Source organism: Xanthomonas hyacinthi (genome assembly GCF_009769165.1).
In the GTDB taxonomy this organism is placed as follows: Bacteria; Pseudomonadota; Gammaproteobacteria; order Xanthomonadales; family Xanthomonadaceae; genus Xanthomonas_A; species Xanthomonas_A hyacinthi.
Genome location: NZ_CP043476.1, coordinates 57672 through 283952, shown reverse-complemented (window position 1 = coordinate 283952; position 226281 = coordinate 57672). Strand labels below are relative to the sequence as shown.

At 65.9% G+C, this 226281-nt stretch carries 201 protein-coding genes, 5 tRNA genes, 11 pseudogenes and 2 other annotated features (2 of these 219 running past the window's edge); of the genes and pseudogenes, 135 read left to right on the top strand and 82 right to left on the bottom strand.

The features are described from left to right. Positions 1 to 44, bottom strand: partial view of a LysR family transcriptional regulator gene (locus FZ025_RS01335; protein WP_208803717.1) — the beginning only. It extends 892 nt beyond the left edge of the window; only the first 44 of its 936 coding nucleotides appear in the window; its start codon is at positions 42 to 44; the stop codon falls past the left edge of the window. Positions 45 to 105: 61 nt separating this feature from the next. Between FZ025_RS01335 and FZ025_RS01330 the strand changes: the two genes are divergently transcribed. The 6 genes and pseudogenes from FZ025_RS01330 (at position 106) to efeO (FZ025_RS01310) (ending at position 6722) form a co-directional block, all read left to right on the top strand. Further along, positions 106 to 1515: an MFS transporter gene (locus tag FZ025_RS01330; RefSeq protein WP_046979587.1), complete on the top strand. Its 1410-nt coding sequence runs from the start codon at positions 106 to 108 to the stop codon at positions 1513 to 1515. 621 nt (positions 1516 to 2136) lie between these two features. After that, a pseudogene (locus tag FZ025_RS22765) lies at positions 2137 to 2393 on the top strand (thermonuclease family protein); the annotation flags it as partial. A gap of 155 nt (positions 2394 to 2548) precedes the next feature. Further along, a complete protein-coding gene (gene efeU / locus FZ025_RS01325; RefSeq protein ID WP_208803716.1) occupies positions 2549 to 3358 on the top strand; it encodes an iron uptake transporter permease EfeU in 810 nt (269 codons plus the stop codon). A gap of 10 nt (positions 3359 to 3368) precedes the next feature. Further along, positions 3369 to 4547: an iron uptake system protein EfeO gene (gene efeO, locus FZ025_RS01320; RefSeq protein WP_046979585.1), complete on the top strand. Its 1179-nt coding sequence runs from the start codon at positions 3369 to 3371 to the stop codon at positions 4545 to 4547. Beyond that, positions 4544 to 5851, top strand: a complete 1308-nt coding sequence (gene efeB / locus FZ025_RS22135; RefSeq protein WP_104558805.1) for an iron uptake transporter deferrochelatase/peroxidase subunit — start codon at positions 4544 to 4546, stop codon at positions 5849 to 5851. Before efeO (FZ025_RS01320) ends, efeB begins: the two co-directional genes overlap by 4 nt. A gap of 40 nt (positions 5852 to 5891) precedes the next feature. After that, the gene (gene efeO, locus FZ025_RS01310) at positions 5892 to 6722 is read left to right on the top strand and encodes an iron uptake system protein EfeO (protein WP_104558804.1); all 831 of its coding nucleotides are present in this window, start codon (positions 5892 to 5894) and stop codon (positions 6720 to 6722) included. A 250-nt stretch (positions 6723 to 6972) separates the two neighbouring features. Here efeO (FZ025_RS01310) and FZ025_RS01305 read toward each other — a convergent pair whose 3' ends face one another. After that, positions 6973 to 7491 (bottom strand): 4'-phosphopantetheinyl transferase family protein, encoded by a 519-nt coding sequence (locus FZ025_RS01305; protein WP_158185511.1) that lies wholly within the window; start codon positions 7489 to 7491, stop codon positions 6973 to 6975. A 396-nt stretch (positions 7492 to 7887) separates the two neighbouring features. Here FZ025_RS01305 and FZ025_RS01300 point away from each other — a divergent pair. Then, positions 7888 to 8175, top strand: a pseudogene (locus tag FZ025_RS01300) (IS5/IS1182 family transposase); the annotation flags it as partial. A gap of 39 nt (positions 8176 to 8214) precedes the next feature. On the opposite strand, the pseudogene FZ025_RS01295 reads toward FZ025_RS01300, so the two are convergent. Further along, positions 8215 to 9463 (bottom strand): annotated as a pseudogene (locus FZ025_RS01295) (IS3 family transposase). Beyond that, positions 9069 to 9185, bottom strand: a sequence feature (AL1L pseudoknot). It overlaps the preceding pseudogene by 117 nt. A gap of 36 nt (positions 9464 to 9499) precedes the next feature. Here FZ025_RS01295 and FZ025_RS01290 point away from each other — a divergent pair. Then, positions 9500 to 9661: pseudogene (locus tag FZ025_RS01290) on the top strand (IS5/IS1182 family transposase); the annotation flags it as partial. A gap of 196 nt (positions 9662 to 9857) precedes the next feature. On the opposite strand, the gene mobH reads toward FZ025_RS01290, so the two are convergent. Then, positions 9858 to 11669 carry a MobH family relaxase gene (gene mobH / locus FZ025_RS01285; RefSeq protein ID WP_046980341.1) on the bottom strand — a complete coding sequence of 604 codons (1812 nt, stop codon included), beginning with the start codon at positions 11667 to 11669 and terminating at the stop codon, positions 9858 to 9860. 307 nt (positions 11670 to 11976) lie between these two features. Between mobH and FZ025_RS01280 the strand changes: the two genes are divergently transcribed. The 3 genes from FZ025_RS01280 to FZ025_RS01270 all read left to right on the top strand — a co-directional run bounded on the left by FZ025_RS01280 (position 11977) and on the right by FZ025_RS01270 (position 13253). Further along, complete coding sequence (locus FZ025_RS01280; protein WP_046980342.1) at positions 11977 to 12294, top strand: type II toxin-antitoxin system PrlF family antitoxin; 318 nt, start codon at positions 11977 to 11979, stop codon at positions 12292 to 12294. Continuing rightward, positions 12291 to 12755, top strand: coding sequence for a type II toxin-antitoxin system YhaV family toxin (locus FZ025_RS01275; protein ID WP_046980343.1), 465 nt, complete (start codon positions 12291 to 12293; stop codon positions 12753 to 12755). Before FZ025_RS01280 ends, FZ025_RS01275 begins: the two co-directional genes overlap by 4 nt. A 135-nt stretch (positions 12756 to 12890) precedes the next feature. Next, positions 12891 to 13253, top strand: a complete 363-nt coding sequence (locus FZ025_RS01270; protein ID WP_046980344.1) for a DUF3742 family protein — start codon at positions 12891 to 12893, stop codon at positions 13251 to 13253. Positions 13254 to 13260: 7 nt separating this feature from the next. Here FZ025_RS01270 and FZ025_RS01265 read toward each other — a convergent pair whose 3' ends face one another. The 4 genes from FZ025_RS01265 to FZ025_RS01250 all read right to left on the bottom strand — a co-directional run bounded on the left by FZ025_RS01265 (position 13261) and on the right by FZ025_RS01250 (position 15479). Beyond that, complete coding sequence (locus FZ025_RS01265) at positions 13261 to 13446, bottom strand: hypothetical protein (protein ID WP_046980345.1); 186 nt, start codon at positions 13444 to 13446, stop codon at positions 13261 to 13263. A 130-nt stretch (positions 13447 to 13576) separates the two neighbouring features. Continuing rightward, complete coding sequence (locus FZ025_RS01260) at positions 13577 to 14695, bottom strand: tyrosine-type recombinase/integrase (protein WP_208803714.1); 1119 nt, start codon at positions 14693 to 14695, stop codon at positions 13577 to 13579. Between the two features lie 165 nt (positions 14696 to 14860). Continuing rightward, a tRNA-Leu gene (locus tag FZ025_RS01255) sits at positions 14861 to 14947 on the bottom strand. 94 nt (positions 14948 to 15041) lie between these two features. Continuing rightward, the gene (locus FZ025_RS01250; protein WP_046980346.1) at positions 15042 to 15479 is read right to left on the bottom strand and encodes a VirK family protein; all 438 of its coding nucleotides are present in this window, start codon (positions 15477 to 15479) and stop codon (positions 15042 to 15044) included. Positions 15480 to 15929: 450 nt separating this feature from the next. Between FZ025_RS01250 and FZ025_RS01245 the strand changes: the two genes are divergently transcribed. The 5 genes from FZ025_RS01245 (at position 15930) to FZ025_RS01225 (ending at position 23534) form a co-directional block, all read left to right on the top strand. Further along, positions 15930 to 16016, top strand: a tRNA-Leu gene (locus FZ025_RS01245). Positions 16017 to 16155: 139 nt separating this feature from the next. Then, a complete protein-coding gene (rnr, locus tag FZ025_RS01240; RefSeq protein WP_244292435.1) occupies positions 16156 to 18603 on the top strand; it encodes a ribonuclease R in 2448 nt (815 codons plus the stop codon). Between the two features lie 108 nt (positions 18604 to 18711). Then, complete coding sequence (locus tag FZ025_RS01235; protein WP_046981452.1) at positions 18712 to 19182, top strand: GFA family protein; 471 nt, start codon at positions 18712 to 18714, stop codon at positions 19180 to 19182. 185 nt (positions 19183 to 19367) lie between these two features. Beyond that, the gene (gene rlmB / locus FZ025_RS01230) at positions 19368 to 20114 is read left to right on the top strand and encodes a 23S rRNA (guanosine(2251)-2'-O)-methyltransferase RlmB (protein ID WP_046981453.1); all 747 of its coding nucleotides are present in this window, start codon (positions 19368 to 19370) and stop codon (positions 20112 to 20114) included. A 417-nt stretch (positions 20115 to 20531) separates the two neighbouring features. Next, positions 20532 to 23534, top strand: coding sequence for a ligand-binding sensor domain-containing diguanylate cyclase (locus FZ025_RS01225; protein WP_104559034.1), 3003 nt, complete (start codon positions 20532 to 20534; stop codon positions 23532 to 23534). A gap of 9 nt (positions 23535 to 23543) precedes the next feature. Here the strand turns inward: FZ025_RS01225 and FZ025_RS01220 are convergent, their stop codons facing one another. The 3 genes and pseudogenes from FZ025_RS01220 to FZ025_RS01210 all read right to left on the bottom strand — a co-directional run. Then, positions 23544 to 23864, bottom strand: coding sequence for a type II toxin-antitoxin system RelE/ParE family toxin (locus tag FZ025_RS01220; RefSeq protein ID WP_046981455.1), 321 nt, complete (start codon positions 23862 to 23864; stop codon positions 23544 to 23546). Next, the gene (locus FZ025_RS01215; RefSeq protein WP_046981456.1) at positions 23852 to 24109 is read right to left on the bottom strand and encodes a type II toxin-antitoxin system Phd/YefM family antitoxin; all 258 of its coding nucleotides are present in this window, start codon (positions 24107 to 24109) and stop codon (positions 23852 to 23854) included. The genes FZ025_RS01220 and FZ025_RS01215 overlap by 13 nt, the downstream gene beginning before the upstream one ends. Positions 24110 to 24250: 141 nt before the next feature. Beyond that, positions 24251 to 24495, bottom strand: a pseudogene (locus FZ025_RS01210) (transposase); the annotation flags it as partial. Between the two features lie 624 nt (positions 24496 to 25119). On the opposite strand from FZ025_RS01210, the gene FZ025_RS01205 reads away from it, so the two are divergent. The 7 genes from FZ025_RS01205 (at position 25120) to FZ025_RS01175 (ending at position 32747) form a co-directional block, all read left to right on the top strand. Next, positions 25120 to 25560, top strand: coding sequence for an HlyD family secretion protein (locus tag FZ025_RS01205; RefSeq protein WP_158185510.1), 441 nt, complete (start codon positions 25120 to 25122; stop codon positions 25558 to 25560). Beyond that, positions 25536 to 26552, top strand: a complete 1017-nt coding sequence (locus FZ025_RS01200) for an IS30 family transposase (protein ID WP_158185509.1) — start codon at positions 25536 to 25538, stop codon at positions 26550 to 26552. Before FZ025_RS01205 ends, FZ025_RS01200 begins: the two co-directional genes overlap by 25 nt. Positions 26553 to 26652: 100 nt before the next feature. Next, positions 26653 to 27686, top strand: a protein-coding gene (locus FZ025_RS01195) for an IS5 family transposase (RefSeq protein ID WP_386269914.1) whose coding sequence is annotated in 2 segments (ribosomal slippage) — positions 26653 to 27618 and positions 27621 to 27686 — 1032 coding nt in all. Because the reading frame shifts where the segments join, the coding sequence is not laid out codon by codon here. A 314-nt stretch (positions 27687 to 28000) separates the two neighbouring features. Further along, positions 28001 to 29251, top strand: coding sequence for a hypothetical protein (locus FZ025_RS01190; RefSeq protein WP_146093603.1), 1251 nt, complete (start codon positions 28001 to 28003; stop codon positions 29249 to 29251). After that, positions 29248 to 30498, top strand: coding sequence for a pepsin/retropepsin-like aspartic protease family protein (locus FZ025_RS01185; RefSeq protein WP_146093604.1), 1251 nt, complete (start codon positions 29248 to 29250; stop codon positions 30496 to 30498). The genes FZ025_RS01190 and FZ025_RS01185 overlap by 4 nt, the downstream gene beginning before the upstream one ends. A gap of 108 nt (positions 30499 to 30606) precedes the next feature. Next, positions 30607 to 31923, top strand: a complete 1317-nt coding sequence (locus FZ025_RS01180) for a TolC family protein (protein WP_104558861.1) — start codon at positions 30607 to 30609, stop codon at positions 31921 to 31923. Between the two features lie 23 nt (positions 31924 to 31946). Beyond that, a complete protein-coding gene (locus tag FZ025_RS01175; protein ID WP_158185508.1) occupies positions 31947 to 32747 on the top strand; it encodes a Fic family protein in 801 nt (266 codons plus the stop codon). A gap of 147 nt (positions 32748 to 32894) precedes the next feature. Here FZ025_RS01175 and rnt read toward each other — a convergent pair whose 3' ends face one another. The 12 genes from rnt to FZ025_RS01115 form a co-directional block, all read right to left on the bottom strand. Then, on the bottom strand, positions 32895 to 33539 hold the full coding sequence (gene rnt / locus FZ025_RS01170) for a ribonuclease T (protein WP_104558863.1): 645 nt from the start codon (positions 33537 to 33539) through the stop codon (positions 32895 to 32897). Between the two features lie 293 nt (positions 33540 to 33832). After that, a complete protein-coding gene (locus tag FZ025_RS01165; protein WP_104558864.1) occupies positions 33833 to 34579 on the bottom strand; it encodes an HvfC family RiPP maturation protein in 747 nt (248 codons plus the stop codon). Continuing rightward, positions 34572 to 35447 (bottom strand): HvfB family MNIO-type RiPP peptide maturase, encoded by an 876-nt coding sequence (locus FZ025_RS01160; RefSeq protein WP_104558865.1) that lies wholly within the window; start codon positions 35445 to 35447, stop codon positions 34572 to 34574. The genes FZ025_RS01165 and FZ025_RS01160 overlap by 8 nt, the downstream gene beginning before the upstream one ends. Beyond that, a complete protein-coding gene (locus FZ025_RS01155) occupies positions 35434 to 35796 on the bottom strand; it encodes an HvfA family oxazolone/thioamide-modified RiPP metallophore (protein WP_104558866.1) in 363 nt (120 codons plus the stop codon). Before FZ025_RS01155 ends, FZ025_RS01160 begins: the two co-directional genes overlap by 14 nt. Then, positions 35709 to 36089 carry an RcnB family protein gene (locus FZ025_RS22810; RefSeq protein WP_425509716.1) on the bottom strand — a complete coding sequence of 127 codons (381 nt, stop codon included), beginning with the start codon at positions 36087 to 36089 and terminating at the stop codon, positions 35709 to 35711. Before FZ025_RS22810 ends, FZ025_RS01155 begins: the two co-directional genes overlap by 88 nt. A gap of 111 nt (positions 36090 to 36200) precedes the next feature. After that, the gene (gene phoU / locus FZ025_RS01145) at positions 36201 to 36911 is read right to left on the bottom strand and encodes a phosphate signaling complex protein PhoU (protein ID WP_104558868.1); all 711 of its coding nucleotides are present in this window, start codon (positions 36909 to 36911) and stop codon (positions 36201 to 36203) included. Between the two features lie 71 nt (positions 36912 to 36982). After that, entirely contained in the window at positions 36983 to 37810 is an 828-nt protein-coding gene (gene pstB / locus FZ025_RS01140) for a phosphate ABC transporter ATP-binding protein PstB (RefSeq protein WP_104558885.1), read from the bottom strand. Between the two features lie 19 nt (positions 37811 to 37829). Next, a complete protein-coding gene (gene pstA, locus FZ025_RS01135) occupies positions 37830 to 38696 on the bottom strand; it encodes a phosphate ABC transporter permease PstA (RefSeq protein WP_104558869.1) in 867 nt (288 codons plus the stop codon). After that, complete coding sequence (gene pstC, locus FZ025_RS01130) at positions 38696 to 39670, bottom strand: phosphate ABC transporter permease subunit PstC (protein WP_104558870.1); 975 nt, start codon at positions 39668 to 39670, stop codon at positions 38696 to 38698. The genes pstA and pstC overlap by 1 nt, the downstream gene beginning before the upstream one ends. A gap of 240 nt (positions 39671 to 39910) precedes the next feature. Next, positions 39911 to 41008 (bottom strand): phosphate ABC transporter substrate-binding protein PstS, encoded by a 1098-nt coding sequence (gene pstS / locus FZ025_RS01125; RefSeq protein ID WP_104558871.1) that lies wholly within the window; start codon positions 41006 to 41008, stop codon positions 39911 to 39913. Between the two features lie 404 nt (positions 41009 to 41412). Next, positions 41413 to 42432 carry a phosphate ABC transporter substrate-binding protein PstS gene (gene pstS, locus FZ025_RS01120; RefSeq protein ID WP_167523863.1) on the bottom strand — a complete coding sequence of 340 codons (1020 nt, stop codon included), beginning with the start codon at positions 42430 to 42432 and terminating at the stop codon, positions 41413 to 41415. Positions 42433 to 42599: 167 nt separating this feature from the next. Next, the gene (locus FZ025_RS01115; RefSeq protein WP_104558873.1) at positions 42600 to 43850 is read right to left on the bottom strand and encodes an OprO/OprP family phosphate-selective porin; all 1251 of its coding nucleotides are present in this window, start codon (positions 43848 to 43850) and stop codon (positions 42600 to 42602) included. Positions 43851 to 44139: 289 nt separating this feature from the next. On the opposite strand from FZ025_RS01115, the gene FZ025_RS01110 reads away from it, so the two are divergent. The 3 genes from FZ025_RS01110 to FZ025_RS01100 all read left to right on the top strand — a co-directional run bounded on the left by FZ025_RS01110 (position 44140) and on the right by FZ025_RS01100 (position 46859). Then, positions 44140 to 44472: a hypothetical protein gene (locus tag FZ025_RS01110; protein ID WP_104558874.1), complete on the top strand. Its 333-nt coding sequence runs from the start codon at positions 44140 to 44142 to the stop codon at positions 44470 to 44472. Between the two features lie 114 nt (positions 44473 to 44586). Further along, positions 44587 to 45276, top strand: a complete 690-nt coding sequence (locus tag FZ025_RS01105; RefSeq protein WP_104558875.1) for a carbonic anhydrase — start codon at positions 44587 to 44589, stop codon at positions 45274 to 45276. 11 nt (positions 45277 to 45287) lie between these two features. After that, positions 45288 to 46859 carry a SulP family inorganic anion transporter gene (locus FZ025_RS01100; RefSeq protein ID WP_104558876.1) on the top strand — a complete coding sequence of 524 codons (1572 nt, stop codon included), beginning with the start codon at positions 45288 to 45290 and terminating at the stop codon, positions 46857 to 46859. A gap of 407 nt (positions 46860 to 47266) precedes the next feature. Here the strand turns inward: FZ025_RS01100 and nth are convergent, their stop codons facing one another. Genes nth through FZ025_RS01085 form a run of 3 tightly spaced genes read right to left on the bottom strand, consistent with a single transcriptional unit; the run spans position 47267 to position 49102 of the window. Beyond that, positions 47267 to 47941, bottom strand: a complete 675-nt coding sequence (gene nth / locus FZ025_RS01095; RefSeq protein ID WP_046979382.1) for an endonuclease III — start codon at positions 47939 to 47941, stop codon at positions 47267 to 47269. Beyond that, on the bottom strand, positions 47938 to 48306 hold the full coding sequence (locus FZ025_RS01090) for a hypothetical protein (RefSeq protein ID WP_104558877.1): 369 nt from the start codon (positions 48304 to 48306) through the stop codon (positions 47938 to 47940). The genes nth and FZ025_RS01090 overlap by 4 nt, the downstream gene beginning before the upstream one ends. A gap of 13 nt (positions 48307 to 48319) precedes the next feature. After that, entirely contained in the window at positions 48320 to 49102 is a 783-nt protein-coding gene (locus tag FZ025_RS01085) for an enoyl-CoA hydratase/isomerase family protein (RefSeq protein WP_104558886.1), read from the bottom strand. A gap of 162 nt (positions 49103 to 49264) precedes the next feature. Here FZ025_RS01085 and FZ025_RS01080 point away from each other — a divergent pair, with 162 nt between their 5' ends. The 4 genes from FZ025_RS01080 to FZ025_RS01065 all read left to right on the top strand — a co-directional run bounded on the left by FZ025_RS01080 (position 49265) and on the right by FZ025_RS01065 (position 52744). Next, positions 49265 to 49966 carry an FKBP-type peptidyl-prolyl cis-trans isomerase N-terminal domain-containing protein gene (locus FZ025_RS01080; RefSeq protein WP_104558878.1) on the top strand — a complete coding sequence of 234 codons (702 nt, stop codon included), beginning with the start codon at positions 49265 to 49267 and terminating at the stop codon, positions 49964 to 49966. A 117-nt stretch (positions 49967 to 50083) separates the two neighbouring features. After that, positions 50084 to 50884, top strand: coding sequence for an NUDIX hydrolase (locus tag FZ025_RS01075; protein WP_046978601.1), 801 nt, complete (start codon positions 50084 to 50086; stop codon positions 50882 to 50884). Then, positions 50881 to 51744 carry a sulfurtransferase gene (locus FZ025_RS01070; RefSeq protein ID WP_046978602.1) on the top strand — a complete coding sequence of 288 codons (864 nt, stop codon included), beginning with the start codon at positions 50881 to 50883 and terminating at the stop codon, positions 51742 to 51744. Before FZ025_RS01075 ends, FZ025_RS01070 begins: the two co-directional genes overlap by 4 nt. 67 nt (positions 51745 to 51811) lie before the next feature. Next, complete coding sequence (locus FZ025_RS01065; protein WP_104558879.1) at positions 51812 to 52744, top strand: DUF1684 domain-containing protein; 933 nt, start codon at positions 51812 to 51814, stop codon at positions 52742 to 52744. A gap of 124 nt (positions 52745 to 52868) precedes the next feature. Here the strand turns inward: FZ025_RS01065 and FZ025_RS01060 are convergent, their stop codons facing one another. Beyond that, positions 52869 to 53444: an N-acetylmuramoyl-L-alanine amidase gene (locus tag FZ025_RS01060; protein WP_046978604.1), complete on the bottom strand. Its 576-nt coding sequence runs from the start codon at positions 53442 to 53444 to the stop codon at positions 52869 to 52871. A 22-nt stretch (positions 53445 to 53466) separates the two neighbouring features. Between FZ025_RS01060 and FZ025_RS01055 the strand changes: the two genes are divergently transcribed. The 4 genes from FZ025_RS01055 to rlmKL all read left to right on the top strand — a co-directional run bounded on the left by FZ025_RS01055 (position 53467) and on the right by rlmKL (position 57828). Next, positions 53467 to 53958 carry an MOSC domain-containing protein gene (locus tag FZ025_RS01055; RefSeq protein ID WP_046978605.1) on the top strand — a complete coding sequence of 164 codons (492 nt, stop codon included), beginning with the start codon at positions 53467 to 53469 and terminating at the stop codon, positions 53956 to 53958. Further along, complete coding sequence (locus FZ025_RS01050) at positions 53955 to 54482, top strand: alpha/beta fold hydrolase (protein WP_046978606.1); 528 nt, start codon at positions 53955 to 53957, stop codon at positions 54480 to 54482. Before FZ025_RS01055 ends, FZ025_RS01050 begins: the two co-directional genes overlap by 4 nt. Positions 54483 to 54525: 43 nt before the next feature. Beyond that, positions 54526 to 55035 carry a GNAT family N-acetyltransferase gene (locus FZ025_RS01045; RefSeq protein WP_046978607.1) on the top strand — a complete coding sequence of 170 codons (510 nt, stop codon included), beginning with the start codon at positions 54526 to 54528 and terminating at the stop codon, positions 55033 to 55035. Between the two features lie 570 nt (positions 55036 to 55605). Next, on the top strand, positions 55606 to 57828 hold the full coding sequence (rlmKL, locus tag FZ025_RS01040; protein WP_046978609.1) for a bifunctional 23S rRNA (guanine(2069)-N(7))-methyltransferase RlmK/23S rRNA (guanine(2445)-N(2))-methyltransferase RlmL: 2223 nt from the start codon (positions 55606 to 55608) through the stop codon (positions 57826 to 57828). Positions 57829 to 58004: 176 nt separating this feature from the next. Here the strand turns inward: rlmKL and FZ025_RS01035 are convergent, their stop codons facing one another. The 8 genes and pseudogenes from FZ025_RS01035 to aptA form a co-directional block, all read right to left on the bottom strand. Then, positions 58005 to 59048 (bottom strand): response regulator, encoded by a 1044-nt coding sequence (locus FZ025_RS01035; protein ID WP_104558880.1) that lies wholly within the window; start codon positions 59046 to 59048, stop codon positions 58005 to 58007. Between the two features lie 55 nt (positions 59049 to 59103). After that, entirely contained in the window at positions 59104 to 63192 is a 4089-nt protein-coding gene (locus tag FZ025_RS01030; RefSeq protein ID WP_104558881.1) for a CHASE domain-containing hybrid sensor histidine kinase/response regulator, read from the bottom strand. A gap of 180 nt (positions 63193 to 63372) precedes the next feature. After that, a complete protein-coding gene (locus FZ025_RS01025; RefSeq protein ID WP_046981904.1) occupies positions 63373 to 64614 on the bottom strand; it encodes a DUF445 domain-containing protein in 1242 nt (413 codons plus the stop codon). Between the two features lie 271 nt (positions 64615 to 64885). After that, positions 64886 to 65239 (bottom strand): annotated as a pseudogene (locus tag FZ025_RS01020) (ParB N-terminal domain-containing protein); the annotation flags it as partial. A gap of 172 nt (positions 65240 to 65411) precedes the next feature. Continuing rightward, the gene (locus FZ025_RS01015) at positions 65412 to 65726 is read right to left on the bottom strand and encodes an EthD family reductase (protein ID WP_046981903.1); all 315 of its coding nucleotides are present in this window, start codon (positions 65724 to 65726) and stop codon (positions 65412 to 65414) included. Positions 65727 to 65817: 91 nt separating this feature from the next. Further along, positions 65818 to 66147 carry a hypothetical protein gene (locus FZ025_RS01010; protein ID WP_244292570.1) on the bottom strand — a complete coding sequence of 110 codons (330 nt, stop codon included), beginning with the start codon at positions 66145 to 66147 and terminating at the stop codon, positions 65818 to 65820. A gap of 28 nt (positions 66148 to 66175) precedes the next feature. Beyond that, positions 66176 to 67288, bottom strand: a complete 1113-nt coding sequence (gene ald, locus FZ025_RS01005) for an alanine dehydrogenase (protein ID WP_104558882.1) — start codon at positions 67286 to 67288, stop codon at positions 66176 to 66178. Between the two features lie 76 nt (positions 67289 to 67364). Next, positions 67365 to 68741: an omega-aminotransferase AptA gene (gene aptA, locus FZ025_RS01000; protein WP_167523862.1), complete on the bottom strand. Its 1377-nt coding sequence runs from the start codon at positions 68739 to 68741 to the stop codon at positions 67365 to 67367. Positions 68742 to 68765: 24 nt separating this feature from the next. On the opposite strand from aptA, the gene FZ025_RS00995 reads away from it, so the two are divergent. From FZ025_RS00995 to FZ025_RS00970, 6 genes are all read left to right on the top strand, one after another. Further along, entirely contained in the window at positions 68766 to 68996 is a 231-nt protein-coding gene (locus tag FZ025_RS00995) for a hypothetical protein (protein ID WP_158185507.1), read from the top strand. 7 nt (positions 68997 to 69003) lie between these two features. Further along, a complete protein-coding gene (locus FZ025_RS00990; RefSeq protein WP_046980933.1) occupies positions 69004 to 69552 on the top strand; it encodes a cupin domain-containing protein in 549 nt (182 codons plus the stop codon). Between the two features lie 88 nt (positions 69553 to 69640). Beyond that, positions 69641 to 71143 carry an aldehyde dehydrogenase gene (locus FZ025_RS00985; protein WP_046980932.1) on the top strand — a complete coding sequence of 501 codons (1503 nt, stop codon included), beginning with the start codon at positions 69641 to 69643 and terminating at the stop codon, positions 71141 to 71143. A 409-nt stretch (positions 71144 to 71552) separates the two neighbouring features. Further along, positions 71553 to 72557: a transglutaminase family protein gene (locus FZ025_RS00980; protein ID WP_104558883.1), complete on the top strand. Its 1005-nt coding sequence runs from the start codon at positions 71553 to 71555 to the stop codon at positions 72555 to 72557. Positions 72558 to 72586: 29 nt separating this feature from the next. Then, positions 72587 to 73279 (top strand): hypothetical protein, encoded by a 693-nt coding sequence (locus FZ025_RS00975; protein WP_146093605.1) that lies wholly within the window; start codon positions 72587 to 72589, stop codon positions 73277 to 73279. Beyond that, complete coding sequence (locus FZ025_RS00970; protein WP_046981891.1) at positions 73276 to 73629, top strand: hypothetical protein; 354 nt, start codon at positions 73276 to 73278, stop codon at positions 73627 to 73629. The genes FZ025_RS00975 and FZ025_RS00970 overlap by 4 nt, the downstream gene beginning before the upstream one ends. A 37-nt stretch (positions 73630 to 73666) precedes the next feature. Here the strand turns inward: FZ025_RS00970 and FZ025_RS00965 are convergent, their stop codons facing one another. Further along, positions 73667 to 75007 carry an ISL3 family transposase gene (locus FZ025_RS00965; RefSeq protein WP_046981890.1) on the bottom strand — a complete coding sequence of 447 codons (1341 nt, stop codon included), beginning with the start codon at positions 75005 to 75007 and terminating at the stop codon, positions 73667 to 73669. Positions 75008 to 75277: 270 nt separating this feature from the next. Next, on the bottom strand, positions 75278 to 75871 hold the full coding sequence (locus tag FZ025_RS00960) for a hypothetical protein (RefSeq protein ID WP_104558884.1): 594 nt from the start codon (positions 75869 to 75871) through the stop codon (positions 75278 to 75280). Between the two features lie 442 nt (positions 75872 to 76313). Between FZ025_RS00960 and FZ025_RS00955 the strand changes: the two genes are divergently transcribed. The 6 genes from FZ025_RS00955 to FZ025_RS00930 all read left to right on the top strand — a co-directional run bounded on the left by FZ025_RS00955 (position 76314) and on the right by FZ025_RS00930 (position 88064). Continuing rightward, positions 76314 to 77996, top strand: a complete 1683-nt coding sequence (locus tag FZ025_RS00955) for an OFA family MFS transporter (protein WP_046981179.1) — start codon at positions 76314 to 76316, stop codon at positions 77994 to 77996. A gap of 19 nt (positions 77997 to 78015) precedes the next feature. Then, complete coding sequence (fdhD, locus tag FZ025_RS00950; RefSeq protein WP_046981178.1) at positions 78016 to 78855, top strand: formate dehydrogenase accessory sulfurtransferase FdhD; 840 nt, start codon at positions 78016 to 78018, stop codon at positions 78853 to 78855. After that, positions 78852 to 81200 (top strand): FdhF/YdeP family oxidoreductase, encoded by a 2349-nt coding sequence (locus FZ025_RS00945; protein ID WP_046981177.1) that lies wholly within the window; start codon positions 78852 to 78854, stop codon positions 81198 to 81200. The genes fdhD and FZ025_RS00945 overlap by 4 nt, the downstream gene beginning before the upstream one ends. Further along, the gene (locus FZ025_RS00940; protein WP_046981176.1) at positions 81190 to 81438 is read left to right on the top strand and encodes a hypothetical protein; all 249 of its coding nucleotides are present in this window, start codon (positions 81190 to 81192) and stop codon (positions 81436 to 81438) included. Before FZ025_RS00945 ends, FZ025_RS00940 begins: the two co-directional genes overlap by 11 nt. A 697-nt stretch (positions 81439 to 82135) precedes the next feature. Beyond that, positions 82136 to 86464, top strand: coding sequence for an ice nucleation protein (gene inaX / locus FZ025_RS00935; protein ID WP_158185506.1), 4329 nt, complete (start codon positions 82136 to 82138; stop codon positions 86462 to 86464). A gap of 319 nt (positions 86465 to 86783) precedes the next feature. Then, positions 86784 to 88064 (top strand): MFS transporter, encoded by a 1281-nt coding sequence (locus FZ025_RS00930; protein ID WP_104558822.1) that lies wholly within the window; start codon positions 86784 to 86786, stop codon positions 88062 to 88064. Positions 88065 to 88180: 116 nt separating this feature from the next. On the opposite strand, the gene FZ025_RS00925 is transcribed toward FZ025_RS00930, so the two are convergent. Next, on the bottom strand, positions 88181 to 89485 hold the full coding sequence (locus tag FZ025_RS00925; RefSeq protein ID WP_104558823.1) for an NAD(P)/FAD-dependent oxidoreductase: 1305 nt from the start codon (positions 89483 to 89485) through the stop codon (positions 88181 to 88183). Between the two features lie 100 nt (positions 89486 to 89585). After that, a complete protein-coding gene (locus FZ025_RS00920) occupies positions 89586 to 90965 on the bottom strand; it encodes a glutamine synthetase family protein (protein WP_104558824.1) in 1380 nt (459 codons plus the stop codon). 258 nt (positions 90966 to 91223) lie between these two features. On the opposite strand from FZ025_RS00920, the gene FZ025_RS00915 reads away from it, so the two are divergent. From FZ025_RS00915 to FZ025_RS00895, 5 genes are all read left to right on the top strand, one after another. Further along, positions 91224 to 91979 carry a gamma-glutamyl-gamma-aminobutyrate hydrolase family protein gene (locus FZ025_RS00915; protein ID WP_104558825.1) on the top strand — a complete coding sequence of 252 codons (756 nt, stop codon included), beginning with the start codon at positions 91224 to 91226 and terminating at the stop codon, positions 91977 to 91979. An 11-nt stretch (positions 91980 to 91990) separates the two neighbouring features. After that, complete coding sequence (locus FZ025_RS00910) at positions 91991 to 93373, top strand: glutamine synthetase family protein (protein ID WP_104558826.1); 1383 nt, start codon at positions 91991 to 91993, stop codon at positions 93371 to 93373. Positions 93374 to 94231: 858 nt separating this feature from the next. Continuing rightward, positions 94232 to 95596, top strand: a complete 1365-nt coding sequence (locus FZ025_RS00905) for an aspartate aminotransferase family protein (protein ID WP_104558827.1) — start codon at positions 94232 to 94234, stop codon at positions 95594 to 95596. Between the two features lie 98 nt (positions 95597 to 95694). After that, the gene (locus tag FZ025_RS00900) at positions 95695 to 96819 is read left to right on the top strand and encodes a polyamine ABC transporter substrate-binding protein (RefSeq protein WP_104558828.1); all 1125 of its coding nucleotides are present in this window, start codon (positions 95695 to 95697) and stop codon (positions 96817 to 96819) included. Positions 96820 to 96973: 154 nt separating this feature from the next. Further along, on the top strand, positions 96974 to 98104 hold the full coding sequence (locus FZ025_RS00895) for a polyamine ABC transporter substrate-binding protein (protein WP_104558829.1): 1131 nt from the start codon (positions 96974 to 96976) through the stop codon (positions 98102 to 98104). Positions 98105 to 98681: 577 nt separating this feature from the next. Here the strand turns inward: FZ025_RS00895 and FZ025_RS00890 are convergent. Continuing rightward, positions 98682 to 99761 (bottom strand): TonB family protein, encoded by a 1080-nt coding sequence (locus FZ025_RS00890; protein WP_158185505.1) that lies wholly within the window; start codon positions 99759 to 99761, stop codon positions 98682 to 98684. A 217-nt stretch (positions 99762 to 99978) separates the two neighbouring features. Here FZ025_RS00890 and FZ025_RS00885 point away from each other — a divergent pair, with 217 nt between their 5' ends. The 7 genes from FZ025_RS00885 (at position 99979) to FZ025_RS00855 (ending at position 108935) form a co-directional block, all read left to right on the top strand. Next, the gene (locus tag FZ025_RS00885; RefSeq protein WP_104558831.1) at positions 99979 to 101193 is read left to right on the top strand and encodes an HlyD family secretion protein; all 1215 of its coding nucleotides are present in this window, start codon (positions 99979 to 99981) and stop codon (positions 101191 to 101193) included. Further along, complete coding sequence (locus tag FZ025_RS00880) at positions 101190 to 102773, top strand: DHA2 family efflux MFS transporter permease subunit (RefSeq protein ID WP_104558832.1); 1584 nt, start codon at positions 101190 to 101192, stop codon at positions 102771 to 102773. Before FZ025_RS00885 ends, FZ025_RS00880 begins: the two co-directional genes overlap by 4 nt. A gap of 7 nt (positions 102774 to 102780) precedes the next feature. Continuing rightward, positions 102781 to 104277, top strand: a complete 1497-nt coding sequence (locus FZ025_RS00875; RefSeq protein ID WP_046977766.1) for an efflux transporter outer membrane subunit — start codon at positions 102781 to 102783, stop codon at positions 104275 to 104277. A gap of 95 nt (positions 104278 to 104372) precedes the next feature. Beyond that, positions 104373 to 105533: an ABC transporter ATP-binding protein gene (locus tag FZ025_RS00870; protein ID WP_046977765.1), complete on the top strand. Its 1161-nt coding sequence runs from the start codon at positions 104373 to 104375 to the stop codon at positions 105531 to 105533. Next, on the top strand, positions 105530 to 106501 hold the full coding sequence (locus tag FZ025_RS00865) for an ABC transporter permease subunit (RefSeq protein WP_046977764.1): 972 nt from the start codon (positions 105530 to 105532) through the stop codon (positions 106499 to 106501). Before FZ025_RS00870 ends, FZ025_RS00865 begins: the two co-directional genes overlap by 4 nt. Beyond that, positions 106498 to 107343 carry an ABC transporter permease subunit gene (locus FZ025_RS00860; RefSeq protein ID WP_046977763.1) on the top strand — a complete coding sequence of 282 codons (846 nt, stop codon included), beginning with the start codon at positions 106498 to 106500 and terminating at the stop codon, positions 107341 to 107343. Before FZ025_RS00865 ends, FZ025_RS00860 begins: the two co-directional genes overlap by 4 nt. Positions 107344 to 107570: 227 nt before the next feature. After that, a complete protein-coding gene (locus FZ025_RS00855) occupies positions 107571 to 108935 on the top strand; it encodes an NAD-dependent succinate-semialdehyde dehydrogenase (RefSeq protein ID WP_046977762.1) in 1365 nt (454 codons plus the stop codon). Positions 108936 to 109100: 165 nt separating this feature from the next. Here the strand turns inward: FZ025_RS00855 and FZ025_RS00850 are convergent, their stop codons facing one another. The 8 genes from FZ025_RS00850 to FZ025_RS00815 form a co-directional block, all read right to left on the bottom strand. Continuing rightward, the gene (locus FZ025_RS00850; RefSeq protein ID WP_046977761.1) at positions 109101 to 110093 is read right to left on the bottom strand and encodes a magnesium and cobalt transport protein CorA; all 993 of its coding nucleotides are present in this window, start codon (positions 110091 to 110093) and stop codon (positions 109101 to 109103) included. Between the two features lie 25 nt (positions 110094 to 110118). Beyond that, a complete protein-coding gene (locus FZ025_RS00845; protein ID WP_244292561.1) occupies positions 110119 to 111396 on the bottom strand; it encodes a lipoprotein N-acyltransferase Lnb domain-containing protein in 1278 nt (425 codons plus the stop codon). 20 nt (positions 111397 to 111416) lie between these two features. Continuing rightward, positions 111417 to 112298: a CorC family transporter gene (locus tag FZ025_RS00840; protein ID WP_046977760.1), complete on the bottom strand. Its 882-nt coding sequence runs from the start codon at positions 112296 to 112298 to the stop codon at positions 111417 to 111419. 110 nt (positions 112299 to 112408) lie between these two features. Continuing rightward, a complete protein-coding gene (locus FZ025_RS00835) occupies positions 112409 to 112981 on the bottom strand; it encodes a hypothetical protein (protein WP_046977759.1) in 573 nt (190 codons plus the stop codon). 97 nt (positions 112982 to 113078) lie between these two features. After that, on the bottom strand, positions 113079 to 113564 hold the full coding sequence (gene ybeY / locus FZ025_RS00830; RefSeq protein ID WP_046977758.1) for an rRNA maturation RNase YbeY: 486 nt from the start codon (positions 113562 to 113564) through the stop codon (positions 113079 to 113081). Continuing rightward, on the bottom strand, positions 113561 to 114547 hold the full coding sequence (locus FZ025_RS00825; RefSeq protein WP_046977757.1) for a PhoH family protein: 987 nt from the start codon (positions 114545 to 114547) through the stop codon (positions 113561 to 113563). Before FZ025_RS00825 ends, ybeY begins: the two co-directional genes overlap by 4 nt. A gap of 127 nt (positions 114548 to 114674) precedes the next feature. Then, positions 114675 to 116105 (bottom strand): tRNA (N6-isopentenyl adenosine(37)-C2)-methylthiotransferase MiaB, encoded by a 1431-nt coding sequence (miaB, locus tag FZ025_RS00820; RefSeq protein WP_046977756.1) that lies wholly within the window; start codon positions 116103 to 116105, stop codon positions 114675 to 114677. A gap of 72 nt (positions 116106 to 116177) precedes the next feature. Beyond that, positions 116178 to 116804, bottom strand: a complete 627-nt coding sequence (locus FZ025_RS00815; RefSeq protein ID WP_046977755.1) for a glutathione S-transferase family protein — start codon at positions 116802 to 116804, stop codon at positions 116178 to 116180. Between the two features lie 75 nt (positions 116805 to 116879). On the opposite strand from FZ025_RS00815, the gene FZ025_RS00805 reads away from it, so the two are divergent. The 7 genes from FZ025_RS00805 (at position 116880) to FZ025_RS00775 (ending at position 122990) form a co-directional block, all read left to right on the top strand. Further along, the gene (locus tag FZ025_RS00805; RefSeq protein ID WP_046977754.1) at positions 116880 to 117848 is read left to right on the top strand and encodes a helix-turn-helix transcriptional regulator; all 969 of its coding nucleotides are present in this window, start codon (positions 116880 to 116882) and stop codon (positions 117846 to 117848) included. A gap of 100 nt (positions 117849 to 117948) precedes the next feature. Further along, on the top strand, positions 117949 to 118905 hold the full coding sequence (locus FZ025_RS00800; protein WP_046977753.1) for a lytic transglycosylase domain-containing protein: 957 nt from the start codon (positions 117949 to 117951) through the stop codon (positions 118903 to 118905). Positions 118906 to 119041: 136 nt separating this feature from the next. After that, entirely contained in the window at positions 119042 to 119665 is a 624-nt protein-coding gene (gene petA / locus FZ025_RS00795; protein ID WP_009598116.1) for a ubiquinol-cytochrome c reductase iron-sulfur subunit, read from the top strand. A 3-nt stretch (positions 119666 to 119668) separates the two neighbouring features. After that, the gene (locus FZ025_RS00790) at positions 119669 to 120931 is read left to right on the top strand and encodes a cytochrome b (protein ID WP_046977752.1); all 1263 of its coding nucleotides are present in this window, start codon (positions 119669 to 119671) and stop codon (positions 120929 to 120931) included. After that, on the top strand, positions 120924 to 121670 hold the full coding sequence (locus FZ025_RS00785) for a cytochrome c1 (RefSeq protein ID WP_046977751.1): 747 nt from the start codon (positions 120924 to 120926) through the stop codon (positions 121668 to 121670). Before FZ025_RS00790 ends, FZ025_RS00785 begins: the two co-directional genes overlap by 8 nt. Before the next feature lie 170 nt (positions 121671 to 121840). Then, complete coding sequence (locus FZ025_RS00780) at positions 121841 to 122476, top strand: glutathione S-transferase N-terminal domain-containing protein (RefSeq protein ID WP_046977750.1); 636 nt, start codon at positions 121841 to 121843, stop codon at positions 122474 to 122476. Positions 122477 to 122555: 79 nt separating this feature from the next. Beyond that, positions 122556 to 122990: a ClpXP protease specificity-enhancing factor gene (locus FZ025_RS00775; protein ID WP_046977749.1), complete on the top strand. Its 435-nt coding sequence runs from the start codon at positions 122556 to 122558 to the stop codon at positions 122988 to 122990. 253 nt (positions 122991 to 123243) lie between these two features. On the opposite strand, the gene FZ025_RS00770 is transcribed toward FZ025_RS00775, so the two are convergent. The 4 genes from FZ025_RS00770 to FZ025_RS00755 all read right to left on the bottom strand — a co-directional run bounded on the left by FZ025_RS00770 (position 123244) and on the right by FZ025_RS00755 (position 126180). Next, positions 123244 to 123588, bottom strand: coding sequence for a DUF3301 domain-containing protein (locus tag FZ025_RS00770; RefSeq protein WP_046977748.1), 345 nt, complete (start codon positions 123586 to 123588; stop codon positions 123244 to 123246). Positions 123589 to 123860: 272 nt separating this feature from the next. Further along, on the bottom strand, positions 123861 to 124970 hold the full coding sequence (locus FZ025_RS00765; RefSeq protein ID WP_046977747.1) for a DUF2272 domain-containing protein: 1110 nt from the start codon (positions 124968 to 124970) through the stop codon (positions 123861 to 123863). 65 nt (positions 124971 to 125035) lie between these two features. Next, positions 125036 to 125914 (bottom strand): carboxylating nicotinate-nucleotide diphosphorylase, encoded by an 879-nt coding sequence (gene nadC, locus FZ025_RS00760; RefSeq protein WP_046977746.1) that lies wholly within the window; start codon positions 125912 to 125914, stop codon positions 125036 to 125038. Next, positions 125911 to 126180, bottom strand: coding sequence for a Trm112 family protein (locus FZ025_RS00755; RefSeq protein ID WP_046977745.1), 270 nt, complete (start codon positions 126178 to 126180; stop codon positions 125911 to 125913). Before FZ025_RS00755 ends, nadC begins: the two co-directional genes overlap by 4 nt. A gap of 58 nt (positions 126181 to 126238) precedes the next feature. Between FZ025_RS00755 and purE the strand changes: the two genes are divergently transcribed. Next, the gene (gene purE, locus FZ025_RS00750; protein ID WP_046977744.1) at positions 126239 to 126742 is read left to right on the top strand and encodes a 5-(carboxyamino)imidazole ribonucleotide mutase; all 504 of its coding nucleotides are present in this window, start codon (positions 126239 to 126241) and stop codon (positions 126740 to 126742) included. Beyond that, positions 126739 to 127890, top strand: a complete 1152-nt coding sequence (locus FZ025_RS00745) for a 5-(carboxyamino)imidazole ribonucleotide synthase (protein ID WP_046977743.1) — start codon at positions 126739 to 126741, stop codon at positions 127888 to 127890. The genes purE and FZ025_RS00745 overlap by 4 nt, the downstream gene beginning before the upstream one ends. Positions 127891 to 128078: 188 nt before the next feature. On the opposite strand, the gene FZ025_RS00740 is transcribed toward FZ025_RS00745, so the two are convergent. Further along, entirely contained in the window at positions 128079 to 128657 is a 579-nt protein-coding gene (locus tag FZ025_RS00740) for a superoxide dismutase (protein WP_046977742.1), read from the bottom strand. Positions 128658 to 128784: 127 nt separating this feature from the next. On the opposite strand from FZ025_RS00740, the gene grxD reads away from it, so the two are divergent. The 6 genes from grxD (at position 128785) to ppnN (ending at position 138556) form a co-directional block, all read left to right on the top strand. Next, the gene (gene grxD / locus FZ025_RS00735; RefSeq protein WP_003468232.1) at positions 128785 to 129105 is read left to right on the top strand and encodes a Grx4 family monothiol glutaredoxin; all 321 of its coding nucleotides are present in this window, start codon (positions 128785 to 128787) and stop codon (positions 129103 to 129105) included. Further along, the gene (locus FZ025_RS00730) at positions 129102 to 129845 is read left to right on the top strand and encodes an SDR family NAD(P)-dependent oxidoreductase (RefSeq protein ID WP_046977741.1); all 744 of its coding nucleotides are present in this window, start codon (positions 129102 to 129104) and stop codon (positions 129843 to 129845) included. Before grxD ends, FZ025_RS00730 begins: the two co-directional genes overlap by 4 nt. Beyond that, positions 129842 to 130441, top strand: coding sequence for a YhgN family NAAT transporter (locus FZ025_RS00725; RefSeq protein WP_046977740.1), 600 nt, complete (start codon positions 129842 to 129844; stop codon positions 130439 to 130441). The genes FZ025_RS00730 and FZ025_RS00725 overlap by 4 nt, the downstream gene beginning before the upstream one ends. A gap of 316 nt (positions 130442 to 130757) precedes the next feature. After that, the gene (locus FZ025_RS00720) at positions 130758 to 133139 is read left to right on the top strand and encodes a TonB-dependent receptor (RefSeq protein WP_046977739.1); all 2382 of its coding nucleotides are present in this window, start codon (positions 130758 to 130760) and stop codon (positions 133137 to 133139) included. Positions 133140 to 133865: 726 nt separating this feature from the next. After that, entirely contained in the window at positions 133866 to 137057 is a 3192-nt protein-coding gene (locus tag FZ025_RS00715; RefSeq protein WP_484606968.1) for a TonB-dependent receptor, read from the top strand. 110 nt (positions 137058 to 137167) lie between these two features. Next, positions 137168 to 138556, top strand: coding sequence for a nucleotide 5'-monophosphate nucleosidase PpnN (gene ppnN, locus FZ025_RS00710; protein ID WP_104558834.1), 1389 nt, complete (start codon positions 137168 to 137170; stop codon positions 138554 to 138556). Here ppnN and FZ025_RS00705 read toward each other — a convergent pair. Continuing rightward, entirely contained in the window at positions 138546 to 139598 is a 1053-nt protein-coding gene (locus FZ025_RS00705) for a sensor histidine kinase (protein WP_104558835.1), read from the bottom strand. The two genes, ppnN and FZ025_RS00705, sit on opposite strands and share 11 nt — an antisense overlap. A 215-nt stretch (positions 139599 to 139813) precedes the next feature. Here FZ025_RS00705 and FZ025_RS00700 point away from each other — a divergent pair, with 215 nt between their 5' ends. The 12 genes from FZ025_RS00700 to FZ025_RS00645 all read left to right on the top strand — a co-directional run bounded on the left by FZ025_RS00700 (position 139814) and on the right by FZ025_RS00645 (position 150831). Continuing rightward, positions 139814 to 140281 carry a GspH/FimT family pseudopilin gene (locus FZ025_RS00700; protein WP_244292434.1) on the top strand — a complete coding sequence of 156 codons (468 nt, stop codon included), beginning with the start codon at positions 139814 to 139816 and terminating at the stop codon, positions 140279 to 140281. Positions 140282 to 140301: 20 nt separating this feature from the next. After that, positions 140302 to 140796, top strand: a complete 495-nt coding sequence (gene pilV / locus FZ025_RS00695) for a type IV pilus modification protein PilV (RefSeq protein ID WP_046981254.1) — start codon at positions 140302 to 140304, stop codon at positions 140794 to 140796. A gap of 56 nt (positions 140797 to 140852) precedes the next feature. Next, on the top strand, positions 140853 to 141791 hold the full coding sequence (locus FZ025_RS00690) for a PilW family protein (RefSeq protein ID WP_244292560.1): 939 nt from the start codon (positions 140853 to 140855) through the stop codon (positions 141789 to 141791). Next, positions 141788 to 142318: a pilus assembly PilX family protein gene (locus FZ025_RS00685; RefSeq protein WP_046981252.1), complete on the top strand. Its 531-nt coding sequence runs from the start codon at positions 141788 to 141790 to the stop codon at positions 142316 to 142318. Before FZ025_RS00690 ends, FZ025_RS00685 begins: the two co-directional genes overlap by 4 nt. An 83-nt stretch (positions 142319 to 142401) precedes the next feature. After that, the gene (locus FZ025_RS00680; RefSeq protein ID WP_244292433.1) at positions 142402 to 145698 is read left to right on the top strand and encodes a pilus assembly protein; all 3297 of its coding nucleotides are present in this window, start codon (positions 142402 to 142404) and stop codon (positions 145696 to 145698) included. Between the two features lie 68 nt (positions 145699 to 145766). Beyond that, positions 145767 to 146132: a type IV pilin protein gene (locus FZ025_RS00675; RefSeq protein ID WP_244292432.1), complete on the top strand. Its 366-nt coding sequence runs from the start codon at positions 145767 to 145769 to the stop codon at positions 146130 to 146132. 137 nt (positions 146133 to 146269) lie between these two features. Further along, positions 146270 to 147372 (top strand): IS3 family transposase gene (locus FZ025_RS00670; RefSeq protein ID WP_104559073.1). Its coding sequence is split into 2 segments (ribosomal slippage): positions 146270 to 146528 and positions 146528 to 147372, totalling 1104 coding nucleotides; the frame shifts between segments, so codons are not numbered across the junction. A gap of 488 nt (positions 147373 to 147860) precedes the next feature. Beyond that, positions 147861 to 148835: a transglutaminase-like domain-containing protein gene (locus tag FZ025_RS00665; protein ID WP_244292431.1), complete on the top strand. Its 975-nt coding sequence runs from the start codon at positions 147861 to 147863 to the stop codon at positions 148833 to 148835. Next, positions 148835 to 149560, top strand: coding sequence for an RHS repeat-associated core domain-containing protein (locus FZ025_RS00660; protein ID WP_244292430.1), 726 nt, complete (start codon positions 148835 to 148837; stop codon positions 149558 to 149560). The genes FZ025_RS00665 and FZ025_RS00660 overlap by 1 nt, the downstream gene beginning before the upstream one ends. Continuing rightward, positions 149557 to 149889 (top strand): hypothetical protein, encoded by a 333-nt coding sequence (locus FZ025_RS00655; RefSeq protein WP_046981247.1) that lies wholly within the window; start codon positions 149557 to 149559, stop codon positions 149887 to 149889. Before FZ025_RS00660 ends, FZ025_RS00655 begins: the two co-directional genes overlap by 4 nt. Positions 149890 to 149922: 33 nt before the next feature. Beyond that, positions 149923 to 150306, top strand: a complete 384-nt coding sequence (locus tag FZ025_RS00650; protein ID WP_046981246.1) for a hypothetical protein — start codon at positions 149923 to 149925, stop codon at positions 150304 to 150306. A 12-nt stretch (positions 150307 to 150318) separates the two neighbouring features. After that, positions 150319 to 150831: a hypothetical protein gene (locus FZ025_RS00645; RefSeq protein ID WP_046981245.1), complete on the top strand. Its 513-nt coding sequence runs from the start codon at positions 150319 to 150321 to the stop codon at positions 150829 to 150831. Between the two features lie 62 nt (positions 150832 to 150893). Here FZ025_RS00645 and FZ025_RS00640 read toward each other — a convergent pair whose 3' ends face one another. The 3 genes from FZ025_RS00640 to FZ025_RS00630 form a co-directional block, all read right to left on the bottom strand. Continuing rightward, positions 150894 to 151163, bottom strand: coding sequence for a hypothetical protein (locus FZ025_RS00640; RefSeq protein ID WP_046981244.1), 270 nt, complete (start codon positions 151161 to 151163; stop codon positions 150894 to 150896). A gap of 193 nt (positions 151164 to 151356) precedes the next feature. Next, on the bottom strand, positions 151357 to 151596 hold the full coding sequence (locus FZ025_RS00635) for a hypothetical protein (RefSeq protein ID WP_046981243.1): 240 nt from the start codon (positions 151594 to 151596) through the stop codon (positions 151357 to 151359). An 83-nt stretch (positions 151597 to 151679) separates the two neighbouring features. After that, positions 151680 to 151937: a transcriptional repressor KorB C-terminal beta-barrel domain-containing protein gene (locus tag FZ025_RS00630; protein WP_046981242.1), complete on the bottom strand. Its 258-nt coding sequence runs from the start codon at positions 151935 to 151937 to the stop codon at positions 151680 to 151682. Between the two features lie 91 nt (positions 151938 to 152028). On the opposite strand from FZ025_RS00630, the pseudogene FZ025_RS00625 reads away from it, so the two are divergent. Beyond that, positions 152029 to 153583 (top strand): annotated as a pseudogene (locus FZ025_RS00625) (IS3 family transposase). Here FZ025_RS00625 and FZ025_RS00620 read toward each other — a convergent pair. The 7 genes and pseudogenes from FZ025_RS00620 to FZ025_RS00590 all read right to left on the bottom strand — a co-directional run bounded on the left by FZ025_RS00620 (position 153568) and on the right by FZ025_RS00590 (position 159178). Continuing rightward, on the bottom strand, positions 153568 to 154407 hold the full coding sequence (locus FZ025_RS00620; RefSeq protein ID WP_158185504.1) for a ParB/RepB/Spo0J family partition protein: 840 nt from the start codon (positions 154405 to 154407) through the stop codon (positions 153568 to 153570). The pseudogene FZ025_RS00625 and the gene FZ025_RS00620 sit on opposite strands and share 16 nt — an antisense overlap. Next, entirely contained in the window at positions 154397 to 154825 is a 429-nt protein-coding gene (locus FZ025_RS00615; protein WP_053057436.1) for a ParA family protein, read from the bottom strand. The genes FZ025_RS00620 and FZ025_RS00615 overlap by 11 nt, the downstream gene beginning before the upstream one ends. A gap of 78 nt (positions 154826 to 154903) precedes the next feature. Next, positions 154904 to 156152: pseudogene (locus tag FZ025_RS00610) on the bottom strand (IS3 family transposase). Further along, positions 155758 to 155874: a sequence feature (AL1L pseudoknot), on the bottom strand. (Overlaps the previous pseudogene by 117 nt.) Before the next feature lie 124 nt (positions 156153 to 156276). After that, entirely contained in the window at positions 156277 to 156525 is a 249-nt protein-coding gene (locus FZ025_RS00605; RefSeq protein ID WP_046981912.1) for a hypothetical protein, read from the bottom strand. A gap of 35 nt (positions 156526 to 156560) precedes the next feature. Then, positions 156561 to 157688, bottom strand: coding sequence for a beta family protein (locus FZ025_RS00600; RefSeq protein WP_046981913.1), 1128 nt, complete (start codon positions 157686 to 157688; stop codon positions 156561 to 156563). A 1-nt stretch (position 157689) separates the two neighbouring features. Continuing rightward, positions 157690 to 158919: an ImmA/IrrE family metallo-endopeptidase gene (locus FZ025_RS00595; RefSeq protein ID WP_046981914.1), complete on the bottom strand. Its 1230-nt coding sequence runs from the start codon at positions 158917 to 158919 to the stop codon at positions 157690 to 157692. Beyond that, positions 158906 to 159178 (bottom strand): type II toxin-antitoxin system HigB family toxin, encoded by a 273-nt coding sequence (locus tag FZ025_RS00590; protein ID WP_104559027.1) that lies wholly within the window; start codon positions 159176 to 159178, stop codon positions 158906 to 158908. The genes FZ025_RS00595 and FZ025_RS00590 overlap by 14 nt, the downstream gene beginning before the upstream one ends. 148 nt (positions 159179 to 159326) lie before the next feature. Between FZ025_RS00590 and FZ025_RS00585 the strand changes: the two genes are divergently transcribed. Continuing rightward, complete coding sequence (locus FZ025_RS00585) at positions 159327 to 159842, top strand: hypothetical protein (protein WP_046981915.1); 516 nt, start codon at positions 159327 to 159329, stop codon at positions 159840 to 159842. A gap of 87 nt (positions 159843 to 159929) precedes the next feature. On the opposite strand, the gene FZ025_RS00580 is transcribed toward FZ025_RS00585, so the two are convergent. Then, on the bottom strand, positions 159930 to 160439 hold the full coding sequence (locus FZ025_RS00580; protein ID WP_046981916.1) for a hypothetical protein: 510 nt from the start codon (positions 160437 to 160439) through the stop codon (positions 159930 to 159932). A gap of 93 nt (positions 160440 to 160532) precedes the next feature. On the opposite strand from FZ025_RS00580, the gene FZ025_RS00575 reads away from it, so the two are divergent. Beyond that, a complete protein-coding gene (locus tag FZ025_RS00575) occupies positions 160533 to 160820 on the top strand; it encodes a helix-turn-helix domain-containing protein (RefSeq protein WP_046981917.1) in 288 nt (95 codons plus the stop codon). Positions 160821 to 160903: 83 nt separating this feature from the next. Here the strand turns inward: FZ025_RS00575 and FZ025_RS00570 are convergent. Both FZ025_RS00570 and FZ025_RS00565 read right to left on the bottom strand, forming a co-directional pair. Then, positions 160904 to 160980, bottom strand: a tRNA-Asn gene (locus FZ025_RS00570). Between the two features lie 67 nt (positions 160981 to 161047). After that, the gene (locus FZ025_RS00565) at positions 161048 to 161548 is read right to left on the bottom strand and encodes a GspH/FimT family pseudopilin (RefSeq protein WP_053057425.1); all 501 of its coding nucleotides are present in this window, start codon (positions 161546 to 161548) and stop codon (positions 161048 to 161050) included. A gap of 219 nt (positions 161549 to 161767) precedes the next feature. Between FZ025_RS00565 and uvrB the strand changes: the two genes are divergently transcribed. From uvrB to FZ025_RS00540, 4 genes are all read left to right on the top strand, one after another. Continuing rightward, entirely contained in the window at positions 161768 to 163789 is a 2022-nt protein-coding gene (uvrB, locus tag FZ025_RS00560; RefSeq protein ID WP_104559024.1) for an excinuclease ABC subunit UvrB, read from the top strand. 113 nt (positions 163790 to 163902) lie between these two features. Beyond that, positions 163903 to 163977, top strand: a tRNA-Val gene (locus FZ025_RS00555). A 639-nt stretch (positions 163978 to 164616) separates the two neighbouring features. Continuing rightward, positions 164617 to 164784, top strand: coding sequence for a hypothetical protein (locus tag FZ025_RS00545; protein WP_208803713.1), 168 nt, complete (start codon positions 164617 to 164619; stop codon positions 164782 to 164784). Between the two features lie 34 nt (positions 164785 to 164818). Continuing rightward, positions 164819 to 166492 carry a type IV secretory system conjugative DNA transfer family protein gene (locus FZ025_RS00540; protein ID WP_046981805.1) on the top strand — a complete coding sequence of 558 codons (1674 nt, stop codon included), beginning with the start codon at positions 164819 to 164821 and terminating at the stop codon, positions 166490 to 166492. 184 nt (positions 166493 to 166676) lie between these two features. Here FZ025_RS00540 and FZ025_RS21810 read toward each other — a convergent pair whose 3' ends face one another. Next, complete coding sequence (locus FZ025_RS21810; protein WP_167523855.1) at positions 166677 to 167015, bottom strand: hypothetical protein; 339 nt, start codon at positions 167013 to 167015, stop codon at positions 166677 to 166679. On the opposite strand from FZ025_RS21810, the gene FZ025_RS00530 reads away from it, so the two are divergent. From FZ025_RS00530 to FZ025_RS00410, 25 genes and pseudogenes are all read left to right on the top strand, one after another. Further along, positions 166918 to 167346: a hypothetical protein gene (locus tag FZ025_RS00530; protein ID WP_046981803.1), complete on the top strand. Its 429-nt coding sequence runs from the start codon at positions 166918 to 166920 to the stop codon at positions 167344 to 167346. The two genes, FZ025_RS21810 and FZ025_RS00530, sit on opposite strands and share 98 nt — an antisense overlap. A gap of 63 nt (positions 167347 to 167409) precedes the next feature. Beyond that, positions 167410 to 168381 (top strand): VirB8 family type IV secretion system protein, encoded by a 972-nt coding sequence (locus FZ025_RS00525; protein ID WP_046981802.1) that lies wholly within the window; start codon positions 167410 to 167412, stop codon positions 168379 to 168381. Then, positions 168378 to 169139: a TrbG/VirB9 family P-type conjugative transfer protein gene (locus FZ025_RS00520; RefSeq protein ID WP_046981801.1), complete on the top strand. Its 762-nt coding sequence runs from the start codon at positions 168378 to 168380 to the stop codon at positions 169137 to 169139. Before FZ025_RS00525 ends, FZ025_RS00520 begins: the two co-directional genes overlap by 4 nt. Continuing rightward, positions 169136 to 170308, top strand: coding sequence for a TrbI/VirB10 family protein (locus FZ025_RS00515; protein ID WP_046981800.1), 1173 nt, complete (start codon positions 169136 to 169138; stop codon positions 170306 to 170308). The genes FZ025_RS00520 and FZ025_RS00515 overlap by 4 nt, the downstream gene beginning before the upstream one ends. 18 nt (positions 170309 to 170326) lie before the next feature. Continuing rightward, positions 170327 to 171370, top strand: a complete 1044-nt coding sequence (virB11, locus tag FZ025_RS00510; RefSeq protein ID WP_104559026.1) for a P-type DNA transfer ATPase VirB11 — start codon at positions 170327 to 170329, stop codon at positions 171368 to 171370. Between the two features lie 134 nt (positions 171371 to 171504). Next, positions 171505 to 172395 carry a lytic transglycosylase domain-containing protein gene (locus FZ025_RS00505; protein ID WP_046980760.1) on the top strand — a complete coding sequence of 297 codons (891 nt, stop codon included), beginning with the start codon at positions 171505 to 171507 and terminating at the stop codon, positions 172393 to 172395. 70 nt (positions 172396 to 172465) lie between these two features. After that, the gene (locus FZ025_RS00500; protein WP_046980759.1) at positions 172466 to 172879 is read left to right on the top strand and encodes a TrbC/VirB2 family protein; all 414 of its coding nucleotides are present in this window, start codon (positions 172466 to 172468) and stop codon (positions 172877 to 172879) included. Further along, the gene (locus FZ025_RS00495; protein ID WP_046980758.1) at positions 172872 to 173183 is read left to right on the top strand and encodes a VirB3 family type IV secretion system protein; all 312 of its coding nucleotides are present in this window, start codon (positions 172872 to 172874) and stop codon (positions 173181 to 173183) included. The genes FZ025_RS00500 and FZ025_RS00495 overlap by 8 nt, the downstream gene beginning before the upstream one ends. Before the next feature lie 184 nt (positions 173184 to 173367). After that, on the top strand, positions 173368 to 175839 hold the full coding sequence (locus FZ025_RS00490; RefSeq protein WP_046980757.1) for a VirB4 family type IV secretion/conjugal transfer ATPase: 2472 nt from the start codon (positions 173368 to 173370) through the stop codon (positions 175837 to 175839). Positions 175840 to 175910: 71 nt separating this feature from the next. Next, positions 175911 to 176690, top strand: coding sequence for a hypothetical protein (locus FZ025_RS00485; protein WP_053057338.1), 780 nt, complete (start codon positions 175911 to 175913; stop codon positions 176688 to 176690). 84 nt (positions 176691 to 176774) lie between these two features. Then, on the top strand, positions 176775 to 177869 hold the full coding sequence (locus FZ025_RS00480; protein ID WP_158185503.1) for a TrbL/VirB6 family protein: 1095 nt from the start codon (positions 176775 to 176777) through the stop codon (positions 177867 to 177869). 6 nt (positions 177870 to 177875) lie between these two features. Beyond that, positions 177876 to 178370 (top strand): DUF4189 domain-containing protein, encoded by a 495-nt coding sequence (locus tag FZ025_RS00475; RefSeq protein WP_104559055.1) that lies wholly within the window; start codon positions 177876 to 177878, stop codon positions 178368 to 178370. A gap of 36 nt (positions 178371 to 178406) precedes the next feature. Continuing rightward, a pseudogene (locus FZ025_RS00470) lies at positions 178407 to 178580 on the top strand (IS1595 family transposase); the annotation flags it as partial. A 127-nt stretch (positions 178581 to 178707) separates the two neighbouring features. Further along, positions 178708 to 179130 (top strand): hypothetical protein, encoded by a 423-nt coding sequence (locus FZ025_RS00465; protein ID WP_341873198.1) that lies wholly within the window; start codon positions 178708 to 178710, stop codon positions 179128 to 179130. A 2-nt stretch (positions 179131 to 179132) separates the two neighbouring features. Further along, positions 179133 to 179624: a DUF4189 domain-containing protein gene (locus FZ025_RS00460; protein WP_104559056.1), complete on the top strand. Its 492-nt coding sequence runs from the start codon at positions 179133 to 179135 to the stop codon at positions 179622 to 179624. Between the two features lie 8 nt (positions 179625 to 179632). Next, the gene (locus FZ025_RS00455; protein ID WP_244292428.1) at positions 179633 to 180238 is read left to right on the top strand and encodes a lysozyme inhibitor LprI family protein; all 606 of its coding nucleotides are present in this window, start codon (positions 179633 to 179635) and stop codon (positions 180236 to 180238) included. Positions 180239 to 180287: 49 nt separating this feature from the next. Next, a pseudogene (locus FZ025_RS00450) lies at positions 180288 to 181484 on the top strand (VgrG-related protein); the annotation flags it as partial. Then, positions 181457 to 182383 carry a type IV secretion system protein gene (locus FZ025_RS00445; RefSeq protein WP_386269909.1) on the top strand — a complete coding sequence of 309 codons (927 nt, stop codon included), beginning with the start codon at positions 181457 to 181459 and terminating at the stop codon, positions 182381 to 182383. The pseudogene FZ025_RS00450 and the gene FZ025_RS00445, both read left to right, overlap by 28 nt. A gap of 7 nt (positions 182384 to 182390) precedes the next feature. Continuing rightward, positions 182391 to 182888, top strand: a complete 498-nt coding sequence (locus FZ025_RS00440; RefSeq protein ID WP_104558341.1) for a DUF4189 domain-containing protein — start codon at positions 182391 to 182393, stop codon at positions 182886 to 182888. Further along, complete coding sequence (locus tag FZ025_RS00435) at positions 182845 to 183465, top strand: hypothetical protein (protein ID WP_146093523.1); 621 nt, start codon at positions 182845 to 182847, stop codon at positions 183463 to 183465. Before FZ025_RS00440 ends, FZ025_RS00435 begins: the two co-directional genes overlap by 44 nt. 43 nt (positions 183466 to 183508) lie before the next feature. Then, positions 183509 to 184807 carry a peptidoglycan-binding domain-containing protein gene (locus FZ025_RS22125; protein WP_244292427.1) on the top strand — a complete coding sequence of 433 codons (1299 nt, stop codon included), beginning with the start codon at positions 183509 to 183511 and terminating at the stop codon, positions 184805 to 184807. A 39-nt stretch (positions 184808 to 184846) separates the two neighbouring features. Next, positions 184847 to 185188 (top strand): hypothetical protein, encoded by a 342-nt coding sequence (locus FZ025_RS00425; RefSeq protein ID WP_146093522.1) that lies wholly within the window; start codon positions 184847 to 184849, stop codon positions 185186 to 185188. A gap of 535 nt (positions 185189 to 185723) precedes the next feature. Beyond that, a complete protein-coding gene (locus tag FZ025_RS00420) occupies positions 185724 to 188315 on the top strand; it encodes a glycoside hydrolase family 3 protein (RefSeq protein WP_104558326.1) in 2592 nt (863 codons plus the stop codon). A gap of 291 nt (positions 188316 to 188606) precedes the next feature. Beyond that, positions 188607 to 190169, top strand: coding sequence for a sodium/sugar symporter (locus tag FZ025_RS00415; protein WP_104558325.1), 1563 nt, complete (start codon positions 188607 to 188609; stop codon positions 190167 to 190169). Positions 190170 to 190712: 543 nt separating this feature from the next. After that, positions 190713 to 191843, top strand: coding sequence for a cellulase family glycosylhydrolase (locus FZ025_RS00410; protein ID WP_104558340.1), 1131 nt, complete (start codon positions 190713 to 190715; stop codon positions 191841 to 191843). 296 nt (positions 191844 to 192139) lie between these two features. On the opposite strand, the gene FZ025_RS00405 is transcribed toward FZ025_RS00410, so the two are convergent. From FZ025_RS00405 to FZ025_RS00395, 3 genes are all read right to left on the bottom strand, one after another. Beyond that, positions 192140 to 193927: a sensor domain-containing phosphodiesterase gene (locus FZ025_RS00405; RefSeq protein WP_046978651.1), complete on the bottom strand. Its 1788-nt coding sequence runs from the start codon at positions 193925 to 193927 to the stop codon at positions 192140 to 192142. A gap of 152 nt (positions 193928 to 194079) precedes the next feature. Continuing rightward, positions 194080 to 194658 (bottom strand): response regulator transcription factor, encoded by a 579-nt coding sequence (locus tag FZ025_RS00400; RefSeq protein WP_046978650.1) that lies wholly within the window; start codon positions 194656 to 194658, stop codon positions 194080 to 194082. Continuing rightward, positions 194655 to 195878, bottom strand: a complete 1224-nt coding sequence (locus tag FZ025_RS00395; RefSeq protein ID WP_104558324.1) for an ATP-binding protein — start codon at positions 195876 to 195878, stop codon at positions 194655 to 194657. Before FZ025_RS00395 ends, FZ025_RS00400 begins: the two co-directional genes overlap by 4 nt. A gap of 126 nt (positions 195879 to 196004) precedes the next feature. On the opposite strand from FZ025_RS00395, the gene ispG reads away from it, so the two are divergent. Next, positions 196005 to 197270, top strand: coding sequence for a flavodoxin-dependent (E)-4-hydroxy-3-methylbut-2-enyl-diphosphate synthase (gene ispG, locus FZ025_RS00390; RefSeq protein WP_046978648.1), 1266 nt, complete (start codon positions 196005 to 196007; stop codon positions 197268 to 197270). After that, positions 197251 to 197973, top strand: coding sequence for a phosphatase PAP2 family protein (locus tag FZ025_RS00385; protein ID WP_046978647.1), 723 nt, complete (start codon positions 197251 to 197253; stop codon positions 197971 to 197973). The genes ispG and FZ025_RS00385 overlap by 20 nt, the downstream gene beginning before the upstream one ends. 104 nt (positions 197974 to 198077) lie before the next feature. On the opposite strand, the gene FZ025_RS00380 is transcribed toward FZ025_RS00385, so the two are convergent. The 7 genes from FZ025_RS00380 to amaB form a co-directional block, all read right to left on the bottom strand. Then, entirely contained in the window at positions 198078 to 198767 is a 690-nt protein-coding gene (locus tag FZ025_RS00380) for an aspartate/glutamate racemase family protein (RefSeq protein ID WP_046978646.1), read from the bottom strand. A 112-nt stretch (positions 198768 to 198879) separates the two neighbouring features. Then, positions 198880 to 199749, bottom strand: coding sequence for a DMT family transporter (locus FZ025_RS00375; protein WP_046978653.1), 870 nt, complete (start codon positions 199747 to 199749; stop codon positions 198880 to 198882). Between the two features lie 32 nt (positions 199750 to 199781). Beyond that, positions 199782 to 200822, bottom strand: coding sequence for a UDP-N-acetylmuramate dehydrogenase (murB, locus tag FZ025_RS00370; RefSeq protein ID WP_046978652.1), 1041 nt, complete (start codon positions 200820 to 200822; stop codon positions 199782 to 199784). Further along, positions 200819 to 201874 (bottom strand): quinone-dependent dihydroorotate dehydrogenase, encoded by a 1056-nt coding sequence (locus FZ025_RS00365; RefSeq protein WP_046978645.1) that lies wholly within the window; start codon positions 201872 to 201874, stop codon positions 200819 to 200821. Before FZ025_RS00365 ends, murB begins: the two co-directional genes overlap by 4 nt. Before the next feature lie 9 nt (positions 201875 to 201883). Continuing rightward, a complete protein-coding gene (locus tag FZ025_RS00360; RefSeq protein WP_046978644.1) occupies positions 201884 to 202651 on the bottom strand; it encodes a class I SAM-dependent methyltransferase in 768 nt (255 codons plus the stop codon). A gap of 4 nt (positions 202652 to 202655) precedes the next feature. Continuing rightward, positions 202656 to 202937 (bottom strand): DUF4190 domain-containing protein, encoded by a 282-nt coding sequence (locus tag FZ025_RS00355; protein ID WP_046978643.1) that lies wholly within the window; start codon positions 202935 to 202937, stop codon positions 202656 to 202658. 57 nt (positions 202938 to 202994) lie between these two features. Further along, positions 202995 to 204527 (bottom strand): L-piperidine-6-carboxylate dehydrogenase, encoded by a 1533-nt coding sequence (gene amaB, locus FZ025_RS00350; RefSeq protein WP_046978642.1) that lies wholly within the window; start codon positions 204525 to 204527, stop codon positions 202995 to 202997. 161 nt (positions 204528 to 204688) lie between these two features. Between amaB and FZ025_RS00345 the strand changes: the two genes are divergently transcribed. The 5 genes from FZ025_RS00345 to thrC all read left to right on the top strand — a co-directional run bounded on the left by FZ025_RS00345 (position 204689) and on the right by thrC (position 211728). Then, a tRNA-Arg gene (locus FZ025_RS00345) sits at positions 204689 to 204765 on the top strand. 328 nt (positions 204766 to 205093) lie between these two features. Then, positions 205094 to 205405: a hypothetical protein gene (locus tag FZ025_RS00340; protein WP_046978641.1), complete on the top strand. Its 312-nt coding sequence runs from the start codon at positions 205094 to 205096 to the stop codon at positions 205403 to 205405. A 459-nt stretch (positions 205406 to 205864) separates the two neighbouring features. Further along, a complete protein-coding gene (gene thrA, locus FZ025_RS00335; RefSeq protein ID WP_046978640.1) occupies positions 205865 to 208372 on the top strand; it encodes a bifunctional aspartate kinase/homoserine dehydrogenase I in 2508 nt (835 codons plus the stop codon). After that, positions 208369 to 209337 carry a homoserine kinase gene (locus FZ025_RS00330; RefSeq protein WP_046978639.1) on the top strand — a complete coding sequence of 323 codons (969 nt, stop codon included), beginning with the start codon at positions 208369 to 208371 and terminating at the stop codon, positions 209335 to 209337. Before thrA ends, FZ025_RS00330 begins: the two co-directional genes overlap by 4 nt. Positions 209338 to 210426: 1089 nt before the next feature. Next, positions 210427 to 211728, top strand: coding sequence for a threonine synthase (gene thrC, locus FZ025_RS00325; RefSeq protein ID WP_046981759.1), 1302 nt, complete (start codon positions 210427 to 210429; stop codon positions 211726 to 211728). A 102-nt stretch (positions 211729 to 211830) separates the two neighbouring features. Here the strand turns inward: thrC and FZ025_RS00320 are convergent, their stop codons facing one another. Together FZ025_RS00320 and FZ025_RS00315 are read right to left on the bottom strand one after the other, a co-directional pair. Continuing rightward, positions 211831 to 212151, bottom strand: a complete 321-nt coding sequence (locus FZ025_RS00320) for a hypothetical protein (protein WP_046981758.1) — start codon at positions 212149 to 212151, stop codon at positions 211831 to 211833. Positions 212152 to 212514: 363 nt separating this feature from the next. Then, positions 212515 to 213180: a Crp/Fnr family transcriptional regulator gene (locus FZ025_RS00315; RefSeq protein WP_386269907.1), complete on the bottom strand. Its 666-nt coding sequence runs from the start codon at positions 213178 to 213180 to the stop codon at positions 212515 to 212517. 201 nt (positions 213181 to 213381) lie between these two features. Here FZ025_RS00315 and hisS point away from each other — a divergent pair, with 201 nt between their 5' ends. The 11 genes and pseudogenes from hisS to FZ025_RS00260 all read left to right on the top strand — a co-directional run bounded on the left by hisS (position 213382) and on the right by FZ025_RS00260 (position 224188). Then, entirely contained in the window at positions 213382 to 214806 is a 1425-nt protein-coding gene (gene hisS, locus FZ025_RS00310) for a histidine--tRNA ligase (RefSeq protein WP_046981756.1), read from the top strand. A gap of 180 nt (positions 214807 to 214986) precedes the next feature. After that, positions 214987 to 215313 (top strand): YerC/YecD family TrpR-related protein, encoded by a 327-nt coding sequence (locus FZ025_RS00305; RefSeq protein ID WP_046981755.1) that lies wholly within the window; start codon positions 214987 to 214989, stop codon positions 215311 to 215313. Between the two features lie 9 nt (positions 215314 to 215322). After that, positions 215323 to 216237 carry an ATP phosphoribosyltransferase gene (hisG, locus tag FZ025_RS00300; RefSeq protein WP_046981754.1) on the top strand — a complete coding sequence of 305 codons (915 nt, stop codon included), beginning with the start codon at positions 215323 to 215325 and terminating at the stop codon, positions 216235 to 216237. Further along, positions 216234 to 217529: a histidinol dehydrogenase gene (hisD, locus tag FZ025_RS00295; protein WP_104558322.1), complete on the top strand. Its 1296-nt coding sequence runs from the start codon at positions 216234 to 216236 to the stop codon at positions 217527 to 217529. Before hisG ends, hisD begins: the two co-directional genes overlap by 4 nt. Further along, the gene (hisC, locus tag FZ025_RS00290) at positions 217526 to 218635 is read left to right on the top strand and encodes a histidinol-phosphate transaminase (protein ID WP_046977512.1); all 1110 of its coding nucleotides are present in this window, start codon (positions 217526 to 217528) and stop codon (positions 218633 to 218635) included. The genes hisD and hisC overlap by 4 nt, the downstream gene beginning before the upstream one ends. Next, the gene (hisB, locus tag FZ025_RS00285; protein ID WP_046977511.1) at positions 218632 to 219759 is read left to right on the top strand and encodes a bifunctional histidinol-phosphatase/imidazoleglycerol-phosphate dehydratase HisB; all 1128 of its coding nucleotides are present in this window, start codon (positions 218632 to 218634) and stop codon (positions 219757 to 219759) included. The genes hisC and hisB overlap by 4 nt, the downstream gene beginning before the upstream one ends. Positions 219760 to 219787: 28 nt before the next feature. Then, positions 219788 to 220390 (top strand): imidazole glycerol phosphate synthase subunit HisH, encoded by a 603-nt coding sequence (hisH, locus tag FZ025_RS00280; RefSeq protein ID WP_046977510.1) that lies wholly within the window; start codon positions 219788 to 219790, stop codon positions 220388 to 220390. Next, positions 220387 to 221121, top strand: coding sequence for a 1-(5-phosphoribosyl)-5-[(5-phosphoribosylamino)methylideneamino]imidazole-4-carboxamide isomerase (gene hisA, locus FZ025_RS00275; RefSeq protein ID WP_046977509.1), 735 nt, complete (start codon positions 220387 to 220389; stop codon positions 221119 to 221121). Before hisH ends, hisA begins: the two co-directional genes overlap by 4 nt. Beyond that, positions 221115 to 221891, top strand: coding sequence for an imidazole glycerol phosphate synthase subunit HisF (gene hisF, locus FZ025_RS00270; protein ID WP_046977508.1), 777 nt, complete (start codon positions 221115 to 221117; stop codon positions 221889 to 221891). Before hisA ends, hisF begins: the two co-directional genes overlap by 7 nt. Further along, positions 221881 to 222519, top strand: coding sequence for a bifunctional phosphoribosyl-AMP cyclohydrolase/phosphoribosyl-ATP diphosphatase HisIE (gene hisIE / locus FZ025_RS00265; protein WP_046977507.1), 639 nt, complete (start codon positions 221881 to 221883; stop codon positions 222517 to 222519). Before hisF ends, hisIE begins: the two co-directional genes overlap by 11 nt. Before the next feature lie 87 nt (positions 222520 to 222606). After that, a pseudogene (locus tag FZ025_RS00260) lies at positions 222607 to 224188 on the top strand (calcineurin-like phosphoesterase C-terminal domain-containing protein). A 589-nt stretch (positions 224189 to 224777) separates the two neighbouring features. On the opposite strand, the gene FZ025_RS00255 reads toward FZ025_RS00260, so the two are convergent. Both FZ025_RS00255 and mtnC read right to left on the bottom strand, forming a co-directional pair. Next, entirely contained in the window at positions 224778 to 225911 is a 1134-nt protein-coding gene (locus FZ025_RS00255; RefSeq protein ID WP_046977505.1) for a C13 family peptidase, read from the bottom strand. Between the two features lie 50 nt (positions 225912 to 225961). Further along, positions 225962 to 226281: the end of an acireductone synthase gene (mtnC, locus tag FZ025_RS00250; RefSeq protein ID WP_046977504.1), read on the bottom strand. It continues 379 nt past the right edge of the window; the window shows 320 of its 699 coding nt (coding positions 380-699); the start codon falls outside the window, past its right edge — the gene reads right to left on this strand; the stop codon is at positions 225962 to 225964.

Below are 226281 nucleotides of genomic sequence, written 5' to 3'. Positions count from 1 at the left end.
GTGGCAGCGGGGACATGATGAATTTTTGCATCATAGAAAAGCATACATACTTCTTTTGTGCATCGTTGCCAATCCGTAGGATAGGTCCCGTCCCGGAGGTGTCCCATGACGAGTTGCGAAACAATCGATCGATATACCGAAGACGAGGCTGGTGCCGCGAGGCGCCGTGGACTAACGCTCGGACTTGTCGCCGGCGGCATGTTCATGGCGGTGCTGGACTCCACGATCGTCAACGTCGCGCTGCCAGCGATGCGCGCCGACCTTGGCGCGAAGATCGGTGGCCTCGCGTGGATCGTCGACGCCTACACGCTGAGCATGGCGGCGCTGATCCTGGCTGGCGGCATTCTTGCGGATCGCTTCGGTGCGAAGACCGTCTATCTGACCGGGCTGGGGTTCTTCGTCGGCGCCTCGGCCTTATGCGGCGTGGCCGACTCGGTTCCGCTGCTGGTGGCAGCAAGGCTTGTACAGGGAATGGGAGCGGCGCTGTTCCTGCCTGCGTCTCTGGCGATTGTAAGAGGCACATTCGACGATCCGGATGAGCGCGCCCGCGCGATCGCCACGTGGGCGGGCATTGCGTCCGTCGCGGCGGCCGTTGGCCCTGTCGTCGGCGGATTGCTGATCGACGGCTTCGGCTGGCGGAGTGTGTTCTTCGTCAACGTGCCTGCCGGCGCGATCGTGTTCGGGCTGACGGCGCGCATCGTTCGCCCGCAGCCATCGCGCGCCGCCAAACGGTTCGACTGGGGCGGCCAGATCTCCAGTGCGGCAATGCTCGGCGCGCTCTGCTTTGCGGCGATCGAATTGCCTCAACAGGGGATGTCCGCCCCCGCAGTTTGGCTTGCCGGGCTTGCCGCGGTTGCCGCCGCTGCGGTCTGGGTGACCGTCGAGCGCAGGATACGTGATCCGATGGTGCCGCTCGCCTGGTTCCGCAATTCGGCCTTCGTCGCCGCCAACCTTGTCGGCTGCCTGGTCTATATCGGCTATTTCGGACTGCTGTTCATCCTGAGCCTGTATCTGCACGGCAGCTACGGGCTGGATGCCCGCGAGACCGGATTTGCGCTTCTGCCTGTCGTCGTCAGCCTGACGGTCGGCAACGTGCTTGCGGGCAGGCTTCAGGGGCGGTGGTCGTCAAGAGTGCTCATTACCGGAGGATTGGGCTTCGCGGCCCTGTCGGCGCCGCTGATTGCGGAGTTGCTGGTCGGCCATGCGTGGTGGCCAGCGATCATCGTCGCCTTCGCCGTGTTCGGGGTGGGCACGGCGCTGTCGGTGCCGCCGATGATCTCGACCGTTCTCGAACAGGTTCCCGATACTGCATCGGGCGTCGCTTCGGGCTTGTTGAACGCGCTGCGACAGGCCGGCAGTCTGCTCGGCGTCGCCGCCGCGAGCGCGGCAGCAACACTGGAGCCGCACTTGCCCGCGGCAATGCGGATCGTCGCGATCGTTTCGGGCGGCGCTTATGCCGCAGCAGCCTTGGTGGCAGTCGTCGGTATGCGCTCCTCGCGTTCAGACCGGCGGTGAATATCTGCAATTCCAAGCCGTGCCGGCATCGAGGTGGTCGCCTCCGGCGGACAGGCCGAAGACCTGCCTTGATCCAATCCGGGCGGCCTTGGCGGGGGCTAGTGAGCCTCTCCCCCCTCAGTTGGGAGAAGAACCAAAAAAATTCCGCCGAAGCAGGTTTTTCTTTACCACGTTAATGCTGTATCTGGTGCCAGGAGAGGACGCTAAAGTTTGTGGTAATTAATTGAATTAAATGGTAAATTATTGATTTTGTGTTGTTTGAGTACTCGCAAATGTACTTAAATGGCTATGGCTTTAGATTTCGTTCAGTAGAGAGCAGTGAAGGCGTAAGTCAAGGGTGCAAGGACAGCGCAAGCGACCCATGTAGCACCGGCTCTGTTGCCGCAGCTGCGCGCCCAGTCGGTGCCGACCCGCCACGGGGGGTGTTCCAGTTCCAGGCCAGCCGCAGGGGCCAGAATGTACGTGACTTCCTCGGGGACTGGCGCGGTGCCTTGATGGTGCGACTACGCCGGCTACAAGGCACAGCTTCGCCCTGGGCGTAACCGAGCTGGCGTGCTGGGCGCATGCACGGCGCAAATGCCGCCGACATGGGAGTGTCCGATTTTTTGTGTGTGAGGTCACCGGTCAGGTTGGGCGGTTGCCTATCGTGAGTACTCGACGGCGTATGTTTCCCAAGAGACTTCGGCGAAGCGCGCCAAGGCCAACCTGTGGCAAGGCGCCTTCCAGAGCCGGCTGCCTACCGTCGGGCAAAGCGCACAGCTTCCGAGAGCAAGGCGGCACAGGTGTTGCCGCCCAAGTCAGGCTGCGCGATCAAGGGCAACATCTCCAGCAGCGGACGCAAGATCTATCACTCGCCCGGTCAGCGTGACTATCTGAAGGTATAGGCGCGTAAGCGCTGCGGAGGCTATGTATAGGCCCGCAAGCAGTGCAGCAGTTGATCTTTTCTGTATCGAAAATGATAATGGTTATCAATTGACGATTCAGCTCGTCGCTACAGGTGTGAAGTCGCCGGATGCTTGTACCTTTCCTGATCATGCTTCGCGAGGGTATCGAGGCCGCGCTGATCGTCGGCATCGTGGCCAGCTATCTCAAACAGAGCGGTCGCGGAGCGCTGATGCCGGCGGTGTGGGTCGGTGTATTGCTGGCCACGGCGCTGTCGCTGTTCGCTGGTGCGGGGTTGCAGCTGATGGCTGCCGAGTTTCCGCAGAAACAGCAGGAGCTGTTCGAAGGCGTGGTCGGTCTGATTGCCGTGCTGATGCTGACGTCCATGGTGTTCTGGATGCGCAAGACCGCGCGCAGCATCAAGGGCAGCCTGCATGCCTCGATTGACAAGGCACTCAGCAGCGGCGACGGACAGGGCTGGGCGCTGATCGCCATGGTGTTCCTGGCGGTGGCGCGCGAAGGCCTGGAGTCGGTGTTCTTCCTGCTGGCGATCTTCCAGCAGAGCCGCGGCTGGGAAGCGCCGGTCGGCGCGCTGGCCGGCATCCTGGTGTCGGTGGTGGTGGGTTACGGCCTGTACTCCGGTGGCGTGCGCCTGGACCTGCGCCGGTTCTTCCGCCTGACCGGGCTGTTCATCCTGCTGGTGGCCGCCGGGCTGCTGGCAGGCGTACTGCGCAAGTTCCATGAAGGCGGCATCTGGAACCACCTGCAGCAGGTGGTGTTCGACACGAGCCACGCGTTGCCGATGGACAGTCCGGTCGGTGCGGTGCTGTCGGGCCTGCTCGGTTACCAGGCCGCGCCGGTGCTGGGCGAAGTCATCGTCTACCTGCTGTTCCTGGTCATCACCGTGATCCTGTTCCTGCGGCCCGCCGCACCCGTGTCCGCGCTTTCCACTTCCCGTTGAAGACCACGCCATGAAGACGCACGCCCAGTCCGGATCCTCCCGCCTCATGCTGTTGGCGGTGGCCGCCTCGGCCTTGCTGGTCATCGCCGGCGTGGCGGCGTTCTGGTACGCCTCCGGCGTGGCCCACAAGACGCCCAGGGCGGCCGGCAACGCGGTCACCGTCACCATCGAGGGCAACACCTGCCAGCCCAACGACATCACCGTGCCGGCCGGGCGCACCACCTTCACCATCGTCAACAATTCCCAGCGCGCGCTGGAGTGGGAAATCCTGGATGGCGTGATGGTGGTCGAAGAGCGCGAGAACATCGCGCCGGGCTTCTCGCAGATCATGACGGCCAAGCTGTCGCCGGGCGAGTTCGACATCACCTGCGGCCTGTTGAGCAATCCGCGCGGCAAGCTGCGCGTCACCCCGTCGGCCGCATCCGATGCCGAAGACGCACGCCCGTCGCTGGTCAACTACGTGGGCGCACTGGCCGAATACCGCGTGTTCCTGGTGATGGAGTCGGGCACGCTGCAGGACGCGGCCGTCAACCTGGATGCGGCGATCCAGGCCGGCGACCTGGCCCAGGCCAGGGCCCGGTACGTGCAGGCGCACCAGTCGTACAAGCGCATCGAGCCGATGGCCGAGCTGTTCGCCGATCTGGACACGCGCCTGAACGCACGCGCCGATTACTACGAAAAACGCGAGGCCGATCCGGCGTTCAGCGGCTTCCATCGCATCGAACATGCGCTCTACGCGCAGCAGGACGTCGCCGCCGCCAGGGACGCCAGCACCCGGCTGGTCGCCGATGTCGGTGCGCTGGCCCAGCGCCTGGATGCACTCAACGTGCCGCCGGAGCGCCTGGCGGCATCGGCCAGCCGGCTACTGCGCCGCGTGGCCGACAACCTGCCGGCCGCTGGCGAAGACCAGGACGGCCGCGCCGAGCTGGCCAACCTGCAGGGCACGCTGGAAGGCACGCGCAGGATCCAGGAACTGCTGCAGCCGCTGCTGGCCAAGAGCAATCCGGCGCTGGACAAGACCCTGGCCGAACGCTTCGCCGCGTTCGATGCCGCATTGGCGCCGTACCGCGAAGGCGATGGCTTCCGCGAGGCCCCGCTGGATGCCGCGCAACGCACCGCGCTGGCTGCGCCGATCCGTGCGCTGGCAGACGAGCTGGGCAAGGTCAACGCGGCGTTGGGCCTGGAATGAGCCGCGGTCCTTCCGATGATGCTGAAGTGCCGCAGTCGGGGCGTCGCCGCCGCCTGCTGCAGGGCCTGGGCGCGGCGGGTGCCGCGCTGGCGGCGCTGCCTGCTGCCGCTTCCACCAAGGCCGCGCCCGCCGATGCGCAGGTGGCCGATGCGCCGCGCAGCGACAGCACCGGCCAGCATTTGCCGTTCCTGGGCGTGCACCAGGCCGGCGTCACCACGCCGCGTCCGACCGCCGGCATGCTGGCCTCGTTCTTCGTGCTGGCCGAAACGCGCCAGGACCTGGAACGCCTGTTCCGCACGCTGACCGGGCGCATCGCCTTTTTGACCCAGGGCGGCGTGCAGCCGCTGCTGGACCCGAAACTGCCGCCGCCGGGTTCAGGCATCGTCGGCCCGGTCGTGCAGCCCGATGCGCTGACCGTGACCGTGTCGGTCGGCGATTCGCTGTTCGACGAACGCTATGGCCTGGCCGCGCTCAAGCCGCGCCGCCTGCAGCAGATGAAGTCGCATCCCAACGATGCCCTGGACGAGGCGCTGTGCCATGGCGACCTGTCCATCCAGTTCTGCGCCAACACGCCGGACACCAACATCCACGCGCTGCGCGACATCATCAAGAACACGCCGGACCTGCTGGTGCTGCAGTGGAAGCAGGAAGGCACGGTGCCGCCGATTGCCGCCGCGCCGGGCAAGCCGCCGGAAAGCGCGCGCAATTTCCTGGGTTTCCGCGACGGCTCGGCCAATCCGGATTCGGCCAACGCCAAGCTGATGCAGCACATCGTCTGGGTGGGCGAAAACCATGACGAACCAGCGTGGGCGCGCAACGGCAGCTACCAGGCCGTGCGCATCATCCGCAACTTCGTCGAACGCTGGGACCGCACGCCACTGCAGGAGCAGGAAGCGATCATGGGCCGCCACAAGGACAGCGGCGCGCCGCTGGACGGCGGCCGCAGCGAGCACGACGTGCCCGATTACACGCGCGACGCGGAAGGCAAGCGCACACCGATGGATGCGCATATCCGCCTTGCCAATCCGCGCACGCCGGCCAGCGATGCCAACCTGATCCTGCGCCGGCCGTTCAACTACTCCAATGGCGTGACCAAGTCGGGTCAGCTGGAAATGGGCCTGTTGTTCATCTGCTACCAGGCCGACCTGGAGCAGGGCTTCCTGACCGTGCAGCGCCGGCTGGATGGCGAGCCGCTGGAGGAATACATCAAGCCCATCGGCGGCGGTTTCTTCTTCACCCTGCCGGGCGTGGTCGATGCGCACGACTGGCTGGGCAGCGGCCTGCTGCAGGCCGCGACCGGCTGAGGCCGGGCGTTCTTTTTCCTTCCCGTTATGGACAACCACCATGGCTGATTCCCGTCGTTTCCTGCTGGCCCTGTTGATCGCCGCCGGCCTGCAGGCGCACAGCGCCCATGCCGTGCCCGTGTCTCCGCTGGAGCTGGTGGGGCCGCTGTCGAACTACAAGATCTACGTGGCCGGCAACGTGCGCACCCTGAACACCGAAACGCGCGCCTTCACCGCCGCCATCAAGGCCGGCGACGTGGAAAGGGCCAAGCAGCTGTATGCGTCCACCCGAACCAGCTACGAGAGGATCGAGCCGATCGCCGAACTCTTCAGCGACCTGGACAGCGCCATCGATTCGCGTGCCGACGACCATGAAAAGGCGGAGAAGGACCCGGGCTTCGGCGGCTTCCACCGGATCGAATACGTGCTGTGGACACAGAACACGACCAAGGGGCTTGAGCCGGTCGCCGACAAGCTGATGGCCGACGTGCAGGAGCTGCAGACCCGTCTGGCCAGGCTGACCTTCCCGCCGGAAAAGGTGGTGGGCGGCGCGGCGGTGCTGATGGAGGAAGTGGCCGCGACCAAGATCTCCGGCGAGGAGAACCGCTACAGCCACACCGACCTGTGGGATTTCCAGGCCAACTTCGAAGGCGCCTACAAGATCGTCGAACTGCTGCGCCCGCTGGTCCAGCAGCAGGACAAGGCGTTCTCGGACAAGACCGACGCCAACTTCAAGACCGTGTTCGACACGCTGAAGAAGTACCGCACCGCCGACGGCGGCTTCGAGACCTACGCCAAGCTGAGCGAGCGCGACCGCAAGCTGCTGGCAGGGCGTGTCAACACGCTGGCAGAAGACCTCTCGCGTCTTCGCGGGATGCTAGGTCTGAACTGAGTGATTGATCCAGCTGAAGGATGCTGCGCTGTGCATGACGTTGAGATCTGGGTCGATGTGGCGTTCTTCCGGAAGAACGCCTGGGTGCAGGCCTTCGCATTGCTGGCTCAGAAGCGGGGGCGAAAAACAATTGATTGCGGGGGACATCCTGCGATTTTCAAAGCGTGCGGATCTTTTTCCCCTGCTTCATCAGGCACAGGTTGAGGCGCACGATCTTCCGATGACTGTCGAAATGACTGTCGCGAGGAGGTCACCATAGGAAGCTGGTGATCAGGGTTTCCGAATCGATAAACCCGAACCGCAGCATAAAGCGCCTGCCTATGGGTAGATTGGTCGCGAGAGGCTGGACGATCATCAGCTCCAGTGTTCCGCTAGCGTTATCTAACGCGGTAAGCTCGACAGCTTCGAACCCGAAGTAGTGCTTCACCGTTGCGAAGGTTCCCTTGAAGAAGCTTTCCTTGGCGGAAAAAGCAACAGTCAACGATGTCTCATACGATAGATCGCCTGTCAGGCCCTTCAGCAAAGTCCGCTCACTCGCAACTAGGGCGGTACTTTCGACAGTATGCTGTGCCTTTGCGGCAATGAGGTGTTCGATGTCGATGCCGATCCCTGTGTAATTGCTCGCCGGCAGAGCGATAGCGGCCGCATAGGAGCGTGTGTGTGTAATGCTCCCGACGATTCCTGTTGGCCATAGTGGCTCGCGAAATGCACCGGTGCCTATCTCCTGATCGGGAGTGCCGAGCCGCAAGAGCGCGTGACGCGCCGCCAAGCGCCCATAAAGAATTCCGCTTGCCGCTTTCGCACACTGTGCTGAATCGACGACGGGAAGGCGATGCCGTGCTGTGCGAATGCGGAAGGATTGAATGACTCGACGTCGAACGCAACAAGTACGGCCTGGGCAAAACTTCGGTCAGGCCAGTCGAGAGAATGAACACGGATAGCATCGCGCCCCAGCGCGCCGACAATGTCGAGAAGCGGATTCACAGGTGTCCCCGTAGCGGTATCGTCCGGGTCGGTCGAATCATGGTGGATGGAGCGACATGTAGAATGCCGCTACAGAGCAGATATTAAAAACTGGACTTCCATCCCCAGTCCACAGCTTCACGCTGATGCCTGTATGGAGGCCCCCTACGTCAGGCTAGTTGTCGCCCGGATAGGATCCTGCAGTGGGGCGATCACGCACAAGCAAGGCTTGATGGTCGGTGCGCGAAGCTTCACGGGCACCCCCTACGACGGGCATCCGTTGAACGAACAACTGGTGCAGGTCGCGAGCCTCACTGAAGACACCGGAGCCAGGCCCAGGCAGGTGATGGTGGACTTGAGCTTTCGGGGCGTGGATGCGGACAACCAAGGCGTTGAGATGATCCATCGGGGTAAGTTCAAGAGCCTGACCTCGCAGCAACGCAAATGGCTCAAGCGACGCCAGGCGGTGGAGCCGGCCATCGGACACTTGTGAACCGCCCCGGGTTTCCCGGAGGCCCCGTGGTTTGAGTCACGCCGACATGACGGACTCAGGGGAGTGCGAATAGTAGTTGGCCTCCGCCTCGGTCGGCGGGATATTCCCAATCGGCTCCAGCAATCGGCGGTTGTTGAACCAGTCGACCCAGGTGAGCGTGGCTCACTCGACCTCCTCGCGCGTTCGCCAGGACGACCTGCGATGGATGACCTCGGCCTTGTAGAGGCCGTTGATGGTCTCGGCCAGCGCGTTGTGCCCCGAGGGCAGGCTTCGCGCTCATAGGAGTCCCCCACGCTGCCTACCGAGGGCTCCAGGCCGGCCTCAGCGAGCCGCTCCGTGTAGCGGATCGACACGTACTGAACGCCTCGGTCGCTGTGGTGAATCAGGCGATCCGGGCCGACCGGCTTCCTCGCGTAGAGCGCCTGTTCGAGCGCGTCGAGCACGAAGTCCGTCTGCATCGAGGACGACGCCTTCCAGCCCACGATGCGACGGGCGAAGACGTCGATGACGAAGGCGACGTAAACCCATCCTTGCCACGTCGAGACGTAGGTGAAGTCGCTGACCCACAGCGCGTTCGGCCGATCGGCCTTGAATTGCCGATTCACATGATCGAGCGGACACGGCGCTTTCGGGTCGCTCACCGTCGTTCGCACGGTCTTGCCTCGAATGACGCCCCGCAAACCCTGCCGCTTCATCAGCCGCTGTACGGTGCATCGCGCCACGTCGAACTGCTCGCGTCGCATCTGCCGCCAGACCTTGCGCACACCGTAGACCTTGAAGTTGTCGTCCCACACGCGCTGGACTTCCGGCATCAACGCCTCATCGGTCTTCGCGCGCGCGCAGCGCAACGCGGGATCGGCCAGCCTGGCCGCGTGCGCGTGGTAGGTCGACGGGGAGATCGGCAGCACCCTGCAGATCGGCTCGACCCCGTGGACGACTCGATGCTCATCGATGAACTGCTTCATCGCTTGAAGGGGCGGTCGAGCTCCGCCTGCGCAAAATACGCCGATGCCTTGCGCAGGATCTCGTTGACCTGGCGCAGCTCGCGAACCTCGCGCTCAAGTGCCTTGATGCGCTCCTTCTCGGACGTCGTCATCCCCTCGCGCTTGCCAACGTCGCGCTCGTGCTGCCTCACCCAACCCCGTAGCGTCTCGGCCGTGCAGCCCACCTTGGCCGACACCGACACCATCGCCGCCCATTGCGATTCGTACTCGCATTGGTGCTCCAGGACCATCTTCACCGAACGTTCCCGGATTTCCGGGGAGAACTTGCTTGCTCTGCTCATGGCTCCATCTTCTCAAGAAATGGAGCCTCCGGAATTCCCGGGGCGGTTCACTTGAAACACGACAACGCGATGGATCGATGCTGGCTACAGGGACAAACTGGTGATGAGCTGCACGCGGTGCTGTGCGCGGCGAGTTACAACATCCGCTGGCTGCTGCGGGTGATCGTACGTTTGCGGATCAAGGGCTTTTTGCGCCGCTGTTCGGGGTGCTGGCCCGGCTGGCAATGGCCCTGGCGATGCTATCGGCAGGGCGGAAAACTGGCGTGGGACGGTGGGCCTGCGGTGTTGGGTGAATTTTGCAGGGCAGACTATGTATGCTGTACGAGCGCCATAAATATGGCTTGATTGGATTTGTTAGCAACATAGACGCCTGCACGCGGCATCAGGCCCGTGCCTACAAAGTGAGGTACGGATTGTTCGGCGGCATCTCGTTGAACAGACATAGTGGATCCGTCAGAAGATAACCGTGCAGGCGCCTGGACTTGCGTGGCCCGGTGACCACGCAAGTCCAGATGTTCAGGCCATTGTCCTGTTTGCGGTGCAGTTGCAGCTTCTCGAAGCGCTTTTGCACCCATTGCCAGTCTGGCATATCGTCCTGCCGAGCCAGCATCGAGACGTGCGGGTGTTCCTGTGCATAGCGCTGAAACACGCCGGGACTGACTAGGTACGCCGCGTCGGCCACGATATGCACCAGCGCCTTCGCATCGTTGATGATGAGCCTGCGGGATTGGATGCCTTGCTTGAGCCAGGTGATGAAATGCTGCCCGGAGGCTGGATCCTGCGCGCGCCCAGCCGGCGTGGCGTGTAGAACGGCTGCTGCGGGCGACGGTGGCGCCGCATCATGGTGGTGCTGCGCGGACGCTTCGGCCACTGAAACTGCCGTGATCGGCGAGGCTGGTCTGATGTCGGTCGTACCCAGCATTTCCAGCCGCGAGTCAAGGCCATCGACGGGGCCGCTGGTGGTCGTCGGCGCTACCGCGGACGGCGGTGGTGGCGCTGCATTGTCGCCGGCTGGCGGGGGCGCGTCGCTGGTATCTGCACCAGCGCCGTTGGTGAGCTCCACCGTGACGGTGCCGGCGAATGGGGCAGGGCGCTGATCGCCTTCCCAGATCAGCGCTGGCGCCAGACGCAGCAGTGTGAAACTGTGCGACCAGCCGCTATTGCCGCTTATTATGGTGGCGCGCCAGATCGCCTTGCCGTCAGGTGTGGGCTGGACCATCCCGTGGTCCTGCAGAACATTGAAGACGGCACTGTTGCTGGCCGGGATGCCGTCCATGCCCTGCGACAGCAGATGGGCGCGCAGTTTGTCCGAGACGGTCTTGCTCACCAGCCAGAGGGCATCTTGCGTCAGCCAACCGTCCGAAGCCTGGGGCTGATTCAGCTTCAGCTCCTCTTTCAGCAGGTAGCGCAGGCCTTCGAGCAGCTTGCGTTGCAGCGCGTGCTTCGGTGCCGCCATCGCCTTCGCCGGATCGCCACCCAGCGCCTGGGCGACCGAGGCGCGGTCGGCCTGGATCACCAGTTCGCCAAGGACACCGGCATGCTCATACTGCCCGGCCAGGACGTAGAGCAGTGCCGACCACAGCAGGGGGAAGCCGCTGAGCCAGTCGAGGATGTCGCGGCCGAGCACGCGGTTGTAGAGCAGCCCGGAGGCTGCGCTGTGCAGGCGGTACTCGCGATCGGCGCGATAACGAAGGCGGTAGCGCTGCTGCAACGGGCCATGCCAGGGGTGCCAGATACTGCCATCGGCTAGTTCGATGTGCAGGTCGACCGCGATCTTGCCGATGTCGTGCAGCAACGCCGCGTAGGCTGCGGCGGCGGTCCAGGCTTCGGATTGAGCGGTCTGGTCTTCGGGCGTAGTGCCAGAGGGAAGCAGATAGGACTGCCGCAGCTTGAGGGCGTAGGCAACGACCTCCAGGCCGTGATCCAGCATGCCTCCTGGATAGGCATGGTGGTGGCTCTCCGACGCAGGGAATTGCTGAACCAGCTCGGCGTAGCGTTCCAGTGGGGCCAGGTACAGTGCGTCGAACTGCTTGCGCGACAGCGAGGTACGTTGCCATATATGTTCCAGCAGCTTCTTCCGGCGCGGCGTCGCCAGTAGCGCCGCCGCGGACTCCGGCCGCAACAGCCCATTCGGGGACCCAATTGCCGGTGTCAGTGGCGGACTGGTGGCGGGCGGTGCTTTTTTCTGCTGGAACAGCGAGAGCATGACGAAGTCCTGTTGATGGGCTGACGGGAGAGCCTTTTGGCCTTTTCGGGTAGGGCCTTTCCCCTTGACCCCGTTCCCTTGCCCCTTGCCAGCCCTTTGACCTTTTGGAAGCCTTTGGGTGTAGCGCGGCAGCGGCGGCCGGACCACCATCAATGGGGATGCGCCAGTGTCGGGTTGTGGGCGGAAGGCCGGCAGTGCAGTGCCTACGATGGTCCCTTCTTCCCAGGCCTGAGGCGCCATGCTGGAGCAGATTGACACAGTAAGGAATATTCCTTACCGTGCGAATGTCGTTATCGGGAGAACCGCCATGCCCAACATCCATGAAGTCGCCACCTTAACCTCCAAGGGCCAGATCACGCTGCCCAAGCCCATCCGGCAGGCGCTGGGGGTGGATGCCGGCGGCAAGGTGGCGTTCGACCTGCGCGGCGGTGAAGTTGTCGTGACCCGCGCCGACGCCGAGCACGAAGACCCTGCGATCGGCGCCTTCCTGGCGCTGCTGGAGTCCGATATCCGCGCTGGTCGCCATGTCCAGGCGCTGCCGGAGGATCTCGCGCGGACCATGCTGGCGAACGCTGGCCATGCGGTAGACCTCGATGACGACATCGAAGGCGAAGTGGCGCTCTGATGCGGCATGGCTGGACGCCGCTGTTCCATGAGGGCCTGATCGAGCAGTTGCGCAAGCTGCAGGCTGCCGCGGAACGGGCCGAGCAGAACGACCCGCAAGGATTCGAGGGCAATGCCAACGTCAAGCTGTTCCGGGCGTTGAGCCAGTTGATCATGGAAGTCGTGCCGAGCGATCCCGCACGCGACGAGTTCCGCCAAGGCAATACCTTGGGGCCGGCGTACCGTCATTGGCGGCGCGCGAAGATCGGACGGCGATTCCGCCTGTTCTTCCGCTACGACTCCAAGACGAAAGTGATCGTGTTCGCCTGGGTCAACGACGAACAGACGCTGCGGTCTTCGGGCAGCAAGTCCGACCCGTATGCGGTGTTCGAGAAGATGCTCGGGCGAGGCAGCCCGCCCGACGACTGGACGGCGCTGGTCGCGGCGAGCAAGGCAGACTGGCAAGCGTCGAAGAAGCCGTAGGCTGTGCCGCATTCGATTGATTGGATGGGGCATGGAAATTCAAGTCTCGATTGAATAATCGGGACGGATGCAATCAAGAACTCCCTGAAGCAGGTGCTGAACAAGAGTCGATAGGACCACCATGAGGTAGCCACCATGAAACCCGCAGCACAGACCACTTTCGCAGAGCGTGCAGGCCGAGTCTTCGGCCGGATGTGGCGAGCTGGCGCACGCTTGGATCGGAAGGCGCAGGGGTGGCTGGTGACGCGAGGTCTCGGCGCAGGCGTGGCTGCGGGCCCGCTGTGGGTCGTCAAGTTCGCTGTGCTGGCCGTCCTGCTCTATGGCGCGTTCTGGGTGGCGCTGCTGCTGGTTTTTGTTGTGGCCGCTGCATGGGCGGCTCGCAACGGCGGCCTTGACGAAGACGACCAGAGGCCCGAGTGGAAAGAAGGCCACGAGGGCTTCGGGCTCTACGATAAGAGCGACTGGCGTATTGATCCGCACGTGTCCGACGACGGCTGAGCAGTGTTCACTTCTTCGATACTGCACTCATCATCACGCCCGCGCCCCGGCCGCCGGCACCCTTGGCATCCGAGGTGGCCGTGGACAATCTCTGCACGATGTTCCCGGCGCGAATGCCTGCCCACGCCAAGGCCATGACCCAGAACGAGGGCAGCACGATGAACATCATCGCCATGACGAAGTTGAGCAGCATGTCCCCGAAGGTATTGTTGAGCCCGCACCGTTCACCCGCCTAGCGAACGTCTTGCTCTGCGCCGGTGTCAGTCCAGCCTTGAGGGCGTCCAGATAGTCCGCGTACCACTGCATCATGAGCCTGCGCTGCCTCAGGTAGATCGCGTGGTTGTAGTCGCCAGCGGTGCCTTTTCCTTGTGGGATAGTTGCGCATCCACGAGTTGCTTGGCCCAGTTGTGCTCCCGCAGCAGGGTGCTGGCGGTGTGGCGGCTACCGTGGCCGACCATGCGGCCCTTGTAGCCGATGAGCTGGAACACGTTGTTGATGGTGTTCTCGCTGATGGTGGGGTTTTTGGTGCCGATGCCCGGAAACAGGTATTGGTGCCGGCCGGTGAGCAGGTGCAGCGCCTTGAGCTGGGCGATCAGTCGGGTCGGCAGTGGCGTTACGTGCTTGCGGCGCATCTTCATCTCGCGGCCGGGATGGTCCAGATGCAGGCGTCCAGGTCGATTTCCGTCCACTCGGCGAAGCGGATCATGCCGGGACGACAGGCCGTCCAGAGCTCCATCCAGGCCGCAGTTCGACTGATCGGGCGGCTGGTGGAGGCTTCCAGGGCGCGCAGGAAGTCGGGAAGCTTCGGCTCCAGCAGATGCGGGTAGGGGGTGGATTTGGGGGCTTCCTTGGCGACAAAGCGCAGTTCGGAAGCTGGGTTGAGTTCGCACTTGCCCTTGGCGATGGCGCGGCTGAAGATTTCCCGTAGCCAGCCGCGGGCCTTCTTGGCGACGTTTAGCGCTCCGCGCTTCATCGATGCGGGTCTGTACATCCACGCAGTTGGCCCGAGAGACCTCGGGCAGGTACTTGTTGCCCAGGACGGGCAAGATGTCCTTGTCGAGGTAGGTCCGCATTTTGTCGAGGGTCGAGGCGGATCGCCCGGCGTCCTGCTTGGCCTTGATCCAGTCCTCGGCGGCGTCCTTGAACAGGTTGGTGCGGGTCTCGATGCTCTGGCAGCGGTCGTCCTTGCGTTTCTGGCCAGGGTCGATGCCGCGCGCGACGAGCAGGCGGGCCTCATGGGCTTTCTCGCGCGCCAGTTGTAGCGAGACGGTCGGGTAGACGCCCAGGGAAATGCGAGGCTGCTTGCCGTTGATGCGGTAGCGGAAATGCCAGTACTTCTGCGCTTCGGGCGTGACCCAGAGGAACAGGCCATTGCCATCGGCCAGACCGTAGGACTTGTCCTGGAACTGGGCGGTTTGGACTTCGCGTGCGGTGAGGGGCATGGTGAGTACATCTCCGAACTCGAAGTTTCAACGTACTCGGAAATGTACTCGTTTGCAGGCGGCTTCCAGTGGATGTGCTTGGCGGCCACTGGAACAAAAAGACCCGCTTTCGCGGGTCTTTTCAACAACATTAGAGACTTAGGTAGAAGTCTCTGGAACTGAGTGTGGTGCCCAGAAGAGGACTCGAACCTCCACGAAGTTGCCCCCGCTAGCACCTGAAGCTAGTGCGTCTACCAATTCCGCCACCTGGGCAATACAGGCCGAGAATTTTGTCGGTTGCGCGCGCCGCTGTCAAGCGGCGTTTTGCGTGCGCCGTGCCGGCGGCGGCGCACGCAACCGCGCCGGCTCATTGGGTGGCGGTGAAGTGCAGGCCCTGGTTGATCGCGCAGCGGTAGCCGAGCGTGGTGCCGGTCTGCTGGTAGCCTGGCAGGGCGAACACGGCCATGCTGAAATCGATGCTGCCGTCCGGGCGCACCTGGTAGCGCAGGAACTGCTGGATCGGCTTGCCGTCGCGGCCCACGGTGAGGTGCTCGTCGGCGAAGGACAGGGTGCCGTCGGCGATCACCCGGTATGCGTTGATGCGCAGGCCGCCGCGGGTCTGGGTCGGGGTGGCGCCGCCGGCACTGGGCGTGCACTGGCTCAGGTCGATCGCGACCGCAACCGAGGCGCCGGTATCCAGCGCACGTTCGATCTCGGCGAGCGAATCGAGCGGCGTGGCGGCGCCGGCAGGGTGGGCGAAGGCGAGTAGCGAGGCGGCGAGCAGCGAGATGGGCAGGGACTTCATGCGGAGCTCCGGAGCGTGGGGGAGGGGCGGTTCGCCGCACGCACGCTAGCCCTTTGCGCTGCGTGGTCAACCGACAAAATCGCGTTCTCCCGGCTGCGTCACAGCGCTTGTTCGAAGCAGGTCCGTTTGCCGTCGCGCAGGCTCGGCGGTGTGTCCGGATCTGCACGAGTGATGCGGTTTTCCGCCGAATGCGCCACGCCTGCGCATATCGATGCCGATGCCGCCAGGATGCCGCCACTCGCGATCCGGCGCCGCGATGCCGCGCGTTGCAGGTGGCACCGTCGCCAACGCATGCCGCAGGCGGAGGCGCGTCGCCTTGCGCTGCAGTGGGGGTGATCCGGGTGCCGCGGAATGCGCGATGCGCCGGGCGGCGCGCGCGCCGCCGGATGCCGCGTTGCGCGTCGGCATTGACAAGGGCGCGCGCTGCCCGCAGAATCCACGGCCTTCAGCGCCCAGATGGCGGAATTGGTAGACGCACTAGCTTCAGGTGCTAGCGGGGGCAACTTCGTGGAGGTTCGAGTCCTCTTCTGGGCACCACATGCAAGACGCGGGAGCGCTGAACTCCCGCAACGACCGGCCCGCTGACGCGGGCTTCGTCGTTTCTGGGGGGCTGTTCTGCCGCCGGTTACGGTCGCCGGTTTGCCTGTGTTGACGACCCAGCGAGTACCATGGGCGGATGACCAATCGAAAAACCAAGTCCGGCAAGCCCGGCAAATCCGCATCCCACGACACGCCCGCCAGCAAGGCCGGCGCCCCGGCGGCTCCGCCGCCGCCGAAGAAATCCAAGATGCCGTCGTGGATGCCGAGCCTCCCCAGCTTCTTGCGGCGCAGCCCCAAACCGCCGTTGCAACCGCTGCATCCGCCCGAACCGCCGTCGCGCAAGCCGGCCGCCGTCGCCGATCCATTCGCCGCACGCGAGGCCGAGCGCTATGCCGAGCCGATCGCCAGCCGCGAGGCGATCCTGCAGTTGCTCGACCGTTGCGACGGCCCGCAGACGCTCGAGGAACTGGCCGGGCAGCTCGGCCTGACCGAACCCTCGCGCATGGAGGCGTTGAGCAAGCGCCTGGGTGCGATGCTGCGCGAGGCGCAGCTGGTGCAGAACCGCCGCGGCGGCTACGCGCCGGTGCAGCAGACCAACCTGATCCCCGGCGTGGTGATCGCCAATCCCGACGGCTTCGGCTTCCTGCGTCCGGACGAAGGCGGCGACGACCTGTTCCTGCCGCCCTACGAAATGCGCAAGGTGCTGCATGGCGACCGCGCCCTGGCCAACGTCACCGGCATCGATCGCCGCGGCCGCCGCGAAGGCAGCATCGCGCGCGTGCTCGAGCGCGGCCTGAGCCGGCTGATCGGCCGTTTCAGCATGGAAGGCGGCATCGCCTACGTGGTGCCGGACGACAAGCGCATCCAGCGCAACGTGCAGATTCCGCCGGATGCGATCGGCGAGGCGCGCGATGGCCAGCTGGTGGTGTGCGAACTCACCTCCGCCCCGGACGCGCGGCGCCCGCCGATCGGCAAGATCATCGCGGTGCTCGGCGACAAGCTGACCCCGTCGCTGGTGGTGGAAACTGCGATCCACGGCCGCGAGCTGCCCTACGAATTCCCGCAGGCGGTGCTCGACGAAGCTGCGGCGGTGCCGATGACGGTGGAGCCGGCGGCGATCAAGGGCCGCGTGGACCTGCGGCAGACGCCGCTGGTGACCATCGACGGCGCCGACGCCAAGGACTTCGACGACGCGGTGTTCTGCGAACCGAACGCGGAAGGCTTCCGCCTGGTGGTGGCGATCGCCGACGTGTCGCACTATGTGCGTCCGGGCACGCCGCTGGACGTGGAGGCGATCCGGCGCGCGACCTCGGTGTATTTCCCCGGTTTCGTGGTGCCGATGCTGCCGGAGACGCTGTCCAACGGCATCTGCTCGCTCAATCCCAAGGTCGACCGCATGTGCTTCGTCTGCGACATGCAGATCGACCGCCAGGGCGAGGTGGCCGGCGCGCGCTTCTACGAGGCGGTGATGAATTCGCACGCGCGGCTCACCTACGACCAGGTGTGGCAGGCGGTGGGCGAGCGCGACGAGCAGGTGCGCAAGGACGTGGCCGCGGTGCTGCCGCAGATCGAGCGCCTGTACCAGCTGTTCCACGTGCTGGCCAAGGCGCGTTCGCGCCGCGGCGCGATCGAGTTCGAGACCTCGGAAGTGCGCTTCGTGCTCGACAACACCGGCGAGGTGACCCAGGCCGGGATGCTGGTGCGCAACGACGCGCACAAGCTGATCGAGGAATGCATGATCGCCGCCAACGTGGCCGCCGCGCGGCAGCTGCTGGAGGCGCGCATCCCGGCGCCGTACCGCGTGCACGAGCGGCCGCCGGAGTCCAAGTACGCCGACCTGCTGGAGTTCCTGAAGGAATTCAAGCTGAGCCTGCCGCCGTGGAGCAAGGTGGTGCCGGGCGACTACACCAAGCTGCTGAAGAAGGTGCGCGAGCGCCCCGACGCGGCCTTGCTGGAGTCGGTGCTGCTGCGCAGCCAGAGCATGGCGGTGTACTCGCCGGACAACGCCGGCCACTTCGGCCTGGCGCTGGAGGCGTACGCGCACTTCACCTCGCCGATCCGCCGCTATCCGGACCTGCTGGTGCACCGCGCGATCAAGTACGCGCTGACCCGCGGCGCGCCGGACAAGTACCTGTACTCGCCGCGCGAGATGGCGGCGCTGGCGCTGCAGTGCTCCGAGCGCGAGCGCCGTGCCGACGAGGCCGAGCGCGAGGTCGACGAGCGCTACCGCGCGGCGTGGATGGAAAAGCACGTCGGCGGCCAGTTCGACGGCGTGGTCAGCGGCGTCACCAGCTTCGGCCTGTTCGTGGAGCTGGACCAGTCCAAGGTCAACGGCCTGATCCATGTGACCCAGCTGCCGCAGGACTATTACCAGTTCGACGCGGTGCGCAAGACCCTGTCCGGCGAGCGCCGCGGCCGCCAGTTCCGGCTCGGCGACCGGGTCCGCATCCTGGTGCTGAAGGCCAGCATGGAGGAGCGCAAGATCGATTTCCGCCTGGTCGTGGAAGGCGAGCCGATGACGGACCTGCCGCCGCCGCCGGAGCGCGGCCAGCAGCCGGCCAAGCGCAAGAAAAAGAAGTACTGACGGCGCGGCGTCGCGGCGGGCCGCCGGGCGGCCGCCGCGATCGTTCGCCCCGTGCGCGCGGCGCATGGGGCGCGGCCCGCGCAATGCGGTTCGCAGCGGAGAGCAAGCATGGAGCATGACGGCTACAGCGGCGGTTGCCAGTGCGGCGCGGTGCGTTTCCGGATACGCGGCCGGCTCGACGACGCCTCGATCTGCCATTGTCGGATGTGCCAGAAGGCGTTCGGCGCCTACTACGCGCCGCTGGTGTCCACACGCGGTGCGGAGCTGCGGTGGACGCGTGGCGCGCCGAAGCATTTCCAATCGTCCAATCTGGTGCGGCGCGGCTTTTGCGCCGACTGCGGCACGCCGCTGACCTACGAGGCGCCGGACGGTATCGCCGTGGCCGCCGGTGCGTTCGACGACCCGGCGGCGCTGCCGCCGCGGATCCAGTACGGGTTGGAAGGCAAGCTGCCGTTCGTGGACGGCCTGCACCGGCTGCCGGCGATGCGCACCGAGGACGATCTGGAGGCCGCACCGTTCCTGGCGCAGCTGGTGTCGCACCAGCATCCGGACCACGACACCGAGCGCTGGCCGGCCTGAGCGGGTGCGCAACATGCCATGCATGGCGCACGGTCGGCGCCGGTTCGCGGCCTGCGTTCTGCGCCCTTCGTCGCCGGTCGCGCACGCCATCGATGCCGGCGCTGCCCGGTGCTGCGGCGCCGGCAATGTGACGCGAGCGCCGGCAACGCCTACCATGCCGCTTTCCTTTCTTGCAGCCCCGCCTCATGAGCAAGCAGAACCAGTGGATCGTCGGCGTCAACGCCGTGGCCTCGTCGATCGAGAACGATGCCGACAACGTGCGCGAAGTGCTGGTCGAGGCGGGCAGCAAGAACCCGCGGCTGGTGGAGATCGAGGAGAACGCGCGGCGCAAGGGCATCGAGGTGCGGCGGGTCAACGCCCAGGCGCTGGACGGCGTCGGCGGCTCGGTGCGCCACCAGGGCGTGGCCGCGCGCTATGCGGCGGCGCGCACCTGGGGCGAGAACGAACTGGAGGGCCTGGTCGCTGCGGCCGAAGGCCGCGCGCTGCTGCTGGTGCTCGACGGGGTGCAGGATCCGCACAATCTCGGCGCCTGCCTGCGCAGTGCCGCGGCGGCCGGCGCGACCGCGGTGGTGATCCCGAAGGACAAGTCGGCGCCGGTCAACGCCACCGTGCGCAAGACCTCGGCCGGCGCCGCCGACCGCATTGCGATCGTGGCGGTGACCAATCTGGCGCGCTGCCTGCGCGACCTGCAGAAGCAGGGCGTGTGGATCTACGGCCTGGTCGGCGAGGCCGAGACCTCGCTGTACGCGCAGGACCTGCGCGGCAACGTGGCGCTGGTCCTGGGCGGGGAATCCGACGGCCTGCGCCGGCTCACGCGCGAGCATTGCGACGGTTTGGTCAAGATCCCGATGCCGGGCGACATCGAGAGCCTCAACGTGTCGGTGGCCACCGGCGTGACCTTGTTCGAGGCGGTGCGGCAGCGCATGGGGTGAGGTGCGGGCATGTAGAGGCGGCGTGCCGAGACCGAGAGGGTGGCGCCGCGCCTGCCCGAGGCGGCCTGGAAGCCTGCGCGCATCGGCCGGCGAACGCGGCGCACACCCGCGAGGAGGATTTTTGCCTACCATGTGCATTCTTTCGGTGGGTCCCGTTCCGGCAATGAGCCAGCGTCGCCCCCGTCTCGTCGATCCTGGCCGGCCGCCGCGCTCCCGGGCGTGCCGCCCCTTGCCGAGCGCGATCGACCCGCAGGCTCGCGCTTGCGCAGGTCCAGCACCGCGCCATCGCCTGGGTGTGGACGCCGGCGCGCGCGCTCGCCCTGGCTTGCCCGGGGCACGCGCAAGAAGCGTGCGGCCTGTGCGAGGATGGCTGACACGCACTAGCGCTTTCCAGGCCGGATCGATTCGATGAGGGCGATGGCGTCGGGCCATGCGGCGGCCGTCCGCCGCGCCACGCATGCGTGGCTGCCGGTTCTGCTGGCGCTGCTCGCGCTATTGCTCGGAATAGGGCAGGCCGCCGCCGCCCCGGCCGCTGCCGGACCGCCGCCGTTGCGCGACTACGCCGTGGATGCCTGGACCTCGCGCAACGGTTTGCCGCACAACTCGCTGCGCGACCTGGCGCAGACCGCGGACGGGCGCCTGTGGTTCGCCACCTGGGAAGGGCTGGTGCGCTACAACGGCCTGGACTTCACGGTGATCGACCGCAGCACCCGTCCCGGCCTGCCCGACAACGGCGTCGGCGCGCTCTACGTCGGTCGCGACGGCGCGCTGTGGCTCAGCGATTCGCGCGGCAACCTGGGCCGCTACGATCGCGCCGGCAGCTGGCGCTTCTGGCTGCAGCCGCCTGGCTGGCCGCGCGCGCTGATCCACGCCATGAGCGAGGACCGTCAGGGGCGGCTGTGGCTGCTGTTCGAAGGCAACGGCCTGGGCTGCCTGTGGCCGGACGGGCACTTCGACTACCAGCCGGCGCCGCCGGGCCTGCCGCTGGCCAACAGCTTCCCGCGGATCGCCGTGGACGACCGTGACCGGGTCTGGATCGGCAGCCTCGACGGCCTGCTGTACCGCGACGCGCAGGGCGTGCTGCGGCGCGCGCCGCAAGCGTTCGGGTTGCCGCCTGGCCTGGCCTGGCCGTACCGCGCCGCGGACGGCACGCTGTGGCTGGTCGCCGGCGAGAATGTGTACCGGCTGCAGGGCGGGCAGGCGGTGCTGGTGCACCATCTGCCGGGCTACGGCCACTTCACCGCGATGCTGCGCGATCGCGACGGCGCGGTGTGGCTGGGCACTGAAAACCAGGGTCTGCTGCGCATCGGCCGGCACGGCATCGAGCACATGGCGCCCGGCGACGTGCTGCCCAACGGGCGCATGGTGAGCCTGCTCGAAGACGCCGAGGGTAGCGTCTGGATCGGCGCCAACGGCGGCCTGTTCCGGCTGCGCGAGACCCTGTTCACCAGCTACACGCGGCGCGACGGACTCAGCGGCGACTACGTACGCGCGCTGCTGGAAGCGCCCGACGGCGCACTGTGGATCGGCAGCGCCGCCGGCCTGGACCGGATGACGGCCGCCGGCACGATCGCGCCGGCGGGCCTGCGCAATGCCGACGGCAGCGCGCCGTCGGTGCTGAGTCTGGCGCGCGGCAGCGACGGCGACCTGTGGGTCGGTACCTACGCCGACGGCGTGTACCGGCTGCGCGACGGCCGCGTGCGCCGCCACTACGACAAGGGCGATGGCCTGCCCAGCGGCCACGTGCGCGCGATCAGCGTGGACGCCGCCGGCACGGTGTGGATCGGCACCCAGCGCGGGCTGGTCCGCATCGACGGCGAACAGGCGCGCGGCGCCGACGTAGCAGGCCTGCCGCAGGGCCTGATCACCGCGCTGGCCAGCATCGACGGCGCCCTGTGGATCGGCTCGGTCGAAGGCGCTTCGGTCTTGCGCGACGGCCGCGTGCGGCGGCTGCCGCTGGAACCGCTGGGCGGCGCGCGCAGCGTGTTCGGCTTCCAGGCGCTGGGCCGCGACGTGTGGATCTCCACCGACCGCGGCCTGTACCGCTACCGCGACGGCCGCCTGGCGCGGGTCGGCCTGGAGCAGGGCATGCCGGTGGACACCGTGTTCCAGCTGGTCCGCGACCGCCTCGGCAACGTCTGGATCAGCAGCAACCGCGGCGTGCTGCGGACCAGCGCCGAGGCACTGGATGCGGTCGCCGACGGCCGCGCCGGCAAGCTGCAGGTGACCCGCTACAACGAGATCGACGGCATGGCCAATGCCCAGGGCAACGGCAGCTCCGGCCCATCGGAAATCGTGCGTCGCGACGGCAGCGTGTGGCTGGTCACCGCCGGCGGCATCAGCACGGTCGATCCGCGGCGCTTGCAGCGCTTCCGCGAGCGTCTGCCGCCGCCGGCGGCGATCGAGAACGTGCTGCTGGATGGGCGGCCGTTCGCGTGGCGGCGGCAGTCGCGCCTGCCCGGCGCCACGCGCATCGCGGTGTCCTACGTGGGGCTCAGCTATCTGCTGCCCGAGCGCATCCGCTACCGCACCCGGCTCGACGGCCTGGACAAGGACTGGGTGGAACGCGGCCAGCAGCGCAGCGTCGAATTCATCGGCCTGCCGCCGGGCGACTACAGCTTGCGTGTGGCCGCGGCGCATCCGGATGGCGCCTGGAGCACGCGCGAGGCGCTGTGGCATTTCAGCGTCGCCCCGCTGTGGTGGCAGCGGCGCAGCGTGCAGGTCGCTGTCGCGCTGGCGCTGCTGCTCGCGCTGGTGGCGCTGTACCGCTACCTGATCGCCCGCTACCAGCGCCGCAATCTGCGCCTGGAGCGGCTGGTCAAGCAGCGCACCGGCGCCCTGCAACTGCAGACCGAGCGGCTGCTGCGCGCCGACGCCGACAAGAGCCGGTTGCTGGCCGAACTGCAGCGCCAGGCCGACGCGTTCGAGCGCCAGGCCCACGAGGACGCGCTGACCGCGCTGCCGAACCGCCGCCATTTCGACGAAGTGCTGGTCCGCGACGTGTTGCGCGCGCAGCGCAGCGGCAGCCCGTTGTGCCTGCTGGTGATCGATATCGACCGCTTCAAGCAGATCAACGACGGTTATTCGCACGCCACCGGCGATGCGGTGCTGCGCGAGGTCGGGCGCCTGTTCGCCGAGGCCTGCCGCGGCGCCGACCTGCCGGCGCGGCTGGGCGGCGAGGAGTTCGCGGTGCTGCTCGGCGACACCCCGCTGGCCGACGCCGAGCGCATGGCCGCGCGCCTGCGCGACCTGTTCCACGCGCGCCTGCTGTGGGCCGACGCGCCGACGCTGCGGGTGACCTTCAGCGGCGGCCTGGTCGCGCTGAGCGGGGAGGAGACGCCGAGCCAGCTGCTGCAGCGCGCGGACGTGGCGTTGTATCGGGCCAAGAGCGGGGGGCGGGATCGGGTGTGTGTGGGGTGAGGGCTGGTTCTAGACCTTTGCCTGCTTGGCACGGGATGCGAGCCTGCCCTTGCGCAGCAAGCGTTCCGAGCGCATGACATGCAAGATAAAGACCTTGTGCCCGTCATGTCGGTAGAACACGCGACAGGGGGGCTCAACAATCTGGCGATAACGGGACCGCCCAAGCTCTTGCGGCCGGCTGCCACTGTCAGGGTGCTCAACAAGCTGTTCGACATGATCGAAGATGCGTTTGACAAGCTCCGAGGCCGCTACCGGGCTTTCCAAGGCGATGTAGTCGGCAATCGCATCCAGATCGGCCAGCGCCGGCTCCGACCAGACTATTTCAGCCATCGCGCGAGGCGCTTCCTGGCTTCGGCATGGGTTGCTACGCGACCCTCCGCGACCGCTTGTTCTCCGCGGGCAATACCCTCCAGCACCGCCATGCGTTGCTGCATGAGCTGATAGGTCTCGACGTCCACCAGATACGCACTGGGCAGGCCATGCTGGGTAATCAGGATAGGCTGCTTGTCCCGCTCGATGTCCGCGAGAAGTTCAGTGGCCTGGCGCTTGAGGGTAGTGACGAGTTCGGTGCGCATGAAGTGACACTACAGTATCACTTCGGGGGGCGCAAGCATTCGCGAAAGGTCGAATGCCTGAATTAAGGAATGCCTGATCTACCAGCCGTAGCCGAGGTTCCCCTGCTCGCAACACGGAGGCAGGGCAACATCTCGCAGGTTTTACATCCAATCGCCCGCGTTTTGTCCCGCATCCCGCCTTTGGGCGATCTGCGGGCGCACCCCTCCTATGCCACCGACAGCAATGTCCTGCGCGCCCTCCACAGATTGACCAACGCGAACAGCGTCGTCACCTGCGCCGCGTTCTTGGCCAGGCCCTTGTAGCGCACCTTGACGTAGCCGAACTGCCGCTTGAGTACCCCAAACGGATGTTCCACCGCCGCCCGGATCGAGGCCTTGGCCCGTTCCAGTTCCTCGGTGATTGCGCGTAGCGCCGGGTGCGCGATCGCCTTCACCTGGGTTCGAGACATGGCAATCACCGCGGGGAGGGGGGAGCTGATGACTTGGACCATCAGCAGAATCAGAGGTTCCTTAAGCCGCGCCGCGAGGCGGCGTCGGCTTGAATGAATTGTCGGTCATCAGAGTCCGGAGAAACCCTGACTTGTCATGGATTGCGGGACACGAAGGCATTTGGATTTCTTCTCATACTGTACGAGTTTATTGTTTTGCTCAAAAATAGCGGCGACAGAGACCATGTGCAATGAGCCAGGTACAGGAATGTCTGCCTGTCTTTCATAGATTGCGAACCAGATCGGAGTAGAGGATAGCTTTTGCATGGCTTGATGGGATTTCATCGCTGAGTACGGCAAGTAATAATTCTAAAGCCCCCGGCTCTGCCGGGGATATTTACTAAACGGCCTTTGAGTGTGCCAAGTTCCGCTAAAAACTAAATTGATTTCACCATTTTCAATTTTATTGCAATTGGTGGCATAAATTGTCAATCTATTTCAATGATTTTAGTTCATATGCAATTCATAAAGAGGTTTTGGCTGCTATAAACAATGGCGCCGAAGCACAGCGAGGTCCCAAGGATGAGTAGCCTGTTTAGACCGGAAAGCTTGGAAGCCAGGGAAAATGAACTCCTAGGCAGAGTCAGATCTTCGGTCCCTAGCTCCCTCAGATTTATTGCTGCCATGGCCTCGTTGCTATTCTTGGGAGTTGTGGTCTTTGTCTGCTTTGCAACTTATGCCCGTAAAATTGAAATCCAGGGCTATCTCGCGCCAGTAGGTGGCGATATGAAAGTGGTGGCTCCATCAAGCGGAACGCTCAAAGCGATCTATGTAAAAGTAGGAGGCGATAAAGTTAAAAAGGGAGATCTTCTGGCAGTCATTTCGTCAGAAATAACCAGCGAAAAAACAAATCAATTTCAGCTATTGCTGCGGAAGGCGCTGGCAGCGGGCAGACTCAACTTCCAAGTGCAACACCTCACAGAGCGTAGGGTGTTGCGATGGGAAGACAGTACAGTCATCTGAGTAGTGAGGAACGCGCGGTGCTTCAGGTCGAACGCGATCGGGGAACGAGTCTTCGTGGGATCGGTCGCCGCCTGGGGCGTAGCGCATCGACGCTGAGCCGCGAGATCCGGCGTCTGGACAGCGGCGTGTACTCGGCGCATGCGGCAGCCCTGGTGTATCGATCGCGGCGATCGCGCAGCGTACGAGCACGCAGGCTGATCGCGGGCGCGGTGCTGTTCGAGTTCGTCCACGACCGTCTTGTGTTCGATCGCTGGTCGCCGCAGCAGATCGCGGCCACACTGCGGGACATGCATCCAGACGACGCCAGCCAGCGGGTCAGTCACGAGACGATCTACGCGGCCATCTACGCGCATCCGCGCGGCGGCCTGAAGCAGGCCCTGGTCGATGCATTGCGCCAGAGCAAGCCCACGCGAGGCCGCAGGCGCACCACAGCAGCGGCGCGCACCTGGGTACCGGAGGAGCTGCGCATCGTGCATCGGCCCGAAGCGGTGGAACAGCGCCTGCTGCCGGGGCATTGGGAGGGCGACCTGATCAAGGGCGCGTTCAACCGGTCCTGCGTGGGCACGCTGGTCGAGCGCAAGACACGCTTCGTGGTGCTGTGCAGGATGGATGGCTGCACCGCGGACGCCGCGCTGGAAGGCTTCACTCGCCAGATGAAGAAGCTGCCGGCCTTCCTGCGCGAGAGCCTGACCTACGACCGCGGAACGGAACTGACCTGTTACGAGGAGCTGATGCGACGGTTGAACATCGACGTGTGGTTCGCCGATCCGTATGCGCCGTGGCAGCGGGGCAGCAACGAGAACACCAATGGCCTGCTGCGCCAGTTCCTGCCCAAGGGCGTGGACTTGTCGCAAGCGAGCCAGGAGTACCTCAATCACGTCGCCAAGCTGATGAATGGGCGTCCTCGCCAGACATTAGGCTGGGCCACGCCGGCAGCGGCCATGGAGAAGGAAATCCTCGCCTTCAAATCACGTGTTGCACTTGATTCTTGAGACCGCCGGGTATAATGACAACTTTGGGAACCTCTGATTCTGCTGATGATCCAAGTCATCAGCCCCCCCTCCCGCGGTGATTGCCATGTCTCGAACCCAGATGACCCTGTCGCTGCAGCACGATGCCAGCTTCGATGTGCACCGCAAGCCGACGCGGCGCGACGTGTTCCTGTCGCAGATGGATCAGGTGGTGCCGTGGGCGCCGCTGTGCGCGTGCATCGCGCCGTTCTATCCGAAGGTAGGAGCGAGCGGCGGCCGTCCGCCGGTGGGGCTGGAGCGGATGCTGCGGATCCATTTTCTGCAGCAGTGGTATGCGCTGAGCGATCCGGCGGTGGAAGAGGCGCTGTACGACGTGCCGGCGATGCGGCGGTTCGTGGGGATCGACCTGGGGCGCGAAGCGGCGCCGGACGAGACGACGATGTGCAAGTTCCGGCATCTGCTGGAGAAGCACGGATTGGCCGAACAGCTGTTTGCAGCGGTCAATGCTCACTTGCGCGAGCACGGCCTGCGGCTGTCGTCGGGGACGATGGTGGACGCAACGATCATCGCCGCGGCGCCGTCGACGAAGAACAAGGCGCGCTCGCGCGATGGGCAGATGCACCAGACCCGGAAAGGCAAGCAGTGGTACTTCGGAATGAAGGCGCACATCGGGGTGGACCAGCGCACGGGACTGGTGCACCACGTGGTGAGCACGGCGGCCAACGTGGCCGACGTGACCCAGACGGCGCATCTGCTGCATGGCCAGGAGCAGCATGTGTTCGCCGACGCGGGCTATGCGGGGGCGGCGACGTATGCGCCGGCCGACGGACGCACCTTCTGGGTTGCAGAGAAGCGCAGCAAGGTGAAGGCGATCGCGCACCCGGGGATGCGCGCAATCACCGAGGAACTGGAACGGGCCAAGGCTTCGATCCGGGCGGCGGTGGAACATCCGTTCGGGGTACTCAAGCGGCAGTTTGGCTACGTCAAGGTGCGCTACAAGGGCCTGGCCAAGAACGCGGCGCAGGTGACGACGCTGTTCGCGTTGGTCAATCTGTGGAGGGCGCGCAGGACATTGCTGCCGGTGGCATAGGAGGGGTGCGCCTGCGGACCGCCCAAAGGCGGGGTGCGGGACAAAACGCGGGCGATTGGATGTAAAACCTACGAGATGTTGCCCTGCCTCCGTGTTGCGAGCAGGGGAACCTCGGCTACGGCTGGTAGATCAGGCATTCCTTAAAGGGCAGTATTCAGGTTGACAATACAATTTACTCCATCGATATCAAGACGAACGAATTCACCTCGACCACTGCCACCGCTTCCTGGAGTTCTCAGGTCTCTGATGGAGTCACGGTAGGTGTTTCCACGACCTATGATAGTTCAAGCAATACTTTCGCCACTAATTTAACGATTCAGCTCGATCTGTAATATTTTGGCGCCGTGCTAACTATGGCGGCGCCAAACTTGGAGAATACATGAAATACTATTTGTGCGCCTTCGGTCTTTTATTCTCAGCCTCCATATTTGCATCTGATTTTACTGAGGATAGCATTAATTTGGTTTTTAAGTCCGTGAAGAATGGAAATGCCGCTAAGCTGAAAGAGCAGTCTAGTGCTAACGATGCATATGGCTATTTTTCCAAGGCCGGGTACTATCGCATCAATGGTCAACTAGACGTTTCAACTAACGCAGCTGATAAGTGCATTGCTAGCCTCAGCGCAGGCGATATTAAAGCAAAAGCCGCATGCCAGCTTATCAAGGCAGGCAACTATTTAATGGTTGGTTCATACATGCAGTGGGCCGGCGCCATGGCGGATATGAGAGCTTATAGTGCGGCGCTATCAGGCATTCCGGATCTCAATCAAATTTATCTAACTTACCCCAAGTTCCTGCGTGATAGCTTCACTGCTGGTACTATTGTGGAAGAAATAGAGCGTGAGGGTGTGGAAAATGTCAATAATAAATATGGCATACCGCTTGTAAGACTCAAAGTGGGGAATACATTAAATTCGGAAAGGAGTGCGAACGTAGATTTAGTTATCGACCTCGGGTCGTCCTACTCGATTCTCAATAAAAAGATTGTGGATTTCCTTGGTGTCAAGACTGTGCTTGGCTTTCAGCCAATAATAAAGTCTGGAAAAGAGGTTGGAAGCTATAATCTGATCGGCCCACTTACGCTTGAAATCAATGGTGTCAGGTTAAGAAACATCTATATGGCCGACACGGATGTTGAATTTAATATATTGGGCCGGGATCTACTTAGGCTGCTTGGACCCTCAAAGCTGACGCAGGACAAATTTTCTCGTGTCAGTGATCAGGAATTTGCGAGTCTATGCAAGTCACGTGGCGTAATCACATCAGAGCCATCTGGAGGATGGGCCAGCGTGAGAGTACCGGCTGTAATCGGGCCGCGACCTGTATTAATCAAGGTCGAAACAGGTAGCAATAGTCCTCTTCAAGCCGATGGAATGGATTTGCGTAATTTTGGGAAAGATAAATTCGAAAGCTATGTGCATGTCTCACCATGGAGTCGAGGAGCGGTTCAATACGTCCGGGGGGTTGCTGAGGTTAAAACGACCTGGGGTAGTGCTAAGACAGAATTCTTTGGAACCTCGCTTCCTACAACCTTTCACCCATGGAAAATCGGTTTCGCTAACCAAGCTGAGTTTTCCTGGGATATCGGGAAGAACTTGGTTTGCTTTTCAACTAACCCTTTAATTCAATGAGAATTCATTTTTTTTTGGCATTGGCGGCAGCTATGTTGTCGCCAACAGTTGGGGCGCTAGAAAGGGAGCCGGCTCCGGTCATGCATGCGGATAACTTTGTGAAAGTGGATATGGCATTGCGGAGTGGACACTACGAGAAGTTACTCGCGATAGACAAGCACGCGGTAGGGACAGGTCTTTTGAGAGATTTGGTTAAAGATCGCATAGCACCTGGAATCCATTTAACCGCACTCGACCAAGAGAATTCGTGCCGACAACAGTATCGCGCCAGTCTGTCTAGTGATGATCTCTATCGACAATGTTTATATGTGAGCATAGGAAACTATTTCTTATGGGGACGTTACGCAGATGCACGGCAACTAGCTTCACTTTTTTACGGTCCTTCACTTAAAAGAAGGAGGCTAAATGACTTGCCGGCCAATATTGCTGCACTCCTGCAAACTGTACCCTCTGCCAGCGGTTTGAATCCTGCAAAACGAGATGACCTTAGGTTAACATTAGATGGGCAATACGCAGAGACTGAAATCACTGCTCATAACGGGGTCCCAACAATTATTGCGATGCTCGATATTAAGGGTAAATCGATCGCGGCTAAGTTCGTCATTGACACGGCGGCTTCAAACTCTGCATTGAGCTATCAGACTTTGCATCAGATTTCTGGTATTGCTCCGGAGGGCGAAGTTTTTGACGAAACCGCAGCTCAAATTTTGAATGTAAGCGTTAACGATGTGAGATTCATTAATGTGCTCTTTCAGCCAATTAAAGCCGATCTCAATATCTTGGGACTGGACGTGTTGAGACAGCTCGATGGCATAAAATTAAGTAGCCGTAAGTTGCAAATTTGGGTTGGTTATTCCCCACACAGCTGTAACGCTCCGCTAATCAATAGTTCCAGCCCAGTTGGTGATTGGAGCAGGATAGCGGTGCCTGCGAAAATAAATAACGTAGACACTGATATCGTGATCGACACCGGTGCTTCCTTCGACGCCAAGTTGCACGGCATGGATATGCATAAGATACCGTTAAGATTAAGGCGCTCGATAACTTATTTGACTGCTGATGGGGCGCGCACGGCCGAAGCGATTTTGGGTCACGTTAACATCCAGATCAGCGGCCAAAATTTTCCCTCCAAATACATTGGTGTTGGTGGAGATAGATACATCATGCCTTGGTCTCTTGGCTACAGCTGGTTAAGTCAAAAAGATCTTTATCTCAACATAAAGGACTCTTGCTATTCTTTAAATTGAGCATTAGGAAATTTCTGATTAACCCATGCATCGCCGCCTTGCAGCTCAGTAAAATAAATAGGTTAAGCGTTGCGCAAGTGGGTTAATCAGACAATCCTTAGGGAACCTATGAAAATCGCCGCGATATTTATATTATCACTACTGAATTCGTACGCTCCCTGCTGTATCGCATCGAGCCTTTCTGAAATTTATCAGGCTACTAGAGAGAATAACCCTCAATACGCTGGGTTTGATAGCTCTGTGGAAGTTTCCAAACAAGAATTAGTCGGAGCCCGGGCCAAATTTTTTCCGACTGCAAATGCGTTTTATACATTAGATAAGGAAAATGTAGAATACCGGGATGTCGAATTTCGTGGGTACTCTAAATCATTCTCGCGCGGCATCCAGGTTGCTCAGAAATTATTTTCTGCCGAAAATATATACGCCTATAGAGCTAGTAAGCAGTCTTACGAAGGTGCGCGCTATCAAAGGGACTATAACGTCAATTTGCTCGAGGAAAGCTTGATTGAGGCTTACCTGACTAGTGTTTTGCAGGCGAAGATTGTAGACGTATATTCCAGATACGAAGACGCATACGCGCAGGCTCTCAAGATCACAAGACGCCAATACGCAGGAGGATATGCTGCTAAAGTTGATACTGCCCAAGCCGAATCATATTATGAGTATATAGCTGCGCAAAGACTTGAGTATGCCAGTGATTTGGATTCGAGTTTGCATAAGCTAAGTCGAATGTCTGGGCTTGACCTTAAAGAAGTTGGCCCATTCAAGGAGAGCCAGAACTTCAGCTTTGTAGAGAATCGAAGCCTTTTAGCATGGTATCAACTTGCACAAACTCATAACTCTAAATTGGCTTACCTTGAGAGATTAATTCGAACATCCGCCGAAAAGGTGAAATCCGCGCGGTCTGCCCGCTTACCAGAAGTGAGCCTGGAGGCAACATACAGTTCTGTTAATTTCGAGCAATTTTCACTGAGCAACGACGGCCGTGTCAGATGCTGGGATAAATATGTCGGTATTAACGTAAGCGTGCCTTTGTTCTCAGGATTTTTAATTGAATCCAATATCAAAACAGCCGAAAGTCAAAGAGATTTGGCTGTTTCAAATTTAGAAATCGAGGTGGCGCAGATACGTAATGATATAAGTGACTACTACGCCTATATTTCTAATTCGAGTAAGCGACTTGAAGCGTCAGCGCGGTCTGTAGCTGCCGCCATTTTGTCTGAGGAGCTTATTGGTAAAGGTTACAAAATTGGTCAGCGAGATTTCACCGATCTAGCTGTAGCGATTGGCCGTCGGGCTGAATGCGAGCTTCAACTGGCATATGCGCGATACAATTACCTGGTAGCCCAAGTTAAGTTGATCGCAACGACGAGAGAGCTTGGACAGCAGGACATGGAAACAATTTCTCGAATTTTATCATACTGATGGATATAACGCGCAAAATCTTCATGCTTCCAGCATATACGGATATTAAAAAGCCCGACCTAGATCAGCTTTGCGAGATTTTCTATCAAGATTGCCTTGAGGCTGATTATGAATTAAGTCTCATAAAAAACTCGTCGATGACCCCCTGGTTTGAAGTTCCTCCTTTGGCAAGTAATGATTTCAATTTAAAATATGGCTTGAGTGGCGCTAGCCTTTTTATTGACGACATCGCTCGTCTCCCAGATCCACTGGCAGTTAAAATCACGAACATAGAAAGTGAAGCCTTCGAGGGCGAGCTATTTTTAGCTAATTGCCAGATAATCAGAAAATCGATTGGGTGTCGTATTAGCGAATTTAGATTATTGCTCAATAGTGTCACGGGGAATATCTCGGGGGAGAGTATGGATATTCGTGATGGATATGCACGTACTTCGCCCGATGAACACGGGCGAGTTTTTACTTATTTATGTCCCACAAAAATCGAAGACGAGCTGTCAACAGCTTATGAGTTGCTGTTAAAGCATCCTCCTTCACTAATTGGTGCGGCAATAGCTTTCACTTACTTGGTAGCGTTGCACCCATATCGCGATTTTAACGGCCGGCTTTCTCGTTTGGTTGCAAATTCCTTGATCGCCCCGGCCTGCGTTTCATCGCCCCATGTATATGTTCAAATTAAAAGAATACAGTTAATGTCCGGTAATTTTTTCTCAGTTCACGTAAGAAGAGCCTCTCTTCTTGGGGACTGGCTGCCCATAATAAAGACTTTTCGATCTTCGATTAAAATTTTCTTTCTGATCAGCAAGGGAGGAGAAAGCCACGCGTAAGCTTAATAGTCGCACACTATTGACTACAGCCATTCTCATTAAGCGCTGCTGGCATAACTACGCAAGGCTGGCTGGATCGTACCGGCTAACTTGGGCGCGGCCCGATAAAAGTTACGGTAGGGCTGCTTCCAGGACATACAAGAACCTTCAACCGATCTGCGGCGCCGGCCAGGCGTTGGCGATCTTGCAGAACAGGCGGGCGGTCTGCTCGGTGTCGTAGACGGCGCTGTGCGCGTCGGCGGCGTTCCAGTCGAAGCCGGCGGCCTGCACGGCGCGCGCCAGCACGGTCTGGCCGTAGGCGATGCCGGCCAGGGTCACGGTGTCGAACACGCTGAAGGGGTGGAACGGGTTGCGCTTGTGGCCGCAGCGGGCCACGGTGGCGTTGAGGAAGTTCAGGTCGAAGTGGGCGTTGTGGCCGACCAAGATCGCGCGCTGGCAGCCGTACTTCTTCACCGCCGCGCGCACCGGGGTGAACACGTGGTCCAGCGCCTCGCGCTCGGGCTTGGCGAAGCGGAACGGGTGGTCGAGGATGATGCCGGTGACTTCCAGCGACTTCGGGTCGATGGCGGTACCGGGGGCCGGCACCACGTGCGCGCCGGTGGTGGCGCCGGGATACAGCTGGCCGGTCTCGTCCATCTCGATCGGCACCACAGCGATCTCCAGCAGCGCGTGCCGGTTCCAGTCGAACCCGCCGGTCTCCACGTCCACCACCACCGGCAGATAGCCACGGAATCGCCGCGACATGGGGGTGACCGCAAGGGGCTGGGACGGGTTGTCGACGCGATCATTCATCCGGCAAGGGTAGCAGAGCGCGGCTAAACGCCCGCCGCAGTGGTGCTTGCGCAAGCCTGGCGAAGGCAAATCAATGGGGCAACGCAGGCGCCGCAGAGCGGCAGTACGGATTTGCGCAGATCGACGGGGCGACATTCCAGTCGCGCATCTACAGTCGGCGACATGGTGTGGGAGCGACTTCAGTCGCGACGGGCTTTTACCGGTAATGCCTGTCGCGACTGAAGTCGCTCCCACAAGTGGCCATGATCCGGTGGATCGAAATGCCACGGTGCTCGCTGATTGCGCGGCGCGCCTCAGGCGAGCAGGCAGGTGCCGAGCACGCTGCCTTGTTCGCGCAGGCGCGCAAGCAGCGCAGTGCCGTCGTGCAGCAGTACGCCCGGGTCCTGGCCGTGCTCGGCGGCCAGGTGCAGCAGCAGCGCGCGCCCGCTGTGCTCGCCGTCGCGCAGCCGCTCGACCAGTGCATGGGCCAGCGGCGCCAGTTCGGCGAAGTGCACCTGGCCGTCGGCATCGCGCCGCGCCAGCAGGCAGGTCGGCTGTGCGGGCGCTGCGCTCGGCTGCCAGGCCGGGCCGATGCGCTGCACCGGCCAGCGATAGCGCAGCAGGCGCAGCCACGGCGATAGCTGCGGAATGCCTGCGAGCAGGTCGCCGTGCGGGTCGTGCGGCGGTAGCGGTGCGTCGTCGATCTGCACCTCCAGCTCGACCGTCTCGTAGTGCGCCAGCTCCGCCAGCCACGGCCGCTGCGCATCCGCGCGGTGTTGCTGCAGGAAGCTTACGAACTCGCCACCGACACGCGGGAACAGCGGCGTGCGGGCGCGGTGTTCGGCGCAGAAGGCGCGCAGCAATGCGTGCCATGCCTCCCCGTCGAGGGTGGCGTGCAGCACCGGGAAGTGCGAGGCGAGCAGTTGCGCGATGTTGTCGAAGAACAACGCGCGGTACACCGCCAGGCGCCGCGGTTCGATGTCCGGCGGCGGCGCGTGCCGCTGCGGGTCGCGCAGGTGCAGGGCCAGCGCGAACTGCTGCGCGTGCAGCGATTCAGCCATGCGCTACCCGTGCCGCCTGGAACGGCACGGCCTGCGCCTGCGCGTCGCGGATGCGTTGCACCTCGTGCAGCAGGTCGGGCAGCGGCGGGAACTGGCTGTCGCGCTCCAGCAGGGTCGGGCGCACGCCGTGCAGGCGGTAGGCGGCGTCGAGCAGATCCCAGACATCGGCCGCCACCGCCGCGCCATGGGTATCGATCTTCAGCGCGCTGGCGGCGTCGTCGCGATGCCCGGCGATGTGGTACGAGGCGATGCGTGCGCCGGGCATCGCTGCGAGGAAGGCGAGGGCGTCGTAGCCATGGTTGGCGGCGTTGACGCAGACGTTGTTGACGTCCAGCAGCAGGTCGCAATCGGCTTCGGCCAGCACCGCGACGACGAACTGCGCTTCGCTCAGCGCCTGGCCCGGCGCGGCGTAGTAGGACACGTTCTCCACCGCGATGCGCCGGCCCAGCGCATCCTGCGCCTGGGCGATGCGCGCGCCGGCATGGCGCACCGCTTCGTCGGTGAACGGCAGCGGCAGCAGTTCGTAGAGCTGGCCGTCGTCGGCGCTGTAGCTCAGGTGTTCGCTGTACAGCGCGACCTTGTGCCGATCCAGGAATTGCCGGGTCTGCTGCAGCAGTTCCGTGTCCAATGGCGCCACGCCGCCGAGCGACAGCGACAGGCCATGGCAGCTCAGCGGATGGCGCGCGCACAGCGTGTCCAGCATCGCGCCCAGGCGGCCGCCGACGCCGATCCAGTTGTCCGGCGCGCATTCCAGGAAATCGAACGCCGCCGGCGGCGCCTGCAGCAGCTCCGGCAGCAGGCCGCGGCGCAGGCCGAGTCCGGCGCTCGCCGCAGGCAGCAGGCGCGGCGCGGAATCAGCCGCCGCCACTGCACTTGCCCTCGCCGCACTTGCCTTCGGCCATCGCCTTGTCGTCGTGCGCAGCGGCGCTGGCGTGCGTGTCGGTCTGGGCCTTGGCTGTGTCCTGCGCATGCGCGCCGCACTTGCCCTCGGCGTTCTTGGCGTTGCCCGCGTCTGCCTGCTTGGTCTCGGGCTTGGCTTGCGCCTGCGCCGGCGCCGGCGTGGCGGCGGTGCTTGCGCTCTGCGGCGCCGCGGCCTGTGCGCCGAGCGCGTAGCCCTGGGCCAGGTCGGTCATCGCCAGCGCGGAGGCAGACAGGCCCAACCCGCCGAGCAGGACGGCGCCGGCGAGGGCGGTGGACGGGCGCGATGGGATGGACATGCGGATTCTCTCCAGGCAGGTGGACAGGGTGCCGGCGTCGCCACGCCGGCCGTGTCCGCCAAGCGTACCCGCTGCCGCCGTGCGCCGCATGCGGCGCTGCGCCGTCCGCCAACGAGAAGGCCCCGCCGAAGCGGGGCCTGGTGATAGCCGCATGCGCGGCGGCGGCGGCTGTTGGCGATGACGCCGCTGATGACGCCGGTGGCGTCGGCGATCGGCACGTACTGGTTGTCGACCCGGCGCCACTCGTGGCCACGCGGCGGCGCCTTCAGGCCGCGCTTGCGGTGGTCGGGCACGCGATCGCCAGCCGATGAACAGGCGATCGAATTTCCGGGGGATTCGGTGGCTTGCACGTGTCGATAGGTGTCGCCACGTATCGACCGTGTCGAGGCCGCGTGAATCCGGACTCAGATGCCCGAGGTGGTGCTGGTTTCGTCGCGCTTGTCGCGCGGCGGCAGCGGCTGGTCGCCATGCACCAGGAACCACACGTTCTCGGCGATGTTGGTGGCGTGGTCGCCGATCCGCTCCAGGTTCTTGGCCATGAACAGCAGGTGCGTGCACGGGGTGATGTTGCGCGGATCCTCCATCATGTAGGTCAGCAGTTCGCGGAACAGCGCGGTGTACTGCGCGTCCAGCAGCGCATCGCCCTGGCGCACCCGCAGTGCGGCGTCGGCGTCGTTGCTCTGGTAGGCGCGCAGCGCTTCGCGCACCTGCTGCGCGGCCAGCTTGCCGAGCTGGCGCAGGCCCAGCGTCTGCGGCATCGGCGGCGAGGTGTTCAGCGCGATCGAGCGCTTGGCCACGTTCGCCGCGTAGTCGCCGATGCGCTCGATGTCGGCCGGGATGCGCAGGCCGGCCAGGATCTCGCGCAGGTCGCGCGCCATCGGACCACGCAGCGCCAGCCGCATCACGTCGCCGCTGATCGCATGCTCGAGCGCGTCGATCGCCTCGTCGTTGACGACGATGCGCAGCGCGGCGTTGTCGTCGCGGCGCTCGACCACGTCCAGGGCCGCTTCCAGCTGCGCCACCGCGGTCTCGCCCATGCGCACGATTTCGGCGGCGATGCGGTGCTGTTCTTCGTCGTAGCTCTTCACGATGTGCTCGTTCGGCTGGGTGTTCATGTCGTAGGTCCGTTGGATTCGTTAGTGTCGCCGCGGCCGTCCTGGCGTCGCGGGGCTGGCGTCGGAGCGTCTTAGCCGAAGCGGCCGGTGATGTAGTCTTCGGTCTGCTGCTTGCTGGGCTGCGAGAAGATGATCTCGGTGCGGTCGTGTTCGATCAGGTCGCCCAGGTACATGAAGGCGGTGTAGTCGGACACGCGCGCGGCCTGCTGCATGTTGTGGGTGACGATGACGATGGTGTAGTCGGTCTTCAACTCTTCGACCAGCTGCTCGATGCGGCTGGTGGAGATCGGATCCAGCGCCGAGGTCGGCTCGTCGAGCAGCAGCACGTCCGGGCGCAAGGCCACCGCGCGGGCGATGCACAGGCGCTGCTGCTGGCCGCCGGACAGGCCCAGCGCGCTCTGCCCGAGCTTGTCCTTGACCTCGTCCCACAGCGCGCCCTGGCGCAGCGCGTGTTCGACGCGATCGGTCATGTCCGCCTTGGACAGCTTCTCGTGGTGGCGGATGCCGTAGGCGACGTTCTCGAAGATGGTCATCGGGAACGGCACCGGCTTCTGGAACACCATGCCGACCTTGCTGCGCAGGCGGTTCATCGGGTACTTCGGCGACAGGATGTTCTCGCCGTCCAGCAGCACCTCGCCGCGCGCCTCCAGCTTCGGATACAGCGCATAGATGCGGTTGAAGATGCGCAGCAGGGTCGATTTGCCGCAGCCGGACGGGCCGATCAGCGCGGTGACGCGCTTTTCCGGCACCTCGATGTTGATGCCCTTCAGCGCGTGGTACTTGTCGTAATAGAAGTCCAGGCCGCGCGCGGCCACCTTGACCGGCGATGGCGCCAGCGCGGTGTGTCCGGCGGGCATGGCGATGCGGTGCATCGGTGCGGTGTTGTGGTGATCGTTCATGGCCGGTTCCATAGGGGAATCAATCGTTGGAAGTCTTGTAGCGGCGCAGCAGGCCGCGCGCGCCGAGGCTGACCAGCAGCACGAACACGGTGAGCACCAGTGCGCCGGACCAGGCCAGCTGCTGCCAGCTCGGGTAGGGGCTGCCGGCGAAGGAGTTCATCACCACCGGCACGCTCGCCATCGGCTGCATGACGTTGTTGTTCCAGTACTGGTTGCCGAATGCGGTGAACAGCAGCGGCGCGGTCTCGCCGCTGATCCGCGCCAGCGCCAGCAGCACGCCGGTGACGATGCCGGCCGAGGCGCTGCGGTACAGCACCTGCACCGTCACCTTCCACTGCGGGATGCCCAGCGACAGCGCCGCTTCGCGCATCTGCGAGGGTACCAGGCGCAGCATTTCGTCGGTGGTGCGCACCACCACCGGCAGCACGATGAAGGCCAGCGACAGCGCGCCGGCCATCGCCGAGAAGCGCCCGCCGGTCTGCATCACGTACAGCGTGTACACGAACAGGCCGAGCACGATCGACGGCGCCGACAACAGGATGTCGTTGACGAAGCGCACCACCTGGCCGGTCTTGCGCGCATTGCCGTATTCGGCCAGCCAGGTGCCGGCCGCCACGCCCAGCGGGGTGCCGATCAGCAGCGCCAGGCCGCACATCACCGCGCTGCCGAAGAACGCGTTGGCCAGGCCGCCTTCTTCGCCCGGCGGCGGGGTCATGCGGGTGAACAGATCGACGTCGATGCCGGCGATGCCCTTGGACAGCAGGGTCCACAGGATCCAGCCCAGGAAGGCCAGCCCGAACAGCGCGGTGAGGCAGGACAGCAGCAGCGCGAACACGTTGACCACGCGGCGGCGGTTGTACAGACGGTCTGCGATGTCGGCGGCCATCAGTTGCCCTCCCGGCGCGACAGTTGCTGCAGCATCAGGCGCGCGATCGCCAGCACGATGAAGGTCACGATGAACAGCACGAAGCCCAGCAGCAGCAGCGCCGAGCGGTAGGTTTCGGTGGCCTCGCCGAAATCGTTGGCGATCAGCGCGGCGATGGTGGTGCCCGGTTCCAGCAGCGACGGCGACAGCCGCACCGTGTTGCCGACCACGAACGCCACCGCCATGGTCTCGCCGAGCGCGCGGCCCAGGCCCAGGAAGATGCCGCCGATCACCGCCGAGCGGGTGTAGGGCAGCACGATGTCCCAGCTCACTTCCCACTTGGTCGAACCCAGCGCGTAGGCCGATTCCTTCAGCCGCGTCGGCACGGTCAGGAACACTTCGCGCATCACCGAGGAGATGAACGGGATCACCATGATCGCCAGCACGAAGCCGGCGGTGAGCAGGCCGATGCCCAGCGGCGGGCCCTGGAACATCGGCCCGATCAGCGGCAGCGTGCCGATGTGGTCGTTGAGCCACGGGGTGCCGTATTCGGTCATCACCGGCACCAGCACGAACAGGCCCCACATGCCGTAGATGATCGACGGGATGCCGGCCAGCAGTTCGATGGCGGTGCCGATCGGGCCGCGCAGCCAGCGTGGCGACACTTCGGTGAGGAAGAACGCGATGCCGTAGCTCACCGGGACCGCGATCAGCATCGCGATCAGTGCGGTGACCAGGGTGCCGTAGATCGGCGCCAGCGCGCCGTACTTGTTCTCGACCGGGTTCCATTCGCTGGAGTAGAAGAAACTCAGGCCCTGCATCTGCAGGGCATGGCGGCCGCCCCACAGCATCGACAGCGCCGCGCTGGCCAGGGCGATGAGGACGAAGACGACGGTGGCGGTGAGCGTCCAGCGGAACAGACGGTCGGCACGGGCGTCGCGCAGGTCGCGTCCGCGGGGGGCCGATATCGCTTCGGGAATGACGGTGGCGTTCATGGGCTCGGTGTTTGCCGGAGCGCGCAGTGGCGCGGTCCGATCATGGCCGCGGCGGGGGTGGCCGCGCGCGGTGGGTGGCTGCGTCGCTCCCGCGCGAGCGGGAACCCGAAAGTCCGGACTACGTCGTACCGATGCGGCGCCCGGCGCTGCCTGCAGCAGCGTCGGGCGCGATTCATATGCGCGGTGCGTCCCGCCTCCGCGCACATGCTTCCGCCAGCGAGGGCGGAAGCCTGCTTGCGCTTACTTGAATTCCTTGGCCCAGTACGCCTCGATCTGCTGCACCAGCGCCGGCGGCAGCGGCACGTAGTGCAGCTCGTTGGCCTGCGGCTGGCCCTTCTCGAACGCCCACTTGAAGAACTCCAGGGTCGCCTTGCTGCGCGCCGCATCCTTGGGCTGCTTGTGCATCAGCATGAAGTTGGTGGCGGTGATCGGCCACGCCTGCGCGCCGGCGGCGTTGGTGATGACCAGGTTGAAGTCCTTGGCGTTGGCCCAGTCGGCCGACGCGGCGGCCGCGGCGAAGCTGTCGGCGTTGGGCTGCACCCAGTTGCCGGCCGCATTCTGCAGCGAGGCGTACGGCATCTTGTTCTGCAGCGCATAGGCCAGTTCGACGTAGCCGATCGAGCCCTTGATCTGCTGCACGTACGAGGCCACGCCTTCGTTGCCCTTGCCGCCGACGCCGCCCGGCCACTGTACCGAGGTGCCTTCGCCGACCTTGCTCTTCCACTCCGGGCTGACCTTGGACAGGTAGTTGGTGAAGTTGAAGCTGGTGCCCGAGCCGTCGGAGCGGTGCACCAGGTTGATCTTGGTGCTGGGCAGGGGGGTGCCGGGGTTCAGCGCGGCGATCGCCGGATCGTTCCAGGTGCTGACCTTGCCGAGGAAGATGTCGGCCAGCACCGCGCCGGTCAGCTTCAGCTTGCCCGCTTCCATGCCGTCCAGGTTGACCACCGGCACTACCCCCCCAATCGCGGAGGGGAACTGGCCGAGGCCGGCGGCAGCCAGTTCGGCGCTGTCCAGCGGCTTGTCGGAGGAACCGAAATCGACGGTGCCGGCCTTGATCTGGGCGATGCCGCCGCCGGAGCCGATCGACTGGTAGTTGATCTTGTTGCCGGTGGCGGTGTGGTAGTCGGCCGACCACTTGGACACCAGCGGATAGATGAAGGACGCGCCGGCGCCGGAAATCTCCGCGGCGCTCTTGGCGCCATCGGCCGGGGCGGCTGCGGGCGCAGCACCTGCCGCATCGGCGGCACCCTGCTTGTCGCGATTGCCCGGCTGGCAGGCAGTGACGGCGAAGACGAGGGCCAGGGACAGGACGGCAAAGCGTGCCGGCTGCAGTTTCATGGGGTCACTCCGTAGCGAAGAGGGCCGGACGATCCGGCGGATGCTCGCTATGAAATGATGTTTTTGTTACAGCCTCATGACGCGGCTGCCCATGCGTGAAATTGGTCAAGGAAAACAGCCGCTTCGCCCCCCTCTCCCAGCGGGAGCGGGGCCGGGGGTGAGGGTAGGGGGCGGAGCCTCGCGCGGATGGGCGGAATCGCTGCGCTCGTGCTCGCCTCCTGCGGTATCCGGGCGGCTCTTGTACGCCCTGCGACATTCGGCACCGCTCCGCGTCCCCATCAGGCATCGCTTCACGCCTACCCTCATCGGCCCTGCGGGCACTTTCTCCCAAAGGGAGAAGGAAAAAACGCGGGCCCGGTGAGGGGCCCGCGTTCGGGTAGCGATCGGCGGAGAGAGAACGCCGATCAATACTTCAGGTTGGCGCTCCAGTAGGCGTCGATCTGCTTGACCAGCGCGTCCGGCAGCGGCACGTAGTCCAGCTGCTTGGCCTGGGCGTCGCCGTTGGCGTAGACCCACTTGAAGAAGTCCTTGGTGGCCTTGGCGCTGGCCGGGTTCTTCGGCTGCTTGTGGACCAGGATGAAGTTGGTCGCGGTGATCGGCCACGACGCTTCGCCCGGGGCGTTGGTCATCACCAGGTAGAAGTCCTTGGCGTTGGCCCAGTCGGCGCTGGCGGCAGCGGCGGCGAAGCTCTCGTCGCTGGGCTGCACGAACTTGCCGGCGGCGTTCTTCATCGCGGTGTAGGACATCTTGTTCTGCAGCGCGTAGGACAGCTCGACGTAGCCGATGCCGCCCTTGATCTGCTTGACGTAGGCGGCGACGCCTTCGTTGCCCTTGCCGCCGATGCCGGCCGGCCACTGCACCGCAGTGCCTTCGCCGACCTTGCTCTTCCAGTCCGGGTTGACCTTGGACAGGTAGTTGGTGAAGTTGAAGCTGGTGCCCGAGCCGTCGGAGCGATGCACCACGGTGATCTTGGCGTCGGGCAGCGTCGCGCCCGGGTTCAGGGCCACGATCGCCGGGTCGTTCCAGGTCTTGACCTTGCCCAGGAAGATGTCGGCCAGGGTCTTGCCGTCCAGCTTCAGCGCGCCCGGGGCGATGCCCTGCACGTTGACCACCGGCACCACGCCGCCGATCACCGACGGGAACTGGGCCAGGCCGGACGCGGCCAGGTCGTCCGGCTTGAGCGGCGCATCGGAGGAGCCGAAGTCGACCGTGGCCGCCTTGATCTGGGCGATGCCGCCGCCGGAACCGATCGACTGATAGTTGACCTTCTTGCCGGTGGCGGTGTTGTAGTCGGCCGACCACTTGGACATGACCGGGTAGATGAACGAGGCGCCCGCGCCGGTGACATCGGCGGCGTTGGCGGCGAACACGAACGACGCGGTGACGGCGGCGGCCAGGACGCGGGATTTGAGCGAGAGAATCACGGAGGAAGCTCCTGAAGGGTGGTATGCGGGGCGCCGCAAGCGGTCATTGCATAACCGTTCGATGACGGTGCCGGGACTGGTAGATGACGGAAACATGGCGCTGCGATGGAGCGATGGCGGCGAGGCAGCGCGCCGCGTTCGCCGCGCACTGCACCGGGCTGCGGCGCTTACCAGTAGAACTGCGCGCGCGCCTCGAGGATGTTCGGCTTGTCGCTGACGTTGCCGCGGGTGGCGCTGCTGTACCTGCTGCTGTCCACCATCACGTAGTTCAGCGCCAGCTTGAAGTTGGAGCGCCAGTACCAGTTGGCGCCGACCGTCCAGGTGCTCATCTTGCCGCCGAGCACGCCATCGACCAGCGGCGCGCCGGTCGGACGCGCGATCAGGTCGCCGTCGTTCAGGTCGATGCTGTCGTAGCGCACGCCCAGCTGCCACATGCCGCTGGCCGGCTCGTTCGGCAGTGGGGTGGTCGGCACGCCGGCCTTGTAGCCCCAGGTCTCGCCGGTGACGTTCCACACGCCGCTGAGGTACCAGCCGTCGTTGCTGTAGTTGTCGCTTGCGCCGTAGCGCTCGACCTTGGCGTTGTAGTACTCGCCCTGGGCCTTGAACGGGCCGGTGACCCACATCGCTTCGCCGCCGATCACGCCGATGCGGTCGGTGTTGGTCAGGTTGCCGCTGTCCACCAGACGCACCGAGGCCAGGTCCGCGTCCGGACGTGCGCGCAGGCGCAGCGTGTCGGCGTCGGTGTCGTAATTCACGTAGCTCAGGCCGAAGTGCAGGATGTTGCCCGACGCGTTGATCGGCGCGAAGGTGCCGCGCGCGCCGTAGCCGCTGCCGTGCGCCAGGTTGCGGCTCAGCTCGCGGCCGAACACGCTGCCGACCACGCTCCAGTTGTTGTCGCCGAAGCCGACCGCGCCGCCGAGGCGGCGCGACACCGCGTAGGTGTTGGTGACCGAGGCCTTGGAGATGAAGTCGTTGTTCTTGGTGCTGGACAGTTCTTCCAGGCTGTTGGGCTGCTTGTACTGGCCGAGCTGCAGGAAGTTGTTGGCGTTGCCGCCGAACTTGTACTTGATGTTGGTGTCCAGGAACTTGCCGGTGCTGCGCACGGTGGTGCCGTTGTTGGCCGACTCGCGCAGGGTGCTGGCGTCGTAGCCCAGGACCCACTCGACGTTGCCCGGGCCCTTGCCCTTGGCGACCAGCTCGGCGCGGCGGATGCCGAACTCGGAATTCTTGCCGTTGTTGCCGGTGGTGCCGTTGAGGTCCTGGACGTCGTTGTCGTACCAGTTGCCGTCGGCCTGGAGCAGGCCTTCGAAGGAAATTTCCGAACCGCCGATCACGTCGATGGCGATTTCGGCGTGCGCGGCCGGCGCGAACATCGCAGTGAGCACGGCTGCCGAGAGGAGAGTGCGAGACAGTTTCATGGGTTGCCTGGGCGGTGGGAAGATGCGCGCAGGCTAATATGTGAAGATTGCGTAAATGTGACACTTGGCGCACACCCGGCGTGCACGCCGGTGCGCGCCAACGCGTCTTTTGCGCCATTGGACGCGCGGCATGTTGCGGTCCGATGGCGCGCAGATGAAACGCCGCCTGCCGTTGTCGCGCACGACGGGCATCACAAAGCGCGGCATCGTCTCGCCATCGCGCCATCGATTGGTTCTTCTGTGCGCTGCACCACTTGTCGGCGCCGGGCACGCTGGGTAGCGTGGGGCCATGAACTCGCATGCCTGCAATCGGATGCCGACGCTCGCCGCACTGCTGCTGATCGCGCTGCTGGCGCTGATCCCGTCGCTGCCCTCGACACCGGCGCCGCTGCCGCCGGCGCTGGCCGACATCGGCCTGGTGGCGGCGCCGGAGGTGCCGGCGGCGGACGCGCAGGTCGAATCGCGCAGCAGTGCCGATCAGCTCGGGCACGACGACACGGCGGTGTTGCCGACAGCGTCGCCATGGCGGCCGGTGCGCATAGCGGCCAGCTGGCCCCAGCCGGCCGCGTGGCACGGTTCAGGCACCCATCCACGGCCGCGATTGCGACCTCCCAGCGCCTGAACTGCCGGATCCGAGTTCGCTTGGCCGACGGCGTGGCCCGCGCGTTGCGTCCCCGTTCCCCCGTTCTGCGGCGTCCGCCGCGGCGACGCCTTTCCCTTGTCCCGAGGTCCCCCCATGGAAAGTCTGCTCGATGGTTTCCGCCACTTCCGCAAAGAGGTCTACCCGCGCCAGCGCAGCCTGTTCCGGCAACTGGCCGGCGGCCAGACCCCGCATACACTGTTCATCACCTGCGCCGATTCGCGGGTGATGCCGGAACTGATGTTCGCCGCGCAGCCGGGCGAACTGTTCGTCTACCGCAATATCGGCAACGTGGTGCCGCCGTACTCGCAGCATGTCAGCGGCGTGGTCGCGGCGATCGAGTATGCGGTGGCGGTGCTGCAGGTGAAGCACATCGTGGTCTGCGGGCATACCGACTGCGGCGCGATGAAGGCGGTGCTCGATCCCGACGCGCTGCGCGAGGTGCCGAATGTGGCCGCCTGGCTCAAGCACACCGACAGCGCGCGCCAGGTCGCCGCGCAGCACGATCACGCCGGGCACCCGGAGGACGCGCTGCACTGTCTGACCGAGGAGAACGTGCTGTCGCAGCTGGACCACCTGCGCACGCAGCCGGTGGTGGCGGCGCGGCTGGCGCGCGGCGCGCTGCGTATCCATGGCTGGATCTACGACATCGCCCACGGCGAGATCCGCGCCTTCGACGCCGAGCACGGCCGCTTCGCGCCGCTGCTGCCGGAAGAGGGCAAGCGCGCTCCCGAAGCCACCCCGCGGCCGCGCCTGGCACCGGTCCTGCGCAACGTCGCGGTCTGAAGGAGCCGAGCATGCGAACCATGACAGAACCCTCCCGCGCCGGCGCGTCCGCGCTCGCCGGCTATCTGCGCAACGGCGTGTTCGGCCGCGACCTGCTGGCCTCGGTGGTGGTGTTCCTGGTCGCGCTGCCGCTGTGCATGGGCATCGCCATCGCCTCGGGCATACCGCCGGCGGCCGGCCTGATCACCGGCATCGTCGGCGGCCTGGTGGTCGGCCTGATCGCCGGCTCGCCGCTGCAGGTCAGCGGCCCGGCCGCGGGGCTGGCGGTGCTGGTGTTCGAACTCGTCCGCCAGCATGGCGTGGCCGCGCTGGGGCCGGTGATCCTGCTGGCCGGTGCGATCCAATTGATCGCCGGGCTGTGCCGGGCCGGGGTGTGGTTCCGCATGACCTCGCCGGCGGTAGTCGCCGGCATGCTCTCGGGCATCGGCATCCTGATCGTCGCCTCGCAAGCGCACGTGCTGATGGATGCGGCGCCGAAGGCGCGCGGGCTGGAGAATTTCGCTGCGTTGCCGGCGGTGCTGTGGCAGGCGCTGGACGCCGGCGTGGGCCGCGCCGCGCTGCTGGTCGGGCTCGGCACCATCGCGATCATGCTGGCCTGGGAGCGGCTGCGCCCGCAACCGCTGCGCTTCGTGCCCGGCGCGCTGCTGGCGGTGGTGGCGATGACCGCGCTGGTGCAGCTGCAGGGCATGGACGTGCGCAAGGTCGACGTGCCGGCCAACCTGTTCTCGGCGATCCAGACCCCGACCCTGGCGCAGATGCTCGGCGTGTTCGATGCGACGCTGCTGCTGTCGGCCTTCACCTTCGCCTTCATCGCCAGCGCCGAGACCTTGCTGTCGGCGGCGGCGGTGGACCGCATGCACGACGGCCCGCGCACCCACTACGACCGCGAACTCGCCGCGCAAGGCGTGGGCAACATGCTGTGCGGGTTTCTCGGCGCGTTGCCGATGACCGGGGTGATCGTGCGCAGCGCGGCCAACGTGCAGGCCGGCGCCGCCACGCGCGTGTCCACCATCCTGCACGCCTGCTGGCTGCTGGTGTTCGCGCTGCTGCTGCCGTGGCTGCTGCGGATGACCCCGGTGGCGTGCCTGGCCGGCATCCTGGTCTATACCGGGCTGAAGATGGTCAAGCTCGGGCAGGTGCGCGACCTGGCCGCCTACGGCCGCGGCACGGCGGCGATCTACCTGGCGACCACCTTCGCCATCGTCGCCACCGACCTGCTCACCGGCGTGCTGATCGGCTTCGCGCTGTCGCTGCTGCGGCTGGCGTTGCAGCAGTCGCGGTTGAAAGTCGACGTGCATGCGCACGAGGACGCCGCCGACGGCGCCGCGGCGAACGCCGGCAAGCTGCGCCTGTCGCTGGAAGGCTCGGCCACCTTCCTGCGCGTGCCGACGATGGCGCGGACCCTCGAACGACTGCCGCCCAACACCGAGCTGCATCTGGACGTGGCGCGGCTGCATCACCTCGACCATGCCTGCCTGGAGCTGCTGCGCGACTGGAGCCGCAACGCCGCCGCCCGCGGCTGCGCGCTGGTGGTGGACTGGAAGGAGCTGGATCGGCGCGTGGAGGGGCAGCGCGCGGCGTAGGCCGGTCGCGTTGTCTGCAGTGCGGCTACCAGGGCGATTATCCGGAGGAACTGTAGGAGCGGTTTCAACCGCGACGAACGCAGCCGCAGAGTTTTCCGGTTTCGGAAAGCGTCGGGGTTGAAACCCCTCCTACAGTGCACTCGGCAGGTATCCGAGTGCTGTTGTCGGAGTGCTGTTGTGGGAGCGACTTCAGTCGCGACGAACGAAGCGGTGTGCTTTCCGTACTGGCATGCAGTCGGGACTGAAGTCCCTCCCACAAAAGGCCTCGCAGCTCGACTGCGCTGGGGAAGCTATTGTGGGAGCGGCTTCAGTCGCGATGAACGCAGCGATGGGGTTTTCCGACTGCACGAGCTGTCGCGGCTACAGTGCACTTGGCGGCCGATCCGGTGGCTGTCGTGCGAGCCGCTTCAGCCCGGCGTCTTGTCCTTGAACCGGCACAGGTCGCGGATCACGCAGCGCGGGCAGTCCGGCTTGCGCGCCTTGCACACGTAGCGGCCGTGCAGGATCAGCCAGTGGTGCGCGTCGTGCAGGAACTGCGCCGGCACCCGCTTGAGCAGGCCGTCCTCGACCGCGCGCACGTCCTTGCCCGGCGCCAGGCCGGTGCGGTTGGCGACGCGGAAGATATGCGTGTCCACGGCGATGGTCGGCTCGCCGAAGGCGGTGTTGAGCACCACGTTGGCGGTCTTGCGGCCGACTCCGGGCAAGGCCTCGAGCGCGGCGCGCTCGCGCGGCACCGCGCCGGCGTACTGCTCGACCAGGATGCGGCAGGTGGCGATCACGTTCTTGGCCTTGGCGTTGAACAGGCCGATGCTGGCGATGTAGCGCTTCAGGCCGTCCTCGCCCAGGGCCAGGATCGCCGCCGCGGTGTTCGCCACCGGGTACAGGCGGCGCGTGGCCTTGTTGACCCCGACGTCGGTGGCCTGCGCCGACAGGATCACCGCGACCAGCAGCTCGAACGGGGTGCTGTAGTCCAGCTCGGTGGTCGGGGTGGGATTGAGTTCGGCCAAGCGCGAGAACAGTTCGTGGATCTCGGCCTTGCTCAAGGTGGGGCCGCGCCGTGGCGTGGCGACAGCTGCGCTCATTGCGGCCCCCGCGCCGCGGCCTTGGCCTTGGCCCGCGCCAGGATCGCCGCCGCCGCCGGCGGCAGCGCCGGGACCGCTACGGCGGCGGCCGCGGGCGGCGCACGCCGGGCTTCGCGTGCGGCGGCGCGGCGCGCCAGGCGCGCGCTGCGCGCACGGTAGCGTTCGCGCGCGTCCCAGGCCTCGCGCAGGCGCCGTTGCGCGGCCAGTAGCCGTGCGCGCAATTGCGGATGCGCCGGATCGAGCAGGTCGTCGTCGGTGGCGCCGACGTAATTCATCAGACCGCCATCGATCGCCGCGTCGAGATCGTCGTCGAGCACCCAGCGCAGCAATTGCAGCGGCGATGCGGGGGAGGGCCGGTCGGGCATCGGGGCGCGCGGCTCAGCGATTGCGGAACAGCGGCGGGCGCCGCTCCAGGAACGCGCGGGTGCCTTCGCGCATGTCCTCGCTGGAGAACAGCAGGCCGAATTGCGCGGTCTCGTATTCGAGGCCTTGCTCGATCGCCGATTCGGCGCCGACCTGGATCGCGTCGAGGATGCCGCGCAAGGCCAGCGGCGCGGCGCCGGCCAGTTGCCGCGCCAGCTGCAGCGTGGCCTCGCGCAGGTCGGCTGCAGGCACCACGCGGTTGACCAGGCCCAGTTGCAGCGCGCGCGCCGCGTCGATCGGCGTGCCGAGCAGGCACAGTTCCAGCGCCGCGGCGCGGCCGGCCAGCCGCGCCAGGCGCTGGGTGCCGCCGAAACCGGGGATCAGCCCGAGGTTGATCTCCGGCTGGCCGAGCCGGACACCGTCGGCGGCGATGCGCAGGTGGCAGGCCATGGCCAGTTCCAGCCCGCCGCCGAGCGCGAACCCGTTGAGCATCGCCAGCACCGGCTTGGGCAGGCGTTCGATGCGGCGCATCAGGCGCTGGCCGCGTTGCGAGAAGTCGCGGCCCTGAACCGGTGTGAGTTCGTTCATTTCGGCGATGTCGGCGCCGGCCACGAAGGCCTTGTCGCCGGCGCCGGTCAGCACCACCACGCGGATGCCGGGCTCGGCCTCGGCCTCGGCGAAGGCCGCGTCCAGCGCCTGTAATGTTTGCCGATTCAACGCGTTGAGCTTGTCAGCGCGGTTCACGGTGACGATGCGGATCGCATCCTGGGTGTCGGTGACGACCGGCGCGGCGGACATGGTCATTCCTGGAAATGTAAAAAAAGAGTAAGGAGGAACTCCGGCCGCGCCCGTCTGTCAGACCTGCGTCGTCGGTAGCGGTTATGCGCCGCGGCGGCTATCCTAACGCGTCATCTCAGGCGGCACAGGCCGTCCTGTGCCACCACCCTGGAGAATTGTTTGATGAAGTTGCGTTCTATTGCGGTCGCCGTGGCGGCCCTAGCCCTGAGCGGCAATGCGTTCGCCCAGGACACCTCGTCCGAGAAGGGCAAGCTGAGCTATTACTTCGGTTACGACTACGGCAACAACCTTGCCGAACTGTCCGGCCGCGGCGAGCAGCTCGATATCAATGCGGTGGTGAAGGGCCTGCAGGATGCCTACGCCAAGAAGCAGCCGGCGGTCGCCGCCGATCAGCTGAAGCCGGCCGTCGAAGCGTTCCAGAAGCGCGAGCAGGCCCGTGCCCAGCAGGCCAAGGCCGACTACGAGAAGGCCGCTGCCGAGAACAAGACCAAGAGCGACCAGTTCATCGCCCAGAACAAGGCCAAGGCCGGCGTGCAGACGCTGCCCAGCGGCGTGCAATACCGCGTGATCGAAGTCGGCAAGGGTGCCAAGCCGACCCAGGCCAGCGCCGTGCAGCTGGAAGTGGCCGGTCCGTATCCGTTCGGCCAGCGCCCGGCGCAGGCGCGTCCGGCGCAGCAGATCCCGTCGATCAAGGTCAGCGAAGTCGAGATGCAGGCCATGCGCGACACGCTGCTGCAGATGCCGGCCGGTTCCAAGTGGGAAGTGACCCTGCCGCCGGACAAGGCCTATGGCGCCGACCCGCGCACGCCGTTCCCGCCGAACGTGGCGGTGCAGTTCGAGATCAAGCTGATCAGCGTCAAGTAAGCGCGCTGCGCAGGGCATGACGAATTGCGCCGGCGGCGAACGCCGGCGCAATTTTTTTGTGGCAGGGAAAGTGCCGCCGCCGGCGAATCGCGCTAGTCTGAGCAGGTGTCGAATCCGATGGATCCCGTCCCCCATGCGTTGCTCACGCCCTGCATCGGTCTGTGCACGCTCGACGCGCAGGGCTACTGCGCGGGCTGCCTGCGCAGCGGCGACGAGATCGCGCGCTGGCGCGGCATGAGCGAGGCCGAGCGCCAGCACTACATGCAGCACGTGCTGCCGGCGCGCGGCTGGTCGCCCACGCCGGGACAGCGCCTGGCCGAACGCGCCTCGCTGCTGCGCGCGCTGCATCCGCTGCAGCAGCCGCCCGCGGGTCCGGGCTGGAACCACCACGAACTGCACGATCTGCTGCCCGACGGCGTGCTGGCCGAGGCGGCGGTGCTGGTCGGGCTGCTGGCGCATGCCGATGGCACCCGCGTGCTGCTGACCCGGCGCACCGACAGCCTGCGCCACCACGGCGGCCAGGTCAGTTTTCCCGGCGGCCGCATCGAAGCCGACGATGCCGATGCGGTGGCCGCGGCGCTCCGCGAGAGCGCGGAAGAAATCGCCCTGTCCGCGGCGCAGGTGGAGGCGCTGGGCTATCTCGATCCGTTCGTGACCATCAGCGGCTTCCGGGTGATGCCGGTGGTGGCGGCGATCGATCCGGGTTTCGTGCCGCAGCCGCATCCCGGCGAAGTGGCGGACGTGTTCGAAGTGCCGCTGGCCTACCTGATGGCGCCGGACAACCTGCGCAGCATCGAAACCGACTACCGCGGGCGGCCGCGGGTGGTGCTGGAATACGGCTGGCCGGGGCAGCGGATCTGGGGCGCGACCGCGGCGATCCTGCTCAACCTGCGCCGACGACTGGAGCAAACCGCATGAGCGAACCGTCACCCGACTGGCCGCAACTGGTCGATGCACCGACGCTGGCGGCCGCGCTCGGCCACCCGGATCTGCGGGTGGTGGACGCACGCTTCGCGCTCGCCGACCCGCAGGCCGGGCGCCAGGGCTACGCGCAGTCGCATCTGCCCGGCGCGCGCTATGCCGATCTGAATACCGATCTGTCCGACCTGGGCCGTCGCGGCCTGGGCCGGCATCCGCTGCCCGAGGCCGACGCGTTCGCACGCACGCTGGGCCAGTGGGGCATCGCACCGCACACCCAGGTGGTGGTCTACGACGCTGGCGACGGCAGCATGGCCGCGGCGCGGCTGTGGTGGATGCTGAGCCTGCTCGGGCATCGCCGCGTCGCCGTGCTCGACGGCGGCCTGGCCGACTGGCGCCGGCATGGCCTGCCGGAAACCGATGCCGTGGCGACGCCATCGCCGCTGCCGCCGTATCCGCAACGCTTCGATGCCAGCCGCATCGCCGACGCCGAGGAAATCGCCGCGCGCCTGCACGAGGCGCCGGGCTGGCTGCTGGATGCGCGCGCCGGCGAGCGCTTCCGCGGCGAGGTCGAACCGATCGATCCGCGCGCCGGGCACGTGCCCGGCGCGCTCAACCGTCCGCTCGGCGCGAATCTGCGCGACGGGCGTCTGCGCCCGCCGCAGGAGCTGCGCGCGGAATTGGAGCCGCTGCTGCACGGGCGCGATCCGCGCGAGGTGGTGCTGATGTGCGGCTCCGGCGTGACCGCCTGCCATCTGCTGCTGGCGCTGGAACGCGCCGGCCTGCATGGTGCGCGCGTATATGCCGGATCGTGGAGCGGCTGGATCGCCGATCCGGCGCGGCCGCGCGCCAGCGGCTAGCGCGCGCGGCAGGCGCGGCGGCGTGGCGCGAAGGAGGCATGGGGTGGCAGGCACGAGGGCTGTGGCGATGCGCTGGCGTGGGATGTGGATGCTGACGGCGGCGTTGAGCCTGTCCGCCTGCGGCGAGCGCCCGCGCGCGGCCGGCGCCGACGCCTCGCCGCGCGCGCAATCCGAGGCGCACTACCGGATGGCGGTGGAGCAGCGCCGCGCGCAGCGGGTGGCGCGGCTGCGCGCGCCGTCCGGCTGGCTCAGCTATACCGGCTCCGGCCGCCTGCGCAGCGGCGTGCACCAGGTGGGCAGCGCGGCCGGCAACGACGTGCGGCTGCCGGCCGGTCCTGCGCACCTGGGCAGCGTGCGCGTCGACGCCGATGCCGGCGTGTTGTTCGAGGCCGCCGCGGGCGCCGTGCCGACGGTACACGGGCAGCCGTTCCGTGCCGGCCGCCTCGGCACCGATGCGGCGCACGGCAGCGAGACGCGGTTGGCGCTGGGCGAGCAGGAGTTCTACGTGGTGCGCAGCGGCACCCTGTTCGGTTGGCGTTTCCGCGATCCGCATGCCGCCGCGCGCGACAGCTTCCGCGGCATCGACTATTTCCCGATCGACCCGCGCTGGCGGGTGGTCGCCGACTGGCAGCCGCTACCGGCGCCGCGCGCGATCATGCTGCTCACCTCGATCGGCACGCCGCAGCCGCTGACGCTGGAGGGCAGCGCCGAATTCACCCTGGACGGCCGCCGCTACCGGCTGCAGGCGCTGCGCGACGACGACGGCAAGCGGCTGTTCTTCCCGTTCTCCGACCGCAGCAGCGGCCGCGAGAGCTATGGCGGCGCGCGCTATCTGTTCGTCGAGCCGGCGCAGGGCGAGCGCATCGTGCTGGACTTCAACCTGGCGCAGAACCCGCCTTGCGCGTTCACCGTGCACGTGGTGTGCCCGTTGGCGCCGGTCGGCAATCGCCTGGAGCTGGCGGTGACCGCGGGTGAGAAGAACTACGTCGGTGCGCGCTGAGCATGCGGCGCCGTATTTCATGCCATGCGGGCCAGGCGCTGCATGGAATGTGTGGGACTTCCGTCGCGACGGGCGTTACCGGTAATGCCCGTCGCGACGGAAGTCGCTCCCACAACGCTGACGATCAGGCCTGCGGCGCATAAGGCAGCAGCGCCACCGCTTCCAGCACCTGCGCCCACGGAAAGCGCGGACCGGGATCGAGCTTGCGCTGCACCTGCAGCGCCGGGTCGTCGCTGGCGCTCTCGCGGCTGCGGTCCAGCGCGTCGTGGCCGGCGATGCGGCGCAGTTGCGGCAGCTCGGCCTGCAACTGCCGCAGCAGTGCGATCAGCGCCTGGATCTGTGCCGGCGGATACGCTTCGGGCAGCGCCTGGTGGCGCGAATCCAGCCAGTGCGGGTAGCGCCCGCGGTTGACCAGCTCGATCCCCAGCGAGCGCGGGTTGTAGCCGCGCACGTGATGCGCCACCCGTTGCAGCGGCACGTAGCGGTGCACGCTGCCATCGCGGTCGATGTAGAAGTGGCCGCTGTTGCCGGTGCCCGACGCATACAGCACGCGTTCGCCGTAGGCGCGCGCGGCGGCCAGGTCGGGCAGTTCGGTGCAATGGATCACCGCCAGGTCGATCGCGTCCAGGGTGCGCGCCTGCAGTCGTTCGACGTAGGGCAGGGGGGCATCGTGGATCGGCAACGGCGGGGTCTGCGGCATGCACGGATGCTAGCATTCGCCGATGACTCTGAATCCCGATAGCCCGCTGGCGACGCTGCTCGCCACGCTGCCGCGCGCCGGACGCGTGGACTGGATAGGCCTGCGCCCGGCGCGCGACGTGCCGATGCTGGAGGTGGCGCAGGCGGTGGCGCACGCCGATGGCGGCCTGTTCGGCGACCGCTACGCCGGCAGCAGCGGCAAGCGTGGCGTGACCCTGATCCAGGCCGAACACCTGCCGGCGATCGCCGCGCTGGCCGGGCACGCGCAGCTGGCGCCGGCGACGCTGCGGCGCAACCTGGTCGTGTCCGGGATCCCGCTGATCGCGCTGAACGGGCGCCGCTTCCGCATCGGCGCGGTCGAACTGGAAGGCATCGCGCCCTGCGACCCGTGCTCGCGCATGGAAGACGCGCTGGGCCCCGGCGGCTACAACGCGATGCGCGGCCATGGCGGCCTGTGCGCGCGGATCGTGCACGGCGGCACGCTGCGGCTCGGCGATGCGGTGGTGGCGTTGTGAGCCGCGGCCACTGCATCCTCGCGCACGGGTTCGAGAGCGGCCCGGATGCGATCAAGATCGCGGCGCTGGCCGCGGTCGCGCAGCGCCTGGGCTGGAGCCACGAGCGCCCGGACTTCACCGACCTGGACGCGCGCCGCGCGGTCAGCCAGCTCGGCGACGTGCCGGCGCGGCTGCAACGCCTGCTGGCGTTGACCCAGGCGGCCGCGCCGCGCGGACCGGTGGTGCTGGCCGGCTCCAGCCTGGGCGCGTACATCGCCGCGCAGGTGTCGCTGCAGGTGCCGGTGCGCGGCCTGTTCCTGATGGTGCCGCCGACGCGGATGGGCTGGATGCCGGCGCTGGACGCGGCGCCGGTGCCGATCTCGATCGTGCATGCCTGGCACGACGAGCTGATTCCCGCCGCCGAGGTGATCGCCTGGGCGCAGGCGCGCGCGGCGCGGCTGCTGCTGGTCGACGACATGCATCGGCTGGGCGGCCATGTCGAGGCGTCGGCGCGGGCCTTCGCCGAGCTGTTGGAAACGCTGTGAGCCGCGCTCTTTGCGTCGCGTGCCGCGGCAACCGGAGCCACCGATGGAACTGAACATCCGCGCCGAAACGCAAGCCGACCATGCCGCGATCGAGGCGCTGACCCTGGTCGCGTTCTTCCGCGTCGCGCACAGCCGCCACGACGAACAGCAGATCATCGAACGGCTGCGCGCGGATGGCGCGCTGACCCGGTCGCTGGTGGTCGAGCACGAGGGCTACATCGTCGGCCATGTGGCGGTATCGCCGCTGCAGTTGTCCGACGGCAGCCGCGGCTGGTACGCGCTGGGACCGCTGTCGGTGGGGCCGGGCCACCAGCGCCAGGGACTGGGCACGCGGCTGGTGCGCGAGGCGCTGGCGCAGCTGCAGGCGCTGGGCGCGGCCGGCTGCGTGGTGCTGGGCGAGCCGGCGTTCTACGCGCGCTTCGGCTTCGCGCCGGAACCGGGGCTGGTGCTGCCCGGGGTGCCGGCCGAATACTTCCAGGCGATCGGTTTCGGCGACCGCCTGCCGCCGGTGGCCGAGGCCGAGTACCACGACGCGTTCCTGGCCGGCGGCTGAGCGCTGCCGCCGCGGCGCGGCCGGGCGCGCTGAGGCCCGGGTTAGCATCGTCGTCCGGATCCGCGAGTTGAGGATTCCTCCGATGCGCCAGTGATGCCGCCGTCTTCGACGGCCGTGTCCGTTCCTGCCGAACCCGGCGGGTGCGACCGGCATCGCTGGAGGTTTCATGACGCATCCCTTGCTCGCGCTGGACAGCGCGTTCTATGTCCTGCCCGATGGCAGGCAGCAGCAGCGCAGCGAGTACCGCGCCGGCAAGCAACAAACAGCAGCAATTGGCCGCCGCGCACGGGCGGCTGTCCGCACAGGTAGGCGAGGCCGCGCGCGGTCGAGGCCGCGGCGCCAAGCGCTCTGTTCGCAGCGGCGCCGGCGGCGGCCGCGCATGCCGTGGATGGCGGCAGGCGGGCGTGGATCGCGCCCCGGGCTGGTAATGGCGGGCGCGATGGCCGACCATTCGCGTCTTCCCGTCCGCTGCCGCCGCCGGCCCGTCGCGGGCCGCGCTGCCGCGATACGCGCGGGGCGGGCCTGGCGCCTGCCCGCGCATCCTTCCTTCTTCGTGTGGTCCGCCTTCCCGTGAAATTCTTCGTCTCCTGCGCCAAGGGCCTGGAATACCTGCTCGTCGACGAGCTGCTCGCGCTCGGCGTCGCCAAGGCCACCGCCACCGTGTCCGGGGTCAATAGCGAGGGCGCGCTGCGCGATGCGCAGCGCGCGGTGCTGTGGTCGCGCCTGGCCAGCCGCGTGCTGTGGCCGCTGGACGAATTCGATTGCCCCGACGAGACCGCGCTGTATGCCGGCGTGGCGGCATTGCCGTGGCGCGAGCACCTGACCTCGCAGCACACCCTGGCGGTGGACGCGCACGTGTCCGGGACCGCGATCACGCATGCGCGCTATGCCGCGCAGCGGGTCAAGGACGCGGTGGTGGACACGCTGCGCGGCGCAGGCCTGGAGCGGCCGTCGGTGGACGTGGAGCATCCGGATCTGCGCCTGAACCTGTCGCTGCGCAAGGGCCGCGCCACGCTGTCGGTGGACCTGGGCGGCGGCTCGCTGCACCGGCGCGGCTGGCGCCAGGTGCAGAACGCCGCGCCGCTGAAGGAGAACCTGGCCGCGGCGGTGCTGCTGCGCGGGCAATGGCCGCAGCTGTACGCGCAGGGCGGCGGCCTGCTGGATCCGATGTGCGGCAGCGGCACGCTGCTGATCGAAGGCGCGCTGATGGCCGCCGACGTGGCCCCGGGGCTGCTGCGCGGCGATCTGGCCGCCGCATGCCGTGGCGACGCCGGGCCGCTGCAATTCAGTGCCGCGCCGAGCCGCTGGCTGGGCTTCGACCAGGAGGCCTGGCGCGCCCTGTTGACCGAAGCGCGGCAGCGCGAGGCCGCCGGCCGCGCCGCGCTGCGGCCGGTGATCCATGGCGGCGACATCGATCCGCATGCGATCCGCGCCGCGTGCGAGAACGCGCAGGCGGCCGGGGTCGCCGCGGCGATCGTGTTCGAGGTGCGCGATGTCGCCGATCTGCGCACGCCGGCGCAGGCGCTGGGCACGGTGGTGTGCAACCCGCCCTACGACGAGCGCCTGGCCGCCGACACCGCGCTGTACCGGCGCCTGGGCGAGGCGCTGAAGCGCGCGCTGCCGCAGTGGCGCGCCAGCCTGCTGTGCGGCAATGCCGACCTGGCCTACGCCACCGGCCTGCGCGCGGCCAAGAAGTACCAGATGTTCAATGGCGCGCTGGAATGCCCGCTGATCGTCTGCGACCCGATCGCGGTGGCGCAGCGCGAGCCGGCCGAGGCGCCGCGCGCGCTCAGCGACGGCGCGTCCCCCAAGGGGATTTCCTCCGGGGCACAGATGGTGGCCAACCGCCTGCGCAAGAACCTGCGCAAGTTCAAGGCCTGGCGCGCGCGCGAGCAGGTCGCCTGCTTCCGCGCCTACGACGCCGACCTGCCCGAATACGCGGCGGCGATCGACGTGTACCAGGAAGACGGCGGCCAGGCGCACACCTATCTGCACGTGCAGGAATACGCCGCGCCGGAGGAGATTCCCGATGCCGACGTGCGCCGCCGCCGCAACGAGTTGCTGGCTGCCGCGCGCGAGGTGTTCGATGTCCCGGCCGAGCGGGTGGCGCTGAAGTCGCGCGAGCGCGGCAAGGGCGGCAGCAAATATGCCCATTTGAATCAGGGCCGCTCCGAGCAGCGCGGTGAGTTCCTGGTGGTGCGCGAGCATGACGCGCTGCTGCGGGTGAACCTATTCGATTATCTGGATACCGGCCTGTTCCTGGACCACCGCCCGCTGCGCGGGGCGATGGCGCAGCAGGCGCGCGGCAAGCGCTTCCTCAACCTGTTCTGCTACACCGGCGTGGCCAGCGTGCAGGCCGCGGTGGCCGGCGCCGATTCCACCACCAGCGTGGACCTGTCCGGCACCTACCTGCAATGGTGCGCCGACAACCTGGGCTTCAATGGCAAGGGCGGCGCCCAGCACCGGCTGGTGCAGGCCGATGCGCTGATCTGGCTGGAGGCGGAGAAGAACCGTTACGACGTGATCTTCTGCGACCCGCCGACCTTCTCCAACTCCGCGCGCGCCGAGGATTTCGATATCCAGCGCGAGCACGTGCGGCTATTGCGCGCGGCGGTGGCGCGGCTGATGCCCGACGGCGTGCTGTACTTCTCCAACAATTTCCGCCGCTTCAAGCTGGACCAGGACGCGCTGGCCGAATTCGCGTCGTGCGAGGAGATCACCGCACAGACCATCGCCCCGGATTTCGAGCGCAATCCGCGCATCCACCGCGCCTGGCGCCTGCAGCGGCGCTGAGGCGGTCTGGTAACGCTTGTCGGAGCGGCTTGATCCAGATGCTATTGGCCGTGAGAGGGATTTGTGGGACTTCAGTCGCGACGGGGCTTTATCGGGAACGCCCGTCGCGACTGAAGTCGCTCCCACAAGTTCGTGGTCGGCTAGGAAAAGGTGGTGCGTAGCGCCGGCTCTTTCGCTCAACCATCGCGATGTCGCGCCGGGACGTGCGTGCCGGCGCGGTACGGCAGGTCCTCGCCCGGCTCGCGTTCGCTCCAGTAGTCCTGGATCTGCAGGATCTGCGGCAGGATCGCGGCGAACAGGGTCGCCAGGCGCGGCTCGAACTGGGCGCCGGCCTGCTGCTGGAACAGTTCCATCACCTGCGCCAGCGGCCACGGTTCCTTGTACGGGCGCTGCGTGGTCAGCGCATCGAACACGTCGGCCAGGGCCACGATCCGCGCCGACTCGGGAATGCGCTCGCCGGCCAGGCCGGCCGGATAGCCGTTGCCGTCCCAGTGCTCGTGGTGGTACAGCGCGATTTCGGCGGCGAGCCGGAACAGCGGCGCGCTGCTGCGGCTGAGGATGTCGTAGCCGATCTGCGGATGCCGCTGCATCACCTGCCATTCGTCCACATCCAGCGGCCCTGGCTTCTTCAGGATCGCGTCGGGAATGCCGATCTTGCCGGTGTCGTGCATCGGCGCGGCCTGCTCGAGCAGCTTGGCGTCCTCGCCCGACCAGCCGGCGGCCACCGCCAGCGCGCGCGCATAGGCGGCCATGCGCCAGATGTGGGTGCCGGTGTCCGAGTCGCTGTAGTGGCCGGCCATGCCCAGCATCTGGATCGCGTCGCGATGGCTGCTGGCCAGGCTGGCGGCGCTGACCAGCGACAGGTGGGTGCGCACCCGCGCGCGCAGGATGCTCGGCGAATAGGGCTTGGTGATGTAGTCCACGCCGCCGGCCTCGAAACCGATGCTCTCGTCGGCGTCCTTGTCCTTGCCGGTGACGAAGATGATCGGGATCGCCGCGGTGCGCGGATCCTGTTTCAGCGTGCGGGCGATGGTGTAGCCGTCCAGGTCGGGCAGGTCGACGTCGAGCAGGATCAGCGCCGGGCGATGCTTGACCACCGCGCGCAGCGCCTCGGCGCCGTTCTTGGCGAAGGTCAGCGCGTAGTCCTTGCGCAGGATCTGCCGGATCAGGGCCAGGTTGCTGGCTTCGTCGTCTACGCACAGGATGGGGGGCTGGACCATCGTGGTTTTCCTTGTCGGGTGCATCCTGCGGCCGCCGGGACCGGCGCGGCGGATGCTATAGGGATGCATCGGCCTGCCAGCGCCTGACTTTAGCCTCGGCCTCGCGGAAGGAAAAACTCTCCACCAATTGCCGCAGTTCCGCCGCCATCGCCGCGGGCAGCGAGGGCGCCAGGCCGTACAGCACCCGCTCGACGCGGTCCGGGTCGTCGCTGTCCAGGGCCTGCAGCAGCTGCTGCAACTGCTGCTGCAGCGGCAGCGCGGACGCGGCGCCGTCGCCCGCAGCGGGGGCGTCCGGCAGCGCCTGCGCCGCGGCCGCCTCGGCCGCCTCGGCCGCGGCCACGAAGCGCCGGATCGCCGCGGCCGTCGCCTGCATTGCCGTGCCCAGCGCTGCGATCGCGGCGTCGGCCTGCGCCGGTGCGTCGCCGAGCCGTTCCTCCAGTGCGGCGCTGGCCGCGACCAGCGTCGGCAGCGCCAGCGAGCCGGCCGAGCCGCGCAGCTTGTGCACGTAGGAGATCGCCGCCGCCGGCGCCTGCGGATCCAGCAGCGCCTGCAGCGCCGGCGCCGGATCGGGGCTGTCCTGCAGCAGCTTCAGCAGGTAGCGCTGGTAGGGCGCGCGTTCGTTCCACAGCCGCTGCGCCTGCGCGGTGTCGAGCAGTTGCGGATCGGCAGTGGGCCAGACCTCGGCCGCGGCGGCCGGCAGCGGTTCGAGCGCCGGCGGCAGGCGCAGCGGCAGGAACTGGCGGATCACCGCGATCAGTTCCTCGACCTGGAAGGGCTTGGCGATGAAGCCATTCATGCCGCTGGACAGCGCCAGTTCCTGTTGCTGGCGGTAGGCGCCGGCGGTCAGCGCGATCACCGGCAGGCCGGTCAGGCGCGGGTCTTCGCGCAGCAGGCGGGTGGCCTCGTAGCCGTCCAGGGTCGGCATCTGCACGTCCATCAGCACCAGCTGGAAGCGGCCGGGATCGCGCCGCAGCCGCTGCAGCGCCTGCTCGCCGTCGTGGGCCAGTTCCACCAGCGCGCCTTCGCCTTCGAGGATGCGCTGCGCGACCTCGCAATTGATCTCGCTGTCGTCCACCACCAGCAGCCGCGCGCCGGCCAGGCGCGGGGTGCCGTCGCCGCTGAGCAGGGGCGCCGGGCCGTCGCCGCGGCGCCGCGCCAGCAGCGTGGCGATGGTGCGGTACAGCGCCGAGGCGGTGACCGGCTTGGTCATCACCGCGTCCACGTCGCTGGGCGCGTAGTGCTGCTCCTCCAGCAGGCGGCGCTCGTAGGCGGTGACCATGACGATGATCGGCTGCCGGTCCGGCGCCGATTGCGCGCGGATGCGCTGCGCCACGCGCAGCCCGTCCAGGTCGGGCATGCGCCAGTCGAGCAGGATCACGTCGAAGCCGGCGCGGTCGGGACCGGCCGCGGCGATCGCCTCGGTGCCGTTGGCGACCGCTTCCACCTGCCAGCCGAAGCCGCTGGCGATGCTGGCCAGGTTGCTGCGCACCAGGTCGTGGTCGTCGGCGATCAGGACCCGCCGCGCCTCCGGATGCTCCGCCTCGGCGGCCGGCGCCGGCAGCACCGGGAAGCTGATCGCGAAATAGAAATCGCTGCCGTGTCCGGGCGTGCTCTGCACCTCGAGCTGGCCGCCCATCAGTTCCACCAGGCGCCGGCTGATGGTCAGGCCCAGGCCGCTGCCGCCGTAGCGGCGGCTGGTGGAGGTATCGGCCTGCAGGAACGGCGAGAAGATCAGGCTCTGCTTGTCGCGGGCGATGCCGATGCCGGTGTCGCGCACCGAGAAGAACAGCTTGATCTTGCCGGATTCGCCGCTGGGGAAGCTGCGCACCGACAGCGCCACTTCGCCCTGCTCGGTGAACTTGATGGCGTTGCCGACCAGGTTGATCAGCACCTGGTTCAGGCGCAGCGCATCGCCGCGCAGCCAGCGGCAGCCGGCCGGCAGCGGTTCGACGATCATCTCCACCGGCTTGGCGCTGATCGCCGAGGTCATCAGCGCGGCGATGTTCTCCAGCAGCTGGTTCAGGTCGAACGGCTCCGATTCCAGGTCGATGCGCCCGGATTCGATCTTGGAGAAGTCGAGGATGTCGTTGATGATCTCCAGCAGCGCGCGCGCCGACGCGTCGCTCTTCTGGATCATGTCCTTGGCCGCCTGCGGCAGCTCGCTGTGCTGCAGCAGGTACAGCATGCCCAGGATCGCGTTCATCGGCGTGCGGATCTCGTGGCTCATGTTGGCCAGGAAATCGCTCTTGGACTGGTTGGCGGTTTCCGCCGCATCGATCGCCAGGCGCAGTTCGCGCTCGTGGCGCTTCTGCTCGGTCAGATCCACCGCGATGCCGAGATAGCCGATCACCCGGTCGTCGTCGTCGCGCAGCGTGCTCAGCGTCAGCAGCACCGGGAACGGACGGCCGTCCTTGCCGACGTAGGTCCATTCGCGGGTGTCGCTGCGCCCCAGCGTGGACAGTGCGGCCACCGATTCGAACGCCGGCGCCACCGCCATGCCGGATTGCGCGGCCATGCGCTCGGCGCGGCTGGCCAGCTGCTCCGGATCCAGGAACAGGCCGGTGGCCTTGCGCCCGATCATCTCGTGCGCCGGGTAGCCGAGCATGGTTTCGGCGGCGGGGTTGAACAGGGTGATGGTGCCGTCCGGGTCGGTGGCCACGATCGCATAGCCGGCGTTGGCCAGGATCGCGCGCTGCAGCGCCGAGTAGGTGACCAGTTCGCTGGTGCGCTGCGCCACCTGCTGTTCCAGCGTCGCGTTGAGTTCCAGCACCCGCGCCTCGGCACGCACCCGTTCGGACACGTCGTGCAGCAGGTGTGAGTGGCCGACGACGTCGCCGTCGGTGTCCATGATCGGCGAAGCGCTGGCCAGCACGCTGACGACATGGCCGTCGCAATGCCGCAGCTCCCGCACCTGCGTGCCGGCGCAGGCGCCTACCTGCGCGCCGAGCAGATCCTGCAACGGCTGGCCGATGGCCTGCGCCGGCGCGTAGCCGAAGATGCGTTCGGCAGCCGGATTCCAGTGGGTGATGCGGCCGTGCAGGTCCTCGGCCACGATCGCCTCGCTGGAGCTGCCGACCAGCGCGGCCAGCTGGCTTTGCTCGCGCAGGATCAGGTCGCGGCGGTAGCGGCCGGTCAGGTACAGGTACAGCAGCGCGGCGAGCAACATGGAGATGCCGCCGACCAGTCCAGCGGCCAGCAGCGGCGAGGTCTGGTTGAGCGAGCGCACGAAGCCCGGTGTGGCCTGCGTGTTGAGCAGCCAGCGGCGGCCATAGACCGGCAGGCTGCGCTCGGCGCGCAGCTCCGCTGCCGGCGCCTGCACGGCGGGGTCGCCGCCGCGATAGAACGGCGGCGCACCGTTCTCGCTATCGGCCAGGGTCAACAGCAGCTCGTGGGCATGATTGGGCGAGGACACCAGCACTTCGGCGATGTTCAACGGTGCGTAGGCCCAGCCGGTGGTGGCCTGCCAACGCTGCTCGGGGGTCTGCAGCGGCAGGTCTTCGCGGTAGATCGGCAACAGCAGCAGGAAACCGCTGTTGCCGACCCCGGGGCTTTGCAACAGGCGCACCGGCGCGGTGATGGTCGGCTTGCCCGACCGCGCCGCGGCGATCGCCGCCGCGCGCCGCGTCGGCTCGGAGGCGATATCGAAGCCCTGCGCAGGACTGTTGAGCCGCAGCGGCTGGATATACAGGATCACGAAGCGCTCGCTGTCGTGCGGGGTCAGCTGACGGATCTGCAGCGACGGTGCGCCGTCGCTGCGCGCCTGCTGCAGGAACGCAGCCTCGTTGGCTTGCGCCACGCGACGCACGTAGCCGAAGCCGCGTACGCCGGGGAATTCGCGCCGGTACTCGCGCGAGGCGCTGTAGCGGTCGAAGCGCTGGCGCGAGATGCGGTCGCCGCCGGCGGCGATGACCGCGCCGCGCGCGCCGCGCAGGCCGTGCTCGTAGACATTCAGGCGCTGCTGCAATTCGCCGGTGACATGCGTGGTCAGTTGCTGGAAGCGGTCGCGGGCTTGCTGGCGATTGCGCTCGTGCAGGCCGCGTGCGAGCAACGCCGCCGCCAGCAGCCCGAGCAGCAGCACCGCCAGCGCGGCGCCGAGCGCCGAACGCGCAGGGCCGGCAGCGGGTGTCCAGCGGATTTTCGACATGCGCCCCTTTCCTTTGGCGAACGCTGGCGATGCGCAGGCATCGGCGTTCTTCCGGTCCGTACGGGATGGATTTCACGATTGAAGCGACGGTCCAGCCCCGGCCGTGCAGGCCACGCTAGCGCGATCGTCGCTGCCGCACCAGCCCCCGCGGTGCGCCGCAGCGGCAGGCGTCTACGACCTTCATGGAATCAGCGTGACGGCTGCGTGCAGCACGACCCCGATCAGGCCGCCGACCAGGGTGCCGTTGAAGCGGATGTACTGCAGGTCGCGGCCGACGCTCAATTCCAGTTGCTCGACCAGATGGCGCTCGTCCCAACCTTTCACGGTCTGCGCGATGTGTGCGGTGACGCCGCTGCGCAGGCGCTGGGTCAGTTTCTCCGCGCCGCCGAGCAGGTGCTGGTTGAGTGCGTCGCGCAACGCGCTGTCCTGGGACAACGACTGCCCGAGCGCGCCCAGCGAGCGCTGCAAATGCTGCACCAGCACACCGTCGCTGCGCGACAGGTCCTGGCGCAGGCTGGCGTGGATCTGGTCCCACAGGCCTTGCACGTAGTCCTGCACGCCGGGGTGCTCGATCAGCCGCTGCTTCATCGCCTGCAGCCGGTCGGCGGTGGCCGGGTCGCTGCGCAGGCGCTGCACGTAGCCGCCGAGCCAGCGCTCGTAGTCCTGGCGCAGCGGATGCTGCGGCTGCGCCAGCACGTCCTGCAGTTCGTCCAGCAGCGCATGCGCCAGGCGTTCGGCCAGGGTGTCGGCGATGCCTTCCACCGGCTTGACCCATTCCACCGTGCCGACCAGCTTGGGCCATTCGCGGCGCGCGTACTTGACGATCACCGCCGACACGCGCCGCTTCACCGCCGCATCGTCCAGGTGCCGGCCGAGCCGGGTCAGTGCTTCGTCGAGCAGCGCCTGGTGGCGGCCGTCGGCGGTGAGCAGGCCGAGGATCTCGCCGGCAGTCGCGGCCGCGTTCCATTCGTGCAGGCGCGCCACCACGAAGCCGTGGATGCGGCGCCGCACCGCGGCCTCGTCGAGCAGGTCCAGCGCCTGCAGCGCCCAGCCGCGGGCGAGGTCGGCCAGTTTTCCGGCCTGCGCCGGTTCGGCCAGCCACTGGCCCAGCCGCTTGGCCGGATCGAACGCGCTGAGCTTGGCCAGCAGCGCCGCCGGTTCCAGGAAATGGTCGCGCACGAACAGCGCCAGGCTGTCGGCGATGCGCGCCTTGCCGTGCGGGATGATCGCGGTGTGCGGGATCGGCAGCCCCAGCGGATGGCGGAACAGCGCCACCACCGCGAACCAGTCGGCCAGCGCGCCGACCGTGGCCGCCTCGCAGAATGCGCCGATCCAGGCCCAGGCGCCGTGCATGCCCATGACGTGGCTGAGCAGGAAGCCGGCCAGCATCGCCAGCAACAACAGCGCCGCCAGCAGTTTCATGCGCCGCAGCTGCGCGCGGCGCGGATCGGGCGGCATCGTTGGGGAGGAAGCGCTCATGCCGGCCAGTGTACGCAGCGCTGGGTTGGATGGATTTCATCGTGCGCGCGGCGAGGGCGAGCGAACGAGGGCCTCTGCCGCCGGCATCGATGCGGACGGCGTGCGTGTGGGAGGGACGTCAGTGCCGATGCGGTCCTGCCGGGAAAAGCGTCGGCACTGAAGTTCCTCCTGCACATGTTGCGATCGCGCCGGACTTCACCGCTTCCACCACTTCGGCGGTGGCCCGCTTCTGGATCTTCTCGAGGCGCTCGGCCAGGATCTCGCGCTTGCGCAGCGCCAGCACGCCGCGCTGGAAATCGGACACGTTGCGCCGGCCCAGGTGCTGGTCGATCATCCACAGATGCACGTCCTGCAACGACTGGAAGCGGGTGTTCTGCACGGTCTGGAACGGCAACCGGTGTTTCTGACAGATGCCGTAGCGGTTGTGCCCATCGACCAGGATCTCGCCCCACAGCACCAGCGCATCGCGGCAGCCTTCGGCGAGCAGGCTGCGCTCCAGCGCCGCGTATTCGTCGGCGGTGCGCGGATCGAGGTAGGCCTTGAGGTCTTCTTTGACGACGATGTTCATCGGCGCAGGGCACGGCGTTGCGACGGGGGCGGCATTGTAGAGGCCGGGAATGGGGAGTGGGGAATGGAGAATCGCAACACCGCGGGCTGCAGGCTGCAGCATCGCCTAGATCCATGGGGGAGTTAGGATCAGGCCGTTCCCATTCCCGACTCCCCATTTCCGATTCCCGGCCTCAGCCCACCACCACCTCGCTGATCTGCATCGCCGGGCTCAGGTCGGTGTAGTTCTTGATGTCGCCGAGGAGCTCGTCGGCGTGTGGACCGAAACCGGCCTGGAACGCTTCCACCGAGTCGCTGAAGATGTGGCACATGCCGACGTAGGTCGGATCGCTGCCCGGGGCGACGCCGGACAGGCCCTTGTCCACGGTGTAATGCTTGCAGGCATCGCCCATGCGCGCCTGGAGCAGCGGCATGTGCGTGTCGCGGTAGTAGTCGTGATCGAAGCGGGCGCCGGGCGTGTACGGGTACATCACGCTGACCTTGATCATGGTGCGGCTCCTGGAGATGCGGCGATGGGATCGGGCGGGAGGGCGTGGGGCCGCGCAAGTCTACACGGCGCTGCGCCGCGGCAGTTGCGGCTCAGCGCATCGTCGGCATCGCGAACTCGGCGCCGCGCGCCGCGGCCGGCCAGCGTGCGGTCACGGTCTTGAGCCGGGTGTAGAAGCGCACGCCGTCGGGGCCATGCACGTGCAGCGGGCCAGGGTGTCGGCATGCCGTTCGAGCAGTTCGCGGAAGCGGAACAGCACCCGTGCGCGCGGCCGCGGCGGCCGCGATCTCGACCGCATGCGCGTCGCCCAGCGGTACGCGCCGCGCCACCGCGCCGCTGGCCGGGTCGAACACCTCGGCGTAGTCGCCGTTGCGGAAATCGACGCGGCGGCCGCCGATGTAGTGGGCCAGGGATTCGGTCATGGTCGGTGTTGTTGCTCGAGGGAAACGCTCAGCCCAGCGCATCCAGCGACCGCACGAAATCTTCGCCCAGCGCCTGCGCCACGGCGCGGTGGGTGAGCGTGCCGGCGTGCACGTTGAGGCCGTTGCGCAGGTCCTGGTCGTCGCGCAGCGCCTGCAGGCCGTGTTCGGCCAGTTGCAGCACGAACGGCAAGGTGGCGTTGGTCAGGGCGAAGGTGGAGGTGCGCGCCACGCCGCCGGGCATGTTGGCCACGCAGTAGTGGACGATGCCGTCCACCGCGTAGGTCGGCTGCTGGTGGGTGGTGGCGTGGCTGGTCTCGAAACAGCCGCCCTGGTCGATGGCCACGTCCACCAGCACCGAGCCGGGCCGCAGCAGCGCCAGCTGCGCGCGCGACACCAGCTTGGGCGCGGCGGCGCCGGGGATCAGCACCGCGCCGATCACCAGATCGGTGTGCGGCAGGCATTGCTCGATCGCGTCGCGGGTCGAATACAGCGTGGTCAGCTGGTGGCCGTACAGTTCGTCGAGGTATTTGAGCCGTTCCAGCGAACGGTCCAGCAGCGTCACCCGCGCGTGCAGGCCCATCGCCATGCGCGCGGCGTTGATGCCGACCACGCCGCCGCCGATCACCAGCACTTCGGCCGGCTCGACCCCGGGCACGCCGCCGAGCAGCACGCCGGAGCCGCCTTGCGCCTTCTCCAGCGCATGCGCGCCGGCCTGGATCGCCATGCGTCCGGCGACCTCGCTCATCGGCGCCAGCAGCGGCAAGCCGCCGTTGCCGTCGGTGACGGTCTCGTAGGCGATCGCGGTGCAGCCGGAGCGCAGCAGCGCATTGGCCTGCGCCGGATCGGGCGCCAGGTGCAGGTAGGTGAACAGCACCTGCCCCGGGCGCAGCAGCGCGCATTCGTCCGGCTGCGGTTCCTTGACCTTGACGATCATGTCGGCCTGCGCGAACACGCTGGCCGCGTCGTCGGCCAGGCGCGCGCCGGCGCGTTCGTAGTCGGCATCGGTGAGGCCGATGGCCTGGCCGCCGTCGCGCTGCACCAGCACCTGGTGCCCGTGCAGCACCAGCTCGCGGACCCCGGCCGGGGTCAGCCCGATCCGGTATTCGTGGTTCTTGATCTCCTTCGGGACGCCGACCAGCATGAGCGGTTCTCCAGGCATGCGGCGCGCGTGGGCAGCGCGGAGCGGGGTGGGTGGGCGAGTTGGAACAAGGCGGGAATCAGGGCGTGCTGCGGATCATGTCGGCGAGCACCGCGAAGATGCGGTCGATGTGCGCGCGCTCCACGATCAGCGGCGGCGACAGCGCGATGGTGTCGCCGGTGACGCGGATCAGCAGGTCGCCCTCGTGGAAGCAGCGCTCGAAGATCTCGTAGGCGCGCGCGCCGGGCGCATCCTTGCGCGAGGACAGTTCGATCGCGCCGATCAGGCCGAAATTGCGGATGTCGACGACGTGCGGCAAGTCCTTCAGCGCATGGATCGCCTGCTGCCAGTCGTCGCCCAGTTCGATCGCCTTGTCGAACAGGTGTTCTTCGGCATAGGTGTCCAGCGTCGCCAGCGCCGCCGCGCAGGCCAGCGGATGGCCGGAGTAGGTGTAGCCGTGGAACAGGTCGATGGCGCCGGCCGGACCATGGGCGAAGGCGTCGTGGATGGCGTGCGAGACAAACACCGCGCCCATCGGCACGCAGCCGTTGGTCAGGCCCTTGGCGGTCGTCATCAGGTCCGGGGTCACGCCGAAGCGCTGCGCGGCGAAGGCCTTGCCGACGCGGCCGAAGCCGGTGATCACCTCGTCGAAGATCAGCACGATGCCGTGCTTGTCGCACAGCTCGCGGATGCGCTGCAGGTAGCCGTGCGGCGGCAGCACCACGCCGGCCGAGCCGGAGATCGGCTCGATGATGACCGCGGCGATGGTCGAGGCGTCGTGCAGCGCGACCAGCCGCTCCAGATCCTCGGCCAGCTCCACGCCGTGCGTCGGCAGGCCCTGCGAGAACGCGTTGCGCTCGATGTCCAGGGTATGCCGCAGGTGGTCCACGCCGGGCAGCAGCGGGCCGAACCATTTGCGGTTGTTGGGCAGCCCGCCGACCGAGATGCCGCCGAAACCGACCCCGTGGTAGCCCTTCTCGCGGCCGAGGAAACGGGTGCGCTGGCCCTCGCCGCGGGCACGGTGGTAGGCCAGCGCGATCTTCATCGCGGTGTCCACCGACTCGGAGCCGGAGTTGGTATAGAATACACGGTCCAGGCCGGGCGGGGCGAGCTCGACCAGCCGTTCGGCGAGCACGAACGGCAGCGGCGAGCCCATCTGGAAAGTCGGCGCGAAATCCAGGGTGGCGATCTGCCTGGACACCGCCTCGACGATGCGCGTCCGCGCGTGTCCGGCATTGCAGCACCACAGCCCGGCGGTGCCGTCGAGGATCTGGCGCCCGTCCACGCTGCGGTAGTACATGCCCTCGGCCGAGGCCAGCAACCGCGGCCGCGCCTTGAACTGACGGTTGGCGGTGAACGGCATCCAGAACGCGTCCATGTTCTCCGGCGCCTGCGTGGCCTGGGCGGCGCAGTGGTCGGCCAGCGCCTGGGAGGAGGGGGGCGACTCGGTACTCATCACAGGCTCCACGCGAGAGAGGTGTTGAAAAAACTTTACACCAACCGGGCCTGTGGTGGCGGGTCGGCGTGCGCGTTGCGACGCCGGCGCATCCAGGTTGCGGCGCAGCCGGCTTTGCGATGCACCAATAGGCGAAAATGGCGCAGCCACGCGTCTGTCCAGGCGGGCATGCCGATCGCCGCGCGCGGCGCATGGCAAATTGACCGCGCGGACCGGCTGTGTAAAGTATCCGGCAACACCGTCCCGGCTCTCTGATCACGCGATGGATATCGGCGCCCGCCTGCATCGGGTTCGCACCGCCCACGGACTGAGCCAGCGCGAGCTGGCCAAGCGGGTGGGCGTGACCAACAGCACCATCTCGCTGATCGAACAGAACAAGGTCAGCCCTTCGGTGAGTTCGCTGAAGAAGGTGCTGGACGGCATCCCGATCTCGCTGGCCGATTTCTTCACCCAGAACCTGGACATCGGGCTGGCCGATGCGCCGTTCTATGCCGCCGACGAACTGCCCGACGTGGGCAGCGACGGCATCCACTACTACCTGGTCGGGCAACACCGCCCGCAGCGGCAGATGTGCATCCTGCGCGAGGTGATGCCGCCGGGCAGCGACACCGGCACCGCGATGCTGGTGCACGAAGGCGAGGAAGGCGGGGTGGTGGTGGCCGGCGAAGTGGAGATCACGGTCGGTGCGCAGGTGCGCGTGCTGCGCGCCGGCGAGGGATACTATTTCGACAGCCGGGTGCCGCACCGGTTCCGCAACATCGGCAGCGAGGCGGTGGTGATCGTCAGCGCCAACACGCCGGCCACGTTCTGAGCGCCAGTTGCGCCGCTGCGCTCGCGCCCGCCTCGCCGCGGGCGCTGCACCCGCAGATCCGTTTCTTCCTCCCGACCCGGAGCTTCCGATGAATGCACCCCGCACCCGCGCCGCATGGCAGGCGATGGCCGCCGCGCTGCAGTTGCGCACCCAGGCCTTCATCGACGGACGCTACGTCGCTGCGGCCAGCGGCAAGACCTTCGACTGCATCAGCCCGATCGACGGCCACGTGCTTGGCCAGGTCGCCGAGGGCGGTGCCGAGGACATCGAGCGCGCGGTCGCCGCGGCGCGGCGCAGCTTCGATGCCGGGCACTGGTCGCAGGCCACGCCGGCGCAGCGCAAGAAGACCCTGCTGAAGCTGGCGCAGCTGGTCGAGCAGCATGCCGACGAACTGGCGCTGCTGGAATCGCTGGACATGGGCAAGCCGCTGCGCGACGCGCGCAGCGTCGACGTGGCGGCCACGGTGCGCTGCCTGGCCTGGACCGGCGAGGCGCTGGACAAGCTCTACGGCGAGGTGGCGCCGACCGGGCAGGACGAACTGGGCCTGATCACCCGCGAGCCGCTGGGCGTGGTCGGCGCGATCGTGCCGTGGAATTTCCCGCTGCTGATGGCCGCGTGGAAGATCGCCCCGGCGCTGGCCGCGGGCAATTCGGTGGTGCTCAAGCCCTCGGAGAAATCGCCGTTGAGCGCGCTGCGCCTGGCCGAGCTGGTGGCCGAGGCCGGCATTCCCGACGGCGTGTTCAACGTGGTGCCGGGGTTCGGCAAGAGCGCCGGCGAGCCGCTGGCCCTGCACATGGACGTGGACGGGCTGGTGTTCACCGGTTCCACCGCGGTCGGCAAGCGCCTGCTGCAATGCGCCGGGCTGTCGAACATGAAACGCGCCTACCTGGAATGCGGCGGCAAGAGCCCGAACCTGGTGTTCGCCGACGCGCCGGACCTGGAGCAGGCGGCGCAGGCCGCGGCCGGCGCGATCTTCTACAACCAGGGCGAGGTCTGCACCGCGGCGTCGCGGTTGCTGGTGGAGCGCTCGATCAAGGACGAATTCGTCGCCCGCGTGGTCGCCGCCGGGCGCACGCTGCAGCCGCGGCATCCGTTCGACGACGATGCGGCGATGGGCGCGCTGGTGGACGAGGCGCAGACCCACCGCGTGCTGGACTACATCGCGCGCGGCAACGAGGAAGGCGCGCGACTGCTGCTCGGCGGCAAGCGCGTGGAGGTGGTCGCCGGCGGCTGCTACGTGGAGCCGACCATCTTCGACGAGGTCGGGCATGAGCACACCATCGCCCGCGAGGAGATCTTCGGCCCGGTGCTGTCGGTGATCGCCTTCGACGACGAAGCGCACGCGCTGCGCATGGCCAACGACAGCGACTACGGCCTGGCGGCCGGCGTGTGGACCCGCGACATCGGCCGCGCGCACCGGGTGGCGCGCAAGCTGCGCGCCGGCAGCGTGTGGGTGAACTACTGGGACGGCGGCGACATGACCGCGCCGTTCGGCGGCTACAAGCAATCGGGCAACGGCCGCGACAAATCGCTGCATGCCTTCGACAAGTACACCGAGATGAAGGCGACCTGGATCAATCTGGCGGTTTAGTTCGGGACTCGGGACTCGGGACTCGGGACTCGGGACTCGGGACTCGGGACTCGGGACTCGGGATTTTCGCAAGTTCGCAGCTTCTGCGCTTTTCTGTGGGAGGGGCTTCAGCCCCGACGCGTTACCGGTAAGGCGTCGGGGCTGAAGCCCCTCCCACAGAAAAGTGGCCAGGCTGGAATGGCAAAAACAGCCGTTTTTTTTAAAAAAAATGGGTATCCGGATTTTAGTGTGGGAAGCCTGCTCTAGCCCCTTCTTCCCTGTTTGCTCTTGCTTGTAGGTTTCTGGCTTCTGCTGGCTTCTGCTGGCTTGCCTGCTTCTAGCCTTCCGTGTGGGTTTTGCTTGCAGACGAAATGGACAGCTTGCTCTCGGCGGGACTAGGATTGAGCCGTCAGGCAAAACGCAGGGACGCATGGGGAATAGGGTTCACCACCATTGGATCATTTGCCTGATCGGGCTATGTCTCGCAGTAGCGGTTTCGTCTGCTTCGGCCTCGGACCCGCTTGCGCCGCTGAGGACGCAGTTTGCGTTACCCGATGATCAAGTTGACTATGCCGCCGCCAAGCTGGTGGTGGACCGGCTGATTGACCCTGCCACCGACACAGCGGCTATCCGCCGCGAACTCGATCGCTGGGAGCGTGTCATCCGTGCGAATGTCCCTGTCGGCGCCAATGGTCGCCTGACGCTTGATGCGTTGCTCAAGACGCTCTACCAGCCGGGCTCCTGGAACGAGGGCAAGCCCTTCCGCTACGACCTCGACGATCCGCTGGGCAAGCTGCCGGCTAACAAGCGGCTTGCGACCTACTTGGCCACCCGCAAGGGCAACTGCGTATCGATGCCCATCCTGGTCGCAATCCTTGGCCAGCGCCTCGGCCTGACCATCACGCTGTCCACGGCCCCGGCACATGTCATGGCGATGTTCGCCGACGACACGCAGCAGGCCTGGGTGTACGTTGAGGCAACTGGCGGCGGCTACAAGCGGGACGAGAGCTACATCCGCGATACGGGGATCAGCCAGACCGCCCTCGACAACGAAATCTACCTGCGGCCGTTGCATCCGCACGAAAGCGTGGGTGTCATCGCCAGCACCCTGATGGAGCACTACGCCCGGGAAGGCCACGGGGATGCCCTGATGGAGGTCGCCGACTTGGCTTTGGCTGCCAATCTCAAGGACACCGTGGCGATGATCTGGAAGGCCAACGCCTACTACCTGCAAATCCAGGATCGCGATCAGCGGCCATACCCGGATGCGGCGGATATCCCGGCGAACAAGGTGCCGGACTACCGACGGCTGAGCCGGGAGAACCTGGCTTGGTTTGAGAAGGCGGAGGCGTTAGGCTGGGCGCAGAAGACACCCGAGCAGGAAGCGGCCTACCTGCAATCGGTTCGACACGAGAAGGCGAATAGGGGGCAATGATGCGGAACTTGAGTCTTACAGCATTGAGCATGGCACCCGCGGCAGTGTCTGGTGTGGCGGAAGCCCGCTGGCTCTCGGTTGATCCCGTGAAGGCGAACCCGAACAACGGGCAGAACTTCAATCGCTACTACTACGGGAATAACAATCCGTACAAGTTCGTTGACCCTGACGGACGTCGATCAGTAGTCAAGGATGGACAGATCTATATCCAACCCGAAGACAAGACGGTGCCGAGTCTTCCTGGCATCACGAACAATGTGGGCGCAGAAGGGTTCAGTCCTGGCGACTTCTCGTTCCATCAGTACAACGTTGTCACGCCGAGCAGTTTGACGCCTCAGCAGGCTGGCGATGGATTCCGCGGAAACCCTACTCCAGGTAGGGATATGCCAGCCACGCCAGGCGGCACGCGCAATAACGTCGGCAACATACCTGTTCGTGATGGTCCAAATTATGTCCGGTCATTCTCGGTTGCGTCGCCGGACCCCGCGAAATTTACGGATGTGACGGTGAACTACACAATCTCAGGTGAGCACAAGCTCACCGAGGGATTTGTGATGCGCTATGGAGAAATCAATCAGAACGGCAGTGTCATGCTTCGCAGTTACGGAGAAGGAAACAACTGGCACCAAAATCCCGCTCTTGAGTCGTATTGGAACCCGAAAGTGCAAGAGACGTGGCAACAGAACCAGCGTGAGATCATCAATACGATGACAGGCAAATGAAGGTGCGCAAGCTCAGCATCGCCTTTGCCATTACTGCGGCAATCGCAGTTGTAGCGCATTACTTTTCATTCAAAATGCGCTACGGCTGGTATACGACCGATGAGCAAGCCATGTTCTTGAACACCGGCTTTCTCATTTTGCTGGGTGTAATCGTGCTGTTATGGGCCTTCGCGCCTACGAAACTGGGTGTGGCGCTTATCGGTATCGCTGCGGTGGTGTTTCCTTGGGCGCTGAGGCCGGACACGTTTCCAGCGATCGACTTCCCCTTCGCAACGTTGTCGCTTATTCCCATTGCGTTATTAGTTGGCGCCACACACCTACGCTTACGCGACAAGCAAGCGGCCAGTTGATTCGGCAGATCCATCCATTGTGTCGCTCGTCGAGGGGCTACTCGAAATACCCCTCTTCGAGCAGCCGCACCAACGTCGGAATGTAAGGCCCGTATTCGACAACGCGACTCACGACCTTCCTGCGTGTTGCAGCACTGTGGGTCGCCTTGCTAAAGAACTCCGTCGATACCGGCGTGTCGTCCTCGACCACGATTTTTTCGACCACGGCCCCATCTTTGCGCGCCTTCTCGTTGTAGAGCATCCGCGCCCGGATCACCTCGAAGCTGTAGCCCCTGCCCATACGGTTCATGTCCTTGGCCAGTCGGTTGACGGATTCAGTATAGGCATTGGTGATGGGTTGCTCGAAGTAGGCGAAGATTTCGTCGTGCCAATTGTTAACGGCGGTGGTCAGGTCCTTGAACGTGGCCGTCAGCTCCGGCGGAATGTTGCCTAACCACGTCGCGCAGGCCGTTTCAGCCTCCGGACGGCTCTTGTGATCCCAGATCGACAGGAACCCTTCCTTGAGGGCGTGCGCCTCCCCGAGCTGGGGGAATTGGCGGAACCATTCCAAGGCACGCTCCATGTCCGCGCCCTTCAGAGCGTGCTGCCGCTTGAGCAGCAGGAAGCGCTCATCCTTCAGCTTGAGACGCTGCCGAGCTGGCAAGTCCTTGCGGATACGCTTGCGTAGCTTCTCCAAGGCATCGTTGGCCATTCGCTGGATATGGAAGCGATCGACCACAATCCGCGCTTGCGGCAGCGTGGCACGCACCACCTGCTTGTAGACGGCGTACATATCCATCGCCACCCACTCGATGGTGTCCTTGTCCCGCAGGCTGCGGAAATAGGGCAGCAGATCGGCTTTGGCTCGAGTCGGCCGGAGATCGAACACGGTCTTGCGCTCGATGTTGGTGATCATTGCCCGGTACTGACCGATGATCTTGAGTTCGTCGATCCCCAGGATGCGGGGCGTCCGGAACCTGACCTTGGCCTCGAACTCTTCGATGCAGTCGTCGAAGACGTGGCGTATCGTTTTCTCGTCCAAGTCCACTTCGCGAGCCAAGGCCGCGAAGGTCTTGGTGAAGCTCTGTTCCCGGATATAGTGCACCAGGCGGGCCGTGGCTTGGCGCTTGCCGTCGAAGTCGGCCACCGGCTCGAATAGGGTCTTGCTGCAGTTTGTGCAGCGATAGCGGCGGCGCTGGATGAACACCACGACCGGCTTGCCGTGCGTTGGCGTGTCCTGGAACGACTGCTCCTGCGAGCCGTGGCCGTGCAGCCGACCTTTCTTGCAAAGCGGGCAGATTGTCCAAGGCGATACACCTTCGGCTTTGACGATATAACGCTCGTCATCGCCCACGACTTCAAGTGTTTTGAGGCTACGCAACTGCAGGAAATCGGTCACTCAGCACCTTGGGCGAACCCACACTGAAATCCAATTTATAGATTGGCATGCTCACTCTCGATTCCAACACTAAAATCCGTTTTATGGGATGAGAGCTACAAGAGCTCCAAACCCCGAAACCCACACCAGATTCTGGATATCCAAAAAAATCGGCACTCTTTTTATCCAATCGCTTGACAGCGATTTGCCCCGGGACAGCATCCTCCCGTCCCGTCCCGTCCCGTCCCGTCCCGTCCCGTCCCGTCCCGTCCCGTCCCGAGCCCCGCGGACTCAGTCCGGCACGTACTCGGCAAAGGTGACCGGATGCCCGGGATCGGCGGCGTCCACCTTGTCGGCGGTCTTGCGCAGCGCATCGGCGCCCGGCGCCGGATCCGGATTCAGCTGCCAGCTCTGGCGGATGCGCTTGTGGAACAGCCAGGTCTTGCGCTCGGGTTCGTAGCGGAAGGTGATGAAGTAGGTCCAGTGCTGGCCGCAGGAGACGCCGTTCTGCACGGTGAAGTAGCGGCCCTTGGCCGCGAACGGATCGTCGCTGTCGGTGAACGGATCGCACTGGCCGCCATCGTCGCGCTTGAGCACCACGCGGTCGTTGCGCGCGGCCAGCCGGTAGTGGCCGTCGCCCTGCTGCACGACGATCAGCAGCGGCCGCGCCGGCGCCGGGTCGCGCTCGGCCTCGCCGCGTTGCTGCAGCGCCACCAGATAATCGGCGCGACCGTCCCCGTCCAGATCGGCGTGCAGCTGTGCCAGCGGCAGGTAGCCGGCCGGCAGCTGGCGCAGCACCTCGGCGGGCAGGTCGGCGGCGCATGCGCCATGCGTGGCGAGCAACAGGAGGCCGGCGGCGACGCCGACGCGGAGCGACAGGGGCATGGGCATGGGCGCGTTTCGGATGCGAAGGGGCGCAAAGCCTAACCGACGCGGCCGCAAACGGCGCGCCGGCGCTGCAGGCGCGCCGGTGTGCGTGGTTTTTTTGTTTGCAGATGTCTTTGCGGATTTGCCGAAGCGTCCTGGTTCCGAACAGGCGTGGCCGGCAACAGCGTCGGGGCTGAAGTCCAGTCCATAGCGCCACGCCGGCGGTTCCAGGCCGAAGCCGGCATCGGCCTGGCTGCCGGCGAGGCAGGCGGCGACCGCGGCATGGGTCGGTTCCTCCATGTGCGCTGGTGGGACTGTGCAGGGTCGCGCCAGCAGCCGTTGCAGCAACCATCCAGCGCTCGGCGCCGCCGCGCTTTCGTACTATGCTCGGCGCGCGCGGTTGCGTCCGCAATATGCGCTTCATCACATAACGATGCCGATGCGCTGAAAGGGGAATCGAATGAGCAACTCGAACGGCGCGGCGAGTTCCGCGCACATTGCCCATGCCGGCCTGCTGTCGAAGGAACGCATCGTCGCCAGGCCGGGTTTCAACCGCTGGCTGGTGCCGCCGGCGGCGCTGGCGATCCATCTGTGCATCGGCATGGCCTACGGTTTCAGCGTGTTCTGGCTGCCGCTGTCCAAGGCGCTGGGGATCAGCGAGGCGCTGGCGTGTCCGGTCGACATGGGCTTGTTCGCGCGCATCGTGTCGGCCAGCTGCGACTGGAAGATCAGCGAACTGCAGTGGATGTACACGCTGTTCTTCGTGCTGCTGGGCTGCTCGGCGGCGTTGTGGGGCGGCTGGCTGGAGCGCGCCGGGCCGCGCAAGGCCGGCGTGGTCTCGGCGCTGTGCTGGTGCGGCGGGCTGGTGATCTCGGCGCTGGGCATCCATCTGCACCAGATCTGGCTGCTGTGGCTGGGCTCGGGCGTGATCGGCGGCATCGGCCTGGGGCTGGGCTACATCTCGCCGGTGTCGACCCTGATCAAGTGGTTCCCGGACCGCCGCGGCATGGCCACCGGCATGGCGATCATGGGTTTCGGCGGCGGCGCGATGATCGGCAGCCCGCTGGCCGATGCGTTGATGCGCCATTTCGCCGGCCCGGCATCGGTGGGGGTGATGCAGACCTTCCTGGTCATGGCCGCGCTGTATTTCGTGTTCATGATGGCCGGCGCGTTCGGCTACCGGGTGCCGCCGAGCGGTTGGACGCCGGCCGGCTGGAGCGCGCCGGCGTCCAGCGCCAATGCGATGATCACCGCCCACCACGTGCACGTGAACAAGGTCTGGGGCATCCCGCAGTTCTGGCTGCTGTGGGGCGTGCTGTGCCTGAACGTGTCGGCCGGCATCGGCGTGATCGGCATGGCCTCGCCGATGCTGCAGGAGGTGTTCGGCGGCCGCCTGATCGGCGTGGACGCCGGCTTCGGCGGCCTGGACACCGCGCAGCTGGCGGCCATCGCCGCCATCGCCGCCGGCTTCACCGGCCTGCTCAGCCTGTTCAACATTGGCGGGCGCTTCTTCTGGGCCAGCATGTCCGACAAGCTCGGCCGCAAGCACACCTACAGCCTGTTCTTCGTGCTCGGCATCGCCCTGTACGCGGCGGCGCCGTGGGCCGGCAAGGTCGGCGGCAGCGCGCTGTTCGTGGGCATCTTCTGCGTGATCCTGTCGATGTACGGCGGCGGCTTCGCCACCATTCCGGCCTACCTGGCCGACCTGTTCGGCACGCAGATGGTCGGCGCCATCCATGGGCGCCTGCTGACCGCCTGGGCCACCGCCGGCATCCTCGGCCCGGTGGTGGTCGGCTATATGCGCGAGTACCAGTTGGGCCTGGGCGTGCCGCCGTCACAGGTGTACAACACGACCATGTACATCCTGGCCGGGATGCTGGTGCTGGGCCTGATCTGCAACCTGCTGGTACGGCCGGTGGCGGCCAGGCACTTCATGACCGCGGAAGAATTGGCCGAGGAAAAGCGCCTGGCGCACGAGAAGGTCGGCAACAGCGGCCAGCCGGCGCTGGATGCGGCGCAGCTGGCGCAGGTCGGCCATGGCGGCAACCCGCTGCTGGTGGCGCTGGCCTGGCTGGCGGTCGCGGTGCCGATGCTGTGGGGCATCTCGGTGACCTTGCAGAAGGCGTTCGTGCTGTTCCACTGATCCGGAGGGGGGCGTCACCATGTACTCGCGTGCGTCTTCCCGGCCCGGCGCCGTCGCGCGCGGCGTGCGCCGCCATCACGACGGGCGCAGCGCCGTCACCCAGGATCTGGTGGCGGCCGAGGTGCCGGTGGCGTTCGCCTACAACGGCGAGCCGTTCGTGGTGATGATGGCCACCCCGGAAGACCTGCACGACTTCGCGCTGGGCTTCTCGCTCAGCGAAGGCATCGTCGAGGACCCGGCGCAGCTGCGCATCGTCGGCGTGGACACCTTTCTGGAAGGGATTTCGCTGCAATTGCAGATCCCGCCCGCACATGCCGCGGCCCTGCAGGCACGGCGCCGCAACCTGCAGGGCCGCAGCGGCTGCGGCGTGTGCGGCAGCGAATCGATCGAGGCGGTGCTGCGCGCGCCGCGGCCGCTGCCGGCCGGCACCGAGATCGCGCCGGCGGCGCTGGCCCGCGCCTTGCGCGAGTTGCGCCAGCAGCAGCCGCTCAATGCGCTCACCGGTGCCACCCACGCCGCGGGATGGGCCGACGCCGAGGGATGCGTGCAGCTGGCGCGCGAGGACGTCGGCCGGCACAACGCGCTGGACAAGCTGATCGGCGCGCTGGCCACGGCTGGCCTGGACCCGGCCAGCGGTTTCGCCGTGGTCACCAGCCGCGCCAGCTACGAGATGGCGATGAAGGCCGCGCAGGCCGGCATCCCGCTGCTGGCCGCCATTTCCGCCCCCACCGCGCTGGCGATCGCGCTGGCCGACAGCGCCGGCCTGACCCTGATCGGTTTCGCCCGCGACCACGATTACGTCGTCTATAGCCATCCGCAGCGCCTGTATCAGGCCGCGCACGCCGGAGCGCCCGCATGAGCAAGAAAACCATCCAGCCGTATACGCAGCCGGCCGGCGGCTGGGGCGCGCTGCGCGCCGTCGCCACCCACCTGCTGCAGCAGGACGTGGCGGTGCAGGGGGCCAAGACCCTGCTGCACGCCAATCAGCCCGACGGCTTCGACTGCCCCGGCTGCGCCTGGCCCGACCGCGACCACACCTCGACCTTCGAATTCTGCGAGAACGGCGCCAAGGCGGTGGCGGCCGAAGCCACCGCACGCCGTGCCACCCCGGCGCTGTTCGCGCAGTACAGCGTCGCGCAGCTGGCCAAGTACAGCGACTACTGGCTGGAAGGGCAGGGCCGGCTGACCCATCCGCTGCGCTACGACAGCGCCAGCGACCATTACGTGCCGGTGGGCTGGGACGAGGCGTTCGCGCTGATCGCCGGGCACCTCAACGGCCTGGCCTCGCCGGACGAGGCGATCTTCTACACCTCCGGGCGCACCAGCAACGAGGCCGCGTTCCTGTACCAGCTGTTCGTGCGCGCGTTCGGCACCAACAACTTCCCGGACTGCTCGAACATGTGCCACGAGCCGTCGGGCACCGCGCTGAAGTCGCAGATCGGGGTCGGCAAGGGCACGGTGTCGCTGCACGACTTCGAGTTGGCCGATGCGATCTTCATCTTTGGCCAGAACCCGGGCACCAACCATCCGCGCATGCTCGGCGAGCTGCGCCAGGCGGCCAGGCGCGGCGCGGCGATCGTGTCGTTCAATCCGCTGCGCGAACGCGGCCTGGAGAAGTTCGCCGATCCGCAGGACAAGCTGCAGATGCTGCACAACGGCTCCACGCGGATCTCCTCGGACTATTTCCAGCTGAAGATCGGCGGCGACCTGGCCGCGGTCAAGGGCATCATCAAGCACGTGCTGGAGCGCGATGCCGAAGCGGCGCGGGAGGCGCAGCCGCGCCTGCTTGACCTGGAGTTCATCGCCCAGCACACCGCCAACTTCGACGCCTTCGCCGCGGAGGTGATCGCCGAGCCGTGGGCCACCATCGTCGAAGAATCCGGGCTGAGCGAGGCCGAGCTGCGCCACGCCGGCGAGATCTACCTGAAGTCCGAGCGGCTGATCGCCTGCTGGGGCATGGGCATCACCCAGCACAAGCATTCGGTGGCCACGATCCACATGATCGCCAACCTGCTGCTGCTGCGCGGCCATCTGGGCCGCCCCGGCGCCGGCGCCTGCCCGGTGCGCGGCCACAGCAACGTGCAGGGCGACCGCACGATGATGATCTACGAGCAGCCGCCGGCCGCGTTCCTGGACCGGCTTCAGGCGGTGTTCGGTTTCGAGCCGCCGCGCGCATCCGGCTTCGATACGGTCGGCGCGATCGAGGCCATGCGCGACGGGCGGGCCAGGACCTTCTTCGGCATGGGCGGCAACTTCGCCACCGCCACTCCCGACACCGAGGCCACGCACCGCGCGCTGCGCCGCTGCCAGCTCACCGTGCACGTGACCACCAAGCTCAACCGCAGCCACCTGGTGCACGGCCGCGACGCGCTGATCCTGCCGTGCCTGGGCCGCACCGAGATCGACATCCAGGAGGGCGGCCCGCAGAGCGTCAGCGTCGAGGACTCGATGAGCATGGTGCACCTGTCGGCCGGGATCAATCCGCCGGCTTCGGCGCAGCTGCTGTCGGAGCCGGCGATCGTCGCGCGCCTGGCCGAGGCCACCCTCGGCGCGCGTAGCGCGATCCGCTGGCGCTGGCTGGTGGCCGACTACGACCGCATCCGCGAGCTGATCGCGCAGGTGTTCGAGGACTTCGCCGACTTCAACGCGCGGGTGCGCGTGCCCGGCGGCTTCCGCCTGTCCAACAGCGCGCGCGACCGCGTGTGGGCGACGCCGGAAGGCCGCGCGGTGTTCAAGGTGCACGCGGTGCCGACCGACAACCCGATCCACCGCGCGCGCCGCCAGCGCCCGCAGCAGCCGGTGTTCATCCTGGCCACCACGCGCTCGCACGACCAGTACAACACCACCATCTACGGCCTGGACGACCGCTACCGCGGCGTGTTCGGCGAGCGCCGGGTGCTGTTCATCAACGCCGCCGACATCGCCGATCTGGGCCTGCAGGCCGGCGCCTGGGTGGACCTGGAAAGCCTCGGCGAGGATGGCGTGCAGCGCCAGGCCAAGCGTTTCCTGCTGGTCGAGTACAACATCCCGCGCGGCTGCCTGGCCGCCTACTATCCCGAGACCAATGGCCTGGTGCCGTTGTCCAGCTTCGCCGACGAGGCGCGCACGCCGACCTCCAAGTCGATCCCGGTGGTGGTGACCCCGCACCTGGCCGAGGCCGCCGCCGCGGTGCCGCGCGACATCGGCGTGGCGCTTGTCCGCTGATCCGGCGCTGACCCGGGCGCTGTTCGAGGCATTGGCGCCGGAGCCGGAAGGCGTCGCCCTGGCGCGGCTGTGCAAGCGCCTGGGCGTGCGCATGAGCGTGCTGCTGCGCACCCTGGCGTGGCTGGGCGAAGCCAACCTGGACGGGCGTGCGGGGCCGGGCTGGATCCGGGTGGAGACGCGCGGCGAACGCGAGGTGGCGGTGCTGACCGCGGCCGGCCGCGCGCAACTTCCGCACTGAGCGCGGCGCGCGCCGGCCGGCGCGGCAAGGCCGTGCCGTCGCGTTGCGATGGCGATCCTTGCCCGAGCGGCGCGCAGCGACCGCGTTCATTCCAGGCCATTCCGTTCGCCGGCAACGGCAGCCCACCCGCACCTGCGGCGTTGGTGCGCAGGCAGCGGCGGCGCTCGTTGCAGCGAGGTGTCCTTGCCGCAATCCTGCAATCTCGGGTTCCGTCGCGTCTCTGGAATCCGGTCGCCTGGCGGTATGGGCGAGTTCGAATTTGCGACGTTAAGCGCCGCACAATAATAATGCCGATTAATTCGCATTATACGAAAATATAATCAAGGCACTTCTGTGGGGAAGTGATCCAGTTGCGTTTTCATGGATTTGGAGCGCTGAAATATTGTCCAGTCTCACTCTGTGAGACGGTCGGATTCGACGCTGCGGACAGCGTTTCCACGAACCGGATCGAAGCGATCGATCGCGTGCGAGCCATGCCGCTGCGGCGCTATTTCTGGAAAAGACGGTGCCGCATGGCTGGAACGTCCATTTCGTGGAAATGCAGGAAGGACTTCGCCAGGCGCATTTGGCGATTGCCCATGCCGGCTGGCGGTCGCAGCCAGAATGGATGAGATACACGTCGTTTCCCGTTTATCGGTCGCTGAGTCGGCCTGGGGAATATCATTTTTTGGCGAGCATATTCTATGAGGGCAATACGATGATTGTTGACAAGCTATTGGTGCTGCGGACATGCGCCAACGATATGGCCGACCATTGTGGCCTGGTCTGGCCGATGTCCGGCCATGTCGAGTGCAAGTACTGGAAACCGTCGAGGCAGCACGAGAATGGGCTTACCGGCTTGCTGTGGGGCAAGGGCGTCGGGGCGCATCTGAGCGCGCATGCCGATGCCCGATGGGTCGTCTGCGAAGTCGCCATCGACGATGCGCTGCCGTTGGCCGAGGAGGGAATGACGAAATTTCCCAAGGCCGAAGTGGTTTTCGTCGGCAACCGCAGCGCTGCGCTGGAATACATCGCCAACAACATCCAGTTCTATGAAGCCGCAGCCGCAGGGGCAGCCGCACCGGCCGATCCGGTGAATTCTCAGGCGCCGCAGCTGGAGCGGCTCGCCGCGGCAACCGCGGCAACCGTAGCAACCGCAGCGACCCAGGCAACGCCGGCGACGCAGGCAACCCCGGCAACTCCGATCGTCCCGGTTGGCGGGGCGGATCCCTTGGAACAGCGTCATGAAGTGGTTTCAAAAAAAACCGAAACGGCTGTTTATGGCAGTACGCTCACCGGCGCAGACCAGAGTCGACTCATTGCGGGCTATGGCAGTACCGAAACCGCCGGTGATCACAGCGACCTGATTGCCGGCTATGGCAGTACCGGTACTGCGGGATCCGATAGTTCCATCCTTGCAGGATATGGCAGCACCCAGACCGCCGCGGAAAGGAGCACGCTGACGGCGGGCTACGGCAGCACGCAGACGGCGCAGGAAGGCAGCCGCCTCACCTCCGGCTACGGTAGTACCGCAACCACAGGCGCCGACAGCGCCTTGATCTCCGGCTACGGCAGCACGCAAACCGCCGGTAGCGAGAGTTCGCTGACGGCCGGGTATGGCAGCACGCAGACGGCACGAAAGGGCAGCGACATCACCGCCGGCTACGGCAGCACCGGCACCGCCGGGTCCGACAGTTCGTTGATCGCCGGCTACGGCAGCACGCAGACCGCCGGCGGCGACAGCTCGCTGACGGCCGGGTATGGCAGCACGCAGACGGCACGAAAGGGCAGCGACATCACCGCCGGCTACGGCAGCACCGGCACCGCCGGCGCCGACAGCACGCTGATCGCCGGCTACGGCAGCACCCAGACCGCCGGCGGCGACAGCTCGCTGACCGCCGGGTATGGCAGCACACAGACGGCACGGCAGGGCAGCGACATCACCGCCGGCTATGGCAGCACCGGCACCGCCGGCGCCGACAGTTCGTTGATCGCCGGCTATGGCAGCACGCAGACCGCCGGTAGCGAGAGTTCGCTGACGGCCGGCTACGGCAGCACGCAGACGGCGCGGCAGGGCAGCGACATCACCGCCGGCTATGGCAGCACCGGCACCGCCGGGTCCGACAGTTCGTTGATCGCCGGCTATGGCAGCACCCAGACCGCCGGTAGCGAGAGTTCGCTGACCGCCGGGTATGGCAGTACCCAAACAGCCCAGGAGGACAGTTCCCTCACCACCGGCTACGGCAGTACCTCGACAGCGGGTCATGACAGTTCGTTGATCGCCGGCTATGGCAGCACGCAGACCGCTGGTTACGACAGCACCCTGACGGCGGGCTATGGCAGCACGCAAACAGCCCAGGAGGACAGTTCCCTTACCACCGGCTACGGCAGTACCTCGACGGCCGGTCACGACAGCACGCTGATCGCCGGCTACGGCAGCACGCAGACCGCCGGCGGCGACAGCTCGCTGACCGCCGGGTATGGCAGCACACAGACGGCACGGCAGGGCAGCGACATCACCGCCGGCTACGGCAGCACCGGCACCGCCGGCGCCGACAGCACACTGATCGCCGGCTACGGCAGCACGCAGACCGCCGGCGGCGACAGCTCGCTGACCGCCGGGTATGGCAGCACACAGACGGCACGGCAGGGCAGCGACATCACCGCCGGCTATGGCAGTACCGGCACCGCCGGGGCCGACAGCACGCTGATCGCCGGCTACGGCAGCACCCAGACCGCCGGCGGCGACAGCTCGCTGACCGCCGGCTACGGCAGCACGCAGACGGCGCGGCAGGGCAGCGACATCACCGCCGGCTACGGCAGCACCGGCACCGCCGGGGCCGACAGCACGCTGATCGCCGGCTACGGCAGCACCCAGACCGCCGGCAGCGAGAGTTCGCTGACCGCCGGCTACGGCAGCACGCAGACGGCGCGGCAGGGCAGCGACATCACCGCCGGCTACGGCAGCACCGGCACCGCCGGGTCCGACAGCACGTTGATCGCCGGCTACGGCAGCACCCAGACCGCTGGCGGCGACAGCTCGCTGACCGCCGGCTACGGCAGCACGCAGACGGCGCGGCAGGGCAGCGACATCACCGCCGGCTACGGCAGCACCGGCACCGCCGGGGCCGACAGCACGCTGATCGCCGGCTACGGCAGCACCCAGACCGCCGGCGGCGACAGCTCGCTGACCGCCGGGTATGGCAGCACACAGACGGCACGGCAGGGCAGCGACATCACCGCCGGCTATGGCAGTACCGGCACCGCCGGGGCCGACAGCACGTTGATCGCCGGCTACGGCAGCACCCAGACCGCCGGCGGCGACAGCTCGCTGACCGCCGGGTATGGCAGCACACAGACGGCACGGCAGGGCAGCGACATCACCGCCGGCTATGGCAGTACCGGCACCGCCGGGGCCGACAGCACGTTGATCGCCGGCTACGGCAGCACCCAGACCGCCGGCGGCGACAGCTCGCTGACCGCCGGCTACGGCAGCACGCAGACGGCGCGGCAGGGCAGCGACATCACCGCCGGCTACGGCAGCACCGGCACCGCCGGGGCCGACAGCACGCTGATCGCCGGCTACGGCAGCACCCAGACCGCCGGCAGCGACAGCTCGCTGACCGCCGGCTACGGCAGCACGCAGACGGCGCGAAAGGGCAGCGACATCACCGCCGGCTATGGCAGTACCGGCACCGCCGGCGCCGACAGTTCATTGATCGCCGGCTATGGCAGCACGCAAACCGCTGGCTACGACAGCACCCTCACCGCCGGTTATGGCAGTACCCAAACCGCCCAGCAGGACAGTACGCTCACCGCCGGCTACGGCAGCACCTCGACCGCCGGTCACGACAGCTCGCTGATCGCCGGCTATGGCAGCACCCAGACCGCAGGCTACAACAGCGTCCTGACCACAGGCTACGGCAGCACCCAGACGGCGCAGGAGAGCAGCTCTCTGACCGCCGGCTACGGCAGCACCTCGACCGCCGGCCACGAAAGCACGCTGACCGCCGGCTACGGCAGCACGCAAACCGCTGGCTACAAAAGCACGCTGACCGCGGGCTATGGCAGCAACTCGACCGCCGGTCACGAGAGCTCGTTGATCGCCGGCTACGGCAGTACCCAGATCGCGGGCTACGAGAGCACGTTGACCGCAGGGTATGGGAGTTCGCTGACCGCTCAAGAAAACAGTTCGCTCACTGCTGGTTACGGCAGCACCGAGCTCGCCGGATACTCGAGTTCGCTGATCGCCGGCTACGGCAGTTCCCAGACCGCAGGTTACGAGAGCACGCTGACCGCAGGGTATGGCAGCACCCAGATGGCAGAACACAGCAGTTCGCTCATTGCCGGCTACGGCAGCACGGGAACCGCTGGGCAAGACAGTTCGCTGATCGCGGGCTACGGCAGCAGCTTGACCAGCGGGGTGCGCAGCTTTCTGACCGCAGGCTACGGCAGCAACCAGATTGCCAGCTATGGCAGCTCGCTGATCGCAGGCCATGACAGCGTTCAAATTGCCGGCCACAAAAGCATGCTGATCGCGGGCAAGGGAAGCTCCCAGACCGCAGGGTCTCGCAGTACGCTCATCGCCGGTTCCGCCAGCTTCCAGACTGCAGGCGATCGCAGCAAGCTGATCGCTGGCGCCGACAGCACCCAGACCGCAGGCGATCGCAGCAAACTGTTGGCCGGACGCAACAGCCATCTCACCGCTGGCGACAGAAGCAAGCTCACGGCCGGGGACGACTGCACGCTGATGGCGGGAGATCGCAGCAAGCTGACGGCCGGCAAGAACAGTGTCCTGACGGCCGGCGCGCGCAGCAGGCTCATCGGCAGTCTGGGGTCGACGCTGACCGGCGGAGAGAATTCGACGCTCATTTTCCGCTGCTGGGACGGCGAACGCTACACCAATGTCATTGCCGCCACCGGCGAAGATGGCGTGGAGGCCGACATCCCTTACCAGATCGATGAAGACGGGAACATCGTCGGAAAAGCGGAAGAGGCGGCGCTGGACTGCGACATCGGCGCTTGCGAGGATGCGCCGCAACCCTGAACGCGGCGGCCGCGGCGCGAGCCGTCGGCGTCCAGGGCCGCACTGCGGCCGAACGCGCTGGAACGGCGCCGGATCGTGCGGCAGAGAAAGCGCGTTGCCGGTGCGGGCGATCGCCCGGACGTTGGATGGCGGCGGCCGCGCTGTCCTGCCTTGTCCGCTGCGTCCACGCCGGCGTGGAGCGTGGCGTCCGGCAGTGGCCTGCGCGCGGCCGTTGCCGGACTGGCGGGTTTGCGATGACAGCGCCGATAGTGTCGACAGCGGCGCTGCGCCACACGCACCGATCTGCCAAAATCGGCGGCTCCCCATCGATGCCGAGTCCATGACCGCTGCCGCGCTTCCCGCTTCGCCCGTCAATTCGCCGCGCCGCGTGCTGTTGGCCAGCCTGGTCGGCACCACCATCGAGTTCTTCGATTTCTACATCTACGCCACCGCCGCGGTGCTGGTGTTTCCGACCCTGTTTTTCCCGGCCGGCGATGCCGGCGCGGCCAGGCTGCAATCGCTGGCGACGTTCGCCGTGGCCTTCGTTGCGCGGCCGCTGGGTTCGGCGCTGTTCGGCCATTTCGGCGACCGCGTCGGGCGCAAGGCCACGTTGGTGGCGGCGCTGCTGACCATGGGCCTGTCGACGGTGCTGATCGGGCTGTTGCCCGGCTATGCCAGCATCGGCATGTGGGCGCCGGTACTGCTGGTGCTGTGCCGCTTCGGCCAGGGCCTGGGGCTGGGCGGGGAATGGGGCGGGGCGGTGTTGCTGGCGACCGAGAACGCGCCGCCCGGCAAGCGCGCCTGGTACGGCATGTTCCCGCAGTTGGGCGCGCCGCTGGGGTTCCTGCTGTGCTCGGGCATCTTCCTGCTGCTCGGCGCGCTGCTCGACGATGCGCAGTTCATGCGCTGGGGCTGGCGCATTCCGTTCGTGGCCAGTTCGTTGCTGGTGGCGACCGGGCTGTGGGTGCGCCTGCGCATCCACGAGACCCCCGATTTCCAGCGCGCGCTGGACTGCGGCGAGCGGGTGCGCCTGCCGATGTGGACGGTGCTGTCGCGGCATGCCGGAGCGATGCTGCTGGGCACGTTGGGGGTGTTCGCGACCTTCGTGCTGTTCTACCTGATGACCGTGTTCGCGCTGGGCTACGGCACCTCGGCGCTGGGCTACAGCCGCGCGCAGTTCCTGCTGCTGCAGATGGTCGGCATCGTGTTCTTCGCCATCGGCATCCCGCTGTCGGCGCACTACGGCGATCGCCGCGGTGCGCGCCTGACGATGATCCTGGCCAGCATCGTCATCGTCCTGTTCGGGCTGGGATTCGCGCCGCTGTTCCAGGCCGGGCAGCCGTGGCAGGTGCTGTGCTTCCTGTCGCTTGGATTCTTGTTCATGGGCCTGACCTACGGGACATGCGGTACCTTGCTGGCCGAGCTGTACCCGGTGTCGGTGCGCTATACCGGCGCCTCGCTGTCGTTCAACCTGGCCGGCATCATCGGCGCGGCGCCGGCGCCGTACCTGGCGACCTGGCTGGCCGAGCGCTACGGTCTGCCGTGGGTGGGCTATTACCTCAGTGTCGCGGCACTGCTGACCTTGCTGGCGCTGCTGGCGATGCGCAACCAGCGCCGCTGAGCGGACCGGCGCTCAGGCCGCACGCTCGACCGGTTGCGCGCGCCGGCCTTGGCCAGGGACAGGTGCTTGTGTGCTTGCCGGCGGCGGATGCAGCGCGTCGCGCGCGGCGGGCGCCGTCACCACAGCGCGTCGCGCAGCTTGTACCAGGACATCGCCGCCACCAGCAGCGGCGTGCGCAACACACGGCCGCCGGGGAACGGCGCGTGCGGGATTTTGGCGAACAGGTCCAGGCGCTGCGACTGCCCGGCGATGGCTGCGGCGATGGCATCGCCGGCCAGGCCGGTGGCGGCCACGCCATGGCCGGAGAAGCCCTGCGCGAAGTACACATTCGGCGTCAGCCGGCCCCAGTGCGGGGCGCGATTGCGGGTGATGTCGACATAGCCGCCCCACACGTACTCCAGCTCGACCTCGCGCAGCTGCGGGAACACCCGGCGCATGCGCCGGGTCATGACCCCGCGCAGGCCCGGCGGCGGCAGCGACGAATAGCTGGCGCGGCCGCCGAACAGCAGGCGGTGGTCGCGGCTGAGGCGGAAATAGTCCAGCGCCCAGTTCACGTCGGCCACCGCCATGTCGTTGCCGATCAGCTCGCGCGCCAGCGCCGCGCCCAGTGGCGCGCTGGCGCCGATGTAGGTGCCGACCGGCATGATCCGCGATTCCAGTTCCGGCGCGATGCCGCGCAGCCAGGCGTTGCCGGCCAGCACCGCGAAATCGGCCTGGACCTCGCCGTGCGCGCTGCGCAGGATCGGCCGCGCGCCGCGCACCAGCGCGGTCACCGGCGAGCGCTCGTAGATGCGCACGCCGGCGGCCAGCGCCGCGCGTGCCAGCCCGTGCGCGTATTCGAGCGGGTGCAGATGGCCGCTGGCCGGATCGTACATCGCGCCCAGGTAGCGCTCGCTGCGCAGCTGTTCGCGCAACTGGTCGCGGTCCCACCACTGCAGCGGATAGTCGTAGCGCTGCGCCATCTCGGCGATGCCGGCCTGCAGCGCGCGCACCTGGCGCGGCTTGATCGCCACGTGCGCATGGCCGTCGCGCCAGTCGCAGGCGATGGCGTGGCGCTGGATGCGCTCGCGCAGCAACTGCATGCCGTCGCGCGAGAAGTCGAACAGCCGCCGCGCCTCGGCGTGGCCGAGCAGCGCTTCCAGCGTGTGCTGCTCGCAGCCGTAGCCGACGATGGCCTGGCCGCCGTTGCGCCCGGACGCGCCCCAGCCCACGCGCTGCGCTTCCACGATGGCGACCTGGTAGCCGGCCTCGGCCAGCGCCAGCGCCGTGCTCAGCCCGGTATAGCCGGCGCCGAGAATGCATACGTCGGCCCGCACCTGGCCGCGCAGCGGCGGCTGCGGCGGCAGTGGCGTGGCGCTGTCGGTGTACCAGGAGCCGGGAATCGGGAGCCGGGAATCGGGAATCGTGGAAGAGCGGGTCATGGTGGCGAGTTGCTGGGAAGGGGAATCATGGGGGTCAGCCTCCGGATGTTTGGCGTTTGCTTTTTCGATTCCCCATTCCCGATTCCCCATTCCCGGCTTTTCACACTGTGCGCAGATACCACCGATAATCCAGATCGCTCACCTGCGCATGGAAATCCAGCATCTCGCGGCGTTTCTGCTGGCCGTAGACGTGGCGGAAGCGGGCACCGAACTGCTCGGCGACGAAGTCGCTGGCGAGGAAGCCGGCGATCGCGCCGCGCCAGTCCGGGTGGCGGATCTCGGTCTGTTCGTAGGCGTTGCCCTGCACCGGCGGGCCGGGGTCGAAGCCATGCTGCAGGCCGTGCTCGATGCCGGCCAGCACCGCCGCGGCGACCAGATACGGATTGGCGTCGGCGCCGGCGATGCGGTGCTCGATGCGGGTATTGGCCGGGTCGCTGTACGGCACCCGCATCGCCACGGTGCGGTTGTTGAAGCCCCAACTGTCGTTGAGCGGCACGAACGCATTGGGCACGAAGCGGCGGTAGCTGTTGGCGTGCGGGGCGAACAGCAGCAGGCAGTCGTCGGCGCTGCGCTGCAGGCCGCCGATGGCGTGGCGCAGCGCGTCGGCCGGCGCCTGCGCGGTGCCGGCGAAGACGTTGTCCCCGGCGGCGTCGAGCAGGCTCACGTGCAGGTGCAGGCCGCTGCCGGACTGCGCGGCGAACGGCTTGGCCATGAAGCTGGCGAGCAAACCCTGCTGCTGCGCGATCGCCTTGATCGCGCGCTTGAGCATCAGCGCGTCGTCGCAGGCGGCCAGCGCGTCGCCGCGGTGCTTGAGGTTGATCTCGAACTGGCCGGGCGCGTATTCGGCGACCGCGGTATCGGCGGGGATGCCCTGCGCGCGGCAGGCCTGCGCGACCGCGTCGGTGAAGCCGCGCTGGTCGTCCAGCTCCTGCATGTAATAGACCTGGGTGCTGTCGTTGCGCAGCCCGGTGTGCGCCTGCAGGGGCGGCTGCGGCCGGCCGTTGGCGTCGGCACGCGGATCGAACAGGTAGAACTCCAGCTCCACCGCGATCACCGCGGTCAGCCCGCGCGCGCGCAATCGCTCCAGTACCCGCGCCAGCACCTCGCGCGGGGCGAAGTCCAGCGGGCCGCCGGCGCCGTCGCGCATCGCCAGCAGCAGCTGCGCCGACGGCACCGGCGCCCACGGCACCGGCTGCAGCGTGCCGGGTATCGGGAAGCACAGCCGGTCCTCGTCGCCGATGGCGTAGCCCAGGCCGGTTTCCTCGACCGTATTGCCGGTGATGTCGGTGGCGATCAGCGACATCGGCAGGCACACCCCGTCGCGATAGACCTTGTCCAGCGCGTCGCGGGTGATGCGCTTGCCGCGCAGCAGGCCATTGCTGTCCGGCAGCAGCAGGTCGATCTGTTCGCAGCCGGGGATGCGTTGCAGGGCCTGGGCGGCGTCCGGGGGCAGCAGCGGAGCGTCGTGGGTGCGGGTCATGGCGGCGGCCTGCGGGAGTGCGCCGAGCTTAGCAGAGCCGGGGCCGCGTCAAGAATACTCAACAGGCGCATGCGCCGGACGAAGCGGGCACGACGCGCGCCGGATCCGCGTGCCTGCCGCTTCGTCCTGTAATAAAGCACGCCGTGCCTGATGCGGGTAGCGTCCGCACACACGCGCCGACCGCCGTGCGCCGCTACGGCGTGTTGTAAAAATAAAACGCCCGGGGTAACTTGCGAGGACGCCACACGAGTTCTTCGCATGGCCGTATCGCCTCTGGTCGGCCTGCCGACCGACCGTAAACGCATCGGCCGGCATCCGTTCCTGGTCGCCGGAGAAAAGTATCTGCGTGCCGCGGTCGATGGCGCCGGGGTGACGCCGGTGCTGTTGCCCTCGCTGCAGCCGCCGGTCGCGCCGTGCGATTGGCTGGCACGGCTGGACGGCCTGTTACTGACCGGGGCGGTCAGCAACATCGAACCGCATCACTACGGCGACGAACCCAGCTGGCTCGGCAATCCGCACGATCCGGCACGCGATGCCACCACGCTGGACCTGATCCCGCAGGCGATTGCGCTCGGCCTGCCGATCCTGGCGATCTGCCGCGGCTTCCAGGAAGTCAACGTGGCCCTGGGCGGCGCCTTGCACCAGAAGGTGCATGCGGTGCCCGGGTTGACCGATCATCGCGAGGACACCCAGTCGGCGCTGGACCAGCAGTACGCGCCGGTGCACGAGGTGATCCTGAGCGAGGGCGGCTGGCTGGCCGACATCGCCGGCAAGCCGCGGGTGCGGGTCAACTCGCTGCACGGGCAGGGCGTGGCCCGGCTCGGCGGCGACCTGATCGTGGAGGCGCGGGCGCCGGACGGCTTGATCGAGGCGTTCCGCGGTACCGGTCCCGGCTTCCTGCTCGGCGTACAGTGGCACCCGGAATGGCGCGTCCTCGACGACCCGTTCTATCTGGGCATCTTCCAATCCTTCGGCGACGCCTGTCGCCACTACGCGGCTCGCCGCACGCACTGAATCGATCTCCCATGGCCAGCCGACCGCGCTCGCGCAAGAACACCCCCGAACAGCAGGAAAGCTCGCTGCGGCGTTGGCTCAAGGAGCGTCACATCACCGAGGTCGAGTGCCTGGTGCCGGACATCACCGGCAACGCGCGCGGCAAGATCATTCCCGCGGCCAAGTTCTCCCACGACTACGGCACGCGCCTGCCCGAGGGCATCTTCGCCACCACCGTCACCGGCGAGTATCCCGACGACTACTACGACCTGACCTCGCCGTCGGATTCGGACATGCAGCTGCGCCCGGATCCGGACACGGTGCGGATGGTGCCGTGGGCCACCGACCCGACCGCGCAGGTGATCCACGACTGCTATACCAAGGAAGGCCAGCCGCACGACCTGGCGCCGCGCAACGTGTTGCGCGGGGTGCTGCAGGCGTATGCGACGATCGGCTTCAAGCCGGTGGTGGCGCCGGAGCTGGAATTCTTCCTGGTGCAGAAGAACACCGACCCGGATTTCCCGCTGCTGCCGCCGGCCGGGCGTTCCGGCCGGCCGGAGACCGCGCGGCAGTCGTACTCGATCGACGCGGTCAACGAGTTCGACCCGATCCTGGACCTGATGTACGACTATTGCGATGCGATGGAACTGGACGTGGACACCTTGATCCACGAATCCGGCGCGGCGCAGCTGGAGGTCAACTTCACCCATTCCGATGCGCTGTCGCGCGCCGATCAGGTGTTCCTGTTCAAGCGCACGATGCGCGAGGCGGCGATGCGCCACGGCGTCTACGCCACGTTCCTGGCCAAGCCGATGGAGAACGAGCCGGGCAGCGCGATGCACATCCACCAGAGCCTGGTCGACAAGCACGGCAAGAACGTGTTCAGCGGCCGCCGCGCCGGCGAGTACAGCCGCACTTTCGCGCACTACCTGGCCGGGCTGCAGAAGTACGTGCCGATGGCGATGGCGGTGCTGGCGCCGAACGTCAATTCCTACCGCCGGCTGATGTTCGGCGAGGTGTCGCCGAGCAACGTGCTGTGGGGCTTCGACAACCGCACCTGCGGGCTGCGGGTGCCGATCGATACGATCGAGAACATGCGGGTGGAGAGCCGCTTCGCCGGCTCCGACGCCAATCCGTATCTGGCGATGGCGGCGACGCTGGCCTGCGGGTTGCTGGGCATCCGCGAGAAGCTGGAGCCGACCGCGCCGATCAGCGGCAATGGCAAGGAGATGGGCTATCAGTTGCCGCGTTCGCTGGGCGAGGCGCTGGACGAGCTGGAGCGCTGCGCGCCGCTGCAGGAGTTGCTGGGGCCGCGTTTCGTGCGTGCCTACATCTCGGTCAAGCGCAAGGAGTACGAGACGTTCTTCCGGGTGATCAGTTCGTGGGAGCGGGAGTTCTTGTTGTTGAACGTGTGAGCCCGGCATCGCTGGCGATGGCGGATCGGGCAGGGCGCAGTGGCTAGCTTTTGCGGTTGCCGTTGCCGTGCTGTTGCTGTTGCTGTTGCTTTAGCTGTTGCTTGTGATTTGCCGGGTTCCCTTCCGAAGCGGCGAACCAGGCGGGAAAAACCCGAAGGGCGGCGCACAGGGATGTGCGCCGTCCGCGGCAGGGGCAGGATGCCCCTTCCGCGGATCCCGTCTGGTTCGCGGACCCGGAGCGCGCAGCGCGGAGGGCGCGCAGGCAGGGTGTGCTTTCTTTTGGTTACTTTTCTTTGCACAAGCAAAGAAAAGTGACCCGCGCAGCGGAAGCTTTGCTCCTGCTCATGTTGTTGCTCAAGGCTTGCAAGCGAAGGCAGAAAAAAGCAAAGGCAAAGGCAAAGGCTTTCGCCTTGCGGCGAGTCACTTTTCTTTGCTCGCGCAAAGAAAAGTAACCAAAAGAAAGCGCGCCCTGCCTCGCGCCTTCCGCGCTGCGCGCTACAGGTCCGCGTCCATGACGGGGATTCGCGGAAGGGGGCATCCTGCCCCTGCCGCGAACGGCGCACATCCATGTGCGCCGCCCCTTCGGGGTTTTTCCCCGCCATGGCCGCCGCTGCGGAAGGGAACCCGGTAAGTCAAAAGCAATTGCAAAGGCAACAACCAAAGCCAAAGCGACAGCAAGAGCAGGAAAGCAAGAGCATGGGAGCAAGAGCAGGGGAGCAAGAGCAGGGGAGCAAGAGCAAGAGCAGCAAGAGCAGCAAGAGCAGCAAGAGCAGCAAGAGCAGCAAGAGCAGCAAGAGCAGTAGCAACAGCCACGACGACAGCGGCAGCAACAGGCACAGCAACGAGCATGGAGTGGACATGGATCGGATAGAGACACGGGCTCTGCAGGACCTGGATGCGGCGCATCACCTGCACCCGTTCAACGACAACGCCGCATTGGCCCAGAAAGGCACGCGCATCCTTACCCGCGGCGACGGCGCCTACGTCTGGGACGCCGACGGCAACAAGCTGCTCGACGCCTTCGCCGGGCTGTGGTGCGTCAACGTCGGCTACGGGCGCAAGGAACTCGGCCAGGCCGCCGCGCGGCAGATGGAACAGCTGGCGTACTACAACAGCTTCTTCCAGTGCACCACCGAACCCACCATCCGCCTCGCCGCCAAACTCGCCGAACTGACCCCCGGCGACCTCGACCATGCCTTCTTCACCAACTCCGGCTCCGAGGCCAACGACACCATCCTGCGCCTGGTGCGGCACTTCTGGGCCGTGCAGGACCAGCCGCAGAAGAGCATCTTCATCGGCCGCCACGACGGCTACCACGGCACCACCATGGCCGGCGCCAGCCTCGGCGGCATGAAAGGCATGCACCGCCAGGGCGGGCTGCCGATCCCCGACATCCACCATATCGACCCGCCATACCCGTTCGGCGACGGCGGCGACCTGGACCCGGAGGAATACGGCCTGCTGGCCGCGCGCCGACTCGAGGACAAGATCCTGGAACTGGGGCCGCAGCGCGTGGCCGCGTTCATCGGCGAGCCGATCATGGGCGCGATCGGCGTGTACATCCCGCCGCGCAGCTACTGGCCGGAGATCGAGCGCATCTGCCGCCGCTACGACGTGCTGCTGGTCGCCGACGAAGTGATCTGCGGTTTCGGCCGCACCGGCGAATGGTTCGGCGCGCAGCACTTCGGGTTCCAGCCGGACGTGATGACCATCGCCAAGGGCATCACCTCCGGCTACATCCCGCTCGGCGCGGCGATGTTCGGCAAGCGCGTGGCCACGGTGCTGAAGGAGCAGGGCGGCGAGCTGGCGCACGGTTGCACCTATTCGGGGCATCCGGTGTGCGCGGCGGTGGCGCTGGAGAACCTGCGCCTGCTGCAGGACGAGGGCATCGTCGAACGCGCGCGCCGCGAGCTCGCGCCGTACCTGGCGCAGCGCTGGGCCGAGCTGGGCGAGCACCGGCTGGTCGGGCAGGCGCGCATCGTCGGCATGATCGGCGCGCTGGAACTGGTGCCGGACAAGCCGCGCCGGCACTATTTCCCCGAGCGCGGCAAGGTCGGCGCGCTGTGCCGCGACCACGCGCTGCGCCGCGGCCTGATCCTGCGCGCGACCAACGATGCGATGCTGCTGTCGCCGCCGCTGATCCTCAGCCGCGCCCAGGTCGACGAGCTGTTCGACAAGGCCTGGCTGGCGCTGGAGGACACCGCGCAGGCGCTGGGCAAATAGGCCGGCGCTGGTTAGTCTGGATGGGTCGTCTTGAGTCGGCCGCGCGACGCCGCGGCGTGTATCTTCCGAACTTCCCCATGGACCTGCGGAGATCTGCAATGAAGCTGCGACTGCTCACCCTTTCCCTTTCCGCGGCGCTGCTCGCCTCCTGTGGCGGTTCCGGCGGCGGCGAGGGCGGCAAGCCGGCGGCGGGCGAGGACCAGGTCCTCAACGTCTACAACTATTCGGACTACATCGCCGAGAACACCGTGCCCGCGTTCGAGAAGGCCAGCGGGGTCAAGGTCACCTACGACGTGTTCGACAGCGACGAGATGGTCGAGACCAAGTTGCTGGCCGGCGGCAGCGGCTACGACGTGGTGGTGCCGACGCTGAACTTCTTCGGCCGGCAGATCCAGGCCGGCGTGTTCCTGCCGCTGGACAAGAGCAAGATCCCGAACCTGGCCAACCTGGACCCGGAGATCATGCAGCGCATCGCGCAGCAGGACCCGGGCAACAAGTACGGCGTGCCGTACATGGTCGGCACCACCGGCATCGGCTACAACGTGGACAAGGTCAAGGCCGCGTTCGGCAGCACCGACATCGCCAACAGCTGGGACCTGGTGTTCAAGCCGGAGAACATCGCCAAGCTCAAGGACTGCGGCGTCACCATCCTCGATACGCCCTCGGACCTGATCCCGATCGCGCTGCACTACCAGGGCGAGGATCCGCACACTACCGACAGCGCCAAGATCGAGCAGGCCGCGGCGCTGATCAAGCGCATTCGCCCATACGTGCAGAACTTCCACTCCTCGCAGTACGTGACCTCGCTGGCCAACGGCAGCACCTGCCTGGCGGTGGGCTGGTCCGGCGACATCATCCAGGCGCGCGACCGCGCCGAGGAAGCCAACAACGGCGTGCACGTGGCCTATTCGATTCCCAAGGAAGGCGCGCCGCAGTGGTTCGACATGCTGGCGATCCCGAAGGATGCCAAGCATCCGGAGAACGCCTACAAGTTCATCAACTACCTGCTGACGCCGGACGTGGCCGCGGCCAATTCCAACTTCATCCACTACGCCAATCCGGTGCCGAAGGCGACGCCGCTGGTGGATGCGGCGATCCGCAACGACCCGACCATCTACCCGCCGCCGGACGTGGCGGCGAAGATGTTCACCTATTCGATCAACCCGCCCGAGGTGGACAAGCTGTATACCCGCCTGTGGACGGAGATCAAGACCGGCCGCTGAGCCGGTCGCGTCCGTGGTCCATGGCGCGGCGACGCGGCGCCTGCACGCAGTACGGCCGCGCCGCGCGCGGCCGCCGAAGGGGAGGACCACCGGGACGCGCGCCAGCGCGGCGTCCCGCCAACCGCTGCCCGCAACGGGCGGCATGGAGACGACGATGAAGCGGCGAGCGATAGCGGGGATGGTGGCGGTGCTGTGCCTGGCGGGCTGTGGCGGATCGGGCCAGGGCGGGGGCGCGACGCAGGCGGCGGGCGGCGGCGATGCGCAGCAACTGAACGTCTACAACTGGTCGGACTACATCGCCGAGGGCACCGTGCCCGGCTTCGAGCGGCACAGCGGTATCCACGTCACCTACGACGTGTTCGACAGCAACGAAGTGCTGGAAGCCAAGCTGCTGGCCGGCGGCAGCGGCTACGATTTGGTGGTGCCGTCGCTGAGTTTCCTCGGCCGGCAGATCCAGACTGGCGTGTTCCTGCCGCTGGACAAGCGCAAGATCCCCAACCTGGCCAATCTGGACCCGGCGATGATGCAGCGCATCGCCCAGCAGGATCCGGGCAATACCTACGCGGTGCCGTACCTGTGGGGCACCACTGGCATCGGCTACAACGTCGACAAGATCCAGGCCGCGTTCGGCAGCACCGACGTGGTCGGCAGCTGGGACCTGGTGTTCAAGCCGGAGAACCTGGCCAAGCTCAAGGACTGCGGGGTGACCTTTCTCGACACCGCCTCGGAGATCGTGCCGACCGTGCTGCATTACCTGGGCGAGGACCCGAACAGCACCGACCCGAAGGTGATCGAGAAGGCCGCGGCCAAGCTCAAGGAAATCCGCCCCTACATCCAGAACTTCCATTCCTCGCAGTACATCGACGCGCTGGCCAAGGGCAGCACCTGCCTGGTGGTGGGCTGGTCTGGCGACATCCTGCAGGCGCGCGACCGCGCCGAGGAAGCCAAGAACGGCGTGCACATCGCCTATGCGATTCCCAAGGAAGGCGCGCTGCAGTTCTTCGACATGCTGGCCATTCCCAAGGACGCCAAGCATCCGGAGAACGCCTACCAGTTCATCAACTACCTGCTGACCCCGGAAGTGGCCGCGGCCAACACCAACTTCGTCAGCTATCCGAACGCGGTGCCCAAGTCGCTGCCGCTGATCGATGCGGCCATCAGCGGCGACCGCACCATCTACCCGCCGGCCGAGGTGCAGGCCAAGCTGTTCGCGCTGGCGGTGATGCCGCCGGAGGTGGATCGCCAGTACACGCGGCTGTGGACCGAGCTGAAGACCGGGCGCTGAGCGACATCGCCGCACACGATTCCCCTCTCCCTGCGGGAGAGAGGGGTAGGGGTGAGGGTACGGCGCAGGTGGAAGGCCCGAACAGCAGGCCATACCAGATGCGCCACGCCGCAAGCCAGCGGCCGCCACCGCGAAGGCGAGGAAAGAGGGGCGCCACCCCGCCACGAGCGCAGGCGCGCAGACGCCTGAACGCCCCGCCGACCGGCGCTCACACAATCTGGACCCGCCAGTGCAGCAACGGTATTGACTGATGCGGGCGCCGAGGCCAGCCGGCGGGGCTGCCACCCATCGCAGGCCACGCGCCAGGGTCAGCGATCGGGCACCACGCCCATCGCATCCGGCCGGTTCACGACCCGCGCCCCAGTGGTCGATGCCTTCCACGACTACGTGTCGATCACTGCGAGGCAGTCGGTGCCACTGATGGCCACGGCAGGCCCCACGGCTGCGCGGGATTAACCGCCACGCTGATCGGCAGTGCCGCAGCGCCCAGTATGGCTTGGTTGTAGGCGATTCCCGGCTCGGCAAGCTCAACGTGGCGGGGGTAGGGCCGAATAGGGTCGGTTCGACGCTGAAATGGCTATTGCTGCTTCCAGGTCATTGGCACAGCGACAAGCCTTTCGGTATTCCCGCCTGCGGCGGTCGCGGGCTCCCACAGCATGTCATCGATAACCTTGAGCGTCGCCGCATCGAGCGCGGCCGATCCGCTGGACGACGCGATGGCGCATTTCCTGGCCCGGCCCGCTGCATCCAACGCGCAGCGCGCCACTGTCCGTCCTTCCACGCCGGACTTCAATGCCGATTTGGGATAGTAGATCGAGATATCGGACGGCCTGCTCAGCAGGCGCGGCGCAGAGGCATCGCTTGCGACATTCTCTCTTGCAAGCATTTCGTTCGCCAAATATCCGGTGCATTGGCTTTGGGAGCCAAGCCAATAATCATTGTAGATATCTGGGAAAAGAGATTCAGACTTGCCAGCCATGAAGGTGTTTCTTAGATACGAAATAAGCTTATTTCTCAATGGGATCGGCGTCTTTGCAACCCTCCCTTTCATGCATGAGGCGTATTTCTCTTCATTTCCCTTGAAAGCAGATCGCATGTCGTCATCAGCCGATCTGGACATTTCAGAAGCATATTCCATGCTCTTTTTGAAAATTCCTCCCATCCATATTTCAAATATTTCGTCATCCGTGATTGCAGCCCCGGCCGCCTGGGATTGGGCCTGCGCTTCGCCAGCGAGCGGCGGCGTAATGGCGGCATTGAGCGCCATAACGGGCATTATCTCATTGATAGAATCAATGAGAGCCGCGCAGTTATCCACTTGCTGGTCGAACTGTTTTCGATCTGCGGATTGCCAGACTTTCCGCCCTTGGCCGATATATTGGTTGCGCTCCTTCTCGGAGGGATTGCGCTTTCGAAAATCGGGACTATCGGTCAAAAAAACGAACATCTCGCGGCTCTCGTCGATGGACTTGTCCTGCTTCGAATCGCCTGATTTTGGAAAGGCCTCTAACAATCCCCGGCACGTGAGCATCAACTCGTCCTCCTGGCGCACATCACTTCCGTCCAACAATTGCGCGCTTGCCGGAACCGTCCAAACCCAGCAGGCCAGCAGCATCACCCGCCACGCCAATCCGGTCGTTCTGTGGAAACGCTTCATGATTCGCTTGCTCCGCTGACGGGCCGGCAGGCATGGGCCCTGTACACCGACATCCGCAAAAGCGGGACGCGGACTGCCAGGGCGGCGTGCCATGACAGATACATGTAAAGTCGCCGTACGCTGCCGTCTGGTGAATGCGCGCCAGGCGGCGCGTCCCTGTCCCTGCATCGTCAGGCGCACAGGCGACGATGGTCCCCCACCCCCAGGAACCTGCGACTTGAGCACCCACGACCCAGATCCCACGCAGACGCAACGGCAGGCGGCTTCGGACGAGGCGCGGGCCGCGCCGGCCCAGGACGATGGCAAGGACGACGGCAAGCAAGCCGACAAACCGTCGCCGCTGAAGCATCCCAAGGTGAAATGGACGCTGCTGCTGATCGGCCTGGTCGTGCTGATCGCCCTGGTGGGGTGGCTGATCCATTACCTGACCACCGGCCGCTACCTTCAGGAAACCAACAACGCCTATCTGCAGGCCGATGCGGTGGCGGTGGCGCCGCGGGTCAACGGCTACGTGACCGCGGTGTACGTCGGCGACAACCAGACGGTCACGGCCGGGCAGCCGCTGCTGCAGATCGACGAGCGCACCTACCGCGCCACGCAGCAACAGGCGCAGGCCGTGGTCGCGGTGCGCCAGGCCGACATCGCCGCCGCCGCGGCCGGGCTGCAGGCGCAGCGCGCCACCCTGCTGCAGGCGCGCACCCAGGTCACCGCGGTCGCGGCCAGCCTGCGCTTCGCCCAGGCCGAGGCCAAGCGCTTCGCGCCGCTGGCCGCGTCCGGCGCCGATACCCACGAGCACTACGAGAGCATCGTCCACGACCGCGATCGCGCGCAGGCCCAGTACGACGCGGCCAAGGCGCAGGTCGTCGCCGCCGAAAGCCAGGTGCAGGGCGCCGGCGCGCAGCTCGACCAGGCCCGCGCCGGGCTGCAGCAGGCGCAGGCCGACGCCGACCAGGCGCAGGTGGCGATGGAGGACACGCGGCTGACCGCGCGCATCGACGGCCGCATCGGCGACAAGACCGTGCAGGTCGGCCAGTTCGTCGCCGCCGGCACCCGGCTGATGAGCGTGGTGCCGGTCGACGCGCTGTACCTGAGCGCCAATTTCAAGGAAACCCAGGTCGGGCTGATGCGGCCCGGGCAGCCGGCGCGGATCGAGGTCGATGCGCTGTCCGGGGTCGAACTGGACGGCGTGGTCGAAAGCATCGCGCCGGGCACCGGCTCGCAGTTCGCACTGCTGCCGCCGGAGAACGCCACCGGCAACTTCACCAAGGTGGTGCAGCGGGTGCCGGTGCGGATCCGGCTCAAGGCCGGCGCGGAGGCGCGCAAGGTGCTGGTGCCGGGCATGTCGGTGACGGTCACCGTGGACACGCGTGCGGCCAAGGACGCCAGGGACCGCGTGCAGCAGGAAAGCAAGCAGGGCGAGGGCGCACCGTGAGCGAGGCCGCCGCTGCCCCGGCGGCGGGCGCTGGCGCACGGCAGAAGGCCGATGCCGGCGCGTGGCTGGCGGTCGCCGCCGGCACCATCGGCTCGTTCATGGCGACGCTGGACATCTCCATCGTCAACGCCGCGCTGCCGACCATCCAGGGCGAGGTCGGCGCCAGCGGCACCGAGGGCACCTGGATCTCGACCTCCTATCTGGTCGCCGAGATCGTGATGATCCCGCTGACCGGCTGGTTCGTGCGCACCCTGGGCTTGCGCAACTTCCTGCTGATCTGCGCGCTGCTGTTCACCTTCTTCTCGGTGGTCTGCGGGCTGTCCAACAGCCTGACCATGATGATCCTCGGCCGCGTCGGCCAGGGCTTCGCCGGCGGCGCGCTGATCCCCACCGCGCTGACCATCGTCGCCACGCGGCTGCCGCCGGCGCAGCAGACCATGGGCACCGCGCTGTTCGGCATGACCGTGATCCTGGGGCCGGTGATCGGGCCGCTGCTCGGCGGCTGGCTCACCGAGAACGTCAGCTGGCACTACGCGTTCTTCATCAACGTGCCGATCTGCGCCGGGCTGGTGGCGCTGCTGCTGCTCGGCCTGGCGCACGAGCGGATGAACCTGCGCGGGCTGCTCGACGCCGACTGGCTCGGCATCTTCGGCCTCACCGCCGGGCTCGGCGCGCTGACCGTGGTGCTGGAGGAAGGCCAGCGCGAGCGCTGGTTCGAATCCTCGCAGATCGTGCTGCTGAGCCTGCTCTCGGCGCTGGGCTTCATCGCCCTGGTCGCCTCGCAGTTCCTCAGCCGGCAGCCGGTGATCCGCCTGTCGATCCTGCTGCAGCGCAGTTTCGGCGCGGTGTTCGTGATGGTGATGGCGGTGGGCATGATCCTGTTCGGGGTCATGTACATGATCCCGCAGTTCCTGGCCACGATCTCCGGCTACAACACCGAGCAGTCCGGCTACGTGGTACTGCTGTCCGGCGTACCGACCGTGCTGCTGATGCCGTTGATGCCGAAGATGCTGATGCGCGTGGACGTGCGCATCCTGGTGATCGGCGGGCTGAGCTGCTTCGCCACCGCCTGCTTCGTCAACATGAATCTCAGTGCCGATTCGGTCGGCATGCATTTCGTGATCGGCCAGTTGCTGCAGGGTTGCGGCCTGGCGCTGGCGATGATGTCGCTGAACCAGGCGGCGATCTCCTCGGTGCCGCCGGAGCTGGCCGGCGATGCCTCCGGGCTGTTCAACGCCGCGCGCAACATGGGCGGCTCGATCGGCCTGGCGCTGATCTCCACCTTCCAGGAGCGGCGCATGGTGTTCCACACGCAGATGATCGGCAGCGGCACCAGCGCCAATTCGCCGCTGGCGCAGGACTATCTGCACGGCCTGGCGGCGCAGCTGCAGTCGGTGACCGGCGCCGGCGCGGCGCTGCAATCGCTGGCGCAGCTGGCGCGGATGGTGCAGCAGCAGGCGCTGGTGATGACCTACAACGACTTGTTCTGGATCTTCGGGGTGATCGTGGTGTGCACGATCCCGCTGGCGTTCCTGCTCAAACCGCTGCCCAAGGGCGGCGCTCCGCTCGCGATGCATTGAGGATTCCATGGCTCAGCGTTGGTCCCGTGTGCTCGTCCCCGCCGCGCTGCCGCTGCTGCTGGCGGCCTGTGTGCTCGGCCCGGACTACGTGAAGCCGCCGCCGGTGGCCGTGGCGGCGCAGGCGCAGCCGCAGCTGCATCGCGCCGATGCGGTGGCCGCGGCGGCCGGGGTGGTGCCGGCCGCGCCGCCGCAGCGCTGGTGGGAGGCGCTGCAGGATCCGCAGTTGAACAGCCTGGTCGAACAGGCGCTGCAGAACAGCCCGAACCTGCGCGCGGCGCAGGCCAGGCTGCGCGCCTCGCGCGCGCTGGTGCAGCAGCGCCATGCCGAGCAGCTACCCAGTGTCGGCGCCAATGCCGCCTACCTCAACGCCAGGGCGCCGGACGCGCTGGTCGATGGCCTGGGCGGCATTGCCGCCGGCAGCGGCCAGCCATTGGACATCGACCCGCATGCGCAGCTGTACAGCGTCGGCTTCGACGCCAGCTGGGAGCTGGATTTCTTCGGCCGCCGCCGCCGCGCCAGCGAAGGCGCGCTGGCCGACGCGCAGGCCGACGAGGCCGAGCTGGCCGACACCCAGGTGCAGCTCGCCGCCGAAGTGGGACAGGCCTATCTGGGCTATCGCGGCACCCGCGCGCGCATCGCCATCGCCCAGCGCAACCTGGAAGCGGCGCGGCAGACCCTGCAACTGACCCGGCAACGCCGCGAGCGCGGCGCCGACGCCGACCTGCAGGTGGAGCGCGCGCAGGCGCAGCTGCAGCAGCAGGAGGCGGTGTTGCCCGACCTGCAGGCGCAGGCGAAGGAGGCGCTGGACCAGCTGGCGCTGATGATCGGCCGCGAGCCGGGCGCGCTCGACGCCGCGCTGGCCGCGGACCGGCCGCTGCCGACGCTGCCGGCGGTGGTGCCGGTGGACGATGCAGGATCGTTGATCCGCCGCCGCCCCGACGTGCGCCGCGCCGAACGCCAGCTGGCGTCCTCGTCGGCGCAGATCGGGCAGGCGCTGAGCGCGTACTTCCCACAGGTGACCCTGCTCGGCAACATCGGCATGGCCGCGCCCTCGCCGGGCGAGCTCGGCAGCGATGCGGTCAACCGCGTGGTCGCGCCGTTCCTGCGCTGGTCGATCTTGGATTTCGGCGCGACCAGGGCCAAGGTCGCGCAGGCTCGCGCCGGCAATGCCGCGCGCCTGGCCGCCTACGAAGGCACCGTGTTGGCGGCGCTGCAGGACGCCAACAGCGCGCTGGCGCGGTTCGGCGCTGCCCGCCAGCAGGCGCTGGCCGCGGCCAAGGCCGAAGCCTCGGCGGACCGTTCCGCGGCCTTGTTGCAACAGCGTTACGCCGCCGGCGCCTCTTCGCTGATCGATGCGCTGGACGTACAGCGCCAGCAGGCCTCGGCGCAGGACAGCGCGGTGCAGGCGCGCACCCAGGTGCTGCTGCGCTACGTGGCGCTGCAGAAGAGCCTGGGCCTGGGCTGGGCGCCGCCGCCATCGGCAGCGCAAACGCAGGCGCAATAAACGCCTGCGCCGCGGTATCGCCGATGCGGCGGCCGCGGCTACACTGGGGTCGGCCGCGCAATCCCGGCAGCATCGTCTTCCACGGGGAGCAACAGATGGCGTTGAGCGAAGCGAGACCCGATCTTCCGCCGGCCGCGATCGCGGCTGCGGCGGCGCCGCCGGCCAAGGGTAGCGGTTACCTGTCCATCGCCGGCCTGCGCAAGGAATTCGACGGCTTTGTCGCGCTCGACGACGTCGACCTGGATATCCGCAAGGGCGAGATCTTCGCCCTGCTCGGCGGTTCCGGCAGCGGCAAGTCCACGCTGCTGCGCTGCCTGGGCGGGTTCGAGCAACCCAGCCGCGGCCGCATCGTGCTCGACGGCCAGCCGCTGGACGATCTGCCGCCGTACGAGCGCCCGCTCAACATGATGTTCCAGTCCTACGCGCTGTTCCCGCACATGACCGTGGCGCAGAACATCGCCTTCGGGCTGAAGCAGGACGGGCTACCGCGCGCGGCCATCGCCAAGCGCGTCGGCGAGATGCTGGAGCTGGTGCAACTGGGCAAGCTCGGCAAGCGCAAGCCGCACCAGCTCTCCGGCGGCCAGCAGCAGCGCGTGGCCTTGGCGCGTTCGCTGGCCAAGGGGCCGAAGCTGCTGCTGCTGGACGAGCCGATGGGCGCGCTGGACAAGAAGCTGCGCTCGCAGATGCAGCTGGAGCTGGTCAACATCATCGAAACCTCCGGGGTGACCTGCGTGATGGTCACCCACGACCAGGAGGAGGCGATGACCATGGCCACCCGCATCGCGCTGATGGATGCCGGCTGGATCCAGCAGATCGGCACCCCGGACGAGATCTACGAGCAGCCGGCCAACCGCTTCGCCGCCGAGTTCATCGGCTCGGTGAACCTGATCGACGCCACCATCGACGAGGACATGCCGGACTATGTGACCCTGCGCGCCGGCGCCTTCGCCGACAGCATCTACGTCGGCCACGGCATCACCGGCATCACCGGGCAGCCGGTGTCGTTCGCGGTGCGCCCGGAGAAGCTGGGCATCGGCAAGGACGCGCCGGCGCAGGCCTACAACAAGGCGCAGGGCACGATCGAGGACATCGCCTACTTCGGCAGCCATTCGGTCTACCACGTGCGCCTGCCCAGCGGCGTCAAGCTGATGGCCAACTTCGCCAACCAGCAGCGCTGGGCCAGCGACAACCTGACCTGGGGCGATGCGGTGTGGGTGTGGTGGAGCGACAACGACGGCGTGGTGCTGACCGCATGAGCGCGCCCGCCGCCGCCAGCGTGCCCGCCGCGCAACCCGCGCCGCCGCGGCGCACGCTGCTGCAGCGCTTGCGCAAGCGGCGCCTGCCCGGCGCGCGCTGGGCGGTGATCGCCGCGCCGTATCTGTGGCTGCTGCTGTTCTTCGCGATCCCGTTCCTGATCGTGCTGCGTATCTCCTTCGCCGAGCAGGCGATCAGCAGCCCGCCGTACAGTTCGCTGCTGGACTACACGGACGGCGTGCTGACGTTGAAGTTCACCCTGCAGAACTACCTGGCGCTGGTGCGCGACAACCAGTACATCGAAGCCTACTGGGGTTCGATCAAGATCGCCGGGATCTCGACCCTGCTGACCCTGCTGATCGGCTATCCGATGGCCTACGTGATCGCGCGGCTGTCGCCGTCGGCGCGCAACATCGCGATGATGCTGGTGGTGCTGCCGTCGTGGACCTCGTTCCTGATCCGCGTCTACGCCTGGATCGGCATCCTCGACAGCAACGGCGTGCTCAACCGCGCGCTGCTGGCGCTGGGGCTGATCGAGCAGCCGCTGCGCATCCTGTACACGCCGATCGCCGCCTACATCGGCATCGTCTACTGCTATCTGCCGTTCATGGTGCTGCCGCTGTACGCCACGCTGGTGAAACAGGACCAGCGCCTGCTGGAAGCCGCCTACGATCTCGGCGCGCGGCCGTGGAAGGCGTTTGCGACCATCACCCTGCCGATGTCGCGCCCGGGCATCGTCGCCGGCTGCATGCTGGTGATGATCCCGGCGGTGGGCGAGTTCGTGATCCCGGAAATGCTCGGCGGGCCGGACACGCTGATGATCGGCCGGGTGCTGTGGGGCGAGTTCTTCAACAACCGCGACTGGCCGGCGGCCTCGGCGGTGGCGATCGCGATGCTGATGCTGCTGATGGTGCCGATCCTGATCTTCAACCGCTACCAGCAACGCCAGCTCGCAGGCGGCCAGGCATGAGCGCGCTGCGCGGCGGGCGGGTGCTGCGCTGGACGGTGCTGAGCGGCGGCTTCGCCTTCCTGTACCTGCCGATCCTGCTGCTGATGGTGTACTCGTTCAATGCCTCCAAGCTGGCCACGGTGTGGGCCGGGTTCTCCACCAAGTGGTATGGCGAGCTGCTGCGCGACCGGCAGATCCTGCAGGCGGCGTGGATCAGCCTGAAGGTGGCGTTCTGGACCGCGACCGCCGCGATGGTGATCGGCACGCTGGCGGCGATGGTGATGACCCGCTTCCGCCGTTTCCCCAGCAAGAGCCTGTTCGGCGCGCTGGTGACCGCGCCGCTGGTGATGCCGGAGGTGATCATCGGCCTGTCGATCATGATGATGCTGGTGTCGATGGGCGGGCTGATCGGCATCCCGCCCAAGGGCGTGACCGCGATCTGGGCCGCGCACGTCACCTTCACCCTGTCCTTCGTCACCGTGGTGGTGTCCTCGCGCCTGCAGGAACTGGACCGCTCGCTGGAAGAAGCGGCGATGGACCTGGGCGCGAACCGGCTCAAGGTGTTCTTCCTGATCACCTTGCCGATCATCGCCCCGGCGCTGGTGTCCGGCTGGCTGCTGGCCTTCACCCTGTCGCTGGACGACGTGGTGATCGCCAACTTCGTGGCCGGGCCCAACTCGACCACGCTGCCGATGACCGTGTTCTCCTCGGTGCGGATGGGGCTGAAGCCGAAGATCAACGCACTGGCTACGCTGATGGTGTTGGCGGTGTCGATCGCCGCCTGCGTCGGCTGGTGGCTGATGGCACGCAGCGAGAAGCGACGCCAGCGCGACATCCAGCTGGCGCTGCAGCAGGGCGGCTGACGGGTCTTCGACCCGGGTCTTGCGGTCGGCTGCTTATTGTGGGAGCGACTTCAGTCGCGACGGGCGTTACCGGGAAGGCCTGTCGCGACTGATGTCGCTCCCACAAAAGTCCTACAAAGGCCTTAGCCGCCGCAGAACGCTGTGGTCCATCGCTTCGGCGCTGTCGCCACGCCGCCGCAACCTTCGCGGCGCTAGGCTTGCCGGACTTTTCCCAGGAGTCCGTCGCGATGGCTTACGACACCGTCAATCCCGCCACCGGCCAGGTCGACTACAGCCTGGAGCTGATGGATGCCGCCGCCGTCGAGCAGCGCCTGGCCGCGTCCGCGCAGGCGTTTCCCGCATGGGCGGAAACGCCGCTGCAGCAGCGCGGCGCGCTGTTGCGGCAGGTCGGCGCGCAGTTGCGCGCGCGCCGCGAAGACCTCCAGCGGCTGATGACCGCGGAGATGGGCAAGCTGCGCAAGGAGGCGTTGGCCGAGATCGACAAGTGCGCCGATGCCTGCGACTACTATGCCGAACATGCCGCCGATTACCTGCGCGACGTGCCGGTGACGACCGATGCGCAGCGCAGCTACGTGCGCTACGAACCGCTGGGCTGCGTGCTGGCGGTGATGCCGTGGAACTTCCCGCTGTGGCAGGTGTTCCGGTTCCTGGCGCCGGCGCTGATGGCCGGCAACGTGGCCCTGCTCAAGCACGCCAGCAACGTGCCGCGCTGCGCCGACGCGATCCACGCGGTGCTCGCCGCCGCCGGCGTACCGGCCGGCGTGTTCGACGTGCTGCACATCGACAACGACCAGGCCGCCGCGGTGCTGCGCGATGCGCGCATCGCCGCGGTGACCCTGACCGGCAGCGAGCGCGCCGGCCGTTCCATCGCCGCCAACGCCGGCGATCAGCTGAAGAAGTGCGTGATGGAACTCGGCGGCAGCGATGCCTTCGTGGTGCTGGACGACGCCGACCTGGAGCTCACCGTGGCCGCGGCGGTGAAGTCGCGCTTCGACAATGCCGGGCAGACCTGCATCGCGGCCAAGCGTTTCGTGGTGGTCGCGGCGATCGCCGACGACTTCGTGCGCCGCTTCGTCGCCGCGGCCAGCGCGCGCCGGCTCGGCGACCCGCAGGACGCGGCGACCACGCTGGCGCCGCTGGCGCGGCAGGACCTGCGCGACGAACTGCACAGGCAGGTGCAGGCCAGCATCGCCAAAGGCGCCAGGCCGCTGCTCGGCGCCGCGCCCGACAGCTCCACCCACGCCGGCTATCCGGCCTCGATCCTAGACCACGTGGTGCCGGGCATGCCGGCCTACGACGAGGAACTGTTCGGCCCGGTCGCCGCGATCCTGCGCGTGGCCGACGAAGCAGAAGCGGTGCGGGTGGCCAACGACACCAGCTTCGGCCTGGGCGGCAGCGTGTGGAGCGCCGACCGCGCCCGCGGCGAGCGTGTCGCACGCCAGCTGCAATGCGGCGCGGCCTTCGTCAACGCCATCGTCAAGAGCGACGTGCGCCTGCCGTTCGGCGGCATCAAGCGCTCCGGCTTCGGTCGCGAACTGGCCGAGCATGGCATTCATGAGTTCATGAATATCAAGTCGGTGTATGTGGGGTGAGGCTGGGAATCGGGAATGGAGAATGGGGAATCGGAAAAGCCGCGCTACGCGGTCAGTTTCCTGGCGATGCGCCTTGATGTCGGCGCAACTACCGGCCAGTAGCGCGCTGTGCTGTTGCCATTCCCGTTTCCCCATTCCCCATTCCCGCCGCCGCACCGCGGCGGCTCACAGCCACCGCGCTCGCTTGAACCCCAGATACAGCCCCAAACACACCGCACCCACGCCGCCGATCATCAGCGGGTAGGCCCAGGGCCATTCCAGTTCCGGCATCTGCTTGAAATTCATGCCGTACCAGCTGGTGATCAGGGTCGGGGCGGCGAGTAGCGCGGCCCAGGCGCCGAGGCGCTTGACCGTTTCGCCCTGGGCCAGGGTCACCAGCGACAGGTTCACGCTCAGCGCGGCGCCGAGCATCTCGCGCAAGGTGTCGATCGCCTCGTTGGTGCGCACCGCGTGGTCGAGCACGTCGCGCAGGTACAGCCGCACTTCGTCGGGGATCAGCGGGCCGGGGTTGCGCTTGAGGTGGGCCAGCACGTCCTGCAGCGGCGCCACGCCCAGGCGCATCTGGTTGAGTTCGCGCTTGAGTTCGTACAGGCGGATCGCGGTGTCGCGCCGGTAGGCTTCGGCGAAGATGTCCTTCTCCAGGCGTTCCAGGCCCTGCCGGAACTCGTCCAGGATCGGCTGGTAGTTGTCGACGATGTAGTCCAGCACCGCGTACAGCGCGTAGGACGGGCCGAGCTGCATCAGCGCCACCTCGCGCTCCAGCCGCGCGCGCACCGGCGCATACGGCAGCGAGGCGCCGTGGCGCACGGTCAGCAGGAAGCGCACGCCGAGGAAGGCGTGGGTCTCGCCGTAGACGATGCGCTCGTCGATCACCTGCGCGGTGTGCACGGCCAGGAACAGCGAATTGCCGTAGGCCTCGACCTTGGGCCGCTGGTGCGCCTTGCGCGTGTCCTCGATCGCCAGGTCGTGCAGCTGGAATTCTTCCTGCAGCTGCTGCAGCACATGGTCGGCGGGTTCGTACATGCCGACCCAGACGAAGCCGTCGGACTCGGCCAGTACGTCGCTGATCTGCTCCAGGGCGATGTCGTGGCGGCGGCCGTGGCCGTCGTAGTGCACGCAGTTGATGACACAGGCGGGATTTGCGGGGACGGAAGCCATGGGCGGGAATGGTGCGCGGGCAGGATCAGCGCTGCAAGCGGCGCCGTGTGAACGCCCAGGCCAGCGCCGCATGCAGCGGCAGCAGCAGGGCGATCCACTGCAGGTTGAACTGCGGCTGCAGCATCGACAGCCAATGGATCAGCAGCGCCGCGCCGGCCAGGGCGACCACCAGCCACAGCGCGATGCCGAACCAGCGTCCGGGCGGGCGGCCGCGCAGGTGCGCGATGGCCCCGCCGACCAGCAGCAGGCACAGCGGGTCGAGCAGCAGCAGGTTGCGATTGGCCCAGGCCGCACGGTGATCGCTGCAGCCCCACAGGTATAGCAGCACGCCGCCGCCGAGCACGCACAGCAGCCAGAACGGCAGCGCCAGCGCTGCCAGCCAGCGCGGCCGCCGGGCCAGGGCGAGCACCCCGGCGGCGGCCAGCAGCCCGGCCAGCAGCCACGGCCACCAATGCCGCGCCTGTTCGCTCGGTTCCGGCGCCAGCCGCTGCGGCAGCAACTGCTGACGCGCCTGCACCAGCGGCCGGCCGGCGCGGTTGCGCACCTCGCCCAGGCTCTCGGCCAGGCGCATCGGCACGAACGCCTCTTCCCAGCGCGACAGCGGCTTGTCGGCGAACGGGCCCAGGCCCAGGTCGAAGCCCAGCCACATCCACGGCGCCGGCGAGGCCAGGCGCACCGATTCGCTGCGGTAGGTGTTGCCGCGCGAACGCCCGGACAGCTGCGCGTGCAGCGCGCCGTCCAGCGCGCGGTCCAGCGCGTCGCGGACCATCGTGGCGCAGTTGGCGGTGTAGTAGTCGTAGCGGTAGCGCGCGTTTTCCGGGCGCGCGCGCCAGGCCAGCGCCTGCTGCAGCGCGCGCGCCTGCGCCGGTTGCATGTCCAGCCACTGGATGTCCACGCCGCGGCCGGCGTCGCGGTACTGCGTCAAGTCGTCCTGCAGCGGCAGGGCGACCAGGTAATACATCATGTCGCCGGCGGCGAAGCGGCTGACGAAGTCCGGTTCGCCGGGGTCGAAGAAACCGAAGTTGTACGACGTGGCCTGGCCGCTGCGCGGATCCACCACCACGATCGCATCGTGGCCGAAGCGTTCGAAGAACACCTCGCCCGGCTGCATCGTGGCCACGCCGATGCGCGGCGCCGGTGCCGACGCGTCGTCGCTTGACCGGCCGGCAACGGGCGCCGCGGCGGAGGCGGGCGCCAGCGCCGGCGGCGCCGGGTCCGCGGCGCCGGCCTGTGCGAAGGCCAGCGCCGCGCAGCAGGCCAGCAGCGTGCCCAGCAGCCACTGCGGCCAGCCGCGTGCCGGCATCCGCCACAGCGGGCGAGCGATCAAGCGTCTTCCTGCGGGTCGGGCGGCAGGATGGTGACGTGGAAGGCCTGCACCCGGCGCGCGTCGGCGCGCGCCACGCGGAACGCGAAGCGGCCCAGGGTCAGCTCCTCGCCGGTTTCCGGCAGGTGGCCGATGGCCTCGGTGACCAGACCGCCGACGGTGTCGTAGTCGTCGTCGGAGAAGTCGGCACCGAACCGCTCGTTGAAATCCTCGATCGGGGTCAGCGCATCGACCACGTACTGGCCGTCGGCCTGCGCGGCGATCAGCGAGGCTTCGTCCTCGGCATCGTCGTGCTCGTCGTCGATCTCGCCGACGATCTGCTCCAGCACGTCCTCGATGGTGACCAGGCCGGCGACGCCGCCGTACTCGTCGACCACGATCGCCATGTGGTTGCGCGAGAGCCGGAACTCCTTGAGCAGCACGTTGAGCTTCTTCGACTCGGGGATCAGCACCGCCGGGCGCAGCAGCTCGCGCACCGTGCCCGGACCGTGGTCGGCAACCACGCCGCGCAGCAGGTCCTTGGCCAGCAGGATGCCGAGGATGTCGTCCTTGTTCTCGCCATGCACCGGGAAGCGCGAGTGGCCGGATTCGACCACCTGCTTCATCAGGTCGAGAAAGCGCGATTCCGCCGACAGCGACACCATCTGCGAACGCGAGATCATCACATCGCCGACGGTGAGTTCGGACACCGACAGCGCGCCCTCCATCATGCGCAAGGTGTCGGCGGCGATCAGCCCGTGCTGCTGGGCGTCGCGCAGCACCTCGACCAGGTCGTCGCGGGTGTGCGGGTCGCCGGAGAAGACCGCGCCGAGGCGTTCCAGCCAGCCGCGGCGTTTTTCATGGGTTTCCGGAAGGGGGCTGCTAGCGTCGTCTTCTGACATGTTCTATGGATACGGCACCCGGTCTGCCGGGCGATGTGCGCAAGTCTAGCAGGGCCAATGGGACAGAGCCGCGACGCCGGCCGCGGCCGCGGCGGCGCGCGGGCACGGCCTCAGCCGCCGCCGGCGGGCGCGTGCAGCGGGTCCGGCGCCGGCGCGGCGTCCGGATCCTCCGGCAGGTCCAGGCTGTAGCTGCAGCCGGCCAGGGTCTTGCCCGGATGCGACTGCACCGTGGACAGGCTGAGGATGATCGATTCGATCATCGGCGCGCCGGTCTTGGGGTCGATCACGTCGCGGCTGACCAGCTCGCGGCCGAACATCGCCTTTCCCGGCGTATCCACTGCCGCTTCCAACTGCAACTGCCTGGCCAGCGGGCGCGGATCGGCCAAGTCCAGGATCGCCATCACGCTGGCGCCGGCCACGCCGATGCGCGTGGCGCTGTGGCCGAACACCTGGATCGGCCGCAGCAGCTCGTATTCGCGCATGAACAGGTTGGATTGCGGCAGCGGCCGCCAGCCCTGCGCCACCGCCTTCAGCGGATCGGCCAGCAACGGCCCCAGCGCGGCGAAGTCGGCCACGCGCTGGCGGCATTCGAGCAGCGCCGGCAGATCGATGGCGGGGGTGGGGGCGGCCGCCGCGGGCAGCGCGGCCGCGAGCGCGAGCAGAAGCAACGATGGACGGATCAACGCGCTGGACCTCGGGCCGGAGAGCGGAGTGGCGCGGCGCAGCGGCCGCGCGGCAACGTTAGCGCCGGCGCCCGCGCTTGGCCAGCCATTGCCGGCCTCAGCGTTCCCCGGCGTAGGGGTCGCCCACGCCCAGGTCGGCCAGGATCTCGCGTTCCAACTGCTCCATCGCCTCGGCTTCCTTGTCGTCCTCGTGGTCCCAGCCGAGCAGGTGCAGCACGCCGTGCACGGTCAGGTGCGCGTAGTGGGCGTTGAGCGGCTTGCCCTGTTCGGCGGCCTCACGCGCCACCACCGGCGCGCAGATCACCAGGTCGCCGAGCAGCGGCAGCTTGATCCCCTTGGGCAGGCCCTCGGGCAGCTCGGCGGGAAAACTGAGCACGTTGGTGGCGTAGTCCTTGCCGCGGTAGTGATGATTGAGCGAGCAGCCTTCCTTGGCATCGACCAGGCGGATCGCCAGGTCGGCTTCGCGGATGCGGCCCTTCAGCGCCGCCGCCACCCACTTGCGGAAGCTCGCCGCCGCCGGCAGCCCGGCACGGGGCAGGGCGTAGCTGACGCCGACATCGAGGCGGACCGGACCTCTGGTCATGGCGCCGGGCCGCTCGCCTTGTCGGTGAGGTCGCGCTTTTCGTAGGCGGTGACGATGCGCGCCACCAGCGGGTGCCGCACCACGTCGCGCGCCTCGAAGAAGGTGAAGCTGACGCCCTCGACCTCGTGCAGCACCTCGATCGCGTCGCGCAGGCCGGACTTGACGTGCTTGGGCAGGTCGATCTGGGTCAGGTCGCCGGTGACCACCGCGGTGGAGCCGAAGCCGAGCCGGGTCAGGAACATCTTCATCTGTTCGATGGTGGTGTTCTGCGCCTCGTCCAGGATCACGTAGGCGTCGTTGAGCGTGCGCCCGCGCATGTAGGCCAGCGGCGCGATCTCGATGACGTTCTTTTCCAGCAGCTTGACCACCTTTTCCACGCCGAGCATCTCGTACAGCGCGTCGTACAGCGGGCGCAGGTAGGGATCGACCTTCTGGCTCAGGTCGCCGGGCAGGAAGCCCAGCTTCTCGCCGGCCTCCACCGCCGGGCGCACCAGGATCAAGCGCTGCACGCGCGATTCGTTCAGCGCCTCGACTGCGCTGGCCACCGCCAGGAAGGTCTTGCCGGTGCCGGCCGGGCCGACGCCGAAGTTGATGTCGTGAGTGGCGATCTGGTGCAGGTACCTGGCCTGGTTGGCGCCGCGGCCGCGCACGGTGCCGCGCTTGACCTTGATCGCCACCTCCTGCGGTGCGTAGGCGCGCTGCGCGACCAGGTCCACATTGGCCTGGTTCAAGCGCAGATGGATGGCCTGGTCGTCGAACACGACGCTGTCGGCCTCGGCGTACAGGGCCTGCAGCACGGTTTCGGCGGCGGCGACCGCGGTGGCCGGGCCGGTCGCCCGGAACACGTTGCCGCGGTTGGAGATCTCCACGCCCAGGCGCAGCTCGATCTGGCGCAGATGCGCATCGAACGGCCCGGCCAGGTTGGCCAGGCGTTCGCTGTCGGCGGGGTCCAGGGTGAAATCGCGTTGCGCGGGTAGGCTCATTCGGTGCGGACGCGGCGCGCGCGTGGCGCCGCCGGGGTCGTTCAGTACGGGGGTGGAAGCGTAGCGCGCGTGGCGGAGAAGGGCCAGTCGGCGTTGGCGCGGGCCGTGCTGGCGGCTCGCGCCGCGCTCAAGCGGCGTCGGCGACCACGCGCCCGCGCAAGGAATTGCTCAGCGCCTCGGTGATCGCCACCGCGACGAACTGGCCGACCAGGCGCGGGTGCCCGGGGAAATTCACCGAGCGCATGTTCTCGGTCTTGCCGGTCAGCTCGGCCGGGTCCTTCTTCGACGGGCCTTCGACCAGCACCGTCTGCACGCTGCCGACCATGTCGCGCGAGATCTGCAGCGAATGCGCGTTGATGTGCGCTTGCAGCCGCGCCAGCCGCGCGTGCTTGACCGCGTCGGGGGTCTCGTCTTCCAGGTCGGCGGCGGGCGTGCCCGGGCGCCGCGAGTAGATGAAGGAGAAGCTCTGGTCGAAGCCCACGTCCTCGATCAGCTTCATGGTCTTGTCGAAGTCGGCATCGGTCTCGCCGGGGAAGCCGACGATGAAGTCCGAGCTGATCGAGATGTCCGGGCGCACCGCGCGCAGCTTGCGGATCTTCTGCTTGAATTCCAGCGCGGTGTAGCCGCGCTTCATCGCGCTGAGGATGCGGTCGCTGCCGGCCTGCACCGGCAAATGCAGGTAGTTCGCCAGCTGCGGCACGTCGCGATAGGCGTCCACCAGCGAATCGCTGAACTCCAGCGGATGCGAGGTGGTGAAGCGGATGCGGCCGACGCCGTCGATCTGCGCGATGCTGCGGATCAGCAGGCCCAGATCGGCGTACTGCGGCTGCTCGCCGGCCTCGGCGTCGGCGTACGGCCCGCGGTAGGCGTTGACGTTCTGGCCGAGCAGGTTGATCTCGCGCACGCCCTGCGCGGCCAGCTGCGCCACTTCCACCAGCACGTCCTCGAACGGCCGGCTGATCTCCTCGCCCCGGGTGTAGGGCACCACGCAGAACGAGCAGTACTTGGAGCAGCCCTCCATGATCGACACGAACGCCGACGGGCCGTCGGCGCGCGGCTCCGGCAGGCGGTCGAACTTCTCCACCTCGGGGAAGCTGATGTCCACCTGCGACTTGCCCGATGCGCGCCGCGCGCGGATCAGCTCCGGCAGCCGGTGCAGGGTCTGCGGGCCGAACACCAGGTCCACGTAGGGCGCACGCTTGACGATCGCCTCGCCCTCCTGCGACGCCACGCAGCCGCCGACGCCGATGATCACCGGCCTGCCGCCGGCCTTCAACCTGCTCTCCTTGAGCACGCGCCAGCGGCCGAGCTGGCTGAACACCTTCTCCTGCGCCTTCTCGCGGATCGAGCAGGTGTTGACCAGCACCACGTCGGCTTCTTCGGGGTTGTCGGTCAGTTCCAGGCCCTCGGCGGCGGCGAGCACGTCGGCCATCTTGGCCGAGTCGTACTCGTTCATCTGGCAACCGTGGGTCTTGATGTACAGCTTGCCGCGCACCGCGGGCGCGGCGGCGGCCGGGGTGCCGGCGGAGGGCAGGGGATGCAGGGCGTTCCCGGTCATGGCGCTTAATCCAGGCGGGTGGCTGAGGGGAGCCGGCTAGTCTACCTGGGCCGGCTGCGCGGCGCAGGCCGCTCAGGCCGCGTCGGCGGCCGCGTCGATCGCCTGCGCGCGCTGCACCGCCGCCCGCGCCGCCATGCGTTCGACGTAGGCGCGGGTCGGTGCCGGCGGATCCATCAGGCCGAAGCCGACCATCCAGCCCAGGGCGCTGCCCCACAGCACGTCGGCCGCGGTACAGCGGTCGCCGAGCAGGTAGTCGCCGCGCGCCAGCTGGTCGTCGACCACGCCCATCACCGTGTCGCAGTCGGCGTACGGCGACATCGCCCGCGGCGGCGCCTCGCGCTTGAGCGCGCGGTCGATGATGGCCGGCTCGAACGCCGAACCGTAGAACGCCAGCCAGCGCAGGTAGGGGCCGCGGCGCGGATCGCCCATCGCCGGGGCCAGCCCGGCTTCCGGGTACAGATCGGCCAGGTATTGGTAGATCGCCACCTGTTCGGTGACCACCGCGCCGGCGTGGTCGATCGCCGGCACCTTGCCCATCGGGTTGATCGCCAGGTACTCCGGCGCCAACTGTTCGCCGCTGTCGAAGTCGATGCGTTCCAGCGCATAGTCGGCGCCCAGTTCCTCGAGCAGGATCAGCACGCCCTTGGAGCGGGATTTGGGGTTGTGGTACAGGGTCACATGGCGGTCGGCGATGGGCATGGCGGCTCTCCTCGGTGATCGAGCACCCATGCTAGGCGCTATTGCGGACGGGTTCTGTCCGCAATACCGTGCGCCATGGCTTCCCCCGCCTCCCGTACGTTGCGCCTGATCGGCTTGCTGCAGACCCGCCGGGTCTGGGCCGGCGCGGAGTTGGCCGAACGCCTGGGCGTGGACCGGCGCAGCCTGCGCCGCGATGTCGAGCGCCTGCGCGCCCTGGGGTATGCGGTGCAGGCCTCGTCCGGGGTCGGCGGCGGCTACCGGCTGGGCGCCGGTGCGCAGATGCTGCCGCTGCTGTTCGACGACGACGAGGCGGTGACGGTCGCGGTGGCGCTGCACGCGGCCGCCGCGAGCATGGGCGGCCTGGAGGACACCGCGCTGCGGGTGCTGGCCAAGCTCGACCCGCTGCTGCCGGCGCGGGTGCGGCAGCGCGCCGGGGCGCTGCAGGCGGTCACCGTGTCGCTCGGCCAGGACCCGGCGCTGCCGGACACCCAGGTGCTGATCGGCATCGCCAGCGCCTGCCGCGACCGGCGCCTGCTTGGCTTCGGCTATCGCGACTACGGCGGACGCGGCAGCCAGCGCCTGATCGAGCCGCTGCGCCTGGTCAACTACGGGCGCCGCTGGTATCTGCTGGGCTGGGACCGCGATCGCGCCGACTGGCGGACGTTCCGGGTCGAGCGCATGCAATCGCCGCTGCAGGCGGGCGAGGCGATCGCGCTGCGCCTGCCGCCGCGCGATCCGGCCGCGATGGTGCGCGACGCGATCCAGCACAGCCCGCTGCCGCAGCAGTTTGGACTGAGTGTGCGGCTGCGCGGCAGCATGGCCGACCTGGGGCCGCGCATTCCGTCCTGGTGCGGAACCCTGGAGGCCGAGCAGGACGGCCATTGCCGGCTGACCATGCTGGCCGACACGCTGCCCTGGCTGGCGGCGCAACTGCTCACCCTGGGCGTGCCGTTCGCAGCGCTGCAGGCCGACGCGGCGGTGACGGCCGGACTGCGCAGCGCGCTGGCCGACCTGCTGACGCAGCTGCCGGCCACCCCCGAATGAGCCGGCCAGGCGCGAGGCGGGCCGGGTGGCGAAACGGGCGGCCGGTCCCGCCGCCGCCGCGCACTTGGCAAGCGCCGGCGAAGTTGGGACACTCGCCGCCATGAAGGGGATGGTGGGGCTTCTGGGGCTTGCAATCGCAACGTTGTCGGCAATGCCGGCCAGCGCGGGCACCCTGTACAAGTGCATCGGTGGCGACGGCGTGCCCAGCTACGTCAGCAAGCGCGTGGCCGGCGCCAGCTGCAGCGTGGTCAGCAGTTATGTGCCCGACCGCCGCTCCGCACGCGCTGCACCGGCGCTTGCCGCAGTCTCCGCCGAGCGTGCGTCCAATCGCGGTGTCGTCACCCTGGCGGCGCCGCAGTCCGGCGCTCCGGCCACCATCATCAGCCCCTCGGTCGCGGCCCCGGCGCCGGTCGCCGCCAGCGTGGCGCCGAAGCGCGTGGCGCCCGTGCCTGCCGTGACCGGCACCGCGCCGCGGCGGGTGGTCAGCGGCCAGGTCTATGCCTATATGCAGGACGGCGTGCGCCACTACAGCAGCGCGCGGCCGACCCAGGTGGCCAGCCTCGGCACGGTGCGCACCATCCACTACAGCTTCATCGAGACCTGCTACGCCTGTGCCAACCCCGGGCTGAACTTCGGCGCGGTGCGGCTGAACACCACCGCCTACCAGAGCGAGATCGCCGCCGCCGCGCGCGAGTACGGCGTCGACGAAGCGGTGGTGCGCGCGATCATCCATGCCGAATCGGCGTACAACCCGATGGCGCTGAGCCGCGCCGGCGCGCAGGGCCTGATGCAGCTGATGCCGCCGACCGCGCGGCGTTTCGGGGTTGGCGATTCGTTCGATGCCACCCAGAACATCCGCGGCGGCGTGCAGTACCTGGCCTGGCTATTGAAGCGCTTCAACGGCAACCTGAGCCTGGCCGCCGCCGGCTACAACGCCGGCGAAGGCGCGGTAGACAAACACGGCGGGGTGCCGCCGTACAGCGAGACGCAGCGCTATGTGCAGCGCGTCGGCGTGCTCGCCGATCGCTACCGCGGCGTGCTGGCGACGGCGCAGTGAGGCATTGGGGTCGCCGTTGCGGCGATGCATTGTCTGCGCGTTAAGGGTTCCGCTACACTGCAGTGGATTTTATGCGGCTCGACCCCCACCGAGCCGCTGGCAGCCTCACGCTACCCAATCAAGATCGGAGTGCCGGATGGCCAACGATGGGGTCAACGATTCTGTAAATGCAGGACGCCGCCGCTTTCTCACCGCCACCACGGCGGTGGTAGGCGCGGTGGGTGCGGGTTTCGTCGCGGTTCCTTTCATCAAGTCCTGGAACCCCAGCGCCAAGGCCAAACTGGCCGGTGCGCCGGTCACCGCCGACATCAGCGCTTTGCAAGAAGGTCAGCGCCTGATCATGGAGTGGCGTGGTCAGCCGATCTGGATCGTCAAGCGCTCCAAGGCGATCCTGGATGCGCTGCCGACGCTGGACGGGCGGCTCAAGGACCCCAAGTCCGAGGTCACCGACCAGCAGCCGGCCTACATCAAGGGCGAGGGCCGCTCGATCAAGCCCGACATCTCGGTGCTGGTCGGGCTGTGCACGCACCTGGGCTGCTCGCCGGAGATGGTCGCCGAGATCCGCCCCGAGCCCTATGATCCTGAGTGGAAGGGCGGCTATTTCTGCCCCTGCCACAAATCGCGCTTCGACATGGCCGGCCGCGTGTTCCAGGGCGTGCCTGCGCCGATCAACCTGCTGGTGCCGCCGCATCACTACCAGGACGACAACACGCTGATCATCGGCGTCGATCCCAGTTCGTCCGCGAAAGGGGCAGCGTAAGCCATGGCCGACAATCTCCTTACCCGCACCGCGGGCAACGTGTTCGACTGGGTCAACGAACGCGCGCCGGGGCTGATGCCGTTCTACCGCAAGCACGTCAGCGAGTACTACGCGCCGAAGAATTTCAACCTCTGGTACTACTTCGGTTCGCTGGCGATGGTGGTGCTGGTCAACCAGATCGTCACCGGCATCTTCCTGACGATGCACTACAAGACCAGCGCGGCCGAGGCGTTCAACTCGGTCGAGTACATCATGCGCGACGTCGAGTGGGGCTGGCTGATCCGCTACATGCACTCCACCGGCGCGTCGCTGTTCTTCATCGTGGTGTACCTGCACATGTTCCGCGGCCTGCTCTACGGCAGCTACAAGAAGCCGCGCGAACTGGTGTGGATCCTCGGCATGCTGATCTACCTGGTGCTGATGGCCGAGGCCTTCATGGGTTACGTGCTGCCGTGGGGGCAGATGTCGTTCTGGGGCGCGAAGGTGATCATCTCGCTGTTCGGCGCGATCCCGGTGATCGGCAACGGCCTGACCGAGTGGATCATGGGCGACTACCTGCCGTCCGACGCCACCCTCAACCGCTTCTTCGCGCTGCACGTGATCGCGCTGCCGCTGGTGCTGTTGCTGCTGGTGGTGCTGCACCTGGGCGCGCTGCACGAGGTCGGCTCCAACAACCCCGACGGCGTGGAGATCAAGAAGGGACCCAAGGGCAACCGCTGGGATCCGAACAAGCCGGCCGACGGCATTCCGTTCCATCCTTACTACACGGTCAAGGATCTGGTCGGGGTCGGCTTCCTGCTGCTGATCGGCGCCTTCATCATCTTCTTCGTGCCCGCGTTCGGCGGGCTGTTCCTGGAGCACGACAACTTCACCGAGGCCAACCGCCTGGTCACGCCCGAGCACATCAAGCCGGTGTGGTACTACACGCCGTACTACGCGATGCTGCGGGTGGTGCCGAACAAGCTCGGCGGCGTGCTGGTGATGTTCTCGGCGATCGCGATCCTGTTCCTGGTGCCCTGGCTGGACCGCGCCAAGGTCAAGTCGATCCGCTACCGCGGCTGGATCTCCAAGGTGATGCTGGGCGTGCTGGCGGTGTGCTTCGTCTGGCTCGGCGTGATCGGCTCCGGTCCCGGCACCGATGCCAGCGAGACCTACATCGGCCGCGTGCTGACCGTGCTGTACTTCGGATTCTTCCTGACCATGCCGATCTGGACCACGCTGGACCGGACCAAGCCGGTGCCGGAGCGGGTAACCACCCATGACTAAGCGCCTACTCGCCGTCCTGGCCTGCTTCGCATCCGCCTTGCTGCTGTCCGCCGCGGCGCTGGCCGCCGAGGGCGGCGCCACCCAGCAGGCCGGCAACGACCTCGGCGACCGCGCCTCGCTGCAGCGCGGCGCCAAGCTGTTCATGAACTACTGCTCCGGCTGCCATTCGCTGAAATACCTGCGCTACTCGCGCATGGCCGAGGACCTGGGCCTGAGCGAGGACGAGGTGATGGCCAACCTCAACTTCACCGGCGCCAAGGTCGGCGAGCACATCGAGGCGGCGATGCCGCACGATGCGGCGAGCAAGTGGTTCGGCAAGGCGCCGCCGGACCTGAGCCTGATCGCGCGCGTGCGCGGCACCGACTGGGTCTACACCTACCTCAAGTCGTTCTACCTGGACCAGTCGCGCCCGTTGGGCTGGAACAACAAGCTGTTCGCCAACGCCTCCATGCCCAATCCGCTGTGGGAGCTGCAGGGCCTGCAGCAGCCGATCTACGGCAAGGCCGAGCAGCCCGGCGTGGACAAGCCGGTGGAGCGGCTGCAGCTGGCTGCGCCGGGCCGGGAAACGCTGGCGCAGTTCGACCAGACGGTCCGCGACATCAGCAATTTCCTCGAGTACGCCGGCGAACCGGCGGCGCTGAAGCGGCAGAGCCTGGGCGTGTGGGTGGTGCTGTTCCTGGCGCTGCTGACCTTCCTCGCCTATCTGCTGAAGAAGGAATACTGGAAGGACGTGCATTGAGCGTCGGCCGCGCGGCCGACGCATTGGCTGCATCGTTGCTGACCTGATCCCCTGTTCATCCTATTGGCTTTTGCGAGCGAGGGTTGCACACTCAGGGGCCGTGATGACTGTCAGCAAGGTGCTGGCGGCGTCGATGCGGCCGGCGGATTCCGGTCGTCGGAGAGCCTTGAATGGCGGCGAGTTTACGCATGCGAAATACCTTGACGTTGTTTTCTTCCACGGATGATGTGCTGTGCCACCGCGTCCGTCTGGTGCTGGCCGCGAAGGGCGTGACTTACGATTTCGTGGCGGTGGATCCGCAGAATCCTCCGGAAGACCTGATCGACCTCAATCCCTACCACTCGGTGCCGACCCTGGTGGAACGCGAGCTGGTGCTGTATGCCGCCTCCGTGGTCAGCGAATACCTGGACGAGCGCTATCCGCATCCGCCGTTGATGCCGGTCGACCCGCTCTCGCGCGCGCGCCTGCGCCTGGCCATGCTGCGCATCGAGCACGACTGGGTGCCGCAGGTGCAGGCGATCCAGCTTGGCAACAAGGCCCAGGCCGAGGCCGGGCGCAAGCGGCTCAAGGAGCTGCTGACCGCGTCGGTGCCGCTGTTCAAGGCCAGCAAGTTCTTCCTCAATCCGGAAATGAGCCTGGCCGATTGCGCGATGGCGCCGATCATCTGGCGCCTGCAGGCGCTGGACATTCCGCTGCCCAAGGACGGCAAGGCGATCGAGGACTACGGCAACCGCATCTTCCGCAATCCCGGTTTCATCCGCAGCCTGACGGATCAGGAAAAGAAACTGCGCGACCTGCCGGTGTGATGCCCCGGCCGCGCGTGGCGCATCCGCTGTTTCCCGAGTTGCGCCGGCGCCTTCGCGTGCCGGCGCGTAGAATTGACGCATGACCGACGATATTTCCCGCATGACCAGCCATCGCCCGTATTTGCTGCGGGCGCTGGTGGAGTGGATCAACGACAACGGCATGACCCCGCACATCCTGGTGGACGCGGGCCTGCCCAACGTGCAGGTGCCGCCGAGTGCGGTCAAGGACGGCCGGGTGGTGCTGAACATCGCCGAGCGCGCGGTGGTGCGGTTGCAGATCGACAACGACGGGGTCAGTTTCACAGCCCGCTTCGGCGGCGTCAGCTATCCGGTGCAGGTGCCGATGGCCGCGGTGCTGGCGGTGTATGCGCGCGAGACCGGGCAGGGCATGGCGCTGCCGGACGATATCCACGGCGCCGGCGAGCCGCCGGGCGATGACACCCCGCCGCCGCGGCCCAGCGGCTCCGATGACGCGGCCGGCGGCAAGCGTCCGCATCTGCGCGTGGTGAAGTAGCAAACGTCGGGCCTGCGCCGGCGCGGGCGTGGCCGGAGCGATAGTCCGATCCGCTGTTGGCATCGATGCCCGGCGGATCGCGCGCATCGTCAGGCGCTGCGCATCATTCGCCACGGTTCCCGCGCGCCAATGCCAGGTTGGATCGAGTCTCTGTAGGAGCGCCTTCAGGCGCGACCGACATGCATGTGAAACATCTTATCTACCCTGCGAGAGCCCTTGCGGTGCGCGTCTTCGCGAACGACCAGGCGGCGCCTCACTCGCGCGGCGCGCGCCCTTCGTGCAGCGCCGTCACCGTGGCCACCGAGGGGCCGGTGAAGGCGATCAACTGCTCGCCGAGCAGCACCAGGCGGCCGCTGTGGCGATCGACGCCATCGTAGGAATAATCGAAGCGGAACGTCCGCTCGAAGCCGAGCCAGCCGCTGGGCAGGCGCCGCAGGCGCAGGCCGGTGCCGTGCACGCTCTGGTCCAGCCACTGCACATCGGCGGCCTTGCAGGCATTGCGGCCGAGGCTCTCGGCGCGTTCGGCGGCCGCGCGCGACGCGTTCCAGAACGCGAACACCGCGGCGCCGGCAATCATCAACAGGATCAGGCTAGGCATGCGTCACTGTAGCGAGACGCGGGGTGGAGCGGCAATGCTTGGTTGGGGACTCGGGACTCGGGACTCGGGACTCGGGACTCGGGACTCGGGACCGAGGCCGAGGCCGAGACTCGAGCGGCGCGGATGGCGAGCGCGAAGTTTTCGTGTGCGGCTCAGGGCCTCTTGTGGGAGCGACTTCAGTCGCGACGGGCTTCACCGACAAAGCCCGCTGCGACCGATGGCCCGAGGCGAGCCGGCGTGGATCCTGGAGGTCGCAAGCAGTCGATAAAATGTTAGCGTCCCGGCGGCGGTTCGGTCGCTTGCGGTTGCGCCACCGGTGCCGCCGATGCTGGGGACGGCGCGGTCGGTATGGCCGGTGTGGCTGGCGCAGTGCCGGATGCAGCCGGTGGCGCCATCGGCGCGGCGGCCGGCGGCGGGACCTGCGGCGCGGCCGGATCCACTGCGGGAACGACGCCCGGCGTCACCGGCGGCCACAGCTGCGCCTGCGGTTGCAGCTGCAGCAGCGCCGCCCAGTCCTGGCGATTGAAGTCGCACAGCTCCTCGTGGCCCGGCGTGCACTCCAGGCCGGCGCCGTCGTCGCCGACCTGGTCCTGCGCCAGCGGCGCCTGCAGTTGCAGGCGGCCGGCGCGGTCCAGCGGCAGTTTGCGCATGGTCACCGCGTTGAGCACGTTGCCGCCGATCAGGTACAGCGTGTGGTCGCCGCCGACGTTGGCCGCGACCACGATGTCGCAATGCGATTCCCACGGCAGCGCGCCGCCGCGCGCCAGCGCCTCGCGCAGCCCGGCCGCGCCCAGCGGCTGCTTGCGCCCGCGCAGGAAGCACAGCAGGTCGCCCGGCGCGGGCTTGTCCTGCTGCGGGTCGGCATAGCGGTAGGGCAGGCCGTCGGTACCGGCCTGGTAGGCGGCGCGGATGTAGTCGATATGCCGCACCGAGCTGTGGAAGCCATCGACGCCGGCGCGCACCATCACCCAGGACACGAACGCCGCCGACCACGGGTTGTCGACGATGAACGCGCGGCAGTCCGCTTGTCGGTAGCGCGAGCCGTCCAACTGCTGGCAGCTGGCGGCGCCGTCGCTGCCGCCCATCGCGCCCAGCGCGCCGCTATCGCGCCAATAGGCGGCCACGCGCTGCCAGGCCTCGATGCCGTGATCGGCGAGATAGCTGCGCTCGGCCTCGGTCGCGCGCAGGCCGGCGAGCCGGCCGTCGGTATCGATGAACGGCCGCCACCACAGGCGATGCTCGTTGCAGGCGGTGCGCACGATGGCAACGGCGGCGGGAGTCAGGCCGAAGCGCGGCGGCAGGTCGCACACCTCCGCGGCGGCCGCGCGGCCGGCGGGAAACAGGGCGGCGGCACACAACAACGCGAACCAGGGGCGGGCCATCGGCGAACTCGGTGAACAGGGGGATGCGTGCAGCGTCGCAGAGCGGTGTGGCCGCGGCCGTGAAGTCAGTGCGGCGGCGGTCCAAGTTTCAGGGACAGATCCACGGCTTGCACGTGCTTGGTCAGTGCGCCGATGGAGATGCAGTCCACGCCGTCGGCGGCAATCGCGCGCACGCTGTCAAGATCGACGCCGCCGGAGACCTCTAGCGGAATCGCGCGGTGGAATGGCGCCGCCGCGGCGATCGCCACCGCCTCGCGGCGCTGCGCCGCGTCGAAATCGTCGATCAGGATGCGGTCGCAGCCGACCGTCAAGGCTTCGCGCAGTTGCGCCAGCGTTTCTACCTCGACCACCAGCGGCAGGTCCGGCCATTGCGCGCGCGCGGCCTGCACCGCCACGCTCAGCGAACCGGCGGCGTGGATGTGGTTTTCCTTCAGCATCACCGTGTCGTACAGGCCGAAGCGGTGGTTGCTGCCGCCGCCGCAACGCACCGCGTACTTCTGCGCCAGGCGCAGGCCGGGCAGGGTCTTGCGCGTGTCGAGGATGCGCGCGCCGGTGCCGGCGACCGCGGCCACGTAGGCGGCGGTGGCGGTAGCGGTGGCGGACAGGGTCTGCAGGAAGTTCAGCGAGGCGCGCTCGGCGCTGACCAGCGCGCGGCTGCGTCCGTGCAGCAGCGCCAGCACCGTGCCGGCGGCGACGCGCTCGCCCTCGGCGATGCGCCAGTCGATCCGTACCTGCGGGTCGAGCGCGCGGTGACAGGCGTCGAACCAGGGCCGGCCGGCGATCACCGCGTCCTGCTTGCACAGCAAATAGGCGCTGTCGGCGCGATCGGGCAGCAACGCGGCGGTGACGTCGCCGCTGCCGATGTCCTCGGCCAGCGCGCGCGCCACGTCGGCGTCGATCGATTCCTGCGCTGGCGGCTGCAGCGGCGCCGCTGCGCCGCTCATTTGGCCGGGAAGTCGGCGAGCTGGGCGGTGCCGATCGCTTCTTCGGCCAACAGCACCGGGATGCCGTCGTCGACGCGGAACAACTGCTTGCGGTCGCGGGTGATCAGCGCCTCGCGCAGCGCTTGCGCCTGCGGGCTGCCGTCGGCGCGCTGCACGCCGCCGGCGGCGATGGCGCGGTTCAGCGCCTCCAGGCCGCGCGCATCCAGCAGGGCCAGCGGTTGGCGGGTGTCGGGCGAGCACAGCAGGTCGAGCAGTTTGCGATCCATCCGGTCTTCGTCTTGCGTGGAAGACGGCTAGAATACGTCTTTCAGGCAGGGGACGGCCATGACCTCCAAGCAAACCGCGCCGCTCGTCGGCATCGTGATGGGTTCCCGTTCCGACTGGGAGACCATGCAGCATGCGGCGCAGAAACTCGACGCGCTGGGCGTGCCCTATGAAGTGAAGGTGGTGTCCGCGCACCGCACCCCGGATGTGCTGTTCGCCTATGCCGAAGCGGCCTCCACGCGCGGCCTGCGCGCGATCGTGGCCGGCGCCGGCGGCGCGGCGCACCTGCCGGGCATGCTCGCGGCCAAGACCGCGGTGCCGGTGCTCGGCGTGCCGGTGCAGTCCAAGGCGCTGAACGGCCTGGATTCGCTGCTGTCGATCGTGCAGATGCCGGCCGGCATCCCGGTGGCCACGTTCGCGATCGGCAATGCCGGTGCGGCCAATGCCGCGCTGTTCGCCGCGGCGATGCTGGCCGCCGAACACGCGGACATCGCCGCCGCGCTGGACGACTTCCGCCAGCGCCAGACCGACGACGTGATGGCCAAGGACGATCCGCGCCAATGACCACCACCGTCGGAATCCTGGGCGGCGGCCAGCTGGCGCGCATGATGGCCGTGGCCGGCGCGCCGCTGGGCCTGCGTTTCGTGATGCTGGATACGGTGGCCGACGCCTGCGCCGGCCAGGTCGCGCCGCTGCAGGTCGGCGATTACCGCGACGAGGCGGCGCTGGCCGCGTTCGCGGCCAAGGTCGATGTGGCCACCTTCGATTTCGAGAACGTGCCGGCGGCCAGCGCCGAATGGCTGGCCGGGCAGGTGCCGGTGTTCCCGAATCCGCGCGCGCTGGCGGTGGCGCAGGATCGGCTGGCCGAGAAGACCCTGTTCCGCGAACTGGGCATCCCGGTGCCGGATTTCGCCGCGATCGGCAGCCGCGAGGAATTGGACACGGCGCTGGCGCAGATCGGCACCCCGTGCATTCTCAAGACCCGGCGCCTGGGCTACGACGGCAAGGGCCAGTTCCGGATCAAGTCCGCGGCCGATGCCGATGCGGCGTGGGCCGCGCTGGGCGCACAGGCGCACAGCGTGGGCCTGATCGTGGAGGCCTTCGTGCCGTTCCAGCGCGAGATCAGCGTGGTCGCGGTGCGCGGCCGCGACGGCGAGTTCCGCACCTGGCCGCTGACCGAGAACTGGCATGTGCAGGGCGTGCTCTCGGCCAGCCTGGCCCCGGCGCAGGCCGACGCCGCGCTGCAGCGGGCCGCCATCGCCCACGCGCAGGCGTTGGCCGAGCGCCTGCAGTATGTGGGCGTGTTCGCACTGGAACTGTTCTGCCGCGACGGCGAACTGCTCGCCAACGAGATGGCGCCGCGCGTGCACAACTCCGGCCACTGGACCATCGAAGGCGCGGAGACCTCGCAGTTCGAGAACCACCTGCGCGCGGTGCTGGGCCTGCCGTTGGGGGCCACGCGCATGCTCGGCCATGCCTGCATGCTCAACTGGATCGGGCAGATGCCCGACGCCGCGCCGGTGCTGGCGCAGCCCGGCGGGCATTGGCACGACTACGGCAAGGAAGCGCGCGAGGGCCGCAAGGTCGGCCACGCCACGCTGCGCGAGGATACGCCGACGGCACTGGTGCAGGCGTTGCAGACGGTCGGCGCGCAGTTGCAGCGCGGCGACCAGGTCGCCCCGGTGATCGAGACCCTGCGCGCGCAGGGCTGAGCCGGCTGAGGAGGTCGCGCCTAGGCCGCGCCTGGGCGTGGCATGAAAAGGGTGCCAGCGCCGCGCGCGACTACGCGGCAGCCGTCATTCGCCCAATCCCGAAGCGCTCCACAACGACCGCAGGCCGGTCATCCCCAATCCCGAAGCGCTTTACAACAGCCGCAGGCTGGTCATCCCCAATCCCGGCCTCACCGCAGATTGGCCGCCACGAACTCCCAGTTCACCAGCTTCCAGAACGCTTCCAGGTAGCGCCCACGGTCGTCGCGGTAATCGATGTAGTAGGCGTGTTCCCACAGGTCGCAGGCCAGCAGCGGGAGGTCCTCGCCGGTCAGCGGCGAGCCGGCGTTGACGGTGGCGAGCAGCGCCAGCGTGGCGTCCGGGCGCTGCACCAGCCACACCCAGCCCGAGCCGAACACGGCCAGCGCCATGCGTTCGAACTCGGCCTTGAAGCGGGCGACGTCGCCGAAGCTCCTGGCGATGCGCTCGGCGAGCGCGCCGCCCGGTTCGCCGCCGCCGCGCGGGCGCAGTCCGCGCCAGTAGAACTCGTGGTTCCAGACCTCGGCCGCGTGCTGGAACAGGCGGCCCTGGGCGCGGCGCACCAGGTCCTGCAGCGGCAGTTCGGCGAATTCGCTGTCGGCGATCTGCGCATTGAGCCGTTCCACCAGCGCGCGCTGATGTTGGCCGTGGTGCTGGTCCAGGGTCTCGGCGGACAGGTGCGGCGCCAGCGCCGCGCGGTCGTACGGCAGGGGAGCGAGTTCGATGGCCATGGATCCTCGGGAGCGGTTTTGGGGCGCGTATCGGTACTGCCATGCGCAGGGCTTACACTATGCGGCTACGCGAAAGTCTAGCCGACCGCCGAGGTCCGTTCTTTCGCCCCAGCAGGAGAAAACCCGCATGCAGGTGATGGAGCGCATCCAGGCCGACGTCGAACGCCACCCCATCGTGTTGTTCATGAAGGGCACGCCGCAGTACCCGATGTGCGGGTTTTCCAGCCGCGCGCTGCAGGCCCTGCTGGCCGCCGGTGCCGATCGGCTGCACACCGTCAACGTGCTCGACGAGCCCGAGATCCGCGCCAATCTGCCGCGTCATTCGAACTGGCCGACGTTCCCGCAGCTGTTCATCCACGGCGAACTGATCGGCGGCTGCGACATCACCATGGAACTGTTCGAATCCGGCGAATTGCAGCGCATCGTGGCCGAGGCCTACCAGCCGTGACAGCGGTGCAGGCGACGCCGCACGCGGGCGCGTTGGCGCAGCGCGTGGTGCTGGTGTGCGGGGCTGCCGGCGGGCTGGGCGCCGCCGCGGCGCTGGCCTGCGCCGAGGCCGGCGCCACGGTGCTGCTGCTCGGGCACAAGCCGGCGCGCTTGAACCGGGTCTACGATGCGATCGCCGCCATCGGCGCGCAGCCGCTGCTGTATCCGCTGGACCTGCTCGGCGCCACCCCGGAAGACTACGCAACGCTGGCCGAGCGGGTGCAGGCCGAGCTCGGACGACTGGACGGCCTGCTGCACTGCGCCGCCGATTTCGTCGGCCTGACCCCGTTCGAACACGCCGACCCGGCGCAGTTCGCGCGCGCCATCCACGTCAACCTGACCGCCCCGGGCTGGCTGACCCAGGCCTGCCTGCCGCTGCTGAAGCAGGCGCCCGATGCGGCGATCGTGTTCGCGCTGGACGACCCGGCGCGCGTCGGCCAGGCCTACTGGGGCGGCTACGGCGCGGCCCAGCACGGCCGCCGCGGCCTGCTGGCGACCCTGCACGGCGAACTGGCGGCCTCGACGGTACGCGTGGCCGGGCTGCAGCCCGGGCCGATGCGTAGCGCGCTGCGCGCCCGCGCCTACACCCACCAGGAAGACTTCGACGCGGTCGATCCGGCGCACTACGCCGCCGCCTGCGTGGAACTGCTGTCGCCTGCCGGTGCCGCGCACCGCGGCGCGATCTGGAATCCCCTGGCATGACCATCCTGTCGGCAGCCCTGCTGCTGTTCCTGATCCTCGACCCGCTGGGCAACATCCCGGTGTTCCTCAGCGTGCTCAAGCCGTTGCCGGCCAAGCGCCAGCGCGTGGTGCTGGCGCGCGAACTGCTGATCGCGCTGGGCGTGCTGATGGCGTTCCTGTGGGGCGGCAAGTACGCACTGGAAGTGATGCATCTGCGCCAGGAATCGGTGGCGATCGCCGGCGGCATCGTGCTGTTCCTGATCGGCATCCGCATGATCTTCCCGCGCCCGGAAGGCTTGATGGGCGAGATTCCCGACGGCGAGCCGTTCATCGTGCCGCTGGCGATTCCGCTGGTGGCCGGGCCCTCGGGCATGGCCGCGGTGATGCTGATGGGCAGCAACGAACCCACTCGCCTGGGCGAATGGAGCCTGGCGCTGATCCTGGCCTGGATCGGCACCTCGGTGCTACTGTTCTCCGGCACGCTGCTGTACAAGCTGCTCGGCATGCGCGTGCTGATCGCGGTCGAACGACTGATGGGCATGCTGCTGGTGGCGATCTCGGTGCAGATGTTCCTGGACGGCCTCAGCGCCTATCTGAAGCTGCCGGTCGCCGGCTGAGCGGCAATCCCTGCCGCGGCCATGCGCCGTGCGTCCGCGCTGCGCTGCGCCTGTGCACGGCCTGTCGATACGCGCCAGCGCTGCGACATCCCGGGCGTTTGCGGCAATTCGATGACATTTGCGGCGCTTTTTTGTGCCGCCGCGTGTCGGTGCGTGGCGCCATATTAAGTTCTTGTAAACGCCCGAGGCATACGCGGGCGAAATAGCCCGCCTACCGTAGCGCCTTCCGAAGCGGTGGGCACGCGTGCGCCGTGTCCATGCCAATCGCTCCACCGCTCTCTGCCGCTCCCACGTTAGCCACAGAGGCGTTCGCCCGATGAAGTCCCGTTCCGCACACCGTATTTCCACTCTTTCCCTGGCGCTGGCGACCGCGCTTTCGGCGCATCCGGCCCTGGCCCAGGACGCCGGCACCGACAATGCGGAGCAGCGCGTCACCGCCTCCAGCACCTCCAACACCACCGCCGCCTACGAGACAAAGCGCGTGCAGCAGCTGGACAAGATCAACGTCAGCGCCGACAAGAGCAGCTACGTGCTCGGCGGCGGCAACATGACCGTGCAGACCGCCAGCAAGGCGATTTCCACGGTGACCCGCGAGGCGATCGCGCAGGCCTCCGGCGGCAGCAACTTCACCCAGATGATCGATGCGATCCCGGGCGTGGACGCGGCCACCAGCGACGTGACCGGACTGAACAACGGCAACTACAGCCTGCGCGGCTTCGACTCCTCGGCGATCGGCATCACCGTCAACGGCGCGCCGGTGACCGACAGCGGCAGCTACTCGGTCTATGCCACCGAATACGGCGACGCCGAGAACTACAACGACATCACCGTCACCCAGGGCACGCCGAACGTGGACCAGCCGGAGATGGGCGCCACCGGCGGCCAGATCGCCTGGGCGACGATCGATCCGAGCCACGCGTTCGGCGTGGACTTCAACCAGAGCTTCGGCAGCAACGACTACCGGCGCACCTTCGTGCGCGTGAACACCGGCGATACCGGCCCGCTGCGCTCGTGGCTGTCGTACTCGACCAACAGCGCCGACAAGTGGAAGGGCAACGGCGACATGTCGGTCAACAAGATCGACGGCAAGAGCGTGTGGGACATCAGCCCGGGCAACTCGATCAGCGCCTCGTTCCAGTACAACCGCCAGTCGAACTACTCGTACAACACCGCGAGCAAGGCGCAGCTGGCCAGCGACTACGACTACGACTACAACGATACCTGGGGCGGCGGCGGCACCTCGGCCGACCAGTCCTACTGGAAGTTGCGGCGCAACCCGTACAAGAGCCTGCTGGTCAGCCTGGACGGCGAGTTCACCTTCAGCGACAGCCTGCGCCTGTCGGTGGTGCCGTATCTGTGGTGGGGCAAGGGCGGCGGTTCCAGCGCCGCGTCGGTGTACCCGTCCACCAGCAGCAGCAACGTCTATGGCTACTCCAGCAGCGTGAGCGGCAGCCGCGACGTCGACTACACCTATTCCTATTCCAGCACCGTGCGGCCGGGCGTGGTCGCCAAGTTCTTCCAGGACATCGGCATGGACCACAACCTGGTCTACGGCCTGTGGTACGACCGTTCGCGCAAGAGCCAGAACAACAGCATCGTCAAGACCGACCAGACCAACGGTGAGGCCTGCGACGTCTGGGCCGACAGCGACGCTTGCTTCCTGACCTACGCCGACGGCCAGGTGCAGCAGAGCTACCGCACCTACACCGTGACCGACGTGCAGAAGTATTTCATCCAGGACAACTGGACCCCGGCCGACGACTGGGCGGTCAACTACGGCGTGTCCTGGATCCATGCCACGCGCAAGGGCCACAACTACCAGTGGCCGGACAGCACCAAGGAGATCGGCGTGGACTTCGACAGCAGCTACAGCAAGCTGCTGCCGGCGTTCGGCATCAAGTACGCGCCGGACAGCCGCAACCAGTTCTATTACGGCGTGGCCAAGACTTTCCGCGTGCCGGCGACCAATTCGATTTCGGTGAACCTGTCGGCTGCGCAGGAGATCCCGGAGCCGGAATCGGCCTGGACCCACGACCTCGGCTGGCGCTACTACGGCGACCGCTTCTCGCTGTCGAGCATGCTGTACCAGAGCAACTACAGCAACAAGCAGATGTCCAGCTACGACCAGACCACGGCGCTGACCACCTACATCTCGATCGGCAAGGTGCGCATGCGCGGCTTCAACAGCGAGGCCAGCTACAACATCACCGACAATCTCAAACTGTACGGCTCCTACACCTACACCCAGGCCAAGATCCTGAGCGATACGCTGGCGGTGGGCACCTCCCGCGGCATCTACAACTACGCGGTCGGCGGCAAGCAGCTGGCCAATACGCCGAAGAACCTGGCCAACCTGCGCCTGAGCTACGGCATCGGCGATTTCTGGGTCGCGCTGAAGGGCCGTTACTCCGGCGCGCGCTACGGCGACTACATGAATACCGAGCGGGTAGGGGGCTACACCACCTTCGGCGCCGACGCTGGTTACGCGTTCGCCGACTGGGGCTGGCTGAAGAAGCCGTCGATCAAGCTCAATCTGTACAACCTGACCGACAAGCAGGCGGTCACCTGGGCCAGCACCACGCAGGTGTTGGCGGCGTCCGGCGCCAGCGACTACCCGGACGTGGTGTCCACCGGCACCCCGTACTACTCGGTGCTGGAGCCGCGCGCGTTCGCGGTGACCTTCGGCGCCTCGTTCTGAGGCGAGCCCAGGCCCCGCGGGGCTGGACAACGCAAGCAACGCAAACGGCCGGGGCCTAGCCCCGGCCGTTTGCGTTTGCGGCCTTGCACCAGTCCAAGTCGCCGCGAAGGCCGCGCGGACGCTTCGCAGTGTGCGGATATCGGCATCGGATCCGTATCGGATCGTGGTCCATGGCTGGCCTCGCCAAGCCGCCTTCCGGGGCAGTCGGGTGCTTGCTGGGAGGGGGCTCGCTGCACCATGCGGGGTGCCGGAGAGCGAGCCGCCGCCGGTTACGGTGCGGAACCGGCTTGCGAGCGCGTAAGCCCGGCCGGGGCAGGCGAGCGATGCGCTTGCCGAATTACAAACCCGACGGTCCGGAAGGCGCCGCTGGACTGCCGTGTCCGCTCCCGACGCGAGCCAACGATTGCGAGCGCGGCTTTCGCGCCCGCCGCCATCGGCCAAAACCATCCAATGCACGCGCCACTTGCGCTCGCGGCACAGGTCCGACGGCATGTGCGGCGTGGTCACGCAGTGGCTGGCATCGCCATAGGAACTGCGCCCCATGTCGTGTCATGTCCGTTTGTGCCAATCTGTCACGTTTTGGCAACAAATCGACCCTATCGTGTTAACCTCACGTTAACCCTTGCGGGGGATCCAGCAAGGGGGCACGAACCGCATTCCGCTGCCGTGCGCCTACCAGGACGGCGGGCTATGCGCATTTCGTCAACTTCCATTGAGGCTATTGCAATGACCCAACCCCGCCGTCTCCGGATGTCCAAGCTCACCCTTGGCCTCGTTGCTGCGCTCGCCGCCGCCCCCGTGTTCGCCCAGAGCACCTCCGCCGGCGTCGGCGGTTTGGTCACCCACGATGGCCAGCCGGTCGTCGGCGCCGACGTGACCATCACCCACGTCGAATCGGGAACGGTCAGCCGCGCCACCACGGATGCCAGCGGCCGCTACAACGCGCGCGGCCTGCGCGTCGGTGGCCCGTACTCCATCACCATCACCAAGCCCGGCGAAGGCACCAAGACCGAAGACAGCGTGTATCTGGGCGTCAACCAGATCGCCAGCGTCAATGCGGCGCTGACCGGCGACCTGACCACCCTGGAGACGGTCAACGCAGTTGCTGTGGCCGGTGGTTCGGAAGTGTTCCGCGCCACCAACACCGGCTCGGGCACCCAGATCAGCCAGGAAACGATCTCGGCGCTGCCGTCGATCAACGGCAACATCCAGGATTACATGCGCCTCGATCCGCGCGTGGCCTTCGTTGACCGCGCCTCGGGCTCCATCTCGGCCGGCGGCCTGAACCCGCGCTACAACTCGGTCAACATCGACGGCGTGGCCGCGAGCGACACGTTCGGCCTGGAAGGAAACAATATGGCGACCCGTCGCCAGCCGGTGTCGATGGAAGCCATCGAAGCCCTCGACATCAACCTGTCGAACTACGATGTCAGCATCGCCAGCGCCGCCGGCGCCACCGTCAATGCGGTGACCAAGTCCGGTACCAACGAATTCCACGGTTCGGTGTACGGCAGCTATCGCGACGGCGACTGGTTTGGTGACAACCCGGACGGGACCCCGTTCAACGGTTTCACCAAGGAAAAGACCTACGGCATGACCCTGGGCGGCCCCGTCATCAAGGACAAACTGTTCTTCTTCGCTAACTACGAGAAGTTCGAGCAGGGCGCTCCGGGCGCCGACCTGGCCAGCACCGCGTATGGCAAGACCAATGCGGTCATCAATGACGCCTATATCGCCCGCGCCCAGCAGATCGCCCAGAGCTACGGCATCGATGCCGGCTCGCTGAACAGCAACGGTAACACCGACTTGGAAGAGTACGCGCTGAAGCTGGACTGGAATATCAGCGACAACCACCGCGCCAGCGTCCGTTACAGCAAGCTCGACCAGAGCAAGCTGCGCATCAACGGCATGAACAGCAGCTCGGTTTCGCTGAGCTCGTACTGGTACCAGCACGATAAGTCGATCGAGAGCTACGTCGGCCAGCTGTTCTCCGATTGGAGCGACAACTTCTCGACCGAGTTCAAGGTGTCCTACCGCGACTACTCGGCCATTCGCAACACCCCGACCACCGCGCCAAGCATCCAGATCCAGCAGGGCACCGATTCGTTGTACCTCGGTACCGAGCTGAGCTCGCAGAACAACATCCTGACGACCAAGACCTGGAACTACTACGGTGCCGGTACCTGGACGCTGGGCGACCACGACCTGAAGTTCGGCGTGGACTACAGCACCAACGAGATCTATAACTACTTCGCCCAGAACGGCTGGGGCAGCTACATCTTCCAGGGCCTGGACAACTTCGCCGCCGGCACCTGGTCCAGTTACCGCCTGGCTGCCGAGACCTCGCCTGGCTCGATCCCGGCCGACTACAAGTACAACAGCCTCGGCCTGTTCGTGCAGGACACCTGGTACGTCAACAGCAACCTGACCCTGACCCTGGGCCTGCGTGGTGACCGTCCGGACACCACCCCGTCGCCGACCTACAACGCCGCGGCGTCGAACACCTTCGGCTACAACAACAGCAAGCTCTTCAACGGCGACTTCCTGATCCAGCCGCGCTTCGGCTTCAACTACAGCTTCGACACGGAGCGCCCGATGCAGCTGCGTGGTGGCGTGGGCCTGTTCCAGGGTGACTCCCCGCAAGTGTGGGTCGGCAACAGCTACTCCAGCACCGGCCTGAACTACACCTCGTACAACCAGGCTACCTACGATCCGACCGTGCCGTTCTCGCCGGATGGCCTGAACCAGCCGACCCCGACCGCACAGGGTTCTAGGCTGCAGAGCGTCAACTTCGTCGGCGATGACTTCAAGCAGCCGTCGCTGTGGAAGGCGAATCTGGCCATCGACAGCGAGCTGCCGTGGTACGGCATCGTCGCGTCGGCCGAAGTGCTGCTGACCAAGGTCAAGGACGGCCTGTACTATCAGGCGCTGAACCTCGGTGATGGCTACACCGGTCCGGACGGCCGCACCCTGTACTGGACCCCGGCCAAGGTCAGCTGGACCTCGTCGGAGACCGGCAGCAACTCGGCTGCCAGCCGCTCCGGCCGTTACAGCAACTATGACGCCGTCTACCTGATCGACAACACCGACAAGGGCAAGACCTCGCAGTTCACGGTCTCGCTGACCAAGCCGTTCAGCGAAAGCAGCGACTGGTCCTGGACCCTGGGCTATACCTACACCCACGCGACTGAAGTCGGTCCGCTGACCAGTTCCACCGCCAGTTCGGGCTGGGCTTACCAGTACGCCTTCGACGTGAACTCGAACACCGAGAGCACCTCGCGCTACGAGATCAAGGATCGCATCAGTGGCTCTTTGGACTGGAAGCACAAGTTCTTCGGTGATTACGAGACCCGCGTTGGCCTGGTATATGAAGGCCGTAGCGGCCGTCCCTACAGCTACGTGTTCAACAACGATTTCAACGGTGACGGCCGCACCTACAACGACCTGTTCTATGTCCCGAACGGCGACGTGCTGTTCGGCAGCGTGAGCGCGGCCGGGGTGTTCACGGCGGATGCGGCGATGGAAGCTCGCTTCAACCAGTGGCTGGCGGCGAACCCGCAGTTGGCCAAGTACGCCGGCAGCTACGCGCCGGCCAACGGCTTCCGCACCGGTTGGATCAACACCTTCGACGTTCGCATCAGCCAGGAGTTGCCGGGTTTCTTCAAGGGTCACAAGTCCCAGATCTGGTTGGACATCCAGAACGTCGGTAACCTGATCAACAAGGACTGGGGCCACATCGTCGACTACGGCTTCTACGCCGATGCCTCGGTGGCGCGTCTTGCCGGCATCTACCAGGGCAAGTACGTATACAACTACACGGGCGCAAGCTCGCCGACCGCGGCGAATTCGGATGCCGACGGCTTCAACGTCGGTGTGTCGCAGTGGTCCATGCAGTTGGGCTTCCGCTACCAGTTCTAAGCGCGGCGCCGATGCATGTATGAAAGCGAACGGCCGGGGCGACCCGGCCGTTTTCTTTTGCGGGGGCTGACGCTAAAGTCGCCGCTGACGACAACGACAAGAATTTCGATATGACGACGAGCAATACGGCGGCGCGGGCGCTGCCGGTAGTGGATGCGCGGATCTATCCGCGCGGCGGCCTGGACATCCTCTCGCGCGCGGAAGTGGCGCGCCTGCGCGATGCCTCCAGCGGCGGTCTGCACGAACTGCTGCGGCGCTGCGCGCTGGCGGTGCTGACCAGCGGCAGCGCCTCCGACGACCCGCGCGCCGCGCGCGACCTGTACCCCGACTTCGACATCCAGGTCGCCCAGCGCGACCGCGGCGTGCGCATCGACCTGCTCAGCGCGCCGGCGATGGCGTTCGTGGAAGGGAAGATCATCAACGGTGTGGCCGAATTGCTGTTCGCCGTGGTCCGCGACCTGGCCTACATGGCCATCGAACTGGGTCCCGACTCGGCGGCGGACCTGGAATCCAGCGAAGGCATCACCAACGCCGTGTTCGGGCAGCTGCGCAACGCGCGCATCCTGCAGCCTGCCGATCCGAACCTGGTGGTGTGCTGGGGCGGGCATTCGATCTCGCGCGACGAGTACCTGTACACCAAGCAGGTCGGCTACGAGCTGGGCCTGCGCGGGCTGGACATCTGCACCGGCTGCGGCCCGGGCGCGATGAAGGGGCCGATGAAGGGCGCCACCATCGCCCATGCCAAGCAGCGCAAGCACGACAACCGCTACATCGGCGTCACCGAGCCGGGCATCATCGCCGCCGAGTCGCCGAACCCGATCGTCAACCATCTGGTGATCATGCCGGACATCGAGAAGCGCCTGGAGGCCTTCGTCCGCATCGGCCATGGCATCATCGTGTTCCCTGGCGGCGTCGGCACCGCCGAGGAGATCCTGTACCTGCTCGGCATCCTGCTGCGCGACGAGAACCGCGGCCTGCCGTTCCCGCTGATCCTGACCGGCCCGACCATCGCCGCGCCGTACTTCGAGCAGATCGACCGCTTCCTGCGCCTGACCCTGGGCGAGGCGGCCACCTCGCGCTACCAGATCGTGGTCGGCGACCCGATCGCGGTGGCGCGCAAGATGGCCGAGGGCATCCAGCAGGTGCGCATGCACCGCAAGGAGCAGAAGGACGCGTTCTACTTCAACTGGTCGGTGGACATTCCGCTGGAATACCAGCGTCCGTTCGTGCCCACCCACGAGGCGATGGCCGCGCTCGACCTGCATCACGGGCGTCCGCCACACGCGCTGGCGGCGGACCTGCGCCGCGCCTTCTCCGGCATCGTCGCCGGCAACGTCAAGGAAGACGGCATGCGCCGCATCGAACAGTACGGCCCATTCGAGATCCACGGCGACGCGGACATGATGCAGGCTCTGGACGAACTGCTGCGCGCCTTCGTCGAACAGCGCCGGATGAAGATTTCCGGCGAGTATCGGCCTTGTTATCGGGTCATGGCCTGACGCCTTGAGGCACAGGCAGCGTGATGGTCGCTATGTAGCGACCATCCTCTATCATGGTGTCGACTCGGCCCGCGCCGCCGGTAAGATGCTGCAGCCGGCTGCGTACCGCCTTCAGGCCGATGCGATGGCCGGTACTGTCCTTGGACGGCGTAGTCGGCAAATCGTTGGCGACCCGAACCTGCAGCATGCCGTCGACGCGGCGCACGGTGATGGTCACCACGCCACCGGTGGCCGACGGCTCGACGCCGTGCCGGATCGCGTTCTCCGCCAGCGTCTGGATTCCCAGCGTCGGCACCTGGATCAAGGGCAGCGGCGCGGGCAGCAGCCATGTCACCTGTAGGCGCGCGCCGAAGCGCAGCGTTTCGATCTCCAGGTAGCGGCGGGTGAGCGACAACTCATGCTCCAGACTGACTTCGCTGGGCCCCCCGAGCGCTGCTCGGAATAGATCGGCCAAGTCCAGCAGCAGGCGCTCGGCCGCCTCCGGTTGCTGATGTACCAACGCAACTCCTGTATTGAGCGTGTTGAACAGAAAATGCGGATGGATGCGCGCTTGCAGTGCGTCCAGTTCTGCCTGTTTGGTGCGTACCGCAAGCTGCTGCGCCTTCCAGTGGCTTTGGAGTGCCGTCAGCCCCAGGAGGCCCACGGTCAGCGCGATCCCGCTGAACTGTAGCCATAGCGCCAGCCCGCTGTCCGCATGACGTGGAAGCAGATGGCGCAGCACCGCCCACGCAAGGGTGCAGACTGCGGCGGTGACCGCAAGCAAGATCAACAGGGCGAGGTTGGCGATCGCGTTGGGGCGCAGCCGGCCGAGTTTGCTGCGCAGCAGATACAGCGTGGCCAGCGTCAGCAAGCTGATCCATTGGATCAGCAGCGAGGTCAGGCCAAAGTGGATCCAGCGGCTGCCCGCGACTCCCGGGGCGAGGGCCAGGACAGCCGCCAGCATCTCGCCCGTCAGCACTACCGACGAGATCACCGGCGCCTGCCATAACAAATCGAGCGGAGTGGCTGGCGACGGGCGGGCAGGGTGGGACTGGTCGAGCATGCGGGTTACCGGGCGAGAGGGGGCAATGCCGACTGGCGTTCCGTCTATGACAAAGATGGGGCCGCTTGTCGGTATGTGCTGGCGCTGCCAAGCGTGTAGGTACTACGGTGTGCGCATCATAATGGGGACGGGGATCTCCTATGCACAAGTGTAGCGGCAGAGGGGCGCCGCGACCGTCGGCTAGGCGGTCTGTCGGTTTCAGTCTGATTGAGCTGATGACCACCATCGCGGTGGCGGCGGTGCTGTTGGCGATCGCGGTGCCCAGCTTTACTGCGCTGATCAACGGCAGCCGGCTGACCAGCCAGGCCAACGAGTTGGTCGCTTCGCTTCAGTACACCCGTTCCGAATCGATCCGGCTCAACCGCAAGGTCACCCTGTGTCCGTCGGTCGATGGTGCCGCCTGTTCCGCTGCCGCCGGTTGGGGGCGATGGATCACGCGGATCAATGGCAGTGGCGAAGTGCTCCGCGACACGACGAGCAGCGGCAGGACCGCGATAAGCAGCGACGTCTCGGAAATTACCTTCAGTTCGGATGGTTTGGCGCGCGGTAGCGACGGGATGCTGGCCACCGCCGCGGTCACCGTGTGCATGAACACCCAGCGGCCTTCAGAAAATGCCCGTGTCGTCACTCTGGCCAACGGCTCCCGCGTAGCGGTGCGGCAGCAGTCGGCCACCTGTCAGTGAATGCCCGCAAGAGGATAAAAATGACATCCGCATTCTCCACCAGGGGAGCGCCCAGCCAGAGCGGTGCCTCCCTGATCGAAGTGATGATCTCGGTGCTGGTCATGGCGATCGGTCTGCTCGGCGTTGCCGCAATGCAGGCCACGGCCCTACGCAACAGTCAAAGCTCGCTGGAGCGTAGCCAGGCGGTAATCTCCACCTACACCATGCTGGACGCGATGCGCGCCAACCGCGACGCGGCGCTTGCCGGTACCTACAACACGGCCGGTTACCTGTGCGCGACCAACGGCAACGGATCGCTGGCGGCGCTCGATCAGGCCCAATGGGTCAAAGGCTGGCGTGCGACACTGGGGGTTGACGGTACGGCCGATCAAGCCGCCTGCGGCAGCATCAACTGCAACGGCGGCGTTTGCGAGATCGGTCTGCGTTGGGACGACAGTCGCGCTACCAACGCAGGTAACGGCCAGCTCGCTCAGGGCAGTGCCACGCAGACATTCTTGACCAAGGTTCAATTATGAGGGCGATGCGTGGGGGACTGCCGTGTAAGGGGGCCGGCTTCAGCCTGGTGGAATTGATGATTGCAATGGTGCTCGGATTGCTTGTGGTCGGAGCGGCGATCGGCATATTCATTTCCAACCGCCAAACCTATAGCGCCACCGAAAACCTTGGCAGGGTGCAAGAGGGGGTGCGTACCGCGTTCGAACTGATGTCGCGTGACGTGCGCGAGGCCGCAGGGAATCCCTGCGTCAATAACCTGCCGCTGGCGAACGTGCTCAACAGCTCCGCGTCGAACTGGTGGAGCAATATCAACCAGTGGGGCGATGCGTTCCGCGGCTACGGCCCAACGGAGGTGGCGACCGGTCTTGCTACCGGTAGCGGCAGTACGCAACGCGTGACGAATACCGAGGTCCTGCAGTTGTTCGCTGCGGACGAAAACGCCGCCACGATCTCCGTCCATGACCCGGTCGGGGCCAAATTCACCGTTAATACCGCGAGCCACGGCATTGCCTCTGGCGACTTGGCGGTGGCATGCGATTCTCGGCAGGCGTCGATTTTCCAGGTGTCCAGCGTCGCTGGGCAGAACATTTTCCATGCTGCTGGGGGCACCCCCGGCAATTGCACCACGGGACTCGGAGTGCCGTTGAGCTGTGGCGCGGGTACCGTGTTCACCTACGCCGCGCCGAGCGCCGTGGTGGTCAGGTTGCACGCGACGCGGTGGTACATCGGCAACGGCGCCAACGGGCCATCGCTGTATCAGCAGGTTGCCACCGCCAATGGCACGGTGACCACACAGGAGGTCGCCGAAGGCGTCAGCAACCTTAGCGTCCTGTATCTGGTTAGTGGGCAGAGCAGTTACCGGGCGGCGACGGCGCTCGCTGCCGGCGACTGGGCGAATGTCACCGCCGCGCGCATCACTCTGCAGCTTGTCAGTACCGATGGGACCGGAACTGGCGGCCAGGCAATCCAACGCCAGTTGATCCATGTCGTCAGCCTACGGAACCGCAATCCATGAGCCCAAGCCTCCGTTTTTTAGCCGCCGAGCGTGGTGCCTCACTAGTCGTCGTATTGATTTTGCTTCTGGTGATGACGCTGCTTGGCCTGGCGGTGCTGCGCAACACCACGTTGGAGGAGCGCATGAGTGCCAACCTCTACGACCGCAGCTTGGGGTTCCAGGCGGCGGAGTCGGCGCTGCGGCAGGCGGAAGCTGTAGCGAAAGTCACGGCCAGCAGTGCGGTGCCGTCCTCGGGCTGTGCGCAAGGAGTTTGCAGCTCGCCTGTCGCGACCGACGCCGATCGTTGGCTCAATACCAGCTTCACCGACTGGCAGGCCGCGAGTAATAACTTGGCGCAGGACGGGGTGCCGATGCCGAACGCCAAGTACATCATCGAGTACCTAGGAGATGCACCCACGTGGCCAGGTTGTGATCGCAAGATCCCGATCGACGCGCAGTGTCTCGCGCCTCGCTTCCGCATCACCGCACTCGCCGAGGCAGAGGGACGCGCGACCGTGATGCTGCAGACCAACTACATCGTTCAGTAACGGAGTTCGCCATGTGTAGGCCTCGGTCCAACAAAAACCCACAGCGCTTATGGCACCGGCGCCTGCTCAAACGCGTCACTCCGGTGCTGTGCGCCTACTTTGCGACATTGCTGGCGATCCCAGTAAATGCTGCCATTACGCTTCCAACCGAGCCGCTTACCACGGGCGCCAGGATTCCGCCGAACGTTCTATTCATCCTCGATGATTCGGGTTCGATGTCGAGCACGTATATGCCGGACGCCGTGCCTGCGACGTCGTCGCCGAACATCGCCAGCCAGGCGTATACGCGCAACACGATTTACTACAACCCCGCGACGACCTACACGCCCTGGGTGGATTCCACCGGAACGCTGAGAACCGATGCCGCGACATATGGCAGCGTCTACAGCGATGCCGCGCTGGCGAGGGGGACGACGATCAACCTCGCCAGTGCGGTTCAGACGTTCTACGTTCCGAAGGATACGTCGGCGACAAGCGAGACTTATTTGGCGAATCCCGCAAACTACTATCGTTATCAGATTCTTACGGACAGCAAGATCTACCAGGCGACATACGAGACCTATACCAAGAGCAATACCCCCAGCAACGCCGGGAGCATGGGGTGCTCCACCGATACCAAGGCCAACACCCTTGCCTGGCGCGGCTGCATCAATCTCACCCCATTGGGTGGGCTTCGTACCGAAGCTGCGGAGCGCACCAACTACGCCATCTGGTACTCCTATCACCGTACCCGGGCCAAGATCGCCAAGGCGGGGGCCGGCAAGGCGTTTAGTTCGCTGGGTAGCAATATTCGTGTCGGCTTTCGTACCATCAATAAGGGTGCTGGTGCTTCAAGCAATAGCATCACCGAAAGCGCGCCGATTCCCGTTTCTCGCAACGACGGATTGTTCGACGACCCGAGCGGAGTCAATGGGGATAATAATAATCGGACCCAGTGGTTCGATCGACTCTATACAGTCCCAGGAACCAGTTCGACGACGCCGCTGCGCGGTGCGCTGACGCGTGCAGGCGAGTACTTCAGCTCGGGCTCGGCAAGTGGCGCCTACGGCCCTCAGTCCGGCGCTGACCAGTACACCTGCCGGCAAAACTTCACGATCCTCACCACTGACGGTTACTGGAACGAATCCAATTACACCGGCCAGTCGGGCGAGCAGGATAATGTCGCGGGCGCGACGATTACCAACGCCAACAACGATAGCTATACCTATGAGCCTGTGCGCCCGTATGCCAGTGCGGACAGTTATGGTGGGCAAGGCAATCTGGCCGACGTGGCCATGCGCTACTGGAAAAACGACCTGCGCACGGATATGGAGAACAATGTTCCGACCACTAATGCCGACCCGGCATTTTGGCAGCATATGGTGACCTTCGGTATTTCGATCGGCGAGAAGGGTACGTTGAATCCGGCAACTGACCTTCCTGCCATTACCGCCGGTACCAAGTCGTGGCCGGCGACCAGTAACAATAGTATCGTCAACATCGACGACCTGTGGCATGCGACGATTAACGGTCGCGGCGATTTTGTGGTGGCGACTGATCCGGATGGCTTTGTTCAGGGCATCACCTCGGCGCTGTCAGCGATTACGGAGCGCACCGGCTCGTTCTCGAACGTTTCGGCCAGCTCCACGTCGCTGAATTCAGGCACTCGCCTGTTTCAGGCGACCTACAAGTCCGGTTTGTGGACCGGCGATGTCGCCGCGTACGCAGTGAGCGCCAGTGGGGTCGCCACGACGGCGAGCTGGCGAGCATCCGAGCGCATTCCGGCCACCAATCGCAAGATATTCACATCCGACGGGACCGCCGGCGCGGTCTTTCCGACCGCCGCACAGACTGCCGCATTGGAACGGGTAGGGACCACGAATTACCCGGTGACCGGCGCTGAGAATGCAGCCTACATCAGTGGTACCCGCACGCTGGAACTACAAAATGGCGGGTCCCTGCGTAATCGTGTCCAGGTGCTAGGCGATATCGTGAGCTCATCGCCGGCATACGTCAGCGACACCGATACCTTGTACGTCGGCGCCAACGACGGCATGTTGCACGCGTTCAATGCAGCATCCGGTGTCGAGCTGTTTGGCTTCATTCCAAGCGGCATCAGTTTGGCCAATCTGAACACTTTGAGTCGACCCGATTACGCGCACCGGTTCTTTGTCGATGGTCCGGTCGTGGCATCCAGTCGTACCCAGACGCCGAACAAGAACATCTTGGTCGCAGCGCTCGGCAAGGGGGGCAAGGGATTGTTCGCGCTAGACGTGACCAATCCAGCTGCCTTCACTGCCGCCAATTTCAAGTGGGAAGCGGGGACTTCCGACGCCGACATGGGCTTGGTGCAGGCCAGGCCTTTCATCACCAAGCTCAACAACGGCGTTACCGCGCTGATTGTGAGTAATGGGCTCAATAGCACCAACGGCCGCGCCGTGCTGTTCATCTACAATCTTGATACGGGCGCGCTGATCAGGAAAATCGATACCGGTATCGGCTCGGCTGTGACCGACTCTGCCGATTCCAATGGGTTATCCGAATCGGTTGGCTGGGATGCAGACGGCAGCGGTACCGTGGATTACGTTTACGCGGGCGACATGCTGGGCAACGTCTGGAAGTTCAACTTGAGCGCGACAACGTCTGCCAGCTGGGGCGTCTCCGGCAATGCGCCGATCTTCAGCGCGACCTACACCGGTGCCACGCCCGCAACTCGGCAGCCAATCACCGGCGGGCTCACCGTTGCGATGCATCCGACCACGTACCAGACATGGGTGTTCTTCGGCACGGGCCGGCTGATGACCAGCGGCGACATGACCAACAAGGCGGTACAGACCATCTACGGCTTTGTTGACGATGGCACGGCGAAGTCGCGTTCTGGCACGGCAGCCAACTTGACATCACGCTCGTTGGTGGTGACCTCGAGCGGGCTGCGCTCGTTCCAGGCAAACGCAGCGTTGCCTGCCGGGTCCAAGGGGTGGTATGTGGACCTGTTGACGCCACCGAACGGAACGGTTGAAGGGGAGCGCGTCGTCAGCGGTCCGCAACTCCTTAGCGATGTGCTGGTGTTCTCCAGCGTGATCCCGACCGCCAGCGCGTGCACCCCAGACGGCATCGGTTATCTGAATGCGCTGGACGCATTCACTGGCACTGGCACAAGTTCACCGTTCTTCGATGCCAACGGCAATGGTAATTTCAGTGATGACACGCTGGCGTCGGGTAGCGGAACCAAGCTTCCTGTCGGTTCAGTCAATCCGGGCATAGGCATGACAACCCAGCCAAGCCTGCTGAATGGCTTGGTGACGGTTGGCGGTTCATCAGGCAGCATGGCGAATTTGAAAATCCCGGAGGCTCGCAATGTCGGGCGTGTCTCTTGGCGCGAAGTGAAGAAAGGGGATTGATCATGGCGATATCAGATAGGATCCGGCGGCGAACTGAGGCGACACGCGTGCAGCATGGTTTTTCTCTTATGGAGCTGATGATCGTGGTTGCGATCATCGGCATCCTTGCCGGAATCGCTTACGCCAGCTATACCCAGCATGTGATCAAGTCGCGACGTTCCGCGGCGGCCGCCTGCCTGCAGGAGCGCGCGCAGCTGATGGAGCGTTATTACACGACGCGCCTGACCTATGTCGGTGCCGCCGCTCCCGCCGTCTGCGATGGGCTGGGGAATTTCTATACAGTGCAATTCAGTGGAGTGCCGGACGCCAAGACATTCACAATCCAGGCGGTGCCGACCGCTCTCCAGCGCGATGCCAAGTGCGGCACCCTGGGTCTGAACCAGACAGGGGTTCGCACTGCCAGCGGCACCGCTAGCGCAAGCGAGTGCTGGTGAAGATGTAGGTTGCTGCTACTAGGCCGAATCGACATTCATCCGTTACATTTTTAGGGATGGAGAAGAAGCCGACGTCCCCCCAACTTTGAGTAGCGCCCCAGTTTGGAGTCCAATTCCCTACCCCAAGGAGATTGGACGTGAAGAAGCGTTTTTCCGAAGAACAGATCATTGGCTTCCTGCGTGAGGCCGAAGCGGGCGTGGCGATCAAGGACCTATGCCGGCGCCATGGCTTTAGTGAGGCCTCGTACTACCTATGGCGCAGCAAGTTCGGCGGGATGAGCGTGCCCGATGCCAAACGGCTCAAGGACCTGGAGGCCGAGAACGCGCGGCTGAAGAAGTTGCTGGCCGAGCAGGTGTTCGAGAACGACCTGATCAAGGATGCGCTGCGAAAAAAGTGGTGAGCGCACCGGCGCGTCGTGCGCTGGTGCGCGAGTGGATCGGGTGCGGTGCCAGCGAGCGCCGCGCCTTGGCAGCGATCGGCATGAGCGCCAGTGCGCTGCGCTACTGCCCGCGCGAAGACCGCAACGTTGAGCTGCGCGCGCGCATTCTTGCGTTGGCGCATCGCCATCGCCGTTATGGCGTGGGGATGATCTATCTCAAACTGCGACAGGAAGGACGCATCGTGAACTACAAGCGGGTGGAGCGGTTGTACCGCGAGCAGCAGCTGCAAGTGCGCCGCCGCAAGCGCAAGAAGGTACCGGTGGGCGAGCGTCAACCGCTGCTGCGGCCATCGCAGGCTAACCAGGTGTGGTCGATGGACTTCGTGTTCGACCGCACCGCCGAAGCTCGAGTGCTCAAGTGCCTGGTGATCGTGGACGACGCAACCCACGAAGCGGTCGCCATCGACGTGGAGCGCGCGATCTCCGGGCACGGCGTGACGCGCGTGCTGGATCGGTTGGCACACAGTCGCGGTTTGCCGAAGGTGATCCGCACTGACAACGGCAAGGAGTTTTGCGGCAGGGCGATGGTCGCCTGGGCGCATGCCCATGGTGTGCAGCTACGGCTCATCCAGCCCGGCAAGCCGAACCAGAACGCCTACGTTGAATCGTTCAACGGCCGGCTACGCGACGAATGCCTCAACGAGCACTGGTTCCCGACGTTGCTGCACGCGCGCACCGAGATCGAACGCTGGCGACGCGAATACAACGAGGACCGACCCAAGAACGCAATCGGCGGCATGACACCGGCTGCCTATGCCCAACATCTTGCCAACACCGATAGCATTACCCCCGGACTCTAAACCTGGCTGCTACTCAGGGCGGGGGGACGTCGCCGGCGGAAGAAGACGAGCTGGCGTTCGCTGATCCGAGCATCGCGGCCAACGGCCCTTGAAACGGGCGAATTTTTCCGGCAATTTTTCCGGCGCAACAAAAAAGGGCTTGCGGATGATCCGCAAGCCCTTGATATTTCTGGCGCCCGAAGTTGGACTCGAACCAACGACCCCCTGATTAACAGTTTCCTTGCAAATCAACAAGTTACTGATAAATAACGAAAAGGCACGCCAAGGTGCGTGAAGCCAAATTACTTTAGAAACATCAACTTACGCCAACCTATACCAATGCGCAGAAGTTGCGCGCTGTACCGCATTCGTACCTTCAGAGGCTTCCCAATGCGTGGCGCGAAGGCCCCGCTTGGCGCTAGAGTTGGCTAGGGGTTAGGGAGGGGGATGTGGGGAAACGGGTCATTCTAATAGCAGGGATGCTGGGCTCATGCTTGGCTTTGCTTTGCGTGCCTGCGATCGCGGCCACCAAATCCGCCGGCACCGCGGCCGCTGCAAATATTAAGACGCTGCGGCAATTGCTAGGCCAGCGGGAAGGTCAAATCGACTTGGCCAGAGCCAAGGTCACCATCGACCATATGGTCGATCCCAAAGTGGACGTGGAAGGTACCTTGCGCCAGCTCGATACGTTGGCGGCCAAGGTGCGCGCTCGTTTTCCGCCTGGTGCCTCCAACAAGGTCAAGGCGAATATCCTGGTTTCGACGCTCTACAAGCCAGGGCCTTGGAACGACCATCGGCCGTTCGGCTACGACTACAGCGATCCATACGGCAAAGACATCCATAAGTCGCTGTTGTCCACCTACCTGGTCACGCGCAAAGGGCAATGCGTCATCATGCCAATCGCAGTTGTTCTGCTTGGGCAAAAGCTTGGGTTGCCCATGACGATGACAACGGCCCCCTACCATTTGATCGTCAAATACGGCGATGAAGAACAAGGTACCTGGACGAATCTGGACGCCACCAGTGGCCTCTTCCATGATGATGGCGGCTATGAGCAGGCCTTGAATATTTCGCAAGTTGCCTTAGAAAACGGTGTTTTCTTGCGGCCCTTCTCGCAGAAGGAATCGGTTTCGCTATTTGCCACTGCCGTGCTGGCACCGTATTACTTGCAAACGCACCAGCCCGAACAGGCGCTACAAGTGATCGACTTGATCCTGGCAGCCGACCCCAAGGATGTGACGGCTATGACGCTCAAAGCGAACGCATACGCCCTCCTGGTAGATCAGCGCTTTAGAAGTAGGTATCCACTGGCTGAGCAGATTCCACCAGCAGAGCAAGCAGAATTTCTTTCCTACAACCGAAACATCAGCGAGTGGCGCTCCAAGGCCGAGACACTTGGTTGGCGAGAGTGGACTAAAGCCGATTGGGACAAATATCTGAAGCGCTTCGCAGAAGAGAAATCGAAAGCACAAGGAGGCGGGTGATGCACAAGCTGAAAGCACTGACTAACGCAATGCTGGTGACGTTGGTTCTGGTCGCCGGCGCTGCTGGCGCATCAAACGATCCCGTAAAAGCCAACCCGAATACGGGCGCCAACTTCAACCGCTACAGCTACGCCGCGAACAACCCTTACAAGTTCGTTGACCCGGATGGACGCGACATCAAGTGTGCCGGCAACACCTGCCAGTTGGTTCCGATTGGCGGCAACCTTCCCACCGTGAACTTTCCCAGGCCTGAAGGTTTTCCCGCGAGTATCAGCGAGAAAGACTCCACCTTCCATCACTCATATCGATTCAGCAATGGAGGCGGGAGTGGCGATGCTGCGTACGGCCAAAAGTTGAACAACACCTTGGTGCAGAACCCTACGCCTATGCAAGACAAACCAGCCACCTTGCAGGGCAATAAGATCGACGTGAACGCCAATAACGCTATTAGCAGGATGACGGGGCAGGACAACGTAATGTCGTATCAAGTGCCCCTGCAAAGCGGCGGTAACGCCGTTCTCAATGTCACTACCGGCGACCATGCCGCCACCTGGGGCGTCGTGTTGAGAATGGTTCAGCCCGGCCAGAACGGCGCGCAGAATATCGTTACGTATGGCGAAGGCGACTCTTTCCTGCAACGCGCCTTTGATCCCAAGAACAACCAATCCAGAGAAGTGTGGACGCAGAGCGCGGAAGACATCACCAGAAAAGCCCAGCAACCATGAAAGTGCTAGCAATCAGTTCATTACTGGCGTCGCTCGCCCTCTACCTGGCCCAGATATTCCTTTATACGAAGGATCAAGAAATTCTCGTGTATGGAGTGTTCGGTGCGCTGTGGTACATGGCCATGTACCTCAATGCTTTCAGCACCCAAGTCAGGACAACCCTCACGGGCATCGTCATCCTTTCCAGCTTGGCTGCTTTTGGCTTGGGGTTCGTTCCCCATCGCCTACGGAGTGGTGCGGGGTTCGACATTTATGTAGTGCTATTCCCTGCGATCCACTTCCTGGCGACATTCGCCTTCCTTTCTGCCAGGCGAAAAGCTACTACCTAATGCTTGCTACACGCTTTCGGCAACGAAACTAATATGCGCGTACTAATCGGCCTTGTGCTGGCCCCGCTGGCACCCGGCCTACTCATGCTGGCGCTATCGCTCTTGGGAAATGCCGGGAAAGGTCTCTGGGCGTTGAAACTGATTGCGATGTTTGCGTATCCCGCAATGATCGTTCTCGGGCTCCCAATCCATCTGCTGTTTCAGCGGATCGGATGGACGAGTGTGTGGCCTTACTCCATTGCGGGCGCGTTTGTGGGCGCTGTGGTGACCCATTTCGTATTTCCGACGCTAAACGCTGGCCAAGCCAGCGCGTCTTCCATCGCAATTGCTGCAATATCGGCCGTCTTTGGCGCGATAGCCGCCGCGACGTTCTGGTTGGTTGTTAGGCCGAACAATCAAAGGGCTGGCGATAGTTAATTATTAGGGCCCATGCGTATTTTTCTCGCCGCTTTGATTTCTTCCTTGTCAGCCTTGGTCGTTCAACCGCTGGTCTTGTTCGTTTGGGTCTTCGTTCCGGCTCTGGCACAGGGCGCTGACCTTCCGTGGGACCAAGTCGGGCTCATGAGCCTCATGGCCGTTCTCTTTGCGGCACCGTTCGTGCTGGTCCTTGGCGTGCCTCTAACCATCTTTCTACACCGCACTCAGCGCCTGCGGTTGTGGCCGCTCGCTCTCGCAGGTGCTATTGCCGGAGGCATTTTTATCGGCTGGCGCGGCCCCGGATATGGAACGGGTTTTTCCTCCGGCGGCAATTGGTACGGCAAGTACGTGGACTTCGTGATTGATGGTGAGCCAACTCTCTATGGCTGGCTCAGTTACTTACAATCTATCGCCGGCTTTGCGTTGCACGGCTTAGTCGGGGCCACGGTGTTCTATCTCGTGTGGGCACGTTGGATGGGCCCCAACAATTCATTCAAGCCGAAGCCGCTCAGCGGCTCGGTTTAATCCCAAGCGATGTGCTAACTCGCTCGCACGTCCGCCAGTTCCAATTCAAGAATGGCTGGCGGTCAGTTCGGCGCATCCTCTGCGGCCCGTGAAGACGGCTCGCGCCTGTACTTGGCGATGAACCGAGCAACAGCTTCATCGTCTGTCATGGAGAGGCTGCGGCGCTCTAATGCGATAGCTAGGGATGAGTCCCGAAGCTGGTCGATCCGTGCCTGGTCAGGACAGGCTTTTTCTTCCTCCTCGCCAATCGCCGCCGAATAATCCGCGATGTGGGTATTGGCGAGTTCGCTGGCCACTTCGTAGGCCAGTACCTGCTCGTAGGTGTACGTCATTCGATCCTCCACGTGAAACGTGCAAAGTGGTACCACTTTGCGGCCCTCGGCCTATCCTGCAATAGTCCTCAAACGCTTTTCTACATGTAGAAATTCAGCGCTTCCAAAGTTTACCGCACAAAGCAAAACCGCCCTTGCGGGCGGTTCGGGTCATCAGGTTGACAACACGGAATCTGTACGTGATCGCTAGGCCTTACTCGTCGCGGCTATGCCGATGCTCATGGACAACAACGACACGCTGAATGACCGGGTACACCGGATCGGGAATCCCGTCTAGGCCGCTGTTGAACCACTTCCAGAACAGCCATGCAGCGATAGCCAGCCCGATGAGTGCAACCAGAGCATAAAGGGCTATTAGGAAGAGGGCGGGAATCGGAAACCATTCCTGAAAGACGGGGAAGGATTCATAGAGCCAGGCGGCTAGGGTCTTCATGATGGGCACTCCTGTTTGGGGTTGCTGGGTTGGGATGGTTCACCCTGCGCGGCCATCCCAACCCAGCAGCGCCAGAGCAACCGTCATCCGGTGGCCCTGGCTGGCTCCGCATCTGCCCCTACGAAGGGAAGAACCGCCTCCCCGCCGTCTTCCAGCGACAAAATCTTGCAGCGGATGGCTTCGACTTCGGCCTCGGTGGCGTCGTCCTCGTACCGGATACGCAACAAGCCTGGCCGGGAAGGCAGCTTCTTCAACCGGACGGATGCAGTCCGACTGTCAATCTCGATCAGCAACAACGGACGGAAATTGGCCTTGGCTATGGGCGCGCTTTCGTCCGCCATTCCTTGCCGTGCCGGCTTGGCCTCCCCCTACGTCAGAATAGTTGTCGCCCCGATAGGATCCGAAGCCAAGGGGCGATGACGAGAGGTTGAAGTGGCACGATACGGACAACAGTTCAAGAACAGGGCGGTGGCGCGTTTGCTGCCGCCGGAGAGCGCGGCGGTAAGCGATGTGTCGCGGGAGAGTGGCGTCTCCGAAGCGACGCTGGAGCGTTGGCTGAGCCAGTCGCTGGCCGAACCGCAACGTGAGCGGCTGTGGACGTCGGCGGCGCGGTTCGATGCGGTGTTGACGACGGCCAGCCTGGACGAGGCTTCGCGTGGTGCATGGTGCCGCAGCAACGGGGTGTACCCGCAAGAGCTGACGCGGTGGCGCGAGGCGGCCCAGCGCAGCTTGGCCGAGCCTGGCGAGATTGGAGCCGATACTCGACAGGACAAACAGGACCGGCGTCGTATCCGGGAGCTTGAGCGCGAGTTGCGGCGCAAGGACAAGGCGCTGGCCGAGACGGCCGCGTTGCTGGTGCTGTCAAAAAACTCGAGACGATCTTCAGCAAAGGCGAGGACGAATGATCGTTCTGGAAGATCGTCAAAGCCTGGTGGCCGACATCGAACAAGCCCCCCGTGATGGTGCCCGGCTGGGACAGGCCTGTCGCATTGCCGGCATCGATGTCCGCAGCCTGCAACGATGGAGGTCCAATGACAGTCTGGTCACTGGCGATCGACGTCCACACGCGGTACGAAAGCGCCCAGCGCATGCGTTGACCGAGGACGAGCGTGCTCAAGTGCTGAACGTCGCCAACGAACCGCGTTTTGCCGACATGCCATCGGCGCGCATCGTGCCGATGCTGGCCGACGAAGGCCGCGACATCGCCAGCGAATCGAGCTTTGCCCGCATCCTGCGCGAATACGGCCAGAACGCCCGCCGCGGCCGTGCTCGCGCCCCGCGCCCCAGCCGGGCGCCGAGCACGCATATCGCCACGGCGCCGGGCCAGGTCTGGTGCTGGGACATGACCTACTTGCCGGCCGAGGTGGCAGGTCGCTGGTTCCACCTGTTCCTGATCATGGATCTGTACAGCCGCAAGATCATCGGTTGGGAGGTGCACGACAGCGATGGGGCAGAACATGCCACGCACCTGGTCAGGCGCACGGCGCTGGCCGAGAACATCGTGCTTCAGGATCCCGCACACCGCCCGGTCTTACACGGCGACAACGGCGCCTCGTTCAAGGCCACCACCGTGCTGGCGATGCTGTACTGGCTGGGCATCAAGCCGTCGTACTCGCGCCCGCGCGTGAGCGACGACAATGCCTTCGTCGAATCGCTGTTCCGCACCGCCAAGTACCGCCCCGAGTTCCCGGCCACCGGCTTTGCCGACCTCGACGGCGCGCGCCAATGGGCAGCGAACTTCGTACGTTGGTACAACGTCGAGCATCGCCACAGCAGCATCGGCTATGTCAGCCCCGAGCAGCGGCACGCCGGACAGGACCTGGCCATCCTCCAGGCCCGTCATGGGCTGTACCAGCAAGCACGTCAGGCCAACCCGGCACGCTGGAGCGGTCGAACCCGGAACTGGGAGCGCATCACTGCCGTCGCGTTGAATCCGGAGAAGGAGGCCGCCGTCGCGGCAGCCACTGAAACTCAAGAAGCCGCATGAATCAGGCGACAACTATCTTGACATGCACCGGCCTCGCCAGCAGGCTTCGCCGGCTGAACTGCTTTGCCTTGGTTGCCGCGTTCGCTGTCGATGCCAACGCGTAAAGAATCGGGTGCTTTCGGTGCTGCCGCTTCTGGCTTCGCCTTGTTGCTCTTGCCGCCGAGTTCGTTGGCCAGGTCGTCAACCGACTTGCGGGTAATCTCCAACTGATCGCTCACCCAGGTCGCCACCTGGTCAGGGTGCTTCTCGTAGAGGTTCCGCAAGTAGTAGTGGGTCGTGGGTGACGTTGACTTGCCGGCGGCATAGGCCGTGGCCAGTGGTTCGGGCATGTCCACCAGCGCCAAATGCTCCGTGATGTAGCGCGGCGGCTTTCCCAGGCCCTTGGCAATGAACGAATTGCTCTCTCCCAGCGCACGGCGCTTTTTGATGAACTCCGCGATTTCATGCGGCTTCATGTCCTCGCGCTGCATGTTTTCGGTCATCTGACCGTAGGGGTCGTGCGCGTCGGCGATGTGTGCAGGGATGGTGGTCTTCCCGGCGAGAATCGACGCCCGATAGCGACGGTGACCGTGGTTGATGATGTAGCGACCTGCCGCCTCCGGGTCTGACCGGAGAGAAATCGGCGTCGAAACACCGCGCTGGCGAATGTCTGCGGCCAGTTCTTCAAGTGCAGCCTGGTCGAACTCCCTGCGCGGCTGGTCGGGGTCTTCGCGTATGTCGGCGGTGTTGAATTCAACCGCTTTGCCATCCGGCTTTGCAGTTGGCTTAGCAGCATCGGAAAGCGCGCTCTGCGCGAAGTCCAAAGCGGTCAGGTCAATTGCCATGATGATTAACTCCTTGTGCCTGGCTGTTGAGGACACCCATCGTTGCGGCGATATGGGCGAAGCTGGGTTCAATCTTGCGCCACGCATCGCGGGCGCTGGTTTTGCCGTGTTTCCAGATCGGCACACCTTCGGCCTGGGATTCCTCTATGGCCGTAGTACGGCGAATCAGTGCAAAGCCACCTGATGGCAAGGCAATGAGCAGCTTGGCGAAGTGCTGAACGATGATTGCCAAGTTCTCTTTGTGGAACGGGGTATCCATGACCTGGTTCGGCAAAATTCCGATGAAGGTCAGGTTCGGATTCAAGGAGCCTTTGGCAAGGGTCACGCTCTGCACCAGGAAGCGGATTCCGTCGATAGCCTCTTGTGCAAGCTGCGTTGGTGCAACGAGGAAATCTGCGCTGATGATGGCCGACTTCATGCGAATGTCATGCGTGGGCGCAGTGTCGATTACGCAAACTGAACCGCCCCGGGTTTTCCGGAGGCCCCTTGGTTTGAGTCACGCCGACATGACGGACTCAGGGGAGTGCGAATAGTAGTTGGCCTCCGCCTCGGTCGGCGGGATATTCCCAATCGGCTCCAGCAATCGGCGGTTGTTGAACCAGTCGACCCAGGTGAGCGTGGCCCACTCGACCTCCTCGCGCGTTCGCCAGGACGACCTGCGATGGATGACCTCGGCCTTGTAGAGGCCGTTGATGGTCTCGGCCAGCGCGTTGTGCCCCGAGGGCAGGCTTCGCGCTCATAGGAGTCCCCCACGCTGCCTACCGAGGGCTCCAGGCCGGCCTCAGCGAGCCGCTCCGTGTAGCGGATCGACACGTACTGAACGCCTCGGTCGCTGTGGTGAATCAGGCGATCCGGGCCGACCGGCTGCCTCGCGTAAAGCGCCTGTTCGAGCGCGTCGAGCACGAAGTCTGTCTGCATCGAGGACGACGCCTTCCAGCCCACGATGCGACGGGCGAAGACGTCGATGACGAAGGCGACGTAAACCCATCCTTGCCACGTCGAGACGTAGGTGAAGTCGCTGACCCACAGCGCGTTCGGCCGATCGGCCTTGAATTGCCGATTCACATGATCGAGCGGACACGGCGCCTTCGGATCGCTCACCGTCGTTCGCACGGTCTTGCCTCGAATGACGCCCCGCAAACCCTGCCGCTTCATCAGCCGCTGTACGGTGCATCGCGCCACGTCGAACTGCTCGCGTCGCATCTGCCGCCAGACCTTGCGCACACCGTAGACCTTGAAGTTGTCGTCCCACACGCGCTGGACTTCCGGCATCAACGCCTCATCGGTCTTCGCGCGCGCGCAGCGCAACGCGGGATCGGCCAGCCTGGCCGCGTGCGCGTGGTAGGTCGACGGGGAGATCGGCAGCACCCTGCAGATCGGCTCGACCCCGTGGACGACTCGATGCTCATCGATGAACTGCTTCATCGCTTGAAGGGGCGGTCGAGCTCCGCCTGCGCAAAATACGCCGATGCCTTGCGCAGGATCTCGTTGACCTGGCGCAGCTCGCGAACCTCGCGCTCAAGTGCCTTGATGCGCTCCTTCTCGGGGGTCGTCATCCCGTCGCGCTTGCCAACGTCGCGCTCGTGCTGCCTCACCCAACCCCGTAGCGTCTCGGCCGTGCAGCCCACCTTGGCCGACACCGACACCATCGCCGCCCATTGCGATTCGTACTCGCATTGGTGCTCCAGGACCATCTTCACCGAACGTTCCCGGATTTCCGGGGAGAACTTGCTTGCTCTGCTCATGGCTCCATCTTCTCAAGAAATGGAGCCTCCGGAATTCCCGGGGCGGTTCAGATGTCCCAAGGGCATCCCCTTCTTTTTCATGGGCTCAGGCCACCCCGGCTGCCTTATCGGCGTTTAGAAGGTTTCAACGCGCCTTGTTGGATTGCGACAGAACAGATGCGGCTAGCTCCTTGGTCGCATCGGAATACTTCTCGCTTTGGAGCACCTTGGACGCAATATCCTCCATATGCGCACCAGTTTGCTTGGCGCCGCTTCTTTGCGCGAGTGCCGATGCCGCAAGGCTCTTTGCCACCTGAGAAGCCTGCTTGTCCTGAAGGGTCTCGGAAGCAAGAGTTCCAACGCGATTAGATGTTTGTTTCGTGTTCTTACCCATGATCGTCTCCTAAATCGTCTTTAGAAAAGTCCCGCTCAGGCACTTACACCCGAAGCGGTCACCTTCAGCTCGAACTCTTCAACTTCTGCAACCACCCATGCCATATGGTGACTAGTATCAATAGCGATCCAATCCGTGGGATTGCCTTTGAACTCTTCCTGGCTACAGGCCAGAATCCGCGCGTCTCCCCAACTGAAGTCCTCGCCCATGTAGTGGACGGAGTCCACGATGGTCTTCGCTAGCTTATACATCTGTGCACCCTTGCCAGGCTGTTGCACAGAGTGGCCCCGCACGATGTAGTAGCTCTGGCCTATCGTGTGCCGAATTTTTCCGTTCGTGTGTGGAGAAATCACATCTTCGACCGTATTGGGACCACGAACGCCGTAATCACCGAAAAGCAACCTCAAATGCGGATAGGTAACACGCATTGCCTGCCAAAGGAGCATTTCCTTCCGGATGACCTTTCCCGTTGAATCTTGCTTCTTTACCGCCTTATCGATACTCGGCGGAAGTGAGCATCCTGCGGTGGAAAAGAATCTGAATCTCATCGGCGCGAGGACCTGCATCACTCGATCCGCCTGATTCGTCATATCTTCGATAGACAGGGAAGTTACATCCCCGAAATCGAGCAGCACGGCACAGCGTTCCGGCTCAATGTTCAAGTCATCAAGGATACCGAGCACGCGTTCCTCAAAGAACTCCGGGTCTTCTGCATCTTCGAGGGCATGCGAGTCGAGCCGCATGCAGTAATAGCCATCCTCGGAAACCTCGACGCCTTGCATTGCAATTCGGTAAGTGGCGCTATCCCATCGATCGTATCCAACGACGGGCACGACATTTACGTCCATCGATTCGAGCTTAGAGTAGATGTACGGGAGTACGTGTTCGCCAGTTTCGGTGAGCGAATCCGGGTGCCATTGGAAGGCATCCACCAAGACACTCCTCCCGCTGCGTACTTCAGCAATGCGCTGAGCGGTTTCATCCAAGTAGGCGCAGGTCAGTGCACTGCAATTCTTGAATCGTGCGGCTTTCCGCACTCCCTCCCCGATCCTGCACACTTCGAAGAGCGGCAAGGTCCGGCGATCATGGGCTTTCTTTGCTTTAGCAAGGGCTTGGAATTCACCAAGCTTCGCTTTGTAGATCGGAACGTAGTTGGCGGTCATCTCAGGCCTCGCTATCGACAATTGACTGGTGGAACATCGCTCTTACCTGGTTATGACCAATAAGATCGCTGAACAGGTGATAGTTGCCGGTTTCCTTACGCAGCCTGCCGGCGATGATGGCTGGATGGATCTTCAATTCTCGGGAAAGTCGATCAATAGACTCTTTCCCTGGCGAAATGAACGCGTCGCTTCTCTTCCAGATCAGCCGCGGAATGAACGCCTCACGTGCTAGACGATTGGCCTCTGCCTCTCGGCGGTCTTCCGAGGAGGCATCCAGATCATCCAGAAACGCATCTTGATCGCTGACGTGCTTCCACAGGTGCGCGACTTCGTGGAGAAGGGTGAACCAGAAATTGTCCAAGCGATCGTGTCGGAGCGTTAGCCCAACGATAGGTGTGCCATCAGCATCCTTCAGTGCCGCTCCATCCAGCAGCGTGCCCTTCAGATGTGGCTCGATGACCACGGCAATTCCATGCTTCTCGAGGTACTCGATCGCGAGTAGTGGTCCGCGCTCGGACCAGCTGAGTTGCGCCAACTCCTTCAAAAAACCGGCATTCAGTGTGCCCTGGTCAAATCGACCGAGCTTGGACTTCTTATCCCTGGACGTTTGAATAACACGGGCTAACCAAGCGTAAAGTGCGTACTGCGTGGTAGGCGACTGCGCCTCTCCCGCAATCGTTCGTTTAAAAGATGCCGTGCCGAAGTGCAGCCCAGCGTCAGATATGAAGCCCCTCACCACGTCTTCGACAGCAGCCTTCGTATTAGTCGCAAAGCTCTCCAACCAGCCCCGCTTGGCCATCTCCTTGATCGGGAACTTGGACCAATCAACCTCGTCCTTCTTCGGTGCGTCGTCGGCGACCGATAACCCAATCAAGGTGTCGGCCGACAAGCCCAACCCGATGGACAGCGCTCGAATCATCTGGACTGTTAGCGGCCGCTTACGACGGAGCACCTCCGATACTCGACTGCTCGTCCCGAAGTAGGGAATAAGGTCTGCCTGCTTCAACCCCTTCTCGTGCATCCGAAACAGAATTGCGTCAATCGGGTCGGGGCTTTCCACCGGGTATTTCGTGTTTTCGTATGCCTCCAGCAAGACCGTGAGAAGTTCGAGCCTGTCGCTCTCGCTCGTACTCAACGAGAGGCCTTGCGCCATCAACGATTGGACCTCATCTAGGTACGCGTCGTACTGTTCCCTCGTACGGATAACTCTGGGTTGTTCAATTGTTTTCATCTTCGACCTTCAAATCCGTAATGAGGGCAACGCCTTGGGGAAAGGCGATGAGCAAACAAATCACCCAATTGCAGTTGCCCACAGGGAACATGAAGACGCCCTCGCCTTGATGGCGAGCATTCGGAAACTGATCACGCACGTCCGATGGTTGCTTCCAGTGAGCACCGAGTACCTCGGTCGCCCAACTGCGCACCCATTTTTCGACCTGTTCGCTCCTGCCTCGCAGGCGGTCTAGCCGTTTTCGTCCCAGTAGCCGCATGTTCATGTTCCCATTTTGGGAGGATCATCCCTGAGTGCTAGTGAGATGTCAATATCCCAATTTGGGAGATTTAGCCGGAGGGCAGGCTCCCGGATCAAGGGAATCGCGACCTAATGCCTACGTGCCCACCAACATGTAGGAGAACGCCATGAAGCTGGACGATATGCCCACCAAGGACCTGCTGGCCCTGCACAACCGGATCGCCGATAAGCCGGCGGGTCCCAAGACGTTCGCGACCCGGGCCAAGCTCGTCGCGCGGATCGAGCAAGTCGCGGCCGACAAGAACATTGACCTCGCCTCGTTCGGGCAGCCGAAGAAGCCCAAGACAGCCGAACAGCGCGCACAGCCTCGGGCCGAGGTCACCGAGACGCCCGAGGCGACCGAGAAGAAGCCCCATGGCAAGGGTATCGGCGCGCTCGCACGCGCGATCCTGATGGACCCTGTGGGCCATCCTCACGCGCTCATTGCTGCGATGGTCAACGCGCAGGTGGATGGCGCACACGCGACGGCCAAGTCGGTACGCTGGTATGCGAACGACATGCGAAAGAAGGGCGTCGAGGTGCCGCCCCGACAGAAGCACCACCCCTCCGATATGAACGAGGAGCAGTCGGCCGACGTGCTGTCCACCGTCCGCGTTGTCAAGTCCGCGCCGTCCGATGGCTGATGCTGTTCTCCCGCCGCACACAGGAATGGGCCACCGCGAAGGTGGCCCTTCTTTTCATTGCCTTATGCGCCATCGCGCGACTGTGGATTAGCCCTGATCCACTGAGGCCAGAAAGCGCTTGAGCGCGTGGTACGCCTTGCTGTCGGTCTGCCCGTCGATGACGGCGTCCTCGACATATCCCCCGGTGGTCTGCACCCTTAGCCACGTCCGCTGCGATGCGGTGATCTTGCGGATGAGGTCCAGCGGCACGAGGAACCCCTTGCGAGACTCCTGCGTCGCTGCGCCGAATTCATTGAAGTTGGTGAAGGGCTGCATGGTCGAGAGGTCGTAGGTCTGCCCGTCGATGTTGAGCGATGCGCCCGTGATGCCCTTGATGTCGTTGAAGAGATAGACGATCAGGACCGACTCCGTCGGGTTCTTGGAGGTCCACTGCGCACCCAGGCCAGTGCAGCGCATCGACCTGCAGGCGTTGCCGTGACCGTTGATGGTCACGACCCGCGCGCCGTCGAATCCGCTGCGGGTGACGTTGGTGCCGCTGCCCGCCGTGGTTGAGCACCCGGTCAGCATGGCGAAGAGTAAGAAGGCTAGAAGTCTCATGTATGTCCCCTTGATGTTGTCGATCTGAAATAGTCTATTTTGGACTAATCCAACACGGACTCTAGCGTGCGGTGAACTTTATGTCACCGCGCGATGGCCCAATCGACCCACAACCGCGATTACCAACTCCTGCTGGCCGTTCTGAAGGCGGCTCGCAAGCGGGTGGGCGTGACGCAGATCGAGCTGGCCGAGCGCCTGGGCAACACGCAGACCTTCGTGTCCAAGTGCGAGCGCGGGGAGCGGCGCATCGATGCCGTGGAGTTGGTGGAGTTCGCCGAGGCCTTGGGCGTGACGCCTCAGGAGCTGCTGGGCGAGTACCTCAGTCAGCGCGGTCGCGCGGCGTCATCGAAGACGCGCAGGGGAGTGAAGCAGCGGGGGTGATGCTTCTGTGTTGCTTTCGTGTTTTCACGAGCCCACAAAAGACGAAGGCCGCGATGATGCGCGGCCTAAGTACATGATGCATATGGCGCCCGAAGTTGGACTCGAACCAACGACCCCCTGATTAACAGTCAAGTGCTCTAACCGGCTGAGCTATTCGGGCAAGGCGCGCATTGTAGCGGGCGTTCCGCTGGTCGGCAAGTCTCATTGCTCAGACTTCCTGGGTGGGCCTAATCGCAGGACTCGCCTCCCGGACTGTGCTCGGAGCGGGGCCGGCCGCTGTTGTTCACCACGATTTTCGAGAGCCGCCGGTCGGCAACGCAGACCGACAATGTGAGGTTGGTGCCGGTGCTGTAGCCGTCAGCCCGGTAGCGCAGGCTGGTTCTGCCAGGCGTGGAATGGATTCGGAGCGGGCCGTCGGCCGGACGGGCCTCCACCAGGAGGATGTCGGCCGGACTGCCCGGGGTGCGGTTGCCGTCCGGGTCGACGAATGCGATCCATCCGGCGCTCCAGTCCGTACCTGCTGCTAGGCAGGTCGTGCCGTTCTGCGACGGGCACAGCACCACGTCGCGTGCCCGGTGCACAGCGCTTGCGCGCGTCGCCGCGATGTGCCCGACCAGTAGATTGGTGGTAGCGATGGCACGCTGAGTCGCGACAAACCGACCGAACGAGGGTAGCCCGACCGCTACGAGAATTGCCAGCACGGCCATCGTGATGAGTGACTCGACCAAGGTGAAACCGGTCGGACGGACGCGTTGCGCGCATGAGTGGGTTGTCAGGCAGAGTGGATTCGGCACTGGTGTGTCCTGTGCTGGCGAAGCTTGGGGCCAGTGTTCCGGTTCGTGCGTCTTATGGTTATGGGACGCCGCCGTGCGCCCGCGTCGGAATTTCACTCTGAGGCGGGTAAGGGTGATCGCTATACTGGCCGACAGCCCCGCGCCAGGAATCCCATGAGCGACACTTTCCAGCTGGTATCCCCGTACTCGCCCGCCGGCGACCAGCCGCAGGCGATCGAGAAGCTGGTGGCCGGCTTCGAGGCCGGGCTGGCCAAGCAGACCCTGCTCGGGGTGACCGGTTCGGGCAAGACCTACACCATCGCCAACGTGGTCGAGGCGATCCAGAAGCCGACCCTGGTGATGGCGCCGAACAAGACCCTGGCGGCGCAGCTGTACGGCGAGTTCAAGGCGTTCTTCCCGAACAACGCGGTCGAGTACTTCGTCAGCTATTACGACTATTACCAGCCGGAGGCATACGTGCCGTCGTCGGACACCTTCATCGAGAAGGACAGTTCGATCAACGAGCACATCGAGCAGATGCGCCTGGCCGCGACCAAGACGCTGCTGTCGCGTCGTGATGCGCTGGTGGTAGCCACGGTGTCGGCGATCTACGGCCTGGGCGCGCCGGAGGACTACCTGTCGCTGCGCCTGATCCTGTCGATCGGCGAGCATATCGAGCAGCGCCAGCTGATCAAGCACCTGACCGATCTGCAGTACACCCGCAACGAATACGAACTGCACCGCGGCACGTTCCGCGTGCGCGGCGAGGTCATCGACGTGTTTCCCGCCGAGTCGGACAGCGAGGCGCTGCGCATCGAGCTGTTCGATGGCGACGTCGAGCAGCTGACCCTGTTCGACCCGCTGACCGGCGAGACCCTGCGCAAGCTGCAGCGCTACACGGTCTATCCGAAGACCCACTACGCCACCACCCGCGAGCGCACGCTCAGCGCCGTGGACACGATCAAGATCGAGCTGAAGCAGCGGCTGGAGCAGCTGTACGCGCAGAACAAGCTGGTCGAGGCGCAGCGGCTGGCGCAGCGCACCCAGTTCGACCTGGAGATGATGGCCGAGGTCGGCTACTGCAACGGCATCGAGAACTACTCCCGGCACCTCACCGGCAAGGCGCCGGGCGAGCCGCCGCCGACCCTGTTCGACTACCTGCCGGCCGATGCGCTGCTGGTCGTCGACGAGTCGCACGTCACCGTCCCGCAGATCGGTGCGATGTACAAGGGCGACCGCTCGCGCAAGGAGACGCTGGTGGAGTTCGGTTTCCGCCTGCCGTCGGCGCTGGACAACCGGCCGCTGCGCTTCGAGGAATGGGAGGCGCGTTCGCCGCGCAGCATCTACGTGTCGGCCACGCCCGGTCCGTACGAACTGCGCGAGTCGGCCGGGGAGATCACCGAGCTGGTGGTGCGCCCGACCGGGCTGATCGATCCGGAGGTGGAAATCCGCCCGGTCGGCACCCAGGTCGACGACCTGCTGTCGGAGATCGGGCTGCGCGTGGCGCTGGGCGATCGCGTGCTGGTCACCACGCTGACCAAGCGCATGTCCGAGAACCTCACCGAATACCTGAGCGAACACGGGGTCAAGGTGCGCTACCTGCACTCGGACATCGACACGGTCGAGCGCGTGGAGATCATCCGCGACCTGCGCCTGGGCAAGTTCGACGTGCTGGTCGGCATCAACCTGCTGCGCGAGGGCCTGGACATGCCCGAGGTGTCGCTGGTGGCGATCCTGGATGCGGACAAGGAGGGCTTCCTGCGTTCCACCGGTTCGCTGATCCAGACCATCGGCCGCGCCGCGCGCAACCTGCGCGGCAAGGCGATCCTGTACGCGGACCGGATGACCCGTTCGATGCAGGCGGCGATCGACGAGACCGGACGCCGCCGCGAAAAACAGGTGGAGTACAACCTCGAGCACGGCATCACCCCGAAGTCGGTGGCGCGGCCGATCGTCGACATCCTGGAGGGCGCGCGCACCGATGGCGCGGTCCAGACCAAGTCGGGCAAGGGCAAGGGGCGCCGGGTTGCCGAGGAGCCGGCCGACTACCGCATGCTGGAGCCGTCCGAGGTCGCGTCCCGGCTCAAGGCGCTGGAACAGAAGATGTACCAGCACGCACGCGACCTGGAGTTCGAGGACGCGGCGCGGGTGCGCGACCAGATCAAGAAACTGCGCGACGCCAGCCTGGTCAGCTAGGCGCGAGACTGCGGACTTACTTGGTGCTCGCGGCTCGTGCCCGCGGCTATTGTTCTTGAGCGCAAGGTGGGCTAAGATTCGCGCCCCTGCAGCGGTATGGCCGCAGCAGCGATGGGCGGTTAGCTCAGCGGTAGAGCACTACCTTGACATGGTAGGGGTCACAGGTTCGAACCCTGTACCGCCCACCACCTCTATGAGGTGGAACTCATTGAAAGCCAAGTAATTCTCTGAAAACTACAAGCAGCATTGAATGGCTGTGAACAGGTAGGTCGGGAGTGGTTTTCTGAGTTCAATGGCCCAAATGCGGCCCAAGTATCTCGATTGTTCAGAGCGTTTTTTTATGGTTGACGCTCCCCGCTCTCGGCTGTTATCCATAACGGCAATGAGCGGCAAGAACGACCAACGATCTGACTCCAGGCAGTCTCATCAGGTTGAGCTTGAGGGCGTGCCGCTCTTGATAGAGAGGTTGTGGCCGGAGGGGTGGAGCGCACTTCGGTGGTTTGGTGCCGTTCTGCTTGTCACAGCCTTGGTGACTGGCTTGGCGGCTTTTGCGGTCAAGGTAGGCTGCGATGCAGCCCTGGTTCTGACCGTAATCAAAATCGCGCTGCTGGCACTCGCTGCACGGCTTTACCTCCCTGCGATCGCGTTCCTCGTGATCTTTCACGCTCCGACGCTTGAGCCCATGCGGTTGCGGCCTATCTCGCCACTCGCGACTCTCGATAGTTTCGGTGCATGGGCTATTGGCTGGCCTGTAGCGGACCTAGACCGCCCACCACGCAACAGCGCCAACAAGGGGCGCTGAGCTGCAGTACAGCCCCGCCAACGTGGTGGGCTATACCGTCACCACCGAGGGCGGCGCGTGCCTGGATTCGCACGACCTGTCCTGGGACGAGGCGCGGGTCTGGATGGACACCCTGGTCGAGCAGGACGGCGGCGGCGTCAGCGTCGAAAAAAAGCCGTCGAAGAGCAAGCCGAGCACCCGGCGCCGAAGCTAGAATAGCCACCAAGGGCATCAGGGAGGATTGGGGCTTGTCGAATCGTAAGATCGTTGCGGCTGTGGTCGTCGTCGCACTCACTGCCGTTGTCGGCTATTTCCTGTCCGGCTACATGGTGTTGCTGCTGCTGAAGCTGGACACGCGCCTGTTCGGGCTGGGCACCTATTACGACTACGTGCATGCCATCGGCTTGCCGCAGGTCGCGCCCTACGTCGGCAAGATCAAGTGGGCCGGCTACCTGGGCTTCGGCTTGCCCGGGTTGCTGTGCCTGCTGACGCTGGTGTTGATGTTCAAGCCGCGCAAGCAGGCCTTGCACGGCGACGCCCGTTTCGCCGGTGCTGCCGACCTGGCCAAGCATGGCCTGTTCAAGCAGAGCGGCAACGGCATCGTGGTCGGTAAGTTCCGCGGCAAGCTGGTGCGCCTGAGCGGGCAGCAGTTCGTCATCCTGGCCGCGCCGACCCGCTCGGGCAAGGGTGTCGGCGTGGTGATCCCGAACCTGCTCGAGTACCAGGAATCGGTGGTGGTCCTGGACATCAAGCAGGAAAACTTCGATCTCACCAGCGGCTGGCGCGCCAGCCAGGGACAGGAGGTGTTCCTGTTCAACCCGTTCGCCGAAGACCGGCGCACGCATCGCTGGAATCCGCTCAGCTACGTCTCCGACGACCCGGCGTTCCGCGTCTCCGACCTGATGAGCATCGCCGCGATGCTGTACCCGGACGGATCGGACGACCAGAAATTCTGGGTCAGCCAGGCGCGCAACGCGTTCATGGCGTTCGCGCTGTACCTGTTCGAGAACTGGGACGACGAGCGCAACATCGGCTTCCCGGGCGGGCTGGGCACCCCGACGCTGGGGGCGATCTACCGGCTGTCCTCGGGCGACGGCAGCGACCTGAAGAAGTACCTGAAGTCGCTGTCGGAACGACGTTTCCTCAGCAGCAACGCCAAGTCGGCGTTCTCCAACCTGCTGTCGCAGGCCGAGGAGACCTTCGCCTCGATCCTGGGCACGTTGAAGGAACCGCTCAACGCCTGGATCAATCCGGTGCTCGATGCGGCCACCAGCGACAACGATTTCCTGCTGACCGACCTGCGCAAGAAGAAGATGACCATCTACATCGGCATCCAGCCCAACAAGCTGGCCGAGAGCCGCCTGATCATCAACCTGTTCTTCAGCCAGATCATCAATCTCAACACCAAGGAGCTGCCCAAGAGCAACCCGGCGTTGAAGTACCAGTGCCTGCTGCTGATGGACGAGTTCACCGCGATCGGCAAGGTCGATATCATCGCCTCGGCGGTGTCGTACATGGCTGGCTACAATGTCCGCCTGCTGCCGATCATCCAGAGCATGGCGCAGTTGGATGCGACCTATGGCAAGGACGTGTCGCGGACCATCATCACCAACCATGCACTGCAGATCCTCTACGCTCCGCGCGAGCAGCAGGACGCCAACGACTACTCGGAAATGCTCGGCTACACCACCTTCCGCAAGCAGAACGTCACACGCGGCAAGGACGTGACCCGCAGCGTGTCGGAAGAGAGGAGGGCGCTGATGCTGCCACAGGAACTGAAGGCGATGGGGAACGATCACGAGGTGTTCCTGTACGAGGGCATCCCGCATCCGGTGAAGTGCGACAAGATCAAGTACTACAAGGACCGGCGCTTCACCGCAAGGCTGAAGCCGAAGGTCGATATTCCGACGCTTGCGTTGTGATCTTGCGTGATGGAGTTTGCAAAATTACTGGCAATCTGGCTGGATTGAACGCTTTTTCGCCAAATGCTTGACGTGAGCATGGCCCTGCGGCACATTCTCGCGATGCTGGTGCAGGGCAATTGGCAATAGGAACAGTGGCGTGGGTTCTCAGGACACACGCGAGGGTGACATGGAAAGTTTTCTGTCAAATTCCGTTTTTCTCGGCGCTGAAGGCCTGTCCCTGGACGTTGTTCGTCTGCGGGGGCGGACGCCTGCGCCTGGCTTTCGCAGCGCCGAGGACTTCGTCCTTCAGCTGCTGGCGGCCGCTGCGCAGCGCGACTCGCCTTTCCGTATCGAAACCTGCAGTCCTCAGGCCGTCGGCCGCGTGCCGGCCGTCCATCAATAAATGTTTCCGCAATTTAGAGGCTCGCGTGAAAAGAACGCATATGTTTCGGCTGATCGCCACTCTGAGCGCCGTTGCGCTGCTGAGCGCCTGCGCCACCAGGCCGGCGCCCGACTTCCGCGGCAGGTGGAAGCCGGTCAACCGGTTCTCCGAGTCGACGATGGAGATTCCGCTGTACTCCTCGTACGTCTACCAGGCCGCGCCGATGGACGGCACCTTGAAGACGATGCTCGAGCGCTGGGCCAAGGACGCGAACATGCAGCTGAGCTACAGCATCCAGTCCGACTACACGCTCTACGCGCCGGTGGCCAAGATCAACACCACGAGCATCCAGCAGGCCGTCGCCGAACTCAGCGTGGTCTATGCGCAGGAGGGGGTCGCCGTCTCCGCCGCAGGCAACCGCATTCTCGTGCAGCCGTCTTCTTCGCTGAGCGGGGGCGCGTCGCCGGCCGGTAATGGCAGCGCGAAGTGACTTTACTTTCGGAGGGTCATCCGTGTGCCTCCGCAGCCACATCACGTAACCTGGTGAAGTCTGATGTTCGGTAAAAAACCAGTTGAGAGCGAAAGCGTCAACAAAGCGGTTGCAAAGGCTGTCAACTACGAAATCAGCATCGCTGATCTGGCGCGGCGCAGCGAGCGCCGTGCGTGGTGGGTCGCGTTCGGCGCGATCGTCATGTGCCTGCTGCTGGGCGGCGGCTATTACTACATGCTGCCGCTGAAGGAGAAAGTTCCATACATCGTGATGGCCGACGCCTACACCGGGACATCGACGGTATCGGTGTTGCGCAATCCCGGCGATGTACGCAGCATCACCGCGAGCGAGGCGTTGGCCAGAAGCAACGTGGCCCGTTTCATTACTGCCCGTGAGTCCTACGATTACGAGATGATGGGCCTCAACGACTGGAACACGGTGTTCTCGATGGCGTCGTCGGACTCGGCCGTGGGCAACGAGTACAGGGCACTGCATGCGCCCAACAATCCTTCGGCGCCCTACTTTACCTATGGCAAGGTCCGGTCCATTCGCGTGAATATATTGAGTATTACCTTGCTTGGTGGTGGCGCCCAGCCTTATACCGGGGCGAACGTCCGCTTTCAGCGCAGTATCTACGACAAGAAGACTGGGCAGACGACATTGCTGGACAATAAATTCGCGATCATGGGTTTTCGTTACAACAGTGATCTGGTGATGAAAGAAGATCTTCGCGTAGAGAATCCGCTAGGTTTCCAGGTGACCGATTATCGCGTCGACAATGATTACGCTGCGATTCCTGCGCCGCCGCCTCAAGCCATCCAGGCGCCGGCTGCCGCGTCCAGCCAGCCGGCCGCCGGACAATTGCCGGCAGCGCAGCCGATAGCGCCTGGGGCGAATGGGGCAATGCCAGTCCAGCAGGTACCTGCGGCGGCTCCGGTCAATGCACCTGTGTACCCGGGGATGCAGCCTGCCACCGCACCCCCCGCGCCAAACGCTGCCCCTCAGAACAATGGCAATGGAGCGAACGTTCGATGAGTTTCATGACGAAAACCGGTTCGGCGCATGTCGCGACGCTGGCATTGGCCTTGGTTACGCCATTGGCGTCGGCGCAGGTGGTCCAGCAGTACGAGTACGAGCCCGACAAGGTCTACCAGGTGCGGACCGGGCTGGGGATCACCACGCAGGTCGAACTCAGTCCGAACGAGAAGATCCTCGATTACAGCACCGGTTTCACCAGTGGCTGGGAACTGAGCCGGCGCGAGAACGTCTTCTACCTGAAGCCGAAGAACGTCGACGTCGACACCAACATGATGATTCGCACGGCCACCCATTCCTATATCCTGGAATTGAAGGTGGTCGCCACCGACTGGCAACGGCTGGAACAGGCCAAGCAGGCGGGTGTGCAGTACAAGGTGACGTTCACCTACCCGAAGGACACCAGCTTCGCTGCAGCCAGCGATGCGGTGAAGGACGAGTCGCAACTCGATACCCGCCTGTCCAAGGATCGCCACTATTATTTCGACTATGACTATTCGACGCGCTCCAAGCAGACCTGGATCGTGCCGAGCAGCGTTTACGACGATGGCAAGTTCACTTACATCAAAATGGACCTGACGCGCTTTCCAACGGGCAATTTCCCGGCCGTGTTCGGTCGCGAGAAGGAAAATGACGAGGATTTTCTGGTCAATACCACAGTCGAGGGCAATACCCTGATTGTCCACGGGACCTATCCTTTCCTGGTTGTCCGCCACGGCAAGAATGTTGTCGGCTTGCGTAGGAATAAGCAAAAGTGAACTCGAACATACCTCCGTCTGACGAAAATAACGGCCACGATCAGGGGCAGCCGCATTCTGCGCAAGCAGGCGACGCGGGCAAGGAAAACCCGTACTTCGCCCGCCAGCACCAGGCCGGGGAGCCGGATCTGGATGCCAACGAGCCGGTGCTGCGTTCCAGTGATGTGCAGAAGCTCAATCGGAAGGCGTTGATCTTCCTCGGCGGCATCGCCTTGCTGCTGATCCTGGTCATCTTCTGGGTGGTGGGGAGCAGGGATTCCAGCGAACCGAAGCCGAAGCCACGACAGGAAGCGGTCGTGGCGCCCGCATTGCCACAAACCACTGCGCCTCCACCGCCGCAGCCGGCGGAGCCGGTGCAGCTGGCGGAACAGCCGAGCCTGCCGCCGTTACCGCCGATGCCGACCGACAACGGCGTTTCGGACTCCCAGTCTTTGCGGCAGGAGCGCGGTCCCTCGCTGCTGGAGCGGCGCATGGCCGGGATGCAGGATCAGGCTGGCGGCGGACAGCAGGGATTGCCGGGGTTGCAGCCAGGCAGTCCAGCGCAGCAGGAGGAGCAGCAGACCTCGGCCAAGCCCATCGCCAATCCGGACGGCTTGCTGGTACGCGGTACCTATATCCGTTGCGTGCTGGAGACGCGGATCATTACCGATTTCCCGGGCTTCACTTCATGCATCATCACCGAGCCCGTCTATTCGATCAACGGCCGACGCTTGCTGTTGCCGAAGGGATCCAAGATTCTCGGTCAGTACGGTGCGATGGAGCCAACCGGCCCGCGGATGCAGGTCGTGTGGGACCGCATCACCACGCCGACCGGTATCGATGTGACGCTGATGGGTCCGGGCATCGACAACCTGGGCAGCGCAGGCCACCCGGGTCAGTACAGTGCCCATTGGGCGAGCCGGATCTCCTCCGCGTTGATGATCAGCATGCTCAGCGATGCGTTCAAATGGGCCGCCGCCAAGAATGGTCCTTCGACGACCACGGTCGGCCTCAACTCTGGCGTGGTGACCGAGCAGCCGTTCGAAAGCAATACGGCGCAGTCGGTTCAGCGATTGGCGGACCAGGCGCTGGACCGCCGTCGTCCCGCCACCGTGACCATCAACCAAGGCACCGTGGTCAACGTGTATGTGGCCAAAGATGTCGATTTCACCGCCGTGTTGCCGCGTTGATCGCGTAGAGACAGCATCGTGACCCTCGACGACTCTCCGACCGCGCAGATTTCCACGGATTTCCTGGATTACCAGTATTCGGTGCTGGGCATTCTGGATTATCTGAATTCGCCGGACGTGACGGAAATCTGCATCAATCGTCCCGGTGAGCTGTACCTGGAGACGCTGCACGGCTGGCAGAAGCTGGATATTCCGTCGCTGACGTTCGACCGCGCCCGCCAGTTCTGCACCGCGGTGGTCAACGAAAGCAACACCGGTCAGCGCATCACCGATACCGATCCGGTGGTGTCGCTGACCTTCCCCACCGGGCAGCGCGCGCAGTTCGTGATTCCGCCTGCTTGCGATGCGGGCAAGGTGTCGATCACGATCCGCTTGCCGTCCAAGCACACCAAGACGCTGGAGCAGTACAAGGAAGACGGATTCTTCGAGGAGATCCTCGAGCAGCAAGCAGGCGTCAGCGAGCAGGATCGCGAACTGCTTGAACTGCGGCGCGAGCGGAACTACGCCGAGTTCTTCAAGAAAGCGGTGCTGTTCAAGAAGAACGTCGTCGTCGCCGGGGCCACCGGCAGCGGCAAGACCACCTTCATGAAGTCGTTGGTGAACCATATTCCCAACGAAGAACGCCTGGTCACCATCGAGGACGCCCGCGAGCTTTTCATCAGCCAACCCAATTCCGTGCATTTGCTCTATTCGAAAGGCGGACAAAGCACGAGCACCGTGACGGCCAAGAGCTGCATGGAGGCTTGCCTGCGCATGAAGCCCGATCGCATCATCCTGGCGGAGTTGCGCGGCGACGAATCGTTTTATTTCATCCGAAATTGTGCCTCGGGCCACCCTGGTTCCATCACCAGCTGCCACGCGGGCAGCATCGGCCAGACCTGGGATCAGCTGGCATTGATGGTGAAGGCTTCGTCCGAAGGGTCGGGGCTTGAGTTCTCGGTCATCAAGCGCTTGTTGATGATGACCATCGACATCGTGGTGCATATCAAATCGCATGCCGGCCGTCGCTATATCACCGGCATCGATTTCGATCCGGAGCGAACGCTTCATGGGGGTAAGTGAATATGTTCATCGAAGTGCTCTCCATACTTCATCGGATTGACTTTGATTTTCCCTTCAGACACGATTGATTTGCGTCATCTGCGACTCGCCCGGTATCAGCCGGCCGGGTCGATGGACACAGGAGTAATGACGGCATGTTGCCAGGCATGGAACTACTGAGTTGCCCAGAAATGGCGGTTTCGGCTGAAGTGATGCAGCACGTCGTGCGCGTCGAGTCGTCGCACAATCCCTTTGCGATCGGCGTGGTCGGTGGCCGCCTGGTGCGGCAACCGCAGAACATTTCCGAAGCCGTCGCCACGGCGCGCATGCTCGAAGAAAAAGGCTACAACTTCTCGCTGGGCCTGGGCCAGGTCAACCGCTACAACCTGGTGAAGTACGGGCTCGACTCCTACGAGAAGGCTTTCAAGACCTGCCCGAACCTGCAGGCTGCCTCCAGGATCCTCGCAGAGTGCTATAGCCGTTCGGGTGGCAATTGGGGGAAATCCTTCAGCTGCTACTACTCGGGCAATTTCGAGACCGGCTACAAGCATGGCTATGTGCAGAAGGTCTATGCGTCCATCAACCAGAGCCGGGTGCAGGCCGACATTCCTGCAGGAGCGATTCCGCTGGTTTCATCCGGGGTACGCCGCACTGCTGGCGAGACCGCGAAAGCGGCGGTGGTGCGCGAACTCGATTCGGTGGTGGCGCGGCGCATCGAGGCCGCCAATCAGCTGGCGAACGGGCTTGCCGCGCAGCCGCAGCCGTCCGTGCTCTACCAGGCGGCGGCCGTTCCGGCAGTGCAGGCGCAGCCCGCTGCAGTTGGCGACAGTGTTGCTGCGCCAGCGCGGGTGGCCGCGGCCAATCATCCGGATCTCTATGTAATACGACCGACAGGCGCCGGCAAAGGAGTGGCGGTGCCTGTCGGCGACGGAGCCGATCCAGCTTCGCACGCTCCTGCGATCAATCCCCAGTCCATCGCAGGGACGGCCGTTCCTGGCTCGAACGTGCCGCCGCCACCCCCTGGCGACGGGGCTTTTGTGTTCTAGCCAGTTGAAGTAGCACTGCCATGCAAATGGCGTTTTGATTACCCCTCTGTTCCAAATCAGGAGATACATCATGAAGTCCAAGAAAATTGAAATGACTGTCGGCGCGAAGGTTGCAGGCATGGCTGCGCTGAAATCCGTCCTGTTCGTGACGGCGCTGTTGGCTGCCAATATCGCCATGGCAACAGATGGCGGCTACGCCGGTGCCGACAAGAAGGTCTGCGGCTTCCTCAGCAACGTCAACAATATCCTGAACATGGGCTCGGTCGCGGTCGTGACCATCGCCGTTGTCGTGGCCGGTTACCAGATCGCATTTGCGCATAAGCGCATCTCCGAGGTTTCGCCGATCCTGATCGGTGGCGTGTTGATCGGCGCGGCAGGGCAGCTGGCCAACATGCTGATCGGCGACACCGGTCAGACTTCGTGCATCAAGACCACCACCACTAGTGCGCTCATGATTCAGAACGCTCTTCAGTACTATGCATAAGAACGTGCTTTTCCGCGGCTGCACGCGTCCCGCCATGTTCTTGGGAGTGCCCTACATTCCCTTTTTTATCGGTGCAGGCGGCGGCTTGCTGATGGGAATGTATTTAGATCTTTGGTATCTGCTACTCATTCCAATCATCATCTTCATCATGCAGCAGATGACCAAGCGGGACGAGATGATATTCAGGATGCTAGGACTGCGTTGGATGGTCAGGATGCGCGTGCGCAACCTGCAGCGCTATTCCGGCATGTGGGTATTTTCTCCTAATGAATACCGCAAGAATGTGCCGGGGGCCAAGCCGTAATCTGGACCTGGTGTGGCTGCCTCGACCCCATGCACGAACTGTTTGTTTCGTGCATGGGCTTGTTCAGTTTTCCAGCGCTATCTCGGTTGCGGTCGTTTCTCGATAAGTGAGTGAATGTTCGACTATTCCCGTCTCGTTTGAGTCGGGCCTTGGCAAGACGAGATGCATTCAGAGTCATCCCACCATGTTCATTCCAGATACGTCGATCAGCGAATTCATCTCCATCTCCACGCATGTAGCGCCTTCGGTGCTCAAGACGACGGGGGGAGACTTCATGTTGACCTGGCATCTGGGAGGGCTGCCGTTCGTCGGCCGCGAGGAGTGGGAGATCGAGCATCGCCACAACACGTTCAACCGGATGCTGCAGACATTGCGCGCGCCGGACTTCGCCAACGTGGCCTTCTGGGTGCACGATGTGCGCCGCCGCCGCCGCATCAAATCGAAGGGCCAGTTCCGCCAGAAGTTCAATCAGGAGCTTTCGGAACAATACTACGGCGCGCTTTCCTCGCAGAAGATCATGCAAAACGAACTGTATCTGAGCATGATCTATCGCCCTGTGGTCACTGGCAAACGGCTGATGGACAAATCGTCCAATATCGCGCAGCTGCAGACCGAGCAAGACCAGGCGATTGCCAAGATCCTGGAGTTGGCCGGCAACGTCGAAGCCGTGTTGAAGGACTATTCGCCTTACCGGCTCAGCATGTACGAAGCCAGCAATGGCGTCGTGTTCTCCGAAGCGCTTGAGTTCTTCGGCTATCTCATCAATCGCATCGACGAGCCGGTGCCGGTGCTGCAGGCGCCGGTTCCCGCGTACCTTCCGGTCAGCAAGCACATGTTCGCCAACAAGACCGGCGATTATGTGATCAAGACGCCTGAGGGCGTAAATCATTTCGGCGCCATTTTGAACATCAAGGAATATACCGACGCGACCTATCCCGGCATCCTGAATGGCCTGAAATACCTCGATTTCGAGTATGTGACGACCCACTCCTTCAGCCCGATGGGGCGCCACGACGCGCTGAAGGTGCTGGATCGGACCAAGGGCATGATGATCTCGTCGGGCGACAAGGCGGTCAGCCAGATCCACGAACTGGACCTGGCGATGGACCAGCTGTCGTCGGGCAACTTCGTGCTGGGCGAATACCATTTCACCATCGCCGTCTATGCCGACACCCAGGAAAAACTGTCGCAGCAGATCGCGACCACCCGTGCCGAGTTATCCAATGCCGGGTTCGTCTCCACCAAGGAGGATCTGGCCATCGCGTCGTCCTTCTACGCGCAGCTTCCGGGCAACTGGAAGTACCGCACGCGTCTGGCCAACGTCAGTTCGCTGAATTTCCTTGGCCTGTCCCCGCTGCACAATTTCGCCCAGGGCAAGCGCGACAACAATCCCTGGGGCGAGTGCGTCACCACGCTGCAGACGACCAACGGCCAACCGTACTATTTCAATTTCCACGCCACGCACCCGGCGGAGAATTCGCTGGGCGAAAAAGCCATCGCCAATACCATGGTCATCGGCAAGTCGGGGACGGGCAAGACCGCACTGATCAACTTCCTGCTCAGCCAGGTGCAGAAGTTCGACCCGATCCCGACCATCTTCTTCTTCGACAAGGACCACGGCGCAGAAATCTTCGTGCGCGCCTGCGGCGGCAACTATCTGGCCCTGGAGAACGGCCGCCCCACCGGTTTCAACCCGTTCCAGTGCGAGCGCAGCGAGGCCAACGTGCAGTTCCTGGCCGACCTGATCAAGGTCCTGGCGGGCAAGATCGAGTACACCTCGCGCGAAGAGGAAGACATCTTCCGCGGCGTGGAAGGCATGCTGGATACGCCGATGCACTTGCGCAGCATGACCAACTACCGCAAGAGCCTGCCCAACATGGGCGACGACGGCCTGTATGCGCGCATGCGCAAGTGGACTGCGGGCAATTCTCACGGTTGGGTATTCGACAACCCGGTGGATACCATCAATCTGGAGAAGGCCAGCATCATCGGCTTCGACTACACCGACGTCATCGACAATCCGGAAGTGCGCGTACCGGTGATCAACTACCTGTTGCACCGGCTGGAGGCCTTGATCGACGGGCGTCCGCTGATCTACGTGATGGACGAGTTCTGGAAGATCCTGGACGGCAAAGGCGGCCTCAAGGAGTTCGCCAAGAACAAGCAGAAGACCATTCGTAAGCAGAACGGCCTGGGTATCTTCGCTACGCAAAGCCCGGAAGACGCGCTGGCCAGCGACATTTCGGCGGCGCTGGTCGAGCAGACCGCCACGATGATCCTGCTGCCGAATCCGAACGCGAGCAAGGAAGACTACATGGAGGGCCTCAAGCTGACCGAGGCCGAGTACCAGGTGGTCGTCAACCTGGACGAGCGCTCGCGCTGTTTCCTGGTCAAGCAGGGCCACGGCTCGTCCATCTGCCAGCTCAATCTGCGCGGTATGGACGATGCGCTGGCCGTCATTTCGGCGTCCACCGACAACATCGAGATCATGCACCAGGTGCTCGAGCAAACAGCCAAGGCGCATGGCGTGGTGCCCGATGATCTAAGGCCCGAGCAATGGCTCAGCGAATTTTATGCCAAGCGCAAGGGTTCCGGAAAATCGGCATCCGGGAAGGCGTCGTCTTCGGATAGCCGCGGTGCTGCGACAGTCGTCTGACGGCGCCCGTTTGGATCGTGATCACTATGTTTTCCTGAAAGTTCAGTGTTGAGGTGTTTATGGACAGGACTATGAAATCTTTCAATCGGTTCGGCATCGTCTTTGCTTTGGTCGCGCTGTGTGCGCTGGCGCCTGTCACTGCGCTTGCGCAGTGGGAGGTGATCGACAATGGTCAGATTAAGGAAAACAAGGCAAATACCAATACGTTGGATGGAAAGCTCGACAAGGTCCGTGCCGATCACCAGATTGGCAATAGCACGGGCGAAAAACCGAGCGGCGAAGAGGGCGAGAAGCCGAAAGAGAAGCTCGTAAAGGTCGACGACAACTATGGTGTTTCCGATTGTGCGAGCACCACGTCGGGCACGTCTGTTTCCAGCGAACAACAGCAGACCTGCGAACTCATCCAGCGCACACGCAACTCGCAGTACAACTACATGGTGGCGATGTACGACATCACGGAGAAGAGACTGCAGCGATTGCGCGATATAGAAAAAGAGCGCACCGAGCTCGAGCCAGAACAGATCGGCAAGCTCGAAGACAACACCAACAAGCTGATCGCGCTGAAAACCCTGATGGACATCGACCGCCAACAGACCGAGGCGGCCATGTTCGCCTACGAGAAGCGTCTGGCATTCCTGACCCAAGTGCAGTCGGCTGGAGCCTGGGCGGCGATGAACGGCAAGAAGGCGCCGTCGGCGACGACGACCGGGGGCGGTGGCTTGTTCGAAGGGTTTGCCGGGTTGGGCGATTTCGCGAGCAAGTTGGTTGGCGGCGCGGTGATGGCTGGATCGTTGGAAGCCCTCAAGTCGTCGCGTCCCGACGATTTCAAGCGATTGAGCATCGATGAATAATTCGTATTGTGCCGGTTCCTTTTGAAAGGGGCCGGTTTGCAGGAATAACGCTCAGCGATGAGCGCCTCGCGCTATGGAGCAGTCATGGATTTTTTGCAGAATTTAGGCAACTACGCGTTCTTCACGCTGATCAACGATTTCTTGCGTGACGAGATCGACTATTTCCAATGGTCGCTGCTGATCCGGATGTCGTGGTGGGTGACGCTGACGGCGATGAGCGCGCTGACGCTATGGGTGCTGTTGAAGGGTTACCGGATAGTGACCGGGCAATCGCGCGAGTTCGCGATGGATCTGGTGGTGACGGCGCTGCGTTCGTTGCTGATCATTGGCGTGGCGATGAGCATGGTGTCTGCGGCCAGGCCAGGGGCGAGCCAGGGCGACAGCATGATGAGCGGTCTGTACTGGAAGCTGACCGATGGGTTGAGCAGCGCGATCGTGAAGACGGTGACGGGGAACTCGGACAGTCCGTACAAGGAGATCGACAAGAACCTTGCGCTGATGCAGGTGGCGATGACCAGCATCGACCAGATCAATACGGCGGGGGACCCGGAGCGGGCGAAGGAGAAGGACCGGGCGCGGTTGTTCACGGGGATCGGGATGGCAGGACCAGGGGTGATCGGTGGTTCGCTGCTATTGCTGAACAAGCTGGCGATGGCGTTGTTCATCGGGTTTGGGCCGCTGTTCATCCTGTGCCTGCTATTTGATGCGACGAAGTCGTTGTTCCAGAAGTGGCTGTTGTACGGGATTGGGACGATGTTTTCGTTGGCGGTGCTGAGTTTCACGGTGAGCCTGGCGACGAAGGTGGTCAGTGCGGTGGCGGCGGGTTTTTTGGCGAGGTGGGTGGTGTCCAACGGCACGGGCGAGGGTGTGAGCAGCATGGCGTTGCAGCAGGGAGGGATCGGCTTGGTGTTGAGTACGCTGATCCTGACAGCGCCGCCGATGGCGGCGGCGTTCTTTCAGGGCACGCTGGGGCAGTTCAACGCGTATTCGGCGTTTGGCCAGGTGGGCAAGGATCCGGCGTCGGGGCAGCCTTATGCGCCGCAGGCGCCGGTGAGAACTGATCAGGCAAAATCGAATCTAAATACATTTAACAGTCAGATGCATATGAATAAAGGTGCTGAAAGTCAAGATCAGATAGCTCAAGCAGGAAGTCGTGGCGCACATGGAAATAAGGCCTAAAATTTTATGATTAATAAGATTTCTTATATTATTTTTGCGATTTCTGCATATTTTTTTTCCTCAAATATATTTGGGCAGACTCGCTGTGCGGTTGGAACCCCGGCGGGAAGTGCGCATTGCATTCCCGATGACGAGGGTTCTGCACCTCCCCGCGCAACAGGGGAGTGGATTAAGACATGGGGTGCGGTAGTTAATTCTGTTAAAGTAAATGAAGGGTGGAGTTCCGTTGGTAAATTTAGCGAAGAAGATGCGCGGAATGATGCATTAAATAAGTGTTATTCATCTGGGGCGAATGATTGCTCAGTGCAAGCTACCTATTTCAATCAATGCTTGGCTATCGTAGTTCCTATTGGTGGCGGTAGCGGAAATAGTTCTACCGGGAAGGATGAGGCGATTGCTAGTAAGCGTGCATTGGATGATTGTAAAAAAAGAGTCGGTTTGCAGTGCTCGGTTTTATTTGCGGAATGTACCAATCCATTTTTTAAGAAATATTCTGATTAGCCCTGACCTTCAGCCAGCAGTCGCAGGATCTGCGCTTATCACGCCATCGCGCAAGGCAACTACGCAAGACGTTATCTGGCCGAGGCGGCCTACCGTTTCAATCGCCGATTCTGCCTGCGCGAGATGCTGCCACGACTCGCCACGGCGATGATGCGATGCAAACCCTGTCCAGAGCCGGTTCTGCGTGCGGCGAGCAATTTCCACAGCTGAGAGTCAGGGCTAATCAGGAGAAATATTGAATTTCGCTTGTCGTAGTTGATTTCGGACTGAAGGCCGAGTCGCCGATCCAGATGTCGTAATAGGTGACGTTGACGGCGATGAGCGAGCTGAGGCTGTGGTGCTGAGTTTCACGGTGAGCCTGGCGACGAAGGTGGTCAGTGCGGTGGCGGCGGGTTTTTTGGCGAGGTGGGTGGTGTCCAACGGCACGGGCGAGGGTGTGAGCAGCATGGCGTTGCAGCAGGGAGGGATCGGCTTGGTGTTGAGTACGCTGATCCTGACAGCGCCGCCGATGGCGGCGGCGTTCTTTCAGGGCACGCTGGGGCAGTTCAACGCGTATTCGGCGTTTGGCCAGGTGGGCAAGGATCCGGCGTCGGGGCAGCCTTATGCGCCGCAGGCGCCGGTGAGGGTGGAAGGTGCGAACCACACCAATGCAAATAGCACTGGTGGGAATAATTATGTAAATGTAAATAAAGATGTTGGCGGGCAGACTCAAATCGCGGCTCCTGGAAGTCGTGGCGCCCATGACAGTAGGGTTTCGTAATTATGAATAAGAAAGCTATTGAGCCATTATTTTTTTTGATTTTTCTACTATATTTTTCCCCCTTAAGTTCATTTGCGCAAACGCGTTGCCCAGTTGGAGGCCAGGTGGGAAGTGCACAGTGTCTCCCTGACGAAGACGGGGCAGCGCCCCCTCGCCCCACTGGGGAATGGATTAAGACATGGGGTGCATTAGTAAGCTCTAATAAAGCGGGCGGGGCCTGGTCATCTAAAGGAAAATTTACTGAGAATGAAGCTCGTCAAGATGCTTTGAATAGATGTTATTCAACTGGTGTCTCAGATTGCTCTGTAGATGCAACATATTTCAATCAGTGTATTGCCGCTGCCGCGTCTAATGAGCTTGGAGTCGATTTTAATACGGGGAAGGATGAAGGCATTGCAGGAAAAAGAGCGTTATCTGATTGTGAAAAAAGATCCAAGTCAATATGCTCAGTTAAGTTTACGGAGTGCACTGATCCAATTTTTAGAAAATACTAATCTCTGATGTGGTGACTGATATGTGGATTAACTCAAGTTTGGAGAAAGTGCTTGTTCTTCTTATAGCTATTTCTTCGGCTGCGTGTGGCAGGATGGACCTGCATGCTCAGGAAAATATGGATGAAAGAAACGATGCTGACACTCGTGGAGCTAGTTCACCAGGAAAATTGACTTCTGGTCTCTCATCTAGTTCGGCGCAAAAGCAAGCCCAAGCCGCGCATGAGAACGATCAACTGCTCGAGAAAGCACTAGACGAACCCGCTCAACAAAAGCGTGCCGATCTGGCATCGCAAGTTCGTTTGCGATCTTCCTACAAGGATTGTGTTAAAAACTCCGCTGGTGTCACCCCAGCCCTACTTGATTGCAATGCTGAAGAATATCGCTATCAAGATGCACGTTTGAATAAGTTATATAATGAGCGCATGTTGGATCTCGCTAAGTCGCAGCAGTCTGGTTTGCGAGAAAAGCAACGAAAATGGATCAAGTCACGCGATAAGCTGTGTAATCTCGGCGGGAGCCTTGGTGGTGGCCAGGCTGAAGCGCTTGAGCGAAGTAGCTGTCATTTGAACGTGACGGTGAAACGTGGTGATGAGTTGGAGGCTGGTGCTTTATAGCTTGGCGTAGATATAGTCTTCCAAAATAATTTACAAGGAGTTGAAAGCCATGTCGACGACAGTGGATGGATGGAGCCTCGGAATGACGTCATCTCGTTACGAGAGTGGTGGTCGAGGGGCAGGTACTATTTCGAGTGGCAGAGGCGATCATGGAGGAGTCTCTTACGGGACATATCAGCTCTCCACCTCCCAAGGGACATTGGTAGAGTATTTGGACAGCTCGCGCTATAGTTCGCAGCTTGCGGGCTTGTCCCCAAATAGTGAGGCTTTCAACGCTCGGTGGCGCCAGTTGGCAAATGGCGATCCTAGTTTCGGTCAGGATCAGCACGATTTCATCCGTCGAACGCATTATGATCCCCAGGTATCACGACTTGCTGCAGCAGGAATAGATCTACATGATCGCGGCCCAGCAGTTCAAGATGCACTATGGAGTACGTCTGTACAGTTCCGAGATTTGACCCCTGGAATATTCCAGCGTGGACTCTCGGAAAAGTTCGGAGACAGCTACCAAATTTCGGCTTTATCTGATCGGCAAATAGTTGAGGCGGTGCAGGATTATAAGTATTCCCATACTGATCGTCTATTCAAAAGCTCACCAACACAATGGGACTCACTTCGTGAGCGTGCTCTCAACGAAAAGCAAGATTTGACCGAACTTGCCGAGGGTCGGCTTCCTGCTGTACGACACGGACATGCCAATGCTGCGCGTGATCCACTATCGGATGGCCGACTTGTATCCGGCGAACACGGCGAAGCCGTCAAGCAGATGCAGGGCCAGCTAACGCAACTCGGCCTGACCGGTCGCGATGGCATGCCCCTGCATCCAGACGGCGACTTCGGCCCTAACACACGCCATGCAGTGGAGCAGTTCCAACGCGAACATGGTTTGCAGGTGGACGGCGTTGTCGGCCGTAATACCCGCGCGGCGCTTGATCGAGCAGTGGCGCAGCATGCTCCGGCGCAGCAAGCCGCAACGCATCAGGCCGCGGCTGCAGCGCCATTGCTGTCCGATCCCGGCCATCCGCAGCACGCGCTGTACACAGGCGCCGTGCGCCAGCTGGAAGGGTTGGGCGAGGAGCGCGCTGGCTTCGCCAACCGCCAGGCCTTGGAGCAGGCCGCTGGGCAGATGGCGTTCGAGGCCAAGGTCAGCGGTCTTGAGCGGATAGACCATGTGGTGCCGAGCAAGGACGGCTGCGGCCTGATCGGAGTGCAGGGCGAATTGAACGATCCGGCGATGCGCCGGGTGTACGTGGATCGCGAGCAGGCGCAGGTACAGTCGTTGCAAGAGAGTACGCGGCAGATGACCGAGGAAGTGCAGCGACAGGCGCAGACACAGCAGGTCGAGTCGAGAGAGCCGGTCGCGATGTCGCATTTGGGTTGAGCAGCGCGATCGTGAAGACGGTGACGGGGAACTCGGACAGTCCGTACAAGGAGATCGACAAGAACCTTGCGCTGATGCAGGTGGCGATGACCAGCATCGACCAGATCAATACGGCGGGGGACCCGGAGCGGGCGAAGGAGAAGGACCGGGCGCGGTTGTTCACGGGGATCGGGATGGCAGGACCAGGGGTGATCGGTGGTTCGCTGCTATTGCTGAACAAGCTGGCGATGGCGTTGTTCATCGGGTTTGGGCCGCTGTTCATCCTGTGCCTGCTATTTGATGCGACGAAGTCGTTGTTCCAGAAGTGGCTGTTGTACGGGATTGGGACGATGTTTTCGTTGGCGGTGCTGAGTTTCACGGTGAGCCTGGCGACGAAGGTGGTCAGTGCGGTGGCGGCGGGTTTTTTGGCGAGGTGGGTGGTGTCCAACGGCACGGGCGAGGGTGTGAGCAGCATGGCGTTGCAGCAGGGAGGGATCGGCTTGGTGTTGAGTACGCTGATCCTGACAGCGCCGCCGATGGCGGCGGCGTTCTTTCAGGGCACGCTGGGGCAGTTCAACGCGTATTCGGCGTTTGGCCAGGTGGGCAAGGATCCGGCGTCGGGGCAGCCTTATGCGCCGCAGGCGCCGGGAAGGGTTGAGCAAACGGGCATGGATAACACGAGTAATTCAGACATGGGTAAATACGCAAATGCGAACAGAGGGGTCGACGGCCAGAACCAAGTTGCTCTGCCTGGTAGTCGTGGTGCCCATGGGAATAATGTTTAGGTTTTTTATGAATAAAAAAATATCTTATATTTCTATTTCTATTTCTATTTCTGTCATGGCGTGCTTTTCTTTATCAGACGTGTCTGGGCAGACTCGCTGCCCAGTTGGAGTTCAGACGGGAAGCGCGCAATGCCTCCCAGATGAGGAGGGTTCTGCACCTCCGCGTCCCACTGGGGAGTGGATTAAAACATGGGGTGCATTAGTTAGCTCTAATCAAGGCCACGGAGCATGGACATCCAAAGGGAAATTTACCGAGGATGAAGCCAGGCAGGATGCTTTAGGTAGATGCCATTCAACTGGCTTATCCGACTGTACTGTGGATGCAACTTATTTTAATCAATGTGTGGCTGTTGTAAGCTCATTTCAGCGTGAGCTTTCCATTGCTAAAGCAAAGGATGAGTCTATTGCCGGAAAGGCTGCATTGATGGATTGTCAGAAAAGAGGTAATTCGCAATGCACTGTTGAATTTTCTGATTGTACCGATCCTTTTTTTAGAAAATTCTAGGTTATATCAGATTGTGGGTGATTTTTATTTATTATTTTTGGTGAGATGTATGAAAATAGTTTCTCTTGTTGTGTTGCCACTCTTTTGCAGCTCTTTTTTACTTGTGGGATGTGTTTCGCAAGTGGAATCGGTGCCCGTTGAAATCCAGAAGGGTGAAATTGCTGCATCAAATAAGATTCAATCTAAGGAGCCAGCTACTCTACCTGATAGCTCAAAGGATTCTGTTGCCGCGGTGGTTCCTGTTGGTTTAAAAGAGGGGATGGCCTACGGCGATTTGCGTAGTATATTGATATCTGGAAATTGGGTGCCAAAGTCGCATCCTGATTGCAAGCGTAGCGTCATAGGCGCTGATTTTGACAAGGTTTGTTCTTCAGATCCGAATCTCTGCAAGGAGTGCGATGATCTCCCTGAGCTCAGTGAATGCAGTGGTGATGGCCATTGTCTGATGGAGTTTTCTGATGCTGGGGGGCGGCAAGTATTGACTGTCGCTACTTATGGCGATATTAAAGATGCCAAGGTCGAAAGTGAAGAATCGGGTTTGCGTGTATCTTGGTGGGATGCGAAATCGAAGAAATAAATCGTCTGTTGCTGTCGTTTGATGCACTATCACAGGAGGTGTTATGAATAGTCCTTTGGCTGATTTGATTCAGCGTGGCGAGTCGGGGCGCACTAACTACAATGCCTACAATCGTGGGACATATGTAGGGAGTGATAGTCGGGAACATGTCCGCGGAAGTGATGGGCCTTTGGACTTTTCGAGCATGACTTTGGGGCAGGTCATGGAGGCACAGTCTCTACCTAATGGCGATGCACAACGATTGTTTGCTGTAGGCCGTTATCAAGTCATCCCTGCGACGATGGCCAGAGCAGCCAGCTCACTTGAGCTGGATCGTTCTGAGACGTTTTCTAATGAGATGCAAGATAAAGTATTCTCGGATTATCTCATCTCCGATAAGCGTCCGGATGTTCGCAACTATATTGTTGGGGCCGATGGCTCCAGTTTGCAGGCTGCTCAGAAAGCGCTGTCTCAAGAATGGGCAAGTGTTGCTAATCCCGATACCGGGAAAAGCTATTATGACAAGTCAGGTGGTGCAAATCATGCATCTATCAACGCGGCGGAGACGGCCCAGGCGCTGAACGCGATGCGGCAGTCATACGCGAAAGCGATCGAAAGCGGTCTATCGCCGGATGCTGCGTGGCAGCAGATCAACTCCCAGCCTGCGCAACAGTTGTCGGCACCATCCCATTCCCAACGTGCTGAACCGATGGCCGATGGCAAGCTTGAACAAGGCGAACACGGCGACGCCGTCAAGCAGATGCAGGGCCAGCTAACGCAGCTCTGCCTGACCGGTCGCGACGGCAAACCCCTGCATCCAGACGGCGACTTCGGCCCTAACACGCGCCATGCAGTGGAGCAGTTCCAGCGCGAACATGGTTTGCAGGTGGACGGCGTTGTCGGCCGCAATACCCGCGCGGCGCTTGATCGAGCAGTAGCGCAGCATGCTCCTGCACAGGCAGTGCCTGCTCAACAAGCTGTTGCTGCTCCGTTGCTATCTGATCCAAGCCACCCGCAGCATGCCTTGTACTCTGGTTCGGTGCGCGAACTGGAAAAGCTCGGCGAGCGCGCTGGCTTCGCCAACCGCCAGGCCTTGGAGCAGGCCGCTGGGCAGATGGCGTTCGAGGCCAAGGTCAGCGGTCTTGAGCGGATAGACCATGTGGTGCCGAGCAAGGACGGCCGCGGCCTGATCGGAGTGCAGGGCGAATTGAACGATCCGGCGATGCGCCGGGTGTACGTGGATCGCGAGCAGGCGCAGGTACAGTCGTTGCAAGAGAGTACGCGGCAGATGACCGAGGAAGTGCAGCGACAGGCGCAGACACAGCAGGTCGAGTCGAGAGAGCCGGTCGCGATGTCGCGTTAGGCGCTGGCGGGATAAATGGGTTCCAAGGGAGTGGGTCGAATGAAACAGTTGCTGCTTTGCGTGTCGTTCTGTTTGGCTGGTAACGCACTGGCGCAGTCGGTTAATGCGCCGCAGGAAACTCTGCGGTATCGAGATAATGATCCGTTCGTATTTTGCACCGAGGGCCAGAAAAATCCGGATAAGTGCTGGATGCCGTTGCCGCCCTACACGGGCAACTACATGACGATGCCGTATTGCCAGCCGGTTGATCCCTATGGCAAGCCCTGGACGCCACAGGATTACGATTCGTTGGGGCAATACCAGCGGGTGTGTCCGCGTGCGCTGAAATCAGGCAGTTGGACGGGACCAAAGCCCGCCAACATGTCGCCGACGGCGCATTGAGCGTCGGTGGCGACGCCGATGGCGCGGCACTGGCCATGCTGATCCCGGATCGGCGCCAGCGAGTCGCATAACTCTGCGATCCTCTATGATCGCTGCTGATCCGGATGTCGTGGTGGGTGACGCTGACGGCGATGAGCGCGCTGACGCTATGGGTGCTGTTGAAGGGTTACCCGATAGTGATCGGGCAATCGCGCGAGTTCGCGATCGGGGGCACGCGAACTCGGGGCACGATCAGTATGCTCAGAACAGAGGATTTGCGCAGTGCGTGGTCCTGTCGATGCTGTGCTGCAGCAATTTCACCATGCTGGATAGGCATGAGCACGGCTCCATATGGGCGCTCCGGTACAGGAATCGCTACACAGAAGGTATTCCACCGCTATAGCGCAATCCGATATGCCATTGCGCTCACGGCATACACCCGGCCTTGGTTGACACCGTTCGCAGATTACGAAAGCGTAAGCGCCTGATCGCGTGCCGGACCGCTCCGGCCGCGGCGCGGCGGGCGCCGCGCTCATCGTTCCTGGGAGGGAAGATCTTGCAAAAACAGTCCGCTGGCGTGTCCGCGCCGATTCGCAATGCGCTGGCCCCGGCCGCCGCGCTGGGCCTGCTGGCCCTGGCTGCGGCCGGCCCCGGCCACTCGGCGCCGGCCGCCGCCGTGTCCGCCGTGCCGCCGCCGGTCCATCCACAGCTGTGGCCGTCGCCGGCCTGGCCGCTGGCCGCCGATGCGGCGCTGGAAGCGCGCATTTCCAAGTTGATGGCGCAGATGACGGTGGAGCAGAAGGTCGGGCAGATCGTGCAGGGCGACATCGCCAGCATGACCCCGGACGAGGTGCGCAAGTACCACATCGGCTCGGTGCTGGCCGGCGGCAATTCCGATCCCGGCGGCAAGTACGACGCCAGTCCGGCGCAGTGGCTGAAGCTGGCCGACGCCTACTACGCGGCGTCGATGGACAAGGGCAACGGCGGCCTGGCGATCCCGATCATCTTCGGCATCGATGCGGTGCACGGGCAGAGCAACATCGTCGGCGCCACGCTGTTCCCGCACAACATCGGCCTGGGCGCCACGCGCGACCCGGAGCTGATGCGCAAGATCGGCGCGGTGACCGCGGCCGAGACCCGCACCACCGGCATGGAGTGGACCTTCGCGCCGACCGTGGCGGTGCCGCAGGACGATCGCTGGGGCCGTACCTACGAGGGCTATTCCGAATCGCCCGAGGTGGTCGCCAGCTTCGCCGGCAAGGTGGTCGAAGGCCTGCAGGGCGTGCCCGGGCAGCCCGGCTTCCTCGACGGCGCGCACGTGATCGCCTCGGTCAAGCATTTCCTCGGCGACGGCGGCACCACCGACGGCAAGGACCAGGGCGATACCCGGGTCAGCGAGCAGCAGCTGCGCGACATCCATGGCGCCGGCTATCCCCCGGCGATCGCCGCCGGTGCGCAGACGGTGATGGCCTCGTTCAACAGCTTCAACGGGGTCAAGATGCACGGCAACACGCCGATGCTGACCGACGTGCTGAAGGGGCAGATGCATTTCGGCGGCTTCGTGGTCGGCGACTGGAACGGCCATGGCCAGGTGCCCGGGTGCCGCAACGACGACTGTCCGGCCGCGTTCAATGCCGGCGTGGACATGCTGATGGCGCCGGACAGCTGGAAGGGCTATTACGAGAGCGCATTGCAGGCGGTCAAGTCGGGCGAGATCCCGATGACGCGGCTCGATGATGCGGTACGGCGCATCCTGCGGGTGAAGCTGCGGCTGGGCCTGTTCGAGGCCGGCAAGCCGTCGCAGCGTCCGCTCGGCGGCAAGTTCGAGCTGCTCGGCGCGCCCGAGCATCGCGCGGTCGCGCGGCAGGCGGTGCGCGAGTCGCTGGTGCTGCTGAAGAACCAGAAGCAGCTGCTGCCGCTGAAGCCGCAGAGCAAGTTGCTGGTCGCTGGCGACGGCGCCAACGACATGGGCAAGCAGTCCGGCGGCTGGACGTTGAATTGGCAGGGCACCGGTACCAAGCGCGCCGACTACCCGAACGGCAATACGATCTGGGAAGGCCTGCAGGCGCAGGTCAAGGCCGCCGGCGGCAGCGCCGAGCTGGCGATCGACGGCAAGTACCAGGACAAACCGGACGTGGCGGTGGTGGTGTTCGGCGAGAACCCCTACGCCGAGTTCCAGGGCGACATCGCCACGCTGCTGTACAAGCCGGGCGACGACAGCGACCTGCAGCTGATCAAGAAGCTCAAGGCCGAGGGCATTCCGGTGGTGGCGGTGTTCCTGAGCGGGCGTCCGCTGTGGGTGAATCGCGAGATCAACGCCGCCGACGCCTTCGTCGCCGCGTGGCTGCCAGGTTCGGAAGGCGGCGGTATCGCCGACGTGCTGCTGCGCAAGCCCGATGGCGGCATCCAGTACGATTTCCACGGCAAGCTCAGCTTCTCCTGGCCGCGCACCGCCACCCAGTACGCCAACAACGTCGGGCAGAAGAACTACAACCCGCAGTTCGCGTTCGGCGATGGCCTGCGCTACGCCGACAAGGGCGATCTGACCCGGTTGTCCGAAGTCTCCGGCGTGTCCGGCGCGCAGGCGGTGGGCGGGGTGTATTTCGAACGCGGCAGGCCCGCGGCGGGCATCAACATGGTCCTGCAGGGCGCCAGCCAGGCCAATCTGCCGGCGGTGACGCCGCCGGCGGCGTTGGCCGACGGGTCGCTCAAGCTCACCGCGATCGACCACAAGGCGCAGGAGGATGCGCGCCGCCTGCAGTGGTCGGGCAAGGGCAAGGCGGGCATGGCGCTGGTGCTGCCCAGGCCGCTGGACGTGTCGCGCGAGAGCAACGGCGACGTGCAGCTGATCCTGACCTTGAAGGTGGATGCGGCGCCGAGCGGCACGACCCGCATCGGCGTGGCCTGCGGTAATGGCTGTACGGCGGCGCAGGTCGATCTGGGCAAGGCCTTGGCGGCGCTGCCCAAGGGCGAATGGCGCACGCTGGGGGTGCCGTTGAAGTGCTTCAGCGTCGCCGGCGCCGATGTGTCCAGGCTGGAGCGGCTGCCGGTGATCGAGAGCGACGGCACGCTGGACCTGGCGCTGTCGCGGATCGCGCTGGGCGCCAGCAACGACGCGCAGAGCGTGGTCGATTGCGCGGTGCGCTGAGCGGCTTGCCAAGGATGCGTTACCGCCCGCGGCTGCGCTCGGGCATTCAAGCATCCGATTTGTACGAACCCTCAGCAATCCCCTGTGGGAGGGGCTTCAGCGCCGACGGTAGGCCGGCAAAGCTGGTCGCGGCTGAAGTCCCTCCCGCAACAGCCCGCCCTCCGAAGCGGGTTTGTCTCCAGCGCCTGATTGCCGAAGGTCGGCGCCAATCAGGCGCAAGTCATCCCTGTCCCGGCGGGACGGGTTCATCGATACACAGGCGAAAGGGCCGCGGCCCGTGGGAGAAGTGCAGTGGGTCTGGCGACATTGGATATTGCGATCGTATTGGTCTACCTGACGGGCATCTTCGTGCTCGCGCAGTGGGTATCGCGGGAAAAGGCCGGGCACAGCAAGAGCGCCGAGGACTACTTCCTGGCCGGCAAGACCCTGCCGTGGTGGGCGATCGGCGCATCGCTGATCGCGGCCAACATCTCCGCCGAGCAGATCATCGGCATGGCCGGTTCCGGCTATGCGATCGGCCTGGCGATCGCGTCCTACGAATGGATGGCGGCGCTGACCCTGCTGATCGTCGGCAAGTTCTTCCTGCCGATCTTCCTGCGCAACGGCATCTACACCATGCCGCAGTTCCTGGAGCAGCGTTACGGCAAGTGGATCCGCACGTTGATGGCCGTGTTCTGGCTGCTGCTGTACGTGTTCGTCAACCTGACCTCGATCCTGTGGCTGGGCTCGATCGCAGTGAGCCAGGTCACCGGCATGGATCAGTCCCTGGCGCTGGCCCTGATCGGCGTGTTCGCGCTGGTCTACCAGCTGTACGGCGGGCTCAAGGCGGTGGCGCTGACCGACATCGTGCAGGTCACCTTGCTGGTGCTGGGCGGGCTGCTGGTCGCCGGGCTGACGCTGTCGCGCATCGGCGACGGTGCCGGCATGCTGGCCGGCTTCAAGCATCTGTGGAATGCGCATCCGGAACACTTCCACATGATCCTGTCCAAGGACAACCCGTTCTACAAGGACCTGCCGGGCCTGAGCGTGCTGCTGGGCGGGCTGTGGGTGATGAACATCAGCTACTGGGGCTTCAACCAGTACATCATCCAGCGCGCGCTGGCCGCAAAAAACCTCGGCGAGGCGCAGAAGGGCATCGTGTTCGCCGCGTTCCTGAAGCTGCTGATGCCGTTGGTGATCGTGGTGCCGGGCATCGCCGCGGTGGTGCTGGCGCCGGATCTGGCCAAGCCCGACCAGGCCTATCCGACCATGATGCAGTTGCTGCCCAGCGGCGTGCTCGGCCTGGTGTTCGCCGCGCTGGTGGCGGCGATCGTGGCCTCGCTGGCGTCGAAGATCAATTCGGTGGCGACGATCTTCACCCTGGACTTCTACGCCAAGTTCCGCCCGCAGACCGAACAGAAGCACCTCGTGCGGGTGGGCCGCATCGCCGCGGTGGCGTCGGTGCTGATCGGCATCCTCACCGCGCGGCCGTTGCTGGGCAACTTCGACCAGGGCTTCCAGTTCATCCAGGAATTCACCGGCTTCTTCACCCCGGGCGTGGTGGTGATCTTCATGCTCGGGCTGTTCTGGAAGCGCGCCAACGAAGCCGGCGCGCTGACCGCGGCGATCGGGTCGGTGGTGCTGTCGTTCGCGCTCAAGATACTGTGGCCGGCGCTGCCGTTCATGGACCGGATCGGGCTGGTATTCGTGCTGTCGTTGCTGCTGGCGATCGTGGTGTCGCTGGCGACGCCCCCGGCGCCAGCGCGCGACACGATCCGCACCGACGATGTGGCTTACGCCACTTCGATCAGCTTCAAGGTCGGTGCGCTGGGCGTGCTTGCGATCCTGATCGCGCTGTATGCCGCATTCTGGTGAGACCGCGCGCGGGGCTCGCGCGACAGTGACGATGGCGCGCGTGCCGGACGATGGTCGTCGCGCGATCGGCAGACAGTGCGCCGCGACTGGACGCTGCCGCCGTGCGCGCAGGACAGGCGTGGCATGCCCGCGTTCGCGCAAGCGCACGGCAGCGTTGCCGGCGTCGGTTCCCGAATAGGTCGCACCACTGGCGAGTTTGCGCAATGCGCGGCTGCGCCGCGGACGATGGCGGCCACAGGATGTGTGCTCTCGCTGCCAGCGCCGGCTGCAGTGCCCGAAAACCGTGACGCTCATTGCGAATTGCGCCGGCGCCCAGGCGCATAGGCAGGAATATCCATAGAGCGTGACGTACACCGCTCCATTGATGCCGATTGCTCGTGAGAATCGGACTCGACGTCCTTGCAGGCTCCTTGCCTGCATCGCACGCAGGGGGCAGGTCGTTCATGCTGGTGGATTTTTCGCCATGCAGTTCCTTGTTGCACGACGGTCTGGCTTTGCTTCGGTCCTGGGGAGGACCTGCCGTCCAACGGGGAGATACGCGTCATGAAGTCCATACGGCGTCTGCTGGCCGCCATGCTGTTGTTGTGTGCCGGGGGAATGGCTGTCGCCGGTAGTGCGGTCGCCGGAATCCACGTTTCAGGGGCGCAGCTCAAGGAAGGCAACGGCACGCCACTGGTGCTGCGCGGGGTCAACCTGCCGCATGCGTGGTATCCGGACCGCAGCCTTGCCACGATCGACGCCATTGCCGGCGAAGGCGCCAACAGCGTGCGTGTGGTGCTCAGTTCCGGTGCGCGCTGGAAACGCACGCCGTTGTCGCAGGTGGCCGATATCATCGCGCGCTGCAAGCGGGCAGGCCTGATCGCGGTGCTGGAAGTGCACGACACCACCGGCTACGGCGAGGATGGCGCGGCCGCCTCGCTGAACAATGCCGCCGACTACTGGGTGAGCATCCGCAATGCGCTGATCGGCCAGGAAGATTACGTCATCGTCAACATCGGCAACGAACCGTTCGGCAACCGGTTTACCCCCAGCGAATGGGTCAATGGCCATGCCGCGGCGATCAAGAAGATGCGCAATGCCGGCCTCGCCAACGCGTTGATGGTGGATGCGCCGAACTGGGGCCAGGACTGGCGGTTCTACATGCGCGACAACGCCGCGGTGCTGCTTGCCAAGGATCCGCGCAAGAACGTGATGTTCAGCGTGCACATGTACGAGGTGTTCTCCACCGCCGCGAAGGTGGATGCCTACATGCGGCGTTTTCGCGACCAGAATCTGACGTTGGTGGTCGGCGAGTTTGCCGCCGACCACAAGGGCGCAGCGGTCGACGAAGGCGCGATCATGGCGCGCGCGCAGGCCTATGGTATCGGCTATATGGGCTGGTCGTGGTCGGGCAACGATGCCAGTACGCGCTCGCTGGATGTCGTCCTGGACTGGAACAGTAACCGCCTGAGCCGCTGGGGAACGATTCTGTTGGAGAGCAGCAATGGCATCTTGATGACCGCACGGCGCGCATCGGTGTTCGCCGCCGTGACCACCGCCAGCACCGCCGCCGCTCTGGGCTGCGGCAGCAGCAACGGTTATCCGGTCTGTTGCAGCGCTGTCGCGTCCGATCCGGACGGCGATGGCTGGGGCTGGGAAAACCAGCGCAGCTGTGTGGTGCTGGACGCCGGCTAGGAGTCTGTCGGACTTGGCTGGTCGAGGCGGGAACCCGCACGGACGGATTTGCAGCCCGGCCAGGTCAAGTCCGACGGACTCCTAGCCCCTCTCCCCCTCGGGAGAGGGGTTGGGGTGAGGGTCCGGCGCGAAAGCGTCTCGGCTGAGTAGGGATGCACGAGGCTGCGCCCGTACCCTCATCCGGCCCTGCGGGCCACCTTCTCCCGTGGGGAGAAGGGAACGGCCGCTAGCGGCAGCCGCCGCGCGTGGTGGGCGATCCCGTCGCACGGAGCGGGGCCGGGTGGGCGCTATGCGCGTCAGCGTGGGCGCCACGGCATGGCCAGCCAGGCGTCCAGCGCCGCCGCCGGCATCGGCCGCGCGATCCAGTAGCCCTGGCCCTCGTCGCAGCCCCACGCGCACAGCATGGCGTAGGCCGCCTCGGTCTCGATGCCTTCGGCCACCACCTGCTGGCCGAAATCGTGGCCGAGCCGGATCATCGACGGCACGATCATGCAGTCCTTGCGGCTGCCCGGCAGCGAGCGGATGAAGGACTGGTCGATCTTCAGCGCGTTGGCGGGGATGCGCTTGAGGTAGCTGAGGTTGCTGTAGCCGCTGCCGAAGTCGTCGATGGCGATCTTCACCCCCAGCGCGCTGATCTCCTGCAGCTGTTCGGCCACGCGCTGCGGATGCCGGATCATCGCGCTTTCGGTGAACTCGATCTCGATGCGGCCCGGTTCCAGCGCATGCCGCGCCAGCAGCTCGCGCAGCGTGGCGATGAAGTCGGCCTGTTCCAGATCCACCGCCGACACGTTCAGCGAGACGCTGAAGCGACGCCCCTGCTGCTGCCACAGCGCGGCCTGGGCGATGCCGGCCTGCAGCACCCAGGCGGTGACCCGGCTCATCAGCGCGGTCTTTTCCGCCAGCGGGATGAATTCGTTGGGCGCGACGCTGCCGAGCAGCGGATGCTGCCAGCGCAGCAGCGCCTCCACGCCGACGCATTCGCCGCTGCGCAGGCTGACCCGCGGCTGGTAGTGCAGGCTCAGCTGCTCGCGTGCGCTCAGCGCCTCCGGCAACGCGGCCAGGATGCGGAACGCGTTGCGCTGGCTGGCGTCGTGGCTGCGCTCGTACAGGCTCCATGGCAGGCCGCGCTGGCGCGCCATGTCCACCGCGGTGGTCAGCGAGCGCAGCGTATGGTTGGCGCTCAACGCGCCGTCCAGGCGCACCGCGCCGATCGACGGCGTCGCGGCGTGCGGAATGCTCTGGTGGTCGATCGCCTCGGCGAAGGCGCTGCACACGCGCTCGCAGCGCTGCGCCAGCTGCGCCGGGTCGTTGCCCTCCACCACGAAGGCGAAACTGGTGGTGTCGATGCGGTAGGCCGGTCGCCCGTCCAGGGCTTGCAGCAGGCGGTCGCGGGTGGCCAGCAGGTAGCCCTCGGCGTATTCCCAGCCCAGGGCCTTGACCATGTCGCGGAAGTACTCGCTGCCGCAGACGTCGATTGCCACGCCGGTGTCGTGCTGGTCCGCGCTCTGCAGCGACAGCCACATGGTCAGGTCTTCGTTGAAGCGGCTGCGGTTGGGCAGGCCAGTCAGCGCATCGACGAAGCCGGTGTTGCGCAGGGTCTCGATCCGCAGCAGCAGCAGGTCGCGCAGTTGCTGCAGGGTCTGCCGCGATGGCGCATCGAATTCGCTGCGCGGTTCGCTGTCGATCACGCACAGCGTGCCCAGGCCGGTGCCGTCAGCCAGCAGCAACGGCGCGCCGGCGTAGAAGCGGATGAACGGCGGCCCGGTGACCAGCGGGTTGTCGCGAAAGCGCGGATCCTGCCGCGCATCGGCCACCACCAGCAGCTCGGGGCTGTGGATCGCATGCGCGCAGAAGGCCTGGCTGCGCGGCGTCTGCGCCGCCTCCAGGCCGACCCGGGACTTGAACCACTGGCGCTGCTCGTCGAACAGCGAAACCAGCGCGATCGGCGTGCGCAGGGTGCGCGCGGCCAGCTGGGTGATCAGGTCGAAGGCGCGGTCGGGCGGGGTGTCGAGCAGGCACAGCTGGCGCAGGGTGGCCAGCCTCTTCGGTTCGTCGGGCAGCGGCGGGGGAGAGGATGGCGTCATGCCAGGTTAGCGGCGCGCGGCAAGACGACTTGAACCGCTGGCGGCGAAATGCGCACGAGGCGAACAGCTTCAGGTCGGGGAAGTGAAGGCGATGTGGACGCCGATGCAATCGCGGCGTCGGACGCGGCGTCCGACGCGCCGCCCAAGCCCGCTCAGCGCGGCGGGTTGCGCTGCGGGCCGGGCTGCGGACTGGGGCGCTTGGCCAGCTTGCGTTGCAGCGAGCGGCGGTGCATGCCGAGCAGGCGCGCGGCCGCCGAGACGTTGCCGCCGGTCTCGTGCATGGCTTGCTGGATGTGCTCCCACTGCAGTCGGCTCAGCGGGGTCATCGCGTCCGGCAGTTCGATGCCGTCGTCGTCGTCCGCACTCTCCGCCTCCAGGCTCAACGCGCGCAGGATCATCTGCACCGTGGCCGGCTTGGGCAGGTAGTCGTCGGCGCCGAGCTTGATCGCCTCCACCGCGGTGGCGATGCTGGCGTAGCCGGTGACCAGCAGGATGCGCATGTCGGCGCGGATCGCGCGCAGCGGCTGGATCAGGGCCAGGCCGGATTCGTCGCCGAGCTTGAGGTCGATCAACGCGTAGTCCGGCGGCGTCGCCGTGGCCAGCGCCAGCGCCGCGGCGCCGCTGTCGGCGGTCAGCGTCTCCAGCCCGCGGCGGGCGAGGGTGCGTTGCAGGGTGCGCAGGTATAGCGGGTCGTCGTCGACCAGCAGGCCCAGCGGGGCATCGGTGCTCATGCGGGCGTCTCCAGGGCGAGCAGCGGCAGGCGGAAACCGACCCGCGCGCCATGGTCCGGCGCCGGCTGGGTCCACAGTTCGCCGCCCAGGCGTTCGATGGTGGCATGCGACAGCGCCAGGCCCACGCCCATGCTGTCGGGCTTGCCGCTGCGGAACAGGGTCGCCGGCAGCGCGACCTGGTTGGCGTCGAAGCCGCCGCCGTAGTCGCGGACCTCGCCGACCAGTTCGCTGCCGGTGACCCGCACGCTCAGGTCCACCTGCGGATGGCCGGCGCGTTCGCCGGCATCGGCGGCGTTGTTCAGCAGCACCTGCAGCAGGTGGCCGATCGCGCTCTCCAGGCGCAGCTGCAGCGGCGCGTCGTCGTTGCGGCGCAGCTGCACGGTCGGGCGCACCAGTTGCCACTGGTGCAGCACGTGCGCCAGCGCCACCGTGCCGCCGCCGGCGCGCTGCGCCGGTGCGGCCAGCGCCAGCACCCGTTCGCGGCACTGCACCAGCAGTTCGCGCAGGGTTTCCAGGTCCTCGCGCAGTTCCGGCTGTTCGCTCTGCTCGACGATGTCGTCGGTGAGCAGGGTCATCGTCGCCAGCGGCGTGTTCAGCTCGTGCGCGACCGAGGCGGCATGGGTGGCCAGGGCGACGATGCCCTCGTTGCGGGTGAAGCGCTCGCGCAGCAGCGCCAGCTCGCGTTCGCGTTCGCGCAGCGCCAGCGCCAGGCGGGTGGAGAACACCAGCACCACGATGGTCGACAGCAGGAAGTTGGCGGCCATGCCCCAGCGCTGCAGGTCCAAGGCCTGGTGCGGGCCGCGCGGCAGCGGCAGGCCGAACAGCGCGCTGACCGCGTAGCCGGCCACGCAGGCCACCGCCACCGCCAGCGCCCAGCGCAGCGGCAGGGCCAGCGCGGCCAGCGCGATCAGCACCAGGAACAGCGAGCCGAAGGCGTTGCCGATGCCGCCGCTCCAGCCGACCATCCAGGTCAGTACGGTCACGTCGACCAGGATGTGGCCGAAGGCGGTGGCCGGCGCCGTGGAGTCGGCATGGCGCAGGCGCAGCTGCGCATACAGGTTGAACAGGGCCAGCGCGGCCACGCCCGACCACAGCGGCGCCTGCGGCAATGGCAAGCGCATCGCCCAGGTCGCGACCAGGATCGTCGCCGCCTGCCCGGCGGTGGCCAGCCAGCGCAGGCTGCACAGGGTGCGCAGGAACGAGGCGTCGGTGGAGTTCATGGCGCGCATCGTATGCGCTGGCGCGCGCGGCTGTCTGCGACAAACCGTCGCAGTGCCCGGCGCGCCGCTGAACCCGGCAGTGCCGTGGGGTGGGGCGCGGATGCCCGCACACGCTAAAATGCGCGCATGTACGACGCCGTCAGCCGACCCACCCCCCCCTCCGACGCCGCGCCCTGGGCGCGCCGTTCCACCCAGCCGGTCCGCGTCGGAGGTGTCGTCGTGGGCGGCGGCAAGCCGATCGTGGTGCAGTCGATGACCAACACCGACACCGCCGACGTGGCCTCCTCGGTCAAGCAGGTCGCCGAGTTGTGGCGCGCCGGTTCGGAGCTGGTGCGGCTGACCGTCAACAACGCCGAGTCGGCCGCGGCGATCCCGCGTATCGTCGACAAGCTGCGGATGATGGGCATCGAGGTGCCGCTGATCGGCGACTTCCATTACAACGGACACCAGCTGCTGGCCGCCGAACCGGCCTGTGCGCAGGCGCTGGCCAAGTACCGGATCAACCCCGGCAACGTCGGCTTCGGCAAGAAGAAGGACACCCAGTTCGCGCAGCTGATCGCGTTCGCGCTGCAGTACGACAAGCCGGTGCGCATCGGCGCCAACTGGGGCTCGCTGGACCAGGCCCTGGCGGCGCAGCTGATGGATGAGAATTCGCGCCGCGAGACGCCGTGGGATGCCGGCCGCGTGCTGCGCGAGGCGCTGATCCGCTCGGCGCTGGATTCGGCCGAGCGCGCGGTGGAACTGGGCCTGGGCCGCGACCGCATCGTGCTCAGCTGCAAGGTCAGCGGCGTGCAGGAATTGATCGCGGTATACCGCGACCTGGCGCAGCGCTCGGATTTCGCGCTGCACCTGGGCCTGACCGAGGCCGGCATCGGCAGCAAGGGCATCGTCGCCTCCAGCGCGGCGCTGGCGGTGCTGATGCAGGAAGGCATCGGCGACACCATCCGCATCTCGCTGACGCCCGAGCCGGGCCAGTCGCGCACGCAGGAGGTGATCGTCGCCCAGGAACTGCTGCAGACCACCGGCCAGCGCGCCTTCACCCCGCTGGTCACCGCCTGCCCGGGCTGCGGCCGCACCACCTCCGAGTTCTTCCAGGAACTGGCCAAGGTGGTGCAGAACCACGTCCGCGCGAAGATGCCGGAGTGGAAGGTGAGCCATCCCGGCGCCGAGAACATGACCCTGGCGGTGATGGGCTGCGTGGTCAACGGCCCGGGCGAATCGCGCCATGCCAACATCGGCATCTCGCTGCCAGGCACCGGCGAGGCGCCGTCGGCGCCGGTGTTCGTCGATGGCGAAAAGACCGTCACCCTGCGTGGCGAGAACATCGCCCACGAGTTCGTCGCGCTGATCGACCAGTACGTCGAAACCAAGTATGTCCGCCGCGCCGGGTGAGACCCCGGCCGAGCGCGCCGCCGGCGTGCGTCATTGGTTGCGCCGCAACGCCTGGCGCATCGGCCTGCTGTTCGCCGGCGTGTTGCTGCCGCTGGGCGTATTCGCGGCGCTGGCCGACGAGGTCCACGAACTGGAGAACGTCTACTTCGACGAGCCGCTGCTGTGGAGCATGCGCGCGCTGGCCTCGCCGGGCGGGGACCGGTTCTTCAGCGTCGTCACCGAGGCCGGCTACCAGTACGGGGTGATCCCGCTGGACACGCTGATCGTGCTGCTGTTGCTGGGCCTGCGGCGCTGGCGCGAGGCCATGTTCGCCGGGTTCTCGTTCGTCGGCTCGGCGCTGTTGAACATGGGCGCCAAGCAGTTCTTCCAGCGCGACCGGCCCAGCCTGTGGGAGTCGATCGCGCCGGAGCACACCTTCAGTTTCCCCAGCGGCCACGCGATGGGCTCGATGACCCTGGCCGCGGTGCTGATCGCGCTGGCCTGGCGCACCCGCTGGCGCTGGCCGGTGCTGCTGCTGGCCAGCGTATTCGCGCTGCTGGTCGGCGTGTCGCGGATCTACCTGGGCGTGCATTACCCCTCCGACATCCTTGGCGGCTGGTGCGCGGCGCTGGTCTGGGTGCTCGGGCTGTACCTGCTGATGTTCCGCGGCGAACGGCGTCCGCGCTGGCGACATCGGCGCCCTGCGGCGGCCGATGCCGGTTGAGTTCGCTCACGCGGTGGGGGAGGGACTTCGGTCCTGATCCATTACCGGCGAGGCCTCGTCGGGACTGAAGTCCCTCGCACATGCCGCCAGTGCGCCGCGGCGCGCTATGCCAGGCTGTGCAGCGCCGCCGCGCGCGCATGCAGCGCGGCGGTATCGAACAGCGGCAGCTGCGCGTCGGCGGCGCCGACCAGCAGCGCGATCTCGGTGCAGCCCAGGATCACCGCCTCGGCGCCTCGCGCCTGCAGCGCCGCGATCACCTCGCGGTAGCGCGCCCGCGAGGCGTCGCGGATCACGCCCTGGCACAGTTCGTCGTAGATGATGCGGTGCACCTGTTCGCGCTCCTGAGGATCCGGCACCAGCACCTGGAAGCCGCGCCGCTGCAGCCGCTCGCGGTAGAAGTCCTGTTCCATCGTGAAGCGGGTGCCGAGCAGCCCGACCCGGGTCACCCCGGCCGCCTGCAACGCATCGGCGGTGGCGTCGGCGATATGCAGCAGCGGCAGCGGCACCGCCGCGGCGATCGCGTCGGCGACGCGGTGCATGGTGTTCGTGCACAGCACCAGGAAATCGGCGCCGCCGGCCTGCAACGCACGCGCCGCGGCCGCCATCGCCGCGCCGGCCGCGTCCCAGTCGCCGGCCTGCTGCAGCTGCTCGATCGCGTGGAAGTCCACGCTGTACAGCAGCAGCCTGGCCGAATGCAGCCCGCCCAGCTGCGCGCGGACCGTCTCGTTGATGTGCCGGTAGTAGGGCAGGGTGGATTCCCAGCTCATGCCGCCGATCAGGCCGATGGTCTTCATGCCGTCCTCCACGCTTGGACCGCTCGCCGGGTGCGAGCGTCGATGATCGCGTAGTGTCGCCGGTTCGTGCGCGGTGCGCGAGCGCCATGCCGGCATGGCCGGGCAGGCGCGCTCACTGGCCCGGCGTGGCCGCCGCGGTGGCCGCTGCGCTGGCCGCGCGCCGCGCCAGCAGCGCCTCGCGGTGGGCGATGTAGGCGTTGGCGCCGAGGATGATCAGCGCGCCGAGCGCGGTCCAGCGGTCGGGCGCCTCGTCGAACAGCCACCAGCCGAACACGGTCACCAGCGGCAACTGCATGAAGCTGATCGGGGTCAGCGCCGAGACTTCGCCGATGCGCAGCGCGCGCGTCCACAGCAGTTGTCCCAGGGTGCCGAACAGGCCGGTGGCCAGCAGCCACAGCCAGTCGATGCCGTGCGGCCAGGTCCAGGCGAACAAGGCCGGCAGCAGCGACATCGGCACCCAGAACGCGTAGGTGTAGAACACCACGGTGTTGGCCGCATCCACCCGCGCCAGTTGCTTGATCTGGATCGCCACCAGCGCGCCCATCACCGCCGCCAGCAGCGCGACCAGGGTGCCGGCGCTGAACGTGGCCGCGCCGGGGCGCAGGATGATCAGCACGCCGACGAAGCCGCACAGCACCGCCATCCAGCGCCGCAGGCGCACGTTCTCGCCCAGCCAGAACGCCGCGGCCAGGGCCACGAACAGCGGCGTGGAATAGGACAGCGCGATCGCCTGCGACAGCGGCAGGTGGCCGATCGCCCAGAATCCGGCCAGCATCGACACCAGGCCGATCGCGGTGCGCAGCAGATAGCGCGGCAGCTGCGCGGTACGCGGCAGCGGCTGGCCGGGGCGCAGCAGCATTGGCAGCAGGAACAGCAGGCCGAACAGGTTGCGGAAGAAGGCGATCTGCACCGTGGCCAGGTGCGCGGAGGCCAGCCGGATCGCCACCACCATCAGCCCGAACGACAGCGTGCTGGCCAGCATCAGCGCGGCCGCGCGCAGCGAGACGGTTTGGTTCACCAGTGCGCGCCGACGATGCGCGGTTCCGGCTCCAGGAGTACGCCGAAGCGCTCCAGCACCGAGGCCGAGATGCGCCGTGCCAATGCCAGCAGCTCTGCGCCGCTGGCCTGGCCGTGATTGACCAGCACCAGCGCGTGCGCCGCGGACACGCCGGCGTCGCCGTCGCGATGGCCTTTCCAGCCGCAGGCCTCGATCAGCCATGCCGCCGACAGCTTGCGCTGCTCCTCGCCGTCGCCGGGGAACACCGGCAGCGCCGGGGACGCGTGCTGCAGCGCCTGCGCCTGTTCGGCCGGCAGCAGCGGATTCTTGAAGAAGCTGCCGGCGTTGCCGAGCAGGTCCGGGTCGGGCAGCTTGCGGCGGCGGATGTTGATCACCGCCTGCGCCACGTCGGGCGCGCCGGGCATGGCGATGCCGAGCGCCTCCAGTTCCTCGCCGATGCCGGCGTAGTCCAGGCGCAGCGCATGCAGCCGCGGCAGGTTGAATTCCACCGCGGCGATCAGATAACGGTCGGGCTGGCGCTTGAACAGGCTGTCGCGGTAGCCGAACTCGCAGGCGGCCGCGTCCAGCCGCACGAAGCGCGCATCGGCGCGATCGTAGGCCTCGACCACGTGCACGAACTCGCCGACCTGCGCGCCGTAGGCGCCGATGTTCTGGATCGGCGCGGCGCCGACCGTGCCCGGGATCAGCGCCAGGTTCTCCAGGCCCGACAGGCCCTGCGCCAGCGACCACAGCACCAGTTCGTGCCAGCCCACGCCGGCGCCGGCGCGCACGATGGCGTAGTCGGCGCGGTGTTCGAGCGTGTCGATGCTGCGGTTGGCGAAGGCCAGCACCACGCCGGGCGCGTCGCCGGCGAACAGCATGTTGCTGCCGCCGCCCAGCGGCAGCAGCGCCGCGCCGGCCAGCTGCGGCGCCAGCAGCGCCTCGGGCAGCGCTTCGGGAGCGAAGATCTGCAGCAGCCACGGCGCCTGCGCGGCGACATGGAAGGTGTTCAGCGCCTGCAGCGGCGCATTCGCGGTCAGCGACCAGGCGTTGCTCATAGCGCGGCGACCGCGCCGCGGCTGGGCGCTTCGCGGCGCCGGCGCATCGCCTCGACGCATTCGCCGATCAGCGCCGGGCCGCGGAACACCAGCCCGCTGTAGCACTGCACCAGCGCCGCACCGGCGGCCATCTTCGCCACCGCATCGGCGCCGGACAGGATGCCGCCGACCCCGATCAACGGGATCGCCTCGGGCAGGCGCGCACGCAGCCGCCGCAGCACCAGCGTGGATTGGCCCAGTAGCGGCGCGCCGGACAGGCCGCCCGCTTCGGCGCCCAGCGCGTTGCGCTCCAGGCCGGGACGGGCGACGGTGGTGTTGGTGGCGACGACCCCGTCCACCTGCAGGTCCGACAGCACCCGCGCCGCCGCGTCGATGTCGCTGTCGCTCAGATCCGGCGCGACCTTGACCAGCATCGGCACGCGCTTGCCATGGCGCGCGGCCAGCGCTTCCTGCGCCTCGCGCAATTGCGACACCAGTTGCCGCAACGCCTGTTCCTCCTGCAGCTCGCGCAGGCCGGCGGTGTTCGGCGAGGAAATGTTGACGGTCACGTAGTCGGCCAGCGCGTAGACCTTTTCCAGGCAATGCAGATAGTCCGACGCGGCGTCCTGGTTCGGCGTGTCCTTGTTCTTGCCGATGTTGATGCCGAGCAGGCCGTGGCGGCGGCGCGCGCGTTCGACGTTGCGCACCAGCGCGTCCACGCCGAGGTTGTTGAAGCCCATGCGGTTGATCACCGCCTGCTCGCGCGGCAGCCGGAACATGCGTGGCTTCGGATTGCCCTGCTGCGGGCGCGGGGTGATGGTGCCGATCTCGACGAAGCCGAAGCCCAGCGCCAGCAGCGCATCGATGTGCTCGCCGTTCTTGTCCAGGCCCGCGGCCAGCCCGACCGGGTTGGGGAACTCCAGGCCGAAGGCGCGCGTGGGCATCGGCGCGATCGCCCTGGCCAGCAGCGGATTGGTGCCGGTGCGGTAGGCCATCTCGATCGCGCGCAGGCCCAGCGCGTGGGCGCGCTCGGCGTCGAAGGCGAACAGGAACGGGCGGGCGAGGGAATACATGGGCACCGCTCAGTTCAACGTGCCGGCGAAAGCACGGGTACGGTAATGGACATCGACCAGGCCATCCAGCTGATGGCGATCGAACAGCGCACGCAGCGCGGCCAGCATCGCCTCGTGGCGCGGATGCCCGGCCAGCGGCGCATACGAGGAGGACAGCAGGCGTCCGCGCAAGCCGTCGTAGTCCAGCTTCTGCACGTTCGGGAACTGGGCCGTGCCGCGCAGCCCGGCGCCGAACCAGCGCTGCATGGTCGCATCGTCGTGGTAGCGCTCGGCCACCGCGCTGTAGTCGGTGCCGTAATCGAGCAACAGCTGCTCGTAGTCGTGCAGGAACGGCGTGCCTTCCAGCAGCCGCGAGTTCCAGTACACCAGCGCCAGCCCGCCGGGGCGCAGCACCCGCGCCCATTCGCGGCGCACAGCTTCCAGGTCGAACCAGTGGAAGGCCTGCGCGGCGCTGATCAGGTCGACGCTGGCCGCGGGCAGGGTGGTGGCCTCGGCGCTGCCGTCCACGGCAGCGAAGCCGGGCAGGTCGTGCAGCAGCGTTTCGGCGGCCGCGCGCATCGCCGCATTCGGCTCCACCGCCAGCGTCGGATGCCCGGCCCGCAGGAACATGCGGGTGGAAATGCCGGTGCCGGCACCGATGTCGGCGACCTGCGCAGCGCGTGCTACGCCGAGTTCCCCGTGCACCCAGTCGAGCAGCGCCGGCGGATAGTCGGGGCGGTAGCGGACGTAGTCGGCGACGCGGTCGCTGAAGCGTTCGCGCGGAGCGGAGGCGTCCATCGGCTCAGGCCTGGGTGCTGGCGAACCAGGCCAGCCCGCCGAAGAACAGCACGAACGCCAGCACCGACAGGACCGCGACGATCACCGCGGCCCAGCCCAGGATCAGCCCGCCGAGCGCCAGCCCGTCGCCCTGGAAGCGTTGCGGCTGGCGGCGGATTTCGGCGCGCGCCAGGTGTCCGGTGACGATCGCGCCGAGGCTGCCCAGCACCGGCATCAGGGTCCAGCCGAGGATGCCGGCGACCAGGCTGACCACGGCGAGGGAATTGGTTTCACGGACGTTGCTCATCGGCCGGACTCCTGGAGGCAATGGTGGATCGTGCGGCAGAATGCTGCGCGCATTGTGTCAAAGATCGAACTTGATGCCCTGCGCCAGCGGCAGCGAGTCGGAGTAGTTGATCGTGTTGGTCTGCCGGCGCATGTACACCTTCCAGGCGTCCGAACCGGATTCGCGGCCGCCGCCGGTGTCCTTCTCGCCGCCGAACGCGCCGCCGATCTCCGCACCGGAGGTGCCGATGTTGACGTTGGCGATGCCGCAGTCGCTGCCGGCCGCCGACAGGAACTTTTCCGCCGCCTTCAGGTTCTGGGTGAAGATCGACGAGGACAGGCCTTGCGGCACGCCGTTCTGCAGCTCGATGGCCTCGTCCAGGCTGCTGTACTTCATCACGTACAGGATCGGCGCGAAGGTTTCGTGCTGCACCACCTCGTCGCCGTTGTGCAGGCCGGTGACGATCGCCGGCAGCACGAAGTTGCCGGGACGGTCCAGCGCGGTGCCGCCGGTCTCGACGGTGCCGCCGGCGGCCTTGGCCTTCTCGATCGAGGCCAGGAACTGCTCGACCGCGCCGCGGCTGTTCAGCGGCCCCATCAGGTTGGCCGGGTCGGTGGGGTCGCCGATCTTGCCTTCGACCTGCTTGTAGGCCTTGAGCAGCGTCGCCAGCACGGTGTCGTAGATGGAGGCGTGCACGATCAGCCGGCGCGTGGTGGTGCAGCGCTGGCCGGCGGTGCCGACCGCGCCGAACACGATGCCGGGGATCGCCAGCTTCAGGTCGGCGCTCTCGTCGAGGATGATCGCGTTGTTGCCGCCCAGCTCCAGCAGGCAGCGGCCCAGGCGCCGCGCGCACTTCTGTGCGACCTCGCGCCCGACCTGGGTCGAGCCGGTGAAGCTGATCAGCGGGATGCGGGTGTCCTCGACCAGACGCTCGGCCAGCGCGGTGCCGGCATCGTTGATCAGGAAGAAGATGTCCGGGAAGCCGGCGTCGCGCAGCGCGTCGTTGCAGATCTTCATCGACGCGATCGCGGTCAGCGGGGTCTTGTTGGACGGCTTCCACAGGCAGATGTCGCCGCAGATCGCGGCCAGGAAGGCGTTCCACGCCCACACCGCGACCGGGAAGTTGAACGCGCTGATGATGCCGACCAGGCCCAGCGGCTGGTACTGCTCGTACATGCGGTGGCCGGGACGCTCGGAATGCAGCGTGTAGCCGTACAGCATGCGGCTCTGGCCGACCGCGAAATCGGCGATGTCGATCATCTCCTGCACTTCGCCGTCGCCTTCGGGCTTGCTCTTGCCCATTTCCAGAGCGACCAGCGAGCCCAGCGCGTCCTTGTGCCTGCGCAGCGCTTCGCCGCACAGGCGTACCGCCTCGCCGCGGCGCGGCGCCGGGGCGGTGCGCCACAGCTTGAACGCGGCCTGGGCGCGGGCGACCACGGTCTCGTAGTCCTGCGCGGTGGTCGCCTGCACCTGCGCGATCACCGCGTTGCTGGACGGGTTCAGCGGCTGCAGCACGCCGGCGCCGGTGGCCGCGGACCACTCGCCGTTGCCGAGGTAGGTGCCGGAATTGGACGCGGTCAGGCCGAGCGCCTTGAGCAGGTCAGCGGACATGGAATCTCCTGGGTTCGTTGCGACAGGGAAGGCGACCGCAGGCGGGGGCGCGGGACGCGATTAGCCGCCGATTTTAGCAGACCGGAGGGGCCCGGCCGCCGCCGCCGCGCGCCGCGCCGGGCTTGGCAAGCGCGGCGATCGTGCGACAATGCGCCGGCCAAGGCCCCGTAGCTCAGCTGGATAGAGCGGTCCCCTCCTAAGGGACAGGTCGTGCGTTCGAATCGCGCCGGGGTCACCACCGCAGTGGCAATCGCGCAGCCGGTGCGGTCGCTGCCGCCGTTCGCTGCGCACGCCATCGGCAGCGCCGCCATCGATGCATGCGCGCGCGTATGCCGCCACTGCGAATAACGCGATCTACACCCTATGCCGACGCCATCTGAGCGCCGTATTGCCTAGCCTGTGCCAGTCCGCCAATGCAGGAACGCCGTCGTTACCGCGCTTGCCGCTGTTGGTCCAGATCGCGTACGCGCCAGCGGCGGCGTTCCAGATGCGGGCTCGTTCATCCGGTCGCACGAGCGCGGCCGCACCCACTCACCACGGTACGAATGCCGAAGCAGGAGTCACCCATGAGCAGAACATTGAAAGTCGCATTGATCGGTTCGGTCCTGGCCGCCTTGGTCGCCTGCCACCGCGACGGCGACCAGCCCGCGCAGGAACAGAACGCAGCGACGCCGCCCGCCGCCACCGATGGCAGCACGGCCCCGGCCGCCGGTCAGGACGCAAGCGCCGCACCGGCCGCAGGCACCACCGGCGATGCGGCGGCGGGCAGCGACGCAAGCCAGGGCACGCCGCCGGCCAGCGATCCGCAGCAGCCCCCCAGCGATCCGCAACAGCAGCCGACCAGCGACCAGCCGACCACCGACAAACCGCAGCACTGACCGGTAGCGCACACAGGAGCAGGATCTGCGTGCGATCCGCGGCGCATGCGCGAGGCGACTCGGCATGCGCTTGCGGCGGCAGCGGCGCCACCAGCGGCTTCGGCCGATGGCGCGCGATCCTGGGTGCGGCGCCGATAGTAACTTTTGCAACCTATCGGCCCGGCCGCAGCGTCTGTGCGGCCGGGCCGCATGCGGCGCTTGACAGCACCCCGGCGCATGATGTCCCCTTGCCGCCATGCCCCACGCCTTCGCCCTCGCCATCTGTCTCGCTCCGCCCGCACGGCGGCGCGCGGCGGCGCCTTGCGCGGGCATTACCACCGGTATTACCACCCACACCATTCGCCCGGTGCGGCCCGTCGTTTTCGCGTAACTGTCGAAACCCACGGCCCCGCACCCGGATCAGGATGCGGGGGAACCCGTCGGCCTGATGCGAGCGGGGCCTCCACTCCGAGGTCTCCCATGCCGTCCCCCGCTGTCGCTTTCGCTCCCGCTGCAGACTCCGCGCTCGCCGCGCGCACCGTCGTCCACAAGTTCGGCGGCACCTCGGTGGCCGACGCCGAATGCTATCGCCATGTCGCGCAGCTGCTGCTGGCGCGCCCGGAAACCTTGCAGATCACCGTGGTCTCGGCGATGAAGGGGGTCACCGATGCGCTGATCGGGCTGGCCGAACTGGCTGCCAGCGAGAACAGCGACTGGCGCGAACGCTGGCACGAGACCCGCGCGCGGCACCGCGCCGCGGCGGTGTCGCTGCTCGGCGAGCACGCCGGCGCCACGGTGGAATGGCTGGATGCGCGCTTCGAGCATCTGGCCGAAATCCTCGGCGCGCTGGCGGTGATCGGCGAGCTGCCGCGCGAGGTGCTGGATCGGGTGCAGGGCCTGGGCGAGGTGTATTCGGCGCAACTGCTCGGCGAACACCTGCGCGCGCTGGGCGAGGACTGCGCGGTGCTGGACGCGCGCGAGGTGCTGGTGGTGGACCGCGGCGAACTGGGCGTGGACGTGGACTGGGAGGCCAGCGCGCTGCGCCTGGCGGACTGGCGCGCGCAGCATCCGCAGCAGCGCGTCGTGGTCACCGGCTTCGTCGCCCGCGACCGCGCCGGCCGCATCACCACGCTCGGCCGCAACGGCAGCGACTACTCCGGCGCGATCTTCGCCGCCTTGTTCGACGCCGACGAACTGCATATCTGGACCGACGTGGACGGCGTGCTCTCGGCCGATCCGCGGGTGGTGCCCGAAGCGGTGCAGCTGGAAACGCTGAGCTACGACGAGGCCTGCGAGCTGGCCTATTTCGGCGCCAAGGTGGTGCATCCGCAGACCATGTCGCCGGCGATCGAGCGCGGCCTGCCGATCATCATCCGCAACACCTTCCAGCCCGAACATCCGGGCACCCGCATCACCGCCAGCAGCGCCAGCAGCGGCCCGATCAAGGGCCTGACCCTGAGTCCGGACCTGGCCGTGCTCAACCTCGAAGGCACCGGCCTGATCGGCGTGCCCGGCACCGCCGAGCGCGTGTTCGCCGCGTTGCGCAATGCGCGGGTGTCGGTGGTGATGATCTCGCAGGGTTCCTCGGAGCATTCGATCTGCTGCGTGGTGCGGCAGAACGAATGCGAGCGCGCGCGCGACGCGCTGCTGTCGGCGTTCGCGCACGAACTGGTGGTCGGGCAGGTGCAGCGGGTGCAGCTGACCACCGGGATCAGCGTGCTGGCCGCGGTCGGCGACGGCATGGCCGGGCAGCCGGGCGTGGCCGCGCGCCTGTTCGAGTCGCTGGGTCGCGCGCAGGTCAACATCCTGGCGATCGCGCAGGGTTCGTCGGAACGCAACATCTCGGTGGCGATCGACAGCGCGCACGCGACCAAGGCGCTGCGTGCCGCGCACGCCGGGTTCTGGCTGTCGCCGCAGACCTTTTCGGTCGGGGTGATCGGCCCGGGCAACGTCGGCGCGGCGCTGCTCGACCAGCTGCGCGTGGCGCAGCCGCAGCTGCTGGCCAAGGCCAACCTCGACCTGCGCCTGCGCGCGATCGCCTCGCGCAGCGCGATGCGCCTGGAAACCCGCGCGATCGTCGGCGACTGGCGGCAGGCCTTCGCCAGCGGCCCGCAGCCCACCGACCTGGACGCGTTCACCGCGCACCTGCTGTCGGCGCACCTGCCGCATGCGGTCATCATCGATTGCAGCGGCAGCGCCAACGTCGCCGACCGCTATGCGGACTGGCTCGCCGCCGGCATCCATGTGGTCACCCCGAACAAACAGGCCGGCGCCGGGCCGCTGGCGCGCTTCCATGCGATCCGTGCCGCCGCCGAGAGCAGCGGTGCGCGTTTCCGCTACGAGGCCACGGTCGGCGCCGGCCTGCCGGTGATCACCACACTGCGCGATCTGGTCGATACCGGGGACGAAGTCACCGCGATCGAGGGCATCTTCTCCGGCACCCTGGCCTGGCTGTTCAACAAGTACGACGGCAGCGTGCCGTTCTCGCAACTGGTCACCGACGCGCGCGGCATGGGCTATACCGAGCCGGATCCGCGCGACGACCTGTCCGGCACCGACGTGGCGCGCAAGCTGGTGATCCTGGCGCGCGAGGCCGGGCGCGAGCTGAGCCTGGAGGACGTGGCGGTGGAGAGCCTGGTGCCGGAGGCGCTGCGCCAGGCCAGCGTCGAGGATTTCATGGCGCGGCTGCACGAAGTGGATGCGGCGTTCGCGCAGCGCCTGCAGGCGGCCAAGGCGCGCGGCTGCGTGTTGCGCTACGTGGCGCAGCTGGCGCCGGACCGTGCGCCCAGCGTCGGCCTGGTGGAACTGCCGGCCGAACACGCCTTCGCCAACCTGCGTCTGACCGACAACGTGGTGCAGTTCACCACGCGTCGCTATTGCGACAATCCGTTGGTGGTGCAGGGGCCCGGTGCCGGTCCGGAAGTCACCGCCGCTGGCGTGTTCGCCGACCTGCTGCGGGTGGCGGCGGGCGAGGGCGCGCGGCTGTGAGCCAGGCGCAGACGTCGCTGGCGCCGCATTCCGCTGCCCGCGCCGTGCCGCGCGAGGCGCGCGCCTTCGCGCCGGCCTCGGTGGCCAACGTGGCGGTGGGCTTCGACCTGCTCGGCTATGCGGTGCAGGGCGTCGGCGACACGGTGACGGTGCGCCGCATCGATGCGGCGGAGGTGCGTATCGCCGCGATCCGCGGCACCACGGTGGCGTTGCCGCTGGAGGCGGCGCGCAACACCGCCGGCGCGGCGCTGATCGCGCTGCGCGAGGCGCTGGCGCTGCCGTTCGGGTTCGAGATCGAGATCGACAAGGGCATCCCGCTCAGCTCCGGCATGGGCGGTTCGGCCGCCTCGTGCGTGGCGGCGCTGGTGGCGGCCAATGCGTTGCTGGATGCGCCGTTGTCGCGCGAGCAGCTTTATCTGTATTCGCTGGAGGGCGAGGCGGTGGCCAGCGGCAGCCGCCATGGCGACAACCTCGGCCCGATGTTCCTGGGCGGGCTGGTGCTGTCCACGCTGCAGCGGATGGTGACGGTGCCGGTGCCGGCGGCCTGGCACAGCCTGCTGGTGCATCCGGACGCGGTGCTGGAGACGCGCCGTGCGCGCGCGGCGCTGGCCGGCGACTACGGGCTGGGCGAGTTCGTGGCGCAGAGTTCGAATCTGGCGCTGGTGCTGGCGGGCTGCCATGCCGGCGACGAGGCGCTGGTGCGCGCGGGGCTGCGCGACGTGCTGATCGAGCCGCGGCGTGCGCCGTTGATCGTCGGTTTCGATGCGGCCAAGGAAGCCGCGCTGGCGGCGGGGGCGATGGGCGCGAGCATTTCCGGTGCCGGCCCCAGCGTGTTCGCCTGGTTCCCGACGCGCGCGTCGGCCGAGGCGGCCGCGCCGGCGGTGCAGGCGGCGTTCGCGGCAGCCGGCTTCGACAGCCAGAGCTGGGTGTCGCCGCTGAACTCCCCAGGCGCGAAGCTGCTGTAATTTTTTGCTGTTGCTGTTGCTGTTGCTGTTGCTGTTGCTGTGTTGCCGTTGCCGTTGCCGTTGCTTTTTTGCCGTTATCCCCCGTGAGGCACGGCAAGCAGGATGGGTACAACCCCCGCAGGGGGCGACGCGCAGGATGCGCGTCGTTTTCGGCAGGCACATGGATGTGCCTTCCGAAAATTCCCATCCTGCTTGCGGACCCGCGCGTAGCGCGGGCGTGCCGCCCGGGGGTGTGTTTCTTTTGGTTACTTTTCTTTGCACAAGCAAAGAAAAGTGACTCGCGCACTGCGCGAAAGCTTTTGCTTTTTCTTTTGCAGTTCGCTGTTGCATTTGCTTTGCTGTTAGAAGCAGAAGCAGAGCAGGATCAAGAGCTTTCGCGCGATGCGCGACTTACTTTTCTTTGGACGCCCAAAGAAAAGTAAGCAAAAGAAAACCGCCCCCGGACCGGGCCGCCCCGCGCATGCGCGGGGTCCGCGAGCACACCGGGAATTTTCGGAAGGCACATCCATGTGCCTGCCGAAAACGGTGCGCATCCTGCGCACCGCCCCTGCGGGGTTTTACCCGGCGCGCTCGCCGGCCCTCAACGGGGGACAAAAGCGAAAACGGCAACAGCAACAGCTAGAGCAACAGCAACAGCAAGAGCAACAGCAAGAGCAACAGCAACAGCAAGAGCAACAGCAACAGCAACAGCAACAGCAAGAGCAACAGCAACAGCTAGAGCAACAGCAAGAGCAACAGCAAGAGCAACAGCAACAGCAACAGCAACAGCAACAGCAAGAGCAACAGCAACAGCTAGAGCAACAGCAAGAGCAACAGCAAGAGCAAGAGCAACAGCAACAGCTAGAGCAACAGCAAGAGCAACAGCAAGAGCAACAGCAAGAGCAACAGCAAGAGCAACAGCAAGAGCAACAGCAACAGCTAGAGCAACAGCTAGAGCAACAGCTAGAGCAACAGCTAGAGCAACAGCTAGAGCAACAGCTAGAGCAACAGCTAGAGCAACAGCTAGAGCAACAGCTAGAGCAACAGCTAGAGCAACAGCTAGAGCAACAGCGACAGTGCGGTCGAATTCTTAACTGCTATGGATCAACCATGAACTTCATTTCCACCCGTAATGCCGCGCCCGCCGCCACCCTCAGCCAGGCCATCGCCGCCGGCCTCGCGCCCGATGGCGGGCTGTACGTGCCCGAGTGCATGCCGCCGGCGCGCGAACTGCGTCCTGGCGCCAGCCTGGCCGAGACCGCAGCGACCCTGCTGGCGCCGTTCTTCGACGGCGACGCACTCGCTGCCGAATTGCCGGCGATCTGCGCCGAGGCCTTCGATTTCGACGCGCCGCTGCAAGCGCTGGCCACGCCCGGCGACCACGCGCTGGAGCTGTTCCATGGGCCGACCGCCGCGTTCAAGGACTTCGGCGCGCGCTTCCTCGCCGCCTGCCTGGCCCGCCTGCGCCGCGACGCCGCCACGCCGCTGACCATCCTGGTCGCCACCTCCGGCGATACCGGCGCCGCGGTCGCCGCCGCCTTCCATCGCCAGCCCGGCCTGCGCGTGGTCGTGCTGTATCCGGACGGGCGCGTGTCGCCGCGGCAGGCGCACCAGCTCGGCTGCTTCGGCGACAACATCCAGGCGCTGCGCGTGGCCGGCTCGTTCGACGACTGCCAGGCGCTGGTCAAGCAGGCCTTGAACGATGTCGACCTGCAGGTGCAGGCACCGCTGAGTTCGGCCAACAGCATCAGCCTGGGCCGGCTGCTGCCGCAGATGAGCTATTACGCGCACAGCGCACTGGTCCATTACGCCGCGCATGCGCAGGCGCTGAACCTGGTGGTGCCGACCGGCAACCTTGGCAATGCGCTGGCGGCGATCCTGGCGCGCGGGCTGGGCGTGCCGCTGGGCCGCATCGTGCTGGCCACCAACGCCAACCACGTGCTGCCGGATTATTTCGCCGGCGCCGACTACGCGCCGCAGCCCAGCGTGGCCACCGTCGCCAATGCCATGGACGTCGGCGCGCCGAGCAATTTCGAGCGCCTGCGCTGGCTGTACCGCGGCGACGATGCCGCGCTGCGCGCGCAGTTCCAGTCCTATTCGGTGGACGATGCGCAGATCCGCCAGCTGATCGGCGAGCGCTTCCGCCGCTACGGCGAGGTGCATTGCCCGCATACCGCGACCGCGCTGCACGTGTTGCAGCAGATCCGTGCCGAGGGCGCCGAGGCCGATGCCGGCGATTGGGCGGTGGCGGCGACCGCGCATCCGGCCAAGTTCGAGGCGGTGGTGGAGCCGTTGATCGGCCAGCCGGTGCCGGTACCGCCGGCGTTGGCCGCCTTGTTGCTGCGGCCGGCGCACGCCGAGCCGATCGCGCCGGACTACGCGACGCTGCGCGCGCGCCTGCTGGCTGGGTAGGCAGGCGGCCGCAGTCGCGCCCGGCCGCCGCTGCCATTGGCGGCCGCCGCGCCGCCGCCTGCGCTCCGAACGCACGGCGGCGCGTGGTTCAGGCGCGCAGGTTCAGCCCTGGTCCTGCGGCTGCAGCCGCAGCCAGGCGGCCTGCACCACGCTGCGGACCTGCAACCAGTCCAGGCGCGAGCGCGGATGGTCGCGCAGGAACACGTCGCGCAACTGCGGGGCCACGTCCTCGACGCGCTGGCCGTGGTACTTCAGGTAGGCGTCGTAGGCCAGTTTCAGGGCCGGCTCGTAGTCGGTGAACGCATGCCCGGGCTGATGGAACGGAGCCTGGGCGAAGTGCGCCTTCCAGAAGGCCAGTTCTCTTTCGCGATCCAGCATCACGCAGGCGCGGGGGTCGTGCGGCACATCAATGGCGACGAACATGGTTGCCCTCCCGTTGGTTCCCCCCTCCGGCACCGCGGCGGCGCCGCAGGTGCATCGCGGGCGCAAGTCTATGCCGGGGCGGGTGGCAAGGCGTGGCCGTGGCCTGAAGCATTCTAAGGATGCGCCGGCAGGCGCCGGTTTGCGCCGATCCTGAGTGCCGGCCTGTGGCGCCCGGTCCGGGCGACACGCCACGCGGCAACCGGCCGGCGTCGTGGCCCGATGGCGTTCGCCGGCGGGCGTGGAGGCGGTTGTCCACAGCGCATGTGGAGCGTTGCCCCGGGAACCTGTGGATAAGTCCGCGCGGCCGCGGTGGGGCAGGGCGTAGACGCGGGCTGGCGAAAAAATCGCCGTCGCCGGCCCGGGTCAATCCTCGTCGGAGGCCAGCCGGTGCAGCGCGGCGAAGTCGCGGATCTCGACCACGTGCAGCTGCGGCAGCGCGATCAGGCCCTGCTGGCGCAGCTTGGTGAAGGTGCGGCTGACCGTTTCCATGGTCAGGCCGAGATGGTCGGCGATGTCGCCGCGGCCCATCGGCAAGGTCACCTTGTTGTCGGGGTCGCCCTGGCGCGCGGCGCGGGCGGCGAGCTTGAGCAGGAAGTCGGCCAGCTTCTCGGCCGGCTGCAGCCGCGCCAGTGCCAGCGCCGCGTCCTGCGCCGCGTCCAGCTCCAGGCAGGCGCGCTGCAGCAGCTTGCGCTCCAGTTGCGGGTACTGGCTGCGCAACTGCTGCATCTGCACCACCGGCACCCGGCACACGCGGCTGTCGGTGATCGCCTCGATGTCGTGGCGATGCCTGGCCGATGCGCTGAGTCCCACGTAGTCGCCCGGCAGCACGAAGCCGGCCACCTGGCGGCGGCCGTCGGCCAGCGTGCGCACCAGCCGCAGCGTGCCGGAGGTGACCGTATAGACCGCTTGCCGCGCTTCGCCGGTACGCGCCACGGTGGCACCGGCGGCATAGGGCTGCGAGGTCGTCACCCGCTCCAGCGCCTGTATCTCGTCGCAGGCCAGCGCCGAACAGATCGCCAGGTGGCGCACCGCGCAATGCAGGCATTCGCTCGCGCGCCGATCCTGCACGGCGGCGGGCTCGGCGTAGGGCAGGGCGAATCCGGGAGGAGACCTGGTCATGAACGTGGCATCGGCATCGGCACCTGGGAATGATACGACGATGCGGCCGCCAGCAGTCGCTACGGCTAGAATTGGTGTCCGCTCGTCCCCAGAATCGCAGGAGTTTTGCACGTGATCAAGCCCCGTACGCCGCCCGGCATCATGGAATTGCTGCCGCGTGAGCAGATCGCGTTCCAGCGCATGCTGGACGTCATCCGCCGCAACTACGAGCGGTTCGGGTTCCTGCCGGTGGAGACGCCGGTGTTCGAACTGTCCGACGTGCTGCTGACCAAGTCCGGCGGGGAGACCGAGCGCCAGGTGTACTTCGTGCAGTCCACCGGCGCGCTGGCCAATGCCGCGGCCGCGGGCGAGGGCAGCGGCGAGGGTGGGCTGCCGGGACAATTCCTCCCGGAGCTGGCGCTGCGCTTCGACCTGACCGTGCCGCTGGCGCGCTACGTGGCCGAGCACGAGCACGAGTTGAGTTTCCCGTTCCGCCGCTACCAGATGCAGCGCGTGTACCGCGGCGAGCGCGCCCAGCGCGGCCGTTTCCGCGAGTTCTACCAGTGCGACATCGACGTGATCGGCAAGGACGCGCTGAGCATCCGCTACGACGCCGAGGTGCTGGCGGTGATCCACGCGGTGTTCGCCGAGCTGGGCATCGGCGCGTTCGCGGTGCAGTTGAACAACCGCAAGCTGATGCGCGGCTTCTTCGAGAGCCTGGGCGTGGCCGAGGGCGAGCGCCAGCTGGCGGTGTTGCGCGAGGTCGACAAGCTGGACAAGCGCGGCGCCGACTACGTGCGCGAGACGCTGGCCGGCGAAGGCTTCGCGATCCCGGCCGAGCAGGTCGAGCAGATCCTGGCCTTCGTCGCGGTGCGCTCCAGCGGCCACGACGACGCGCTGGCGCGGCTGGACGCGCTGGACGCGGCGGCCGCATCGAGCGCGACGCTGCGCGAGGGCGTGGCCGAGCTGCGCGAGGTGCTGGCCCTGGTCAAGGCGCTGGGTGTGCCGGAAACCGCGTATTGCCTGAACTTCTCCATCGCCCGCGGCCTGGACTACTACACCGGCAGCGTCTACGAGACCTTGCTGACCGACTACCCGCAGATCGGCTCGATCTGCTCGGGCGGGCGCTACGAGGACCTGGCCAGCCAGTACAGCAAGTCCAAACTGCCGGGCGTGGGCATTTCCATCGGCCTGACCCGGCTGTTCTGGCAGCTGCGCGAGGCCGGGCTGATCGAGGGCATCGCCTCCAGCAGCGTGCAGGCGATGGTCGCGCTGATGGACGAGGCCAGGCTGGACGATGCGCTGGACATCGCCCGGCGCCTGCGCGTCGGCGGCATCAACACCGAAGTGCAGATGGAGCCGAAGAAGGTCGGCAGGCAGTTCCAGTACGCCGCGCGGGCCGGCATCCGCTTCGTGGTGCTGGCCGGCGACGACGAACTGGCGCGCGGCGTGGTTGCGGTCAAGGACCTGGTGCGCGAGCAGCAGTTCGAGGTCGCCCGCGACGAACTGGCCAGCACGCTGCTGGTCGAGCTGGAGCAGGCCAAGGTCATGCCTTGAGCGGGTCTGCCGCGCGGCCCCGGCGGTGCGCGCACGCGCTCGCCGGGGCCGATGCGACAGGTCGCATGGCGCCCTCGCGCCCATCGGGGATCGAACACATCGACGCAACGCCCGCACGTCGCGGCTTGACCCGGCCTATCCAATCGCGCTAACGTACTAACACGCTATTACATTATCGCAATGAAGCAACGACCCGCCACGCAACCCGATCGCGACAGCGACACCTCGTTCAAGGCGCTGACGCGCGCCCTGGCCCACCTGGGCAAGCCGCAGGAGGTCGCCGCGTTCCTGCAGGACCTGTGCACGCCGGCCGAGCTGGAGGCGATGTCCGACCGCTGGCGGGTGGTGCCGTTGCTGCTCAAGGGCGTGCCGTACCGCGAGATCCACGAGCTGACCCAGGTCAGCGTCACCACCATCGGCCGCGTCGCGCGGACCCTGGAATACGGCGCCGGCGGTTATGCCACGGCGCTGCGCCGGCAAGCGGCGCGCCCCTCCGATTCCCATTGAGATGTCCTGATGAGTGCTTCCCTGGCAGCGCCGGCGCGTGACCGGCTGCGTATCGCGATCCAGAAGAGCGGCCGCCTGGCCGAGCCGGCGCGCGCGGTGCTGGCCGCCTGCGGGCTGAGCTGGCGCGAGAGCCGCGACAAGTTGTTCTGCTACGGCGAATCGTTGCCGGTGGACCTGTTGCTGGTGCGCGACGACGACATCCCCGGGCTGATCGCCGATGGCGTCTGCGATTTCGGCATCGTCGGCCGCAACGAACTGGAAGAGCAGGCCGGCGAGCGCCGCCGCAACGGCCTGCCGGAAGCCTACCGCGCGCTGCGCGGACTGAACTTCGGCCAGTGCCGGCTGATGCTGGCGGTGCCCGACAACTGGGAGTGGACCGGCTCGGAGCAACTGCAGGGCAAGCGCATCGCCACCAGCTATCCGGCGGTGCTGGCCGACTGGCTGGAAGCGCGCGGCATCGATGCGCAGGTGGTGGAGCTGTCCGGCTCGGTGGAGATCGCGCCGCGCCTGGGCACCGCCGACCTGATCTGCGACCTGGTCTCCAGCGGCGCGACCCTGGCCGCCAACCAGCTCAAGCCGGTGGAGACGCTGCTGGAAAGCGAGGCGGTGCTGGCCGGGCCGGTGCGCGAGCCGGGCGATGTTCGCGCCGGGCTGGCGGCGATGCTGCTGCGCCGGCTCGACGGCGTGCTCAAGCTGCGCGACAGCAAGTTGCTGATGTTCCGCGCCGCGCGCGACCACGTCGCCGAACTGACCCGGCTGCTGCCCGATGCCGACCCGCTGGTGCAGCTGCCCGGCGACGGCGACGGCCCGCTGCAGTTGCAGACCATGTGCCACGGCGCGATCACCTGGCAGCGCATGGAGGAACTGGAGCGCGCCGGCGCGCAGGGGCTGATGGTGTTGACGGTGGAGCGTTCGCTGGCATGAACCGACTGGAGTGGAATTCGCTCGACGCGCAGGCGCGCACGCAGGCCTTGACCCGGCCGGTGCAGACCGTGGCCGCGCAGACCCGCGCCGCGGTGGCGCAGCTGCTGGAGGACGTGCGCGGCCGCGGCGATGCGGCATTGCGCGAGATCACCGCGCGTTTCGACGGCGTGGTGCTGCAGCGTTTCGAAGTCACCGCCGACGAGTTCGCCGCCGCCGAAGCCGCGGTGCCGGCGGTGCTGCGCGAGGCGATGGCGCAGGCGGCGGCGCGGATCGAGACCTTCCACCGCGCCGGCATGGCCCAACCCTACGCGGTGGAAACCGCGCCCGGCGTGGTCTGCGAGCGGGTGGTGCGGCCGATCGGCCGGGTCGGCCTGTACGTGCCGGCCGGCAGTGCGCCGCTGCCGTCCACCGCGCTGATGCTGTGCGTGCCGGCGGCGCTGGCCGGCTGCCGCGAGGTGGTGCTGTGCACGCCGCCGCGCGCCGACGGTTCGGCCGATCCGGCGGTGCTGGTCGCCGCCAGGCTGACCGGCGTGGATCGGGTGTTCAAGCTTGGCGGCGCGCAGGCGATCGCGGCGATGGGCTTCGGCACCGCCTCGGTGCCGTCGTGCGACAAGCTGTTCGGCCCGGGCAACGGCTACGTGACCGAGGCCAAGCAGCAGCTGGCGCAGGCCGGCGCGGCGGCGATCGACATGCCGGCCGGGCCGTCCGAGGTGCTGGTGATCGCCGACGTCGGCGCCAATGCCGCCTTCGTCGCCGCCGACCTGCTGTCGCAGGCCGAACACGGCCCGGATTCGCAGGTGCTGCTGCTGTCCGACAGCGCCGAGCTGATCGATGCGGTCGAGGACGAGATCGAACGCCAGCTGGCGACGCTGCCGCGTGCGGCGATCGCGCGCCAGGCGCTGGCCGCGTCGCGGCTGATCCAGGTCGGCACGCTCGAGGACGCCTTCGCGATCAGCAACCGCTATGCGCCCGAGCACCTGATCCTGGCGCTGCGCGAGCCGCGCGCCTGGCTGGAGCGGGTCGAGGCGGCCGGCTCGGTGTTTCTCGGCGATTTCACTCCCGAAGCGCTGGGCGACTATTGCAGCGGCACCAACCACGTGTTGCCGACCAACGGCGCCGCGCGTGCCTACAGCGGGGTCAGCGTCGCCAGTTTCCAGAATTTTGTCAGCGTGCAGGCCGCCAGCCGCGCCGGCATCGCCGCGATCGGCGCCTGCGCGGTGACCATGGCGCGCGCCGAGGGCCTGGATGCGCATGCCAATGCGGTGGCGCTGCGGATGGAGAAGGCGGCATGAGCGCGCCGCTCGAGACGCAGGCGCCGGGCTCGATGCTGGCATTGGTGCGCCACGACCTGCGCGACTTCGCCGGGTATGCCTCGGCGCGCAGCAGCGCGCTGCAGGGCGAGGTCTGGCTCAATGCCAACGAATCGGCCTGGGCCAATCCCGCCGACCGCGACGCCGGCAATCGCCGCTATCCGGATCCGCAGCCGCCGGCGCTGCGTTCGGCGCTGGCGTCGCTGTACGCGTGCGCGCCGGAGCAGCTGCTGCTCGGGCGCGGCAGCGACGAGGCCATCGACCTGCTGCTGCGCGCGCTGTGCGAGCCGGGCCGCGACGCGATCGTGATCACGCCGCCGGTGTTCGGCATGTATGCGGTGTGCGCGCGCTTGCAGAATGCGCGCATCGTCGAAGTGCCGTTGCGCGACGCCGCCGCGGGCCTGGTCACCGACATCGATACGGTGGTGGAGGCGGCGCTGACGCAGATGGCCAAGCTGGTGTTCCTGTGCGCGCCGGGCAATCCCAGCGGCGCAGCGATTCCGCTGGCCGACATCGAACGTGCCGCCGTGCGCCTGCATGGGCGCGCCTTGCTGGTGGTCGACGAGGCCTATGGCGAATTCTCCGACGTGCCCTCGGCGACCACGCTGCTGGCGCGCCACCCCAACGTGGCGGTGCTGCGCACGTTGTCCAAGGCGCATGCGCTGGCCGCGGCGCGGATCGGCTGCGTGATCGCCGATCCGGCGCTGATCGCGGTGCTGCGCCGCTGCCAGGCGCCGTATCCGATCCCGGCGCCGTGCACGCAGCTGGCGCTGGCCGCGCTGCAGCCCGAGCCGCTGCGCCAGACTGGATTGCGCGTGGCCGAGATCCGCCGCGAGCGCGAGCACATGTCCACCGCGCTGGCCGCGTTGCCCGGCGTGCGCCGCGTATACCCCTCGCAGGGCAACTTCCTGCTGCTGCGCTTCGACGATGCCGAAGGCGCGTTCCGCGCCTTGCTCGGCGCCGGTGTGGTGGTGCGCGACCAGCGCGCCGCGCCGACCCTGGGCGATGCGTTGCGCATCACCCTCGGCACTCCGGAGCAGAACCAGCGCGTGCTCGGCGCCTTGCAGGTGGGGAGGGCGGCGGCATGAGCCCGATCCTGTTCGTCGACCGCGACGGCACCCTGATCGAGGAGCCGGCCGATTTCCAGATCGATGCCTACGAGAAGCTGCGCTTCGTGCGGGACGTGATCCCGGCGATGCTCAAGCTGCGCGATGCCGGCTACCAGTTCGTCATCGTCAGCAACCAGGACGGCCTGGGCGGCGAGGCCTATCCGCAGGCCGCGTTCGACGGCCCCAACGACCTGATGCTGCAGATCTTCGCCAGCCAGGGCATCGTGTTCCGCGAGGTGCTGGTCGACCGCAGCTGGCCGGCCGACAACGCGCCCACGCGCAAGCCCGGCATCGGCCTGATGCTGCCCTACCTGCAGGACCGCAGCATCGACTGGGCGCGTTCGGCGATGGTCGGCGACCGCATCACCGACATCCAGTTCGCCGAGAATCTGCGCATCCGCGGCTTCCAACTGCAGACCGAACAGTTCGGCGGCGATTGGGATTGGGCCGGCATCGCCCACGAACTGGCCGATGCGCCGCGCCGCGCCAAGGTGCAGCGCGACACCAAGGAAACCCGGATCAGCGTCGAGATCGATCTGGACCTGGCGCGCGACCCGCATTGCGCCACCGGCCTGCCGTTCTTCGATCACATGCTCGAGCAGATCGGCAAGCACGGCGGTTTCGCCCTGGATGTGCGCGCCGAGGGCGACCTGCATATCGACGAGCACCACACCATCGAGGACACCGGCCTGGCGCTGGGCCAGGCCCTGCGCCAGGCGCTGGGCGACAAGCGCGGCATCGGCCGCTACGGCTTCGATCCGCCGGACAGCCCGTGGCTGGCGGCCGGCGACGACGCCCGCCTCGGTTTCACCCTGCCGATGGACGAGACCCTGGCCAGTGCCGCGCTGGATTTCAGCGGCCGCCCGTATTTCGTGTTCGAAGGCGAGTTCAAGCGCGAACGCGTCGGCGACCTGCCGACCGAACTGGTGCCGCATTTCTTCCGTTCGCTGTGCGATGCGTCGGGGCTGAACCTGCATCTGAGCGTGCGCGGCGACAACGACCACCACAAGGTCGAGGCCTGCTTCAAGGCGCTGGCGCGCGCATTGCGCCAGGCGCTGCGCCGCGACGGCGCCGCGCTGCCTTCGACCAAGGGCGTGCTGTGATGCACGCAGGCTCTTCGAGGACGCTGCGATGACCGATGTCGCACTGATCGATGCCGGCGGCGCCAACCTCGGTTCGGTGCGCTATGCGCTCGAACGCCTGGGCGTGGAAGCCAGGCTGGTGCGCGACGCCGCCGGGCTGCAGGGTGCCGACCGGGTGATCCTGCCCGGCGTCGGTGCCGCGCCGCATGCGATGGCGCGGCTGCGCGAGCAAGGCCTGATCGAGCCGCTGCGTGCGCTCGAGGTGCCGCTGATCGGCATCTGCCTGGGCATGCAGCTGCTGTTCGAACACTCCGAGGAGGGCGACGTCGATTGCCTGGGCCTGCTGACCGGCGTGGTCCGGCACATGCCGCCGGCGCTGGGCATCCGCATCCCGCACATGGGCTGGAACCGGCTGTTGCCGATGCGCGCCTCGCCGCTGCTGGACGGCCTGCCGGACACCGCCACGGCCTATTTCGTGCACGGCTACGCCGCACCGGTCACTGCCGACACCGTGGCCGCCTGCGACCACGGCGGCCTGTTCACTGCGGTGGTGCAGCGCGGCCGCCGCTGCGGCGCGCAATTCCATCCCGAGCGCTCGGCGAGCACCGGCGCGCGCATCCTGCGCAACTTTCTCGAGACCGATTTCCCATGAGCTTCATCGTCTATCCCGCGTTGGACATCCGCGACGGTCGCGTGGTGCGCCTGGCGCAGGGAGACTATGCCCGCGAAACCCACTACGGCGACGATCCGCTGCCGCGCGCGCAGGCCTTCGCCGATGCCGGCGCGCATTGGATGCACCTGGTCGACCTGGATGCGGCGCGCGCCGGCGGCTACACCCTGGCGCCGCTGCTGAGCCGGATCCGCGCGCAGACCGGGCTGCAGGTGCAGACCGGCGGCGGCGTGCGCTCGCGCGCCGACGTGCAGCGCATCCTCGACGCCGGCGCCGCACGCGTGGTGATCGGCTCGTTGGCAGTGCGCGATCGCGAGTCGGTGCTGGAATGGCTGGCCGAATTCGGTCCCGAGCGCATCACCGTGGCGCTGGACACCCGCCAGGACGCGCAGGGCGTATGGCGGCTGCCGGTGCTGGGCTGGACCGAGACCTCCTCGCTGACCCTGGAAGCGCTGGCGGTCGAATACGCCGCGGCCGGGCTCAAACACCTGCTGTGCACCGACATTGCCCGCGACGGCATGCTGTCCGGGCCGAACCTGGCGCTGTACGCCTACCTGCGGCAGATCGCGCCGGGCGTGGACGTGCAGGCCTCCGGTGGCATCCGCGACGCCGCCGACGTGCGCGCCGCGCGCGAGGTCGGCTGCGCCGGCGCGGTGCTCGGCAAGTCGCTGCTGGAAGGGCGGCTGACGCTGCACGAGGCGTTGGCATGCTGAGCCGGCGCATCATCCCGTGCCTGGACGTGCGCGACGGCCGCGTGGTCAAGGGCGTCAAGTTCCGCGACCACATCGACATGGGCGACATCGTCGAGCTGGCGCTGCGCTACCGCGACCAGGGCGCCGACGAACTGGTGTTCTACGACATCGGCGCCAGCCCGGAAGGGCGCTCGGTGGACTACGCCTGGGTCGAGCGCGTGGCGCGGCTGATCGACATCCCGTTCTGCGTGGCCGGCGGCATCCGCGACGTGGCCACCGCGCGCGCGGTGCTGCACGCCGGCGCCGACAAGATCTCGATCAACTCGCCGGCGCTGGAACGGCCGGCGCTGATCGCCGAACTGGCCGAGGCCTTCGGCGTGCAATGCGTGGTGGTCGGCATCGATTCGACCCGCGAGGACGACGGCCAGTGGCGCGTGCGCCGCTTCAGCGGCGATCCGAGCAAGACCCAGGCGCTGCGCGTGCGCACCGTGGACTGGGTGGTGGAGGCGCAGCAGCTCGGCGCCGGCGAGATCGTGCTCAACTGCATGGACAACGACGGCGTGCGCCGCGGCTACGACATCGCCCAGCTGTTCGAGGTGCGCACGCTGTGCAAGGTGCCGCTGATCGCTTCCGGCGGCGCCGGCGAGATGCAGCACTTCGCCGATGTGTTCGAACAGGCCGACGTGGACGGCGCGCTGGCCGCCAGCGTGTTCCACAGCGGCGCGATTCCGATTCCCGAGCTCAAGCGCTTCCTGCGCCAACGACAGATCGAGGTGCGCGATGGCGCATGAGCACGCAGATGCCGCCGCGACCGCGGATGCGGCGCTGGACGGGAGCACGCTGGACTGGAGCAAGGGCGACGGCCTGCTGCCGGTGGTGGTGCAGGACGCGGCCACGCTGCGCGTGCTGATGCTCGGCTACATGAACGCCGAAGCGCTGGCCGCGACCCGTGCCAGCGGCAAGGTCACCTTCTACAGCCGCAGCAAGCAGCGCCTGTGGACCAAGGGCGAAAGCTCGGGCAACACCCTGGACCTGGTCTCGATCGAGACCGACTGCGACCGCGACACCTTGCTGGTGCTGGCGCACCCGCACGGGCCGACCTGCCACCTGGGCCGCAGCAGCTGCTTCCCGCAGGCGCCGGGCCAGTTCCTGGGCGCGCTCGACCGCCTGGTCGCACAGCGCGAACGCGAGCGTCCGCCCGGCAGCTACACCACGCAATTGTTCGAGAAGGGCACGCGGCGCATCGCGCAGAAGGTCGGCGAGGAAGGCGTGGAGACCGCATTGGCCGGCGTGGCGCAGGGCGACGCCGAGCTGCTCGGCGAATCGGCCGACCTGCTGTACCACCTGACCGTGCTGCTGCGCGCGCGCGGCCTGGCGCTGGCCGACGCGGTCGCGGTGCTGGAAGCGCGGCACAAGTAAGCTGGCGGAAGCTGGCGGTGTGGCGGTCATCGCCGTGCCGCGGCGGACGGCTACAATCGCGGTTCCCCCGATTGCCGGACTTCCCGCATGTCGCTGCGCGCCGTAGTGCTTCTCTGCCTGGTGACCGCCGCCGCGCCCGCGCTGGCGCAGTCGGCCACGATCAGCGGCAGCGTCTACCAGGAGCGCGACGGCCATGCGCGCCGCGGCAGCGGCGAGCGCGGCATCGCCGGCGTGCAGGTGTCCGACGGCGTGCACATCGTGCGCACCGATGCGCAAGGCCGCTACAGCATCGAGGTGGAGCCGGGGCGGACGGTCTTCGTGATCAAGCCCGACGGCTATGCCTTCGCCAGCGCCGGCAACGGCTTGCCGGCGTACTGGCGGCACTATGCGCCGGCCGGATCGCCTGCGCTCAAGTATCCCGGGATCGCGCCGACCAGCGGCGCAACCACCGGCTGGGACTTCGCGCTGCGTGCGCAGCCGGCCGCGGCCAGCACCGAGGTGCTGGTGTTCGCCGACACCCAGACCGCCTCGGCCACCGACGTCGGCTACTACGCGCGCGACATCATTGCTCCACTGCTCGGCAGGACCCATGCGCGCCTGGGCACCACCCTGGGCGACGTGGTCAGCGACGACCTGTCGCTGTATCCGGCGCTGAACGCCGAAACCGCCAGGCTCGGCGTGCCGTGGTTCCACGTACCAGGCAACCACGACCTGAACTTCGATGCGGCCGACGATGCCGGCTCGCTGTCCAGCTGGCGCGCGACCTACGGCCCGGACACCTACGTGGTGGAAGAGGGCGGCGCCAGCTTCGTGTTCCTCGACGACGTGGTCTACCAGCCGCAGCAGCAGCCCAAGTACGTCGGCGGCCTGCGCGAGGACCAGTTCGCGTTCCTGCAGGCCTACCTGGCGACGCTGCCGAAGCAGCGGCTACTGGTGCTGGGCATGCATATCCACCTGTTCGATGCCGTCCCGGGCAAGGAGACCTTTCGCCACGCCGACCGCGCGCGGCTGTTCGCGCTGCTGAAGGACTTCCCGCACGTGCTGGTGCTTACCGGCCACAGCCATACCCAGCGGCACGTCTACTACACCGCGGCCGACGGCTGGCAGGGCGCGACGCCGCTGCACGAGTACAACGTCGGCGCGGCCTGCGGCGCGTTCTGGTCCGGCGCCAAGGATGCCGACGGCATTCCCGCCGCGACCATGGCCGACGGCACCCCGAACGGCTATGCGCTGCTGACCGTGCAGCGCGATGGCCGCTATGCGCTGGCTTACCACGCCGCGCGCGCGGGCCGACGATGCACCGATGACCCTGCACGCGCCGAAAGTGCTGCGCCGCGGCGCCTATCCGGCCTGGGCGGTGTATGCGAACGTGTTCATGGGCGAGGACGACAGCCGCGTGGAGTACCGCATCGACGAGGGCGCATGGAAGCCGATGGTCCGCGTGCAGCAGCCGGATCCTGACCTGCTCGCCGAGAACGCGCGCGACGATGCCGCCGAGGCGCTGCGCGGCTACGACCGCTCGCCGGAAGCGATCCCGTCGCAGCATCTGTGGCGTGGCACCTTGCCGACCGACCGGAGCGCCGGCGGGCACCGCATCGAGGTACGCGCCTTCGACCGCTGGCGCGGCGAGCAGCGCGCCAGCACCGGCTATCGCCTGCAGGAGCCCTGACTGCGCGCCGCGGATCGGCGCGTTGATGCGATGGGTTTCTTGCCGGGCAAGTGGCGAGCGTTTCACCTTCCTGCGTCGGGACTGAAGTCCCTCCCACAATGCACCCCCAGCCCGCTGCTGCGCGCCTTTGTAGGCGGTTTCAAGCGCGACGAACGAAGTGGCAGGCTTGACGGCTTCGGACAGCGTCGGGGCTGAAGCCCCTCCCACAGTGCACCCAGCCGGCTCAGCGCAAGTCCCTTGTGGGAGCGCTTCAGTCGCGACGAACGCAGCGGGAAATCCACAGGCTTCGGATAAGGCCGAGGCCGGTCTTGCGCAGACCCCGGAAACAAAAACGCCTCCACGAGGGAGGCCGGCGAAAGCAGGTGATCCTGGCTGGCGAGCGAAGGCGAGCGGGCGGAAGGATCGGGCGCAACTGGCTGGCGTAAAGGCTGGCGGGCTTGCTGCGGGACCAAGTCTAGCGAGCGTCGCACTTCGGCGATCAAACGCGAATCACTTGCATCTGATCGCGGAGAGGCGCTTGAAAAACCTGCGCGCGACGTCGCACGGCGTACTTGGTCGCGAGCGTCTGCGCAGCGTCGCCGTGCAGATGTCAGTGGCGGGACGCCGCCGCGGACGGCGCTGCCGACGCGGGTGCGTGCACCGAACCTGCGGCCGCTGCCTTGGCCTGGCCAGCGGCATTCGGAACCGACGCCGTTTCCGGTGTCGCATTGGCCTTGCCGTTCGCACTGGCCTTGCCGTCGGCAGTCGGTTCTGGCGCTGCTGTCGTTTTCATCTCCGTGTTTGCTGGCGTCTCCGGCTCCGGATAGGGATACGCCGGCGCCGCGACCGGCTGCAGCTGCGCGCGCCAGCGCTGCAGCAGCGGCGCGATGCGCGCGCCGACGTACAGCTGCGGATACGACGGCGCTTCGCCTTGGGCATGTTCACGGGCGGTGATCTCGGCCGTGGCCAGGCGATAGCTTTCGACGAAGTCGCTGCTGCGCGCCAGCGCGTCGATCAGCCAGGCGCGGCCGAAATAGGTGGCGCTGGCGGTGTTGCCGCAGCCGAACGAGGGCCGGTCGCGGCGCGCGGCGGTGATGATCAGCGTGTCCGGACTCTGCAGCGCCGGCACGAAGCCGCCCGCGTAGCACGCCGACAGCACGATCACCCGGTTGCGGATGCCGGCGTCGTCGAGCAGCCCGCGTAGTTCCTTGGGCGTGATGGTGTCGTAGTCGGCGTCCTCGCCAGGGCCGAACTGCACATACAGCTCGTGTTGCGCGGTGCCGTGGCTGGTCAGGAATAGCAGCAGCGCGTCCTCGCGCTTGTCCATCAGCGTGCCGATCCGCTGCAGCGTATCGGCCAGGTTGTCGTACGAGGCCTGCGGCGCGTAGGCGTGGGCGCCGAGATTGTCGGCGTGGTTGATCAGGGTGACGATGCGCCCTGCCGCATCGAAGCGCTGCGCGAATAACTGGCGCAGGTACAGGGTCTCGTTGCGGAACACGTCCTCGCTGGCGTCGCCGGCGAAGCCGACCACGTACAGGTCGGTCACCCCCGGCCGCTGCGGTCGCAGCGCGGCCAGCGCCTTGTGCAGCTGCGCCTGGTCGAGCGGATCGACCGGCGCTTCGGCCTGCGCTGGCGCCTGCGCCGCGCCGGCATCCGCATGGCAGGCGGGCAGCAGCAGCGCCAGCAGCAGGGCCAGGGCCAGGCGGCGGTGCGGCACGCGGAGGCTGCGCAGGAACGAAGGCATGGGCGGCGGCGGAGAAAGGAGGCGGTAGCGCGCGGCGGGTGCCGCGACGCTCAGAACGCCAGCTCGGCGAAGCTCTCCACGCGCCGGTGGCCGTTGCAGGCAGCGTCGCGGCGCGGTTCGGGATAGTCGTCGCGGCGATCGACCAGCACCGTGTCCAGTCCGGCCTCGCGCGCGGCATCGAGTTCGGCGACCACGTCGGACAGGAACACGATCTGCGCGGGCGCTGCGCCGGTGGCCTCGGCGATGCGCGCGTAACTGGCCGCCTCGCGCTTGGCACCGATTTCGGTGTCGAACCAGCCGGAGAACAGCCCGCTCAGGTCGCCGGCGTCGCTATGGCCGAAGAACAGCTTCTGCGCCGGCACCGAGCCGG

Excerpts from the sequence above, each read along its gene's own strand:
- FZ025_RS01330 (WP_046979587.1), top strand. The coding sequence starts at position 106 with ATGACGAGTTGCGAAACAATCGATCGATATACCGAAGACGAGGCTGGT.
- efeU (WP_208803716.1), top strand. The coding sequence starts at position 2,549 with ATGCTTCGCGAGGGTATCGAGGCCGCGCTGATCGTCGGCATCGTGGCC.
- efeO (WP_046979585.1), top strand. The coding sequence starts at position 3,369 with ATGAAGACGCACGCCCAGTCCGGATCCTCCCGCCTCATGCTGTTGGCG.
- efeB (WP_104558805.1), top strand. The coding sequence starts at position 4,544 with ATGAGCCGCGGTCCTTCCGATGATGCTGAAGTGCCGCAGTCGGGGCGT.
- efeO (WP_104558804.1), top strand. The coding sequence starts at position 5,892 with ATGGCTGATTCCCGTCGTTTCCTGCTGGCCCTGTTGATCGCCGCCGGC.
- mobH (WP_046980341.1), bottom strand. The coding sequence starts at position 11,669 with ATGCTCTCGCTGTTCCAGCAGAAAAAAGCACCGCCCGCCACCAGTCCG.
- FZ025_RS01280 (WP_046980342.1), top strand. The coding sequence starts at position 11,977 with ATGCCCAACATCCATGAAGTCGCCACCTTAACCTCCAAGGGCCAGATC.
- FZ025_RS01270 (WP_046980344.1), top strand. The coding sequence starts at position 12,891 with ATGAAACCCGCAGCACAGACCACTTTCGCAGAGCGTGCAGGCCGAGTC.
- FZ025_RS01265 (WP_046980345.1), bottom strand. The coding sequence starts at position 13,446 with ATGCTGCTCAACTTCGTCATGGCGATGATGTTCATCGTGCTGCCCTCG.
- FZ025_RS01260 (WP_208803714.1), bottom strand. The coding sequence starts at position 14,695 with ATGCCCCTCACCGCACGCGAAGTCCAAACCGCCCAGTTCCAGGACAAG.
- FZ025_RS01250 (WP_046980346.1), bottom strand. The coding sequence starts at position 15,479 with ATGAAGTCCCTGCCCATCTCGCTGCTCGCCGCCTCGCTACTCGCCTTC.
- rnr (WP_244292435.1), top strand. The coding sequence starts at position 16,156 with ATGACCAATCGAAAAACCAAGTCCGGCAAGCCCGGCAAATCCGCATCC.
- FZ025_RS01235 (WP_046981452.1), top strand. The coding sequence starts at position 18,712 with ATGGAGCATGACGGCTACAGCGGCGGTTGCCAGTGCGGCGCGGTGCGT.
- rlmB (WP_046981453.1), top strand. The coding sequence starts at position 19,368 with ATGAGCAAGCAGAACCAGTGGATCGTCGGCGTCAACGCCGTGGCCTCG.
- FZ025_RS01225 (WP_104559034.1), top strand. The coding sequence starts at position 20,532 with ATGGCGTCGGGCCATGCGGCGGCCGTCCGCCGCGCCACGCATGCGTGG.
- FZ025_RS01220 (WP_046981455.1), bottom strand. The coding sequence starts at position 23,864 with ATGGCTGAAATAGTCTGGTCGGAGCCGGCGCTGGCCGATCTGGATGCG.
- FZ025_RS01215 (WP_046981456.1), bottom strand. The coding sequence starts at position 24,109 with ATGCGCACCGAACTCGTCACTACCCTCAAGCGCCAGGCCACTGAACTT.
- FZ025_RS01205 (WP_158185510.1), top strand. The coding sequence starts at position 25,120 with ATGAGTAGCCTGTTTAGACCGGAAAGCTTGGAAGCCAGGGAAAATGAA.
- FZ025_RS01200 (WP_158185509.1), top strand. The coding sequence starts at position 25,536 with ATGGGAAGACAGTACAGTCATCTGAGTAGTGAGGAACGCGCGGTGCTT.
- FZ025_RS01190 (WP_146093603.1), top strand. The coding sequence starts at position 28,001 with ATGAAATACTATTTGTGCGCCTTCGGTCTTTTATTCTCAGCCTCCATA.
- FZ025_RS01185 (WP_146093604.1), top strand. The coding sequence starts at position 29,248 with ATGAGAATTCATTTTTTTTTGGCATTGGCGGCAGCTATGTTGTCGCCA.
- FZ025_RS01180 (WP_104558861.1), top strand. The coding sequence starts at position 30,607 with ATGAAAATCGCCGCGATATTTATATTATCACTACTGAATTCGTACGCT.
- FZ025_RS01175 (WP_158185508.1), top strand. The coding sequence starts at position 31,947 with ATGCTTCCAGCATATACGGATATTAAAAAGCCCGACCTAGATCAGCTT.
- rnt (WP_104558863.1), bottom strand. The coding sequence starts at position 33,539 with ATGAATGATCGCGTCGACAACCCGTCCCAGCCCCTTGCGGTCACCCCC.
- FZ025_RS01165 (WP_104558864.1), bottom strand. The coding sequence starts at position 34,579 with ATGGCTGAATCGCTGCACGCGCAGCAGTTCGCGCTGGCCCTGCACCTG.
- FZ025_RS01155 (WP_104558866.1), bottom strand. The coding sequence starts at position 35,796 with ATGTCCATCCCATCGCGCCCGTCCACCGCCCTCGCCGGCGCCGTCCTG.
- phoU (WP_104558868.1), bottom strand. The coding sequence starts at position 36,911 with ATGAACACCCAGCCGAACGAGCACATCGTGAAGAGCTACGACGAAGAA.
- pstB (WP_104558885.1), bottom strand. The coding sequence starts at position 37,810 with ATGAACGATCACCACAACACCGCACCGATGCACCGCATCGCCATGCCC.
- pstA (WP_104558869.1), bottom strand. The coding sequence starts at position 38,696 with ATGGCCGCCGACATCGCAGACCGTCTGTACAACCGCCGCCGCGTGGTC.
- pstC (WP_104558870.1), bottom strand. The coding sequence starts at position 39,670 with ATGAACGCCACCGTCATTCCCGAAGCGATATCGGCCCCCCGCGGACGC.
- pstS (WP_104558871.1), bottom strand. The coding sequence starts at position 41,008 with ATGAAACTGCAGCCGGCACGCTTTGCCGTCCTGTCCCTGGCCCTCGTC.
- FZ025_RS01115 (WP_104558873.1), bottom strand. The coding sequence starts at position 43,850 with ATGAAACTGTCTCGCACTCTCCTCTCGGCAGCCGTGCTCACTGCGATG.
- FZ025_RS01110 (WP_104558874.1), top strand. The coding sequence starts at position 44,140 with ATGAACTCGCATGCCTGCAATCGGATGCCGACGCTCGCCGCACTGCTG.
- FZ025_RS01105 (WP_104558875.1), top strand. The coding sequence starts at position 44,587 with ATGGAAAGTCTGCTCGATGGTTTCCGCCACTTCCGCAAAGAGGTCTAC.
- FZ025_RS01100 (WP_104558876.1), top strand. The coding sequence starts at position 45,288 with ATGCGAACCATGACAGAACCCTCCCGCGCCGGCGCGTCCGCGCTCGCC.
- nth (WP_046979382.1), bottom strand. The coding sequence starts at position 47,941 with ATGAGCGCAGCTGTCGCCACGCCACGGCGCGGCCCCACCTTGAGCAAG.
- FZ025_RS01090 (WP_104558877.1), bottom strand. The coding sequence starts at position 48,306 with ATGCCCGACCGGCCCTCCCCCGCATCGCCGCTGCAATTGCTGCGCTGG.
- FZ025_RS01085 (WP_104558886.1), bottom strand. The coding sequence starts at position 49,102 with ATGTCCGCCGCGCCGGTCGTCACCGACACCCAGGATGCGATCCGCATC.
- FZ025_RS01080 (WP_104558878.1), top strand. The coding sequence starts at position 49,265 with ATGAAGTTGCGTTCTATTGCGGTCGCCGTGGCGGCCCTAGCCCTGAGC.
- FZ025_RS01075 (WP_046978601.1), top strand. The coding sequence starts at position 50,084 with ATGGATCCCGTCCCCCATGCGTTGCTCACGCCCTGCATCGGTCTGTGC.
- FZ025_RS01070 (WP_046978602.1), top strand. The coding sequence starts at position 50,881 with ATGAGCGAACCGTCACCCGACTGGCCGCAACTGGTCGATGCACCGACG.
- FZ025_RS01065 (WP_104558879.1), top strand. The coding sequence starts at position 51,812 with ATGCGCTGGCGTGGGATGTGGATGCTGACGGCGGCGTTGAGCCTGTCC.
- FZ025_RS01060 (WP_046978604.1), bottom strand. The coding sequence starts at position 53,444 with ATGCCGCAGACCCCGCCGTTGCCGATCCACGATGCCCCCCTGCCCTAC.
- FZ025_RS01055 (WP_046978605.1), top strand. The coding sequence starts at position 53,467 with ATGACTCTGAATCCCGATAGCCCGCTGGCGACGCTGCTCGCCACGCTG.
- FZ025_RS01045 (WP_046978607.1), top strand. The coding sequence starts at position 54,526 with ATGGAACTGAACATCCGCGCCGAAACGCAAGCCGACCATGCCGCGATC.
- FZ025_RS01035 (WP_104558880.1), bottom strand. The coding sequence starts at position 59,048 with ATGGTCCAGCCCCCCATCCTGTGCGTAGACGACGAAGCCAGCAACCTG.
- FZ025_RS01030 (WP_104558881.1), bottom strand. The coding sequence starts at position 63,192 with ATGTCGAAAATCCGCTGGACACCCGCTGCCGGCCCTGCGCGTTCGGCG.
- FZ025_RS01025 (WP_046981904.1), bottom strand. The coding sequence starts at position 64,614 with ATGAAACTGCTGGCGGCGCTGTTGTTGCTGGCGATGCTGGCCGGCTTC.
- FZ025_RS01015 (WP_046981903.1), bottom strand. The coding sequence starts at position 65,726 with ATGATCAAGGTCAGCGTGATGTACCCGTACACGCCCGGCGCCCGCTTC.
- FZ025_RS01010 (WP_244292570.1), bottom strand. The coding sequence starts at position 66,147 with ATGACCGAATCCCTGGCCCACTACATCGGCGGCCGCCGCGTCGATTTC.
- ald (WP_104558882.1), bottom strand. The coding sequence starts at position 67,288 with ATGCTGGTCGGCGTCCCGAAGGAGATCAAGAACCACGAATACCGGATC.
- aptA (WP_167523862.1), bottom strand. The coding sequence starts at position 68,741 with ATGAGTACCGAGTCGCCCCCCTCCTCCCAGGCGCTGGCCGACCACTGC.
- FZ025_RS00990 (WP_046980933.1), top strand. The coding sequence starts at position 69,004 with ATGGATATCGGCGCCCGCCTGCATCGGGTTCGCACCGCCCACGGACTG.
- FZ025_RS00985 (WP_046980932.1), top strand. The coding sequence starts at position 69,641 with ATGAATGCACCCCGCACCCGCGCCGCATGGCAGGCGATGGCCGCCGCG.
- FZ025_RS00980 (WP_104558883.1), top strand. The coding sequence starts at position 71,553 with ATGGGGAATAGGGTTCACCACCATTGGATCATTTGCCTGATCGGGCTA.
- FZ025_RS00975 (WP_146093605.1), top strand. The coding sequence starts at position 72,587 with ATGGCACCCGCGGCAGTGTCTGGTGTGGCGGAAGCCCGCTGGCTCTCG.
- FZ025_RS00970 (WP_046981891.1), top strand. The coding sequence starts at position 73,276 with ATGAAGGTGCGCAAGCTCAGCATCGCCTTTGCCATTACTGCGGCAATC.
- FZ025_RS00960 (WP_104558884.1), bottom strand. The coding sequence starts at position 75,871 with ATGCCCCTGTCGCTCCGCGTCGGCGTCGCCGCCGGCCTCCTGTTGCTC.
- FZ025_RS00955 (WP_046981179.1), top strand. The coding sequence starts at position 76,314 with ATGAGCAACTCGAACGGCGCGGCGAGTTCCGCGCACATTGCCCATGCC.
- fdhD (WP_046981178.1), top strand. The coding sequence starts at position 78,016 with ATGTACTCGCGTGCGTCTTCCCGGCCCGGCGCCGTCGCGCGCGGCGTG.
- FZ025_RS00945 (WP_046981177.1), top strand. The coding sequence starts at position 78,852 with ATGAGCAAGAAAACCATCCAGCCGTATACGCAGCCGGCCGGCGGCTGG.
- inaX (WP_158185506.1), top strand. The coding sequence starts at position 82,136 with ATGATTGTTGACAAGCTATTGGTGCTGCGGACATGCGCCAACGATATG.
- FZ025_RS00930 (WP_104558822.1), top strand. The coding sequence starts at position 86,784 with ATGACCGCTGCCGCGCTTCCCGCTTCGCCCGTCAATTCGCCGCGCCGC.
- FZ025_RS00925 (WP_104558823.1), bottom strand. The coding sequence starts at position 89,485 with ATGACCCGCTCTTCCACGATTCCCGATTCCCGGCTCCCGATTCCCGGC.
- FZ025_RS00920 (WP_104558824.1), bottom strand. The coding sequence starts at position 90,965 with ATGACCCGCACCCACGACGCTCCGCTGCTGCCCCCGGACGCCGCCCAG.
- FZ025_RS00915 (WP_104558825.1), top strand. The coding sequence starts at position 91,224 with ATGGCCGTATCGCCTCTGGTCGGCCTGCCGACCGACCGTAAACGCATC.
- FZ025_RS00910 (WP_104558826.1), top strand. The coding sequence starts at position 91,991 with ATGGCCAGCCGACCGCGCTCGCGCAAGAACACCCCCGAACAGCAGGAA.
- FZ025_RS00905 (WP_104558827.1), top strand. The coding sequence starts at position 94,232 with ATGGATCGGATAGAGACACGGGCTCTGCAGGACCTGGATGCGGCGCAT.
- FZ025_RS00900 (WP_104558828.1), top strand. The coding sequence starts at position 95,695 with ATGAAGCTGCGACTGCTCACCCTTTCCCTTTCCGCGGCGCTGCTCGCC.
- FZ025_RS00895 (WP_104558829.1), top strand. The coding sequence starts at position 96,974 with ATGAAGCGGCGAGCGATAGCGGGGATGGTGGCGGTGCTGTGCCTGGCG.
- FZ025_RS00890 (WP_158185505.1), bottom strand. The coding sequence starts at position 99,761 with ATGAAGCGTTTCCACAGAACGACCGGATTGGCGTGGCGGGTGATGCTG.
- FZ025_RS00875 (WP_046977766.1), top strand. The coding sequence starts at position 102,781 with ATGGCTCAGCGTTGGTCCCGTGTGCTCGTCCCCGCCGCGCTGCCGCTG.
- FZ025_RS00870 (WP_046977765.1), top strand. The coding sequence starts at position 104,373 with ATGGCGTTGAGCGAAGCGAGACCCGATCTTCCGCCGGCCGCGATCGCG.
- FZ025_RS00865 (WP_046977764.1), top strand. The coding sequence starts at position 105,530 with ATGAGCGCGCCCGCCGCCGCCAGCGTGCCCGCCGCGCAACCCGCGCCG.
- FZ025_RS00860 (WP_046977763.1), top strand. The coding sequence starts at position 106,498 with ATGAGCGCGCTGCGCGGCGGGCGGGTGCTGCGCTGGACGGTGCTGAGC.
- FZ025_RS00855 (WP_046977762.1), top strand. The coding sequence starts at position 107,571 with ATGGCTTACGACACCGTCAATCCCGCCACCGGCCAGGTCGACTACAGC.
- FZ025_RS00850 (WP_046977761.1), bottom strand. The coding sequence starts at position 110,093 with ATGGCTTCCGTCCCCGCAAATCCCGCCTGTGTCATCAACTGCGTGCAC.
- FZ025_RS00845 (WP_244292561.1), bottom strand. The coding sequence starts at position 111,396 with ATGCCGGCACGCGGCTGGCCGCAGTGGCTGCTGGGCACGCTGCTGGCC.
- FZ025_RS00840 (WP_046977760.1), bottom strand. The coding sequence starts at position 112,298 with ATGTCAGAAGACGACGCTAGCAGCCCCCTTCCGGAAACCCATGAAAAA.
- ybeY (WP_046977758.1), bottom strand. The coding sequence starts at position 113,564 with ATGACCAGAGGTCCGGTCCGCCTCGATGTCGGCGTCAGCTACGCCCTG.
- FZ025_RS00825 (WP_046977757.1), bottom strand. The coding sequence starts at position 114,547 with ATGAGCCTACCCGCGCAACGCGATTTCACCCTGGACCCCGCCGACAGC.
- miaB (WP_046977756.1), bottom strand. The coding sequence starts at position 116,105 with ATGACCGGGAACGCCCTGCATCCCCTGCCCTCCGCCGGCACCCCGGCC.
- FZ025_RS00815 (WP_046977755.1), bottom strand. The coding sequence starts at position 116,804 with ATGCCCATCGCCGACCGCCATGTGACCCTGTACCACAACCCCAAATCC.
- FZ025_RS00805 (WP_046977754.1), top strand. The coding sequence starts at position 116,880 with ATGGCTTCCCCCGCCTCCCGTACGTTGCGCCTGATCGGCTTGCTGCAG.
- FZ025_RS00800 (WP_046977753.1), top strand. The coding sequence starts at position 117,949 with ATGAAGGGGATGGTGGGGCTTCTGGGGCTTGCAATCGCAACGTTGTCG.
- petA (WP_009598116.1), top strand. The coding sequence starts at position 119,042 with ATGGCCAACGATGGGGTCAACGATTCTGTAAATGCAGGACGCCGCCGC.
- FZ025_RS00790 (WP_046977752.1), top strand. The coding sequence starts at position 119,669 with ATGGCCGACAATCTCCTTACCCGCACCGCGGGCAACGTGTTCGACTGG.
- FZ025_RS00785 (WP_046977751.1), top strand. The coding sequence starts at position 120,924 with ATGACTAAGCGCCTACTCGCCGTCCTGGCCTGCTTCGCATCCGCCTTG.
- FZ025_RS00780 (WP_046977750.1), top strand. The coding sequence starts at position 121,841 with ATGGCGGCGAGTTTACGCATGCGAAATACCTTGACGTTGTTTTCTTCC.
- FZ025_RS00775 (WP_046977749.1), top strand. The coding sequence starts at position 122,556 with ATGACCGACGATATTTCCCGCATGACCAGCCATCGCCCGTATTTGCTG.
- FZ025_RS00770 (WP_046977748.1), bottom strand. The coding sequence starts at position 123,588 with ATGCCTAGCCTGATCCTGTTGATGATTGCCGGCGCCGCGGTGTTCGCG.
- FZ025_RS00765 (WP_046977747.1), bottom strand. The coding sequence starts at position 124,970 with ATGGCCCGCCCCTGGTTCGCGTTGTTGTGTGCCGCCGCCCTGTTTCCC.
- nadC (WP_046977746.1), bottom strand. The coding sequence starts at position 125,914 with ATGAGCGGCGCAGCGGCGCCGCTGCAGCCGCCAGCGCAGGAATCGATC.
- FZ025_RS00755 (WP_046977745.1), bottom strand. The coding sequence starts at position 126,180 with ATGGATCGCAAACTGCTCGACCTGCTGTGCTCGCCCGACACCCGCCAA.
- purE (WP_046977744.1), top strand. The coding sequence starts at position 126,239 with ATGACCTCCAAGCAAACCGCGCCGCTCGTCGGCATCGTGATGGGTTCC.
- FZ025_RS00745 (WP_046977743.1), top strand. The coding sequence starts at position 126,739 with ATGACCACCACCGTCGGAATCCTGGGCGGCGGCCAGCTGGCGCGCATG.
- FZ025_RS00740 (WP_046977742.1), bottom strand. The coding sequence starts at position 128,657 with ATGGCCATCGAACTCGCTCCCCTGCCGTACGACCGCGCGGCGCTGGCG.
- grxD (WP_003468232.1), top strand. The coding sequence starts at position 128,785 with ATGCAGGTGATGGAGCGCATCCAGGCCGACGTCGAACGCCACCCCATC.
- FZ025_RS00725 (WP_046977740.1), top strand. The coding sequence starts at position 129,842 with ATGACCATCCTGTCGGCAGCCCTGCTGCTGTTCCTGATCCTCGACCCG.
- FZ025_RS00720 (WP_046977739.1), top strand. The coding sequence starts at position 130,758 with ATGAAGTCCCGTTCCGCACACCGTATTTCCACTCTTTCCCTGGCGCTG.
- FZ025_RS00715 (WP_484606968.1), top strand. The coding sequence starts at position 133,866 with ATGACCCAACCCCGCCGTCTCCGGATGTCCAAGCTCACCCTTGGCCTC.
- ppnN (WP_104558834.1), top strand. The coding sequence starts at position 137,168 with ATGACGACGAGCAATACGGCGGCGCGGGCGCTGCCGGTAGTGGATGCG.
- FZ025_RS00705 (WP_104558835.1), bottom strand. The coding sequence starts at position 139,598 with ATGCTCGACCAGTCCCACCCTGCCCGCCCGTCGCCAGCCACTCCGCTC.
- FZ025_RS00700 (WP_244292434.1), top strand. The coding sequence starts at position 139,814 with ATGACCACCATCGCGGTGGCGGCGGTGCTGTTGGCGATCGCGGTGCCC.
- pilV (WP_046981254.1), top strand. The coding sequence starts at position 140,302 with ATGACATCCGCATTCTCCACCAGGGGAGCGCCCAGCCAGAGCGGTGCC.
- FZ025_RS00690 (WP_244292560.1), top strand. The coding sequence starts at position 140,853 with ATGATTGCAATGGTGCTCGGATTGCTTGTGGTCGGAGCGGCGATCGGC.
- FZ025_RS00685 (WP_046981252.1), top strand. The coding sequence starts at position 141,788 with ATGAGCCCAAGCCTCCGTTTTTTAGCCGCCGAGCGTGGTGCCTCACTA.
- FZ025_RS00675 (WP_244292432.1), top strand. The coding sequence starts at position 145,767 with ATGGAGCTGATGATCGTGGTTGCGATCATCGGCATCCTTGCCGGAATC.
- FZ025_RS00660 (WP_244292430.1), top strand. The coding sequence starts at position 148,835 with ATGCACAAGCTGAAAGCACTGACTAACGCAATGCTGGTGACGTTGGTT.
- FZ025_RS00655 (WP_046981247.1), top strand. The coding sequence starts at position 149,557 with ATGAAAGTGCTAGCAATCAGTTCATTACTGGCGTCGCTCGCCCTCTAC.
- FZ025_RS00650 (WP_046981246.1), top strand. The coding sequence starts at position 149,923 with ATGCGCGTACTAATCGGCCTTGTGCTGGCCCCGCTGGCACCCGGCCTA.
- FZ025_RS00645 (WP_046981245.1), top strand. The coding sequence starts at position 150,319 with ATGCGTATTTTTCTCGCCGCTTTGATTTCTTCCTTGTCAGCCTTGGTC.
- FZ025_RS00640 (WP_046981244.1), bottom strand. The coding sequence starts at position 151,163 with ATGACGTACACCTACGAGCAGGTACTGGCCTACGAAGTGGCCAGCGAA.
- FZ025_RS00635 (WP_046981243.1), bottom strand. The coding sequence starts at position 151,596 with ATGAAGACCCTAGCCGCCTGGCTCTATGAATCCTTCCCCGTCTTTCAG.
- FZ025_RS00630 (WP_046981242.1), bottom strand. The coding sequence starts at position 151,937 with ATGGCGGACGAAAGCGCGCCCATAGCCAAGGCCAATTTCCGTCCGTTG.
- FZ025_RS00620 (WP_158185504.1), bottom strand. The coding sequence starts at position 154,407 with ATGGCAATTGACCTGACCGCTTTGGACTTCGCGCAGAGCGCGCTTTCC.
- FZ025_RS00615 (WP_053057436.1), bottom strand. The coding sequence starts at position 154,825 with ATGAAGTCGGCCATCATCAGCGCAGATTTCCTCGTTGCACCAACGCAG.
- FZ025_RS00605 (WP_046981912.1), bottom strand. The coding sequence starts at position 156,525 with ATGGGTAAGAACACGAAACAAACATCTAATCGCGTTGGAACTCTTGCT.
- FZ025_RS00600 (WP_046981913.1), bottom strand. The coding sequence starts at position 157,688 with ATGACCGCCAACTACGTTCCGATCTACAAAGCGAAGCTTGGTGAATTC.
- FZ025_RS00595 (WP_046981914.1), bottom strand. The coding sequence starts at position 158,919 with ATGAAAACAATTGAACAACCCAGAGTTATCCGTACGAGGGAACAGTAC.
- FZ025_RS00590 (WP_104559027.1), bottom strand. The coding sequence starts at position 159,178 with ATGCGGCTACTGGGACGAAAACGGCTAGACCGCCTGCGAGGCAGGAGC.
- FZ025_RS00585 (WP_046981915.1), top strand. The coding sequence starts at position 159,327 with ATGAAGCTGGACGATATGCCCACCAAGGACCTGCTGGCCCTGCACAAC.
- FZ025_RS00580 (WP_046981916.1), bottom strand. The coding sequence starts at position 160,439 with ATGAGACTTCTAGCCTTCTTACTCTTCGCCATGCTGACCGGGTGCTCA.
- FZ025_RS00575 (WP_046981917.1), top strand. The coding sequence starts at position 160,533 with ATGGCCCAATCGACCCACAACCGCGATTACCAACTCCTGCTGGCCGTT.
- uvrB (WP_104559024.1), top strand. The coding sequence starts at position 161,768 with ATGAGCGACACTTTCCAGCTGGTATCCCCGTACTCGCCCGCCGGCGAC.
- FZ025_RS00530 (WP_046981803.1), top strand. The coding sequence starts at position 166,918 with ATGTTTCGGCTGATCGCCACTCTGAGCGCCGTTGCGCTGCTGAGCGCC.
- FZ025_RS00525 (WP_046981802.1), top strand. The coding sequence starts at position 167,410 with ATGTTCGGTAAAAAACCAGTTGAGAGCGAAAGCGTCAACAAAGCGGTT.
- FZ025_RS00520 (WP_046981801.1), top strand. The coding sequence starts at position 168,378 with ATGAGTTTCATGACGAAAACCGGTTCGGCGCATGTCGCGACGCTGGCA.
- FZ025_RS00505 (WP_046980760.1), top strand. The coding sequence starts at position 171,505 with ATGTTGCCAGGCATGGAACTACTGAGTTGCCCAGAAATGGCGGTTTCG.
- FZ025_RS00500 (WP_046980759.1), top strand. The coding sequence starts at position 172,466 with ATGAAGTCCAAGAAAATTGAAATGACTGTCGGCGCGAAGGTTGCAGGC.
- FZ025_RS00495 (WP_046980758.1), top strand. The coding sequence starts at position 172,872 with ATGCATAAGAACGTGCTTTTCCGCGGCTGCACGCGTCCCGCCATGTTC.
- FZ025_RS00490 (WP_046980757.1), top strand. The coding sequence starts at position 173,368 with ATGTTCATTCCAGATACGTCGATCAGCGAATTCATCTCCATCTCCACG.
- FZ025_RS00485 (WP_053057338.1), top strand. The coding sequence starts at position 175,911 with ATGAAATCTTTCAATCGGTTCGGCATCGTCTTTGCTTTGGTCGCGCTG.
- FZ025_RS00480 (WP_158185503.1), top strand. The coding sequence starts at position 176,775 with ATGGATTTTTTGCAGAATTTAGGCAACTACGCGTTCTTCACGCTGATC.
- FZ025_RS00475 (WP_104559055.1), top strand. The coding sequence starts at position 177,876 with ATGATTAATAAGATTTCTTATATTATTTTTGCGATTTCTGCATATTTT.
- FZ025_RS00460 (WP_104559056.1), top strand. The coding sequence starts at position 179,133 with ATGAATAAGAAAGCTATTGAGCCATTATTTTTTTTGATTTTTCTACTA.
- FZ025_RS00440 (WP_104558341.1), top strand. The coding sequence starts at position 182,391 with ATGAATAAAAAAATATCTTATATTTCTATTTCTATTTCTATTTCTGTC.
- FZ025_RS22125 (WP_244292427.1), top strand. The coding sequence starts at position 183,509 with ATGAATAGTCCTTTGGCTGATTTGATTCAGCGTGGCGAGTCGGGGCGC.
- FZ025_RS00425 (WP_146093522.1), top strand. The coding sequence starts at position 184,847 with ATGAAACAGTTGCTGCTTTGCGTGTCGTTCTGTTTGGCTGGTAACGCA.
- FZ025_RS00410 (WP_104558340.1), top strand. The coding sequence starts at position 190,713 with ATGAAGTCCATACGGCGTCTGCTGGCCGCCATGCTGTTGTTGTGTGCC.
- FZ025_RS00405 (WP_046978651.1), bottom strand. The coding sequence starts at position 193,927 with ATGACGCCATCCTCTCCCCCGCCGCTGCCCGACGAACCGAAGAGGCTG.
- FZ025_RS00400 (WP_046978650.1), bottom strand. The coding sequence starts at position 194,658 with ATGAGCACCGATGCCCCGCTGGGCCTGCTGGTCGACGACGACCCGCTA.
- FZ025_RS00395 (WP_104558324.1), bottom strand. The coding sequence starts at position 195,878 with ATGAACTCCACCGACGCCTCGTTCCTGCGCACCCTGTGCAGCCTGCGC.
- ispG (WP_046978648.1), top strand. The coding sequence starts at position 196,005 with ATGTACGACGCCGTCAGCCGACCCACCCCCCCCTCCGACGCCGCGCCC.
- FZ025_RS00385 (WP_046978647.1), top strand. The coding sequence starts at position 197,251 with ATGTCCGCCGCGCCGGGTGAGACCCCGGCCGAGCGCGCCGCCGGCGTG.
- FZ025_RS00380 (WP_046978646.1), bottom strand. The coding sequence starts at position 198,767 with ATGAAGACCATCGGCCTGATCGGCGGCATGAGCTGGGAATCCACCCTG.
- FZ025_RS00375 (WP_046978653.1), bottom strand. The coding sequence starts at position 199,749 with ATGCTGGCCAGCACGCTGTCGTTCGGGCTGATGGTGGTGGCGATCCGG.
- murB (WP_046978652.1), bottom strand. The coding sequence starts at position 200,822 with ATGAGCAACGCCTGGTCGCTGACCGCGAATGCGCCGCTGCAGGCGCTG.
- FZ025_RS00365 (WP_046978645.1), bottom strand. The coding sequence starts at position 201,874 with ATGTATTCCCTCGCCCGCCCGTTCCTGTTCGCCTTCGACGCCGAGCGC.
- FZ025_RS00360 (WP_046978644.1), bottom strand. The coding sequence starts at position 202,651 with ATGGACGCCTCCGCTCCGCGCGAACGCTTCAGCGACCGCGTCGCCGAC.
- FZ025_RS00355 (WP_046978643.1), bottom strand. The coding sequence starts at position 202,937 with ATGAGCAACGTCCGTGAAACCAATTCCCTCGCCGTGGTCAGCCTGGTC.
- amaB (WP_046978642.1), bottom strand. The coding sequence starts at position 204,527 with ATGTCCGCTGACCTGCTCAAGGCGCTCGGCCTGACCGCGTCCAATTCC.
- FZ025_RS00340 (WP_046978641.1), top strand. The coding sequence starts at position 205,094 with ATGAGCAGAACATTGAAAGTCGCATTGATCGGTTCGGTCCTGGCCGCC.
- thrA (WP_046978640.1), top strand. The coding sequence starts at position 205,865 with ATGCCGTCCCCCGCTGTCGCTTTCGCTCCCGCTGCAGACTCCGCGCTC.
- thrC (WP_046981759.1), top strand. The coding sequence starts at position 210,427 with ATGAACTTCATTTCCACCCGTAATGCCGCGCCCGCCGCCACCCTCAGC.
- FZ025_RS00320 (WP_046981758.1), bottom strand. The coding sequence starts at position 212,151 with ATGTTCGTCGCCATTGATGTGCCGCACGACCCCCGCGCCTGCGTGATG.
- FZ025_RS00305 (WP_046981755.1), top strand. The coding sequence starts at position 214,987 with ATGAAGCAACGACCCGCCACGCAACCCGATCGCGACAGCGACACCTCG.
- hisG (WP_046981754.1), top strand. The coding sequence starts at position 215,323 with ATGAGTGCTTCCCTGGCAGCGCCGGCGCGTGACCGGCTGCGTATCGCG.
- hisD (WP_104558322.1), top strand. The coding sequence starts at position 216,234 with ATGAACCGACTGGAGTGGAATTCGCTCGACGCGCAGGCGCGCACGCAG.
- hisC (WP_046977512.1), top strand. The coding sequence starts at position 217,526 with ATGAGCGCGCCGCTCGAGACGCAGGCGCCGGGCTCGATGCTGGCATTG.
- hisB (WP_046977511.1), top strand. The coding sequence starts at position 218,632 with ATGAGCCCGATCCTGTTCGTCGACCGCGACGGCACCCTGATCGAGGAG.
- hisH (WP_046977510.1), top strand. The coding sequence starts at position 219,788 with ATGACCGATGTCGCACTGATCGATGCCGGCGGCGCCAACCTCGGTTCG.
- hisA (WP_046977509.1), top strand. The coding sequence starts at position 220,387 with ATGAGCTTCATCGTCTATCCCGCGTTGGACATCCGCGACGGTCGCGTG.
- hisF (WP_046977508.1), top strand. The coding sequence starts at position 221,115 with ATGCTGAGCCGGCGCATCATCCCGTGCCTGGACGTGCGCGACGGCCGC.
- hisIE (WP_046977507.1), top strand. The coding sequence starts at position 221,881 with ATGGCGCATGAGCACGCAGATGCCGCCGCGACCGCGGATGCGGCGCTG.
- FZ025_RS00255 (WP_046977505.1), bottom strand. The coding sequence starts at position 225,911 with ATGCCTTCGTTCCTGCGCAGCCTCCGCGTGCCGCACCGCCGCCTGGCC.